Source organism: Maribacter sp. 2-571 (assembly GCF_050589625.1).
Taxonomy (GTDB): domain Bacteria; phylum Bacteroidota; class Bacteroidia; order Flavobacteriales; family Flavobacteriaceae; genus Pelagihabitans.
Genome location: NZ_JBNGOP010000005.1, coordinates 1 through 230,686, shown reverse-complemented (window position 1 = coordinate 230,686; position 230,686 = coordinate 1). Strand labels below are relative to the sequence as shown.

Annotated in this window: 163 protein-coding genes and 2 tRNA genes (1 of these 165 cut by a window edge); 66 read left to right on the top strand and 99 right to left on the bottom strand. The window is 45.5% G+C overall.

The features are described from left to right. The 11 genes from ACRD7P_RS05955 to ACRD7P_RS05905 form a co-directional block, all read right to left on the bottom strand. Positions 1-653, bottom strand: partial view of an amino acid adenylation domain-containing protein gene (locus tag ACRD7P_RS05955; protein WP_430906603.1) — the beginning only. Its footprint begins 11,104 nt before the window's first position; only the first 653 of its 11,757 coding nucleotides appear in the window; it begins with the start codon at positions 651-653; its stop codon lies off the left edge, out of view. Positions 654-692: 39 nt separating this feature from the next. Beyond that, entirely contained in the window at positions 693-10,916 is a 10,224-nt protein-coding gene (locus ACRD7P_RS05950) for an amino acid adenylation domain-containing protein (protein ID WP_430906602.1), read from the bottom strand. 9 nt (positions 10,917-10,925) lie between these two features. After that, positions 10,926-25,262, bottom strand: coding sequence for an amino acid adenylation domain-containing protein (locus tag ACRD7P_RS05945; protein WP_430906601.1), 14,337 nt, complete (start codon positions 25,260-25,262; stop codon positions 10,926-10,928). A gap of 12 nt (positions 25,263-25,274) precedes the next feature. Next, positions 25,275-31,904 carry an amino acid adenylation domain-containing protein gene (locus ACRD7P_RS05940; protein WP_430906600.1) on the bottom strand — a complete coding sequence of 2,210 codons (6,630 nt, stop codon included), beginning with the start codon at positions 31,902-31,904 and terminating at the stop codon, positions 25,275-25,277. Then, a complete protein-coding gene (locus ACRD7P_RS05935) occupies positions 31,901-37,381 on the bottom strand; it encodes a beta-ketoacyl synthase N-terminal-like domain-containing protein (RefSeq protein WP_430906599.1) in 5,481 nt (1,826 codons plus the stop codon). The genes ACRD7P_RS05940 and ACRD7P_RS05935 overlap by 4 nt, the downstream gene beginning before the upstream one ends. Before the next feature lie 9 nt (positions 37,382-37,390). Then, positions 37,391-40,693 (bottom strand): non-ribosomal peptide synthetase, encoded by a 3,303-nt coding sequence (locus ACRD7P_RS05930; protein ID WP_430906598.1) that lies wholly within the window; start codon positions 40,691-40,693, stop codon positions 37,391-37,393. Between the two features lie 12 nt (positions 40,694-40,705). Further along, positions 40,706-49,219, bottom strand: a complete 8,514-nt coding sequence (locus tag ACRD7P_RS05925; RefSeq protein WP_430906597.1) for an SDR family NAD(P)-dependent oxidoreductase — start codon at positions 49,217-49,219, stop codon at positions 40,706-40,708. Between the two features lie 42 nt (positions 49,220-49,261). Next, complete coding sequence (locus tag ACRD7P_RS05920; protein WP_430906595.1) at positions 49,262-50,140, bottom strand: phytanoyl-CoA dioxygenase family protein; 879 nt, start codon at positions 50,138-50,140, stop codon at positions 49,262-49,264. A gap of 64 nt (positions 50,141-50,204) precedes the next feature. Next, positions 50,205-51,818 carry a tryptophan halogenase family protein gene (locus tag ACRD7P_RS05915; RefSeq protein ID WP_430906594.1) on the bottom strand — a complete coding sequence of 538 codons (1,614 nt, stop codon included), beginning with the start codon at positions 51,816-51,818 and terminating at the stop codon, positions 50,205-50,207. 144 nt (positions 51,819-51,962) lie between these two features. Next, complete coding sequence (locus tag ACRD7P_RS05910; protein WP_430906593.1) at positions 51,963-52,364, bottom strand: transposase; 402 nt, start codon at positions 52,362-52,364, stop codon at positions 51,963-51,965. A gap of 26 nt (positions 52,365-52,390) precedes the next feature. Continuing rightward, a complete protein-coding gene (locus tag ACRD7P_RS05905; RefSeq protein WP_430906592.1) occupies positions 52,391-52,642 on the bottom strand; it encodes a hypothetical protein in 252 nt (83 codons plus the stop codon). On the opposite strand from ACRD7P_RS05905, the gene ACRD7P_RS05900 reads away from it, so the two are divergent. From ACRD7P_RS05900 to ACRD7P_RS05875, 6 genes are all read left to right on the top strand, one after another. Beyond that, positions 52,633-53,685: a ThiF family adenylyltransferase gene (locus ACRD7P_RS05900; RefSeq protein ID WP_430906591.1), complete on the top strand. Its 1,053-nt coding sequence runs from the start codon at positions 52,633-52,635 to the stop codon at positions 53,683-53,685. The genes ACRD7P_RS05905 and ACRD7P_RS05900 overlap by 10 nt on opposite strands. Continuing rightward, entirely contained in the window at positions 53,669-54,061 is a 393-nt protein-coding gene (locus ACRD7P_RS05895) for a DUF6527 family protein (protein WP_430906590.1), read from the top strand. Before ACRD7P_RS05900 ends, ACRD7P_RS05895 begins: the two co-directional genes overlap by 17 nt. Before the next feature lie 305 nt (positions 54,062-54,366). Next, positions 54,367-55,206 (top strand): RluA family pseudouridine synthase, encoded by an 840-nt coding sequence (locus tag ACRD7P_RS05890; protein ID WP_430906589.1) that lies wholly within the window; start codon positions 54,367-54,369, stop codon positions 55,204-55,206. Between the two features lie 96 nt (positions 55,207-55,302). Next, on the top strand, positions 55,303-55,845 hold the full coding sequence (locus tag ACRD7P_RS05885) for a DinB family protein (protein WP_430906588.1): 543 nt from the start codon (positions 55,303-55,305) through the stop codon (positions 55,843-55,845). A 3-nt stretch (positions 55,846-55,848) separates the two neighbouring features. Then, on the top strand, positions 55,849-56,688 hold the full coding sequence (locus tag ACRD7P_RS05880) for a helix-turn-helix domain-containing protein (RefSeq protein WP_430906587.1): 840 nt from the start codon (positions 55,849-55,851) through the stop codon (positions 56,686-56,688). A gap of 376 nt (positions 56,689-57,064) precedes the next feature. Then, entirely contained in the window at positions 57,065-57,622 is a 558-nt protein-coding gene (locus ACRD7P_RS05875; protein ID WP_430906586.1) for a YbhB/YbcL family Raf kinase inhibitor-like protein, read from the top strand. Positions 57,623-58,088: 466 nt separating this feature from the next. Here the strand turns inward: ACRD7P_RS05875 and ACRD7P_RS05870 are convergent, their stop codons facing one another. The 6 genes from ACRD7P_RS05870 to ACRD7P_RS05845 form a co-directional block, all read right to left on the bottom strand. Then, a complete protein-coding gene (locus ACRD7P_RS05870; protein WP_430906585.1) occupies positions 58,089-59,780 on the bottom strand; it encodes a serine hydrolase in 1,692 nt (563 codons plus the stop codon). Further along, positions 59,777-60,115 (bottom strand): hypothetical protein, encoded by a 339-nt coding sequence (locus ACRD7P_RS05865; protein WP_430906584.1) that lies wholly within the window; start codon positions 60,113-60,115, stop codon positions 59,777-59,779. The genes ACRD7P_RS05870 and ACRD7P_RS05865 overlap by 4 nt, the downstream gene beginning before the upstream one ends. Position 60,116: 1 nt before the next feature. After that, positions 60,117-60,386, bottom strand: coding sequence for an RNA polymerase sigma factor (locus ACRD7P_RS05860; RefSeq protein WP_430906583.1), 270 nt, complete (start codon positions 60,384-60,386; stop codon positions 60,117-60,119). Next, positions 60,387-60,671, bottom strand: a complete 285-nt coding sequence (locus tag ACRD7P_RS05855; RefSeq protein WP_430906582.1) for an RNA polymerase sigma factor — start codon at positions 60,669-60,671, stop codon at positions 60,387-60,389. Between the two features lie 5 nt (positions 60,672-60,676). Beyond that, the gene (locus ACRD7P_RS05850; RefSeq protein WP_430906581.1) at positions 60,677-61,018 is read right to left on the bottom strand and encodes a DUF6249 domain-containing protein; all 342 of its coding nucleotides are present in this window, start codon (positions 61,016-61,018) and stop codon (positions 60,677-60,679) included. A gap of 305 nt (positions 61,019-61,323) precedes the next feature. Beyond that, complete coding sequence (locus tag ACRD7P_RS05845; protein ID WP_430906580.1) at positions 61,324-62,223, bottom strand: LysR family transcriptional regulator; 900 nt, start codon at positions 62,221-62,223, stop codon at positions 61,324-61,326. 134 nt (positions 62,224-62,357) lie between these two features. Between ACRD7P_RS05845 and ACRD7P_RS05840 the strand changes: the two genes are divergently transcribed. Both ACRD7P_RS05840 and ACRD7P_RS05835 read left to right on the top strand, forming a co-directional pair. Beyond that, a complete protein-coding gene (locus ACRD7P_RS05840) occupies positions 62,358-62,750 on the top strand; it encodes a rhodanese-like domain-containing protein (RefSeq protein WP_430906579.1) in 393 nt (130 codons plus the stop codon). A gap of 146 nt (positions 62,751-62,896) precedes the next feature. Beyond that, complete coding sequence (locus ACRD7P_RS05835; protein ID WP_430906578.1) at positions 62,897-63,349, top strand: GNAT family N-acetyltransferase; 453 nt, start codon at positions 62,897-62,899, stop codon at positions 63,347-63,349. Here the strand turns inward: ACRD7P_RS05835 and ACRD7P_RS05830 are convergent. Continuing rightward, a complete protein-coding gene (locus ACRD7P_RS05830; protein WP_430906577.1) occupies positions 63,346-63,963 on the bottom strand; it encodes a class I SAM-dependent methyltransferase in 618 nt (205 codons plus the stop codon). The genes ACRD7P_RS05835 and ACRD7P_RS05830 overlap by 4 nt on opposite strands. A gap of 519 nt (positions 63,964-64,482) precedes the next feature. Between ACRD7P_RS05830 and ACRD7P_RS05825 the strand changes: the two genes are divergently transcribed. Then, positions 64,483-65,772: a hypothetical protein gene (locus ACRD7P_RS05825; protein WP_430906576.1), complete on the top strand. Its 1,290-nt coding sequence runs from the start codon at positions 64,483-64,485 to the stop codon at positions 65,770-65,772. A 448-nt stretch (positions 65,773-66,220) separates the two neighbouring features. On the opposite strand, the gene ACRD7P_RS05820 is transcribed toward ACRD7P_RS05825, so the two are convergent. Together ACRD7P_RS05820 and ACRD7P_RS05815 are read right to left on the bottom strand one after the other, a co-directional pair. Continuing rightward, positions 66,221-67,705, bottom strand: a complete 1,485-nt coding sequence (locus ACRD7P_RS05820; protein WP_430906575.1) for a DUF1501 domain-containing protein — start codon at positions 67,703-67,705, stop codon at positions 66,221-66,223. Positions 67,706-67,708: 3 nt separating this feature from the next. Continuing rightward, on the bottom strand, positions 67,709-70,993 hold the full coding sequence (locus ACRD7P_RS05815) for a DUF1553 domain-containing protein (RefSeq protein ID WP_430906574.1): 3,285 nt from the start codon (positions 70,991-70,993) through the stop codon (positions 67,709-67,711). Between the two features lie 640 nt (positions 70,994-71,633). Here ACRD7P_RS05815 and ACRD7P_RS05810 point away from each other — a divergent pair. The 4 genes from ACRD7P_RS05810 to ACRD7P_RS05795 all read left to right on the top strand — a co-directional run bounded on the left by ACRD7P_RS05810 (position 71,634) and on the right by ACRD7P_RS05795 (position 77,625). Then, complete coding sequence (locus ACRD7P_RS05810) at positions 71,634-73,076, top strand: S41 family peptidase (RefSeq protein ID WP_430906573.1); 1,443 nt, start codon at positions 71,634-71,636, stop codon at positions 73,074-73,076. A 184-nt stretch (positions 73,077-73,260) separates the two neighbouring features. Beyond that, the gene (locus ACRD7P_RS05805) at positions 73,261-74,871 is read left to right on the top strand and encodes a hypothetical protein (RefSeq protein WP_430906572.1); all 1,611 of its coding nucleotides are present in this window, start codon (positions 73,261-73,263) and stop codon (positions 74,869-74,871) included. A 291-nt stretch (positions 74,872-75,162) separates the two neighbouring features. Continuing rightward, positions 75,163-76,575 (top strand): pyridoxal phosphate-dependent decarboxylase family protein, encoded by a 1,413-nt coding sequence (locus ACRD7P_RS05800; protein ID WP_430906571.1) that lies wholly within the window; start codon positions 75,163-75,165, stop codon positions 76,573-76,575. Between the two features lie 204 nt (positions 76,576-76,779). Then, positions 76,780-77,625 carry a helix-turn-helix domain-containing protein gene (locus ACRD7P_RS05795; RefSeq protein WP_430906570.1) on the top strand — a complete coding sequence of 282 codons (846 nt, stop codon included), beginning with the start codon at positions 76,780-76,782 and terminating at the stop codon, positions 77,623-77,625. Between the two features lie 51 nt (positions 77,626-77,676). On the opposite strand, the gene ACRD7P_RS05790 is transcribed toward ACRD7P_RS05795, so the two are convergent. After that, the gene (locus tag ACRD7P_RS05790; RefSeq protein ID WP_430906569.1) at positions 77,677-78,225 is read right to left on the bottom strand and encodes a carboxymuconolactone decarboxylase family protein; all 549 of its coding nucleotides are present in this window, start codon (positions 78,223-78,225) and stop codon (positions 77,677-77,679) included. Positions 78,226-78,888: 663 nt separating this feature from the next. Then, a complete protein-coding gene (locus ACRD7P_RS05785; protein ID WP_430906567.1) occupies positions 78,889-81,678 on the bottom strand; it encodes an SdrD B-like domain-containing protein in 2,790 nt (929 codons plus the stop codon). Positions 81,679-82,331: 653 nt separating this feature from the next. On the opposite strand from ACRD7P_RS05785, the gene ACRD7P_RS05780 reads away from it, so the two are divergent. Next, positions 82,332-83,711, top strand: a complete 1,380-nt coding sequence (locus tag ACRD7P_RS05780; protein ID WP_430906566.1) for a methylmalonyl-CoA mutase subunit beta — start codon at positions 82,332-82,334, stop codon at positions 83,709-83,711. Positions 83,712-83,756: 45 nt separating this feature from the next. Further along, the gene (gene scpA / locus ACRD7P_RS05775) at positions 83,757-85,889 is read left to right on the top strand and encodes a methylmalonyl-CoA mutase (protein ID WP_430906564.1); all 2,133 of its coding nucleotides are present in this window, start codon (positions 83,757-83,759) and stop codon (positions 85,887-85,889) included. A gap of 229 nt (positions 85,890-86,118) precedes the next feature. Here the strand turns inward: scpA and ACRD7P_RS05770 are convergent, their stop codons facing one another. Beyond that, positions 86,119-86,457: a hypothetical protein gene (locus ACRD7P_RS05770; protein WP_430906563.1), complete on the bottom strand. Its 339-nt coding sequence runs from the start codon at positions 86,455-86,457 to the stop codon at positions 86,119-86,121. A gap of 481 nt (positions 86,458-86,938) precedes the next feature. On the opposite strand from ACRD7P_RS05770, the gene ACRD7P_RS05765 reads away from it, so the two are divergent. Further along, on the top strand, positions 86,939-87,103 hold the full coding sequence (locus ACRD7P_RS05765) for a hypothetical protein (RefSeq protein WP_430906562.1): 165 nt from the start codon (positions 86,939-86,941) through the stop codon (positions 87,101-87,103). A 63-nt stretch (positions 87,104-87,166) separates the two neighbouring features. Here ACRD7P_RS05765 and ACRD7P_RS05760 read toward each other — a convergent pair whose 3' ends face one another. From ACRD7P_RS05760 to ACRD7P_RS05740, 5 genes are all read right to left on the bottom strand, one after another. After that, on the bottom strand, positions 87,167-87,628 hold the full coding sequence (locus ACRD7P_RS05760; RefSeq protein ID WP_430906561.1) for a DMP19 family protein: 462 nt from the start codon (positions 87,626-87,628) through the stop codon (positions 87,167-87,169). Then, positions 87,629-88,852 carry an RHS repeat-associated core domain-containing protein gene (locus ACRD7P_RS05755; RefSeq protein WP_430906560.1) on the bottom strand — a complete coding sequence of 408 codons (1,224 nt, stop codon included), beginning with the start codon at positions 88,850-88,852 and terminating at the stop codon, positions 87,629-87,631. A gap of 63 nt (positions 88,853-88,915) precedes the next feature. Continuing rightward, positions 88,916-89,635: a hypothetical protein gene (locus tag ACRD7P_RS05750; protein WP_430906559.1), complete on the bottom strand. Its 720-nt coding sequence runs from the start codon at positions 89,633-89,635 to the stop codon at positions 88,916-88,918. A gap of 262 nt (positions 89,636-89,897) precedes the next feature. Next, the gene (locus ACRD7P_RS05745) at positions 89,898-90,236 is read right to left on the bottom strand and encodes a hypothetical protein (protein ID WP_430906558.1); all 339 of its coding nucleotides are present in this window, start codon (positions 90,234-90,236) and stop codon (positions 89,898-89,900) included. A 20-nt stretch (positions 90,237-90,256) separates the two neighbouring features. Continuing rightward, positions 90,257-91,216 (bottom strand): hypothetical protein, encoded by a 960-nt coding sequence (locus ACRD7P_RS05740; RefSeq protein ID WP_430906557.1) that lies wholly within the window; start codon positions 91,214-91,216, stop codon positions 90,257-90,259. Between the two features lie 407 nt (positions 91,217-91,623). On the opposite strand from ACRD7P_RS05740, the gene ACRD7P_RS05735 reads away from it, so the two are divergent. Continuing rightward, positions 91,624-91,929 (top strand): hypothetical protein, encoded by a 306-nt coding sequence (locus ACRD7P_RS05735; RefSeq protein ID WP_430906555.1) that lies wholly within the window; start codon positions 91,624-91,626, stop codon positions 91,927-91,929. Between the two features lie 168 nt (positions 91,930-92,097). Then, the gene (locus ACRD7P_RS05730) at positions 92,098-92,265 is read left to right on the top strand and encodes a hypothetical protein (protein ID WP_430906554.1); all 168 of its coding nucleotides are present in this window, start codon (positions 92,098-92,100) and stop codon (positions 92,263-92,265) included. A 207-nt stretch (positions 92,266-92,472) separates the two neighbouring features. On the opposite strand, the gene ACRD7P_RS05725 is transcribed toward ACRD7P_RS05730, so the two are convergent. The 6 genes from ACRD7P_RS05725 to ACRD7P_RS05700 form a co-directional block, all read right to left on the bottom strand. Then, on the bottom strand, positions 92,473-92,796 hold the full coding sequence (locus tag ACRD7P_RS05725) for a DUF5615 family PIN-like protein (protein ID WP_430906553.1): 324 nt from the start codon (positions 92,794-92,796) through the stop codon (positions 92,473-92,475). Then, positions 92,780-93,025, bottom strand: coding sequence for a DUF433 domain-containing protein (locus tag ACRD7P_RS05720; protein ID WP_430906552.1), 246 nt, complete (start codon positions 93,023-93,025; stop codon positions 92,780-92,782). Before ACRD7P_RS05720 ends, ACRD7P_RS05725 begins: the two co-directional genes overlap by 17 nt. A gap of 98 nt (positions 93,026-93,123) precedes the next feature. Then, positions 93,124-93,393, bottom strand: a complete 270-nt coding sequence (locus ACRD7P_RS05715) for a hypothetical protein (RefSeq protein ID WP_430906551.1) — start codon at positions 93,391-93,393, stop codon at positions 93,124-93,126. A gap of 198 nt (positions 93,394-93,591) precedes the next feature. Beyond that, positions 93,592-94,470 (bottom strand): tyrosine-type recombinase/integrase, encoded by an 879-nt coding sequence (locus ACRD7P_RS05710; RefSeq protein ID WP_430906550.1) that lies wholly within the window; start codon positions 94,468-94,470, stop codon positions 93,592-93,594. Continuing rightward, positions 94,457-95,392 (bottom strand): tyrosine-type recombinase/integrase, encoded by a 936-nt coding sequence (locus ACRD7P_RS05705; protein WP_430906549.1) that lies wholly within the window; start codon positions 95,390-95,392, stop codon positions 94,457-94,459. Before ACRD7P_RS05705 ends, ACRD7P_RS05710 begins: the two co-directional genes overlap by 14 nt. Before the next feature lie 101 nt (positions 95,393-95,493). Next, positions 95,494-97,032: a hypothetical protein gene (locus ACRD7P_RS05700; protein ID WP_430906548.1), complete on the bottom strand. Its 1,539-nt coding sequence runs from the start codon at positions 97,030-97,032 to the stop codon at positions 95,494-95,496. A gap of 150 nt (positions 97,033-97,182) precedes the next feature. Here ACRD7P_RS05700 and ACRD7P_RS05695 point away from each other — a divergent pair, with 150 nt between their 5' ends. Then, positions 97,183-97,524 (top strand): helix-turn-helix domain-containing protein, encoded by a 342-nt coding sequence (locus tag ACRD7P_RS05695; protein ID WP_430906547.1) that lies wholly within the window; start codon positions 97,183-97,185, stop codon positions 97,522-97,524. A gap of 97 nt (positions 97,525-97,621) precedes the next feature. On the opposite strand, the gene ACRD7P_RS05690 is transcribed toward ACRD7P_RS05695, so the two are convergent. After that, positions 97,622-98,218, bottom strand: a complete 597-nt coding sequence (locus tag ACRD7P_RS05690) for a hypothetical protein (RefSeq protein ID WP_430906546.1) — start codon at positions 98,216-98,218, stop codon at positions 97,622-97,624. 4 nt (positions 98,219-98,222) lie between these two features. After that, positions 98,223-99,203, bottom strand: a complete 981-nt coding sequence (locus ACRD7P_RS05685; protein WP_430906556.1) for an RHS repeat-associated core domain-containing protein — start codon at positions 99,201-99,203, stop codon at positions 98,223-98,225. Positions 99,204-99,610: 407 nt separating this feature from the next. On the opposite strand from ACRD7P_RS05685, the gene ACRD7P_RS05680 reads away from it, so the two are divergent. Then, complete coding sequence (locus tag ACRD7P_RS05680; RefSeq protein WP_430906555.1) at positions 99,611-99,916, top strand: hypothetical protein; 306 nt, start codon at positions 99,611-99,613, stop codon at positions 99,914-99,916. Between the two features lie 168 nt (positions 99,917-100,084). Further along, on the top strand, positions 100,085-100,252 hold the full coding sequence (locus tag ACRD7P_RS05675; RefSeq protein ID WP_430906554.1) for a hypothetical protein: 168 nt from the start codon (positions 100,085-100,087) through the stop codon (positions 100,250-100,252). 207 nt (positions 100,253-100,459) lie between these two features. Here the strand turns inward: ACRD7P_RS05675 and ACRD7P_RS05670 are convergent, their stop codons facing one another. From ACRD7P_RS05670 to ACRD7P_RS05645, 6 genes are all read right to left on the bottom strand, one after another. Next, positions 100,460-100,783: a DUF5615 family PIN-like protein gene (locus tag ACRD7P_RS05670; RefSeq protein ID WP_430906553.1), complete on the bottom strand. Its 324-nt coding sequence runs from the start codon at positions 100,781-100,783 to the stop codon at positions 100,460-100,462. Further along, a complete protein-coding gene (locus tag ACRD7P_RS05665; protein WP_430906552.1) occupies positions 100,767-101,012 on the bottom strand; it encodes a DUF433 domain-containing protein in 246 nt (81 codons plus the stop codon). The genes ACRD7P_RS05670 and ACRD7P_RS05665 overlap by 17 nt, the downstream gene beginning before the upstream one ends. Before the next feature lie 98 nt (positions 101,013-101,110). Continuing rightward, complete coding sequence (locus ACRD7P_RS05660; protein WP_430906551.1) at positions 101,111-101,380, bottom strand: hypothetical protein; 270 nt, start codon at positions 101,378-101,380, stop codon at positions 101,111-101,113. Between the two features lie 198 nt (positions 101,381-101,578). After that, entirely contained in the window at positions 101,579-102,457 is an 879-nt protein-coding gene (locus ACRD7P_RS05655) for a tyrosine-type recombinase/integrase (protein WP_430906550.1), read from the bottom strand. Next, positions 102,444-103,379 (bottom strand): tyrosine-type recombinase/integrase, encoded by a 936-nt coding sequence (locus ACRD7P_RS05650; protein WP_430906549.1) that lies wholly within the window; start codon positions 103,377-103,379, stop codon positions 102,444-102,446. The genes ACRD7P_RS05655 and ACRD7P_RS05650 overlap by 14 nt, the downstream gene beginning before the upstream one ends. A gap of 101 nt (positions 103,380-103,480) precedes the next feature. Continuing rightward, positions 103,481-105,019 (bottom strand): hypothetical protein, encoded by a 1,539-nt coding sequence (locus ACRD7P_RS05645; protein ID WP_430906548.1) that lies wholly within the window; start codon positions 105,017-105,019, stop codon positions 103,481-103,483. Between the two features lie 150 nt (positions 105,020-105,169). On the opposite strand from ACRD7P_RS05645, the gene ACRD7P_RS05640 reads away from it, so the two are divergent. Next, positions 105,170-105,511: a helix-turn-helix domain-containing protein gene (locus tag ACRD7P_RS05640; protein WP_430906547.1), complete on the top strand. Its 342-nt coding sequence runs from the start codon at positions 105,170-105,172 to the stop codon at positions 105,509-105,511. Positions 105,512-105,608: 97 nt separating this feature from the next. Here ACRD7P_RS05640 and ACRD7P_RS05635 read toward each other — a convergent pair whose 3' ends face one another. The 22 genes from ACRD7P_RS05635 to ACRD7P_RS05530 form a co-directional block, all read right to left on the bottom strand. Next, on the bottom strand, positions 105,609-106,205 hold the full coding sequence (locus tag ACRD7P_RS05635) for a hypothetical protein (RefSeq protein ID WP_430906546.1): 597 nt from the start codon (positions 106,203-106,205) through the stop codon (positions 105,609-105,611). Positions 106,206-106,209: 4 nt separating this feature from the next. Further along, the gene (locus ACRD7P_RS05630) at positions 106,210-109,845 is read right to left on the bottom strand and encodes a DUF6443 domain-containing protein (protein ID WP_430906544.1); all 3,636 of its coding nucleotides are present in this window, start codon (positions 109,843-109,845) and stop codon (positions 106,210-106,212) included. Between the two features lie 7 nt (positions 109,846-109,852). Continuing rightward, positions 109,853-113,500, bottom strand: coding sequence for a hypothetical protein (locus ACRD7P_RS05625; protein ID WP_430906542.1), 3,648 nt, complete (start codon positions 113,498-113,500; stop codon positions 109,853-109,855). A 74-nt stretch (positions 113,501-113,574) separates the two neighbouring features. After that, the gene (locus ACRD7P_RS05620; RefSeq protein WP_430906540.1) at positions 113,575-114,771 is read right to left on the bottom strand and encodes a hypothetical protein; all 1,197 of its coding nucleotides are present in this window, start codon (positions 114,769-114,771) and stop codon (positions 113,575-113,577) included. 3 nt (positions 114,772-114,774) lie between these two features. Then, positions 114,775-115,908: a hypothetical protein gene (locus tag ACRD7P_RS05615; RefSeq protein ID WP_430906538.1), complete on the bottom strand. Its 1,134-nt coding sequence runs from the start codon at positions 115,906-115,908 to the stop codon at positions 114,775-114,777. After that, on the bottom strand, positions 115,908-117,122 hold the full coding sequence (locus ACRD7P_RS05610) for a hypothetical protein (protein WP_430906536.1): 1,215 nt from the start codon (positions 117,120-117,122) through the stop codon (positions 115,908-115,910). Before ACRD7P_RS05610 ends, ACRD7P_RS05615 begins: the two co-directional genes overlap by 1 nt. Then, positions 117,112-118,119: a hypothetical protein gene (locus ACRD7P_RS05605; RefSeq protein WP_430906535.1), complete on the bottom strand. Its 1,008-nt coding sequence runs from the start codon at positions 118,117-118,119 to the stop codon at positions 117,112-117,114. The genes ACRD7P_RS05610 and ACRD7P_RS05605 overlap by 11 nt, the downstream gene beginning before the upstream one ends. Before the next feature lie 824 nt (positions 118,120-118,943). Then, positions 118,944-120,614, bottom strand: a complete 1,671-nt coding sequence (locus tag ACRD7P_RS05600; protein WP_430906534.1) for a N,N-dimethylformamidase beta subunit family domain-containing protein — start codon at positions 120,612-120,614, stop codon at positions 118,944-118,946. A gap of 88 nt (positions 120,615-120,702) precedes the next feature. Next, complete coding sequence (locus ACRD7P_RS05595; RefSeq protein WP_430906532.1) at positions 120,703-121,455, bottom strand: WecB/TagA/CpsF family glycosyltransferase; 753 nt, start codon at positions 121,453-121,455, stop codon at positions 120,703-120,705. Between the two features lie 35 nt (positions 121,456-121,490). Beyond that, positions 121,491-123,932, bottom strand: coding sequence for a GumC family protein (locus tag ACRD7P_RS05590; protein ID WP_430906531.1), 2,442 nt, complete (start codon positions 123,930-123,932; stop codon positions 121,491-121,493). Positions 123,933-124,137: 205 nt separating this feature from the next. After that, on the bottom strand, positions 124,138-125,235 hold the full coding sequence (locus tag ACRD7P_RS05585; RefSeq protein WP_430906530.1) for a glycosyltransferase family 4 protein: 1,098 nt from the start codon (positions 125,233-125,235) through the stop codon (positions 124,138-124,140). Beyond that, positions 125,232-126,512: a glycosyltransferase family 4 protein gene (locus ACRD7P_RS05580; RefSeq protein ID WP_430906529.1), complete on the bottom strand. Its 1,281-nt coding sequence runs from the start codon at positions 126,510-126,512 to the stop codon at positions 125,232-125,234. Before ACRD7P_RS05580 ends, ACRD7P_RS05585 begins: the two co-directional genes overlap by 4 nt. A 91-nt stretch (positions 126,513-126,603) precedes the next feature. Further along, complete coding sequence (locus tag ACRD7P_RS05575) at positions 126,604-127,851, bottom strand: glycosyltransferase family 4 protein (protein WP_430906528.1); 1,248 nt, start codon at positions 127,849-127,851, stop codon at positions 126,604-126,606. Further along, on the bottom strand, positions 127,838-128,851 hold the full coding sequence (locus tag ACRD7P_RS05570) for a hypothetical protein (RefSeq protein WP_430906527.1): 1,014 nt from the start codon (positions 128,849-128,851) through the stop codon (positions 127,838-127,840). Before ACRD7P_RS05570 ends, ACRD7P_RS05575 begins: the two co-directional genes overlap by 14 nt. Continuing rightward, positions 128,838-130,094 (bottom strand): hypothetical protein, encoded by a 1,257-nt coding sequence (locus ACRD7P_RS05565; RefSeq protein WP_430906526.1) that lies wholly within the window; start codon positions 130,092-130,094, stop codon positions 128,838-128,840. The genes ACRD7P_RS05570 and ACRD7P_RS05565 overlap by 14 nt, the downstream gene beginning before the upstream one ends. Before the next feature lie 60 nt (positions 130,095-130,154). Then, positions 130,155-131,039 (bottom strand): glycoside hydrolase family 16 protein, encoded by an 885-nt coding sequence (locus tag ACRD7P_RS05560; RefSeq protein WP_430906525.1) that lies wholly within the window; start codon positions 131,037-131,039, stop codon positions 130,155-130,157. Positions 131,040-131,091: 52 nt separating this feature from the next. Continuing rightward, a complete protein-coding gene (locus ACRD7P_RS05555) occupies positions 131,092-133,533 on the bottom strand; it encodes a T9SS type B sorting domain-containing protein (protein WP_430906524.1) in 2,442 nt (813 codons plus the stop codon). Positions 133,534-133,960: 427 nt separating this feature from the next. Beyond that, a complete protein-coding gene (locus ACRD7P_RS05550; RefSeq protein WP_430906523.1) occupies positions 133,961-134,479 on the bottom strand; it encodes an acyltransferase in 519 nt (172 codons plus the stop codon). A 4-nt stretch (positions 134,480-134,483) separates the two neighbouring features. Next, positions 134,484-135,263 (bottom strand): glycosyltransferase family 2 protein, encoded by a 780-nt coding sequence (locus tag ACRD7P_RS05545; protein ID WP_430906522.1) that lies wholly within the window; start codon positions 135,261-135,263, stop codon positions 134,484-134,486. Beyond that, positions 135,229-136,482 carry a hypothetical protein gene (locus tag ACRD7P_RS05540; protein WP_430906521.1) on the bottom strand — a complete coding sequence of 418 codons (1,254 nt, stop codon included), beginning with the start codon at positions 136,480-136,482 and terminating at the stop codon, positions 135,229-135,231. The genes ACRD7P_RS05545 and ACRD7P_RS05540 overlap by 35 nt, the downstream gene beginning before the upstream one ends. A gap of 9 nt (positions 136,483-136,491) precedes the next feature. Further along, positions 136,492-137,109: an acyltransferase gene (locus ACRD7P_RS05535; protein WP_430906520.1), complete on the bottom strand. Its 618-nt coding sequence runs from the start codon at positions 137,107-137,109 to the stop codon at positions 136,492-136,494. Between the two features lie 49 nt (positions 137,110-137,158). After that, positions 137,159-138,523, bottom strand: coding sequence for a lipopolysaccharide biosynthesis protein (locus ACRD7P_RS05530; protein WP_430906519.1), 1,365 nt, complete (start codon positions 138,521-138,523; stop codon positions 137,159-137,161). 520 nt (positions 138,524-139,043) lie between these two features. On the opposite strand from ACRD7P_RS05530, the gene ACRD7P_RS05525 reads away from it, so the two are divergent. Further along, positions 139,044-139,865 (top strand): FkbM family methyltransferase, encoded by an 822-nt coding sequence (locus ACRD7P_RS05525; protein ID WP_430906518.1) that lies wholly within the window; start codon positions 139,044-139,046, stop codon positions 139,863-139,865. 5 nt (positions 139,866-139,870) lie between these two features. Here the strand turns inward: ACRD7P_RS05525 and ACRD7P_RS05520 are convergent, their stop codons facing one another. Further along, positions 139,871-141,226 (bottom strand): exopolysaccharide biosynthesis polyprenyl glycosylphosphotransferase, encoded by a 1,356-nt coding sequence (locus ACRD7P_RS05520; protein ID WP_430906517.1) that lies wholly within the window; start codon positions 141,224-141,226, stop codon positions 139,871-139,873. A 397-nt stretch (positions 141,227-141,623) separates the two neighbouring features. Between ACRD7P_RS05520 and ACRD7P_RS05515 the strand changes: the two genes are divergently transcribed. Then, positions 141,624-141,697 (top strand) — tRNA-Arg (locus ACRD7P_RS05515). A 362-nt stretch (positions 141,698-142,059) separates the two neighbouring features. Next, positions 142,060-144,201: a histidine kinase dimerization/phosphoacceptor domain -containing protein gene (locus tag ACRD7P_RS05510; protein ID WP_430906516.1), complete on the top strand. Its 2,142-nt coding sequence runs from the start codon at positions 142,060-142,062 to the stop codon at positions 144,199-144,201. Positions 144,202-144,241: 40 nt separating this feature from the next. On the opposite strand, the gene ACRD7P_RS05505 is transcribed toward ACRD7P_RS05510, so the two are convergent. After that, positions 144,242-145,099 carry a fumarylacetoacetate hydrolase family protein gene (locus tag ACRD7P_RS05505; protein ID WP_430906515.1) on the bottom strand — a complete coding sequence of 286 codons (858 nt, stop codon included), beginning with the start codon at positions 145,097-145,099 and terminating at the stop codon, positions 144,242-144,244. A gap of 536 nt (positions 145,100-145,635) precedes the next feature. On the opposite strand from ACRD7P_RS05505, the gene ACRD7P_RS05500 reads away from it, so the two are divergent. After that, positions 145,636-146,316: a head GIN domain-containing protein gene (locus ACRD7P_RS05500; RefSeq protein ID WP_430906514.1), complete on the top strand. Its 681-nt coding sequence runs from the start codon at positions 145,636-145,638 to the stop codon at positions 146,314-146,316. A 152-nt stretch (positions 146,317-146,468) separates the two neighbouring features. On the opposite strand, the gene ACRD7P_RS05495 is transcribed toward ACRD7P_RS05500, so the two are convergent. Next, positions 146,469-147,353 (bottom strand): leucine-rich repeat domain-containing protein, encoded by an 885-nt coding sequence (locus ACRD7P_RS05495; RefSeq protein ID WP_430906513.1) that lies wholly within the window; start codon positions 147,351-147,353, stop codon positions 146,469-146,471. Between the two features lie 169 nt (positions 147,354-147,522). Beyond that, on the bottom strand, positions 147,523-149,439 hold the full coding sequence (locus ACRD7P_RS05490; protein ID WP_430906512.1) for an ABC-F family ATP-binding cassette domain-containing protein: 1,917 nt from the start codon (positions 149,437-149,439) through the stop codon (positions 147,523-147,525). 161 nt (positions 149,440-149,600) lie between these two features. Between ACRD7P_RS05490 and ACRD7P_RS05485 the strand changes: the two genes are divergently transcribed. After that, positions 149,601-150,005, top strand: coding sequence for a DUF983 domain-containing protein (locus ACRD7P_RS05485; RefSeq protein WP_430906511.1), 405 nt, complete (start codon positions 149,601-149,603; stop codon positions 150,003-150,005). Here the strand turns inward: ACRD7P_RS05485 and ACRD7P_RS05480 are convergent. The 9 genes from ACRD7P_RS05480 to ACRD7P_RS05440 all read right to left on the bottom strand — a co-directional run bounded on the left by ACRD7P_RS05480 (position 149,974) and on the right by ACRD7P_RS05440 (position 162,636). Then, complete coding sequence (locus ACRD7P_RS05480) at positions 149,974-151,116, bottom strand: NAD(P)/FAD-dependent oxidoreductase (RefSeq protein WP_430906510.1); 1,143 nt, start codon at positions 151,114-151,116, stop codon at positions 149,974-149,976. The two genes, ACRD7P_RS05485 and ACRD7P_RS05480, sit on opposite strands and share 32 nt — an antisense overlap. Before the next feature lie 683 nt (positions 151,117-151,799). Beyond that, positions 151,800-152,231 carry an IS200/IS605 family transposase gene (gene tnpA, locus ACRD7P_RS05475; RefSeq protein WP_430906509.1) on the bottom strand — a complete coding sequence of 144 codons (432 nt, stop codon included), beginning with the start codon at positions 152,229-152,231 and terminating at the stop codon, positions 151,800-151,802. Positions 152,232-152,511: 280 nt separating this feature from the next. Next, positions 152,512-153,414, bottom strand: coding sequence for a gliding motility protein GldN (gene gldN / locus ACRD7P_RS05470; protein WP_430906508.1), 903 nt, complete (start codon positions 153,412-153,414; stop codon positions 152,512-152,514). Between the two features lie 58 nt (positions 153,415-153,472). Next, positions 153,473-155,032, bottom strand: coding sequence for a gliding motility protein GldM (gene gldM / locus ACRD7P_RS05465; protein ID WP_430906507.1), 1,560 nt, complete (start codon positions 155,030-155,032; stop codon positions 153,473-153,475). A gap of 51 nt (positions 155,033-155,083) precedes the next feature. Then, positions 155,084-155,734, bottom strand: coding sequence for a gliding motility protein GldL (gldL, locus tag ACRD7P_RS05460; protein ID WP_430906506.1), 651 nt, complete (start codon positions 155,732-155,734; stop codon positions 155,084-155,086). Positions 155,735-155,885: 151 nt separating this feature from the next. Next, complete coding sequence (gldK, locus tag ACRD7P_RS05455) at positions 155,886-157,256, bottom strand: gliding motility lipoprotein GldK (RefSeq protein ID WP_430906505.1); 1,371 nt, start codon at positions 157,254-157,256, stop codon at positions 155,886-155,888. Between the two features lie 123 nt (positions 157,257-157,379). Then, positions 157,380-158,537: a formimidoylglutamase gene (locus tag ACRD7P_RS05450; RefSeq protein WP_430906504.1), complete on the bottom strand. Its 1,158-nt coding sequence runs from the start codon at positions 158,535-158,537 to the stop codon at positions 157,380-157,382. A 60-nt stretch (positions 158,538-158,597) separates the two neighbouring features. Further along, positions 158,598-161,102, bottom strand: a complete 2,505-nt coding sequence (topA, locus tag ACRD7P_RS05445; RefSeq protein WP_430906503.1) for a type I DNA topoisomerase — start codon at positions 161,100-161,102, stop codon at positions 158,598-158,600. 250 nt (positions 161,103-161,352) lie between these two features. Continuing rightward, positions 161,353-162,636, bottom strand: coding sequence for an LVIVD repeat-containing protein (locus tag ACRD7P_RS05440; RefSeq protein ID WP_430906502.1), 1,284 nt, complete (start codon positions 162,634-162,636; stop codon positions 161,353-161,355). Positions 162,637-162,783: 147 nt separating this feature from the next. Here ACRD7P_RS05440 and miaB point away from each other — a divergent pair, with 147 nt between their 5' ends. From miaB to groL, 7 genes are all read left to right on the top strand, one after another. Next, a complete protein-coding gene (gene miaB / locus ACRD7P_RS05435; protein WP_430906501.1) occupies positions 162,784-164,232 on the top strand; it encodes a tRNA (N6-isopentenyl adenosine(37)-C2)-methylthiotransferase MiaB in 1,449 nt (482 codons plus the stop codon). A gap of 58 nt (positions 164,233-164,290) precedes the next feature. Beyond that, positions 164,291-165,562: a sigma-54 interaction domain-containing protein gene (locus ACRD7P_RS05430; RefSeq protein WP_430906500.1), complete on the top strand. Its 1,272-nt coding sequence runs from the start codon at positions 164,291-164,293 to the stop codon at positions 165,560-165,562. Positions 165,563-165,690: 128 nt separating this feature from the next. Beyond that, a complete protein-coding gene (lptE, locus tag ACRD7P_RS05425; protein WP_430906499.1) occupies positions 165,691-166,209 on the top strand; it encodes an LPS assembly lipoprotein LptE in 519 nt (172 codons plus the stop codon). A 187-nt stretch (positions 166,210-166,396) separates the two neighbouring features. After that, the gene (locus ACRD7P_RS05420; RefSeq protein WP_430906498.1) at positions 166,397-167,308 is read left to right on the top strand and encodes a hypothetical protein; all 912 of its coding nucleotides are present in this window, start codon (positions 166,397-166,399) and stop codon (positions 167,306-167,308) included. Positions 167,309-167,314: 6 nt separating this feature from the next. Further along, the gene (secG, locus tag ACRD7P_RS05415; RefSeq protein ID WP_430906497.1) at positions 167,315-167,692 is read left to right on the top strand and encodes a preprotein translocase subunit SecG; all 378 of its coding nucleotides are present in this window, start codon (positions 167,315-167,317) and stop codon (positions 167,690-167,692) included. Positions 167,693-167,831: 139 nt separating this feature from the next. Then, positions 167,832-168,110: a co-chaperone GroES gene (locus ACRD7P_RS05410; protein WP_430906496.1), complete on the top strand. Its 279-nt coding sequence runs from the start codon at positions 167,832-167,834 to the stop codon at positions 168,108-168,110. Positions 168,111-168,209: 99 nt separating this feature from the next. Then, the gene (gene groL, locus ACRD7P_RS05405; protein ID WP_430906495.1) at positions 168,210-169,844 is read left to right on the top strand and encodes a chaperonin GroEL; all 1,635 of its coding nucleotides are present in this window, start codon (positions 168,210-168,212) and stop codon (positions 169,842-169,844) included. Positions 169,845-169,965: 121 nt separating this feature from the next. On the opposite strand, the gene ACRD7P_RS05400 is transcribed toward groL, so the two are convergent. The 4 genes from ACRD7P_RS05400 to ACRD7P_RS05385 all read right to left on the bottom strand — a co-directional run bounded on the left by ACRD7P_RS05400 (position 169,966) and on the right by ACRD7P_RS05385 (position 174,004). Further along, positions 169,966-170,319, bottom strand: a complete 354-nt coding sequence (locus ACRD7P_RS05400; protein ID WP_430906494.1) for a heavy-metal-associated domain-containing protein — start codon at positions 170,317-170,319, stop codon at positions 169,966-169,968. A gap of 30 nt (positions 170,320-170,349) precedes the next feature. Continuing rightward, complete coding sequence (locus tag ACRD7P_RS05395; protein ID WP_430906493.1) at positions 170,350-172,770, bottom strand: TonB-dependent receptor; 2,421 nt, start codon at positions 172,768-172,770, stop codon at positions 170,350-170,352. Further along, positions 172,771-173,496 (bottom strand): heavy-metal-associated domain-containing protein, encoded by a 726-nt coding sequence (locus ACRD7P_RS05390; RefSeq protein ID WP_430906492.1) that lies wholly within the window; start codon positions 173,494-173,496, stop codon positions 172,771-172,773. Positions 173,497-173,608: 112 nt separating this feature from the next. Then, on the bottom strand, positions 173,609-174,004 hold the full coding sequence (locus tag ACRD7P_RS05385) for an HYC_CC_PP family protein (protein ID WP_430906491.1): 396 nt from the start codon (positions 174,002-174,004) through the stop codon (positions 173,609-173,611). A 348-nt stretch (positions 174,005-174,352) separates the two neighbouring features. On the opposite strand from ACRD7P_RS05385, the gene ACRD7P_RS05380 reads away from it, so the two are divergent. From ACRD7P_RS05380 to rodA, 8 genes are all read left to right on the top strand, one after another. After that, the gene (locus ACRD7P_RS05380) at positions 174,353-175,444 is read left to right on the top strand and encodes a hypothetical protein (protein ID WP_430906490.1); all 1,092 of its coding nucleotides are present in this window, start codon (positions 174,353-174,355) and stop codon (positions 175,442-175,444) included. 162 nt (positions 175,445-175,606) lie between these two features. Then, complete coding sequence (locus ACRD7P_RS05375; protein WP_430906615.1) at positions 175,607-176,068, top strand: GAF domain-containing protein; 462 nt, start codon at positions 175,607-175,609, stop codon at positions 176,066-176,068. Positions 176,069-176,438: 370 nt separating this feature from the next. Then, entirely contained in the window at positions 176,439-177,968 is a 1,530-nt protein-coding gene (gene purH / locus ACRD7P_RS05370) for a bifunctional phosphoribosylaminoimidazolecarboxamide formyltransferase/IMP cyclohydrolase (RefSeq protein WP_430906489.1), read from the top strand. Between the two features lie 66 nt (positions 177,969-178,034). Next, on the top strand, positions 178,035-179,063 hold the full coding sequence (locus tag ACRD7P_RS05365) for a rod shape-determining protein (RefSeq protein ID WP_430906488.1): 1,029 nt from the start codon (positions 178,035-178,037) through the stop codon (positions 179,061-179,063). 88 nt (positions 179,064-179,151) lie between these two features. Then, complete coding sequence (mreC, locus tag ACRD7P_RS05360; RefSeq protein ID WP_430906487.1) at positions 179,152-179,973, top strand: rod shape-determining protein MreC; 822 nt, start codon at positions 179,152-179,154, stop codon at positions 179,971-179,973. Then, on the top strand, positions 179,963-180,469 hold the full coding sequence (locus ACRD7P_RS05355) for a rod shape-determining protein MreD (RefSeq protein WP_430906486.1): 507 nt from the start codon (positions 179,963-179,965) through the stop codon (positions 180,467-180,469). The genes mreC and ACRD7P_RS05355 overlap by 11 nt, the downstream gene beginning before the upstream one ends. Next, positions 180,466-182,373, top strand: a complete 1,908-nt coding sequence (gene mrdA, locus ACRD7P_RS05350) for a penicillin-binding protein 2 (protein ID WP_430906485.1) — start codon at positions 180,466-180,468, stop codon at positions 182,371-182,373. Before ACRD7P_RS05355 ends, mrdA begins: the two co-directional genes overlap by 4 nt. A gap of 6 nt (positions 182,374-182,379) precedes the next feature. Next, positions 182,380-183,663, top strand: coding sequence for a rod shape-determining protein RodA (gene rodA, locus ACRD7P_RS05345; RefSeq protein WP_430906484.1), 1,284 nt, complete (start codon positions 182,380-182,382; stop codon positions 183,661-183,663). A 12-nt stretch (positions 183,664-183,675) separates the two neighbouring features. Here rodA and ACRD7P_RS05340 read toward each other — a convergent pair whose 3' ends face one another. Next, entirely contained in the window at positions 183,676-184,500 is an 825-nt protein-coding gene (locus ACRD7P_RS05340) for a DNA/RNA non-specific endonuclease (RefSeq protein ID WP_430906483.1), read from the bottom strand. A gap of 115 nt (positions 184,501-184,615) precedes the next feature. Here ACRD7P_RS05340 and msrB point away from each other — a divergent pair, with 115 nt between their 5' ends. Then, on the top strand, positions 184,616-185,089 hold the full coding sequence (gene msrB / locus ACRD7P_RS05335; RefSeq protein ID WP_430906482.1) for a peptide-methionine (R)-S-oxide reductase MsrB: 474 nt from the start codon (positions 184,616-184,618) through the stop codon (positions 185,087-185,089). Beyond that, complete coding sequence (gene msrA / locus ACRD7P_RS05330; RefSeq protein WP_430906480.1) at positions 185,076-185,603, top strand: peptide-methionine (S)-S-oxide reductase MsrA; 528 nt, start codon at positions 185,076-185,078, stop codon at positions 185,601-185,603. The genes msrB and msrA overlap by 14 nt, the downstream gene beginning before the upstream one ends. 135 nt (positions 185,604-185,738) lie before the next feature. Here msrA and ACRD7P_RS05325 read toward each other — a convergent pair whose 3' ends face one another. Next, positions 185,739-187,871, bottom strand: coding sequence for a carboxy terminal-processing peptidase (locus ACRD7P_RS05325; protein ID WP_430906479.1), 2,133 nt, complete (start codon positions 187,869-187,871; stop codon positions 185,739-185,741). Between the two features lie 180 nt (positions 187,872-188,051). On the opposite strand from ACRD7P_RS05325, the gene surE reads away from it, so the two are divergent. The 6 genes from surE (at position 188,052) to ACRD7P_RS05295 (ending at position 194,916) form a co-directional block, all read left to right on the top strand. Then, positions 188,052-188,834 (top strand): 5'/3'-nucleotidase SurE, encoded by a 783-nt coding sequence (gene surE, locus ACRD7P_RS05320; RefSeq protein WP_430906478.1) that lies wholly within the window; start codon positions 188,052-188,054, stop codon positions 188,832-188,834. Further along, a complete protein-coding gene (locus tag ACRD7P_RS05315) occupies positions 188,824-189,108 on the top strand; it encodes a hypothetical protein (protein WP_430906477.1) in 285 nt (94 codons plus the stop codon). The genes surE and ACRD7P_RS05315 overlap by 11 nt, the downstream gene beginning before the upstream one ends. Positions 189,109-189,229: 121 nt before the next feature. Then, positions 189,230-190,342 carry a lipid-A-disaccharide synthase gene (gene lpxB, locus ACRD7P_RS05310; RefSeq protein WP_430906476.1) on the top strand — a complete coding sequence of 371 codons (1,113 nt, stop codon included), beginning with the start codon at positions 189,230-189,232 and terminating at the stop codon, positions 190,340-190,342. Positions 190,343-190,408: 66 nt separating this feature from the next. Further along, positions 190,409-192,247, top strand: coding sequence for a DUF885 domain-containing protein (locus ACRD7P_RS05305; protein ID WP_430906475.1), 1,839 nt, complete (start codon positions 190,409-190,411; stop codon positions 192,245-192,247). 100 nt (positions 192,248-192,347) lie between these two features. Continuing rightward, on the top strand, positions 192,348-192,899 hold the full coding sequence (locus tag ACRD7P_RS05300) for a C40 family peptidase (RefSeq protein ID WP_430906474.1): 552 nt from the start codon (positions 192,348-192,350) through the stop codon (positions 192,897-192,899). Between the two features lies 1 nt (position 192,900). Then, positions 192,901-194,916, top strand: coding sequence for a ComEC/Rec2 family competence protein (locus ACRD7P_RS05295; RefSeq protein ID WP_430906473.1), 2,016 nt, complete (start codon positions 192,901-192,903; stop codon positions 194,914-194,916). A 6-nt stretch (positions 194,917-194,922) separates the two neighbouring features. Here the strand turns inward: ACRD7P_RS05295 and ACRD7P_RS05290 are convergent, their stop codons facing one another. Beyond that, positions 194,923-196,488 carry a peptide MFS transporter gene (locus ACRD7P_RS05290; RefSeq protein WP_430906472.1) on the bottom strand — a complete coding sequence of 522 codons (1,566 nt, stop codon included), beginning with the start codon at positions 196,486-196,488 and terminating at the stop codon, positions 194,923-194,925. An 18-nt stretch (positions 196,489-196,506) separates the two neighbouring features. Further along, on the bottom strand, positions 196,507-198,669 hold the full coding sequence (locus tag ACRD7P_RS05285; RefSeq protein WP_430906471.1) for a S9 family peptidase: 2,163 nt from the start codon (positions 198,667-198,669) through the stop codon (positions 196,507-196,509). A gap of 121 nt (positions 198,670-198,790) precedes the next feature. On the opposite strand from ACRD7P_RS05285, the gene ACRD7P_RS05280 reads away from it, so the two are divergent. Together ACRD7P_RS05280 and ACRD7P_RS05275 are read left to right on the top strand one after the other, a co-directional pair. Further along, the gene (locus tag ACRD7P_RS05280) at positions 198,791-200,140 is read left to right on the top strand and encodes a hydroxymethylglutaryl-CoA reductase, degradative (RefSeq protein WP_430906614.1); all 1,350 of its coding nucleotides are present in this window, start codon (positions 198,791-198,793) and stop codon (positions 200,138-200,140) included. Beyond that, positions 200,140-201,051, top strand: coding sequence for a GYDIA family GHMP kinase (locus ACRD7P_RS05275; protein ID WP_430906470.1), 912 nt, complete (start codon positions 200,140-200,142; stop codon positions 201,049-201,051). The genes ACRD7P_RS05280 and ACRD7P_RS05275 overlap by 1 nt, the downstream gene beginning before the upstream one ends. 69 nt (positions 201,052-201,120) lie before the next feature. On the opposite strand, the gene ACRD7P_RS05270 is transcribed toward ACRD7P_RS05275, so the two are convergent. The 7 genes from ACRD7P_RS05270 to ACRD7P_RS05240 all read right to left on the bottom strand — a co-directional run bounded on the left by ACRD7P_RS05270 (position 201,121) and on the right by ACRD7P_RS05240 (position 208,870). Further along, on the bottom strand, positions 201,121-203,238 hold the full coding sequence (locus ACRD7P_RS05270; protein WP_430906469.1) for a peptidylprolyl isomerase: 2,118 nt from the start codon (positions 203,236-203,238) through the stop codon (positions 201,121-201,123). Between the two features lie 122 nt (positions 203,239-203,360). Further along, positions 203,361-204,587 (bottom strand): hemolysin family protein, encoded by a 1,227-nt coding sequence (locus ACRD7P_RS05265; protein WP_430906613.1) that lies wholly within the window; start codon positions 204,585-204,587, stop codon positions 203,361-203,363. Positions 204,588-204,649: 62 nt separating this feature from the next. Then, on the bottom strand, positions 204,650-204,853 hold the full coding sequence (locus tag ACRD7P_RS05260) for a hypothetical protein (protein WP_430906468.1): 204 nt from the start codon (positions 204,851-204,853) through the stop codon (positions 204,650-204,652). Beyond that, on the bottom strand, positions 204,850-205,449 hold the full coding sequence (lptC, locus tag ACRD7P_RS05255) for an LPS export ABC transporter periplasmic protein LptC (protein ID WP_430906466.1): 600 nt from the start codon (positions 205,447-205,449) through the stop codon (positions 204,850-204,852). The genes ACRD7P_RS05260 and lptC overlap by 4 nt, the downstream gene beginning before the upstream one ends. A 1-nt stretch (position 205,450) precedes the next feature. Next, the gene (locus ACRD7P_RS05250) at positions 205,451-206,821 is read right to left on the bottom strand and encodes a tetratricopeptide repeat protein (RefSeq protein ID WP_430906465.1); all 1,371 of its coding nucleotides are present in this window, start codon (positions 206,819-206,821) and stop codon (positions 205,451-205,453) included. Positions 206,822-206,857: 36 nt separating this feature from the next. After that, positions 206,858-208,141 carry a hypothetical protein gene (locus ACRD7P_RS05245; protein ID WP_430906464.1) on the bottom strand — a complete coding sequence of 428 codons (1,284 nt, stop codon included), beginning with the start codon at positions 208,139-208,141 and terminating at the stop codon, positions 206,858-206,860. Next, on the bottom strand, positions 208,142-208,870 hold the full coding sequence (locus ACRD7P_RS05240) for a type III pantothenate kinase (RefSeq protein ID WP_430906463.1): 729 nt from the start codon (positions 208,868-208,870) through the stop codon (positions 208,142-208,144). A gap of 148 nt (positions 208,871-209,018) precedes the next feature. Between ACRD7P_RS05240 and ACRD7P_RS05235 the strand changes: the two genes are divergently transcribed. The 5 genes from ACRD7P_RS05235 (at position 209,019) to ACRD7P_RS05215 (ending at position 212,412) form a co-directional block, all read left to right on the top strand. Beyond that, positions 209,019-209,091 (top strand) — tRNA-Phe (locus ACRD7P_RS05235). 41 nt (positions 209,092-209,132) lie between these two features. Next, entirely contained in the window at positions 209,133-209,420 is a 288-nt protein-coding gene (locus ACRD7P_RS05230; protein WP_430906462.1) for a GIY-YIG nuclease family protein, read from the top strand. 143 nt (positions 209,421-209,563) lie between these two features. Further along, the gene (locus ACRD7P_RS05225; protein WP_430906461.1) at positions 209,564-210,010 is read left to right on the top strand and encodes a DinB family protein; all 447 of its coding nucleotides are present in this window, start codon (positions 209,564-209,566) and stop codon (positions 210,008-210,010) included. A 123-nt stretch (positions 210,011-210,133) separates the two neighbouring features. Then, positions 210,134-211,105 (top strand): phosphotransferase, encoded by a 972-nt coding sequence (locus ACRD7P_RS05220; RefSeq protein WP_430906460.1) that lies wholly within the window; start codon positions 210,134-210,136, stop codon positions 211,103-211,105. Continuing rightward, on the top strand, positions 211,102-212,412 hold the full coding sequence (locus ACRD7P_RS05215; RefSeq protein WP_430906459.1) for an ADP-ribosylglycohydrolase family protein: 1,311 nt from the start codon (positions 211,102-211,104) through the stop codon (positions 212,410-212,412). The genes ACRD7P_RS05220 and ACRD7P_RS05215 overlap by 4 nt, the downstream gene beginning before the upstream one ends. A gap of 28 nt (positions 212,413-212,440) precedes the next feature. Here the strand turns inward: ACRD7P_RS05215 and ACRD7P_RS05210 are convergent, their stop codons facing one another. From ACRD7P_RS05210 to ACRD7P_RS05195, 4 genes are all read right to left on the bottom strand, one after another. Then, positions 212,441-213,871 (bottom strand): PorP/SprF family type IX secretion system membrane protein, encoded by a 1,431-nt coding sequence (locus ACRD7P_RS05210; protein WP_430906458.1) that lies wholly within the window; start codon positions 213,869-213,871, stop codon positions 212,441-212,443. A 24-nt stretch (positions 213,872-213,895) separates the two neighbouring features. Continuing rightward, positions 213,896-215,536, bottom strand: a complete 1,641-nt coding sequence (locus ACRD7P_RS05205) for a DUF1501 domain-containing protein (protein WP_430906457.1) — start codon at positions 215,534-215,536, stop codon at positions 213,896-213,898. Positions 215,537-215,543: 7 nt separating this feature from the next. Next, positions 215,544-216,986, bottom strand: coding sequence for a DUF1800 domain-containing protein (locus ACRD7P_RS05200; RefSeq protein ID WP_430906456.1), 1,443 nt, complete (start codon positions 216,984-216,986; stop codon positions 215,544-215,546). Positions 216,987-217,442: 456 nt separating this feature from the next. Next, entirely contained in the window at positions 217,443-218,957 is a 1,515-nt protein-coding gene (locus ACRD7P_RS05195; protein ID WP_430906455.1) for a glycoside hydrolase family 32 protein, read from the bottom strand. A 170-nt stretch (positions 218,958-219,127) separates the two neighbouring features. Here ACRD7P_RS05195 and ACRD7P_RS05190 point away from each other — a divergent pair, with 170 nt between their 5' ends. The 6 genes from ACRD7P_RS05190 to ACRD7P_RS05165 all read left to right on the top strand — a co-directional run bounded on the left by ACRD7P_RS05190 (position 219,128) and on the right by ACRD7P_RS05165 (position 224,079). Next, positions 219,128-219,631, top strand: coding sequence for a rhodanese-like domain-containing protein (locus tag ACRD7P_RS05190; RefSeq protein ID WP_430906454.1), 504 nt, complete (start codon positions 219,128-219,130; stop codon positions 219,629-219,631). A gap of 93 nt (positions 219,632-219,724) precedes the next feature. Continuing rightward, positions 219,725-220,348, top strand: coding sequence for a TIGR04282 family arsenosugar biosynthesis glycosyltransferase (locus ACRD7P_RS05185; RefSeq protein WP_430906453.1), 624 nt, complete (start codon positions 219,725-219,727; stop codon positions 220,346-220,348). Next, a complete protein-coding gene (locus ACRD7P_RS05180; RefSeq protein WP_430906452.1) occupies positions 220,341-221,156 on the top strand; it encodes a purine-nucleoside phosphorylase in 816 nt (271 codons plus the stop codon). Before ACRD7P_RS05185 ends, ACRD7P_RS05180 begins: the two co-directional genes overlap by 8 nt. 432 nt (positions 221,157-221,588) lie before the next feature. Continuing rightward, a complete protein-coding gene (gene arsM, locus ACRD7P_RS05175; RefSeq protein WP_430906451.1) occupies positions 221,589-222,554 on the top strand; it encodes an arsenosugar biosynthesis arsenite methyltransferase ArsM in 966 nt (321 codons plus the stop codon). Between the two features lie 108 nt (positions 222,555-222,662). Then, a complete protein-coding gene (locus tag ACRD7P_RS05170) occupies positions 222,663-223,388 on the top strand; it encodes a DUF547 domain-containing protein (protein WP_430906450.1) in 726 nt (241 codons plus the stop codon). Further along, positions 223,375-224,079 carry a TIGR04283 family arsenosugar biosynthesis glycosyltransferase gene (locus tag ACRD7P_RS05165; protein WP_430906449.1) on the top strand — a complete coding sequence of 235 codons (705 nt, stop codon included), beginning with the start codon at positions 223,375-223,377 and terminating at the stop codon, positions 224,077-224,079. Before ACRD7P_RS05170 ends, ACRD7P_RS05165 begins: the two co-directional genes overlap by 14 nt. A 58-nt stretch (positions 224,080-224,137) precedes the next feature. On the opposite strand, the gene ACRD7P_RS05160 is transcribed toward ACRD7P_RS05165, so the two are convergent. From ACRD7P_RS05160 to ACRD7P_RS05150, 3 genes are all read right to left on the bottom strand, one after another. Beyond that, a complete protein-coding gene (locus ACRD7P_RS05160) occupies positions 224,138-224,446 on the bottom strand; it encodes a hypothetical protein (protein WP_430906448.1) in 309 nt (102 codons plus the stop codon). 299 nt (positions 224,447-224,745) lie between these two features. Continuing rightward, complete coding sequence (locus ACRD7P_RS05155; protein WP_430906447.1) at positions 224,746-225,432, bottom strand: helix-turn-helix transcriptional regulator; 687 nt, start codon at positions 225,430-225,432, stop codon at positions 224,746-224,748. 225 nt (positions 225,433-225,657) lie between these two features. Further along, on the bottom strand, positions 225,658-226,725 hold the full coding sequence (locus ACRD7P_RS05150; protein ID WP_430906445.1) for an N-acetylmuramoyl-L-alanine amidase family protein: 1,068 nt from the start codon (positions 226,723-226,725) through the stop codon (positions 225,658-225,660). A 566-nt stretch (positions 226,726-227,291) separates the two neighbouring features. Here ACRD7P_RS05150 and ACRD7P_RS05145 point away from each other — a divergent pair. The 3 genes from ACRD7P_RS05145 to ACRD7P_RS05135 are packed head-to-tail and all read left to right on the top strand — an operon-like array spanning position 227,292 to position 230,565. Beyond that, the gene (locus tag ACRD7P_RS05145; protein WP_430906444.1) at positions 227,292-227,900 is read left to right on the top strand and encodes a hypothetical protein; all 609 of its coding nucleotides are present in this window, start codon (positions 227,292-227,294) and stop codon (positions 227,898-227,900) included. 14 nt (positions 227,901-227,914) lie between these two features. Then, positions 227,915-228,400 (top strand): (2Fe-2S)-binding protein, encoded by a 486-nt coding sequence (locus tag ACRD7P_RS05140; RefSeq protein ID WP_430906443.1) that lies wholly within the window; start codon positions 227,915-227,917, stop codon positions 228,398-228,400. After that, positions 228,400-230,565 (top strand): molybdopterin cofactor-binding domain-containing protein, encoded by a 2,166-nt coding sequence (locus ACRD7P_RS05135; RefSeq protein ID WP_430906442.1) that lies wholly within the window; start codon positions 228,400-228,402, stop codon positions 230,563-230,565. The genes ACRD7P_RS05140 and ACRD7P_RS05135 overlap by 1 nt, the downstream gene beginning before the upstream one ends. The last annotated feature ends 121 nt before the right edge of the window (positions 230,566-230,686 follow it).

Genomic DNA, 230,686 nt, shown 5'->3' with positions numbered 1-230,686 from the left:
GCCCTGGCTTTGCCGGTAGGCGACTCTATGCCCATGCCTGTATTTCTCGATTTTTCAGGCGGAAACAACATCAGGCTCGCACCGCCTACCAATGCCTGGCCGACATCACCAAGCAGCAGGGCATTGCAGGCATGGTGTAGGGCGGTCAGCGCCGAAGAACAGGCAGTGTCTACTACCTCGGCCGTACCACGCAAGTTGAAGAAACGGGCTATCCTGCCAGCCATGGCGGCATTGTTATTGCCCGTGACCAATGCCGGATCGTAAGCTTCTGCATGTTGATAGTAGTCCAGTTTGGCATCGGCCAGGAATACCCCAGTATCGCTACCCTGCACAGCATTGAGTCCCTGCCCTGCCGACTCAAAAGCATGGTAAGCTGCTGCCAGTAACAAACGCTGCCGTGGGTCCATGTGTATCGCTTCGCCTTCTGCCATACCAAAGAAGGGTGCATCAAATTGGTCTATGCCTTCCAAAAAGCCCATGATTTGGTAGTCTTTGCCAAAGGGTATAGCGGTTTGCGATATCCTTTCAGCACTCAGAGGGCGCACCAGGTCTTGCCCTATGCGCAACAATTCCAAAAAACCGGAAAGGCTGTCTGCCTGGGGATACTTGCCCCCAATACCGATAATCGCTATGTCCCGTTTGTTAATTTTCATGTTGGCTAATTTGTTTTTTACTATTGAAGCCCTATTGGCTTAGTAAGTTAATTCAATCAATTCTTCCGAAGGGCCTTCGCCTTCCTTACCATTTGTGCCTTGCCCTCGGGCAAATGCTGCCTGACTGGCGATGGTCGCCCTGCTAAACAGGTCTGTGACTTTAAAGGTGTTGGGGAATTCGCTGTCAAGGGCTTTGAACAGTCTTATTGCCTTGAGCGAATTACCACCAGCTTCAAAGAAATTGTGGTGTATGCCTAGTTCATCGGCCCCGAGTACAGCTTTCCAGCAAGCCATCACACGCGCCTCTTCTTCATTGGTAGCGGCAGTTACTTCTTGCGCCACCTTGGCTTGTGGTGCTGGTAGGGCTGTCCGGTCAGTTTTGCCGTTGGTATTTCTGGGAAACACTTCCAATATCACCACATAGTCGGGGTGCATGTATACGGGCAGTTGTTGTTTGATGCGCTGCTGTGCAGCTTCCACCAACTCCTCGTCTGTGGCTTGTACATAAGCTACCAGCTTGGGGCCTTGATCAGGGCTATCCCACACGGCCACCAAAGCTTCGCCAATACCATCGTGAGCGGCCAGTGCCTTTTCGATCTCCCCCGGCTCGATCCTAAAGCCTCTTACTTTTACCTGATTGTCGATCCTGCCGAGGTATTCCAGCTGCCCGTCAGCCCTCCATTTACAAAGATCCCCCGTCTTGTACAGGCGGTTGCCCGGGCGGAAGAGATCTTCGCCAAAACGTTCCCTGGTCAGTGTCGGGCGGCCATGGTAGCCTCGTGCCACTCCCGCACCTGACAGGCATAGCTCTCCTGCCACCCCAGGAGGTGTAAGCTGCCCGTTTTCATCCATCAGGTAACAGTAAGTATTGGCAATTGGGTAGCCGATGGGAATCACATCGTCTGTTTGCACAAAGCGGTAGCAGGTGCTGTAGGTAGTATCTTCGCTGGGACCATAGAGGTTGCGTACTTCCATTTGCCCAAGGTCAAAATGCTCCTTAAAGTGGAATGGGATTGGTTCTCCTGCCATATTGAGCACGGCGATAGGCGACAGGTCAGCCCCTGCGGCAATGAGCTCACCCACTACCGATGGTACCGTGTTGACCAGCAGTGGTTCGGTTGCAGTTTGCAGCACTTCTATAATCTCAACCCCTGAACCTAGCACCTGTACTGGTTTACCTACGGTGAGCGGAAAGAACAATTCGAAGACGGAAAGGTCGAAACAGTAGGAAGTCACAGCTAGGGCCAATTGATAATCTGATTGGGCAAATTCTTGTCGACACCAATGCATAAAGGCGGTCACCTGACAATGCTCTATCTGTACGCCTTTGGGCTGTCCGGTGGACCCACTGGTATAGATCATATAGGCCAGGCCTTCGGGACTAGCCTTTTCTGGCAGGCTATCCGTAGTTTGGGTAGTAGCCCCCTCCAACAGTGTTTGCAAAGACAATACAGTCAGTTCAGCCGGAATGCCTCCCGATATCGCTGCCTGTTCCGCAACTAACAAAGTAAGGCCTGCATCTTCGGTCATAAAAGTGATTCGAGTCGCAGGGTAGGCAGGATCAATGGCGACATAAGCCGCCCCTGTCTTTAGAACCCCTAACAGCAAGGCTACCATTTTTTCATCCCGGTGACACAGTATACCGACCTTATCACCTGGTTGCACACCCATTTCATCGGTCAGGTAACGCGCTACCTGGTTGGCCAGCCTTTCCAATTCCCCATAGGTAAGCCACTTGCCCCGACATCCTATTGCCGGAGCGTCGGCGGTCAGGACTGCTTGCTCCGAGATTAAGCTATGTAGGGTACCCTGGTCGTAAGCAACCGCTTTGCCTGCCAGTGTATCTATCAAGTATCGTTCCTCTGCCTCGTCCAGCCATGGTACCTGGGCAATAGGGGACTCCGGCTGCTGTGTCATCCCCAGCAAAAGCCGTTCAAACCGTTCGCACATCGCATGGACGGTTTCGGGATCGAAAAGATCTGTATTGTACTCCAGCGTCAAGGCCAGTCCTACGGTAGTTTCGGCAAAGTTGAAGCTCAAGTCGTATTTGCTCAGCCCTATGTCCTGGTTATACGGCTTTACTTCAAGACCGCCCGCCGTAGTGGTACCCGCTGTCATGTCTACCATGTTTTGCAGCACTAATAGCACGTCGAACAACGGCTCCCGGCTCAGGTCTCGCCGAACGTTGAGGTGTTCAACCAACTCTTGAAAGGGTAGGTTTTGATTGTCGAGCGCACCAAGTGCTACTGTTTTGGCCTGGGACAGCAATGCCCCGAACCCTTGTGTACCATCGGGCTGCACCCGTAGTGGCAACGTATTGAGAAACAACCCTATTTGGTCTTTCAACAAAGGATGTTGCCTACCCGCCATGGGCGAGCCAATTACCATATCGCGTTGCCCACCAGTATACCGATAAAAGAAGGCGGACAATGCCGCGAGTAAGCCCATATATAGGCTTCCCCCTTCCTCTTTGACCAAATGCCGCAAGCCTGCGACAGCACTGTCATGGATCACTGCCTTGTAAACCGCCCCTTCGTAAGTCTTGATATTCGGCCTTGGGCGGTCGGTGGGCAGGTTCATCATCGGGAGTGGCCCGGCCATTTGGCTTAGCCAGTAGGCCTTTTCCTTATCACCTGTACCAGACGCCAGCAGATCGCGCTGCCAAACCGCAAAATCCGGGTACTGTATTTCCAGTGCAGGGAGGGCTACCGACTCGCCTTGGGCCAATCGCCCGTAAGCGGTCAGCCATGTTGTCAATAATACTTGCATTGACCACCCGTCGGATATCATATGTGACATGACCAGCAGTAAGAGCGCCTTGCCTGACTGAGGTTGCTTCACGAGAGAGACCCGCAGCAATGGACCGTTTTCCATGTCAAAAGCCCTCTGGGCCCTCTCTAGTACCAACTGATGGGTCGCCTCACTATCCAAGGATTCCCCAGACAATTCTACTTCTTCCCACACTTGTTGCCACCACGCTTCGCCCGGCTCTATGATTGCCTGACGCGGTTCACCGTCTTGCTCAACGAACACAGTACGCAGGCTATGATTCTGCTTGATAACGCTGGCGAGCGCTTGTCGCAACATCCCCTCGTCGGGCAACGCTGACAACTCAAATATCCCCGGCATATTATAAGCGGCCATATCGGTGCCTAGTTGCCACAATACCCACAAACGCTCCTGCCCAGGTGAAAGTGGGTAGTCAGCAGCTCCGGCAAGGCTCTTGATTGGTGGCAGGCTATCCACTCCCTCCTTTTCTAACAAGGACGCCTGTGCACGGATGGTCGGGTGCTCAAACACTTGCCTGACGGTAAGCTGCTGCTGTAGCCTGGCCTGTACCAGGTTGCCCAGCTTGATGGCTTTGATGGAGTGCCCGCCTAAATCAAAGAAGTCGTCAGTTACCCCTATTTGCTCACATGCCAATACATCTTGCCATACTGCTTGTAAAGCCTCTTCGAACCTACCCACTGGTGGTTCATAGCCTTTTCTGGTAACCATCGTCGCCATGGTACTCACCAAAGCACGCTTGTCTACCTTGCCATTGGGCGTAAGTGGAAAGGTTTCGATCTGCTGCATGTTTGCAGGAACCATGTACACTGGCAAAACCGTTGCTAGTTGCTGCTTGGCTTTTGTTTCGTCAAACTTTTCCCCTGTCACTACAAATGCCAACAAGGTTTGTTCTCCTGCTTGCTCACTGGCAACGACCACGGCTTTTTGTATACCCGGCAGCCTCAAGACTTGCGCTTCAACTTCACCCGGCTCTACCCGGAAACCTCGGATTTTCACCTGATCATCTATGCGGCCAAGGTATTCAATTTGTCTGTCAGGAAGCCAACGGCCAAGGTCTCCACTCGCGTACATCTTTTCACCAGGGTAAAACGGATCGTCCACAAACCGCTGTGAAGTCAATGCCATCTTGCCAAGGTAGCCTTTAGCCAAGTACTCGCCAGCAATAAAGATTTGCCCGGGCACACCTTCGGGCATCAGGTGGTACTGCTCGTCAAGTACGTATAGGCGTGCATTAGTGAGTGGGTAGCCTATGGTCGGTCGCTCGGTTATGTTGCCCATAGCCGCGGACAGCTTGGCGGCCGTGACCACATGCGTCTCGCTAGGACCGTAAAAGTTGTGCAAGCACACCGCAGGGTTGGCTTCCAAAAACTGCTTCAGCGGTGTGTTTACCAACAATTGCTCCCCGGTGCTAATCAAATGTTTGAGCTGGTGGCCCGACAAACCACTGTCACCATAAATTGAGAAGAAGGCATCCAATGCCGAAAACGGTACGGAAAATACTTCAATCCCTTCTTGCACTACATAGGTGGACAGTGCTTCAAAATCGGTACGTAGTTCATCAGTTGCTACGTATAAGGTACCGCCATTGCTGAGCACAAACCAGGCATCGTGCAAACTGGAATCAAAACCAAATGCGCTGTATTGTAACTGCCGCAAGCCACCCGCTATGCCTGAGTGATCTATGTCCCAGCGAATCAGATTATGAACAGTACGATGGGTTTGTGCAACGCCCTTGGGGGTGCCTGTAGAGCCAGAGGTGTAGATAATGTAAGAAAGGCTATCTGCCTCAATTTTAATGTCCGGGCTTTGATCAGCGAAGTCTTGCCACTCATGGCCCTCCACCATGCACAACCGGTTTTGCCATTCATGTGGCAGCGCTGCTTCACACGCTGCCTGGGTAAAGATGACCACGGGCTTTGCGTCATTTACAATGTAATCGATACGCTCGGCAGGCAGGGTCGGGTCTATCGGCAAATAGCAAGCCCCTGTTTTGAGTACGGCATTCATCGCGATGACACTCCACGCGGAACGATGCAACATCACGCCTACGCAAACGTCGGGACCAATATCATAGCTGGCCAGCAGATAGTTTGCCACTTGATTGGTCAGTGCCTCAAGCGCCTGATAGGTGTAGCGATCCTCTGCGCATACCAATGCCAGCTTGTCGGGGTTTTGACTAGCACAAGCTTCGAGGAGTACCGGTACATTTTCTCCATCGGGATAGCTGACAGGCTTTGGGTTATGTGCCAGCAAGGCTTTTCGTTGACTGTCGCTTAACAGCCTGAGGGATGCGATGGGGGTATCGGATGTTTCGATGGCTTGCTGTGCCAAACGCTCGAAGCAGCTACTTACTTGTGCCATTTGGGCATCGGTATAGGTAGCTTTGTCATACTCAAACCGCACCTCAATATCCTCTCCGGGCACTACGATTACAGTAAGTCCATAATGTGTTGCTTCTACCAGTCCCATGCCCACCACTTCGGGTAGTTGATCTGCCTGTTGGCTAATTTGCTGAAGCTGATCGGCTACTGGGTAGTTATCAAACACCATAATATGGTCGAACAGGACTTGCTTAGCCCCACGCATGGCTTGAATATCAGCCAGTGGAAAATGATGATATGGGGTAGCCTCGATGGCATCGCCTTGTAGCCGGGCTGCTACTCCCCACACCGTGTCTTCCTGGCCAATCTGCAGCCTTACAGGCAGAGTATTGATAAAAAGCCCTACCATTTGCTCCACACCGGGCAGTTCGGCAGGGCGGCCTGACACTACGCCCCCAAACAATATGTCCGTTTGCCGCACAAGCTTGTGCAATAGTACCCCCCACAATGCCTGGATGGTGGTGTTCAGGGTTACTTCTTGCTTTTGTGCCGAGGCTTTGAGTGCCGTGCTTACTACTTTGCCCAACCGCAAACGCTGGCTACCTTGTCCGTTTGCACCGGTCTCTTTGTGCATGCTCAAGGTGCTGGCTTCCCCAAAACCATTGAGGTAGGCATTCCAATACGCTTCCGCCGCCTTTCGGTCTACGGTATCCAGCCAATCGATGTAGGCTGCATAAGGTGCTACGGGCGACAAATTGCCCAAACTCGGCGTACCCTGCTGCCCATAGAGTGCAAACAAGTCGCCCAGCACAATACCCAGGCACCAGCCGTCCATGATTATATGGTGGTGGCTCCAGACAATCTCGTGCGTATCCTCGGCTATCTTGAGGATACCCAGTCGGGTAAGTGGCTCGCTATACAAATCAAAGCCTTGTTGGCGGTCAGTTTGTTTCCAGGCTTCTATGGCTGCTTGCTGATTCCCTTCGTCACTAAAGTCTTCTTGAATCACTGGCAAGGGCCGTTGCGCTGAGATGATTTGCAGGGTGGTGCCACTTGCTTGTCCCCATATACGTGCTTTGAGTACCGAATGCCGCTCACCTAACATTTGGAAGCATACGGTGAGGCGGGCTATGTCCAGTTTTCCCTGTAGTGTCATGCTCACTTGCTCAAAGTATGCCGCACTGTCGGGTGCCATCAAGGCATGAAACAGGATACCTTCCTGCATAGGGCTTAGTGGCATAACCTCCTCCAATGCTTCAGTTTCTCCAAGCTCGCTGGCTTGTTGCAAGGTGAGTGCTTTGTAGCGAAAATCTGTGGGTGTATAGATACGTCGCTGTTGACTTGCTGCCATATTGGCCAAAGCTTCCAACGAACCTTTGATCTGGTCCAAAAGCTGTTCCATATCCCGCTGCGTATGGTATAGCCTGTTGTAGGCCAACGCTAACCTTAGTCGCCCTTCTACTACCACCGCTGATACTTCCAATGCAAACTGTCGGGGGCCGTCTGGTGCTTGGATAGGCCCTACTGGCACATCGACAAGCTTAAATGCTCCGGTAGTTTGGGTGACCCCGTCAAAACTACCCAAGTAATTGAAAGATACTGGGTAACGCACTGCTTCAGGGGTGGCTGCTTCGCCCAGGTATCGCTCCATACCATAGCCCATGCCTTGAAACGGTACACGCCGCAGGCACTCCTTTACATGGATAAGTTGGTCTTGCAGGCCTGTTTGTCGGGTGAGGTATACTGGATAAATACTGGTAAACCACCCGACGGTACGGCTCAAATCAACCTCGGCAAAACTACCCCAGGTTTCCCTACCGTGCCCTTCGAGCATAATCGGCAGGCTTTGGGCTCCCACCCACACTGCAAGCACATCGCTTACCGCCGCCAATAGGAAGTCTTGCAAATCGGTGTTGAACGGCTTATTGAGCGGGCCACGCAATGCCTCGGTCATGTCTTGGTCAAACAAGACATGACAGTACGCTGCGTCTCGGACAAGGTCTGGTGCTGCCATTGCCTGTCCCGGCAACGCTGGCATGTCTTTTTCCTTTGCTACAGGCCAGTATTCTCGCGCCACTTCCTCAAACGTTGCTTGCCCTGCTTCTTCGTACAGTTTTTCCACCCAATCACGGTACGAAAAAGACTTGTTGGGGAGCACTCCATCCTTTAAGTCCGTTGCTTCGGGCATTTGCCAAAGCGTATGCAGGTCTTCTAATAGGATACGCCACGACACCCCATCGATAATCAGATGGTGGGCGATCAACAAAAGGTAGTCTTGCGTTGTAGACCGCACAGCGATTGCTTTTAACAACGGGCCTGATTGCAAGTTGAACGAAGCCTGTGCCTCGGTCACCAACTGCTCCAGGTCCTTTTGCTCGTCAGCCTCGCTCTGTAGGCTTGCCTCCAAAACTTCTGGTATGGCCTGCCCGTCGTGGATATACCCATAGGGGTAGTTGTCTTCCACATGGTAGGTAAACCGGAGCATATCGTGGTGCTGTGCCAACTGCGCGAATAGCTGCCTTAACCGGTCTATTGTAGGCAAGCTATCCACCGCGAGGGACATCACTTGGTTAAAATGATGCATATGAACACCATTGTGCACCACCAGGTGCCACTGCATGGGTGCTAACCGTGACCGGCCCGTCACCAATGCTTGTGAGGCCATGTTTTGCCGCCGCTCCATGATCTGCGCCAACCGGTCGATATAGGGGTCTTTGAGCAGTTGCTTTACTTGCAACTGGTAACCTGACGCAGCCAACCGACTCACTACTTGTATCGCTACGATCGAATCACCGCCTAAGTGAAAGAAGTTATCCGTAATGCCCACTTGCTCTTTTTGCAATACCGCTTGCCATACCTCTACGAGCAGCTTTTCCTCATCTGACTGAGGGGGTGTATATTGCCCGACCATGCCTCCGCCTTCCTCCAAACATGCCAATGCTTTCCGGTCTGCCTTGCCAGAAGGGGTCAGGGGCATCTCTGCTATATGCACCAATTGGTGCACTACCATATACGCTGGCAAATTTGCCTCCATATGGGCATGGAGATTTTCCTCCTGCCCTTGGCCAGCACCTACAAGGAATGCTACCAGCCTGTCCGGGCTAGCCTTCAATAATACCGCGCATGCATTGACTGCCTGGTGACGTAGCAGTACGCTTTCTATCTCGCCCAACTCTATGCGGAATCCACGCAGCTTGACTTGGTGGTCTGTCCTGCCCATGTAGGCGATTTCTCCATTGGGCAGCCACCGCCCCAAGTCACCAGTGCGGTAGGTTGTTTCCCGTAAGGGTAAAGCCCCAGCCACAAACTTATCTGCTGTAAGCTTGGGCTGGTTGACATAGCCATGCGCCAGCCCGATACCGGCAATATTGATCTCCCCAACAGCCCCGGCAGGCAACAACCGCCCGTTTTCATCGCATATGTGAAGCTTGATATTTTGTATCGGTTTGCCAATGGGCACTACCGATTGCCCCGGCTGGGCTTGGTGCCACGATACGTCTATAGAAGCCTCTGTGGGGCCATACAAGTTGTGCAACGGTACACTGGGAAACTTATCATAATGCTTATCTACCGTATCTGCTTTGAGTGCCTCGCCACTGGTCACGATGCTTCGGAGTGTTTTGGTTTGGCTTAACTGTTCCGTGTCAAGGTTTTCCAAAAAAGCCTGAAACATAGATGGCACAAAATGGAGGTTGGTGACGTGATGCCGCTCGATGGCCTCGCACAGCAACTGAGGGTCGTGGGCGGTGACCGTTTCGCAAGCCACAGCTCTTGCCCCAAAGGCGAGTGGCATGAACAATTCCCACACAGACACGTCAAACGTAGGAGTAGTCTTTTGTAACACTACGTCGTTTTGTCCATACCCCAGGGCTTGCCATTGCCAAGCGATCCTGTTTACCACACCCCGGTGCGCTACTGCCACGCCTTTGGGGGTGCCCGTGGAGCCGGAGGTATATATAATGCATGCTGTAGCATCAGGGCTGACCGGTTCGAGTTGGTTTTCTCCGCCTTGATGCTCCCATTCGTCCGAGTCCATATACAAGGTGGGAATCTCAGTATCAGAAAACACCTCGGAACTAGTGGCAATCATCGCCTTTGGCGTAACATCTTGCAGGATGAATTCGACTCTGGAGTCTGGAAAGCTTGTACCAATGGGTACGTATGCTGCGCCAGTCTTTAATACAGCCAGTAAGGCTACCCACAGCGGTACACCACGATCCAGCATGACTGCTACACGATCGTTGCGCCCAACCCCATAAGCCTCGCGCAAGTGACTGGCCAATTGATTGGCTGCATGGTCCAGGGCTTGATAGGTAAGTGACTGCCTGTCATCGGCTACGGCGGTTCTGCTCCCATTGCTTTTGACTTGCTCTTCAAACAATCCGTGTAACGTGGCTTTATCAGGGTAATCAACCCCAGTACGGTTCCACACATTGAGCTGTTGGAGTTTTTCTTCTTCAGACAACAACGGCCAGTCTACAATGGGTAGGTCGAGCCATTCCTTGAAACAGGCCAGTGCCTTGAGATAATGCCCAGCCCACTGCTGCATGTATACTTCGGGGAACTTGACGGCATCATATACCCACTCGAATACGGCTCCCTCCTCACCCAACAATGATAGCCCTAAAGCCGAAGCGCTCATGTCATGCTGCTGGTGCAACCGCTCGTCGAAGTAGGCTACTTGCCCTATTCCCTCCAAGCTGAAACCACGGCTTGCCAACAATGCCGCTAACTCCTCACGCTCGTACGCTGCATGTTGGTAGGCAGCTTTCCAACCTTCACTGCAAGCTTTGAGTATATGCCGCAATGTAGTGTCGCTATTGACCGAAAGCAGTAAATACACAGGTTGCTGCTCTTCTTTGCCCTTTTGAGGCGGTAAGCAAGTGACCCCGTCTACATCCCGGAAGTAATGATAGCGCAATGCCCTGAATACCGTAAGGTATACCATGGAGGAAGCCAAGTCACGCCCTTTTGCTACATGGCTCACCAGTGCTTTGGTAGTGGCTGGCACTTGGCCGGCAAGCCTGTCACTCCCCTCCTTATCACCTATGCCCAACGAATAGGTTGGTATGGTGATATCCTGGAGCTTAGACATCCAATAATCGTTGGCTGCTTTGTAGGCAATGCGTGTGTTTTGGCTTGTGGTATTCATAGCAGTTTATTAATCAAGGTCAAACTCTACAGACTCATTTTCTATGGCTTGCATGCCAGTAGGCGGCACTGCGGTATCTATGATGACATCGCCTAGCTTTTGGTCAGGGCTATCAGCTACCGCATGTAGCAGTTGGTCCCATTGTTCCAAATACAAAGCGATGGTGGAGGCTTGAAACACCTCGGTACTGAATTGCAGGCCTATGGTAAGCCCTTCGTCAGTTTCTATTACCTTAAAGATGAGATCGAACTTGCTGAAGCCCTCTGCTTGTGGCAATGGCTCAACTTGCAATGTTTCGCCAGACGCACCAACGCCCGCTGATCCCGTAAGCTTTTGGTATTCGACAAACACGTCGAACAGCGGGGTGCGCCCGTTATGGGTTTTGGTAGCACCTAAGTCTTGTGCCAACAAGTCAAATGGATACCCCTGGTGCGTATGAGCCTCCAACACGTTTTGCTTCACCGCTTGCATCAGTTGTCTAAAGGTAGTATGGCTATCAATCTGCTGCCGTAACGGGAGGGTATTTACGAAGAATCCTATAAGTCCTTCCAAGGCAGGGTGCTCCCTACCATCGACTGGTATGCCAAGCACCAGGTCGTTGTTACCTATGAGGCCGAGGTACCATGTGTAGATGCTGCTCAGCATTGTCATAAACATACTGGCACCTGCTGCCTGGGCTTGTTGCTGCAGCTTTTGATAGATTTCATCATCCACCGATAGTTTTAGCAATTGTCCTTGAAAAGACCGCTTATCGGGATGTGGAAAGTCTGTGGGCAAAGATTTGGGTGGCTTCCAGCCTTCGAAGCGGCTCAACCAGTATTGTTTTTCCTGCTCGCCTTGCTTATCCGGCATTTTTTTCGACTGCCAATGGCTGTAATCCGAATATTGTATTGCTAAAGGTGCAGGGAAAGGCTCCGCACCCCCCGCTATAGCATGATAGGCCTGCCACAGTTCCTTGATGAACACATTGAGTGACCAGCCATCGCTGATAATGTGGTGTATGCTGAAGGATAGTGTAAAACCGTCTTCGTTGGATTGCCAAAGGTTTACCTGCCACAACGACCCTGCCTGCAAATCAAATGGCAATGAAGCTAGTTTGTGTAAGTCCCCTTCTTCAAAGTCCGCATGATATACGAAAATGTTCTGTTGATTGCCAGAAGGTAATATTTCCTGTCTAGGCTCACCGTCTATTGCTACAAATCGTGTGCGTAAGGATTCATGCCTCGCCTCCATAGCTTTGACGGCCTTGCCCAAGCACTCGGGCTGCAAAGCCCCTTTGATACGATAGGCTCCAAACAGGTTGTACGCTGCCTGTCCATCGCCTTGGTGCCATTGCAACCAAAGCCTTTTTTGTCCATGCGACACAGGGTAGTGGATGTTCTTTGGGGCTTTGGGAAATGCTTCGTGGGCGTGTGGCCTGGCAGCATCGATCGTAGCAGCCATATCTTGTAGTACCGGGTGTAAAAATACCTCTTGCAATGGGAGGCTTACCCCTGTCTGGTTATGGAGTTTTGCCAATAGTTCGCTGGCTTTCATGGAGTGTCCACCAGCCTCGAAAAAGTGATTAAGCCTCCCCACTTTGGGTATTCCCAATATTGCTTCCCAAAGGGATGCCAGCATCTTCTCGGTGTCGGTTACGGGTGCCTCATATTCCCTGCCCATCGCCGAAGCAGTAGGCTTTGGCAACCGGGCTCGATCGATCTTGCCGTTTTGGTTGCGGGGGAATTGCTCCAATTGGACCAACGCATCGGGAATCATGAAAGCGGGTAGCTTATGTGCCAGGTGTTTTTTGATCACTTCGGGCGTTGGCATACCTGCTCCTTCCAAGTACGCGACTAAAGCTTTGTCTCCAGATGGGTTTTCGGATACCGTGATGAGTGCCTCTTTGATATTTTCGATGGTCATCAGGTTGGTTTCTATCTCGCCCATCTCTATGCGGAACCCCCTGATCTTCACCTGCTGGTCTTTTCTGCCCAGAAATTCCAGGTTGCCATCAGGCATCCAGCGGGCGAGGTCGCCGGTACAGTATACCCTGCCCTGCCCCCCAAAAGGGTCAGGCATGAAGACTGCTTTGTTGAGCACAGTCCTGCCTCGATAGCCTTTGGCCACACCTGCGCCTCCCAACCATAACTCTCCTACAGCACCACGGGGTACTAATTGGCCTCTTTCATCGCATAAGTAGGCTTTAGTGTTTGCGATGGGTTTGCCAATCGGTATGTTTTGATGCTCGCTCGAAAAAAGGTAGCACGTGCTGTAAGTGGTGTCCTCGGAAGGCCCATATAGATTGCGCGTCTGGATTGGGTGCCGCGACAGGGCCTGCTTGATTTGAAGCGGGATCGGCTCGCCTGCCATGTTGATTGCCGCCACTTTGTCGAGCGAGGCTCCGCTATCCAATAAATGACTGATCGCTGACGGTACAGTGTTAATAAGCGATCGCTGTGTTTTCTCTACCCATGTAGGCAATTCCAGCGCATTCTCCAGCAGCCTTACCGGCCTGCCACGGCTTATCGACACAAAGATTTCAAAGATAGAAAGGTCGAAGCAATAAGAAGTAACCGCAAGTACCGTTTCATCCGGGCAATGCTCAAATTCCACCAGTGCCCAATCTGTAAAGGCTGCTACGTTGCGGTGCATGATCTCCACTCCTTTGGGTTGGCCGGTAGAACCGGAGGTATATATGATGTAGGCGGTATCTTCAGGCTCGCATAACACTTGCGGGTTTTGAGTTGGTTCATCCAGCCAGAGCCTATTATCCGCCATCTGGCAAACTTTTGTTTCTTCTCTTACCCATTCAGGCAGGTTACTGCCTTCCAGGTTGGTCAGTACACAGGTTGCGCCTGCGTCCTGAAACATAAACTTTGCACGTTCGTCAGGATAGGCCAAGTCTATGGGCACATAGGCTGCCCCACTCTTCAATACTGCCAACAGTGCGATGGGCATATCAATAGACCGGCTACACAGCACGGCCACATTATGGCCTCTGCCCACCTTATAGTTTGTCATAAGGTAGTGCGCCAATTGGTTAGCCTGCTCATTCAACTCACCATAGGTAATCGATTCCTTCCCAGCCATAAAGGCTGTTTTGGCAAGTGCACTTTCGGCCATTTGCTCGGTATGCCCATACATGGGACGTGCCGCATCATAAGGCATTGCAGGCGGATTGAGGCCGTTGATTAGTTTATTGACTTCCTGCTCGCCTATGAGGTTAAGTTTACCAATGGACTGGGCGGTGTCAAGCGGTATTTTCTGAAGTAAACTGGCCAATACTTCGACCATTCGCATCATGGTGGTTTTGTTAAACAACGCATCGTTGTACTCCAATGCGATCACTAGTCCCTCGCCTTCTTCTGCAAAGGCAAAGGTAAGGTCGTATTTTGCCTGCCCTGTTTCCAGGTTCCATGGTGTGGTATCAACACCGGACAAGCCTGAGTTGTGTCTTTTTTCAAAGTCGTTGTAAAGTACGAGCACATCAAACATTGGCGAGCGGCTCAAATCCCTTTCCAGACTTAGTTCCTCCACCAGGGCATCAAAAGGGTATACCTGATGGGTATAGGCCTCTACCATTAAGTTTCTGACCTTGTCCAAGACTTGCTCAAAGCTGTCGTTGTGATTTATTTGGTAGCGCAGCGCCAGTGTATTGGCATAGAAGCCTATCTGATCTTCCAGCCATGGGTGTTGTCTGCCGGCGATAGGCGTACCCACTACCATATCGTCTTGCCCGGTGTACTTGCTGAGTAGCACATATACGGCAGACAACACTACCATAAACATGCTAGACTCCTTTTCGCTTGCCAATGACCTGAGCAATTTTGTGGCAGAGGCGTCCAGTACATGTTTATGTATGCGTCCCTGGTAGGTTTTTATTGCTGGGCGGGGCTTGTCAACAGGTAGTTGCATCACCGTTTGGTTACCGGCATGCATCGTGTACCAAAATTGGCGATGACCTGCCAGCGCTTCACCCGACAGTTGTGCTTGCTGCCAGGCCGTATAGTCTTTGTATTGTATAGGAAGGCTATCTACCCCGTCCCATTGCTTCCCTTCAATGCATGCCGCGTAAGCCTGTACCAAGTCTTGCCGCAGCACTTGTACCGACCAGCCATCGGCAATTATATGGTGTAATGCTATGCACAATAGCCATCGTTTATCGCCCAACCCGAATAAGGCCGCACGGCATAATGGGGCCCCTTCCAAATTAAAAGGGGTATTAACATAGGCAGTTGCTTGCTGCTCTATAGCACCCGCTTCGAGGCCTTCGTGGTGTGCATTGAAGTACTCCAGCGCTGGAAAATCTTGCTCAGGCAACACCCGTTGCCATGGCGCTCCTTCTTTTTCTTCAAACACGGTACGCAGGCTTTCGTGCTTTTGCCCTAAGCAATACCAAGCGTCTTTGAGTGCGTCGGTATCTAACTCGCCAGTCAGGTATACGCCCCATGGAATGAGGTAAGCCTGCTTGGCCTGCTCCTCAAGCTTGTCCAATAGCCAAAGCCTCTTTTGTGCATGCGACACCGGGTACAACGTCGCTGCCGGGACCTGTGCTATCGGGATAAATGCTCCTTCGGTATCCATTTCGTCCAATTTGGCGGCTAGTTCCCGCAACACGGGGTAAGTAAATAGGTCCCTAATGGGCAAACGCATACCGCTACGCTGGTAGTAGCGCTCCGCTATCCGGGTAGCCGACAGCGAGTTGCCGCCAATGTGGAAGAAATTGTCTTCAGCACCCACACTTTCTTTTCCCAGCACGTCCGACCATAGCCCTGCCAACAACGATTCTGTAGGCGTAACGGGTGCTACATAACTTTCCTCTGGCCTTGCATCCATTGAGGTTGCGGCTAGTGCCTTTCGATCTACCTTGCCGTTGGCGGTTAGTGGCATTGCCTCAAGTACGGTGATTGCAGCAGGAATCATATAGGAGGGCAACTGCTTGGCCAACCCGTCCCTGATGGTCATGGTAGTGATGGGCTGTCTGGACTGCACCCATGCAGCCAGAGAGGCCTGCTTACCGTGTGATTGTAGCAGCACTACTGCATCCTCCACACTAGCAAGGTTGCGGATGGCCGCCTCCACTTCACCCGCTTCGATGCGGTATCCATTGATTTTGACCTGATTGTCAGCCCTGCCCAAAAAGGCGACTTCCCCTTGCGCAGTAGCCTTGGTCAAATCTCCGGTACGGTATACTTTTTCCGGCAAAGCACCTAACCGCACAAAACGTTCCTCGGTCAATGCATCGCGGCCATGATAACCTTCGGCAAGGACTATTCCTCCGATACATAGTTCGCCAGACATCCCCATGGGCAACAACTGCCCCCACTGGTCTACCACATAGGCGTTGGTGTTGGGCATTGGGACTCCGATACTGTCGAGATCCTGTTCACTTCGCACATTTTTCACTATACAGCCTACGGTGGCCTCTGTGGGGCCGTACTCATTATAAACCTCCGCCTGGGGGGCGATCATTTGTAAAGCTTTGTATTGTGCTACGGTAAATACATCGCCGCCGACAATCACTGTTTTTACCAGGCTACCCTTCATACCTGTATCAGCCAATATGGTTATGTGTGCAGGCGTGAGTTTTACCATTCGTACAGGGCTTACTGATGCCATAATGTGTGGCAACTCTTCGCTGGCCTCACCTGTATAGATATGTAAGGTATCTCCTCTCAATATCGTACCCAATAGTGCTGTTATGGTAAGGTCAAACGCCAGGGAGGTAAACAGGGCACCGGGCACATCACTACTTTGCTGATTTACGTAAGTTTCGTTGGCAGATATCCAATAGTTGTGCAAGCTTCGATGCGTAATCCTAACGCCTTTGGGCTTGCCAGTAGAGCCCGAGGTATATATTAAGTAAGCTAACCTTGTGGGTTGGTATGCTAATGCGGTCGTTTCAAGGCCTGATTGACTTGACAACGTTGCTGTTCGGATGATGTCTGCGTCTGTAATTTCCGACAAATCGTTGGAGATGATATACCTGGCACCAGCATCTGAGATCATTAACTGTATGCGTTCTTTTGGTGTGTCTGCATCGATGGGCAAGAAAGCTGCACCGGCCTTCATCACTGCGAAAATACTAACAACAGCCGCGATACTTCTAGGCATGGCCACTGCCACCACGTCACCTTCCTCAACACCCAGCTTGTGTACTAGATAAGCAGCCCACTGCGCTGATGTACTGTCCAACTTCCCGAAGCCGACCACTTCCTGACCATTGACCAGGGCTTGTTTTTCCGGGTACTTTGTGGCGGCTTGTTTCAAAGCCTCCTGCCAATTGTTTTGTGAATCACGCGGTCGGCCTGGTCCTTCCCATACCGATAATGGTACCCCTCCCTCAGTAATCCATGCAATATTTTCAAGTTGCTGGTTCTCTTCAGCCACAAGCTGTTCCAGTATCATTAGGTAGGCTTGTTGCAGCATCTCTAGTTCATGACTGTCGTAGAGCCCTTCGAGTACAACAAATTGTAGTAGGTGTTTGCTGTCCATTTTGTAGGCCACAAAGTCAAACAGCGTATTGTTAAGCGTATAGCTCTCTGGGTCTTGGCCACCACTTTCGAATAGCCCCTTTATCTGCCCAGTCACATGAAAATCCAGGTAAGTAAACAGGGTATCAAACAATGGGTTTTGCCCATGAGTCTCTTCCCCGGCAATACCTGCTATTTGTGCGAGACTCAGTTGGTCGTAACCCTTGAGCTCATTTGATTTCGCATTGATTTCCTGCAAGAAATCGGCTACTGTATCGGCTTTCCCATCGTTCCTGAAGGTCACCGAATTGAGGAAGCAGCCAAGGATTTTGTCGCCATCGGCTATTGGCGGACGGCCATGACTCAATATCCCAACAGCCACTTCGCGTCGGTTGACACTTCGCTGCATAAACAGTACAAATGCTGCAAACAGCAGGTTTTTGACACTGATATCCTTTTGTTGTGCGCACTCGTCTATCTGGCGGGTCAAATCTGCCGGTAGCTCCCACTGTATCGTGTGTTTTTGAAACTGTGTAGGGAGCTTTCGCACCTGCTTCTGCAATGGCAGAGGGGTACGCTCGTAGTTTTCCAACTCAACGGTCCACCACTGGCGTACGCTTTCGTCTTGTTGTATGCGTAACTGGGCTGCCACATAGTCTTTGTAGCTTGCCTTCAAGGGCGGCAAACCGTCTGTATCTCCTTTGGCCAAACGAGCTTGTACCATCGCCAGTTCGGTGACCAGCGACGCATTGCTCCAGCCATCTATTATGGCATGGTGCATGGCTTTCAACAACACATAGGAGTCTTGGCCTGTCTGGAATACACAAAGTCTCCATAGGCCTGCTTCGCGCTCGTCGAACGGTTTTTGGCGGTCCGCCTGGGCAAATGCCTGCATCGTTGCTTGCTGTTGCTCTTCGTTTTGGCCTTGCAAGTCTTGAATAGGTATGCTTATGTCCACCATTGTTGGCGTATGCACTACTTGCATGGGCTGCGCAAAACCATCAAGGTAAAAGCTGGAACGGAGTATTTCATGACGTGACACGAGAATCTGAAAAGCCTTGATTAGCTGTGTGAGTTTAAAGTTTTCGTCCTTGAAGCTGTAGAAAAATTGGTCATGGTACATCGCTGCCTCTGGGTAGAGTCGCATATGAAAAAACATGCCTTGTACAATATCGGCCATAGGGTACACATCTTCCCATCCTTGTGGCAATCGTTTGGCATATTGGCTATTGTCCAATATCGCCACTTTGTTATCGGTTAGTTTTTGTAGCCAGGCTTCATGATGGTTATCATTGGTTTGTGCCTCGCCCAAGTATGCTGCTTGTTGCTCGATGGTGGGGTGCTGGAATATCGCCTTGATTTCCAATTCCTGGCCAAATGCCTCTTTGATGGCACCGGCAAGCCTAATGACCTTGATGGAGTCGCCCCCCAGCACAAAGTAATTGTCGCGAATGCCGATGTCCTGTACCCCTAATTGCCGTTCCCAAACCTTCACCAGGCGTTTCTCTATTTCATTGCGCGGGCCTACATAGTCTTTCGTCCCACGTAGCTCCCCTTCTATCTGGGATAGGGCTTTGGTATCTAGCTTGCCGTTGCTGGTATAGGGCAGTGCTTCTATTCGTACGAATCGGGCTGGGAGCATATACGGTGGAAGCGTGGCCTCCATTCCTGCTTTCAACGTATTGGCATTGAGTGCAGCCTCCCCGGTCACATAGGCAATTAGTGTCTTATCTCCCTGATCGTCTGTCTGCACCAAAGTAGCCGCACTTGTCACGCCATCCAACTGTAGCATGGCATCTGTTATCTCGCCCAATTCGATACGGTATCCCCGCACCTTTACTTGTTGGTCTTTGCGCCCCATGTACACCAACTCGCCAAGTTCGTTCATCATAGCAAGGTCGCCACTTAGGTAAAGCCTTTCGCCCGGCCGGTAGGGGTCTTGTACAAACCGCTCGGCAGTGAGCATTTGACGGTTGAGATAGCCACGCGCCAAACCAGCACCGCCAATAACTATTTCACCCACTGCTCCTTGTGCCACCAACTGCCTGTTGTCTCCCAACAAGCAAATGCGCAGATTGGGCAGTACGCGCCCAATATTGGAAATACCCTCCGATATCTCCCTTGTACCAATCTCTTTATAAGTTACGTGGACTGTGGTTTCGGTAATGCCGTACATGTTGACCAACCTGGTGTCGGGGTATTGAGCGTGAAAACCCGAAAGCATAGAGGGCTGTAGTGCTTCCCCGCCAAATATGACATAGCGAAGGGCTAATGCCGGATGACTATCACTGGCTGTTATAGCGCCCCATAGTTGACCAAATATAGTCGGCACCTGGTTCAGCACTGTGACCCGGTATTGCACCAGGGCATCCATCAGTGCTGTCGGATTTTGGGTAGTTGATTTAGGCAAAACCACTAACTTGCCTCCCCGCAATAGCGGCCCCCAAAGTTCCCATACAGAAAAGTCGAAACTGATCGAGTGAAACAGTGTCCATACATCCTCGGAGCCAAAGTCGAAGTCGAAGCCTTCACAAAATAATAGACGTGACACCTGGCGGTGTTCTACTTCCACGCCTTTTGGCTTGCCTGTAGAGCCTGAGGTATAAATGATATAGGCCAAATTGTCTGGGGCTACCGTCACCTCCAATGCACTATCAGGATAGTGCCCCCATTCAGTTTCCTTAAGGATTAACCATTGCTGACTGCTTATGGACAAATCATTGAGGGTGCTTTTGCAATCGGTAATGACCAATGTTGGCTGTGCATCGTTGAGGATGAAGTCAATCCTTGCGGATGGTAAAGAAGGGTCTATCGGTAGGTATGCACCGCCGCTTTTCAATACTGCCAGTATGGCCACGACCATATCAGCCCCACGTTCAAATAATATCCCCACTGGCTTTTCAGCTCCTACTCCCCTTTCTCGTAACAAATGTGCCAGTCTGTTAGACTGTTGGTCTAGTGCACGATAGGTGATCTCCTCATCACCAAAGGCTAATGCTATCCGGCTATCATGCGCCATCACAGCTGTATGAAAGTGGCTGAGCAGGGTAGCCTCCTGGTCCCAAGCCTTCTCCGTACGGTCATGTAAAGATAATAGTCGCGTGATTTCATCATCGCCCAATAAATTCCTGGATGTAAGCCCCTCATCGGGATTGTGGGCAAGTGTTTCCATAAACCGCAGGAAACAATCCCCTAATTGCTTGATTTCTTCTTCCTTGAATAGGTTTGAGTCATAATTAAAAGACAAAAAGGCTTGTTCTCCTTGCCGTGCCACCGCAATATCCAGGTGGGTATTGGTGATGGCCGTACCGTCAACAATTGAACCAGCTTTGTCACGTTGCCCCTCTTTATGCTCATTCTCCTGCAATACATGAAAATCGAGATAGCTGAATAGGATATCAAAGATTGGGTTGCCAAGGTGCTTACTTTCTTTGACCAGCTTTTGGATTTGCAACAGGGGTAGTTTATCGTAGCTCTTCAGTGTGACAATATGTTCGCCAATGGATTTTACCCATTGGCCCACACTGTCAAAACTGGCTGCGACCCTCACGGGTACCGAATTGAGAAAGCACCCCATCATACGTTCTGCCTCAGGCAGTTCAGGCCGGCCGTGCGACATCATACCGATCACTAGGTCATGGTGCCCGGTGTAGTGGTAAAGTGTGGCAAGGGTAGCAGCCAGGGAGGCTTGCTTGAAGGTAAAACCGAGTTCTTTGCCTAGTTGCGTAACCGTGTCTATGGTTTGCTGTGGCATCGGAAAGCCATATCCTCGCTTTTGCTGCGTCAACTCAGGGTTTGGCCTTTTGTGAAAAGGTAAGGGCATCCGTTCAAAACCTTCAAAATGGGTAGCCCACCACTGCTGTACGAAAGGTGCTTGCTGATAACGCCACTGATCCAGCACGTAATCACGATAGCTTACTGGCAGCGGTAAGGGCTTATAGTCTGGCGTGGATTCAAGTGCTAAATAGTTTTTCCACAGCTCCGCCATCAGGGTGGCATCGCTCCACCCATCCATGATCGCGTGGTGAAACGTCAATAATATTGAGTATTGGTTATTTCCTAAGGCAAAAACTCCTGTGCGCAACAGCCCAGGCTTGTCTATTTCAAAACCTTTCCGATGGTCTTCTTTCATATAACTGGTCAATGCCTCTTTTTGGCTTTGCTCTGTCAGCGTTTCCAGTAACTCAAACGTCAGGTTGACTTCCAAATCTTCCATACTATGCACTACCTGCAATGGTTCTTCAAAAGCCTGCAGGTGAAAACTGGTACGGAATATGGCATGACGGGCCAACAGCATGCGATAGGCTGATTTGAATCGACTGATGTCAAAATTGGCCATCTCCCAATGGTGAAACTGCTGAACATGATAGGTACCTCCGCCGGGGTTATACAGGGTATAAAACAACATCCCTGACTGTATATCACTTATCGGATAGTAGTCTTCAGCACTACTGAGCAAGTCGTAATCACTCCCTTCCCCTTTGTTGAGGTTGCTTTTCCAGCTTTGCAGCCACTGCTCGGCATCCGCTCGGCCCGGCAGGCCTGTATCGACTGGCGGTGCATCCATGAACCCTGCAAATGCTGACAAGGTCTGTTGTGAGAATAAATCTTTCACTTCCAGCTCCCTGTCGGTCGCCCGGTTTAATGCCGCGATTACCCGAATGGCTTTGATCGAATCCCCACCCAATGAAAAGAAGTTGTCTCCTCTCATGACATTTTGGACAGATAGCTCATCTTCCCATATTCCTGCAACTAGTTGTTCTGTTGCACTAGCAGGCGGCTTACTTAGTGCCGTTTTGTGTTCGCCCCCCTTCTCTGGTTTCGGAAGGGCTTTTTTGTCTACCTTGCCATTTGGGTTCAAGGGCATTGCTTCAAGTGACATTAGGCTTACGGGAATCATATATTCAGGCAGTTGCCCTTGCAAATACTTCCTCATTGCCTGTTCACTCACCGCTTTCTCTCCACTATAATATCCCCATAGCTCCCGACTGTTTCCAACTTCACTGACCACGACGACGGCCTGGCTTACGACTGGGTGCAGGGATATCTGGTGGGCAATCTCATCTGGTTCAATGCGGAAGCCCCTAATTTTGACTTGTTGGTCTACCCTGCCTATAAATTCAATATTGCCGTCTTGCAACATCGATACGAGGTCGCCAGTGCAGTACACTTTTCGACCGGGATCGAATGGATCCGGAAGGAATCGCTCCTTGGTTCCTTCGTCATTGGCCCAATAACCCGCAGCCAAACCATCGCCTCCTACCCAGAGTTCGCCGACTAAGCCCTTGGGTTGCAATTGCCCTTGGGAGTCCACCACGTACATGGTGGAATTTGCGATGGGCTTGCCTATGGGCAAATTACCATGCTCAATATTCACCGAATCCACTGGGTACCAAGTAGAGAAGGTGGTGTTTTCGGTAGGACCATACACATGCGTCAATATACCCGGTCCGTAGGCTTTAAAAAATTTGTCTATTTGCGACAAGCTGGCACGCTCCCCGCCAAAAAGTATTTTCCTCAACCCGCCAAGACTTTCCAACTGGGTATCTACCAAGGTATTGAACAAGGCTGTGGTCGTAAAAAACAACGTCACCCCTGCTTCAACAGCCCGTTGCATAAGCTTGGGCAGTTCCAACACCTCTTCTTTGGAGGGCATCACCAGTGCCGCTCCATTGAGCAAGGCACCATAAATATCAAAGGTGGAACCATCGAAGGCATAACTAGAAAGTGCCAACAACCGATCATCGGGGTTGATCTCTACATAGTTGGTATTATTCACCAGCCTTGTTACGCCGCGATGCTTCGCTACCACGCCTTTTGGGTTACCCGTAGAGCCAGAGGTGTACATAATATAGCATGGATCGTCTCCTGTGACACTTACCTCTGGGTTATTGGCGGGGGTCTCTAGTGTGGCTTGTTGTAAGTCAAACTTATATAGTGTGCCGTCGAAGTAATCAAAATCAAACTTGTAGTCTGATACTGTCAGAATCACTATGGGGGCAACTGCCTCCATAATATGCCTGATACGTTTTTCTGGGTGGGCCGGGTCGAGTGGAACATATAGCGCCCCAGCCTTCAACACAGCCAACATGCCGATGATCATTTCAGGTGATCTGTCTAGTAGCAAAGCCACCCGATCGCCTTTTTTGACACCTAGTTTCTCTATCAGGTAAAAAGCCAACTTATTGGCCTCTTGATGGACTTCTGTATACGTCCATTTTCTCTTTTCAATAATCGCAATATGGTCTGGATACTTTGCTGCTTGCGCTTCAAATAGCTCCGCAATAGAAGCATCCGCCGGATAGTCATTGCTTACATTATTGACGAGCAATTGTTTTGCGGTCTCTTCGGGGGATTCCAGGGGAAGCAGCGTGATGGGTGTATCCGGTTGGCCGGTGAGTTCTGTGGCAAAGTATTCAAACCTGTCTACCATTTGTCTGATAGTAGCTTCTTCAAACAGGCTCGTGCTGTACTCTACTAACAAACTCAGCCCCTCGGTCTCTTCTTTGAAAATAAAGGTGATATCGTACTTGGCAACCTTTCCTGATAAAGGATACGGAGTGATCGACAACCCGCTCATTATCAGGGTATTGTCTGCCTGGTAGTTTTGAAGGTTGAGCACTACCTGAAACACCGGGCTATATCCCGTATTTCTTTTTACCTCGAGGGTTTCCAGCATTTTTTGGAAGGGTACATCTTGGTTTTGCAATGCCTCAAGGCTTATGGCTTTTACATTTTGTAAATGCTGTTTGAATGACGGGTCTCCTTCAAAGTCTGTTTTGAGTGGGAGCATATTGACGAAAAACCCCATGATGCCTTCTGTTTCAGCTGGCATGCGATTGGCTGCCGAGCTGCCGACTACCACTTGGGCTTGCCCCGAATACCGGTGCAAAAAGGCAGAAAGCGCCGCTTGTAAGCCCATGTATAAGGTAGTTTGTGTGGCAGTGCTTTGCGCTTTGATAGCGGTCGTCAAATCAGCCCCCCAGGTAATGCTGACACTCCCTCCCTGATAGCTTCGCTTGATGGACCTTTGCTTATCGGCAGGCAATTGTAATACGGCCGGGGCATCGGCCAGGTGGTTTTCCCAAAACTGTAATTTGTGTTTAAATGCTGCTGTTTGTATGTACTTGCGCTGCCACAAGGCATAGTCTGAATACTGATATGGAACAGGAGGCAATTGGGCAGGCTTGCCTGTCACCTCCCCATCGTATAACGTGCTGAACTCGTGTTGCAAGATGGCTATGGTGCCATAGTCCGCTATAATGTGGTGCATCACCATCAAAAACACGTGCTCTTCCTCCGCCAACTTAATACATGCAGCCCGCATCAATGGCAGCTTTTCGAGTACAAATGGCTCAGTTGTGTATGTCTCAATTTCCTGATCCAGGGCTTGTTGTTGCGCAGCACCTTTCAGTTGGCTCAGGTCTTCAAAGGCGATATTGGTGATCGGCTTTTCATGTACTTGCTGCACCCCCTGTCCATCGTCGTTTTGATGAAAGGTGACCCTCAATGCTTCATGGCGTTGTGCTACGGCTGCTAATGCTTTTTGTGCAGCCTGTAGGTCAAAATGCCCTTTAAGACGAATGGCTGTTGGAATGTTGTAGAGAGGGTTTTGCCCTTCCAGCCGCCCTACTACCCACAGCTGTTCCTGATTATCGGATAAAGGCAATAAGCCTGCTTGTTCGTTTTTCTCAAATACAGGCATTTGCCCCTGCCCATCGGATATTTGATGCAGACTATCGATGATCGCCTGCTTGTTTTGCTGGATACTTTTGGCTATTTCTGCAGTCATTACGCCTTTGGGGGCGTCTACCATTAACTTACCGCTTTCCACTGCTACCCTGATCCCTAGCGATTTTAGCTCTAACAAGAAGCTGATTGTCTTTTCCATAGTTAGCATTTTTTAAAACTCAAACCGTTCGACTTCTTCCTCCCCGAGGGTATCTGCGGATACTGCTGCTGAAAGCACCAAAAGCCCGTCTATGTACCGGGCAAGCTTATAAAGTGTAGCGCCTTCATAGAAGCTTTTAAGGGCAAGGTTGACTTGCTTCTGCTCTTTGATATGGGCTACTAGCTGCATTGCGGTAATCGAATTGCCCCCAATCTCAAAAAAGTCATCGTGTAGGCCTATCTGCTCACAGCCCAATAGCTGTTGCCATAAGCCCGCTAATTGTTTTTCAGTATCAGTACCTGGTGCCTCGTAGGGCTTATTGCTTATCAGTGCCCCACTGGCGGCTATTTGCAGTGCTTTGCGGTCAACCTTGCTGTTTTCATTCAGGGGCAATTGTGCTTTGGCCAACATCGCAGCAGGCAGCATGTAGGGCGGTAATAAGGTAGCTAAGTAGGTGCGTAAGCTACTTTCCTCTAGTTGTGCGCCTGCGATGGGTTCATAAAATGCCACCAGTACGGTACTTGCGGTACTATTTTGATGGGTCAAAACAGCAGCATTTGCAACTTCAGGGTGTTGCAACAGGGCATTTTCGACCTCTCCGACTTCAATTCTAAATCCGTTAACCTTAACCTGTTGGTCATTTCTACCCAGAAAAAGTATAGAACCATCGGGCAAAAAGCGCCCACGGTCGCCAGTATGGTACAGTCTTTCGCCAGTCTCTGGGAGCACTGCAAACCGCTCTTTGGTAAGGCGTGGGCGATTGAGGTACCCTCGGGCGAGTCCGGGACCCGCAAGGCAAATCTCTCCCTCTGCCCCAAAGGGTACGGGCTGCGACCACTGGTTGAGTAAGTGTGCCGCCATATTGGACACAGGCTGGCCTATCGGCACCGGATCAGGCAGTTTTTCCGGTGTGTCTGTGCTGTATATCACAGCGCATATGCTGCACTCAGTAGGCCCGTAGGCATTGAAATACTTCCTGCCAGCCAGTTTCTGTACGACCTTCGCATTGGGTGCCTCCCCACCACTAAACACTGCTCTTAGCGAAGGGGTCTTGGCCAGGGCAAATGCCCCTAATACCCCTGCCGGCAATGGTGTTACAGTCACTTCGTTTTCCTGCACTAAACGTTCGATCGCAGCGGTGTCGGTGCGGCTTTCTGTAGAAGGCATCACCAGACAAGCCCCACTACGGAGTGCCATAAACGCGATGGCCACACTGGGGTCAAAAGTAGCTGGCATGTAGTGCAAGACCTTATCCTCATGGTTGATGCCTGCCCGGTGGGCATGGTCATTGATCGTGTTGAGGGCGCTGCGATGCTCGATCATTACGCCTTTGGGCTTACCTGTAGAACCAGAAGTATAAATGACATAAGCCAAGTGGTATGCTTTAGTGCTGGTTACAATGTTATCGGTAGGGCAGGTGTCAAATATACCAGTATCCCATACGATAGGGTTCCATTGTGCCATAGAAGCTCGGTGGTCAGGTTCGTCTGTAATGACGCTTGCTACCACCGCTTCTTCTAGTATAGCCTGGTGCCTGCGTGTTGGGTTGCCAGTGTCTAAAGGCAAATAAGCGGCACCTGCTTTTAGGATCCCAAGCTGCGCGATGAGTTGTTCTGCCGACCGATGCATCAGCAAGGCTACTAGTGTATCTGGCGCTATATCGATTTGCTGACGCAGATAGCTCGCCACTTGATTGGCTTTTTGGTTGAGTACCCGGTACGTATAGTGCTCCCCTTCAAATATCAATGCGGTGCTATCAGGTATCTCGGCAGCTTTGTGCTCAAAGGCAGTGGTCAATAACTCTTGATCGCTCACCATGGGCAACTTTAGCGGCGAAAGCGAGGCTTGGCAGATCAAATCCATTTCTTCTTTGCCAATCACTTCCGACTGCTGCAATGGCTGGTTGGCCTCCATCATGATTTGTCGAATAATTCGTTTCAGGTAGCCTTCAAACTGCACGAGCTCAGCATCGGTATAGAGTCCTTCCAGCGAAGCTATTGAGAGTGCCATGGCCTCTCCTTCTTTGTACAGGCAGAAATCGAATGGTGTATTTGATAGCGTAAAATTCTCTACCATGGCCCTGGGCGAAAGCCCTTTGGCAGAAAGGTCACCGTAAACGTGAAAGTCAAGGTAGATATACAGGATGTCGAATATGGGGTTTTGGACCGCCGCATCCTCGCCCAATTGTGCTACGATATTCGTCAGTGGATATCGGTCATAAGCCCTAAGCTGGTCGGCATTTTCCTTCACTTCGGCCAGTAGTGATGCATGAGACTGCGTAGCATTTACCTGCTGCCGAAACGGAGCAGAATTGAGGAAGCATCCCAATAGCTGGTCGCCATCTGTTTGCTGTGGGCGGCCGTGCGACATTGTGCCCAGGGTAATATCGGCACTATCAGTAGTTACCTGTAGCAACCGTAGTAATATACCTAGCCCAACATGCCGCAAACTCAGCCCATTTTCACTGGCAAAGGCTCTTATACCATTTTTTTCTGCTTCATCAAGCACAATGTGTCGTGCTTTTTTCTTCTGGTGTTTACCAGGGATATACACCCGGTTGAGTGGCAAGGCAGTCCGCTGGTACGCATGCAGATACTTTTTCCAAAAAGCACCTATAGCCTCCGCATGCTTATGCCTCCATTGGTCGATGATGTAGTCCTTGTAGCTACACTGTAGCATAGACAGTGAGGTGGGCAAAGTTGCTGGCTTGGTGTGTAACAGTACTATCAGCTCTGTCATAAACGAAGCATCACTCCAGCCATCTAGCAGCGCATGGTGAAAGGACCGTAAAACAACAAACTTGTGGGCACTGAGCTTAAACAGTACCGCCCTCCATTGGTATTGTTGCCTCAATTGCTCCTCAAAACCATTTTGACGATCTTCTTCCATCCATCGGCTTATCTGCTGCTTTTGCTCGCTTTCATCCGTCCCCGACAAGTCATAGTGCGTTATCGGAAGTGGTTCATTCCCCATCTTATGGACAGCCTGTATCGGTTCACTAGCCGCATCGAGGTGGAAGCTGGTTCGCAGGATCTGATGTTTCCCTACCAAGAGTGCAAAGCACCGATCAAAGTGCTTGCTTGTCAACCCTTCCAACTCCAGCTCATGCAAGATTTGGTCATGATATACTGAAGTGCCTTTGTTTAAAAAGCTATAATAGAGCATCCCCGTTTGGATGGCGCTCATCGGGTAGAAGTCCTCTATTTCAGTGCCCTCTACCCACTGCTTAAAGTCATCATTTTGTAATGCCTCATTTTTCCAGTCGTCTATTTCCGCTATCACCTTTTCGAGCGGCAGCAGTTGAGTATCCGGGTTGCTGGTGGCACTGACAAAGGCTGCCAAGCCAGCAACTGTAGGGTTACCAAAAATATCTTTTACCTCTATGTTTTTTTCAAATAGGGCATTCAGGGCACTAACAAGCCGAATGGCTCTGATAGAATCGCCTCCTAAAGTGAAGAAGTTAGCATGGCGGCTCAGGTTTTCCTTATTCAATTCCTGGCCAAAGCACCGTGCTATTTGCTCTTCAACGGCCCCTTGTGGTACTTCCTGCTCCTTTTCTTCGTGTCCCAATACCTCATCAGGGCTTGGTAGCACTCGTTTGTCTACCTTACCGTTGGGCGTCAACGGCAGCTCCGGCATGCCAATAAGCGCAGTGGGTACCATGTAGCTAGGCAGCCTTTTTTGCAGGTATGTTTGTAGTGATTTGCTATCAAGCCCCTCTTTGGAACCGTAGTAGCCCACAAGTACTTTATAGCCATTTTGCAAGTGTGTAAGCACCAGCCCGTGTTGCACCTCGGGGTGCGTCAGGAGTTGACCAGTGATTTCGCCCGGCTCTATACGAAAGCCTCTAATTTTGACTTGATCGTCTACCCTGCCTATAAACTCCACATCGTCGGTAGGAAGGGCGCGCACCAAGTCACCAGTACGGTATAGCTTTTTGCCTGCCTCCCAGGGGTGATCTATAAATTTGCGCTCGGTTTGGGCGGCATCTTGCCAATAGCCCTGAGCAAGCCCTTCGCCTCCTACCCATAACTCGCCTACTACACCGGGCAACTGCAGCTGCCCTTGTTTGTCTACTACATAAGCACTGGCATTGCCTATTGGTTTACCGATGGGCACATTGTCTCCTTTAGGGTCTATTTCGTTGATGGGGTACCAAGTAGAAAAGGTGGTGTTTTCGGTGGGCCCATATACATGTATGAGTTTTTCAGCACCATGCTTGCTCAAATACCTACCTACTGATTTTATGCTGACCCGTTCTCCTCCAAACAAGATCTTGCGCACTCCTGCAAGGCTATCCAGGTGGTTTTCTACCATAGCGTTGAATAGTGCGGTGGTCACAAACATCACCGACACTTTTTGCTGGTTGATCTTTGCCATGAGCGCTGGTAATTCTAGGGCTTCCTCGCGGGTGGCCAGTACCAATGCAGCACCATTGAGCAATGCTCCAAAAATATCAAAAGTAGCACCATCAAAGGCATAACTCGACAACCCCAACAACCGGTCTTCGTGGGTGATTTGAATATAGTCGGTTTCCTTGACCAATCGAGCAACCCCTTTGTGCGTGGCCACTACGCCTTTGGGGGTGCCCGTAGAACCAGAGGTATACATAATATAGCAAGCCTCTTCGTTTTCTATCGCTATCGCAGGATTGCTTACCTCTTCGGTCAATGTTGCCTGCTGTAAATCAGCTACATAGATTTTGCCACCATAATAACCCAGGTCAAACATGTAATCGGACTGTGTGAGGATGGCAACAGGCTCAACAGCCTCTATGATATGCCGAATACGCCCTTCGGGGTGGGCTGGGTCTAGTGGTACATAAATCCCCCCAGCTTTGAGCACAGCTAATATCCCGATAATCATATGAGAAGACCTGCCTAGTAGTAATGCTACCCGGTCTCCTTTGTTTACCCCTTCACCTGTGATCAAGTGGTGGGCCAGTTTATTTGCTTCCTGGTTGAGCGCCTGGTAGGTAAGGGTTTTGTCCTGACACAACAATGCCAGGGCTTCGGGTTGGTTTTGGACTTGTTCTTCAAAGAGCTGGTGAACCGCGATAGCCGGATAGGCACGATGATTGGAGCCTATTTGGAGTAAGTTCTCTTTTTGGCCATCGGTGAGCAGGCCCATATGCCCAACTGTCTGTTCGGGCTGATTTACCATCACCGTAAGCACCTTGTCAAAACAAGCGAGTAGGGATCGAATTGTTTTTTCTTTGAATAGGGCTTTGTTGTAATCCATCCTTCCTATAAGCCCTTCTGGCGACTCCTCCAGCCATAGGTTGAGGTCAAACTTGGCTGCCTGGCTCTCCACTTCTAACGAGGTGACTTGCATGTCTGGCAGTTCGAAGTCGATCAACAATGAATTCTGAAAAGTGAAAGCCACCTGAAACAAAGGATTGTAACCTTTCCCCTTGTCGATTTCCAAATTTTCGATGATCTGGTCAAATGGCGTATCCTGATGAGCAAGTGCCGGTAAGCTACTATTTTTGAAGTGCTTTAGTGCCGCTCGAATAGTTGGGTTCCCATCCAGTTGCATCCTCAGGGGCAACATGTTTACAAAGTATCCAACGATCGTCTCCCATTCCTGGCGTTCTCGGCCTGCCACAGGCGTGCCTATGACCAGGTCGTCTTGTCCGGTATACCGGTGCAAGAGAACAAAAAGAGCCAAAGAAAGCGTCATAAACATGGTCATGTCTTCTTCTTTGGCCAGCGCCCTTAGCTTATCGGTTATTACTGCATCGATCTTATGATGCACTGTAGCTCCTTCAAACCGCTGTACGGCAGGCCTTGGGTAGTCCGTTGGGAGTCTGGTGAGGCCTGGTGCTGCTTTCAAGTGTTGACGCCAAAAATTAATATCTTCTTCGGACCGTTGCTGTTGGCCTGGCTGGGCTTGCCAATGCAGGTAGTCAGCGTAGTCCCATTGTTTTTCAGGCAGGGCTGCCTGTTTGCCTAGCAGCAATCCTTCATAAATGTGTACCAATTCTTTGGTAAAAACACGTTGCGACCAAGCATCAAACACTATGTGGTGGAAGGCTATAGGCATGATATGCTCATCATCTGCCATCTGTAGCAGTCTGGCCCGTACCAGCGGCCCTTTTTCCAGGTCAAATGCCGTATGTACTTCTTCCTGAACACGCATGACTGCCCTGGCTTCCCGGTCATCGATTGGTACCTCTCGCAAGTCTTCTACTGGTAGCGGCAATGAATACGGTGCCTGTATCACCTGAACCGGGGTGCCGTGGTCATGCCTGAATGTAGCCCTAAGCGCTTCGTGCCGCTCAATGAGGGCATCCATACTTTGCTGAAGCACATCAATGTCCAGAGGGCCTTTCATTCGCAGTGCCCCAATGATGTTATGCACCGCAGATGGGCCGTTAAGCCTTTCTGTTATCCAAATACGCCGCTGGGCAGTGGAAAGTGGCAAAGGGTGATTTCTATCTGCTTTTTCCAGGGTAGATTGGACTTGCTGTCCAGCTTTTGCCAAAAAAGCAATGATCGCCTGTTTATGTTCTTTGAGCATTGCGATACGTTCCGCCCCCATCGCCCCTTCGGGCGCACGGTATTTTAACTTGCCTTCTTGAACCCAAAGCTTGATGCCAGCATCTTTTAAGCTTGTGAGCAGTTTGATCGTGCTTTTCATATTTCTCCTTCTTCGTAGGTGATAGTAATAGTTTCTGCTGTATGCGCGTCATGGCCTGTTGCCCATCGGGTAGTATCGATCACAGTGGCCATGCCGTCGATATTGGGGTTTTCAAACAAGTCGCCCATCGGTATATCTACCTCAAAGGCAGCCTTTACCCGCGACCGGATTTGGCTCATAAGGAGTGAGTGCCCCCCCAATTCAAAAAGGTCGTCGTGTATGCCGACCTTGTCGATGCCTAAAAGCTCAGACCATATACTTGCCAGGGTATTTTGGGTCTCTGTTTCCGGGGCAGTATAGGGCACGGCTAACTCCGGTCGCCCATGCAATGCGTCTGAGGAAGCTGTCCCTATGGCCATATACCCTAATGCCTTTTCCAAACGTTCTTGTTGTAGCCTTATCCGCTGCCCTGGTTTGGCAGTAGCCACCACTATTTGAGGCTGCCGAATCGATAAAAGCGCCCGGATTGCCACCGGTGCCTCTTGCTCACTGATTCCGTCAGCAATCAACATGTCCATCGATATCGCCCCCTGTTGATCGTCCATATTTGCACCCTCAGTAAATTGCGCAGCAGGTACTTTCCGCAACGTGTACTCTTCAACACTCAGCAACATGCGGCCTTTGAGGTCACGGATGTCCACACGTACCCGAACCTCGTTGCTTTCTTTGTCTGGAAGCTTGTATGCAAAACTTTGCAAAGAGGCTGGGAGTTTTTCCTTGATTTGTATGTTGCGAAATATGAAAGGAAGCATCGCATCGCCCTCGAAACTACGGTTGGCCAAGGCAAAAAAGCCCGTGGCACTATCTAGCAGGGCTGGGTGCAGGCTCAATTGGCCGATGTCCTCCAGATAATCAGTTGGCAGGCGCAAACTTGTATAACCTACCTCCTCGGAACACCGGACTTCCTCAAAGTTTTCCCACCGCTTGTCGAAACTGATCAGGCCCTCTTGAAATTTGAGTTGGCTCAACTCGGTTTTTTCCAGGCTTTCCGGGTTGACGTTATCCGCTGCTGACTCAGGCAGTACTTGACTATGCCCTACAGTGCCACTGGCATGGCTTACCTGTTGGTTAGCCGGGCCACTGTACAAGGTAAATCGATATCCGGTGCCTTGTGGAGTAAGCTTCAGTGTAAACTGTTTAAAGCCCACGACCGTCAATGGCACAAGCAAATACAATTCCTGTACCAATACAGGCTGACCGGGTTTTAAGGTAGTGAGTGCCGTGTATAAAAGGTCTATATATGCGGTGCCGGGCAAGGTTGGGACACCGAGTACCTTGTGTCCTGCCAACAGCCACTGTTTTTCAGGGTTGGCATGGCCTATGAAATAGGTTTCGTTGCCCGCTTCGTACCAGTACTGCAACAGTGGGTGCTGCACAGCCTTGGCCTGAGTCGGCACTTCGGTAAGGCCGTTGAGCTGTTGCACAGCCCTGGCGGCCATCCCTGTGTCTTTCCAGGCATCCCAATTGATACTACACACTGGCAAGCCTTGTGTTTGCGCCCAATGTGCATAGGCATCTAAGAACAGGTTGGCAGCGGTGTACCCCACTTGCCCAACACCGGCGGCAAAAGAGCTCAGCGAAGAACAAAGCCAAACAAAGTCGGGGCGGTGTTGCTTGATGTAGGGGTGCAAGTTGAGCAGTCCATTTACCTTGCCGTGCCAGACTGGTTCCTCCCCAGCTGATGTTATGCGGCTCATCGCCCCACCGCCGTCGGTACCTGCGGCGTGTACATAGCCGTCTATCCTCACGTCCTCCCGGGCATACTTTTGCAAGGCTGTCTCTGTAGCCGCAAAGTCTCCCAAATCGGTGCTGATAACTTCCAAGCTTGCCGCTTGCGCTTCCAATTGAACCAACTGGGCAAACCGTGCCCTTTGTATAGGTTCCGGGTGTTCTTTGCTTGCTTTTACCCATGCCTTGTCTGGCGGCAATTTTCCCCGGCTTACCAAAACAAGGTTTACCTTTGCTGCTTCGGCAAATACCCTGGCAATAGCCAATCCCATACCTCCGGTACCTCCGGTGATCAAATAAGTACCGCCCTCTTTTATGGTCAGGGGTTGGTTTTTGTCCTGATGTAAGGGCGCAAAGGATGGTTCCCATTTTGCATATGGTCGCAGCGCTATTACATTTCTTGCTTCACTGTCACGATCCTGGGTATTTTCAGACAAGGCCACCACGAGGTGTTCACATATTTTTTCCCGTTCAAACGCAGAGGCTGGCCAAGCAGCATCGATCAGTCTGGAGCTGATTGCAGGATATTCCTGGCCAATCACTTTGGCAGGAGCCATGAGCATCGCTTTGTAGGGGCTTACCTCAGTGCCATCTGGCAAGGCAGCAACCTGGTTCGCCAGGATTACATATCGGGCAGACGCTTCCCCCAACTTATCGGCGAGTGCATTGGCCAGGTAAATAGCACTGTAGTACCCCCCCGTAAGGGCTGTCTGGTTGGCTTGACCATCACGGTATCGCCAAGGTTGTGGTGGTCCCCACTGCCATGCGTGTACTACCATATCTGGTATAAGGCCATGAGTCTCCAATGTATTCAATGCATCAGCGTAAGCTTGTGGGTCGTCTGGGTCTATTGCGTTTAACAATCCATTTTTATCAACTTTTGCCTGCGTCGGGAGTAGCGTTATCACCTGATGGCCAGCGGTTTTCAGTACCTGTTCCAGGGCACGATGCCCTTCCACGCCCATCGACAGGAAAAGGATGACCTGTTCGCCGTTCATTACAGTGCCAGTGGGTAAGGGGCGTTGTTGCCACGAAGGCACGTTGAGCCACTGTTGTACTGGCAGGCGCGCTGCCTCATCGTCCACTTCCTGTAAGCTTTGGGGTACTTTATTGGCCGGAAGCCAATACCTTTGCTTATCAAAAGCATAGCCGGGCAACCTGCAAAAGCGGCCCTGTCCTCCACCGGGCAGTTGGTCCCATATCGGCGTAAAACCTAAGCCCCATAGCTGGCCAATAACCTCCAATATATGCCCCTCAGACTTTGGGTCTCTTACAGGCAAGGTGTGTAATATACTTGTTTGCCGCCCTTTGTTTTTTTGTGCTTTGGCAAGTTTTTGCAAGGTGTCGCCAGGACCAACTTCCAACAGGGCTCCTATTCCAGACTCCAGCAGGGTACTTACACCTTGGGCAAACCGCACAGTGTGCCGGAGGTGGCGCACGTAATAGGTAGGGTCTGTAGCTTGCCCGGGCTTTATCCATGTGCCTGTCAGGTTGGATATGTATTTTATTTTGGGTGATTCAAGCTTTATTTCTTCAACTGTCTTTTGAAATTTCTCCAATACCGGCTCCATCATGGAACTATGAAATGCATGGGAGGTTTTGAGCGCCCTGCTTTCAACGCCATCTTGCCTCAACTGTGCCTGTACACGGGCGATCGCCTCAGGGGGTCCTGCCAGTACGCATGATTCAGGGGCGTTCACCACGGCCAAGTCCATTTGTTCGCTTAGATAAGGACGGCACTCCCCTTCTCCCAGAGGCACCGCCAGCATATCACCGGCCGGCAGTCCCATCATGAGTTCGCCGCGTATACACACCAATCGAATCGCATCTTCTACGCTCATCACCTCTGCCACAGCCGCAGCGACATACTCACCAATGCTATGGCCAATCATTGCATTGGGTACTATGCCCAGGCCGATCCAGTACTGGGCCAAGGCATACTCCAGAACAAAGAGTGCCGGTTGGGTATAGCGTGTTTGTTGCAACAAATCGTTAGCGGCTCCTTCTTGCCCCGGCGCGGGGAACAGCAGCGAGGCGATATCCTTGTCGAGATGGCTGTTGGCGATAGCGGCAAGGTCGCCTACCAGTTGCCTGAAACCAGGCTGATTTTCGTAAAGCCCAGCCCCCAACCCAGCCCGCTGACTTCCCTGCCCTGAAAACATCATAGACAATCCAGTGGGTTTGACTGGAGCTTTGGAAGACGTTAGTGGCGCAGCCAATTTCTCTATAGCTTCCTGCACCGTGCCCGCCACCAAGCCAGCGCGCACCTCAAAGTGCTTCCTGCCATGTGCCAAGGTATAGCTGACTTCATTGAGCGGGAGGTCGGGGTTATTTTTCAGAAAAGCTATCAACCTCTCCTTGTACTGACTTAGTGAACCCGGGCTCTTTGCAGAAAGAGGCAGTAAATATCCTGTGTGGTTTGCTTGTTTTTGAGGGCTTTTAGATGATATCGATGGTGCTTCCTCCAGGATGAGGTGCGCATTGGTGCCCCCAATGCCAAAAGAGCTCACCCCTGCACATCGTGTATCGTTGTTGGATTCCCAAGGCTTCAGCTCAGTGTTGACATAAAAAGGACCTTCGTCAAAGTGGATTGCAGGGTTTGGTCGCTCAAAATGCAATACAGCAGGAATTTGGCGATGCTTCAGGGCGAGTATGGTTTTCAATAAACCGGCAATCCCAGAAGCTGTATTGAGGTGTCCGATATTGGGCTTTACCGCACCCAGCGCTATACGTTTTCTTTGCGAGGTGCGATAGGCCTTGTTGAGAGCGGCTACCTCTATCGGGTCACCCATAGGCGTACCAGTACCGTGTGCCTCTACATATTGTATTTGCAGTGGTTCTTTTTCGGCGATGGCCAGTGCCTCACTGATGACGGCAGCCTGCCCTTCTATACTAGGGGCCGTATAGCCCGCTTTTTGCGCACCATCGTTGTTCACTGCCGAACCTTTGATCACTGCATGGATCAAGTCTCCATCTTCCTGAGCCTCTTCTAGTGGCTTGAGCAAGACCAGGCCTACGCCATTGCCTACTACCGTACCAGCAGCCTTCTCATCAAAAGCCCTACAGTGCCCATCTGGGGAAAATATCATCCCCTCTTCATAGTAGTATCCGTTGTTCAGGCTGGTATCGATGCTTACACCCCCTGCCAGTGCCATGTCGCACTCCCCACTGAGCAACGACTGACAAGCCATATGAACTGCTACCAAGGAGGTAGAGCAGGCAGTTTGCACAGAGATGGCCGGCCCCTTTGTTTTGAGCTTGTAAGCAGCCCGTGTGGCTAAAAAGTCTTTGTCATTGCCAATCATCATTTGGTAGGCATCGCTGGTGTCGCCACTGCCAGCCCCCAGGCTCGGAAAACGTTGAAACAGGTAGGTAGGCAAGCCCCCGCCAGCGAATATCCCAATAGCACCATCAAACTTTTCTGCTATGTAATTAGCATCATCGAGGGCATGCCAGGCCGATTGCAAAAACACACGATGCTGTGGGCCTAGCTGTTCTGCCTCGCGTGGTGTGTAGCCAAAAAAGCGTGCATCGAATTGTGCCGCGCCTTCCAGCGCGGCTGCGGCTTTCACAAAATTGGGGTGTTTAAGCACCTTCGCATCCACGCCACGCTGGCGTAGTTCCTCATCAGTTAATCGTTGAATACCTTCTTTACCATCAATGATGTTTTGCCAATAGGCATCGAGGTTACCAGCGCCAGGAAAGCTCCCTGCCATGCCAATTATCGCTATTTCCGATCCGTTCGTCATAAGTGATTCTTAGTTGTTGTCACGGCTTGCAATCCGTTTCTGTCGCCTGGCCGAAGCCATGTTTTTCTTGGAGCGGCGTGGTTGTCCCTCCCCAACTTGCTGGTCATCCGTGGGTGCCTCAGTATTTTGTACATGCTTAGACAATGAGGCGATAGTGGTATAAGTGTATAAGTCCAATAATTCAAGTTGCAGTTGGGTGTTTTCCTCTATGCGGCTATGTAAATACACCATCAATACCGAGTGTCCTCCCAAGTCAAAAAAGTTGTCGTTGATGCCGATATTGTCAAGGTTAAGGGTGTCTTGCCATGCTTTTACAAGTTGTTTTTCCAACTCGTTGGTAGGCTGATCATCATTGGCAGGTTGTGCTTTAATAGTAATCGGTGGTAGTGCCTTGCGGTCGATCTTACCATTGTGGGTGGTCGGAATTGCATCCAGGAATGTCATAGCGGCAGGCACCATATATGCTGGCAATTCCTGCCGTAAGGTTTCTAAAAGCTCAACCACCGTTGGCGGCTTGGTGTCGGGTGCTGCTACCAGGTAAGCTACCAGCCGTGCAGGACCCTGCACATTCGCCTCGCCTGTCACCAACGCTTGTTGTACACCTCCCAATCTTCGCAACGCAGTTTCTACTTCGGCAGGCTCTATTCGATACCCCCTTACCTTCAGTTGGTCGTCGGTCCTTCCTAAGCACTCTATCTCACCATTGTCAAGCCAACGGGCTTTGTCACCCGTATTGTAGATCTTTTCGCCTTTCGCGAAGGGGCTTTCTATAAACTTCCCCGCAGTGAGCACTTCACGCTTATGGTAGCCAAACGCCAGGCCTTCGCCTCCAATGTACAAGTCTCCTATCACTCCTGCAGGCACTGGGCTAAGGGCTTCGTTAAGAATATATATCTGCGTGTTGGCGATCGGCCTACCGATAGAAACCCTGTATTGCCCAGCTTTAATCTCTTGCATGGTGGACCAGATGGTCGTCTCAGTCGGGCCATACATGTTCCATAACCGATTGCAGGCTGGAAGCAGTTTTTTTGCCAAATCTTGCGTCAACCGCTCGCCACCAGACAAAGCAATCAATGCATTGTGGCCTTCCCAGCCACTTTCTATGAGCATTTGCCACAGGCTGGGAGTCGCTTGCATCATAGGGCTTGCCACCTTTCTCATTTTGGCAGCCAAGGCATAGGGGTCTTTGATATATTTTTTATCGAGTACTTGCAGCTCAGCGCCGATCACAAGGGGCAGGCATAGTTCTAACAGGCTGATGTCAAAGCTATAGGTAGTTACCGCCAATAGTGTGATGTCGGGACCTGGATCCAATCCCGCTTTCATTCCCTCCATGAAGTTGAGGAATTGCCTATGACCGATCAGTACGCCTTTGGGTAGCCCAGTGGAGCCGGAGGTATAGATCAGGTATGCTTCGTCCTTATTATTTGCTAATTCATGGCTGTCTTTTGTCGCATTTTTAGCCCAATCGTACGTTCCCAAATCACACACCGGGATTGCGGTTTCTTCCAATATCGTATGCCCGGCATTTGCCAGGAGCATTTTGGCCCCGCTATCGTCGAGCATGTAACGTATACGGGCTATGGGAAAGTCTGGGTCAATCGGCACAAATACTCCCCCTGCCTGCCAAATGGCCAACATGATCATTGGCATATAGCCAGAACGCTCCAGGCAAAGTGCAACCTTGTCGCCTTGCCGGATGCCGTGCGTATTTTTCAGCCAGCCTGCCAACCCGTTTACTTGTTGCCACATATCGTCATAAGACACCTGCCACCCTTGGTGGCGAATAGCGATTTTTTTCCTGGCATTTGCCACTTGCTTTGCGATCAATGCCGGCACGGTGGTATCTGGTAAGGGCATCGCAGTATCGTTCCAGGTATGGAGCACCTGACGCCGCTCGTCATCACCAAACAAGCTTAGGGAACTAATAGGCATCGCAGGGTCTACTGCCACAGACTCCAACAAACGAATCCAACGCTCGCACAACTTTATGACCGTTTTTTCCTCGAATATCTCCGAATTGTATTTGATATTACCCACCACTGCTTCGTCACGCTCTACAAGATCGGCCATGAGGTCAAACAACCCTTCTTGTTGAGGCATCGGGTAAGCGTTTACACGCATCCCGCCCCAATTGGAGCTGGCTTCAGCACTCTTTGCATGCCATAGGTTAGTTAGCGGGTGCCGCTCATCTGGCTTTTGCAAATTAAACATCGTTTGGAAAGCAGGGGTACGTCCCGCATGCCGGGCATTGGGAAATTTTTCTACCAACAGGGCAAACGGATAGGCCATATTTTCCAACAACAGGGCCATATCTTGTCCGATGGCTTCGACCAGTTCGCTAAACGAAATACCTGTAGGCACCCCAACCCTGAGCGGCAAGGAGTTCATAAAGTTGCCGACTAGCTTCCGGGTAGGCTCGTGATAGCGACCGAGCACGGGTATTCCCACCATCATGGCTTGTTGGTGGTTGTGCAACCGCAACAAACAAGCCCAGGAGGCGAGCAAAACCGAGTATAAAGTGCTTTTTTGTACCTGTGCCACCGTCCGCAACCGTGATAGCAAGGCTGGGTTGACAGTGACGGGTATGCTCCCTCCCTTAAATGCAGGCTTTTGTGGATGGGGTTTGTCTTGGGGTAGTTGTAACAAGGGCACCTCTCCTTGTAAATAACCTTCCCAAAACGCTGCCAGTCGTTGCCCCTCTCGTTCAGCCAACAGGCTCTCCTCATTGCGCACGAAGCCCTCAAAACTAGCCTGCAATGGCCACATCGCCAAGGACCTTCCCTGGGTTTCGGCTTCATAAAAAGCTCCCAGTTCCTCCATCAGGGTAAGCGCACTCAGCCCATCGCACACGATATGATGGATCGTAAATAATAATATATGGCTACCTATTGCCGTTGGGAACAGCTCAAGGCGAAACAATGGACCGTTTTCCAAATCGAAGGGCAACTTATAAGCTTTCGCTACCACTTCGGCAGTGTTTTCGGCGACAGTACGGGGGTATTGCACTACCTCAACGGGCATATGGCCAGCGATATGCTGCACCGGTTGCCTGTTATGCATCGGAAAAGTTGCGCGCATGAGCTCATGCCTATTCACAAGCCGTTGCAATGCCTTTTGCAACGCTGATACTTCCGGTGTTTGCGCTACCTCGAAAGCCGAAGCTACATGGTAGCTACTCATCGTAGGTGCTGTACGCTGCAAAAACCAAAGTGCCCGCTGGCCATAGCTCAATGGTATATCGCGGGTTTCTTTTGCTGCTTTTTCTTTTAGCAACTTAGCAAGCAAGGCTTTTTTCTCTTCCAGACTCATAGTTATTAGTTTTTAGCTCAAATCTTTGAGTAACTTGTCCATCTCCTCTTCGCACATGTCTTCTAAGTCCATCAGCAAATCAATGGTCTCTGTAGTTGGCGCTGTAGCGTTATCATCAGATGGCTCGTTACCAGGATTGGTTGTTATTGCTTCGGGTATATTGGGGAGTATCTCACTGACTAGCCACTGGAGAGTGGCCCCTTGCAACATACGCCTCAAATCGATCGCCACCCCACATTGAGCCAATACCGTATTTTTGACTTCCAGGGCAACCAGCGAGTCGAGCCCATAGTTTTGCAGGCTTTCCGTTGTGGTCAATGTTCCTTTGGGTAGTCGCATCAAGCCTTCGCATAAACGACTTAAATAATCGAGCAGAAAATCTTGCCTTGTTTCGACAGGGCATTCGTTCCATTGCCGTGAAAAGGAATTGGCCTGATCGCCCGTGGCTGTGAGGGCTACTTCTACTGATATCTCTTCGAATAAGCGACTGTGGGGAATTGGGTACAAGTTTTTGAAAACCGCCCAGTCTATGTCTGCCAACATTAGTTGACCGTTAGCAACTTTCTGCGCGTCACCTAACAAACGGATATCGGCATGTTCCAAAAACCTATAACCGGCGGCTTGTAATTTCTGCTGGCTTATATTGGCCAACATGCCAGTATCCCATGTTCCCCAGTTTATTGTCAACGCTGGCAATCCCTGGGCAATCCGGTATGCTGCCAGTGCGTCTAAGGCTGCATTGGCCGCCGCATATGCTCCCAGGTTTTTAGCACCCCACAGCCCAGTCGTGCTCGAATAGAAGAGCATAAAGTCCAACGGCCAGCCTTTGGTAATCTCATGCAATGCCCAGGCCCCTTCGACTTTGGCGGTGTATGCTTCGCGATAGTGCGTTTCATTTTCCTGGGTCAAAAGTGACGCTGAACCCTGGCCTGCGGTGTGGATTATACCACGAATCGGCAATGCCTGGTGCAAACGCTTGAGCTCACTGCCTAAGCTTCCTTTGTCCGACACATCAGTTTGCACGATCTGTATATTTGCCCCCATCGCACGCAACCGTCCGATTTCTGAGGATGTCTCATCATTCTTTATTCCTGATCGGCTTATGAGTACAAGGTCTGTGGCTCCCATTTCCACCAGCCACTGGGCAGACAACAACCCTAAGCCCCCTGTACCACCCGTGATTAAATAACATGCACCTGGCCTTACATGCCATGACTGCCCCTGGTTGTCGGGCAACCCTTTATGGAGCCGCTTTACAAATAGGCCGTTTTCACGAATAAGGGTTTCATTTTCATTGAAAGGATCAAGTGCCTGATTTACCAAAGCCTGATAATCGGGGTTTTCGCCCTCCAAATCATAACTATAGGTATCACACAACCCCTCAAGTGCGGCAGTAAGGTTGAGTGCCCATAGTGGACGCACCGCTACTGCTGAGGAGCTGTCAGCGCCATCATTCACTGGGTAAGCGCCAAAGGTAACCAAGTGAAGTTTTTTGATAGGGTGCACGGTCAATTGGCTATATAACTCCGATAGTGCCTGAGAAGCAGTATATAGCTGAGTGGATGAGTCCTCACTCCCGGTGATCGTGTGATCATATACAAAGAACACTTCGTTTTCAGGGTTTGCCTGATCAGCCAATTGACTGAGCCAATGTTCACTGTTGCCCGAACCGTTTACAGTAGCGCCTTTTGTATTATTGAGTGTGGGTATCGTTAATTGTAAAATTTCATCACCATAGGGCTGCAATGCCGTGGCTACCTTTGCAGTACTTGCGGCGTTATTACTTATCACTATCCATTTTTTACTACTTACTAAAAGGTCTTTGCCTTTTTGAGCAGTGATGATCGACATTTGACCTACTGGCTTACCTTTTTCAGTGACTGCTTGTGTACACACAAACTCTGATAACCCAGCTTTATCCAAGCTATTTTCCCATTGTTTTGGGTTGAGCAATGGGTAATTTTTCCTTAGGATATTATCCTCAAACCTCCACCATCCATCAGTGAGACCAAATATCATATCCAATACTGGGCTGGCCTGGGTACACTCTAACATGTACAACAGCCCTCCCGGCTTTAGCAATTGGTGAATGTGTGAAAGAGATGACCCAATATCCTTGGTGGCATGCAGTACATTGGCTACGATGATAATATCATAACTCGCTGGTTCAAACTGCAGCTGAATGGGGCTTTCCTCTATATCGAGCTGACGAAATTCTATGAAAGGGCATTCAGCAAATTTTTGAGCGGCTTGTGCCAGGAATGCATTACTGATATCGGTAAAGCAGTAACTAGTTCTTTCGGCAGGAAATACCTGCAATAGTGCCTGTGTCAAACTACCGGTACCAGCACCGATTTCGAGCACCCGGATAGATTGCCCTTCTGGAATAGCCTCTACGGTGGCTTGCATCAACCCTTCGATTTTTTGGTTGAGTACTTTTGCCAACGGAGTTTCTTGATATACGGTGGAAGCGTCTGGCAATGACTTATCGGCGGGGAACAATAGTCCTAATACGTCGTAACCTTCCTCTGTAAGCACCCTTGGCAATGCCGCGCCACAACGATCAACCATCGCCATTTGGATTGGTTCGCCTGCCTGAGTTTCATCTGCGTTGTCAAGGCGCTTTTTTTCTGCACTACTCAACCGGATCTCGTTGACTACAGTGAATTGGGTACCGTCTTCCTGGATCAGTGAGGCTTCTGCCAATATTTGTAAACACCTGTAGAACAGTCTACGCTGCCCATTATATACGTTTAGGGATGTTAACAACCCTTCAAAACTGACCTTTTGCCCTACTTCAAGTGCCAAACCCATCGCAGACATCGCATTCCTTACCCAAAGCAATACCCGATGTTCCATAGCATCTTGCTGTTGCTGGTAGTCCTTCAATAGGCGATGCTCGTCTGTGTTTGTCTTTTGGCCTGTTAATGGATTTAGATCCAATACAGGGGCATAATTCCCCGCTTTCAGTTGCCAGTGTACATGATAATGCTTGTCATGTTGATTGGAAAGGGAAGTATTCACAGTCATTTCACACAATAGTGCCTCTTTGACGGTCGCAATTAGCACCCCTTCATCAGTGTAGAATGCTAAATTCACCAAATATCCGCCAGTAGTTTCCTCCACATATATGGCATGGCACCAACACACCGTTGATAAAGTCGCGCCAGTGGGCACTACCTCGCCTGTTGCTTGCAATACATACGTTTTCCCATTGTCAACTTCAGGAATCACAAGCGGCAAGAGTTGAAGCCCCGCATCAACAATGGCTGGATGAAGCCTGTATACAGGTTGGTGCATGGTGTTTGACACGGCCATTACTCCTAGCGCTTCGCCCTCGCCTTCCCAAATTTGCCGCCAGTTTTTCAACTCTTCTCCGTAGGTAACTCCTTTGTCCGCTAGTTTTTGCCACAGCGTTTCGAGCGCCACTTCGCGCGATATGCGCTTTTGTATCTTGAGGAATACCAGTTCTGATTGGGCGACGTTTATGGCAGTATTAGTATTAGCACCGAATTGGCCACGGGTGTGTAAATGCCATTGTTCGCCATCTTTACTGTAAAACAATGCCTCTTGTACATTCCCTAAATCACGTACGATGACTTGTATTTGCTTTCCTTCTTCCGGTATGAATGGCTTCAGTATCTGCAAATGCCTGAGTGCGGGGTACCGCTCGCTCCCTACAGCCAAAAAACATTCAATAAAGGCTGCTGCCGAATATACGGGTTGCCCTGCCACTTCATGTTCATAAAGGAATTTAGGGTACTCATGGCGCAATTGGTGATGATAGACCGTTTCTGAGGTAGAAGCCGTTTGCAAAGCATGGCCAATCAAAGGGTGCCCTTCTACAGTTGAAAACAGATCATCTGTCTTACGTTGGCGCGTATCTCCCAACCAATACGATCTGGTATCGAATGGTAAGCCCGGCGTTTTTACAAAATTATAGGAACTCTTTGGATATATCTTTTCCCAATCTACCGGGTATCCCAAGACGTACAATCCCGCCAGGGCATGTAGTATTGTTTGCCATCCCGGCTGCGTTTGTTGTTGACTCACTAGCCAGGTTGTATCCTGAGGGCCAAATGTTTTGGCTACCGTTGTAAGTGTAGGTTTTGGCCCTGCTTCGATAAATGTATTGACTCCTAGGCGGAATGCCGTTTGCATTCCTTGGTAAAATGATACTGGTTCTATCAGGTGGCTCACCCAATATTGCGCGGTCATAATGTTTTCTCCGGCTAATTCACCAGTAAGGTTAGAGAGTACGGGGATTTTAGGTTTTTGATATTGTATCGATTGGGCCACCTGCTCAAACCCAGTCACCATCGGGGCTATTACTGGCGAATGAAAGGCATTTGATATTTCCAACTGGGTACATTTCACGCCTTGCGCCTCCGCCACGGCTGCCAAAGCCCTGACAGCTTCCTTGTCACCAGTGATCACTGTTTGCGAAGGCCCATTGTAAGCCGCAATGCCTACCTGGCCTGTGGTTTGCCCGATCCAATGCTGCACCCGAACATCATCGGCTTGTATGGCCATCATTATCCCTTTGGGTGGCACCTGCTGCCCCAACCTGCCTCGCGCACTTACCAGTTTGATGGCTTCATTTAATGTGAACACTTCCGCCAGGCAAGCCGCCGCAAATTCGCCAACGCTATGCCCAATAAGGCAATCGGGCTGCACACCCCATGCCATCCACTGCCGGCCGGTTGCATATTCGATTGCAAACAGGGCTGGTTGCGTATAGGCAGTTTTATGCAAGGCACCATCCATGTCATCACCTCCAAACAAAAGCTGTTTAAGGGGGTAGTCAATTTCTTTTTCCAGCAGTGATGCACACTGATCGATCACTTTTTTGAATTCAGGGGCATAGCGGTACAATTCCTCTCCCATGCCTGCATACTGTGCACCCTGACCACTAAACATCAAGGCTATTTTGCCTTTTTTCTGCCCTGTGTTTTGACGATCGTACACAGGCGTAGCAGGTGCTTTGCTGAGCCAGCCATCCAAACATGCTACCGCCTCTTCAGCGTTTTTAGCACTGAAAGCTAGTCTATGTGGTAATACGCCCCGGTTATTCAACAGGCTGCCTGCCAGGTTTTTCAATTGCTGCTGATCGACCGCTGAGGTTTCATAACGCGCCATCATCTGCCTTGCCAAAACCGCCAATGCTGACTCGGTGTGTGCTGCCAGGCAAAACAGTTCAGCAGGGTGCTGATCTGGTTCATGAGGTGTTTGGGCTGGCGCTTCCCCGATCACTACATGAGCGTTGGTACCGCCAAATCCGAAGCTGCTAACGCCTGCATGCCTACTTTGACCGTTCCATGACACAGGCGTATGGGGTATTTTAAACAATTCCCCATCAAGTTTTATCTCGGGGTTCAATGTTTTTAACTGAGGGTTTCCGGGCACTTTCCCCACTTGTATGGCTAAGGTAGCTTTGATGAGTCCCGCAATGCCTGCGGCGGCTTCCAAATGCCCAATATTGGCCTTGACAGTGCCTAGATAACAAGGTTCATGAGCTTCTCTGCCCTCAGCCAACACTCCTCCAAGCACGTTGGCCTCTATCGGGTCACCTAGTGGGGTACCCGTACCATGGCACTCTACGTACCCCACTTCTTTTGGTGCCAGTCCTGCGGCTTTCAGCGCTTTTCGAACCACAGCTTGCTGTGCTGGCCCATTGGGGGCCGTCAGGCCATTGGTCTTGCCGTCCTGGTTGATGGCCGTCCCTTTGATCACCGCGTATATCTGGTCGTTATCATCTATTGCCTCCTGCAATGGCTTAAGTATGACTACACCCGCCCCTTCGGACCGGGTGTAACCATCGGCACTGGCATCAAATGTTTTACAATGACCATCTTTGGCAAGCATACCTGCCCGCCCAAAGGCTTCCGTCACTGCTTCGTTGAGGATCAGGTTGACTCCACCTGCCAATGCCAGCGTACTTTCACCATGCCGCAGGCTCTGGCATGCCTGGTGTATGGCTACCAGCGAAGAGGAGCAGGCAGTATCGATGCTCATGCTGGGCCCATGCAGGTCAAAAAGATACGAGAGTCTGTTAGCCAGTATACTATTTGAGTTGCCTGTACCGTAATAGTGGTCGTTGGTATGTCCTGACTGGTACAAGTTATTGGCATAATCAAATGTACTGGCACCTACAAAAACACCTGTTTCGGTACCGCGAAGGCTTTCGGGGGCAATCCCTGCATCCTCTAATGCACGCCAAACAGTATGTAACAACTTGCGTTGTTGAGGATCCATTTGCATCGCTTCGCGGGGCATGATGCCAAACAAAGCAGCATCAAACTGATCGATTCCTTCCAGGTAACCTCCTTGCTTAAATGCTACCTCAGGATTGTCATGGGTCAACGCTGTACGCAGCTCGTCTGGCGCTCCAATACCGCTTTTGCCAGCGATGAGCATCTCCCAAAAGGCAGTAGCATCTTCAGCACCTGGAAATTCACAAGCTAAACCAATAATCGCAATCGGAGCTTGCAACGCTTGCTTTAAGGGCTTTTGGCTTGGTGTTTCGCCTACAAGGTGGCTTACCAACTGCCCCATAGTCGGATAGTCGTAAAACAACGTAGGTGGTAAACTTCGCCCGAGCCATTCGGATAGATCACCACTGATAGCAATGGCATGTACAGAATCTAGCCCAATCGATTCCAAACTAGTACCTGATGAAATTTCATCAATCCTTACACCTGAATAATTATTTACACTTTCCGCTAAAAACTTAAAGATTTCCGCTTTGTGTTCTACTTCCATCACTACTGGCTGCTCAGCATCTGGCACTTGTACTTTCTCTTTATCATTGTCCTTTGCTAACTGTGCTATAATCTTCAATTCATCATCCAGATAAGCATCTTTACAACCCCGACGCTGAATTTTACCGCTCGAAGTTTTTGGTAATGAATTGGGTGTGATCAATACAAGATCCGCTACTTGTAAGCCAAATTCCGAATTGACCACACGTCGGACCGCCCCAATAACTTCCTCAAAAGCTAACTTTCTCACCCATACACGCTCCACCTCCTGCACAATAACCAGTCGTTCGCCCTCAGTATTCGCCACACCAAACGCGGCACCACTATTTATTTTCAACGCAGGGTGTGCCGTTTGCACCACACGCTCTATATCCTGGGGGTAGTAATTTTGACCTCTTATAATAATCAATTCTTTTTGCCGCCCTGTAACATATAAGTTGCCGTGATGTATAAAACCCAAGTCGCCTGTCCTAAAAAACGGGCCTTTTCGAGTATCGGAAGTGTAAGCACCATATACTTCCGCTGTTTTTTCGGGATTTTGCCAGTAGCCTTGGGTTACGCTTGGCCCGCCTACCCATATCTCCCCTACCCGGTCTTCTGTCAGTTCTTCTTGTGTATCTTTATGGGCTATCAAGAGGCTATGCCCATTGGTGGTCTTGCCGCAACTTATCAACGCTACTCCATCTTCATGTTCCTCCACTGGTACAACCTTATCGTTGTACAAGTCTTCACTACGCACCTTGATACTCCTGATGCCCGTGTGTTCGTGGATGGAGGAAACGCTCAATGTGTTTTCAGCCAATCCATAGCCAGAGATGACGGTGCTTTCTTGAAAGCCTGCGGGGGCAAACTTGTCCACAAACCGGCGCATAGTCTCCTGCCGAATGGGTTCTGCGCCATTGAGCGCTACTTTCCACGTACTTAGGTCAAGGGTAGCCACTTGCTCATCGGTAATGCGGCTGACCAGCAAATCATAGGCAAAATTGGGCGCACCGGAATAATTGGCCTTGTAGCGGTCAATAGCCTGTAGCCAACGGATCGGCTTTTGCAGAAAGTCGGCCGGTGACATAAAGGTCATTTCGCCTTTGAACGCAATGGTATAAAGCGACTTACCGATGAGCCCCATGTCATGATAGAGCGGTAGCCAACTTACAATGCGCAGTGGCGAGAGCGACAACAGGCCGGTATGCTGTAGCCCTAGATTGTGTACAATGTTGCTTTGGCTGACCATCACCCCTTTGGGCGTACCGGTAGAGCCGGAGGTATACTGCAAAAATGCAATGGTGTCCGGGGCAATGCCTGGATCTGACCACATGTTTGCTTGGCTATTGTCCCAAGTATCGGTGGGTATCCATTCCAAAAGCCCAGCCACCGGCTCGTCCTTCAATTGCTTTTCAATACTTTGATACAAGCCACTTTCGGTGAGGGCTACCTCGGCCCCGGCATCTTCTATAATGGCCTGTATACGCGCCATTTTACGGTTTTTCCGAGGGGGGTAAACTGGCACGGCCACCACCCCGGCATAGAGGCATGCCATGAAGGCTGACAAATACTCCACGCCTGAATTGTAAACGATCAAGACCCTATCGCCCTTTTCACACCGGTGCTTGAGCCTTGCTGCGATGGACCGCACGCGCACGTCAAACCCTTGGTAGGTTATTTCATGGCTCGGATCCTCGCCATTTTTCAAAAACCTGTAAAGTATTTGGTCAGGTGCCTGTACACTATATTTCCTGAGTAACGATATGAGGGTATCTTCTTGCATATTAGGTTATTATTAGCCGGTAGGCTCGCGTACAGAGCGCACTCAACGGCTTATGGGGTATTGTATGTCTGGTTGGCAGACTTCCGGCGACACGACTGGGTATGCCATCTCCATTGCTTCTAATGGGGTAAAATCACGGTTGGCCAAAAAGGCCGGCCGGGGGTTTTTAGGGAAATCGGGCTGATTGTCTACACGGTTGTAGGTAATCAGGTACACATACCTGTCCCAAGGAGACAGATTGTTGGGTGAGGCATGAAACAAGTTGCCATGAAAGAACAATACTGACCCGGCCTTTCCCTTGGCCGACACGATTCCACGCTTTTCTGCCATGCCCAAGATTTCTTGTTGCCCCAGGGTATACTTCAAGTCAGCAGACAAAGCCGAGAGATAGGATTTGGTGTTTACATACTTTTCATTCCATTCCTTGTCATGGTTGCTTGCTGCCTTTTGAGTCTCTTGTAACATTCCCATCTGGTGAGAGCCGGGTATGATCATGAGCGGTCCGTTAAACTCTGTGACATCATCCAGAAAAACCATGGCTGTCAACACGTTGGGGGCTGGCATGCCATCGTCTTTGGCCCAGAAGATAAAATCCTGATGCCACTCCCACACATCTCCGATCAAGGCGTGTTTGATGTTTATCTTGGTTTGGTGAGTGTATACCTCGCCGCCCAGCAGCTCTTTTGCCAGCCGAAGCATATTCTTTTCCCGATTGAGCCTGTAGAATAGGTCACTGTTATTTTCTGGGGAGAAAAAGGAGCGGGCCACCCCTGATTTCTCCAGGATCTTTCGCTCATCATCCTCTTCATGGATCACGCGCCTGGCTTCTTCTTTGATAGACTGAGCCAGGCTATTGGTGTAAAATCCTTCATACAACAAATAACCCTTACTATCGTACTTTTGCTTTTCGTCCGATATCATAAGTGATAGATTTAGGTAGTTTATAAATATTCTTAGTTCAAGCATGTCTGCTCCATACCTGTCATCACTCTACAGGGGAGAGCGCCTCCTGACGGCTGTACAGGTGACTAAGGTATTCATGGTGCGATGGAAGGTTGTTTAGGTGATGTTGGGTTTTCTTTCTGATTTCGTCCACTACTTTTTGCCCTTCTTCCAGGATATCACGTCGTACCTTCAAGAGTGGCATTGATTCTTTGGGCAGATAACCTACTCCTGCCAGGATGCTTTGATAATTGGAGTTGGTCCAAAACCTGTCGAAGCTAGAGTCCAGGGTGTCGTACAGTCCTTCGTTGGAACTGTATGACCTGTTGACAGGCACGGCAGACATTTGCAAGTCTAGTATTTCACGAAGAGGGTCGGGGATCACCAAATCATGTTTGTTGGCTAACCAGAAGGGGGTATCCGTCCTGCCGGAAGTGCAGAAGTGGAGAATGATGAAATCTTTTACGTCATCTACCATGAAATTGACCCGTTCGTTAAACTTGTCCCGCAGTGCAGGGTTTATCTTTTTACCGGGGAAGTAGCATGTGAGTTGGTAAAGTGAGGCGTATACAAAGTAGAGTCCGGTACTTTCGAGTGGTTCGAGAAATGCTCCCGCCAACCCGAGGCTCACCACATTGTTGACCCATGAGCGTCTACGTCGGAAAGACTTAAACTTAAAATGCCTGAAATCCCTTCCTTTTACCTTTTCAGGTCCCAAGTGCCTGGCCATCTCGGTTTGTGCCTCTTCTGGGGTTTTAAACTGGCTTGAATATACATAACCGTTGCCCGATCTTTCCATAAGTGGGATTTTCCAAGCCCAGCCAGCCTCCATGGCAGTGGCAGAGGTAAAAGGCCTGAGGTCTTGGTTGCCTGATTCGTTGGGGATATTGACTGCCACGGCGCTGTCGGTCAACAGACTGTCCTTGAACTCTACTATGGGTTCTTCGAGGGCTTCCTGGATCAAAAAGCCTTTGAAACCAGAACAATCAATGAATAAGTCTGCCTCGTAGCGGTTGCCATCGGTGTCGATCACCGTGGTAACATTGCCCTCTTCGTTGCGCTCGGCACCTACCAGCTCGGCAAATGTTTGGGTAATCCCTAAGTGTTTGACACTCCAGTCAATCAGAAAATCGGCCAGGATCGTAGCATCAAAATGGTAAGCATAATGGATGGCTTTGGTGCCGTCAAGGTATTTGGGTGATTTGTAGTGGTCACAAAGCAACGGGGTAGAGTAGCAGGTATAATCCATCGGTGCGTGGTGACCATCAAGGTAGTTGTGTAACCAAATATGAGAAAGCGGCACCCGGCGTACCGTAGGTAGTTCTCCAAATGCATGCCAGTAGCGGTCTCCACCTTCCGTAGGGCTTCTTTTCCAGTTATCAAACCGTATACCAGTCTTGTAAGTTCCTTTACAAACAGGCATCCATTCTTCCTCTGGAATCCCCAAAAAGTCAAACACTTCTTCTTTGATGGTAGGTATGGTAGCTTCACCTACCCCGATCTTGCTGATGTTTGGAGACTCAATCAATTGTACCTCCACGTTGCTGCCCAACGCTTTGGATAAGTAAGCCGCCGATATAGCACCAGAACTTCCCCCGCCTACTACAATGATTTTTTCTATGCTACCATTAATTGGTGTTTGCTGAAATGCTCCCATCTTATATTATTTGTTAGAACGTTAAATTACTTTATGTGATTATCGTATTGATCGATAATCAGCAATAAATATAGCTTAGCATATGCCTTAATGTCAATGAGGGTAAGCCCCTATATTTATCCCCATATCAGTAAATGAACTCATTTAAACTTTTTCATTTTGAATTTTCTTAGCACCAAGACAATGAACGACAGATAGTTGAAGCCTCCAGCTTGCGATGGTGGTATCGAACCTGTTGAGCAGAGAACGGAAGCTGTCCATCCATGCATTGGTCCTTTCAACGGCATACCTTTGATCATAAAGGTCTTGGTCGAAATATTCGTTCCTATCGTCGGCGCTCCTGTTGCGTTTGTTGAAACAGATGTTGGCATTGATTTCCTTGGCCGAACATGCGGCCCTGAAATCCTTTGGATCGAACCCTGCATCGGCGTTCAGGAACAGGCCGTCCGTCCTGATGTCCGCTTGGTCAAGCGTTTTGGTGACCACTTCGAACTGCACTTCGATCTCGTAAAGGTCGTTACGGTTGCCCGCCACAGGTTCCGACATGGCCAAGGGCAGCCCCTGGCGATCGGTCAGGTAGAGTGCCCCGACGCTTCGGGGGTGGTCTTCATCCTCTTCCGTGCTTGGTATTCCACGGCCTCGCCGCCACGTTTACAAGAGGTATGGCTCCCGTCAAGGTCTACGCTGGAAAGGTCGAGACTGTCCCTGTGTCGTTTTAAGATGGCCGTCCAACAATCAAGGAAGGTTCCTTCAAGGCACCACTTCCGATAATGATGGTAGACCGATTGCCAGCTCAGGACCTTTTGGGAGAACAGTGCCGTCACGGGCAACAGCTCCTGTAGCCTTCCCCAAAAATAATCGTGTTACAAAACCAAACACACATGTAATTTATTTTGCGGGTGAGTTTCCTTGTAATATCGATGGAACAATTATTACTCAGATAAAACATGCTAGTAACACATCAAAACTTGCAGAAGGTATTACGGTCAATCATTCATTTTCAAACAAACCTGTTAATGGTTACCCTGATTATTTTGAGAAAATAACTCAGTATGTTAAAATTATCTCAGCTCCAGCTCAGTATTTTGATAATAGTGTAACTGCTCAGACATACAAAGCTATAGAATTACAAGAAATGGAGTCTGTTCTGAATTATAGTGATACAAATTCTTCAAAAGCTGAAATTGACGTAATCAATCAAAAGCTATCTGGATTAAAGATTGGTATTATCGGTTTAGGTGGTACGGGTTCTTATATTTTAGATTTTGTTGCTAAAACGCTTGTAGGAGAGATTCATTTGTTTGATGGTGATAAATTTTTACAGCATAATGCTTTTAGAGCGCCTAGTGCTCCATCCTTGGAAGAGTTAAATGAATCTACTGCGAAAGTTGAGTATTACAGTCGCATATACTCTAAAATGCATAGACATATAGTATCACATGAATTATACATCAATAAAACGAATTTAGGTCTTCTAAATGACTTAGATTTTGTTTTTGTTTGTATAGATAGAAGCGAAGCTAAGAAAGAGATATTTGAGAAACTAGAAAGTCTAAAAATCTCTTTTATAGATACTGGTATTGGAGTTGAGCGTGTTGATGAATCTTTAATAGGAATGGTGAGAACAACTACAAGTACTCAGGAAAAAAGAAATCATATTTGGGAAGGTCGTGTTTCATTTGAAGATGCGGATGATGCAGATTATTCTACGAATATTCAAATAGCTGAACTAAATGCTTTAAATGCTGTTTTTGCAGTCATGAAGTGGAAGAAGCTATATGGATTTCTCAATGACCTTGAAAATGAACATGACAGTTCTTACTCAATTAATGTGAATCATATAGAAAACAATGATAGTTCAACATAAGTTTGTAGAATTTATACCAGAAATAATCGAAGATGGAGTCTTGTATATATCTTTAGATTATGGAACAGTAATTCATAACTGTGCCTGTAGTTGTGGTATTGAGGTTAATACCCCGCTATCACCAATGGGTTGGAGGATGAGTTACGATGGTGAAGCTGTAACTCTAAATCCATCTATTGGAAATTGGGGTTTTGATTGTAAATCCCATTATTGGATTACATATGGTAAAGTCGAATGGGCTTCTACGTGGAGCGATGAGAGAATTCGTAAAATCCGTAAAATTGAAGATGATGAAAGGGATAAGTTTTATGAAATCGAAAATGACTCCTTTAAAAGTTGTAGATATTCAAGAAGATTCACACATCCAAGAACATAATTCCAAAACAAAATGGTGGTTATTAAGGCTTCTGTTCGGGCATTAATCGCTTATTTAAAGCTATGATTATGTAGTTGATTAATGCTTTCATATCTGAAAGTAATTGGTTAGATATTTGTGTCTTAGCTACTAGCACCCTTTGAGAAATCAGAGGGTTTTTTTGCGTTATGGTCTTTGACTACCTAAAAGTGTGGGAGCAACTACCGCTACTTACTGATTCTTTTAATCTAAGATGCTTACTTTTAAAAAATATCCGTGCTATCAAGGAAACCGAATTCCATATCGTCCCCGACCTCCCCTCCCCCATGCGACTGCAAGAATACGGCGTAGGCATCTTTACCACGGTAGCTACAAAGTCCGCCCTAAAAAAGATATTGAAAAAAGAATGCATTCGAGTAAATGGTACAATCGCCTCCACCGCCACCCTTATCCGCGGTGGGGAGCGTATTTCATTATCTTCTTTTAAAGACTCGGAGCATGTAAAAAAAGTAAACCTACGCTTATCGGTGTTGTTCGAGGACGACCATTTGGCCTTAATCTACAAGCCTGCCGGTCTTCTGGTCAATGGTAACGTGTTGAAAACCGTTGCCAATGGCCTCCCTAAAAATATTGCGCCAAGTTTATTGCCCGATGCTACCCGACCCCAACCCGTTCATCGCTTGGATTTTGCCACTACCGGTATTTTATTGGTCGGGAAAACAGCGAGCAGCATCAGGGCTTTGAACAAGAGGTTTGAACAAAGGGCCATCGAAAAAGAGTACTACGCCGTGACGATTGGGAAAATGCCGTCTAAAGGAACCATTACCACGGAAGTGGACGGAAAACCATCCCAAACGAACTACACCGTTTGTGGTTCGGTGCCTTCGGACAGATTCGGACTGCTCAATCTGGTACTTTTACACCCCAAAACCGGAAGGAGACACCAATTGCGAAAACACCTTTCCCAAATGGGCAATCCCATTTTGGGTGATGATATATATGGCAACGAGGGTTTAATCTTAAAAGGAAAGGGACTCTATTTGCACGCCTATTCCTTGTTGTTCACCCATCCATTTACGGATAAAGAAATCCATTTTCAGGCCAAGCTTCCGAAACGTTTTACAAAAATTTTTCCGGCCGATACATGGGGTATTCATAATACGTAGATCTTGAATTTGTGGAGTGTAAACAATTGGGAACAATCCCATTTTAAGCACTTCCCATTTCCCAACTTTGGCTAAATTTGTTTGGAAACGGACAAAATGAACGAAGTAGCACTATTGGTACGGCAAACAACCGACGCGTACAGCTGGGTCCATAAATTGATCGACCCGGTGCCGGAAGACCTTTGGGGCAAGGTACCCAAGGTGTTGGAATCGAGCATCAATTGGCAAGTTGGGCACATCATTCTTAGTACCTACTACCATTCCATTCTCGTCGTCACCGGTCACCAACGCGACGTACTGGAGCACCTACCCTTGAAAAAATACAACCAATTGTACGCCTTTAAAACCTCACCTGCCAATACCACTGAGGCCTTACCGACTTCCCTTTTGCATGAACATTTGGACTTTATCGAAAAAAAATCGATTGCAGTTATAAGTTCATTGGACCAAAAAGACCTTTCCTCCGCCTTGGTCCCCGGAAAGGTGGAACACCCCATAGCCAAAAACAAGTACAAGGCCGTCGACTGGAACATCAAACACACGATGTGGCATTGCGGACAGCTGGCCACCCTGAGACGCGTTTTGGGTAATACCTACGACTTTGGACTTTCCCAACCTGGGCAAAACACAAACAACTAAAAAATGAAGACGGTTCACTTACCGCAAGAATTGCTCTCGGCCCCTTTACCATTGTTAGCGGTCTTTGAATATGAAAGTGGAACAGAAATGTCCAAACAACAGATTTTGCTGCAAACCAATACATTTAGTTTTTTACAAGAGGGAACCAAAGAAGTTTTTTTTGACAACGCCTCATGCATCATAGACCCGAAAAGATTTCTATTAATGAAATCGGGGAACTGTTTAATGACCGAAAAACTGTCCGACAATTTTGAGCGGTACCGCAGTGTCCTCTTTTTCTTTCAGAATGACGCCATTCTGGATTTTATACGAAAATTTGAACTAGATCCTCTTGAAACTTTGCAACGTCGTGCTACATATTCCTTTGACTACAATTCGTATTTACATGGATTTGTTCATAGCATCCTTCATATTTCCAAACTTTCAAAAACCGTTCAAGAAGCCCTTTTACAAGTTAAGTTCGAGGAAATAATGTTATACTTAATAGCGCAAAACGGTACTTCTTTTATACATTCCCTAGTTGCCGAAAGAGATGATCACACGCAGCGTTTTATACAAACAGTGCAACAAAACCGACTCAACAAACTCCGTGTAGAAGAACTGGCGTTTTTATGTGACATGAGCGTATCTACCTTTAAAAGAGCATTCGAAAAACACTTTAATAGTGCGCCCGGCAAGTGGTTTCATGATAAAAGGCTCGAATATTCCGCCTTCTTATTAAAAAGCGAATCAAAAAGACCCTCCGATATTTATGAGGAGGTGGGTTATGAGACCTTGTCCAATTTTATTCAGGCATTTAAAGTTAAATTTGGAGTAACACCAAAACAGTACCAACAAAACTAAACCGCCTTACATTTAAAATACAGAGGCATGTGGGAATAGAATAATATTCTTTTTCAACCTAGGCTTAATGTAGCTGTATGCTATTTTGCAATCAATAAAAATTGCGAACCAATGGGTGCGACCGTAAAATTGTTAAGGATTTGTAACTCCAAACACTCGAAGGAACGTCTTTCCCTGAAGTGTACCCTTTCCACTAATATCCATGATCAATGAACCTTTAGCAACACTTTTTGAGCACAATCAAATGCTGAACTTTGCCCCATGCACCCTAAATTTGTAGTGAAGTGATTTCAACTTTTTGGATTGAAGCGAAAATTCATGATTTTTTAGCCAATTGAAAAAGTTTAAACCACTTCAATACTAAAAAAACATAAAAATGAAAAAATCAAGTTTTCTTTTATTGGTAATGGCCGTCCTATCGAGCAGCCTTTTTGCACAAAGTACGTTTACCCTATCGAGCAGCGCTATCGGAGGGGAAGCAACGGTTACCGAAGAGTTTAATGGCTTTGGTTGTACCGGAAAAAATCAATCGCCGCAGTTGTCCTGGAAAAATGCCCCGGAGGGCACCAAAAGTTTTGCGGTAACCATGTACGACCCGGATGCCCCAACCGGTAGCGGATGGTGGCACTGGGTGGTATTCGACATTCCGGAAAGTACCACCGAACTACCATCGGGAAGTGGTAACCCAGATCTTAATTTAACACCGGAGGGCGCCATTCAGAGCGTTACCGATTTTGGGGGCAAAGGCTACGGAGGGCCATGTCCGCCAGAAGGTCATGGACTGCACCAATATATCATTACGGTTTACGCCCTTAAAACAGCTTCGTTGGGCCTTAGTGCCGACACCAACCCAGCAGTGGTCGGCTACAACCTTTGGAACAACACCCTGGCCAAAGCAAGTCTGGTCATGTATTATCAAAGAAAAAAAGAATAAGCACCTTACCACCAATGGAGGTGCCGAATTCCAAAAACTGAAACTAGCGTGTATTTAAAATACATAGGTTTATGGAAAAAGAGTGAAATTCTTTTTTTCTACATGGTATCAAAGTTGCGGTAAACGGTTGAGCCTAGAAGGTTTCGTAATCCATATATAGCGGAATGCCAGTAAGACTGCCGACTTAATGCCACTTCTGACGTTACTAAAAATGTGGATACGGAAATTGTTCCACCGTTCAACTAACGAACGTGACCAATGAAAACGGTGGTTTCAAAATTTAAGAAACCACCGTTCTTTGTTCCATTATAATAAAACCACTACAATACTGTATTAATACCATTTCTACCTTAAAATTACCCATTAAAAATTGCCCTTTTCCGTTTATACTTCAAAATAAAAAACAACCGTAGCTACTTGCTATGCTTAGTTTTTCTTTTTCGTCTAAACAAAAAATGACTGCTTTTTATTTGGGTGATTTTAAAGCAAAAATGGTATAACGGCCCGTACCGGTACTTTCTAAAGGGGAAGGAATCCGATTTAGATCTAGATCCTGAAAGTCGAAACTGAAATCGATAAACCTTGAAATTCCTTTCATTTTTATATGCTGTGCGCTACCGTTTTCACTTAATGTAAATACGGCCAGGGCATCTGCGTTCATATCTTGATACTCCCATTTAATGGCAAAGGTGGTATCCTTGTAAAACGCCATCTTACCATTTAATCGGGGAGACTTTTCCGATCGGAACCAAAGGTCGCCCCCTTTCTCAAAAATTTCGACCTTCCCGAACCAATCGTCTTCATATACGCCCACATAGTTCTTGGTTTGAACGGTATTGTTCTTATTCGCCGCAACGGTCCGCCAGACTTCCTCCGCATCGGGGTCTCCCATTTGCTGCTGTCCTTGCATACCAGCGGCCATTTCCATCCAGTTGATTCCGGTTTCCAACTGCAGGTATTCCTCCAATAGGACAAAACCCAGTAAGCCGTTTAAAAGTCCCGCACCGTCCGAATTGTTCAATACTACAATACCGAGATCAAGCTCCGGAATCAACGTTACTTCGGAGGACATTCCCGCAATGGCGCCGGAATGGTGTACTTTAAAAAAGCCATTAAAATCGGACAAAAACCAACCCAATCCATATCCCGAAAAATGTACCTTGAAGGGTGAATTGGGGTCTTGTTGCTGTGCCATAGGTGTATGCATCCGCCACATTTCATCTTGTTGGTGCGGTGCGAACAGGCTTTTGTCCAAATTGGCACCATATGTTCCCTTGTTCAACTGTACTAGCATCCAGTTACACATATCCCTAGCGCTTGACCACATTCCACCTGCGGCACCGTTCAATCCCTCGTGACCCGCAACCGTTCCTTTTGAAATTGGAGCGTTCACCGCTTTTAAAGAACTACCGTTGAACCCATGTGCTACGGCGATGGTCTCCGTATTTGCGGCAGCGCCATAACTGGCATAGGAATGCTGCATTTGCAGGGGGTTCAAAATTTCATCTTCAATAAAGTCGGACCAAGGTTTTCCACTGACCCTTGCGATAAGCTCGCCCGCTACCAAGTACAACAGATTATCGTAGTCAAATTTGCTTCGAAAAGGGGAAACAGGTTTAAAATACTGAAAAGCATTTAGTACATCATTCATCGTAAAATTGGAACCATCGGGAAAGAGCATTAGGTCTCCCGCGCCCAGCCCCAACCCACTACGGTGGGTCAACAGATCTTGCACGGTAAAATTGCTGGTTACATAATCGTCGTACATTGTAAACTCCGGTATGTGCTTTACTACCTTGTCGTCCCAATGCAATGTTCCCCTTTCTACCAGAATGGACAATGCCGTAGCGGTAAACGCCTTGGAATTGGACGCTATCCCAAAAGGGGTATCCGCGGTTACCGGCACACCGGAACCTGCCCTTGTTTTGCCATATCCTTTCGCATGTACAATTTTCCCGTCCTTGACCACACCAATGGCAAACCCCACCGTATGGTCCAGAGAAGTCATGGCATCGCTGACAATACTGTCGATTTGTGTTTTGGTCATTTGGGCAGCTAATGTTCCCGATGACATACAGGATATCAATGCCAAAAATACCAGGGCGATCATGTAATTTCTATTGTAGTTCGTCCGCTTTATTTGTCTATTACCTTTCATAATCCATTTGTTTTTAAGTGATTTAAACCGTTCGTCCGTCCAATTTCGAGTTGAACAAAAAGGACCAAAAGCGTTACGCCTACAGAAGCATAGGTCATAATGGCGTATTCGGCCGTTTGTACACTGTTGGGCAGACTGAAAAGCACCGCTAAAATTACCGTGAGTACCAGTGACGCCCATAATGCTCTCAAGCCATTGGTCCGATAGCGGGCTATTTGCGCCTTTATACGTTCCTCCTCCGCTATCTTTTGTAAAATTGCGCCCTCCAGATCGACCGGAGTGTGCAGTTGATCGATACCGTTCAAAACTTCCTTTAAGTCATCTTTTTCATCCATATCAATAAGGTTTTTTAATGTCTTCGCTTTCCATGTGTTTATAAAAAGTTGTTCGCCCCCTATGTAACAGTACTTTTACCTGGGAATTGGAAAAAGCCGTTATTTCCATAATCTCCGCAATATTTTGGTCATCGATATAGTAGAGCTGCAACACCATCGCTTCTTTGGGTGGTATTTTTTTAAAAACCGTGACCACGAGCCGTTTTAGATCTTCTTGCCGCAATTGTGTAAGAGCGGAATTGACTGCCGTTTTTTCATCATCGGTAATCACCTAATCCGATACGACTTCGCTCCTGCGTTTTTGTCGTTTTAAAAACTGTAATGCCGTATTGACCACGATCCGATAAAACCATGTAGAAAATTTGGCATCCTTTCGAAAATTGCCCAAAGAAGAATAGGCCGCAACGAAGCTATCTTGCACCACATCCTTCGCATCGGCCTCCCGCTTTACCAGGGAAACGGCCAGCGAAAAAGCTTGGTTTTGATAGGTTCTTATGAAATATCCAAAGGCATTGGCATTTCCCTTTAAAACCGCATCTATATAATGGGCCTCCATTCGTCTTAATTATTGCGTTGCAACTTTTTTGACCAGAAAAACGAGGCAATCAAACCGATACCTCCAAAAAGCAGCATAAAAGAAGGATAGAAAACAACTTCGTCAATTTGAAATGTCTTTTCAACAAAATGGGCCGAAAGCAAGCCGATGGCGATCCCGACCATGAACATTCCCAATTTTAATATCAGATACTGTGCGCTGTTCGGCGATGAGGCGGTATCGATCCCTTTTTCAATTTTCGCCATACGCTCTAAATGTGAAGCTTTTATAAACGTATAAATCGTGTAGCCGGCAGCGGCGAACAATACGATCAACACGATTCCCGGGCCAAAAATAAAATCATTCATAATTCTTGTTTTTAAAAGATTACACTTGTAGGATTGATCAAATGAAAAAAAGGTTACACTTTTTTGATTTTTTTTGAAAAGCTTAAAAGCATACCTCGGTCCGTGATAATGCAGTTGTCATGAATTTCCCCAGTACCGTTCGTCGCACCAACAATACCGCCATCCGGTTTAAACCACGGACCGATTGCCGGACCAGGGCGTGTTCAAACCCTTAAACGGTTACTGTTGGCTTTGCAAGGGAAGTCGACGAGACCACGAGCATCCAAATCGTGATCCACATATTGCCCAAATCATTGGAGCGTTTTTTAAAGTGCCTCCTTTACGGCAAAGGTTTCCCCGAAATTGGAGATAAAATCGTTCAAGTATTTCTTATGCTTGTCTTCCGATCTGAATACTACGTAATGGGTTCGTTTCAAACCACTTTTACCGATAGGCACAAATAACAGGTCCGAAGCAATTTTAAACGAGCGCAATGCCCATTTTGGCATACACATTATACCCATATTTGCGGCCACCATTTCTAATGCCACTTCTGTAAGTGGAATGGCCGAAACCTTTTGCGGGGTGCAGGCATGATGTTTTAGGAATTGCTCATATACGGAAACGGTTTCCAACGGATACGAATGGATGATCAAATGTATTTTGGAGAAGTCCCGTGCCTCTAAAAAGGCCTTTCCCGCCAGGTGATTTTCTTTATGGATCAGTGCAAATAGTTCATCCTCATATACCATTACACTGGAGAGTGTTTTGTCCGTCGGTTTTTTGGTAACGATGGCAATATCAATTTCCTTGGATACTACTTTTGCAACGGGCCGGTGTGTTGCCTCTAAGATCAATGCCACATCCATACCGGGATACAACAGTCCCATTTTTTGGACAAATCCCGGTAGTCCCTGATAAAAGCTATAGCACTCCGTGCTTACCTTAACACTTCCTACCGTACCTTTTCGCAACCGTTCGATCGTTGCAAAACCTTTTTCAATACGCTCCAAAAGCACATTTCCCAAAAGATACAGTTCCCGACCCTCCTCTGTTAACTCCCATCGATTGCGCTTGCGATAAAAGACCTTAAAACCCAAACGCTGCTCCAAATCCTTGAGTTGGTGGCTCAAGGCGGACTGGGTCAAAAAAAGTTTGTCGGCAGAATTGGCAATACTGCCCTCTTCCGTAATGGTCTTTATCAATCTAAAATACTTTAATTCCATACTTTATAAAGATACTGTTTTGACAAACCACCAAAACTGAAAAATATTCAGCCTCACCTTAAAAAGGCTCATATTTTCCTTTTGTCACCAAGGCATTGGACGAACTACTTTAGCTTGCCTAAAACATACGTCTTATGAAAAAACAAATTGAATTCTACGAAAACAAATTAGCCTATCAAATGGACCCATCGGACCTGTGGGATGCCTTGGAAAACGAGGAGAGCGTTGTAGCATTGGATACCAGAAAAGCGTTCGGGTTCGAAAAAGAGCATATCCCTACGGCCATTAACCTGCCGCACCGGGAAATGAATACGGAAAACACCGCGCATCTTGATCCCTCAAAAACGTATGTGTGCTATTGTGATGGTATAGGCTGCAATGCGTCCACAAAAGGGGCATTGCAAATGGCAAAACTTGGTTTTAAGGTAAAAGAGTTGGTCGGAGGTCTCGAATGGTGGAAATTTGATGGGTACGCCACGGAAGGAACGGCACCTACCGGAGGCTCCATAATGAGTTGTGCATGCTGAACCCCTTGGGAACTATAACAGACAGGGAAAGGTACGATTGACATTTGGAAACAGTGTTTACTTTTATCGTACTTTGACCTGTATTTTATACCGTTTTAAAGGTTAAGTAATACAATACCCTTAAGAAACCCCAAAAATCCCTTATCATGGATATCCGATATGCCCAAAAAAAAGACTTGACAGAAATTGTGGCCCTCTGTCGGGCGCATGCGCTTTTTGAACGGGCGTCGTACGACCCAACAAACAAATCTACCTTATTGGCCGATGCCCTTTTTGGGAACGAACCCCGCTTAAGATGTTTGGTTTTGGAAGAAGAAAACCGGTTAATGGGCTATGCGACCTTTATCAAACAGTTTTCCACTTGGGATGCTGCGTACTATATGTATCTGGATTGCCTATTTTTAAGGGAATCTTCAAGGGGAAAAGGTTGGGGAAGCCTTTTGATGGACAGGGTACTTACCATTGCAAAAAAAGAAAATTGCTCCAGCATGCAATGGCAAACGCCCGATTTCAATTCCAACGCAATCGCTTTTTATCAAAAATTGGGTGCTACATCAAAGACAAAAGAAAGGTTTGAACTCACAATTCCAAATCTTTAGAACATTTGGTAGTATGTGGTTACGATACGACCTCCGTATTTTTCGGGAACTAAAGACAACAACCGTTTTTCCTTTTTGGGTCGCAAACGGAACGGTTCGGACGTCAGTACCAATCCGCTATTCTTTTTCAATCGCGTACCCTGACCGGAAATAATATCCGTATTGGGTACAAAAGTTCCCTCGGGAATATGTTCCGTTAAAACAACATGCTTATAGCGGACCAGTTTGGCGACTACCTGGGCCACTTCGGCATTTGATAAATGCTGCAACACCTGTCGTAACACAGCGCAATCAGCAGATGGCAAGGGGTCCGTTGCGATATCCGCACACCGAAAGCTTACCTTAACATCTTTGAATTTTTCGGTATTGTAGGCAATCAACGAGGGTACAATATCTACCGCGGTATAGGTCGCCGTATAAGGAACAAATGCCCGTCCGATGTTAAAATCGCCACATCCCAGATCACAAACACGCAACAAGGGTTTAAAAGCACTAAAAAAAGAGACCATACAATGGATATAGGGGTCGATTATTTCTGGAGCATGAGAGCCGTCGCCCGAATAAAAGATATGCTCCTTACCACCCCAAAGATGCTTTTGGTATATCTGTTCCATAGCTTTTTTAGTGGGCCATGGGGTTTTACAGGGGTTTTGCTTCCCTTTCTTTATCATCTAACGTCGCTCCTTAGTGTTCCGAAAAATACGAAAACCGCTATTGCGTATCATTACGGACAACCTTTATAACAATTTACCGTTACGGTTATGGAGGTATTAAACCCGCTTTATGCATTAGAAAATCTATTACAGCTTCCAGCTACTTCAAAATATGGTGCTACGCTACATTTTTAAATGTAACGGTAGCCCCGAAGTTTCGGGGCTATGCTTACATTCATAAAATGTCATATTTTATCGCAGCTAAAAGCTTCATTACGAAGTTCTAATGCATAATCCGGGTTAAACTAGGACATCAATAACGAAATTGCTTTTTTGATATACGGACTCCACAAGGGTTTTGCATCCCCACAGCACGGAAAATGCATGCAAGAAAAGCAAATGGACAATGAACGAGGAGATTGGTTCCTTTTGAACTAATACCATTTTAACTTTGAATTAGATTATAAAATCGAGTAACAGATGAAAATCGTATTCCATATTGCCTTTTTAGCCATCTTATGCAATCTAACAGGTTGTAAGGAAGCACCGGAAAATAAAAAAAACGTACTAGTGGGGACACTTCCGACGGTAGGAACAGCGGTAAAAACCCCGACCGATGGAGATACCCCAACGACAACTACAAAAACACAAGAACCTGTTACGGCATACTTTGTCAGTGCACCTTCCGGCCTTAATTATAGGGCGAGCCCAAACGGGGAAATACTGGGCACCTTTCCGTTGAATACCAAAGTGATTCCTGTATTAAAAACGGATATTGCAATACGCGTAAAGGACAATGGAAAAGTAATAAAAGGGACGTGGCTGGGCGTTCAAAAACAACAGGACACGGTGTATGTTTTTAGCGGCTTTTTGTCCAAAACATATACCTTCGAAAACCTCGACATTTACTATGCTAGCCCTTACTACGCATATGAGAAGGACATACGGCAAGGTTTTGTTAACCTATCCGAAAGGCATTCTTGGAACTATGATGAGGAAGGCCCCACCCTAATTCCCGAACACCTTTTGGGAAAGGACACCATAGTCTTTGACGACAGATTAAAATCGAGATTTCTGAAGCGCATGCGCATATCGGAAAAGGATACGGTTTTCCTCTTCAATCTACAAGCGGATAGCATTACCAAGTTCCCGGTAAAAGAACTCTCCGTAATGGCGGCCGTAAACATCTACGCCTCGGGAAGTAATACCTTGGAAGCCTACGAATATGAAATAGGGTTCAATTTGGAGAAAAAACACCGTAGTAGTGGTCATACCTTTGCTTATATCGGACTGGCAAACCCCTTTCAAACCGGTAATGTTGTGCCCATGATATGGAAAGAAATCCCAAGTACGGACCTGCCCAAAAAGTTCGATTCAAAAATAATTCCCGACCATCGTAAAGCATGGCTTTCAGGAGCGGAGCCCAAACAGCTCTATCGGTTCAGCTCCGATTCCGTCGATTTTCATGTCCAAAATTTGGAAAAAAACGGACAGCTGGGATATCGCTATTTGGTGATGGTCGACAGATCCACCGGGGCGCTATTGGGAGAAAGCGTTCAAATGGAATCGGAAGGTACCTATCTGGTGCCATTGGCGACAAAAGCGACGGATAGAGAGGACTTTGGCTATGGACAATGGACCGGAAAAATCTTTAAAAACAAACCACCCATGTATTATGGTTTTACAAGCCATAGTTTTGGCTGCCAGAGTATTCGTTTTGTCGACCAAAAGGAGCCTTCCATTCGCATACAGTGCGACAACCGACATTGACACCGCTACTAAACCGGATTTTTGTAGAATCGAAAACTAAAATACAAGCACCGCATTGGCTACGAACTTATTTTGTGTTGAGACACACGGGAAAAAGAACAGTTTTAAAAGTATAATTTGACATCAGAGCTGGTATGCCAAACAGTCCTATTCTAAAATGAACGCTGTAAATCAGTGGTTTATCATTTCATTTGGCCTTACGTTCATTTCTTTCGCTTGTCCAAAAGAAACGGAACCAAAGAAAAACTATCCGTCAGCTGACACGTGGGCGTTCTAAATCGAACCCACGCTATTTACCTCAACTTCAGAAACTATAGATCATGACTTCCTCCGATGATCTCTAATTCGGGATTGCTTTCCTTTAGGCTTTTTATCGCTTGAGAAGCGGCAAGGGAAGTTTTGCCCATAAAGGCCCTTCTTGTCGTTTTCATAATAGTTGTTGTTTCCGTTAGGCAAGAATATCTTTTACGACATGCCCGTGCACATCGGTCAAACGATACCGTCTTCCCTGATGTTTGAAGACCAGTTGCTCATGATCGATACCCAATTGATGCAACAAGGTGGCTTGAAAATCGTGGACATGTACCGGATTCTCCACGATGTTATATCCAAAATCATCGGTTTTTCCGTACACCACACCCGGTTTAATGCCACCACCGGCCATCCAAGAGCTAAAACTTCTGGGATGATGGTCGCGCCCGTAGTTGTCCTTGGTCAGTTTCCCTTGGGAAAAACTGGTGCGCCCGAATTCACCGCCCCAAATGACCAAGGTGTCTTCCAATAGTCCACGTTGCTTTAAATCTTTCACCAGGGCGGCGGAAGGCTGATCGGAAGATTTTGCCATTTCCTGTATTTGGGAGGGTAAATTGCCATGTTGGTCCCATCCCATATGATAAAGTTGAATGAAGCTGACGTCCCTTTCGGCAAGTCTCCTTGCCATCAAACAATTGTAGGCATAGGTTCCGGGAATACGGGAATCGGGCCCGTACATATCAAAAATATAGTCCGGCTCATCGGAAAGGTCCGCTATTTCGGGAACGCTGCTCTGCATGCGATAGGCCATCTCATATTGGCTGATCTTGGAATCGATTTCGGGGTCGCCCCATACTTTTTTCTGTTCGGCCTCCAGTTCCGCCAAATAGTCGAGTTCCGACCTACGCCGATCGCGGTCGATCCCCTCGGGATTGCTGAGATACAATACGGGATCGGCACCGGAACGAAATCGCACGCCTTGATGGTGGGACGGCAAAAAACCACTGTTCCATGCCTGCATATTCAAATTTTGGGCACTGCTCTTGCCCCTGGACAGCATAACGATGAACGAAGGCAGGTTTTTATTGGCGCTGCCCAACCCGTAACTCATCCAAGATCCTATGCTTGGCCGGCCTACTTGTTGCGAACCGGTCTGCATAAAAATAACGGCCGGTTCATGGTTGATGGCGTCCGTATGCATCGAGTTGATCATACAGATGTCTTCCGAGATTTCCGAAGTATACTTCATCAGTTCACTAAAATAGCCTCCCGTCGTAGGGTGCTTTTTAAAGTCGACGAACGATCCGACCAAGGGAAAACTGGCCTGTGCGGCCAACATTCCTGAAAGCCGTTGTTCCCCTCGTACCGAATCCGGGATTTCTTGTCCCCAATATTTGTTCAATGCCGGTTTATAGTCGTAAAGTTCAAACTGGCTAGGTCCGCCGCTTTGAAAAAGATAGATGACCCTTTTGGCCTTGGGTACATGATGCAGCCCCGAAAGTGCCCCTCCATTGTCCGACAAAGAGGTGATCAACTTGGGTTTGGGAGGTGCGGCGATTATATCCGGAAACAGCAGGCTGCCCAGGGCCAGACTTCCCAATCCCTTGCTTGTGGTCCGTAAAAAATCCCTTCTGGTGCGCAGGTATTCCGCTTGTTTGATATCCTTTTCGTACTTCTTCATATCCTAATTTTTGTAATACCCTTCGGTAGAGTTCAAAATCGTATTGGCCACCCGCGCCAATGCCGCTGTCTGCGTTAAGGGAATTTCACCGTTCGGTTTTTTGGTTCCGATACTTAAAAAGCCGCGCATTTCTTCCGGGGCCGTATCGAAATAGGTTTTTTCTTCCCGGTATTGCCGTAGCAGGATTTCCTTTTCCGCCGGTTTGGGAGAACGGCCTATAAGCGAAAGAAAAAGTCGGTCTACCGCCTTAACGGGCTCCAAGGAGGTCTCCACCAACATTTTTTCGGAAAGCACCCGACAGGCCTCAATGATTTGTGGGCTGTTCAACAATACCAATGCTTGTAAAGGCGTATTGCTTCGTAACCGTTTTACCTGACACTCGCTGCGGTTGGCCGCATCAAAGACCAGCATACTCGGTGCCGGGGCATTTCGCTTCCAAAAGGTATACAGGCTGCGGCGGTAAAGCCCCTCATCATAATCGATTTCGTATCCGGGGAAGAAGGAGTGTGAGATGGTTTCCCTCCATAGACCGTCAGGCTGGTAGGGAAAAACGGACTTCCCTCCTATTTCCTCTTTTAAAAGTCCGCTGGCGGCAAGAACATTGTCCCGTACCATTTCGGCGGACCGTCGATAGCGTGGACTTCTTGCCAGTAATTTGTTATCGGGGTCGATTTCTTGTAAATCGTTACGGACTTTGGAGGATTGTTTATAGGTTGCCGAGGTAACCATCTGTTTGATCAGTCGTTTAACGTTCCATCCGTTTTCGATAAAATCCACCGCAAGCCAGTCCAACAATTCCGGATGGGTGGGCAATGCCCCCTGGTTTCCAAAATCTTCATTGGTTTCCACAAGTCCACGGCCGAACATCAGATACCACATTTGGTTGACCGCTACCCTGGCGGTAAGTGGATTTTCATCATGGGTCAACCATTTCCCCAATCCATACCTGTTTTTAGGAAGGTCTTCCGGCCATGGTAAAATGGATTCCGGAACATCACGGGATACCTGTTCGGTAGGCGAGTCGTAGGCGCCACGATCCAAAATATAGGTTGGTCGTTCCTGTTCATAATCGCCCATTACCATGATTTCTTGTATGGTGTCTATCGTTTGCACATCGCGCAGGCGGATCTGTCGCAGCGACTCCCGTTCCGTTTGCAGCTCGTCGCTCATGTGAAGGGCATAAAACTCGTCCAGGGCCTTCGATTTTTGGGATACGGCCGTTTCAAAAGCTTTTTTTCCCTTTGCCTCATCGAACAAATATTGCGCAAAAAGCGCTCCGCCTTCTTTGTTCAGTATCCGAAGTTCATCTATAAATCCTTTACTAAATCCCTTATCATAGTGGCTGGCACCCAAAACGAGACCGTTATAGTGTTCATACAATAAAGCATCGGAGTCGGCATATGGTTTCGCGGATCTATAGATATGGTTTCTAAGAACATCCACATCGGTAGGTTGCCCGTCACGGTACACTTTCATCCGTTTCGCATTGCTGGAACCATCGTAGGTCCAGGTGAAATGTTGCCATTCGTTGAGTGGAAGTGCCTCTTTCATTCGCACCGTTAGCGATTGAAAAGGATAAGCATGGTTCAAACGGAACGATACCCGGGTACTGTCGAGTACGACCTCCCATCCTCGATAACCCTGGTTACGGCTATTGCCATTAAAAAGCACACGGGCCTCATCAAATTCTTCCGGTACCTTTATCCAAAAGCTTACCGTAAAGGGGTCGACCCTTTCAAAACTGACCCTGCTGCCGTCGGCGACCAACTGGCCCTCCTTATACTCCAGCGCGGACCCTTTTTTACCAGGAACAATTTCATGCCCCTTGTAGGTCGCATTTTTCGAACCTTTTGCAAAATCTTTACAAACACCATTGGCCGTCTGTTCGAAGGTCAGGTTGACTACGGTAGCTTGGTCGACTGCCTTTTCCAAAACCGTAGGGGAAGGATCGGAGCCTGCCCAACTGGCCGCTTGTTCGCTTACCGTTTTTATTCGTTTTTCGATTTCGGAGGACTTGGCCTCCGCCTCCCTGGCGATAAAATCCCTTATTTTGGCAACATCTTCATCGGGCACGGGCATTACCGGGCCTGCGTTCATGGACCGTTCGGGTGCGATACCCTGCCCATTTTCGATACTGTTCTGAGCAAACATGCCGTTCCCCATTTCTACGGTGCTATTAAAGAATCCGAAGAGCTCAAAATAATTCTTTTGGGATATGGGATCGTACTTATGGTCGTGACAGCGCGCACAGGCCACGGTCAATCCCATAAAAGCGGCACCGACGGTATTTGTACGGTCGGATACATAGTCTACCCGAAACTCTTCGGCAATGGCGCCTCCCTCGGAATTTTGTTTGTGTAAACGATTAAACGCCGTGGCCAAACGTTGCTCCGGCCGGGCATTTGGTATTTGGTCCCCACCAACCTGCCAAAGCACAAAATCATCATAGGGCAAGTTCTTGTTGTAGGCATCGATCACCCAGTCCCTGTAAGGCCACATCTCATGGTGAAAATCGTCCAAATATCCCTCGCTATCGGCAAAACGCGCCACATCCAACCAGTGGGAAGCCATTCGTTCGCCATAGGCGGAGGATGCCAAAAGTTTGTCCACCAATTTGGTATAATACTCGGGGTCGTCATCGTTAATGATCCGTTCTATCTCCTCAATAGCGGGAGGAAGACCGGTCAGATCAAAAAACAACCGACGGACCAGTACTTCCCGTTCCGACATTTCGGAAGGGGCAATGTCCTTTTCTTCCAATTTAGCCGCTACAAAACGATCTATAGTATTGTTGGCCCAACCTTCCCCAGCCTCTGGTACTTCACCTTTTTCAGGTTTTGTAAATGCCCAGTGCGGTTTGTATTCCGCCCCTTGTTCGATCCATTTTGTGATGTAGGCGATCTCTTCGGCGCTCAAGACCAAATTGGACTCCGGGGGCGGCATCAATCGATCGGGATCTTCGGTGACCATACGATGATAGACCTCACTTTTACCTAGATTTCCCGGCGCTATGGCAACACCCGAACCGGAGCTTAAGGCCGCATAGGCCCCTTCCGCATTGTCCAATCTTAAATCGGCCTTTTGATTGTTCTTGTCGGGCCCATGACAGACATAACAGCGATCGGACAAAATAGGCTTTATATGGTAATTGAAATCGATGACTTCGGGCAGGTCGCTTTCGGCCAACACTACCTCCTTTGGCTTATCGACCCCGCAGCTTGCCATCATAAAAATAACGGGCAAAAAAACGTAGGTACGTTTCAAAAGGTCTAGGAGACTGCTATACATGGTTTAAATATTAGACTAGTACTTTGTGAATATAGTTAATTACCGCACTCATAAGGTGTTACTGCATATAAAATACGAAAAAATGAAAATATCCTAAGCTTTTCTGTCTGATAACGTTAGTCCTTATAAACCATAAACCGATTTTAGGTCATACGCATACGTCCTATTCAATGCACTCATGAATACCGATAAAAGCCTATAATCCGTTCTTTTGAAAACGTAGGCCCGAAATATAAGGAGGCGGGGGCGGATACTCCTTTCGAACACCATATCCTAAAAAGACAATTCCAGAAACCCATTTTGCATGTAAACTATAGTTCAATGATTTGTTTATTGCTGTCATAGATGGTATGATCTTCCAACGGAAAAATCCCGCCCTCAGCATTGGGCAGGTGTTTCTCAAAAAGTCCGACAGGTTGAACATTGCGTTGGTCCATAATTAGGACTGCAATGCTTTTTACAAGATTTTGATATAGCAAAGGCAAAATGTGTTTTTAAGATTTTGGACCTAGTACAGGCCAACGTTAAAGAACTTGCCCTTGCGGAAACGCTGGAGAACGAAACTGGGCATATAGATCCTGTATTTACCGGTCTACTGTAACAGTTTGCCACCAGGATACTCTTTATCTAAAACCAGAAAATGAAACCCTTCTTGATCGCCCTATCGTTGCTGACGCTAATACTCTCTTGTAATCCGACCACCCCTAAATCCCCATCACTGAACGGCACCTGGGAATCCATAGGCTCCGGTTGGACACTTGAAATCCGCGACAGCACCTCTTACTCGCTTTATGACGTCACCCCTATCGCTACCGTTTTAAACAAGGAAGCCCCCTTGTCCGAACTTATGGACGCTATTACACTGATGGGCGATACCCTTTTATTAAAAAAAGGAGTGATGACCTATACCTTCATACGCGCTGAGGATACCATTGGGTATGACCAAGAGGATATTTCCAAAGAACGGCAACAAGACCCCTTATACAATTTTGATGTGTTTGCCGAAACCGTAAAAGAGCACTATGCCTTCATGGACCTCAACCAACTAAACTGGAAGAAAATAGTGACGGAACAACGCCAAAAACTGGTCAAAAACCCGACCGATCTTTATCTTTATCAGGTTATTGAGGAAACCTTAGCGATACTGCACGACAACCATGGTTTTATTGAAGCGGATGCATCGGTAGCCCGTCAGCTGGACTCCATTGCGGCAATCGAAGAGATTGAGCAGGAAACCGTAAACGAACTTGGCGATTTTCAAGTCGCCGATAAGGTGGCAGCGCATCATCTTGTTACCGACATGACCAAAGATTCCTGGTTGCTCAAATGGGGCGATATGGGCAACGATATCGGGTACATACAGGTAAAGGCCATGTGGCTTTATGCCAAATTGGACATTCCGAAAACCCGTATCGATTCTCTTGGATTTGTTGATGCCTATGTGGAAACCTTTCATCAGATGGACGCCGGCCGCTATATCGATCTTGAGGTTACCGCCGTGCGCAGCATTATGGATCGGGTGATGGCCGACCTAAAAAGTACCAAAACGATCGTTGTCGACCTTAGGTTCAATGGCGGCGGACAAGATGCCGTAAACTTCGAAATACTGAAACGGTTCAATGATACCGAGCGGCAGGTGGTATCCACCAAGCTCAAACACCGGGAAGGATACACCAATCCTGCACCCTTATATTTGGAAGCCTCCGAAAACCCCTATAAAAAACCGGTTTATGTCCTTACTTCCAAACAGACCGGAAGTGCGGCCGAAGCCTTCGCAATCGGTTCCATCGCCCTGCCCAATATCAAAAGAATCGGTACGCCTACACAGGGCGCTTTGTCCACTGCCCTTGAGAAAAAACTTCCGAACGGATGGTATTTTGCCATTTCGAACGAAGTGTATATGGATGTAAATGGAAACTCCTATGAAAACATTGGTGTGCCGGTATCCTACTCTGTCCCGTATGCTTGGGACCGACAAACCTTTTTCCACGAGGTGGCCGATAATCTTGAGGCCGATAAAATGGCTATTTTGATGGCGATAGCGGCATTGGAAAAAAATAAACTTCGTACTTTAAAGCTTTAAAGGGATACCATAAATATTTTCACTGTTTTGAATATCCCTGCGCTTCGTAATAAGGGGAACGGCAAAATAAGTATTGAAAAGATACCTATTTGAAATACTGATTTTACAACATATCGGGATGGTCGGTTTTATCCCGAATACCCCTTTGTTCAAAAATTAGCTGTGCTCCTAAAGGCAATGTTATATGATCAAAACCAATTTAAATATTCTCCTTTTTCTGTTGTCGTTTTCGGTTGCCGGGCAAATGGTTACCGAGCAAATGGTAGAAACGGAACGAGCGCGGTGTCCCGCCCCCTACCTTGTCGCCCAGATTGATACGATGCACCGCCAATTGGATTCACTATCGGTATCCGAAATTCATGAGCTTTTTAGCGAAAATGTCACCTATTTTAAAGGAAATAAACAAGAATTACTTTCGCGATTTCAGGAAAACATCGATAATGAGGAAAAACGTTTTGCATCCCTCATAAAAAAATATACCGCAACAGAAGAACAAGTCCTGATAAAAGAGAACATCCTTCCCAATTTGGTAAATACGAACCATTTAAATTACCGTGATACCGTACAGGCAGGCGTCTTTTTTCGGCAAACCTTTGAAGATGGAAAAAGCCTGTTAGCGCCAGTGGTACGTAACAATGGGGCCACCGTCTTTATGTTGCGTACGGAAACACAAGTAAATCCTTTTTACCGTTTAAACTCCGACTCCGAACAAGATCTTACCATTGAGAAGATATATTATCATCATGAAAAGGAGCAAAATGTTCCCATTCCAATTGAAGGGTATAGTTTTCCATTAAATCCTATGGCGGTCCCAAAAATGAAACATGTGGATAGTATTCAAATGCGCTTCGATATTCGCTACCTCACCAAGGTGGACACCGTTCATTTTACCAAAAAGGAGATAGGTGTACAAAAAGGTGATGTTAAGCTGTTACAAATGGATGCGAATTTTATCGCTTACGAATTGCCCTATAACTATTATATGTTCTACAAGGGAAAAGTACTTGAAGAGGCGTATTACAATAAAAAGGGAGAGCGTTTGGAGGAGAAATTCGGTTTGTCAAATAACAGCAACAATACTGCGATAGCGGAATATGATGAACGGCTCGCCAGCCTGGAAAAGATAGCCGACCGTACCAAGGGAATCCAAGATAGGCAAGTGCTTTACCGTACCCTTGAATATTTAGAGCTGAAACGTACCAATGCCTATTTACGTTCAAAGGTAGTAAACAAACAAGCGGTCGAGGGCAATGTGGATTCCTTTACCCTTTATTTGGAAAACCGTCGCGATTCCATCTCATTTTCCGCGATGTTGCGCAATCGCCTTCCGGATAAAAAGTTATATGACCTTGTATTAGAGGACAAAACAGAATTTAGGAACAAGGCCGGTGCCCTTCAACTTAGCATCCCTTTTAAAGTCAAATTTGTAAACGCCTCAATGAACGTCAATCGCCACCAGGTATACTTTTATAAAGATGGTGAACGGCATTACGAAAAAACATACTATTCCTTGGATTCCGAAAACAAAACATACCAAAAACTACCCTATACGGAAATACAATTTCTATGCCCGGCAATCGTTTGGGCCAAACATCCCGAAAAAAATGGCTTACAACTATTGAGCAGTGGCGAACATAAATTACTATCCGAAAAAGTGTTTATCAATTATAGTTATGGCGATGTCATTGAAGTATATACGGAAGAGGGCACCTTTTATCTTTTGAATCAAAACGGACAGCCCATTTCCATCGATACCAAAACGAAAGTCACGGCGATCCGTTTGGAAAAAAAATAAAGGACACTTGGGTATGGCGGAGACCTACCCGAACGGGAACATATCCAAAGAGGAAGTATTGTCCCGTATAGGCAAAATTGAAGGCCGAAACAAGGATGAACGTGATTGCGATATCGGATAAAAAACAAATACCTTCGTTCTTGATTTAGCAAATAACCTCGGGGCAAGCCCACGAGACATTAGAACGAAAATTACCATTGATTTCGACGCAAGCGTCGGAGCATTTTAAATCTCGATTATCGAGTAAAACCACCGCTTTTTCGATAGCACCCGTTTAAACGTTAGAACACTATGGAACTACAGGAAAGAATGTTTGGGGAATTGACCGACAAAACACTTTTTGAACAGGCCAAGGCATATGCATTTGCGTATATGGACCAAGTACCGGAGATGCGCGTTTTTCCCTCTAAGACCAGTCTAGAGGCCATGAACATTTTTGACGAGGCACTACCTGTGGAACCGGTAGCGGCCAAAACCGTTTTACAACAACTTCATGAGTATGGTGGCCCCGGAACCATTGCACAAACTGCCGGGCGGTATTTTGGCTTCGTCAACGGAGGGGCCGTACCGGTCTCGTTAGGGGCAAAATGGTTGGCCGATGTTTGGGACCAATGCGGGGGGCTCTATCTTACCTCTCCCGTAAATGCGAAATTGGAAAGTGTTTGCGAACGTTGGCTAAAGGATATTTTTGATCTTCCGAAACAGACCGTTGCCGGTTTTGTTAGCGGTACGTCAATGGCCAATTTATGTGGTATCGCCGCGGCACGGTTCCATTTGCTTCAAAATTTGGGTTGGGACGTCAACGAAATGGGGTTGAACGGGGCGCCACCCTTACGTATTTTGGCGCACGACCAGGTGCACGCCAGCGTAAAAAAAACCTTGACGATGCTGGGGTACGGAAACAAAAACATCGAATGGCTCCCTTCGGATGCGGAGGGGCGACTGGTTTTAGAAAAAATGCCCCCTTTGGACAGCAGTTGTTTAGTGCTGTTACAGGCGGGAAATGCAAACACCGGTTCTTTTGATCATTTCGATGCCATTTGCCAAAAAGCCGAAGAGGTGGGTGCCTGGGTCCATATTGACGGCGCTTTTGGCCTTTGGGCCGCGGCGTCAAAGTCGTTATCCTATCTGACCAAGGGCATGCAAAAGGCATCATCATGGGCGGTGGACGGACACAAAACCTTGAACACCCCTTACGATTCGGGTATTATCCTATGCCGTTATCCCGATGCCCTGATCAGTGCCCTACAGGCCACGGGAGAATACATCCTCTATAGCAATCAACGCGACCCATTGCTGTATACGACCGAACTATCCAAACGTTCGAGGGCCATTGAGTTATGGGCGACCATGAAATATCTCGGTACATCCGGTATCGATACCATGGTAACAAACTTTCACCATAGGGCGCTACAGCTAGCGGAAGGGTTGGCCGAAAACGGTTTTAAAATCATCAACGAGGTCGTTTTCAATCAAGTTTTGGTCGGAACGGAAAGTGACGACACCACCAAAAGCATCATTGGTCGTATTCAAGAATCCGGTGAATGCTGGGTAGGCGGATCCGTTTGGCAACAAAAAACGGTCATACGGGTGAGCGTTTGTTCTTGGGCCACTACGGAAAAGGATATCGAACGAACGATAGCGGCATTCGTTAAAGCAAAGAAAGAGGTCGCCCTGGAAACGAAAAACGGAAAGACCTTCTAGTGGGACTTCGACCGTATTCCAATCAATTCATGGGAAACAAGGTATTATTGGAACAGTTTCAGATTCGATGGAAAAACGCTTACCACTGTTAAAAACATCACAAGGGCATGTACTTCGGGTACACCAATTCCCTTTTTTAGTACTTTGCCAAAATTTAAACGCCGGCAACCCTGGTTGCCGCACACTATAAACGGTAGCCACGCGATGAAACTCGATTACATTAGCCCTAAAGAAGAAAGTGTATTCACCCTGACCAATTTCAACTGCGAACCTTCCATGCAATTGCTTGAAAAGAAAGGTTTTTATAAAATTTTATGGGCCAAAGAGAGGGATACCACCATTATTGTGGACGGATACCGGATGGAACTCCTAAAAAATCAGGTCGTTTTTTGTACGCCTTTGAATATTATGGAGCTTACAAAAGGTTCCGGGCTGCTCGCCATTGTTTTTAATCGGGAGTTTTACTGCATCCGGGATCACGATCAGGAAGTATCGTGTTACGGTTTTCTCTTTTTCGGGTCGTCACTGCCCCCGGTGGTAAGTCTTTCGGAAAAGGAAATAAAATCCTTTGAGGCCCTCTTTTTTATGTTTCGGGAAGAGTTTGAGACCAAGGACTCCATTCAAGGTGAAATGTTGCGGGTATTGCTCAAACGAATGTTGATCAAAGCTACCCGTATGATAAAAAAAGACCAGCATGCAACACCTTTGCAAACGCCACAATACGACCTGGTTCGCCAATACCATGTTTTAGTGGAACAGCATTTTAAGGAAAAACATACTGTCAGCGATTATGCCGAACTCCTTTTTAAATCGCCCAAGACCCTTTCCAACCTCTTCAAAAAAACGGGCGACTCGGCCCCTTTAAAAATCATTAACGAACGTATTATGCTGGAAGCGAAAAGGCTTCTTTTTTATTCCGATAAAACAGCGGAGGAAATCGGTTATGAACTCGGTTTTAACGAAGCGGCCCATTTTTCAAAATTTTTTAAGAACCAGACCGGAGTACCTCCGGCCACCTTCAAAAAAAAACACAAACAACGCTTATCATAAAAGCCCCGAACAACGGTCCGGGGCTTCTGGCAAGTGCAAGCATCGGGGGAACTACACTAATGTATCTTCCAAAATTGGCGCTGCCGGAAAGTCGATTGGCACCAACGTGGTTTTGTGCAGGTAGTTCGAAATCGTTTTGTCCCCTACCAACGAAATGGTATCCACCAAATTCTCCTTTGTCCAACCCGCTTCAAAAAAGCCTTGTAATACCACCTCGTCCGTGCTTCCACGATTCTCTACAATATTTTTCGAAAGTTTCGCCAAGGCATCCAACTTAGTGTCAAAAGTGGCCTTACCGGAACGTAGTTCCAATATTTCGGCATCGGTAAAACCGTTCATTTTTGCAATCGCTGTATGGGCCGCCAAGCAATACTCGCAGTTGTTGACCTGGCTCACCGCCAAATTCACTACTTCTTTCTCTTTGGCTTTCAATGACGTTTTGGCATTGGAGAAGTCCAAATAATTTTTAAGGGCGCTTTCCGAATAGGCGTAAGTCGCAAAAAGGTTCGGTACAAAACCGACCGCTTTTTCCAAATGATCAAAAATAGCTTGGTTATCGGTGGTTACTTCTGCTCTTGTTGGTACTTTGAAATTGCTCATAATCTTTAGTTTATTTTATTGTTAATATGAATAGTGTTGAACTTGTTTTTATTGTTTTGAAAGTTGCTATCGCTCAGCGAAACGGAACCATCGCCTTAGCGGTTTCGCAGTAATAATCGTGATGGAAATGTGTCTCGCAATCGGTTTCATCAATCTTCCTTTGCGTCGTTCTTTTTACTTGCCGACTTAAAAGGGTGATCAGGTTGAAAATGGAAATGGGTTTTGCTCTCATAAACATGTTGTTTTTAATTACATGGCAAAGATGCAGTGAAATCCAAGGGAAGAACATATCGGTTTTTCCCCTTACCTTGTAGATAGTTCCCATAGGGCAGAAAAAGAGAAAAAAAACCAGTGGTTTTGAGCGCGTATTAAGCAAAAAGTAGTACTCGTACAGTAAACCAATATTGTTATGGACAAGCGGTATACCAATTCTAATGTTAAAATACGCAAGTAAAAACCAGGGATTTTGTGGGTAGGCGAAAAAGAAAATCCAAGCATAGCAGTAGCTATGGTTAGATTTTATTTTGAAGCATACACGGAAAAGAACAATTTTTAAGGGGTAATTTAATATCAGAAATGGTATTACGCTCTGGCTTCAAAACAAAAAAACCGCCCCGACCCTTTATGGGTCTAGGCGGTCTTTTTCATTATGGCATTTTAGTATTATTCGACGATCAACTGTTTGGTATCGATCCAACCGTTGCCTTCTGCCTTAAGAATATATACTCCCGTGGCAAGCTGATTGAGTGCGTAAGGAACCATATCCTGTCCTTTGCTAATGGTTACCGTTCGCGGCCGGTGTACCAAACGTCCTGAATTCAATTCGTATAGACTCAAACGCACTTCTTCTCCCTTCGCGGGCAATGCCGCCTTTAAAGCGGTACCCGAAGTTGTTTCGGATGCGAACGATCCGGTATCGGTGTTGATGATCACCTGTACCGTACTACCGCTTTTTGCCGGCATAGGGAATACCGTAGCCACCTTATTGGTAGCGTTCGAACGAATGCCATCGGCGTTACAACCGGCATCCGGGAAATTGAGCACGAACTCATCGGAACCGGTACATCCGTCGGGACTTACCCAACTGATGCGATAGGTTCCAAAATCATTTTCCTGCAAACCATATCGAGCAACATAGTTATTGAGCGGTTCTTCCGCTTTTCCACGTACGGACACTCCACCGTTTACAAGTTCATAGGTAAATACCCAATCGGTGAAAAGAGAGGCATCTTCGTAGGTTACGCCATCTCCGGGCATCACCAAACGAATGATCAACGCATCACCCAAACAGGCGGCGGTTTCGTTGCCCGGAGTATAAATACCATCGGTATCACGCGGACGGATTTTATACTGTACTTCCAATTGTGGACAAGTTGTGGTCAAGCCGGCATCGATGCTTACATCATCCCCATCGGTCACCGTAAAACAGTCCGTAGTACCTTGGGCATTGACATTGGAGTCCAATAAGGAATCTCCCCCGGCACTTTGCTCGGTAAACGAATAGTTTTCCGGAACATCGTCAAAAACGATGTAATACGAACCTGGGCACACCTCAAAACTGTAGTAGCCATCATTACCGTTGCTATCGGTAACGGTAACCGTTCGATCTATGGCTTCACCTTCGCAGCTAAATAGGCTTACCGTAACGGCATTGCGTCCGTTTTCGTTCGCATCCTGTATGCCATCGCGGTCGGTATCTACCCATACATAGTCGCCTATAAGTAGGGTTCCCGTTACGTTGATCTCGGCACCGGCTACATCAAGGACGGCGCAAATATCGCCCCCTCCCTGTCGCAACAGGGCGTTCACTTCAAAACCTGTAGTCTGGCCAAACACGATCACCGTCGCCGGATCAAAGGTATTGGGATATACGAAAGTATGAATGGTATACTTCCCTATTTCGCTGACCTTAAACTCGGGTACGTCCGATAAGGCCTGAACCGTTAACGCGTCCCCTTTGGTCAATACATACCCTTGTATATAATCGGCAGGCACCTTTGCGGTACCATCGGCTTGCGCGCTTATCATAATCATTTCTTCATCCAAACACACTCTGTCATCCGTGGCCGTCAACATACCGGTCTGTGGATCTGACAGGCTCACCGTAACGGTATCCATTGCTTCACAATCCGCACAGTCCAAGGCGACCACCTTATAGGTTCCGCTTTGGTCTACCGTAATGGTCGGGGTATTGGCTTCCCCTACGATATTCCCATCTTCGGTCATCCATACCCATTCCATGGTCTCTTCAAAATCGATCGGGGTACAGTCGCCCAATTTTACGTTTATATCACCATTTTCATAATAACCGTCGCCACCGCTCAGCATAAGCCATCCCGAAGCGCCAAAACCGTTACGGGTTACATCGGCTCCATTGCCCAACTGAAAGGCAGGTCCTTTACGGGTCACCTGAAATGTGCCGTGCAATTCCGATACCACGGTACCGGTAGTAGTGCTATAATACACCCAGTCGGAAGTGTCGTGCGGAGTACACCAGTTTTCTTTGGGACTATCCATTGGAGGACTTACGGTATATCCTGAAAATGTAAGTTCTACCGTTACCGTATCCGTTCCATTGGAACCTACGGCGGAATAGGCTGCCGTACCATCGGTTTTGGTTACAAAGGAAGAACTGCTGGTAACAAAACGATTGTCGATCGGGTTTTCCAACCAAACCTCTTCAATATTTTCTCCATTTGTTCCACACTTGGCGCTTTCTTCAATGGTATAATCACAGGCACTGGCACAACGGGAAGCATCCTTCACCGCAGCGGTCAAGGTTACAGATTCGCCGCTGCATAGGGATACATCCGCTCCCGCATCGACCGTTATCGTACATAGCCGTTCACATTTGCCCAATTGAATGTTTACATCACCAGTGGTATAGTAGCCATCGCCACCTTCCATGTAAAACCATCCGGAAGCACCAAAACCAGCTCGGGTCACATCGGCACCATCACCCAATTGAAAGGCCGGGCCTTTGCGACTAATGGTGTATGTGCCATGCTCCTCGGAGGTTACCGTGCCTTCGGACGTGGTCCAATACACCCAATCCTCGGTATTGTGCGGTGTACATTCATTTTCTTTTGGACTATCCTGTGGCGCAACAGTAGTATACTCGGAAAAAACCAGGTCTACCGTTACGGTATCGGAACCGTTGGAAACAACAGCGTAATATGTGGCCGTTCCGTTATCATAAGTTATAAAGGAAGCGGTCTCCACTGTCGAAAAGTAGTTTTCGGCATTGTTTTTCAACCATACCTGGGCTACGTTTTGATTGGAACATCTTGGCGATTCCAAAATTGGATATTCACATCCACCGACCGCAGTATCGGTGTAAGGTACAGGTTCGGCGGGACTTGTCACGCCTGCCGCCATCATGGGCAGATAGGCCGACAGCGCCATAAGGCCAAAAAGCCTTTTTACGGTAACATTAAGGTAGTTTTTCTTCATTCGTATGTTGGTTTACGGTTAATTTTTTTTGAATTCGGACACCTGCCAAGTATGACCATAGGGACCCTCGGCAAAACGGTAAAAGTGCTGGTAACGATATAAAACGTTAGAAGAAGTGGGTAACGGTCATAACATGCATAGGTCATTCGATTTAGGGGTGAAACATCAAAGTAACGTACTTTTCAATAGTGGGCCGTAACAAAAGTTAAGAAATCGTTAAACCGCAAGTATTTGTCTTCGAACGGCTTTTCCGAGCTCCATTTTGTAAATGGAATCTTTTCTGCAAATCCACCTTGTTTCCGTCAATAGCACGTTTTTTTCGGTGAACGACCAAAGCACTTCTTTCAATGGTAAGGGAGTCGCTTCCCGACCGCATTTCCGGGTCAGCGCACGAAAAATTGAAACCGAAAAGGGTAATAATACCAATTAGCCATTGGTATAACGTGGCTTCCAAAAAAACCTAATACAAACCTACATGCAGCAAGCCATATCCCTGTAAAACAAATGGCTATCCCAGGATACTCCGATAATTCAAACACGAGACCCGGAAGGCTTACGACTTCCTTACCAAACGGAAACCACCTTGAAATAATCCCAGATCGGGCCGACTAAATTTATGCTATAAAGCGTATCTTCATCACAAACTTTTTACCATGGAACCTTCTCCCCTATTTGACGATTTCGATGCGGTTTCGGCCAAGGCCTGGAAGCAAAAAATCCAGTATGGGCTCAAAGGTGCGGACTATAACGATACCCTGGTATGGGAATCTCCCGAAGGCATAAAAGTGAAACCTTTTTACAGTAACGAAGATCATAAGGACCGGCAAAGGCTTCTCAAGGCCGCTCCCCGGCCCTGGTCCATCGGGGAAACCATTTCCGTCACCGAGGCGCTTACAGGAAACCAAAAGGCCCTGGAACTGATCCCAAAAGGAATCGATAGCATACGCTTTGCCGTTGCCGATACGACCCTTACGGCGAAAGCACTCCTTAAAAACATTACCGCGCTAAAATCCGTTTATTTTAGTTTTGATACCTTATCACAGGAACCCATTCAACAAATAGCCGAAATCGCACAAAAGCAATTTCCACAAGTGCATTTGCAGTTGGACCCTATTGGGAATTTGGCCCGAGAGGGGAATTGGTTTTTCGGCAAGGACAAGGATTTTGCATTTTGCGATGGTATTGCCACATCGGCACCCAAGGAGTTCAACGGTAGCCTGTTTTCCGTGGACGCTGCACTTTACCAAAATTCGGGGGCGGATAGAGTGCAGGAACTTGCCTATGCCCTTTCCCACGCCAACGAGTACTTGTTGCGCAGTGCACGGCACCCCGAGCGGCGAATTACCTTCCGTATGGCCATTGGGGGCAATTACTTTTTTGAGATCGCAAAATTTAGGGCGCTCCGCCTCCTATGGCGAACATTGGCCAAGGACTATGGCATAGCGGCAGATTGCCATATTACCGCCGAACCCAGTAAAAGAAATAAAACGGTATACGCCTACAATACCAATATGTTGCGTACGACCACCGAGTGCATGTCGGCCATATTGGGCGGGGCCGATACCGTGTTCAATAGCCCTTATGATACCCTTTATCACAAACGAAACGCGTTTGGGGATCGTATTGCCCGTAACCAATTGTTACTGCTCAAGCACGAAAGCTTTTTTGATGGCTCCTACGATCCCGTTGCGGGCAACCATTACCTGGAGACCCTCGTACGCCAAATGGCGGAAAAAGCCTTGTTGCTTTTCAAACAAATTGAAGCTTCCGGAGGCTTTTTAAAGCAACTGAACGACCATACCATTCAAAGAAAAATTGCTGAAAGCGCCCAAAAATCCCAAAAGCGTTTTCATACGGAAGAAGAACTATTGGTGGGCACCAACCGCTACGCAGCCCAACAAGAACGAATGAAAGGGGAATTGGAGGTGTACCCTTTCGTACAAAAAAGACCGCGCAAAACGTTGCTACCGCCCCTAGTGCCCAAACGCTTGTCGGAAGCCTTGGAACAGGAACGATTACAACAAGAGCAATAATGCCCATTTCCCTTTAAAACAGGATAAAACCACCATGGTCCGCTTATGAAACGTAAAGACGTACAACATCTGGAACTATCTTTTGATGGCGAAAACGGCCAGGAACCCCGACCGTTCGAACATGAGGCCTTTGCAGCGGGGTTCCCGCCCTTTTTAAGGGGGCCCTATCCGACCATGTACGTGCAACGCCCTTGGACGGTGCGGCAGTACGCGGGGTTTTCCACGGCCGAGGAAAGCAATGCTTTTTACAGACGTAACCTGGCGGCGGGCCAAAAGGGTCTTTCGGTCGCATTTGACCTGCCCACCCATCGCGGGTACGATAGCGACCACGAGCGGGTGATGGGAGATGTTGGCAAAGCCGGTGTTGCCATAGATTCCATTGCCGATATGAACATCCTGTTTGATAGTATTCCATTGGATAAAATGTCGGTTTCCATGACCATGAACGGGGCGGTTTTGCCCATAATGGCCTTTTATATTGTAGCGGCGGAGGAACAGGGTGTCGCTCCCGAACAGCTTTCCGGCACCATACAAAACGATATTTTAAAGGAATTTATGGTGCGCAACACCTACATTTACCCCCCCTCGCCCTCCATGCAGATCGTAGCGGACATTTTTGAATACACCAGCCAGTTTATGCCGCGATTCAATAGCATCAGCATCTCGGGCTATCATATGCACGAAGCGGGGGCCACCGCCGAAATTGAACTGGCCTATACCCTCGCCGACGGATTGGAATATGTACGTACCGGATTGGCCGCAGGGCTCGATATCGACAGCTTTGCCCCGCGACTGTCCTTTTTCTGGGGCATTGGTATGGACCATTTTACCGAAATTGCCAAGCTGCGCGCCGGCCGTCTGTTATGGGCCAAACTGATGCGACAGTTCGCTCCCAAAAACGAAAAGTCCCTCTCGTTACGTACCCATTGCCAAACCAGTGGTTGGAGCCTGACCGAACAAGACCCGTTCAACAACGTGGCCCGTACTACCATTGAAGCCGCGGCAGCGGTATTCGGGGGCACCCAAAGCCTTCATACCAATGCACTGGACGAGGCCATAGGCCTTCCTACCGATTTTTCGGCACGGATCGCACGGGAAACGCAGCTCTTTTTACGGGAGGAGACCAAAATCACCAAAACCGTGGACCCCTGGGCCGGTAGTTATCATGTAGAGGAACTGACCGATACCCTGGTGCAAAACGCCTGGCGATTGATTCAGGAAGTAGAGGAACTCGGCGGAATGACAAAAGCCATTGAGGCCGGTATCCCAAAAATGCGGATCGAGGAGGCCGCGGCACGCAAACAGGCGCGGATCGATACGGGGGAGGCGCCCATTATCGGGGTGAACAAATTTGCGCTGGAGGAAGAGGACGACCTTGTCATTTTAGAAGTGGACAACAATGCCGTACGACGAAAACAACTGGAACGGTTGGACCGGATCAAAACCGAAAGAAACCCGGCACAGGTTGCCCAAACGCTACAAAAGCTGGAAGCCGCGGCAAAGGCCAAAATGAAGAAAAGTGAAGACCAAAAAGCCGTAGCGCCAGATGGGACCGAAGGAAACGGAACAAACGCTCCGCAAAACGATGGAAATTTGTTAGCTTTAGCAATAGCGGCGGCAAGGGCCAGGGCCACATTGGGGGAAATCAGCCTTGCCCTGGAAAAAGCCTTTGGAAGGCACACCGCCGATATTAAAACGATTTCAGGAGTGTATTCCAAAGAAAGTAAAAACAATGCCGCTTTTCAAAAGGCACAGGCCCTAGCCGATGCCTTTGCGGCCGAAGAAGGACGACGCCCGCGTATCCTGATCGCCAAAATGGGACAGGACGGCCATGATCGTGGTGCCCGGGTGGTGGCCACGGGCTATGCCGACCTGGGTTTTGATGTGGATATCGGCCCACTTTTTCAAACCCCGGAAGAAGTGGCCAACCAAGCCATAGAAAACGATGTACACGTATTGGGGATTTCCTCCCTCGCGGGAGGACACAAGACCCTAGTACCCAAAGTCATTGAAATTTTAAAGGACAACGGTCGTGAGGATATTATGGTCATCGTAGGGGGCGTTATTCCCCGACAGGACTATGATTTTCTATTTAAAAACGGTGCCGTAGCCGTTTTTGGACCAGGAACCAAAATTCCGGAAGCCGCAATACAGTTGTTGGAGATTTTGATGGGGTGATGTTAACGCTCCGCCAAGATTTTAAAATAGTCTTGTCGCATAAGCCTATTTATCCCATAAACCGTTGCAAAACAGACAAAATATGGCCCCACCCTATTATGGGATATCTAGTTTCTACCGATACCACCTTAAAAATACAAAAGCTACGATTTAGTATCGTAGCTTTCAGTTTAGTGTATTTGCTTACTCGGTATGCCGCTAGTCACGGACTAGCGGTGGCGGGGGGAATCTAATCTTCTTCCGACTCTAAAAAAATATCTTGTAAATCAACATTAACTTTTTTTCCTTCGTATTCTAGAATAAAATCCCTCTCTTGTCCTTCTAGGAATGTAACTCCATCTAAAACTGCAAAAATATTAGACACAGTATCTACCTCAACCTGACGAAGTATCTGATAGAAAACACTCTTCTGCGAATCGCTTAGTAAACGAAAAAATGAAAGAGCGTTTTTCCAATATAAATCAGTGACATCATCAACATTAGTTGTTTCAAACAAATCTTTATAAATATTTAGATTTTCATTTATTACTAACTCCTTAATACTGTTGACAAATTCTTCTGGTTTCATTTATTTATTTTTTCAATCACGGTAAAGTTACTTTTATTTCATAAATGCCTTTGGGTACATTTCTTTGTTCATCTTTATTAACTGTTGCAAGGCATTATTAGGAATATTAGGATAAACCCTTCTAAGCTCGAGAATATCTCTAGCTATAACTTTGCGTGGGGTTGGATTTCTTATGTTTCTAGTGCTTCTCGATACTATCCCCCTAGCCCCCCACTACCGCCAGTTTGCAAATGGTGGCGGCAGAGTGGGCTTAAAACAATGATCAAATCCTTCCATCCCCTTTTTCTTTTCTGAAATGATCTTAACGCACGCTCCGACAAAATTTCAAAATAGGCTTGTCAGTGAACACCTCGATACTTTAAACCGCTTCAAAACTGACAAAATACGCAACTGCTTTATAATAGAATATATGGTTTCTGCTCATACCACCTTAAAAACATAAAAGCTACGATTTATTATCGTAGCTTTTAGCTTATTGTTTTTGCTTACTCGGTACGCCACTAGTCAAAGACTAGCGGTAGCGAGGGACAAACAGGCGCAGGAACTGGACGAGGAAGAAAGCTCCATGATCTTCAAGATGATCGATTCGTTCCTTACAAAAAAGAAGTTCAAGGACTTTTTCAACAAAAACGTAGCTTCGCTTTAAGGCATAAAAAAGCCACGACATTGCTACCGTGGTTTTCTATTCTATTTTCAAATTGATATTATATCACTTTTTTAAAAAGTCGATCAGTAGCGGTTCGATTTCTTCTGAGGAATCGTAAAATTTTTCATCAAGAACCCCTAATGGCTCATATAAATCATCGCCATCGAACAAATTGTTGATTCTCTGATTAATCAAATCAGCTATGAATAACTCGTCACTTATTTTGGAACTGTTAACCGTATCATATGCTTGTCGCAATAGTTTGGCTTTGTTTAAAGCATTTATTTCCTCCAAACAAGAGATAGTTTTTAACGCAAATTGACCATAGCCTGCATTACAAAAGTATTGATGGAACCCACCATTGATAACTTGATCGTGCAGAACAACGACCATATAAGTTACCTTTGATTTAATTGGGAGTCCCATAATATATTCATACCATCTTGGATTAAGGGAATCTAACCATTCTTCCTTAATTCCCTCGACTGCTTCACGGTATGCTTTTTCTACTATATTTGATTCCATTCAATTCACTTTTTTAAATGCATTCGGATATGTTGATTTGTTCAACTTAATAAGTTCTTGCAATGATTTATTTGGCACATTCGGATACACCCTTCTCAGCTCAAAGATATCTCTTGCCAATACTTCTCTTGCGTTTTTAAACCCTGATGTTTTTGTTGATAATCTCAAATTATCAACTTTTCTAATATGACGGGCATATGGCACTAAGATAGATGGTGCAGTCCTATAATTATAATTTGGGATGAACTTTTTCATAGCAGCTGCTTGTCCAACATGATGAATTGTCAATGGCGCGTTACCTTTTAAAGTATTCGCAGCCCCCACTTTCCATAAATTCCCAGCACCACCGGCAGCGCCACCTACTTTTACAGGGCCTACGGCTAAAGCGGATGCGTAAGCCTGCCCTTGGCCCATTGTGTTTCCAAATCTATCCTCCCCAGTAAATGCATATGAAATTACATCCCATGCATTTGCAATCGGGTTATACCTGTTAACCTGATCCATTCCATACATAAGGTTATCATGGAAACTACCACTGCCATCACCACCATAATACCTATCATACCATTTTGTACTATAAACTTGGTCTCTTATTGCCAATGCAGCACCAACATGCGCAACGCCGACCCAAGGACTATTGGGGTCTCTGGTCACAGTAACACCTGGGAGAGCCGTAGAAGAGCCTGGAGAACTGTTAAAAGAAGTATCACTGCTCGAATAACCAACATACCCGCCATCATTGGTATAAAAACCTGAATGGTTATCATTGTACCAAGTAGTCCCCGAACTACTTCTATTGTAAATGTCCATCAACACACTCCGCTCGATTAATCCATACGGGTCGTTGAAAGATATAGGATTGTTATAACCAAACCTATAAGGTGTATAGTCGGGCCGTACTTCTGCAAGTGGGTCGACAACATTGAACCTACCTATGGATGGTTCATATTGCCTAAAAGTCATTTCGGTAACATTCAACCCTAGAGCCTGTTCGTTTTCTTGGCCGTTAAACTTCCACTTTTGTACAGTAGAATTACCCGAGGGAGATACTGTACCATTATACCCTTTATGTAAAAATCCGAAGGGGTAATAATTGTTTTCTTCAATAATCTCCGAGCTATCAACAGTGCCATCGTTGTTTTCATCCTTATATAGCAAGCGAGCATTGGCCAAATGATCAGAATATTGAAAAATATAATCATATCCTCCTGAGGCATCAGGCACTACATAACCTTCTTCATGACCAAAGAATTGTAATTGGTCATTCTCATAGACATACCCAAACGCCTAGTCTGTTTCGGCACCGTTACTAATAGTCTTTTTTAGTTTTGTACCAGTGACATCGTAAACATAATCTATTGTACCATCGTTAGCATTACCGTTCACGGTAATCTTGGTGGGCAGGTTCAAATGATTATAGATTATGGAGGTTATTCCCTTGTTGGCGTTCGTCAAAAGGTTTCCGTTGGCGTCATATGTATATTCCGTCGCAAGTTCGGCACCATCCACAAAGCCAGTAACAGCACTTGCGGTTATAGCATCATCGATAGCTTTCAATTGGTTTCCCGTATAGGAATAGGTAAGGTTGTCCATTACCCCGAAGGTAGTAACGTTTACATCTGTATACCCGTTCCTTTCAAGATTCTGGATATTTCCATTTTCGTCATAGGATATTCCCGTTAGGCTATATCTATTATCCTGTGTGTTATCGATTCCAGAGGTAATTCGGTTCAGGGCATCGTAATCGTAGGTATAATATTTTAAAGAACTATCGTCTGCATTGGCCGTTCGCCATCGTGTTTCGGAGATGTTCCCGTTGTATAAAGGAACCACTCCGTTTTGGGGCTCATTATAGCTTATCCCGAAGGGATAATAGTTGTTCTCCTCCTGTATCTCCAAATCTGGGTTAGAGGCAGTACCCGCGTTCTTATAGGAGAGCCGTACGTTCCCTAAATGGTCCTTGTATTGATAAATATGGTCGTAGCCGCCATTGGTCTTGGGCTCCACATAGCCTTCAGGACGCTACGAAGTTGCAAACTTCGCAGAGCGGGAATCCTCACCATACAGAAGCTGCCCGACAGTGATAGGGAGCATATACTGTTCGCCCTTGACGCTTTGATCAGGGATGCCAAGGCAAGATTGGCCTACTCATAAAAAAACCACGACATCAATACCGTGGTTATTATCCGGTTTTTAGTCTTACTCTTATTACTCATAACGCTACGAAGTTGCAAACTTCGCACAGCGGGATAGATGCATAAGATATCTTCTAAGGAACCGCCTGTTTGTTTTGGTAAAATTTAATTTGCTCATCAATTCTTATCGGCTCATTGTTCAATTTTCGATGTAAAGAGGTGTATAAAATATTGCCTATATATTCTATATTTTTAATATTATTTGAGTAAAAATATTCCTTCAAAAGAGGATCATCAATATCACCAGTAAAGTGATACGAGTTCAAAATTTTTACTTCATTTTGTTCTCTAAAAATCTTCAACTCTTCTTCTGAAAAATCTTTTTGTAGTTTATCAATTGCATCTATCAAAGGATCGTGCTGATTACCACAACTCAACACGAAAAACATCAACAACAAATATGTTATTCTCATATACTAGTTAGTTTACTAAATTAATCCACACGATTTACCCTAACTCCATTACCCTTATTTCTTCTTAATCTTCCATCAATTACCCCCCGATTATGGTCGTACTTTCTTATTTCTTTATTTGGCCCTACCATATAAACTGGAATGTTCTTCTTCCTTGAAATTCCCTTATCTCCTCCTCCTAACATATTCTCCGGAGAAAATTTATTAGAACCTTTTCCATGAGTATGTGCTGTACCACTAAGTGTTCCGGGCATTTCGGTTACTATAGTTTCCCCTCCCAACGAAACTTTAGGCCCAACCATTTCATCCATATCCAACTCTCTCACTGTAACGCCTAGTTTATCAACCTTTTTTGTTCCAACTAATTTAGGTGTTAATATTGAAACCGTTCCGCCCCCCTCTAACTCTACGTCATAAATCTTGGCACCAATTTCAACATCTGCGGCATAGGACTCAGCAAAGTTTTCTTTTAGGAAACTTGTCGCAGCTTCATCAGTATTTTTAAACCCCTCAAAACTACTACTATTTAAGGTGCTACTCGCAGCTGCCCTCTCCTCCGATGAAAGTTCTGTATTATTTGCTGTATTCACAAGTCTTTGGGCTGAATCAGCACCATCGGTATTGTGCATCACTCTAATATCTTGATTATCCCCAACTTGACCAATAAACTTACCATCTGCTGCATAAATCCTTTCCAGGCCTTCAAGCTCTCTAGAATCGATAACCCTGTTCTCGGAGAAGTTATAGGGAGATTGGTAACTGTAATCCTCCGCCAACGGATCCACCTGCCAGAACCTTCCGATTGCAGGATCACTTATTCTATATTTCCACTCATGTATATTGAGCCCCAGATCCTCCGTCCATTCCTGACCTTGGAATTGCTTGTAGTCGTTCTCCACTCCGTTGATATTTCCATTGTACCCCTTGTGCTCGAGGCCGAAAGGATAGACGTTTATGCGTTTTTTTGCGTGCCGGCCCACCTTTCACGGGTTGCCCAATAAATTTCCGGTTTTATTTTAAAGAACGTAGCTTAAAGATAGGCTTTTTTCCCGTTAGGCCCCCGCAGGGCAAACCCAGTTTTTTATTGCATAAAAAGCCCCTATGTTTTCCCTGCTCCCTTTGCCTCGGTATGTTACATAAAACAGGTTATAATACTTGCTCGCACCGCCAATGCCGTAGTTATAACCGGTTTTATGTAAAATACTCCCTGCACCCACGCTGCCGACGCTTTTTTGAACAAGTTTGTGAAGAAGGTATCATTTTAAAAGCTGTCGGAACTCATCCGCATCGGCCAACCCCTTCCGCCAACTTTTAAAACGTCATAAAAAAATTAAGGTTTTTTCCCATGAATAGATTACGCCGTAATATTGCCGTTAAAACAAGAACTATGAGAATAGCAGATTTGAACAACTATGTGAAGTTCGTATTCAACCAACAGGATGCCGACTTAAATTTTGTGACAACGGATATCGAAGTACTGAAAGAAGTGGTGCCTGTTAACGAGTTAAAGATTGGCAATAAAATCAACGCCTTCGATGACGAGGAATATGAGGTTGTTGACATTTATGTAAAGAACATAGATGACCACACCCGTGATGAAAATTATGGTTTCAACTTAGAGCATGGTCAACCTAAAGGAACCATAAAAGAGACTTTATTGACTATTGTTGTAACGTTAAAGAAAGTCGGGTAGAACATTTTAAAGAAGAACGATTTAGAGGCTGGTGGTGCGCAGGGAATCGGTCTTTTTTAAAATGATGGCCAAGCGGCCACGGAGCGTCCCGCAACGCTAGGGAAGCCTTCTACCGAGGGATTCGGCATGTACTGTATTGTAATATCGTCCCTTAAAAAGTGCTGTTAGATGCCTTTTCCAAGCCCTGCGGCGTTTGAGCGCTATAAAGGCGCAGCCATAGCGAAGCGCCGAGGCCGACGCAGCTGTAACGGCAAGCCACGCATTGCCACAGATGCGCCACAAGGGTCTTTGGTTCCGATTCCCCTTAAACTACTTTTTCCCAAAGACCCGCAGTAGGTCGAGGCATTAGCGGCTGAGCCCAATGAAGTGGCGATGGATTTTTCGTGGCGGGGTTTTTGCATAAAAACCGTGACACGGACAAAGACAGTAAAGCCACGGGTGAGCGTAGCCAAGCGGTGGCGGCGCAAGCTTTTTTTAAGGACGCAGGACGTAAAAAAGTTGTGCACAGAGGGGCGCAGCGAACACCTTATTACCGCCCGTTGACTATTCGATGATGATGAGTCCGGGAGCGGTTTCACCTTCCAAGACCTTTTCTACTTTGGCGACGAAGGGCAACAGGGTATCATAGCGGGTATCGACGGCATCGATCACCAAAAGGCTTACACCGTACTTTTCAAGGTTCTGTTGGTGGCTCATGTTCTTGTCCACGCTCAACAGCAGGGTCATTCCCTTTTGCTCCATCTTTTGCAAGAGGTCGCCGTTCTTGATGCCGCTCCATCCCATTTCGGGTACGGTCAACACTTCATGTGCCTCGCTGAATCGGTATTTGAGTTTCCTCGGGATGTTCTCGTCAAGCAGCAGTACCATTGTCCATTTCGATTTCGGTAAGGTAAACGGATAGCAGTTCCAACACTTTTTGGGCAAAGTTCTTCTTTACCGTAGGGTAGTTCTCCAAGAACTCCTGTATGTTGTCGCCGCCCTGTAGATAATCGAACAAGATCTTTATCGGAACCCTCGTACCCTTGAACACAGGGGTGCCACCCAAAATATCGGGGGATACGCTCACATATTTGTCCAAGGCATTCTTAAGGTTCATTTTTTTGTTGCTTTTGTTTATGCTTTTATAAAGATACAACTTCCGTTCCATTGTTTTTACTGTTTTAAGGGGACGGCCAGCGACCGCCCCCGATGTGTTCAATGTTTGAGCCATTCGGCCAGTCCGTCCAGTTCTTCCTGTGGATAGCCTGCCAATAATATCCGACACAGCCAGTACATGCTATGTTCGGCCTCTTTCCTTTGGTCGTCGTCCAATTGTGTGAGCATAGCGATTCCATTTAACAACGCCTGTTGCATATAGCCTAGTTCGCTAAGGTCTGCAATGGCAAGTTTGATATAATTTTCCTTGGTGTCCGGGTCTTGGTACAGCGTATGTACGTACCTTTCGGTAAATTCTTGTAGATTCATGTTGTTATACTTTAAGGGTTAAAAATACCCACCGTAGCTTTCCTTCTGCGTATAACGGCAGTACAGGAGTTTCCTTTACCTGTAAGCGTAGTGGGATTTTGTAAAAATACACTTTGTTGTTATCTGTGTTATACTTTTAAGGAATAAATGTGTATTGTTCTTTTATGGACTTCTGATGTATATCATTGCATATCTTTTTTAGTTAATGGGATGGAAGTTGTTCACGATTTCGTGTAGGTTTTCCAGATCGTCCTGCAAATACCTTTCGGTGGAACTGATGTAACGGTGTCCCGCCAAGTATTGTGTTTTTCTAAGATTGTATTGCCCCAACCACAAGGTGATCACAGATGCCCGTATCTGCTTGGCACTTATGACCTTTTGGTTGTACTTTTTCAGTTTTTTTATGATGGTATGTACAAAGATGAACCTATCGCCATAGGGGAACAGATGATCGCTGTCTTGGGTGCGCTCCATCAGTTTGTCCCTGATGTCGCTTAGGTATTCGGCGAGTTCCATGATCTGCCACGGTCTTAGTTCCAGTTCACGTCCGTTGCTCCTACGGCTGCCCGACACGTACAGTTTGCCCTTATTGAGCTTTAGGTTTTCCAACCGTAGGTGTTTCAGGTCTTTGGCATGCAAGCCTTGATAGACCATAAAACCTACAATGATCTTGTCCCGTTTGGCGGTATAGGTGTGGTAGATTTCCTGTTTGCCCGTGGTTTCAAAAGAGTAGTACAGGTCTTCCAGTTCCTCGGATTCCAACAGGTCGTAATGGATGCTCCGTTTTTCGCCCTTGACCCGTATATCGGCAAGCGGGTTGTTACTACGGTTCCCTTCTTCGATCAGATAGTCCAGATAGGTCTTGATACGCCTTAATTTGTGGTTGACGGTCTTTTTTTTGTTGCCCTTTCGGGTAAGGTGCCTTACGTATTTCAAGCAGGTTTTGTAATCGATGGTTTCGGCTGTGGTTCCGTTTCGCTTGCACCACTTTTCAAAGTGCTTTAGCAACCGTAGGTTTCCCTTGATGCTAATGGGGCTATAGTTATGTTGTTGCAGATATTCCTTATACGTTTTCATGTTCCAATGTCTTTAACAGATGGGTATATAGCTGTGTGCTTTCCAACGAGGCATGCCCCAAAAAGGTCTTGATGCTCTCCAAGGGTACGCCCCGTTGAAGCAGATGGGTGGCGATACTGTGACGCAGGGTATGCGGGGTAATCCCTTTGGCTATGATGGTACGGTTTTCCGAAGCGGCAACGATGGCCTTTAACCGTAGGGCAATGCTTGTCCCGTCCAACCTTCTGCCCAATCTGCTGACCAAAAGGGCTTCGCCCATGTGGCTGTCGGTGAACTCAGGACGGCCTTCAAAAATGTAATCTTCCAGTATCCGAAGGTTGTAACCGTTCAGCGGTACAAAACGTTCCTTATAGTTCTTGCCCTTGCGCACGTAGAGCCGTTCCCTGTCAAAAAGCACATCGCTTACATCAAGGTGTACCGCTTCGTTCCTTCGTAGGCCGCAACTGTACAGTACCGTTAGTATGGCCTTGTCCCGCAACCTGTAATGTTCGTCGTCATGGCTATAACCTGTCGCCATAAAAAGTTCCTTGATCTCGGCTTGGGTCGGGATGTTGGTCTTTTCCTCGGTGGGGTTCCGTTCCGCTTTCAAGTGGATGGTAAAACGGTTGTTCCCGTGTTGTCGCAGATAGTCCCTGAACTTTTTCAACGCCTGTTGGTGCTTGTTCAGGTACGCCTTGCTCAATGCCCCGCTGCGCCGTTCGTTACTTCGCCGTTGCAGGGTTTCGTAATATTCACTTATCGTTCTTGTGGTGATTCCGTCCAAGTGTCGGATGCCCCGTTGCTCTGCGTAATAAAAAAACTCCTGTAAGTGGTTGGGCAGATAGTACACCGTACTTTCGGCATAGCCCAACACGTCCAGCCACTCCCTAAAAGAGGTTACCAGTTTCCTAAAGCCTTCGTTATGTAATTTCAGTTTCTTCATTTTCTTTTCTTACGGGCATACCTTTTTCGGGTTTGGGTGAACTACTTGGTCAAAGGTTTGGTTTACAGTAGCGTTAATGGTTCATTTTGTGCATCGGACCGTTATGGACTACTTTGAACCACTACGTCCCGTTTGCCTTGTAATCGGGTTACGATATCGTCGAGCAACCGACGTATCTTGGTTTGGGTGTTTTGGTATTCGTCATAACTGACCACCTCGTACAGATAGCCGTTGCGCTTGTTGCCCTTGGCCTTGCGTACCAGTCCCGCCTGTCCGAGTTGCAGCATGTACCGCTTTTGGTTACTTGGATGGATGCGCAACGCCCTACGGATCTCGGCATTTGTAAAAGTGCTTTCCCCGTTGGCCTTTAGGTAGGCTTTGAGCAGTTCGAAGAACTGGCGGCAAGCCCCGTTCAGGATGTCGCTTTTGCGCAACAGCACTTCGGTGATCAGTTCATTGGCCTCTTGTATGTCCTCGATTTCCGTTTCTATATATTCCTCGCCCGTGGCCTTGTCGTATCGCTTTTCACGTTGCATCTGTTTATAAAAGGTGATGGCCTCGATAAACTGTAGGTAATGGGCGTTCGTCCTTCTCGGTTTGAACACGCTTTTGGGCAGGGCCAAGTGCATGGCATACGGGTTTATCACTTTGATGGGCCTTAGCAACATCTGAACATTGCGGAGAAGCTCCGCAGCTTTTAATTGCTCTTGTTCATTTGCCTGTCCGGCCGACACGGCCCGTTGGTATTGCATGATACGTTCGTCCTGCGCCTCGCTCTCGTCTATGTACAGCAAAAAACTACGGTTGCTGTTGTCCTCGTAAATACTTTCCTGTGTGGTACATCCCGCTACCGATACGGGGCCTTCCACGGTGAGTTTTATGGTCTTGGTATTGCCGTTCCTGTCCTTGTGGCTCACCCGTTTGGTAATGCTGCGCTTGCTCTGTAGTTCCCGAAGCGGATACAAAGCCGCTTCCGCACCGTCCAAGTCCTCTATCAAAATCAGTTTGTTGCGCAGTTCGGTACGGTTGAAGTAGTAAAAGGCGTTTTCCGAGAGTACCGTCATGTCCACGATGTCGGTTTCCGGTATCAGTTCGCCCACCTTTGATTGCAGGTGTGTCTTGCCAACGCCGCTACTTCCCAAGCTGATACAATGCAAAGGGTTGTTACTCTTTCTACTGGTAAAGATGATATACATTAAAAGACGGTTGGTATGTTCCCCGATTACGCCACTTTGCCCTATCAGTTCGTTGGTTCGGGCAAGCAGGTCTTTCTTTTTTAAAAATGCCTCTGCGGCCCGCAGCTCTGTGGGGGTGAGTTCCCTTGCCATCGGTTCGCTGTCCAAGGCTTCCAATTCCTTTAGCCTATGGGTTTCCAATCGGTCGGTAAGTTCCTGTAACGCCCTTCGGGTGATACTGGTTCCCGTTTCCAAGCGTTCGGCTACCTTGCGCACCAGTTTTTCTACTTGGTTGTTGTTGTACAGGTCGATGTTGTGCCGCAGCTTTTCGCTGCTGTCCGTCTTGTTGATGGAGAGCGTTACCCGAAGGCTGTCCAGTTTGTTGAGCCTTACCCCGCCCAGAACGGTGATTTCAAGGTGTCGGGCGGTAAAATGGTAATGGTTCGGGTTGGATGTGTCGAGCATCGTAAAAATATTTAGCTGCGATTATTTGGTACAAATCTATAAAATCTTATGGTTCTTGCAACTAATTATTTATTTCAAAGTGTAATTTATTCGCAATATATTTGCCCATAAGGCGCAAATAGGCGTTTTTGATACCATATTTTAGAGGTTATGCAGAGTTTCGGCAAAAAATTAAGGGAGCGCAGGGAAGCAAGGAAGATTTCGCAGAACGAACTGGCGAAGCTTATCGAGGCGCACCATTCGGCCATCGGTAAGTACGAGCGGGATGAAGTGAGGCCGTCCATCGATGTGGTCGTTAAAATGGCCGATGTCCTAGACACCACCGTGGGCTACCTCTTGGGCGAGACGGGCGATGCCGATGCGCTGCAAGACCCCGCCATGCTCAAACGCCTCAATGACATCAACGGACTGCCGCAGAAGGAACGGGAAGCCCTGTTGCTCACCATAGATGCGTTCCTTCGGGACTTCAAGGCTAAAAAGGCATACGCATAAAAAAACCATCCCGTAGGATGGTTTCTTCTATTTTTATTTTTTACCCTAAAAAATCACTTCATTTAAAAACTTTAGATAATAGGTGGTTTTAAACCTGCTATCGAATATTAAAAAACTTATAAAGCACTTCCTCCTTTGATAAATTGGATATATTGTTTTCTAAAAAATCAATCATGTCATTTGAAGCTTTACCCTTACGTTTTTCTCTAAGCTTAGATAATTCTTGAAGCCCAACATCCTTGTTTACAAAGTAATTATATAATGCAATAAGATATATGTTTTTATTAATCTCATCGGAACTATAGTCTGCATCTTGCTTAAGGCTATCAAATGTTTTTTTTAATTCAATATCGGCGTTTTCTTTCTTTGCTCTTAAAAGTAGTACGCCATTCAACAAATTGAGCGTATAATCATCTTTAGCATCAATTTGTTCTGTTGCTAATAAGGCTTCTGTCCATTGACCTTGATCTATTAAAAAGTTAACTTTCGCAGAATGATAAAATTTATTTTTAGGGTCGCAATTAATGGCGTTATTAATGCTTAACAAAGCAGAGTCCTTTACGCCCTTTAAAGCATACTCAATATATTTTGCGTTAAAAACATTACAGTCAACCGTTTCCTTTGTTTGGCTTTTACAAAACTGCAAACTAAAGGTCAAGACAATTAATAAAAATAAAACAATGTGTTTTTTCATATGGCTAGTTGCTAATGTTTAAAATTCCTTTAATTCCGCTACCTGGTGTACCCTTATTCGTATAACCTGAATAAGCATCTATGTCAAAATTTAAACTTGGCACTCCTGTCACATTGTTCCGAGACTTTCTATGAAGTTCCCCTACACTCATGTTTATAGTAGCTTTTGATGATGCTATAGTCCTTCCCTGTGATCCAAGCATTGGTCCGGATTCAACAAAAGGGCTACTAATATTAGTTCTTTGGTTTCCGCTCGGCGTACTTCGACTTAGACTAAAATCTCCAACAATATTAACCATTTCAACACCGGGAAGGCTTATCTCTGAACTTAAGGTCATTTCAATATTAACTCCTGTAACCTCACTTACCCCATCTTGTAACTGACCGAACTCCCCTTTTCCTTCTATATTTAAAGAATAGCTTACATCAGCAGTGTTTGTGACTACTCCTGTTCCAAATCCAGCAGTGACCAAGGCAACTGCCCCAGAACCTACGGATTGGGAAGGATCCCCTCCAAACATTAAACCTGAACCAGTCGTATATTGTATATTCTGATCACTCGGTATACCTAAAGTTTCTTTCACCTCGCTCTCATTGCTGCCAACATTCGTCCATTCGCCGCTATCATTTGTAAAAGATTCTGAATCGTTATCAAACCAAACAATATTTCCATTTTCACCTTTAAACCAGTCATATGGAGCCATCCCGTCGGGATCGATATACTTTATCGGGTTGTCCATCATGGCGTTGTAGGGCGACCATTCATAAAATTCCTCGGCCAACGGGTCAGAACTTATCCATCTGCCAATAGCGGCATCATACTGTCTTGCCCCGAAGTCGTGCCAGTTGAGATCGAGCGATTTGTCGTGTTCCTTGCCCTGATAGGTGAAGTAGTTGTTCTCAACGCCGTTGACCATATTATTGTACCCCTTGTGCTCGAGGCCGAAAGGATAGACGTTTATGCGTTTTTTTGCGTGCCGGCCCACCTTTCACGGGTTGCCCAATAAATTTCCGGTTTTATTTTAAAGAACGTAGCTTAAAGATAGGCTTTTTTCCCGTTAGGCCCCCGCAGGGCAAACCCAGTTTTTTATTGCATAAAAAGCCCCTATGTTTTCCCTGCTCCCTTTGCCTCGGTATGTTACATAAAACAGGTTATAATACTTGCTCGCACCGCCAATGCCGTAGTTATAACCGGTTTTATGTAAAATACTCCCTGCACCCACGCTGCCGACGCTTTTTTGAACAAGTTTGTGAAGAAGGTATCATTTTAAAAGCTGTCGGAACTCATCCGCATCGGCCAACCCCTTCCGCCAACTTTTAAAACGTCATAAAAAAATTAAGGTTTTTTCCCATGAATAGATTACGCCGTAATATTGCCGTTAAAACAAGAACTATGAGAATAGCAGATTTGAACAACTATGTGAAGTTCGTATTCAACCAACAGGATGCCGACTTAAATTTTGTGACAACGGATATCGAAGTACTGAAAGAAGTGGTGCCTGTTAACGAGTTAAAGATTGGCAATAAAATCAACGCCTTCGATGACGAGGAATATGAGGTTGTTGACATTTATGTAAAGAACATAGATGACCACACCCGTGATGAAAATTATGGTTTCAACTTAGAGCATGGTCAACCTAAAGGAACCATAAAAGAGACTTTATTGACTATTGTTGTAACGTTAAAGAAAGTCGGGTAGAACATTTTAAAGAAGAACGATTTAGAGGCTGGTGGTGCGCAGGGAATCGGTCTTTTTTAAAATGATGGCCAAGCGGCCACGGAGCGTCCCGCAACGCTAGGGAAGCCTTCTACCGAGGGATTCGGCATGTACTGTATTGTAATATCGTCCCTTAAAAAGTGCTGTTAGATGCCTTTTCCAAGCCCTGCGGCGTTTGAGCGCTATAAAGGCGCAGCCATAGCGAAGCGCCGAGGCCGACGCAGCTGTAACGGCAAGCCACGCATTGCCACAGATGCGCCACAAGGGTCTTTGGTTCCGATTCCCCTTAAACTACTTTTTCCCAAAGACCCGCAGTAGGTCGAGGCATTAGCGGCTGAGCCCAATGAAGTGGCGATGGATTTTTCGTGGCGGGGTTTTTGCATAAAAACCGTGACACGGACAAAGACAGTAAAGCCACGGGTGAGCGTAGCCAAGCGGTGGCGGCGCAAGCTTTTTTTAAGGACGCAGGACGTAAAAAAGTTGTGCACAGAGGGGCGCAGCGAACACCTTATTACCGCCCGTTGACTATTCGATGATGATGAGTCCGGGAGCGGTTTCACCTTCCAAGACCTTTTCTACTTTGGCGACGAAGGGCAACAGGGTATCATAGCGGGTATCGACGGCATCGATCACCAAAAGGCTTACACCGTACTTTTCAAGGTTCTGTTGGTGGCTCATGTTCTTGTCCACGCTCAACAGCAGGGTCATTCCCTTTTGCTCCATCTTTTGCAAGAGGTCGCCGTTCTTGATGCCGCTCCATCCCATTTCGGGTACGGTCAACACTTCATGTGCCTCGCTGAATCGGTATTTGAGTTTCCTCGGGATGTTCTCGTCAAGCAGCAGTACCATTGTCCATTTCGATTTCGGTAAGGTAAACGGATAGCAGTTCCAACACTTTTTGGGCAAAGTTCTTCTTTACCGTAGGGTAGTTCTCCAAGAACTCCTGTATGTTGTCGCCGCCCTGTAGATAATCGAACAAGATCTTTATCGGAACCCTCGTACCCTTGAACACAGGGGTGCCACCCAAAATATCGGGGGATACGCTCACATATTTGTCCAAGGCATTCTTAAGGTTCATTTTTTTGTTGCTTTTGTTTATGCTTTTATAAAGATACAACTTCCGTTCCATTGTTTTTACTGTTTTAAGGGGACGGCCAGCGACCGCCCCCGATGTGTTCAATGTTTGAGCCATTCGGCCAGTCCGTCCAGTTCTTCCTGTGGATAGCCTGCCAATAATATCCGACACAGCCAGTACATGCTATGTTCGGCCTCTTTCCTTTGGTCGTCGTCCAATTGTGTGAGCATAGCGATTCCATTTAACAACGCCTGTTGCATATAGCCTAGTTCGCTAAGGTCTGCAATGGCAAGTTTGATATAATTTTCCTTGGTGTCCGGGTCTTGGTACAGCGTATGTACGTACCTTTCGGTAAATTCTTGTAGATTCATGTTGTTATACTTTAAGGGTTAAAAATACCCACCGTAGCTTTCCTTCTGCGTATAACGGCAGTACAGGAGTTTCCTTTACCTGTAAGCGTAGTGGGATTTTGTAAAAATACACTTTGTTGTTATCTGTGTTATACTTTTAAGGAATAAATGTGTATTGTTCTTTTATGGACTTCTGATGTATATCATTGCATATCTTTTTTAGTTAATGGGATGGAAGTTGTTCACGATTTCGTGTAGGTTTTCCAGATCGTCCTGCAAATACCTTTCGGTGGAACTGATGTAACGGTGTCCCGCCAAGTATTGTGTTTTTCTAAGATTGTATTGCCCCAACCACAAGGTGATCACAGATGCCCGTATCTGCTTGGCACTTATGACCTTTTGGTTGTACTTTTTCAGTTTTTTTATGATGGTATGTACAAAGATGAACCTATCGCCATAGGGGAACAGATGATCGCTGTCTTGGGTGCGCTCCATCAGTTTGTCCCTGATGTCGCTTAGGTATTCGGCGAGTTCCATGATCTGCCACGGTCTTAGTTCCAGTTCACGTCCGTTGCTCCTACGGCTGCCCGACACGTACAGTTTGCCCTTATTGAGCTTTAGGTTTTCCAACCGTAGGTGTTTCAGGTCTTTGGCATGCAAGCCTTGATAGACCATAAAACCTACAATGATCTTGTCCCGTTTGGCGGTATAGGTGTGGTAGATTTCCTGTTTGCCCGTGGTTTCAAAAGAGTAGTACAGGTCTTCCAGTTCCTCGGATTCCAACAGGTCGTAATGGATGCTCCGTTTTTCGCCCTTGACCCGTATATCGGCAAGCGGGTTGTTACTACGGTTCCCTTCTTCGATCAGATAGTCCAGATAGGTCTTGATACGCCTTAATTTGTGGTTGACGGTCTTTTTTTTGTTGCCCTTTCGGGTAAGGTGCCTTACGTATTTCAAGCAGGTTTTGTAATCGATGGTTTCGGCTGTGGTTCCGTTTCGCTTGCACCACTTTTCAAAGTGCTTTAGCAACCGTAGGTTTCCCTTGATGCTAATGGGGCTATAGTTATGTTGTTGCAGATATTCCTTATACGTTTTCATGTTCCAATGTCTTTAACAGATGGGTATATAGCTGTGTGCTTTCCAACGAGGCATGCCCCAAAAAGGTCTTGATGCTCTCCAAGGGTACGCCCCGTTGAAGCAGATGGGTGGCGATACTGTGACGCAGGGTATGCGGGGTAATCCCTTTGGCTATGATGGTACGGTTTTCCGAAGCGGCAACGATGGCCTTTAACCGTAGGGCAATGCTTGTCCCGTCCAACCTTCTGCCCAATCTGCTGACCAAAAGGGCTTCGCCCATGTGGCTGTCGGTGAACTCAGGACGGCCTTCAAAAATGTAATCTTCCAGTATCCGAAGGTTGTAACCGTTCAGCGGTACAAAACGTTCCTTATAGTTCTTGCCCTTGCGCACGTAGAGCCGTTCCCTGTCAAAAAGCACATCGCTTACATCAAGGTGTACCGCTTCGTTCCTTCGTAGGCCGCAACTGTACAGTACCGTTAGTATGGCCTTGTCCCGCAACCTGTAATGTTCGTCGTCATGGCTATAACCTGTCGCCATAAAAAGTTCCTTGATCTCGGCTTGGGTCGGGATGTTGGTCTTTTCCTCGGTGGGGTTCCGTTCCGCTTTCAAGTGGATGGTAAAACGGTTGTTCCCGTGTTGTCGCAGATAGTCCCTGAACTTTTTCAACGCCTGTTGGTGCTTGTTCAGGTACGCCTTGCTCAATGCCCCGCTGCGCCGTTCGTTACTTCGCCGTTGCAGGGTTTCGTAATATTCACTTATCGTTCTTGTGGTGATTCCGTCCAAGTGTCGGATGCCCCGTTGCTCTGCGTAATAAAAAAACTCCTGTAAGTGGTTGGGCAGATAGTACACCGTACTTTCGGCATAGCCCAACACGTCCAGCCACTCCCTAAAAGAGGTTACCAGTTTCCTAAAGCCTTCGTTATGTAATTTCAGTTTCTTCATTTTCTTTTCTTACGGGCATACCTTTTTCGGGTTTGGGTGAACTACTTGGTCAAAGGTTTGGTTTACAGTAGCGTTAATGGTTCATTTTGTGCATCGGACCGTTATGGACTACTTTGAACCACTACGTCCCGTTTGCCTTGTAATCGGGTTACGATATCGTCGAGCAACCGACGTATCTTGGTTTGGGTGTTTTGGTATTCGTCATAACTGACCACCTCGTACAGATAGCCGTTGCGCTTGTTGCCCTTGGCCTTGCGTACCAGTCCCGCCTGTCCGAGTTGCAGCATGTACCGCTTTTGGTTACTTGGATGGATGCGCAACGCCCTACGGATCTCGGCATTTGTAAAAGTGCTTTCCCCGTTGGCCTTTAGGTAGGCTTTGAGCAGTTCGAAGAACTGGCGGCAAGCCCCGTTCAGGATGTCGCTTTTGCGCAACAGCACTTCGGTGATCAGTTCATTGGCCTCTTGTATGTCCTCGATTTCCGTTTCTATATATTCCTCGCCCGTGGCCTTGTCGTATCGCTTTTCACGTTGCATCTGTTTATAAAAGGTGATGGCCTCGATAAACTGTAGGTAATGGGCGTTCGTCCTTCTCGGTTTGAACACGCTTTTGGGCAGGGCCAAGTGCATGGCATACGGGTTTATCACTTTGATGGGCCTTAGCAACATCTGAACATTGCGGAGAAGCTCCGCAGCTTTTAATTGCTCTTGTTCATTTGCCTGTCCGGCCGACACGGCCCGTTGGTATTGCATGATACGTTCGTCCTGCGCCTCGCTCTCGTCTATGTACAGCAAAAAACTACGGTTGCTGTTGTCCTCGTAAATACTTTCCTGTGTGGTACATCCCGCTACCGATACGGGGCCTTCCACGGTGAGTTTTATGGTCTTGGTATTGCCGTTCCTGTCCTTGTGGCTCACCCGTTTGGTAATGCTGCGCTTGCTCTGTAGTTCCCGAAGCGGATACAAAGCCGCTTCCGCACCGTCCAAGTCCTCTATCAAAATCAGTTTGTTGCGCAGTTCGGTACGGTTGAAGTAGTAAAAGGCGTTTTCCGAGAGTACCGTCATGTCCACGATGTCGGTTTCCGGTATCAGTTCGCCCACCTTTGATTGCAGGTGTGTCTTGCCAACGCCGCTACTTCCCAAGCTGATACAATGCAAAGGGTTGTTACTCTTTCTACTGGTAAAGATGATATACATTAAAAGACGGTTGGTATGTTCCCCGATTACGCCACTTTGCCCTATCAGTTCGTTGGTTCGGGCAAGCAGGTCTTTCTTTTTTAAAAATGCCTCTGCGGCCCGCAGCTCTGTGGGGGTGAGTTCCCTTGCCATCGGTTCGCTGTCCAAGGCTTCCAATTCCTTTAGCCTATGGGTTTCCAATCGGTCGGTAAGTTCCTGTAACGCCCTTCGGGTGATACTGGTTCCCGTTTCCAAGCGTTCGGCTACCTTGCGCACCAGTTTTTCTACTTGGTTGTTGTTGTACAGGTCGATGTTGTGCCGCAGCTTTTCGCTGCTGTCCGTCTTGTTGATGGAGAGCGTTACCCGAAGGCTGTCCAGTTTGTTGAGCCTTACCCCGCCCAGAACGGTGATTTCAAGGTGTCGGGCGGTAAAATGGTAATGGTTCGGGTTGGATGTGTCGAGCATCGTAAAAATATTTAGCTGCGATTATTTGGTACAAATCTATAAAATCTTATGGTTCTTGCAACTAATTATTTATTTCAAAGTGTAATTTATTCGCAATATATTTGCCCATAAGGCGCAAATAGGCGTTTTTGATACCATATTTTAGAGGTTATGCAGAGTTTCGGCAAAAAATTAAGGGAGCGCAGGGAAGCAAGGAAGATTTCGCAGAACGAACTGGCGAAGCTTATCGAGGCGCACCATTCGGCCATCGGTAAGTACGAGCGGGATGAAGTGAGGCCGTCCATCGATGTGGTCGTTAAAATGGCCGATGTCCTAGACACCACCGTGGGCTACCTCTTGGGCGAGACGGGCGATGCCGATGCGCTGCAAGACCCCGCCATGCTCAAACGCCTCAATGACATCAACGGACTGCCGCAGAAGGAACGGGAAGCCCTGTTGCTCACCATAGATGCGTTCCTTCGGGACTTCAAGGCTAAAAAGGCATACGCATAAAAAAACCATCCCGTAGGATGGTTTCTTCTATTTTTATTTTTTACCCTAAAAAATCACTTCATTTAAAAACTTTAGATAATAGGTGGTTTTAAACCTGCTATCGAATATTAAAAAACTTATAAAGCACTTCCTCCTTTGATAAATTGGATATATTGTTTTCTAAAAAATCAATCATGTCATTTGAAGCTTTACCCTTACGTTTTTCTCTAAGCTTAGATAATTCTTGAAGCCCAACATCCTTGTTTACAAAGTAATTATATAATGCAATAAGATATATGTTTTTATTAATCTCATCGGAACTATAGTCTGCATCTTGCTTAAGGCTATCAAATGTTTTTTTTAATTCAATATCGGCGTTTTCTTTCTTTGCTCTTAAAAGTAGTACGCCATTCAACAAATTGAGCGTATAATCATCTTTAGCATCAATTTGTTCTGTTGCTAATAAGGCTTCTGTCCATTGACCTTGATCTATTAAAAAGTTAACTTTCGCAGAATGATAAAATTTATTTTTAGGGTCGCAATTAATGGCGTTATTAATGCTTAACAAAGCAGAGTCCTTTACGCCCTTTAAAGCATACTCAATATATTTTGCGTTAAAAACATTACAGTCAACCGTTTCCTTTGTTTGGCTTTTACAAAACTGCAAACTAAAGGTCAAGACAATTAATAAAAATAAAACAATGTGTTTTTTCATATGGCTAGTTGCTAATGTTTAAAATTCCTTTAATTCCGCTACCTGGTGTACCCTTATTCGTATAACCTGAATAAGCATCTATGTCAAAATTTAAACTTGGCACTCCTGTCACATTGTTCCGAGACTTTCTATGAAGTTCCCCTACACTCATGTTTATAGTAGCTTTTGATGATGCTATAGTCCTTCCCTGTGATCCAAGCATTGGTCCGGATTCAACAAAAGGGCTACTAATATTAGTTCTTTGGTTTCCGCTCGGCGTACTTCGACTTAGACTAAAATCTCCAACAATATTAACCATTTCAACACCGGGAAGGCTTATCTCTGAACTTAAGGTCATTTCAATATTAACTCCTGTAACCTCACTTACCCCATCTTGTAACTGACCGAACTCCCCTTTTCCTTCTATATTTAAAGAATAGCTTACATCAGCAGTGTTTGTGACTACTCCTGTTCCAAATCCAGCAGTGACCAAGGCAACTGCCCCAGAACCTACGGATTGGGAAGGATCCCCTCCAAACATTAAACCTGAACCAGTCGTATATTGTATATTCTGATCACTCGGTATACCTAAAGTTTCTTTCACCTCGCTCTCATTGCTGCCAACATTCGTCCATTCGCCGCTATCATTTGTAAAAGATTCTGAATCGTTATCAAACCAAACAATATTTCCATTTTCACCTTTAAACCAGTCATATGGAGCCATCCCGTCGGGATCGATATACTTTATCGGGTTGTCCATCATGGCGTTGTAGGGCGACCATTCATAAAATTCCTCGGCCAACGGGTCAGAACTTATCCATCTGCCAATAGCGGCATCATACTGTCTTGCCCCGAAGTCGTGCCAGTTGAGATCGAGCGATTTGTCGTGTTCCTTGCCCTGATAGGTGAAGTAGTTGTTCTCAACGCCGTTGACCATATTATTGTACCCCTTGTGCTCGAGGCCGAAAGGATAGTAGTTCGATTCCTTTACAATTTCCGTTGCAGGGTCTATATCGCCGTTATCATCGGCATCGGTATAGGATAGCCGCACGTTGCCTAAATGGTCCTTGTATTGATAAATATGGTCGTAGCCGCCATTGGTCTTGGGCTCCACATAGCCTTCAGGTGTGCTGAAGAACTGTAAGGTAGCACTGCCACTGTTAGGGCCTTCATAAATATAGTTCCCAGCATAGTCCGTGGTCGTCCCCGTGCTCACGGCTTTCTTGAGTTTTACCCCCGTGGCATCGTATACATAGTCAATGGTGCCGCCATTGATCGCTACCTTGGTCGGCAGGTTCAGGTGGTTGTACTCGATATCGGTTATCCCCTTATTGGCATCGGATGTCATGTTGCCGTTATAGTCGTAACCATAATCGGCACCCGCAGTGTTCCCGTCCATAAAGCCGGTACCCGCGCCGCTGTCCGTCACCGATTGCAACTGGTTGCCGCTATAGGTGTAGGTCAGCTCGTCCATCGTACCGTAATCATTGTCATTGGTGGTATTATCGGCCAAGATAGGTGTATTGGTTACATGCCCGAGTCGCAACAACTTTTGAATGTTGCCATTCTTATCGTAGGTAATCGGTTTTGCATCGCTGCCCAGATCAAAGTAGCCGGTATTGTCGGCCCCCTGGGCAATGCGGTTCAAGGCATCGTATTGGTAATCGTATGTTTTTAAACTGTTGTCCACATTATCTGTGCGCCATTGGGTACGGGCAATGTTACCATTGTAAAGTGCGTTCGGCCCTTCGTTGTACGCGAGGCTAAAATTAAACAATTTATCGGGAGTGGTATTGGTCACATCGTTCATGGTCTTGAGCCATCCCCTTACGTTGTAGCCATATACAACTTCCTGCAAGGGCGTGGCCGTACTGTTCCCCACCTCCTTCTTAACCAATTGCCCGATGCCGTCGTACGCGTTCAGGGCGATCAGTTCGGTGTTGCCCGCCAGTTCCTGGCGTTGGCGCTTTAAGCGGCCCTGGTGGTCGTAGTCGAACAGGTCCACCGTTGCGATGGGGGCATTCGTGCCCCTGGTGTGGCTGGTACGGGTGCGCAGCACCTTACCGGCAAAGTCGAGCTCGCTCTCCACGATATCTTCCGTGTCCAAAAAATTGTTCTGGCTAAGGTTATAGATGGCGCGGCCCTTGGCGTCGTAGGCGGTGAGTGTGGTGGTCCATTGGGGTTTCCCCAATACCCGTACCTTGCTGACCGTGGGCAGGCCCTGTACGTTGTTGGCCACTCCTTGCCCGTAGATGGGACCGGCCGGTTTGGCAATCCCGTCCCTAGCGGTATTGTAATTGTCATAGTAGTTGATGGTATGCAGTTCGCTGTAGCCACTGTTGGGGTAGCCGCTGTTGCTGTATCCGATGACGGTACCATCGATGGTAGTGCTCCCGTCACTGACCCAGAGGTTCCCGGTATGGTTATCGGCCGCGGTCTGGTGCGAAAGCCGGGTGCCGCCGCTGACCATGCCCGTATAGGCCACCCGGCCATGACGGTCATATTTGGTGAAGAGCCAGTCGTTCTGACTGTCCTTGGTCATCACGGGCTGGTCGAGCTTGTTGTATACGATGTACTCCCAGCCCTTGCCGGGCAATTTCTTTTCCACCAAACGGTTGCGGTGGTCGTAGCGGTACTGGTAGCCGAGCTCGTCCATGGCGGTGATGGCACCGTTCATCTTGGGGCTCAGCACATAGGTGAGGTTCCCGAAATCGTCGTAGATGTAGTAGGTATCATGGGCCGAGCCGTTGTAGGTGCGTTTCAGCACCACCCGCCCGTTCTTATCGGTAAACTCTTCGGTGGTATGATCGGTACCGCTGGTCCAGTTCTCATCTTTGATGACGTTTTTGTAGAGCTCCCCCGTGGCATAGTTGCCGTCGGTGGCCAGGACCGGTACGTAGACGCCATCGGTCAAGGTGGTGGTAACATCGTAGCGTTTCACCTCCGTGGCCGTATTGGTGGCGTACCCGAAGTCGATCTCGTGCCCCCCGCCGATACGCCAATCGTGGCCCGGGGCCCCTTGCTGCTCCACCCGGTTCAGGGGGGAGGGCTCGAACTTCTTTTCAGAAAAGGGGTTTTCATAGGCCCCGTTCATATCATCGGGATAGTTGGTATTGTAATAGGCCGTGGTATTGCCTTCGGCATCGGTCCGAAAGGTGCCCAGATCGGCATCGTCTTCCCGGTAGGGCAGGTATTCCTTTTCCATACGGCCGTAGGCATCGTATTCCATATGGGTCACCAGGTCCTTGACGGTGCCCGCGCCCTTGATGGCGATCTGCTGCATGGGGCGGCCAAGGCCGTCGAAATAGGTGACCGACTCGAACACGTCGTCTTCCTTGGCGGTGCCCGCATTGAATGAGGTCATATGATCCTGGTAACTGCGGGTCAGGATATAGTTTTCATCGCTCAGGGAAATGGGCCCGTAATCGGGCTGATCGAACTCGATCTCCTTCTCGCCGATCCTGGCGGTAAAGGTAGCCCCTTCCTTGATCCATAAGGTGGGTCGCAACAATATGGAATCCGTCGCCAATAGGTCGTCGGACTGCCCGTTTTCAAGGATATAGCTACCGCCCGCGGTCTCGGGCCTGGTCTCCACGGCGTCCTGTGACCATAGGGTCGTTCCCAAAAAGCAAAGAATAATAGGTATAAAGAACTTTTTCATGGTCGGTCTATTGGTTTTTGTAGTTGTATTCGTAGTCGGTCACCAGATTGCCCTCGGCATTCTTTACGGCCTTTAGGCGGTTCAGGTCGTCGTATTCGTAGTAGATGGTATAGCCCCGGGGGTCGGTCATGCTAGTGACCCCGATGAGCCGATTATAGGTATAGGTAGTTACCAATGTTTGATCTTGTATATTGTTTCTTAAGTTGGTATTGAAAACTTCCCATCGGTCTTTTTGGGCTTGATTTGTGGCTATATCGGTTAAACTGGCCAATAGGCCTTCAAGCGATGAATACCCCGTTGGTAAGATTGAGCTACTTTGGAGTAAACTTTCAATGGACTCCTCAGAATTGGAGACTTCAATGACCGGAAAAGCATCATTATATCCCCAAAAGTATCTGGTTGGGCTTGCGGCAGTTTTCCGTACCTCGGTGATATTGCCGATATCATCATGTACAAGTGACAAACGAGGTTCGTAAAAACTAGAAAAACCGACTCCGTCGGGCGAGAATTCAAACTGGGTATCTCGGTCGATTCCCTTTAACTTTATACTATAAAGGGTCTCTGGGACAATAATATCTTCTTGGCCCTTCAGTTCGAACTTTGTAGCCGTACTTCCTGTAAGTACGCCATCGATAGAGCTGACTTTTTCTATGGGCATATGTATGAGGTTCTTATCGATCATACGCTCGACAATACCGTCTCTCGTAGCCGCAGCATAATCCAATGGATACTGAAACTCTTGTTTTATGGTCCTGTTCTTACTATCGAGGAATTCTTCCGATGTTATCTGTAAATGGTTGGGATTGGTATATGCATAGGTTTTTGCAGTGGTCACCTCTCCAGCATTCTCATTAACCGTAGTGGTTGTACCGGTCACGCGCGAAATACCGCTCGAGGTATTGAAATAGGCCCCTTTGAAAGAATGGTTAGATGTACGGCTGCCGTTGTTGTAATCGATTCGTGCGATATAGGGTGATATTTTGATTCCTTGAAAATTCTTGAAATGTAGCGATCCTATTTCGTCGAGATGTTCATATACGTTACGCATGGTCCGGGCGAAGGTTGCATCTCCTCTAATTATGGCGTCTTTTTCTTTCAAACCACGCTGCCAGTCACGACTATCGACAGGCGGATAGGGAAATTCCGGTTCGGTCAAAGAACCATTTGAACGCCTATCGGGATGCGAATCGGGATTGGTATAGTTATGTACCGTTTTTCCATTACCTGCTTCAAGTTCTTCGACCTGTGAGTATCCGACCCATGATCCGTTCGTGGTATTAAGTGGTGCGAACGAAGTACCTGAGAAAGCCAGTAGCCGGTTGGTGTATTGATTGAATGTTTCATCTCCCCTAGGGGTGGTGGTCACAGCATTGATAAACTCTAATTTGGTTTGTAAATTGAAGGGGAGCGAGGTTAAATATCCCGAAGGCCCCCCATTGGCATCCGTATATCGAAACTCTCGTTGCCTGGCAACATTATTTTCATCGGTACGGTCAAGAACCTTATGAACCCTTAACCCCCCTACATCATCGGTTTCGTATTTCATGTACTCGTCCCAAGCCACGTCAATTCTATAAGGAATGAGATCATTGAAGATGAATTCTGGATTATTGCTCACGTTATAAGGGAGTAACGGATGGTTTATTGTCGGCCCTCCCATAAACCCATACTCATACCACTTGTTGACCTCGCTTCTATAATCAAGATTAAAACTTGGATGTATATAATGTGTCAATCGATAGCGACCATTTGTTAAAAAAGGCCTATTGATTTTTTTTATCGACCGATCCCCGCCGAATCCTTCCCAAAGCCTGTAATTTCCTTTATCCACGATAAATACATCATCTTCGATAACGTTACCGGAAGCATCGATCTTATCTATAAAAATCATGAACGGTAAATCAAAGATCAACTCCCCGGGGATGGCCTCCCCGTCCGCGGGAAAATTATACCCGGAAATATCCAGATAACTACCTCCCTTAAGTACATCCATTATTTCAAATTCGATGGATTTTTCATTTCCAACACTTTCGAGATGTGGAAAGATCTCGAGTGAGTTTTGAGCATTTGTGCTCCTTCTGTAGTAATCTGGCTTATTTGCGGCCTGATTCAATTCGTATTGAAATTCGGTGCTTCCACCGGTAGGATAGATAATCTTGTTCAGGGTGCCGAGCTTTGTATAATTCAAGGATGGGGAACGGTCCCCGCCACCCAAGATTGCAGGTTCCGAATTGTCTTCCGCAAGCGGCGAGACCGGAAAATAGGTGTATGGCATAAGGCTGGAATTCATGGCGCCATTATAGTGTCCCCAATAATCCTTTGAAAGGGAAAACCGATGTGGTAAAGATTCTGAAAAATCATATTGGAAAAAATAGGGTGGTTTGGAGACGCTTCCCTTCCCGCCGGTTATTTGTTTCAGGAAAAGCCTTTGATTACCGGGACTTTCGTGACTGCTATTCGGCAAACAGCTTCTATCATCCGCATCATAGTTTACAAAGTGATCATAGAAGTATTCGAATTCGTGTCTTTCAATCTCTTTTTCATCATTGTCAAGGACCATTATTGATTTAAGATATTTATCACCGTTTATATCACAGCGATAGTTAGCGCCCTGAACAAAAACCACTGATCCTTTATCGAACTTTATTTTTTCCAATCGCCTAGGATTCGTCAAGGTGACGTTTGTCGTTGCTTTACTATCATAACCGTCGGTCACCCAAGGGGCAATCGTAGGGTCCCATCCCGCTCTGGAAATCAGTAAATGCTCGGTACTGCCCGAAAAAATCTCATAGCGCAAAGGCCCGAAATTGTCCGAATACTCGAAGGTAATGTTGCCAGCGGAAGTACTGGAGGAGATGCTTTTAAGATACCAGGAGTTTCTAACATTGAGACTGCCCGATTGACCGGAAGGCCTTGATCCCGCTCCAATATTAGAACTGAAATCCGTTCTGGTATAAGAACTCATCTCTTCCCACTCATCAAAGAAAAAGACATGCCCATTAGGGGTTGTTATGGTGATTTCCGCGATCTTTCCTCCTCCATCAAGCCCACTTATATTTATCTTGGTATCCGAGTATGGTATGGTTCTGCCAACCAACGCTCCTCCCTGGCTTTCAAGTACAAACTTCCCAGAGGCCCCCGGTACCGAATAGTGAAACATGTCCGGTTCCCCATCTTTGATACCGTAGGCAAATTCGGTGTACTCGACACTATTGTTATCACCGCCCTCCACTCCGCCATATATTCTTTGCGGATCTGGTAGTTGATCGGGCAAGGTAACGGACAAATAGCCTCCCGGGCCTAAATCGTCAAGCCCACGAATGGAACGGGTAATGGTTCCCCCTGCCTGTAAAGACCATCCTGCACCTACCCAGCTTGATTGTTCCTCGACTTTTAGGCCCCCGGCATGATAATTAAGGGAAATCGGCACTATAAGATCCTTATCCTCTATCGTATACAACGGAATAGAAATATTTGGGATTCCTGTATAGGTTCCGACCGGTATTTCACCAAACTTTCCCAAGATCGCTGAGTTCGGCGAGGGTGGTAGTACCTTTGGGGGCTCTATGTCTTGTGAATAGGCACCGTGGATCATTAGGGCAAAAACTGAAATTAGCCAATAAAAATGCTTCCCAGATCTTTTTGTTTTATTCATTTTACTCAATTTTTCGATTAATCGGCATGAAGATTGAAAGGTTATTTGTGTTTCTCGGAATATCGGAAGACCCTTTATTTCGTATTAGATTCTTTTCCAAGGGAGTTACAATCATCTCGGCTACTTAATTTTTTCACGGCTGTCTTAAGCTTTTGAAGCTCCCTTTGTTGTTGTAGTGTATACAACGTCAATTCCTCAATCTTCTCCAATAACAACCGATTCATCTCCCCCAATTCGATACCGTCGGCCTCGACTTCTTTGGCCGAGGGGATGTTGATCAAGTGCCCTTTTTTGGCAATCTGTTCCTCTACTTCGGCAAGCGTGGGCAAGGGATAGTCCTTTTCAAAAACATAGTCGGCCCAACCGGTCTCTACCTTTATTTCTTTGGCGCGGATCTTCCCGTTTACGGCCAGTTTCCAATCGGCCCCAGGATCGGCGGTACCGATGCCGACATTGCCGGAGTTGTAGTGGATACCGTTGGTGTTTGCGGACCATAGCCCTCCGCCACCACCTGCGGCAGCTGCGATCGCTGGGGCCAGCATTTCAGAAACGGATGGCATTTGGGGGTCCGTAGTTTCATAGATGGATGGGTTCCAGAAGTATTGTTTGCCAACATCATAATATTCCCCATACAAATAAAACTTGCTGGAAATACGGTTGGTGTTTTGACTAAAAACGAACTCTTGCTGCATGGGCATCACCATATCTCCCGTGGTGGCATCATAAATACCCCCTTCTATTGGGGAATTAAACGGTTTGTCCTTACCATGAATAAACCCTACCATTAAATACCATTTGTCCAGCTCCGGTAAGAATCCATAAAAAAAATGGGAGTTGGCGGGTTGGCTACCATCTATATTTTTTCCCGCGAAGCCTCCATAATCATTGTAATGTGCTCCCAAACCAAAGGAAGTTTTACCGGAACCGTTAATATCCAGGTTGCCCGTTTTTTTAACCCATACCGTGTACCGATATGCCTTTGTATTGTCCGGTATCGTAGTTTTCTCGCTGTCCCATCCTCCAGATTTACTGGCGCTAGATACCGGGCCAACAGCTTTCCATACCAAACTTTCGTTTCCGTAAGGGTCGGTATCGTTTTCCCTTAAGGTATTGTCATTGGTTCCATACTGATTAAAAATCCCTACCGAACCTGTTCCCGGTGTCCATACCGAGGAATCCAAGAGGTTTTGGGCAAAAAGGTGAGGTGAACATCCACAAAACCCGATTACCAAAAGAAATTTTAAAAGGCTATTATTAGGCATTGCTTTCATGGGCTACTTGTTATTAAGGTGCTTTTTTTCTATATTTTCAAGTCGTTTTAACCGTTCTTCTTGATTTAAAATGTAAAGGGTCAACTCTTCGATCTTCTCCAGCAACAGTTTGTTCATTTCACCCAACTCCACTCCATTGGTTTCTACCTCGGCAGCGGAAGGGATATTGATCAAATGCCCTTTTTTAGCGATATGTTCCCCTACTTCGTCAAGCGTGGGCAGGGGATAGTCTTTTTCGAACACATAATCGGCCCAACCGGTCTCTACCTTTATTTCTTTGGCGCGGATCTTTCCGTTTACGGCAAGCTTCCAATCGGCCCCCGGATCGGCGGTACCGATACCGACGTTGCCGGAGTCAAAATGAACGCCGTTGGTATTGGAGGACCATGGGCCCGTATTCCCTCCTACCACCGCTGGACCCACACTACCGGTATCAGGGTTGAGCAACTCTGCTATTGAAGGCTCCTGGTCGTTTAGTTCAAAAATCGTAGGGCCGTAGTGAAACTGGCTCTCGCCAATGGACCCACTATACAAATGGATTCTATGGCGCAGAGAGAGTGCCTCCGTGGTAAACTTGAAATCTTCCAATTCGACCAGCTTATCACCTTGTACGTTATATACCCCTCCGGTTTTTTGGGTTCCCGTATATCCACTACCATGAACATAGCCGACCAATAAATACCAGGTGTCCAAAGTGGGTAGATCGGACCTCAAAAAAAAGGGATTGTTTTTTACGGTACCATCTAGTTTAAGGCTCTGTTGGGTATTCCCATTACCAAAAACATTAAAGGAGAAATGCGCATTTCCCGATTGAGAGCCCGTTTTTTTGACCCAAACAGTCAATCGATAACTTTTGGTATGGTCAATGGCAATGTTAGCGGTATACCAACCGCCGTGACGGCCTCCAGCGGACTCCGGAGTTCCCCGCCATACCATAGCGGTATTCCCAAAAGGATCCAAACCAGGCTCCCGAACATTTTCGGACTCTGCTCCTTCCCGCTTAAAAACATCATCAAACGTATTCCCTGTGCCTGCGACCCAAGAAGTAAGGTCCAACATGTTCTGTTGTCCAAAAGCAAAACCGGTTACAATAAAACACCCTAAAACAATTCCTTTTCTTAGAAATTCATTCCTCATTAGTTGTCCTTTTTATTGCTTATTAATTGTTTTGCCAACAACCGTAATTCGATATTCATCCGTTCCTGTTCTTCTTTTAAGCTTTTATTTGCTTTTTGAAGGGCCAACGTTTTCTTTTCCGAAGCTATTAGATAAAGGGTCAACTCTTCGATCTTCTCCAGCAACAATTTGTTCATTTCACCCAACTCCACTCCATTGGTTTCTACCTCTGCAGCAGATGGGATGTTGATCAAATGCCCTTTTTTAGCGATATGTGCTTCTACTTCGGTAAGCGAGGGCAAGGGATAGTCCTTTTCGAACACATAATCGGCCCAACCGGTCTCTACCTTTATTTCTTTGGCACGGATTTTTCCGTTTACGGCCAGTTTCCAATCCGCACCAGGATCGGTGGTGCCGATACCAACGTTGCCAGCGTCAAAATGAACGCCGTTGGTATTAGAGGACCAAACGCTAGGACCTCCTCCTTGTGAAGTAGTATTCCCATCAACCAAGTTGGAAATAGAAGGTTCAGAACCGTCTACTTCTTCGAACCTTGGATCAAAAAAAAGCATATTCTCACTGGTACCGCCTCTATTGTTCAATTGACAAACAACATGAAAATTGGGACTAGCCGTATTAAAAAAAAAAGGAGAGGTACCCAGGTCACTTATCTTATCTCCTTGTAAATCATAAAAACCTTGTTCCGAGTACGCTTTAGTAGAGCCTATTCCTTTGACAAATCCCACCATTAAAATCCAATTTCCATTTCCGGGTATATTCCCTCCGGAACGGAAATAGTAATCCCGACCAATTTTCGTACCCGTACTATTTATGAAATCAGAATTATCAGTTGTGGTGCCCTTGAGATAACTTATCAAACGAGCGTTGTCGTCGTTTAACACCTTTACCCATACACTAAAACGATAATCCCTTAGATTACTAATTTCGGTTGATAATTGCCTACTGCCCATACCCCGCAAAATGTTGGTTGATGAAGGTACCACCCTCCATAGCAAAGCCTCCAAGCCAAACGGATTGGTCCCTATTTCAATCATATTTTCTCCAGCATTACCAATTCCATTATAATTCGGTAAATCCTCCGTAGTGCCTTCTTCCCAGTTGCTGGAGGGAATCATATTCTGAGCGGTGCCACGACACACCATTAAAACCGAAACTATTGCTAAAAAAACGCTCCTCTTGATATTGTTTTTGTTCATGCCCCAATCAATGTTCAACTTTGCAAGTATTTTTTTTCAAAGCTTTAAGCTGTAATTCAAGTTGTTCAACTTTAGAATCCTTTGTTTCAATCTTTTTATTAAGCTCTAACAAGTAAAGGGTCAACTCTTCGATCTTCTCCAGCAACAATTTGTTCATTTCACCCAATTCCACTCCATTGGCTTCTACCTCGGCAGCGGAAGGGATGTTGATCAAATGCCCTTTTTGGGCGATATGCGCTTCTACTTCGGCAAGCGTGGGCAAGGGATAGTCTTTTTCGAACACATAGTCGGCCCAATCTGTTTCCACTTTTATTTCTTTGGCGCGGATCTTCCCGTTTACGGCAAGCTTCCAATCCGCACCCGGATCGGCGGTGCCGATACCGACATTTCCTTGCTGATAGGTTATATTAGTGCTTGAACCCGCGAACGCCCAAACGGAACTCCCTGTGGTAATTTCCCGGTCCTTACACGATATCAAAACCTGTACGCGTCCGCTACCATCCGTTAGGCTTGCCGAAACATGCAACCTTAAATCGTAATCGGATGCCCCGGCATCGTCAATATCAAAGCTATACAACCTCCAATCCGAATGGGTAATTCCCGATTGTAGATCGATGTAGCCGCCATTTGCCTGTCCCGCAACCGACCCTTGGACACCGATCCGGGCCCCACTTCCGGCCAGCACCCTTAAGTACACATCCACATGTACTTTTTGGTTCTTATTGTTTCCCAATCTGAACATAGCGGTAGGGCTAGCGGTCGTACCATTGCCTTGGATTTCCAATACGTAGTCGGTAATTCCGTTGGTATTGTCGGCAACGGCTTGCCATGTAGCGCCTCCATACGGTGCAAATCCTGTTTGTGATGGAATTTCGTTTACATTATACGGTGGCAGGCTTGCCGCGCCCCCGGTGACATGTAATTCGGCATTTGGATTGTTTTGATTTGGATAGGTTTGGGCGGCAACCCAAAATAATTGACTGATAAAGATGATCCCAGTTAAAAAAAATTTCATTTGAAACGATTTAGTTGTTCTACGATTAATGAGCGCTTTTGTTGGCTTTTTTATTTACCATAAAAATCCAGGGGTCTTGCCCCCACCTATATTATTTTATAATTCGGAACTGTTCCGCATTCATTCTCTTCAAATAGCCCTATGCATATCACGTGTACCTACAATATAACACCTACTGGACCGTGATGTAATTATCCAGTACATAAAGGTTAGACCGCTATAAAACCCTAACTACGGTACATCCTTCGCCAATAATTTTTCAGGACAAACCCTATCTCAAAAAGGTTATAAACTTACAGGAACGAGTTGAAAAATAGCTGGTCAACTAGATAAAATACAGATTTTACCGTTGACTAACACTTTAGCCAGAACTTGCACACACCCTAACAACGCTTACATCTTTCTAGTTCAGCGTACCGTTTCGGTATTGATCAAAGTAATTGTTTTGTATAAAAATTTCTTCTAAAACCTTTACAAATGTTCTACTAACCAACACTTCTTGGCAAGTGGACGTTACTGGAATCCGTTAATCGACAAATAACAATAAAGCCTGCGCTATTTTTAACTTCAAACATAAGTGGTTTCACTGCATAAAAGCTGCAGTGACGGAGTAAATTTTAAATGTATCCGTAATTATCAACTACCGAAGTGTCTTTCTATAGGGCGTAACTACTTGATATGTAGTTAGTTGAAAAAGGAGCGCCGCAACGTTTTTGGCGGTAGTAAAAGCTATAAATCCCAAGCATCTTTTGGATTGTAGTGCTTTATCACTTAAAAGACACTATCGCTATCGAAAAAATTCAAACGTTATCCGAATATTGCTTTTAACGTCTTGGTTTTCCAACTTCATTTCCAATAAACCGTTTTATAATGTTTGCGGTAATCTGCTCGGCATTCGTATTTTTTCGGGAAGAACGGAGCAAAGGAACGTTAAAATCGTCTAAGCCCCAAGACCATTGAATGCCTCCGGACGAGAACACCATAGCACCATTTACATCCTCATATAATGTCATATCCGACGTCGTCTCATCTTTTGCATCACCACCGCGCCCCCGCCACTCGAGGAGAAGAATTCCCAAAGCAAACGAGATCCCTAAAACCATCAGCAATACCATTAAAATCATTTTAGACAGCCATAAATAATAGCATAAGCAACATATGGATGCTAGTATCCCCAACCCCAAAAATATGGTTGCCCGGCGTCCCCAAGTTACGGAGAAACCAGACTTTACAAAAAATTGAATTCCTTTACGTGTCCAGTATTGACCTTTTCTTTGTAAAAAAACACCAAAATTGTCCGGAATTAGACTTTTCACGGGAGAAGAACACAACACAACAGTGTTTGGGGGGGACGCTTCCGAAATTGCGTCTACCTCATAGCCAAGAAGCCCCACTAATTTATCCCCATACTCGAGGGAAGTCCCATCAAATACCCAATGCGATTCATTTGTCACCACATAATCTGTGTCAACGGGATCCAAAACATGCTGCACGCCCATTAACTTTGCTTCCGGATTATTTAGAGGGTGCTCCCTAAACTTTACCGTACACCTGCCTGTCTTGATCGGATCTAAAGAACGGTCCTTATAACAGACCATAGTTCTCAGGGGGCTTCCGGAAAGTTCACTATCCTCCAACCTTACTTGCCAGTACATGGTGTTGCCCGAAAAAAAGGCGACGTTACCACCTTGCCCTATTCTTTTCCTAACATTTTCGCGCATTTGAAAGCTCCAGTACTCATCATGCCCATGTGAAATAAAAATCGATGTTTCAACGACGGCCCTGTTGTTTTGATGCGTGTCGATATTAGTGATATAACCGACGTCATACCCTTGTTTTTCCAACCAACGGACCATATTATAATCCCATCCCGCACTACTAATAGGGTACGTGCTTTTGGAATTAGGTTGCACATTACAAAAAAACTCACCCGCACCCATACCATAGGCGGCCGCTCTGTTATTGCTTCTTGCATAGGGGCGATCGAACGATACTTTAAACGCTCTTTTTCCCGGAAAACCTCCCCATTGTTCAGCATCGCCACTTCCCCAGTCGTAAAGCGACTTTCCTCCCCAATAATTATAGGCCTGATAGGTCGTCACCGGTAACTGGAACACTACATCGGACACCTTTGCATCGTTCCTGACCACGAACAAAATATAGCTCTGCTTTTGGGTTACGCTCTCCGTCAACTTTGCGACATAGATACCGGTACACCATGTAACATGCGTTAACAAGGTGTATGACTTTCTCCAATCACATTCCAACAAACCGTTTTCGACCTGCGATTTTGGCATAGGCTGTAAAAGCCCTTTTAACTTTTTCTCGGCAGTTACAAGCCTCGCGCCCATTCCTTGATACCATCCCATTCGGTAAATATCCAAATTATAAAATGGAGCATTGGTACTTACGTAAAAATCAATTTGCTCACCGACATTAATACTGGTTTTAGAAGCATAACCTTCTATTTCCCTATTAACTGCCGGTCTGTTCAAAAACCAGCTTTTAGACCCCTCGTGAAGATTTTCCTTAACTATTTTATTTTCCAAACGAAAAAATACCTATAATGGTTCAAATCATGGTTTACTTGCCTACCGACATACCCAAACCCTTTTTAATCCCTTCCTTGAACATGTAGTAAACAAAAACAAAGCCGTAATTTACATACCTCTTCCACATTCGTTTCGGCTCTTTTATCAAACGACCAAGCCATTCCAACCCCATATTGATCCAAATTTGGCTTGGACGCTCTACGGTACCGGCATAAAAGTCGAATACCGCACCGATCGAACATATTAATGAGGCATCGAGCCTTGTCTTATGCTCCATGCTCCATTTTTCCTGTTTTGGTGCTGTCATCCCCACAAAAAGGACATCCGGTTTAAAGTCGTTTACCGCCCTAAGTATCTCTTGGTTTTCTTCGGCCGAAAACTCTTTCTTGAAAGGGGGCGAGTAACTCCCCACTCGAATATTCGGAAACTCCTCTGCTATTCGTGCTTCGATTTTCTTCAGCGTATCCTCCGAAGACCCCATATAAAAACACGCACCATTTTTTTCATTGGTATCCCGCAAGAGAAATTCATGAAGGTCGGCACCTGCAATTTTTTTTATTTTTTTCCCGTATAACAGTTTATACGCCCATACGATTCCTATCCCATCTGGGAGGAGCACGTCACTACTCTTCAAGGAATCCCTAAAAATCGCATCTGATTGGGCCATACAATAGGAATACTGATTTATAGTGCTTACCAGTATTTTATCCCTATCCAGGATGTTTTCCAGTGAAGCGTTGAAAACATGGTAACCCAGAAAATCTATCGAACTATTTTTTGGCATTTTTGAGTTATTGAAATCGATTTCCGTATCCTTTATTAAAAAAATCTTGCTTTTATACGTTTCTTAAAAATCTTGAATTCCTGTAAGCTCGCAGCAATAAAACCTTGTGATTTCACCTGTGCCCCATAGTTCTTTAGCCAATGTTTATCCGTTCTGTTTGCTTGATATCCATAGCCATAGCCGTAATTATACCCTTCCCGTCTTCCTTCACCAACGTTATTGATGACATACGCCATGTTAAGGAATTTTTTCGTTTCGTTCAAATTTCGGGAATACTCCAGTAGTTTTTTTTCTGTAAAACCGGCCCGGAGAACAAACAAGGTCAGGTCTGCATGTTTAGAAATCAAAATGGTATCGGTAACCAAAATACTTGGAGCCGTATCTATAATGATATAATCAAATAGTTTTTTAGCCTGGGCAATAAACTCACCAAAACGGTTGCCCGACAACAGTTGTGGCGGATTAGAAGGTATTTGTCCACTAAAGCATACTTTATGAAAAGTTCCTTTTCCGAGGCCCTTGTGAACACATTCGTCAAAATCCAACAATGTAGAATTCAAATAGTCCGAAATTCCAACAGTGCTTTTATCGATATTAAAAAATTTATGCAATTGAGGGTTCCTTAGATCACAACCGACCAATAACACTTTTTTCTTTAAACTGGCATAGGCCAGGGACAAGTTGAGTGCAGTCATCGTTTTGCCTTCTCCGTTAATGGCCGAAGTAACATATACCACTTTTCCTTCTTCCTCGTCTGACACCGACAACTTATGGGTGATGTTGGTCGCCAAAATCCTAAAGGATTCGGCTAAAATGGAACGGTCGCCAGAATTGATAAAAGTATCGCCCTCTTCCAAAAAAGGAATTTCCCCCAATATGGGCATTTCAGGGTTTTGTTTGACCACATCGGCGCGCTCGTGGATTTTGGTGTCGAACCAAAATCGAAAGAACAACACTCCAAAAGGAATCAATAGGCCCAACAATAATGCAGAAGGGTACACCAATATTTTTTTGGGGGACACTGGTTTTAGTCCCGTTAGTCCGTAATCGATCACTTTTATAGAGGGAGCCGTTACGGCATAATTTATGGCTGCTTCTTCCCGTTTTCGCAGTAACAATTTATAAAGTCCTTCTTTAATGTCTTGTTGTCTTTCAATGGCACGTAACATTTTTTCCTTTTCCGGTAATCTTGAAAAGTCGTCCCCGGCATTACTACTTGCCTGACTGTATTGCCCCAAAGAAGTTCTGATTTGCCTTCGGTACACATCCAATGTCTGTAAAATATTTTTTCGCCCATTTTCCAATTGTGTATTGAGTTCCAACAAGGACGGATGACTGCTAGCTACACTTCTACTCAGTTTGGTTCGCTCCAAAGACAACTTATTGTATTCTGTGACCAAGGTATTGATACTACCGTTCTCCAATCCGATATCCGAGGGGAGAAGATTATAGGATGCCTCCTTTAGTATGGTTTGCTTCAGAAGTAATGAAAGGGATAGTTGGGTACGAAGTTTGATTACCTCTTCATCCGCTAAGGACTTTTTCCTTAATGTAAAGGTTACATCCTCATCCAAATAAGAGAGGTCATTCTCTTGTTTAAAATCCTTTTTATTCACTTCAATAGAGTCCAATTGGCCCGATAAATAAATAAACCGTTCATCAATAAAACCCAAAGTTCTTTTAGAAACCAATTGACGATCCAAAATCCCGTCTTTATTAAACCTGTCTATAACCACATTAAGGATATCTTCCGACTTTTCCGGATTTTCACTGACCATCGACAATGATAATATTTCCCCTTTTTTATTTGTGGGCGCAACCGAAAGGGAATTTCGCAAGCCGGCCACAGCTTGTTTTTTGGGCCAAAAAACTATCTCGAAATCCGTATCAAGATATCTGCTTTTGTCAACATCTTTGCGCAGCGATAAGGTGAATGGTAAGCCTTCCATCTGCCCCCCCAATTCGCTGTAGGCAAACTCATATTCGTCGCCCACATTGTCCTCGATCAGTACTTGGGCCGACTCAAAGCTAATTTTGAACTTCAAAGGTTTTTCAATATCATCCCTCATATTGGATTTGGCCACCACAAAAGGAGCCGACCAGATTTCCCTAGTTTTAATAGTACCCACATAATAATAAGAAACATCAAGATCTAGCTCATCTACCACTTGCGCTAACAAACGGTACGACTTTATGACCTCCATTTCGTTTTCCAAACTAATTTTTGAGTACATCGCAAACGGGGACAAGGCGTTGGAAGCAAGGTCCAACTCCTTATTTTCATCAATTATCCTGATTTTTGCAACAGAGGAATATTTTGGGGGAGCATATCTTAAATAAATAAAAGCACAAAATAATGCAAACAACCCGGTAAACGCGAACCAATGCCAGTAATGCAAATATTTGAGTAATGTCGATTTGGAAATCAATGGTTCATTACTGTCATCCGAATCGGAATTAAATGGTGTGACTTTCATGTTAGATGCAATTTTTCGCCAAAAATCGAATTATAGGGAACAAGAAAAATTTGTTGATGGATTAAGTGAAATTTGTATCGGCAATTTAACCAATAATAGCCAATTGAGGCATTTCAAAGGTTTTTTTACGATAACCTGCAATACCAATATGTCACCCGACATATTTATAGCTCTTAGTTCTGAAAAACGGCAATAAGAAACCCTCTTACAAAGAGGAGATAATCTCTAAAAATCGTTTTTCAAAGGTTTCTTTCGTAAACCGTTCTAAATATCGCCTTCTTCCTTCTCTACCCATCTTGGTTCGCTGATCGGAGTCTTTTATCAATTGTGCCAACTTTTCGGATAATTCCTGCGCCGATTGTTTTTCAATCAAAAAACCAGAAACCCCATCCTCCACTATTTCTGGAATACCCCCTTCATCAGTTGATATGACGGGCAGGCCATACTGCATCGCTTCCAAAAGCACTAAAGGAAAGCATTCATTTTTATACATTGTAGGTAAGACAAAAATGTCCGCATTTCTATAGGCCTCTTCTTTTTCAATTCCATACTTGCGCCCATCATAACGCACGTAGTCCTTAACATCATAGTAATCGATAGTATCTCGAAATCGTGGTACTGAAATATCTCCCTCACCGCCAACAAAAACACATTCAAAGTCCAAATTTTTATCTTTTAAAAACTTACAAGCATGTACAAGTACATTGACCCCTTTTGATTTTATCAAATTGGATAGGAACAGAATACTTACAGGCTTTACATTTTCTGTTTTTTGATGGTCGACAGGTGTTGAACTAACCTCTGGAATACCATTTGCACAATAGTGCACTTTTTCCTTCGGAATGTATCTTGCTACATCATCATACAGATATGGCGATAGCAAAATTGCATTGGCGTCTCTAAAGACTTTTTTATAGAACAGGGAATAATACCATTCATTCTGCTTGTTTTTTATGCCTTTATTATGAAAATGAAAAAGAACGGGTACTTTAAATAATTTGACCAAGAACACTACCATCGCATCTTTAAAGAAACCTATTCCCGTAGTGGTCAACGTAAGATAAACCAAATCCGGTTTAAATTTCCTTAATTGTACATAGGATGAAACCAAAATAGAAAAGTACCTTTTTAACTTAAGAAAACCAGTTTTTCCAATTTCATCTACATTAATAGAAGTTCCCAAATTAATATAACGACATTGAAAACTGTTGTTAATCAAAGTACTTTCTTTAATATACTCGCCAACCTTTGCCGCCCCGTGCACCGGTGGCGGGTAATGTAAAATAAAAAGAATTTTTTTCACCCTATATCGCTATTTTGTTGTAACAACCGATTATAAATTTCAATAGTACGGTTGGAATTTGCTAACCTATCATGTCTCTTGGCAGCCACTTTCTTCGATTCTTTTGAAATAGATAAAGCCAAACTATTATCGTTAAACAATTTTTTTAGATTTTCCGCCAGAGCCTTAATATCCTCAAAATTATAGAGCAAACCCGTCTTTTCATGTATCACCATACTAGGTATCCCCCCTACAGCCGTAGCAACACAAGGTACGCCAAGAATCTGAGCCTCCCCCAATGAATTTGGACTGTTCTCTATTATTGATGGACAAACGAACACATGACATTTTAAATACTCTGAAATCATCTGTTTTTCATCTAGTTCTCCTAAAAAAAAAATAGTATCCTGCAAACTGAAACGCCGTATCAGTGATTTAATAATTTTCCCATACCCTGAACGTTTTACCTTGTCATAGAGCGTAGAGGAATCCCTTAAAATATTACGGCCGCCGACTTTAATTCGAATGTTTGGAAATTCCTTCTTTAATAAATCAACGGCACCTAACACCATATGCAGCCCTTTAATTGGGTTTACCGCCTGGCTAATAAATATTGAATGTGTATTAACATCCTCAAGATTCCATTTATTGCTATCATAAAATCCATCACGGAGAGACTCGTTACAGAAATGATAATTTATTTTCTTTTGCCGAGATTGAATATATTCAAAGTCAAATTGTGTACGCCCAATAACATCAGTAGCCAAAGAGAAATATCTATCTTCAATTGTTTTTGCCCATTTCATATAAGCGCGCTTTCCTTTTGAAATACCATCCCTTTGAATTAAATCTCTTATGGTAAGATTCCGCTTTATAGTTCCAGCGTCAATACCGCCCGCATAATTCTCAGCTATAACATTCAAAACGCCCTGAATCGATATGATGTATCTCAATTGTGGAAAATAATGCATCAAACAAAGCCCATAAGCATATTCTGTTCCATGAATATGAACAATATCAGGTTTTACGGCTTTTATGACAGCTTCCCATTTCAGTTTTAACTGTTTATCCAACTCCGTAATCTTACGTTTACTATGAATTAAATAATATGACAACTTACCAGAATCATAATGAAAGTCTGGCATATTCGTCCTGGCCGCAACGACCGTTAGAGAAATCCCACTATCGGATAAGTCTTTTGCCAGAACGTACATCCAGGCACCAACTACAGGTGAAGGACAACCTAACTTAGTTGCTACTTCTGGAAATACAATATTAGTTACCCAAAGTACTTTCATAAAAACTTTATACAGTTATTTTAAAGACAGTTTTATTGATTCGAAATCTTCAAGCTGCTATCTTTAGCTAAGCTATAAATCCTATACAACGCTATTTACCTAGAGAACTAAAATCCGTTAAAGAACTATAAATCTTATTTAACCTCTCGATTTTTATATCCCATTGAAAATCCCTCGCACGGATTATCGCTTCTTTAGCCATTAACTGCCTTAGGGACTCGTTATTATAAAGCTTGGATAAGCCAGCGTTAATGTCCTCTGCGGCTTGCTTAGGCCTGTCAACAGAAATTTTGATACCGCATTTGTCATTAACTACGTAGGCAAAGCCACAGTGATCAAGACAAATAATAGGAAGCCCATATGAAAGTGCCTCTAGAGTTACCGTTGCCGTAAGGTCGCTTATACTGGTGATAACAAAAACATGCCCTTTACTAAAGATGTCGATAGCCTTTTTGTAATCAAGCCAGCCGTACCAAATACAATTAGACGACAAACCTAATTTTTCGGCAATTCTTTTCCATTTTTTGGTCATCTCTCCGGTACCAAGAATATGTAGTTCAAATTTATAGTCTCCGAGAGAAAGAGCCTTCAATAATAAAGGTAAATTTTTCCTAGGAGTATGCAAACCACTCCAAATAATTTTTAAAGGTTCATCATTCGTTCTATTTTGAGGCACTATCAAATCGGTAGAATACTGTCCAACTTCGCACAGAATCTCAGCTTTTCTCCTCCATAATTTATTAATAATCTTTGCACCGTTGGGGCTTGCGGCGAGCAATATACTTTTTTCATGTGCCGCCGCCATTTTCGGTCGAATGCTAAAACGCTTTTGCCAACTATTTATAATATTTCTTGCCGAATAGAACACCATTCCTTTGAATCCCAAACCAGGAAGAAAACGCCAAGGAGAATTCTCTAATCCGCCTATTGGCCCCCAAACAAAAGGTTTGTCAATTCTCCAAAGATACCCTGGCTCCCTATATCCAACCATTGTAAGTTGGTGAATTAAATCAAAGTTCTCCCTGTCATCCAACTCAAGAGCTAACCGATAGGCTTTCTTCTGCCATGCACGATAGAACCAATAATACGATGGAGGCCAAATTTTGCGAAGGAATTTACCCCTCCTTTTTTCTATGAAATAGAATTTAATATTTTCACATTTTTTCGGATTCGCTTTTATAAAATTGGCTATAGCGGTCTCCCACTTCCTCTTTTCCACAATTACGGAAACCTCATGATTCTTACCGAGACCATTAACAAAGTTCCATCCCACCCCCGGCTCAGATCCTTGGTCAGGACTACAGGCATAGGCAGAGACAAGTATCTTAAGTTTTTTCAATCTTCATAGACTTTAAAAGAGACAACTCAAAATCATAAATTTTATTCGCCTCTAATTTATTTCCAATCTCCTTTAATAAGAACACTATAAATAAAATATCGAATTCCGCTAGCCCTACTGCTTTGGACACCGATTTTATTAAAGAAGCCCCAGTCTTTCCCTTTAATAACATTTCAACTTGCACATGATATTTAATTTCGTCCATGTGCTGAAGCCCCACCTCTTCAAAGTACTCAAAATCAAAAGGTTTAACTCCATCTTTTGTCTGTATGAGATTCCAAGGGGCAAAATCCCCGTGCTCGTGAACTACATAATAGTACTTTTTTGAAGAAACAATTGCATCATTTAATAGTACAACAAATTCATTTTGGTCATAATCAAGTAATCGTTTTTTGATATCCAAAACTCGCGGGTGATCAATTAACGGAAAAGACCTTTCCGTTTTAAAATATGTCAAAACTTCTTTATAATCATCCTTTGAAACAGTCCCTATTTTACCTTCAAGGTTTCTGAGAATTATAAACGGGACTCCCTTATAGTTATCATCCAGAAGTATCTTTTGAACAACATTTTTCTTAGATAAAATATTCAACCCTGAACGCTCGTTTAAGAGTCTTTTTGTTCCGATTGAAGTAATTGGGTATTTGAGATATCCGACAATACCGTTATGGTCTTGTAATTGTACTACAAACTTGTCTTTTTCCGTCGCAATGTATACCGAACTTATCAAGCTCGTATTCAGCGCTTTCTCAATAAAACGAATGAAGCTAGATTTTTTCGTTTTGATTGTAGGAAGAAAATATTTTGCTAACGTATTACAATAAACACATAAAAACTGTAACGTAGCTTTCAAAAACTTGGCCTTTGGTGAAAAAGGATTGTACAAATTGAAAGCAACCTTAGCTATTTTTGAATCATCAATTGATAAAAAAACTCTTGGTCGAGATTTGGTCGGCAAGCATATCAAATTCTCCGATGCCAAGAAGTCAGTAACGTTCATGCATTTTGTTCATTAAGATTTGTTTTACCTCTAAGATGATATCACTTGGTGGCCTATTCACATCGATATGCAAATACCTTTTTTCATCTACCAAGGAATCGTATTCTATAATCTGCCGTTTTAATTCATTCAAGGTCACTTCTTTTTTTCTTTCGTGAATTCGTTCGGCATTTCCTGTCAAAACAAAAAACACATTCGGTTTTGGGATAAGATAACGAACAAATCTTGCAAAAAATCCGGTAACACCCAATCGATATCGTTTTGGATCAACCAATAAATCATCATAATACCTATCAAAGACAACTAAAGACGACTGGATTTTTAGTCTTAAAACATTTTTCAACCATCCCATATTGTATTGAATAAGGAATGCAGAAATTTTAACCAAAGAAATTAACATGGAATAAGGAACTTTTCCCTGGGGGTCAGATACTATTTTGGTGCTTTCTTTTTGAGGAAAAGGTTTCAAATGAAAATAATCACTTCTTCGGAAGGGTATTGTTTCCCGGGAAAGGCCATCTATAATCGTTGATTTACCAGAACCATCTGGTCCCAAAAAAGAAACTACGAAACCCGTAGGCCTAAAGATTCTTTTTAAAATTCGAAATCCATTTTCAAACGTAAATATTCGAGTATTCCTGGTATTATTAACAAAATCTAATTTTAAGCTTGCAACATTTTTATGAGGAAAAGAAAAATCTCCTTCTATAAAAGCCATTTTTAAACGCTTACTTTCCTTTTCAAAAAACCTCACTAAATATTCGGAACACTGGTCTGGTTCTCTATCAAATAATTCTTTCAGATATAAAAACACCTCCTCTGACAATTTACCTTTGTCTACTTTTTTTACTAAATATTGAATAAATTCTTGTGATGGTTCTAAAATGCTAATCCCCTCTAGTTTTCTATGAGTAGCAAATACAGAAGTCTCTTTTAATATTAGAATATTTTGCCTGGATACCTCTCCATAAAAATCAAGGTTTAAGATATCATCATTTTTAAAATCATAAATAAATATATTTTTGGCAAGTACTTTTTGATGATAGATCTGTACGATTTTATAATCCGTTTTATTGCAAAAACCCTCAACAATTTCTTCTACATGTTCAAAGTCTTTTTTTTTAAGAAGAATATCATAGTCTGAATCACCGTCGTCAAGATTATCAATAATACTTTGATACCCATTGGTAATCCTATACGGCACATTATTGTCTAAAAGGTAATCTAGAAAAACTCTAATCATATTTTATACAAAACACTAGACCATTTAAATAAGGTTTTAAAAAGACGAGTTTTAATTTTGTTATTTAGCGTGATACACCCTTACATAATCCACCTCCATAAAAGTAGGGAATATTGTGTCATCTACTCCTTCTGCTCCTCCAAACTCTCCTCCAACCGCTATATCCATACCGTAATAAAAAGGCTCTGAAAATGGCCAATTATCCCTATCGGGGTTTTCCGGCCTATTAAATGTAAAAGTAACATTATCTATGGAGTCCAAGTAAAACTTCAAGTATTCATGAGTCCATAGAACTCCGTAGACATGGAAATTTTCTTCAGCGCTCTCCAAAGTAACGGGGGGTGACGTACTGGCACTTCCTTGTCCTCTATAATTTTCGGCAGTATTCGCAGTAGAAGAATATTCCTCTGGTACATGACTTAAGTATTTCATGAACGTAATTTCACCACAATCGGGGTATCCTATGGTATTTATGTTATTCCCAAGCATCCAAAGCTTTACCCAAAGTCCATTGCCGTTTTGGGATGGCATTTTAGCTCGAATTTCAAGCCTACCGTATTTGAAGGCAAACTTACTATTCAGGCGTGCCGAGGTGTAGTCTCCTGCCTTTTGGCCTTCACCAATTTTCTTCACATTAATTTTCATTGTACCTCCGCCCACTTCAACATTATCAGAGGTATAACTTTGTAATTCAGTGTTGAAAACACCATCAAAAAACTCTTCTGTCAACCAGTTTTCTTTAGATAATTCACTTCCGTCAAACTCATCTCTCCAAACAATTTCGGTGTTATCCCAGTAGTCTATTGCATTGACGTCGGCAGATTCGACAGAATTATCTACTATCTGTATTTTTTCCTTTTCATTTTCGGAATCATCAGATTTGTTACACGACGCAAAAACCAACATCAGTGGAACAATAAAAATTATGAAGTTCTTTTTTTTCATTTTTAATTTTTTTTTTAAGTTCTTCTAAGACGTAATAAAGCCACTAATCAAGTTATCGTTTTAAACTAAAATGTCCAGTAACACTCTGCCCATTAAATGAGACAGCCCTATACCAATAATCCGAGGGTGGTAATTCTTTGCCATTAAATACCCCATTCCATCCTATTGACAAAGGGTCTATCTTTACTATCAACTGTCCGTATCGATTAAAAACATAAATTACTTCAAAATCAACCTCTCCACTCACTGGGGGAATAAATTGCCAATAATCATTAATACCGTCCCCGTTGGGAGTAAAAAAATCCATGAACCCCCCTTTAGCATCCTCTTCAATTTCAATAGTTTGTTCGGTAATACCACAACCCTGTTTATCTCTTACAAAAATAGTTATAAACCCCGCCGATAGACCTTCGAAAACATTTGAATCGCGAAAACCGGAATCATCAATGGCGTATTCGTAATCCCCTTCTCCTGTCACTTGTATTTGAACAGTTTTTTCATTACCGATACCAGTAACTATAACATCACTAATTGACGCGGTGCCTGACAATCGCACAACAAAATCAGTAAGACCGTAACAAGTTGAAACGACACCATTTATAGTGGTACTTAGGCCCACCTCAAGAGTGTAATTTCCCGGCTCCGTGATTTCAGCGTTTATGGTTTGAGAAACAATCTCCTCTTCACCGTCTTCAAATTTTTCCCATTGATAAAAATCGTAGCCCAAAGGACCTTCTAAACTTAACGGGATATCATTCTGACATAAAACTTGATCTTCCAAATCTATAAGAGGAGGGCTGTTGACAATTATAGTTAACTCGCCGTTATTCTGGCATCCAGCGTCATTGGTAACCCTATAAAAGATAGTTTGTTCAAAGGGATTTGTTATAGTGTACTCTGATGGGGTTTCAATTTCAATTTCGTTATTCAAGTCCTCCTGATTATTATAATATGTAAAAGTGAAATCTTCATTCTCTTGACTGGTCAAGTCAAGTAATGTAATTCCGTCGGAAGGATCATCATCGGTATCACAAAAAACCCAAGTATTCAAATTAATCTCTGGAGCATTCTGAATTTCAACCACTATTTCTCCTGTAATGGGGCAGGCTTCAGCACCCGGCTTGGTAATTGTGACGGTATAAAGTCCAGCATCTACAACCTGTGCCGAGGAAACTTGAAAAAAATTACCAGTAGGGTTGTTTAATACGATTCCATCTTTTCTCCAAACATAAGTCGCTCCGGGTATAGGTTGTGCTTCTAATAGCAAAGTACTTTCGACACATACTTGTAGTCTATCCTCGACAATAACATCTTCTTCCTCCGTTAACTCTATCGATGTGAAAAAAGACTGAACAAAAGGGGGAAGGCCCTGAACCCCAACATTACCATTCAAAGATACTGCGTTATGTTCGTAATCACAGGCCAAACCAGCTACATCTGGATTATTAATAACTCCTAAAAAAGGTCTTCCAGTTTCAAAATTATCTGAAAGTGTCCTATATATTTTCCCATTGGGGCCTAATTGCAGCGCACCGCGAAATATGTCCCTATCCTCTATTATTATTTGTGAGGCGGAAACGTCGGCAGCGCCAGTATCGTATTGAAGTAATGAAGATGTTTGCAAATCGAACGCGTCCCGATTATTGGCAGAATGTACGTATAAATATCTACTACTCGGAGAAAACTCAACGCCATATGAATCAGTGTTGGGGCCAGCATTTATTATTAGTTCTACTTGATTGGAAACAATGCCTGAAGTACTATCAAAGTCATACAAAAAAAGACCATCATCAGCATTAGCAGCGGCCAATTTCGTTCCATCGGGCGATAGCTTCATATAACCTCTATCATCCAAAATTGTTATCGAATTAAATGTACTGGTGACCGGAACGTTTGATATTCCAGAAGCGTTTATTTCAAAAGCGTGATACGTATTATAGGGTCTTGAATTTCCGTCTTCTGAAGAAAAAGCAATTACCCAAATAGATTCCCCTGCACAATCACTCGTGACAGCGGTAAGTTTTTCTGAACAATCTCCCAGTAAATTGATGTTTTTTTCAATAACCGCACCATTACCGTTGTTAAAAGACATATCAACAATCGAATAGTTTAGTCCGCTATCTGTATTAATCCCGGTAAATGCATCAGCAGTCACAATATAATACAGATTGTCACTTCCTGGTCTCGGCACTATGATTGCGGATTGAGTACTACCAACATTTCCGAAAAGACCCGTGCCATTTTGCATAATGTCATGAGTGCGATCATAGACCGTAGTACCCTCCGTGTAAAACAACAAATCCCCTTCACTACTAGAAATCGAGGCACAACCCTCTAGAGAGTTGAGAGCACCATCGTTTAAAGCCTCAACACTACCATCTGGATTAAATCTTATTCCCGCACCTTCTCCAAAATACCAATTATTGGATTCTCCTTGCGCAAAAAACAATAAAGGGATGGAAAAGAAGACCCATAATAGCAATCTTATTTTCATAGCGTGTTCTAACTTTGCTAAGATATTTTAAAAAACCTTTTTTATTGTCGAAGTTCACGTCCAAAGAACAAAATACTCGTTAAAATCCGTGTACTTGAATAATTATACGGAAACATAACAACTGACAACTTAAAAACACTACTATCCGAACTATTCTATTTCCAAAATATAGAATACAAGAATTAAATGTGATCTTACTAAAAAAAATCTCTGTCCAAACAAAAATTTCCTCAAAAGACGTACAATTTAAATCATAGGATTAGAGTAACCCAAGGGAAGACTTGTATGTTAATACATAACATACCGAATCAATAATTTCGGAGAATTCAAAGCACGTTCACAACAAAAGCTATCACTAATAATAATTTAAAAACAACTCCTTTCATATTCCGAGGAGCCTTTTACTAATGTTATCATTGTAATAATGTTACACCCTATTTTTAATAAATCTTGCTGGCACCCCGCCGATTACAGAGTTCGGCCCAAACGATTTAGTCACCACCGCGCCTGATCCTATTATAGACCCTTCCCCTATTTCAACACCAGGTAAAATTACTACTCGTGTACCTATCCACACATTATCATTAATGACTACGGCTTTTTCCAATGACGGGTGACTTGGGTCTATCATTGGTTTTGAGTTGTCCGAAATATCGTGTGTAACTGCCATGATAACAACATCGGGGCCCATCATCACATACTTCCCCAGTGTAACAGGACCACTGATTCTAGCATTTTGACCCAGTTGTGAAAAATCCCCAACCCTTAACTTACTTCCATTGCCAAAGTAGCATCGATTTTTTACGATAACATTATCTCCACACTTCAAAAGTAGTTTCTTACATAAAAGGTACCTAATTTTATAGAAAATCTTGTAACCTGGAATGGGTTGCATCGGCAAATATTGAGCAAACAAATAATAAATTAATAAATAAACCTTTTTCATTTACCTATCTTATCTTAAGTTTACCAATAACAACTCTTAACGTTCGCAAAGCAACCGAAAACAAATTGCGAAATACGTTGAACCCAGCATTTTTCCTAGCCAGATACCCTTCAAGAATAGCATTTTTAAAATTCATTGTACCACTAATTCCATCCAGTCTATAATTCACAAAACACTTCTCTATATAACAAAAAACTTCAGGATGCTTGAGAAAATTATGAAGGACGAATTCATAATCGGACAAGGCCCTTAAGCTTACATTGTATTTAATAGTCTTATAAATATCGGCGTGCACAAACATGGAGGGGTGATTGTAAGTCATTCCATAGTAAAGAAATTTAAACTTTGAAGTTTCAAAAACTTTAGCTCTTTTAGATCCATTTGGCAGGACGTCGAATCGATCTCCATGAAAAATTTTCTTTTCAGGATTCCTGCGATATTCTTCCACAACCAACTGAACTGCATTTGTTTCATACCAATCATCACTGTTAATCATTCCAACAATCTCGCCTTTTGCCATCGAAATGCCTTTATTCATAGCATCGTAAAGTCCCTTATCCGGTTCGCTAATCCACCTTGAAATAAAATCCTCATTTTGTTTGATTATAGAAAGGGTACGATCAGTTGACCCACCATCTACAATTATATATTCCAAATTTGGATATGTCTGTTCTTTCACACTGTCAATAGTTTGTAAAAGGTACTTTTCGCCATTAAAAACTACAGTGATAATACTAACAAGAGGCGTTTTATTCATTTGGTAAAGCTCTTCTTTGTTTGCCATTAATTAAATCCCATATATCCTGATTATTTGCCTCTCTAATTCTTTGCGAGAGACATACACCAACAAAAAACCATATGGCAAAGTTATAGGTATTATAAATAATAATATTTTCTATAAACATTAGTATTGAATGAATCAACAAGATAAAACCAGAACCAATCACAAATAGGTTGTTAGATTTAAAAAAAGCCAAGAAAATAGCAGTTATCAACATCGACATATGTAATAAAACACCAACAAATCCACTTTTAAGCAAAATACTCAAAACACCGACCTCCACATTTATACGCATACTCGAATCTCCTTCAAAAGAAGCAAAATAAGGGCTGTAGTACTTACCTGTTGCTCCCTTTCCAATTAAAAATCGCTCGTTCACCATAAGGTCCTCAAAAAGTTCAACGTAAAGAAATGTTCTGGTATCCGTACTTAGGTTATCGTCTGTTGTACCTGAGAGGTATTTTTCGAAAGGGCTAACGCCAGTTTTGACTCCTTCTTGTAATAAATACAACGGAACCAATAAGAAAAGAAAAAAAACAATAAGTGGAAGTTTTAATTGAAACCTAGAAAAAAGAAAAACTCCAAAAAACAAACAACCAATTAATAAAACCTCTCGTATAATCATAGTGCGTACTCCGGAAATCAAAGCTATATACATAAGTAATGCCCCCGAAATCAAAATCAAAATAATTCGCTTTGGTTTTTGAAAAGGTATCAGCGTTGTCAAAAAAGCAACCGGTAACAGTAATAAAAGTAAAACCCGTAGATTATTCTCTTCCAATAATACCCCACCAATAATAAAAAACACTAGGGATATTGGTATTCCTAATTTTAACAACTTATTAAAATACCCTATGATCAACTTTATGTTGGCTGCCCTAGTCCCGAAAACTATGGCAAAAGGCACTAATAGAGCAAGAGAGGTATAGGTATTTCCAAGTATAGTAGTAATGGTTTCATCCTTTCCAATGACACTTCTAGCTATGGCAGTTAAGTTCCATCCAATCAATACTAAAAAATTCAAAAAAACCAATAGTGGAAAATCCCTTCTTAACTTCCTTAAGCTTTTGGAAAATACCAAAATACCAGCTAACAGAGAAATCCATACTAGGCAGGAAATAATCAATTTTGTAATTGATACTCCTTGAGGGGAAAAAATAATAAAGGCCAACTCGTATACAAGTAGTGAAATCAAAGAGATATTAAAGAGTCTTTTATCCAAAAAAAAAAATTAAAGATTTCTTATTTTTTTAGCTGGATTTCCAGCCCATATTTCGTTTTTTGGTATATCTCTAGTAACAATTGAACCGGCCCCTACGATACTGTTATCCCCTATACGTACCCCTTTCAATATGGTTGTATGGCCACCGATAAAAACATTATCGCCGATATGAACGGATTTTGTTTTAGTATTCTTCCTGTCGGTAGGACCGTCAAGCCTATGGGCCGGGTTTAAGCTATGAAAATTGGTGTCATAGATAATTACATTACCGCCTATGTTCACATTATCGCCAATGATGATACTTTCATGACAAACGATTCCGATACTACTAACTCCTACCTTTTGGCCAATTTCCAGTCTTCCCCTTTTACCGACTATAAAACTACATCTATTAAACCTTCCTATAGGATTTGATGACTCCCTATTATGCATTCTGAAGTTCTTTCCAATCTTAAACACCCCACCGATACCAACATTAATTTTTGGAACACCATATGTTTTGAACCCCTTAAACTCTACGCCGTTCATGTAAAAAAGCAAGTACGAAATACACCAATCATAAGGTTGTAAAACCTTACTAGAAGCAAATTTCAGTCCCTTCAAAAAATAAATCAAAAATAACTGCATATTCTTCTTTATTAATAACCATTTAATAGAACTATAATGAACGACAAAATTACCGATTCCAAATTCCGGTAGCTTTTTGATTAACTAGTTTTTTATATTGTATCGGAAACAATACAAGATTTGGCAATGTTCCTAAAAAAGTTGCGAAAATCACACCTTCAGTACCCATATCAAAATGTTTCACTAGTATTATGGATAAGGGAATATTAATTAAGGCCGCAAAAGCAGTGGCATACATTTGAATTTTAATTTTTCCAATTCCATTTAAAAAAAAAGTGTACGGTACAAACAACACCATTAAACCAAAGTAGCTCGCCATAAAAAGCGTTAGCTTAATCGGTACTTCGACCTTGTAATCAGAAAGCAATCCATAAGCAATTGAAGAAAAGAATATTAGTATTACTATTAATCCAACTACCAACAATGAAAATTTTTGCAACATTCCCATCGATTTTTTAATCCACCCAAGTTCTCCTTTGGCATATGCATCCGTGATACTTGACCAAAAAGGGGTAAAGGTCATTGTACATAGCATTAGTGAAATTCCGATATACTTGTATGCTAAATTGTAGGGAACAACATCTTTGGGACCAAACAATTGTGTAATAATAAAATTATCAGTGGTATTTAAGACTACTACAGATAATTGAATTATAAAAAAAGTAAGCCCTAAACCAAAAATATCTTTAAAAAACACTTTTTTCCAATACTTCGTTCTTGGGGTGAATTCTCGATAACGTCCTGAAAAAGCATAAACATTAAAAATCAAAAACACCAAAACTGGCAGCAATGAAAATACAATTCCAAAAAGCAACAATGAACTTTTAGAGGTCATGGTCAAAAACCATATCACTACCAACGAACTAAATGCCGTAATAAAATTAATTTTCCCCGAAATAGAGTGATTTTGATCTGCCAAATAAATAGAAGCAACGAGTTTGACAATCAACTGTAGGCTAAAGCATCCAAAGACTATCGGCATCAATAAACGAAGTTCTTCTTCAAGGGCAAATTCAGTATTAAACACCTCAGTCCAATTTATGAAATAACCGAACAGTAAGGATAAAAAGAAAAAGACAAAACATATTGATCCTATCGTGTAATAAGCGGTACTCACATAACCCTTTGCCGATTCAATGTCGTCCTTCGCCCTGGCTTCGGCATATTTATTCCTAAGGCCATTACCTAATCCGACATCAAAAAAAGAAAACCAAGAAATAAAGGAACTTATAGTCAACCATATACCATAGTTTTCGGTATCTAAATATGAGATGGTAAGGGGAATTAGTAGAAAGGTGGCAATTACATGCCCCCCTTTGTAGATAAAAGAAAGCAAAACATGCTTAGTAACATTTTTAGTCCTACTACTCTTTACTCCGAGAATCGCTAATATTTTAGCTACTAGTTTATTCAAGAATAACTTTTAAAATGTCATGAGCAATAAGCATTTTAGGAATGGTACTTTATTTCCTATTGATGGAGTCGGTCTATCCTATATGGTTCAAAAGTAAAATTAATATGGTACGATCCAAATACAATAAAAGATACCTCAACAAACCAAAAACGTAAATTTTCAATTCCAAAGATATAACCAAATAAAATGGAAAAGCACCGTATTCACAAAAGCGATTCGCTTTTTTTCATTTGGTATTCTTTCCTTCAAAAAACCATTTTTAACGGAACCTTAAAATATTTTTGGCTGGCAAAGTAAATAAAAAAAAGTACATTGACTCCTTACAACGTACAGTTTCGGTCTTTTAATCGATAAAAGGTTTTGTACGGTATCCTATTCTCTGCTTTGATTACGCTTTTCAAATTACCAAAAGCAAATTTTAAAGCCAAAATGAAAAGAGTTGTAGGTCTTCGCATATATTCAAATTGGCATATACGTTGGAAATAATTCTTTCAAATAAATTGTTAAAACTAAAAAAGTCATGTTGAAAAAATTTATTTTCATTCCAGTTCTCAGGGTCCTTCGAACCATGGTCCTACCTTGGAATCAAATTCTAGTGAAACTCTTTTTTGACCGTGATAAACTTGATAACTTCCTAAAAAAAACATATCCCATAAAAACCCAACTAGACTTAATAAGAGTAGGGTCAGATAACGACGCGGGTTATTTGATTCCGAATGATTTAGAAGAAATAGGTTTATGCTTTTCTCCCGGTGTAGACTTTAGTGCCTCGTTCGAAAAGGAGCTTTTTGATAAATATTATATAAAATCTTATTTATGTGATTATTCCGTTGACGGTCCTCCTATAAAATCGAAAGGTCTGGATTTTGTAAAAAAATACCTTGGTTCATACGAAGACCAAGTTTATACGACATTGGAAAATTGGGTTAATGCTAATAAGACCGATAATCGTGATGCTATTCTACAAATGGATATTGAAGGTGGCGAATATGATGTTATCATACACACTGATAAGGATTTTTTTAAACAATTTAGAATTATAGTCATTGAGTTTCATAATCTTGACCAACTATTAACTTCAGTGGGCTTTCGAACAATCTCATCAGTTTTCAATAAGCTTCTTAAGAATTTTGCTGTTGTTCATATTCATCCCAATAATGATAGAAGGCCAATAAAGGTAAAAGGATATACTATACCTTATGTAATGGAGTATACTTTTCTTCGAAAAGATAGAATAGATGAATTTGATTATGAAAGAAGATTCCCTAATCCACTAGACATGGATAATTACCTAAATAGAAAACCACTACCGCTACCGAGAATATTTTACAAAACCAGTTAAATTATCTAATATGCCTTATCCTCTCCTTTAAAAACATTATAGATAGTACTAAACAGGATTTGAACATCTAACCCCAAAGACCATTTTTCTACATAAAAAATATCCATTCGTGTTCTATGCAGAATATCCTCCTTTTGGATAATCTCACCACGATAACCCTTTATTTGCGCTAGACCGGTAATACCCGGTTTCACAAAATGGCGTACCAGATATTTATCCACGGAAATCTCATAATCCCATGTATGCAACTCCATATGGGGCCTTGGTCCCACAACGCTCATGTCCCCTAAAAACACGTTAAAGAACTGAGGCAATTCATCAATACTAGTTTTCCGCATAAAAGCGCCTACTTTGGTTACTCTTGCATCTCCCTTGGTCGCCATCTTTTTATTGGAATCTTTGTTTGCGGTCATCGAACGAAATTTATAACACCAAAACACCTTCCGCTTTAATCCGTGGCGTTTTTGCTTGAAATACAGTTTCCCCGGTGATTCCAACTTGACCAGAATGAACAGTATTGGCGTTAACCAAGACAGCACCAAAATAATCACCAAAGAGGAAAAAACGATGTCAAAAGTGCGTTTTATAATTCTTGCATATTCCGTATCCAAGGGCACCTTTCTCAAATCCAAGACCGGGATATTTTCATAGGACTCGATGGACATCGCCCTGGAGAAAATTTCCTTGTTGTCCAATATTATCTTAAAACGAATGAGATTGTTATCGGCAAAATTGACCAAATTCTTGAGCTCGGAAGAATTGAATTTGGAAGCCACACAATAAATTTCGTCGATATCTTTTTCGAGTATATACCGAAAACAATCCACCACCGGACCTAAATAGGTGGGGCTTGTTGAAGGTTTGTCGTCAAAGTACCCCTTATACCGATACCCCAAGTCGGGCTCGTCGAACACCTTTCTAATTTTCTTTAAGCTTGGATCCCTACCAATGACGACAAGATTTACAAAATTGCCACCACGCTTACGGTACCTTCCACGCAACCAAAAGAACAGCACCCGATACCAAAAGAGGCATAAAAACACTAGGGACAACACAAAAAACTGATACTCCAAGGACTCGTACAACCTGCCGGAAACCCCAAAAACCGAAAAATAGCCAAGGGTATAAACAAGAAACACCTGAAAAACAACATGCACCTTGGTCCTAAACTTCTCTTTTCGTGTAGTAGTGTAGTATCCCGCGAAATAGGTAATCAGTATCCAAGAAAGGTTGTAGAAGGCTATTCTAGAAGGATTGACATAGGTTTCCGGGCTGAGCAAATACAGCACCCCGTTAATTATCGCCAAGTTTAAAAAAACGGATAACGGAATGATCAAGTCAGAATTTCTAAACCTTTTCATGCTTTAGCACACAATTTTTGTTTAAAATATAAAGACACTATAGCAGGAATCTTAACATAGCTAAGATTCTAGACTCACTCTTCATTAACCAATAGCACCGAAGGGCCTGTAATAAAAACAGTTATTTTTCTAGGGATTTCGGGGGTTTCGGACAGTTCAAAAATGACTATGTCAACAATCAAATTTATGACATCACGGATCAACCCACAAAATTAATGTCACTTATTTAAGTTTGGAACACATATTCTCGACAAGATGCACGTTTGCCAAAAGAGAACAGAAGCAAAATTTAAACTTTACAGAAAAAGAAATTTTTAATGACCCACTTATTTTATAGCCCTATCCTTTACTTTAAAATCCATTATTTTTAGTAACTTCGCCGCTCATTTAAAAAAATGGTCGCGTAGCTCAGCTGGATAGAGCATCTGCCTTCTAAGCAGACGGTCACAGGTTCGAATCCTGTCGCGATCACTTAAAGCGGAAAGTCCATCACGGTAGTGATGGATTTTTTGTTTTATGGAACGTCGGAAAGCCTTTCGCTTTTCGCCACTTGGAGTAGAACCAACAGGCCCGTTCCGGACACGACCTGATTCAAACCCAATAGCATCGTCGAAAACAATAGTTTACCACCAACAACATCCCAATACATCCTTAGACGTTGTACCTTTCCCCCAAAGGAATCACACAAATTGACCATCTTGATCACTTTTGGACAATTTGATAACTTTGACTTACAGTATCTTATTCCGCGAAAGTGGCTTAACTTTCCATGGAAAGTAGCAGTACACCTGCCGAATATGAAGGCAAGCGGCCAAAAACGAGTTTCACCGTTTATGAGAAAGCAATACCTTATTATCAAACTGATCGCTATCGTATTGTTTTGCCTACCCAAAACCGGTATTTCGCAAACGAACGAAATGACCGCAGCATTGATACGGGAACAGTTGGACAAGGTTTCCACCAAAAAGATAGATTCCTTTTCGGCCTTTATGATCATAGCCAAGGCCTACAATAACATACAGAACGATTCTGCCATCATTTACCTCAACAAGTCCTACGACCTGTTGGCGGATTCCCTGAACACCGAAAAGGCACATAGAGTACTATCCGAACACGCGCGATACCTTGGCGTTCGCCGGGAGTTTGAAAAGTCCGCCAAATTCGGTCGCAGTATGCTCGGCATCGCGCGGTCCTTAAAAGACCCCGACATTCTTTTTCAATCCTATCAATTTATGGGAACCACCATGCTTTCTCTTAAAAAAAGCGATTCGGCCGAGTTTTACTTTAAAAAAGCTACCAAATTACTACCGAAGGTCGATCAAAACAATTTTGATGCCTTGGGCAAATACTATCGCACCTATGGGTGGCTACAACGATGGAACAATCAATTGGATGCCGCATTGGAATACTACATACAGGCGCTGCAATACTTTGAAAAATCAAACAACATCTATGCGCTTTGCAATACCTATAATAGTATCGGGGCCATCTTTTTAAAAATGAACCGTATTAACAAGGCTATTGAAAGTTTGGACAAAGCACTGGTCTACGCCAACCGGACAAAAGCTCCGCTTCAAAATTATTTGTGCACGCAAAACCTTAGTGGTTGTTACTTTTATTTAGAAGATGAACCAAAATCCTTGAAGTATGCACTGGCGTCGTTGGATTTTGCCAAGCAAATGAAGATCGATTTTTACATTGTACAATCCTTCGAAACCCTAGCGGCCATATACGCCGAAACCGGAGATTTTGATAAGGCCATCATGTACAATTACAATGCTTTGGCATTTCATGAAAAAAAAGAGAACCATGGAAAGTATGTATTTACGCTTCAAAACTTATCCATTGCCTATATCAGGCTTAACGATTTTGAAAAGGCCCGTATCAATGCCCTTAAGGCGTTGGAACTGTCCAAAAAACACAAGGTAATACTGGAACAACCCTATATTTACGAGCTTCTTTCAGAGCTCGATTCCATTCAGGGCAAACCTTTAGAAGCCTTAATGCACTACAAACTGTCGATTAAAATAGCCGATTCCATAAAAGAGGAAAACGTGAACCAAAACATTGATCGGTTACAGGTAAAGTACCGAACCTTGGAAAAGGAAAAAGAAATTGAAAAACTAAATAGTGCCAACAATGCGCAAAAACTAAAAATAAAAGGACAACGCTATGAAAACCTAATCTCATGGAGTGTATCGGGTATTTCCCTTTTGATCATCACGGCGGTGTTTTTTCTTTTTCGGACCAAACAACGAAACAATCGGTTGCTGGAGAAAAAAAACGCCGAAATACAGCATAAGAACGAGGACCTATCGGAAAAAAGCATCGCCCTAAAAAAAGCTTTGGACGAGAAGGACGTACTGTTGAAAGAAATACACCATCGGGTCAAAAACAACCTCCAATTGGTAAGCAGTTTATTGAACCTACAGGCCAATACCCACGAAAGCGAGCAATTGGACGATTTTGTGGCACGAAGCCATAATAGAATCGCCTCCATGGCCTTGGTGCACGAAGTGTTGTACAAGAGCAACCGGATCAAAAACGTACCCTTTAACGAGTATTTGAAAGAATTGGTTTCCGCGGTATACCAATCGTTCGACTTTTCCAATAAGGACATTCGTTATGAAATTTACGCTACGGATACCGTTTTTAATCTCGATACCACGGTACCGGTAGGCATCGTGGTCAACGAATTGGTACATAACGCATTTAAACACGCCTTTAACGACCAAAAGAAGGGGATGCTCACCGTTCGTTTTAAAGCGGAGAACGGAGCACATAAAATAAGCGTCCGAGATAACGGAAAGGGGATGAACCTTACCGATACCTGTTTCGACAAGTCCTACGGGCTCCGTTTGGTAAAAATACTGATTCGGCAACTACGCGGCTCCATTACCTATACTACCGATAAGGGTACTTGGTTCATCGTCCGCTTTGCACCAAAAAAAGAGTCTTCCTTTGCGCGTTTATAGCCGATTGTACTCCAAAATCACGACCCACCGCATCGCATCCCTATTCCGAATATGCCCTTGCTTTTTGTTTGGAACTGCCCAAACCGTCCACTCCAAGCTCTACCACATCACCGGCACGTAAGAAACGAGGGGGATCGAAGCCGAGTCCCACCCCAAAGGGCGTTCCTGTCGAAATAACATCACCCGGCAACAAGGTCATGAACGAACTGATATAACTGATGGCGGTAGGAATATCGAAAACAAAATCGGAAGTGTTGCTATGCTGTAATGTTTCGCCGTTCACCTTTAGCCATAAATTTAGGTCGTGCGGGTCTTCTATTTCATCCGGCGTAGCGATAAACGGTCCCAAAGGTGCAAAAGTGTCGCAACTTTTTCCCTTTACCCATTGTCCACTGCGTTCTATTTGGTATTCCCGTTCGCTATAGTCGTTATGCAGTACATATCCCGCCACATGGTCCATTGCGTTTTCCTTGCTTACATACGACGCTTTTTTACCGATCACGATGGCCAGCTCTACCTCCCAATCCGTTTTGGTACTGCCCTTTGGAATAACAACATCGTCATTTGGCCCTACTATGGCCGAAGTGGCCTTAAAAAATAACAGCGGTTCCTTTGGGATTTCCATTCCCGCTTCTTTGGCGTGCTTTGCATAATTGAGACCGATGCATACAATTTTTGAAGGCCTGCACAAAGGGGCGCCCAATCGCGTCGTTCCAGGTACGACAGGACAACCAGCCGCGCTGGAACTCAACCATGCCTTTAAGCGGGCCGGACCATCGCCACCGAAAAAGGCTTCCGTAAAATCTTCGCCAAAAGCGGTTACATCAATTCGGGTACCGTTTTCCAGTTGTACCCCGGGCCTTTCTTCCCCAATCACTCCAAATCGTATTAATTTCATAGTGTGTCCTATCGTTTTTTGTTACTCAAGCCTCTTATCAGTCGCGAAATAGCGGAAACGGAAAAGTGCAGGTTCGCCTTTTTTTCATCAAAAAAATGATAACGAGGCGTAAATGCATCCTTGCGGACCTGCCCCGCTTTTTCGTTACCGCTGACTACGTGCGGAAATTAATGAAAGCGTAAAGATAAACGGAAGTGTTTAAGATCAAAAACAAATCGGATTTTATCAGGCGAAGACTGTTACCGTTACCACTTTGTACTATCCTCCTCATACGCGCCCAAAAGCGGGATTCATCAAAACCGGAATATCGTAAAAAATAGTACATTTGAGGTAGTACCGGGAACGGCAACGCCACAATGGAAAAACTTCTTGTTCGATATTGAAATTTAGGCTTCCCGTTCCAACGTTTTGGACCGCCCCTACTTCGGTAATGGAACGCATGGTCACGCGTTAAAAAAACGGAAGCTAGGCCGGCAACGTTCCAAGGCACTTTAACAATAGGGCGTTTTGACCCTTCCACCTTAAAAAATGAAATTATGAAGTTGATCGGCACGCTTACCCTATTCCTATTTTGTACCCTGTCCGTTTTCGCACAACGGTCCAAGACAAAAACGCTTGAAGCGTTTACGGAGCTGAAAGCTTATGATAGGATCATCGTGAAATTGGTAAAAAGCGACGAAAACAAACTTGTCATCACCGGCGACGATCAGGACGAGATCAATATATCCAACAAAGGCGGTGTACTGAAGATAAAAATGGAGTTCGACAACTTTTTGGACGGCAACGAAGCGCTGGCAACTTTATATTATAGCGAACCGCTCGTTTTGGTAGATGCCAATGAAAACGCCAAGATACTATCGGACGAGACCTTTAAGGGCAAACGGGTAGAGATCAAGGCCCAGGAAGGCGGGCAAATTGAACTGGAACTTGCCGTGGACGACCTCTATACCAAATCCATTTCAGGAGGTGGCATCGAATTGACCGGTATGGCTACGCAACAGGAGGTAATGGTGAATACCGGGGGCAAGGTCAGAAATAAAAACTTGAACACAAAAACCACACGGGTAACGGTGAACGCAGGTGGCCGGGCAGACGTAAAGGCTTCGGACAAGGTTACCGCAAAAGTACGTGCGGGCGGGTATATCTATATTTATGGCGACCCTAAGGATGTGGAGCGCGATAAGGTATTCGGCGGAAAGATAACAATAGTGGAATGATGGCGCGTTACGTTATACTATAACGGTATCATATGTATAGCATTCCCCCTGTCTTTCGATATCCTACGTTACGTTTAAACTCGAAAAATAAAAAAAGGGATGCCGATCATAACATCCCTTTTTAACCAAACTAACTAACTATAAATAAAGAATTACTTATTATCATCATCAACCTCATCCTCGAATTTTGTTTCCGCCATTCGGGTTTTACTGAAATCAACATCTTTAAAATCCAAAGTTTCGTTTCCTTTATCAAAATCGAGAACCAACATTCCTTCCGTATTTAGATATTCTAAATTTTTAAAGGAATCGAATTTGTTGTTTTGTATTTGCAATACCCGCAAACTGGCCAACTGGCCAAACTCTTTGGGGATATCGCCTCCCAGTTTGTTATTGGCCAAAACCAGTTCCTTTAAATTCGCAAGGCCACCGATCTCACCGGGAATCGCCCCTTCCAATCCGTTTTCAAAAAGTCCAAGACTTTCCAAATTATCCAAACTGCCCAATGAGTTTGGGATGTCGCCCCCAAGGTTGTTGCTGGAGAGATTCAATACTTTTAAACTGGCAATGTCCCCCACACTTTCGGGAATGGAACCCGATATAAAATTGTTGAACGCGGTAAACTCTTCCAAACTGGCCAGGCCGCCCAAGTCACTGGGAATAGCTCCCTTAATACGGTTCATTTCCAATTTTAGCACCTTCAGGTCCTGCAAACTAGTGAGCGCATCGGGAATGGCACCGGTAATATTGTTAAAGGCAAGGTTTAACACCTTAAGATGTTTGAGTTCGTCCAGACTGTCGGGGAGGGCTCCTTGTAAGTTATTCCGGAACAGATTGAGTTCGACCACATGATCGTCGACCACTTTTACACCGTACCATTTGGATACGGGTGCCTTAAGATCCCATTTATTCACCCAGTGGTTACCGTTGGTGGCATTATAAAAGGCAAGTAACGCTTTTTTCTCTTTTTTGGAAACCTGCGCGATTACGCTCTGTCCAATCAATACCAGAAGTAATAAGCATATGTTTCGTTTCATAGGTAATGGTGTTTGTTTTGATTTGGGCGTGCTATTCATTATAGAAAGAATTGCCTTACAAATAACGTTAAAATCCGGTCGTACCGCAAAATTTATCGATGAACGGTCCGTTTTTGTTGTGAAAGTTCTTTTTTCTGTGGTGAGCCGTTTTTAGGGGGCTCACATCGTGTCATTCATCGATGGTTTCCATCTCGGAAGATAGCTTTTCCCAGCGCTCCATTAAGCGCTCCAACTCCTTTTTCTTTTCCTGATAGGTTTCAAAAAAATTCGGTTCGGAAATGGTCTTATCATAATTCATCAACAACTCATGATCGATCGTAGCGATCGTTTTTTCCAATGCCGAAATCTTGGCCTCTACGGAACTGAGTTGGTTTTTTAGGGATTTTATACGCTTTTGGTCCTTGAAACTGCTTTTGGTCTTTTTCTCGGAAACCTCCTTTTGTTTTACGCTGGTGTTCTTTTCTATGGCCCTAAAGTTTTCTGCGCTCCGCTGTTCCAAATAGAAATCGATATCTCCTAGGTACTCCCTTATTTTACGCTCCTTAAATTCGTACACTTTATTGGTAAGCCCTTGTAAAAAATCACGGTCGTGCGAAACGAGTATCAACGTACCTTCAAAGTTTTGAAGTGCTTGCTTCAATACATTTTTCGATTGGATATCGAGGTGGTTGGTCGGTTCGTCCATCACCAAAACGTTAAAAGGCTGTAACAACATTTTGGCCAAGGCCAGTCTGTTGCGTTCGCCCCCCGAAAGCACTTTCACATACTTCTCCACCTCATCGCCCCGAAACAGGAAAGAACCGAGTATATCCCGCACCTTGCTCCTATTTTTTTCGTTCGCGGCATCGATCATGGTATCCAAAATGGTTTTGTTCCCATCGAGATACTCGGCCTGGTTCTGCGCGAAATATCCAATTTGCACGTTATGGCCCAATTTTACCTTTCCTTCGTGTGCCAGCTCCCCCACCATAATTTTTGCCAAGGTAGATTTGCCTTGCCCATTTTGCCCTACAAAAGCGGTTTTGCTATCCCTTTCCAGCAATAGCTCAATGTCGCTCAGCACCAAATTATCGCCATATCGTTTTGTAAGCCCCTCCATTTCGGCGATGATTTTTCCGGGGGTAACTGAAATGGGAAAACGCAGGTTCATTACGGCATTGTCGTCCCCGTCCACTTCTATACGTTCCATTCGGTCCAGCTTTTTCATAAGGGACTGTGCCATGGAGGCCTTTGTGCTTTTTGCCTTGAACCGTTCTATCAGCCTCTCGGCCTGTTGGATTTCCTTTTCCTGGTTCTTTTGGGCGTTCAATTGCTGTTCCTTTATCTCGGCCCGCAGTTCCAAAAACTTGGAATAGGGCTTTTTGTAATCGTATATACGGCCCAGGGATATCTCTATGGTCCTATTGGTCACCTGATCCAAGAACATTTTATCGTGCGATACGATCATGACCGCTCCCGCGTAGTTGTTAAGAAACTGCTCCAGCCAAATGATCGATTCAATATCCAAGTGGTTGGTGGGCTCATCGAGCAGCAATACGTCGTTACGTTGCAATAGCAGCTTTGCCAATTCGATACGCATGCGCCATCCACCGGAAAAGGTATCCGTTTTCTTATCGAAATCAGTGCGCTTGAATCCCAGGCCCAAGAGAATTTTTTCCGTGTCGCCCTGATAGTTGTACCCCCCTAAAATCTCATAATGGTGCGATACGTCGTTCAGGTCTACCATCAATTGGTTGTAGCCTTCACTTTCATAATCGGTACGCTCGGCAAGTTGTTGATTGATGTATTCGAGCTGTACCTCCAACTTTTTAATTTCGGTGAATGCCTGATAGGCCTCTTCCAATACCGAACGGCCCTGCTCAAAATCGATGTCTTGTCGCAGAAAACCGATCCTAATGCCCTTTTCAATGGCAATAGTACCTGAATCCAAGGGCATGTCTTTTGACAACAACTTTAGCATCGTTGATTTTCCGGCACCGTTTTTTCCGATCAATCCAACGCGGTCACCGGCATTCAAACGAAATGAAATGGATTCGAAAAGATATTCCCCGCCAAAGGACACGGAAAGATTATGAATATTGAGCATAGCGCCTTGGTTATTTTATCGGGACTTGCGCGGTAGCATTATACCACACATTTTTTTACTTGTTGAAGCGGTCTGAACCACCTTGTTAAATCGTTGGTAATATAACCTTGATAACCGATTAAAATCACAAGGTTCAGTACCTTTGTACAAAGATGCTGCAAATGTTAAAAAAAGGATACAAAATCTATAGTATTTTAACAGGAACTTGTCCAAGATGCCATAAAGAAAGCATGTATGAATCCAAAAATCCGTACCGGCCCAACCATCTTTTTAAAATGTACGAACGCTGCAGCAGTTGTGGCTTAAAGTATAAAATGGAACCCTCTTTTTTCTATGGATCCATGTATGTCAGTTATGGTGTGGGCATTGCTTTTGCCGTGGCTGCCTTTGTTATCAGTAACCTTTTTATGGGAGCATCCCTTATAAAATCTTTTTTGGCAATCGTTGCTACCCTAGTCGTTTTTATGCCGGTAATCATACGATTGTCCCGAAACATATGGATCAATGTTTTTGTGCGCTACGACGCCGGGGCCGCTAAAGGAGATCTGGATAGTATTTCTTCGTAAAGCGTTGGATATCCATTTCCTGCGGTATGGTTTCATCGGCCTCAATATGCCGTAACAATATCTTGGCAGCGGTAGGCCCCACCAACACCCCACGGGACCCAAAACCGTTTAGCACATGAAGTTGTCCATAAACGGGATGTTTGCCCACCAATGGCCTTCTATCGACTACTGTAGGGCGTATGCCCGCCGTATGATCCACGACCTCATAATCACATTTTAAAAAATGTTCCAGTTTCTCCTGTAGTTCCGACCGTACGGCCGCCGTAGGCGTGTTGGTCTTGTCCTTCCATTTATAGGTGGCCCCAACCAAATAATGATCGGCCGTCGGCAGCGGCATGCAAAAGATGCTCGCCTTTATGGCATGCCCTATTTTTAAAAGTGGGACTTTTATAGTAAGGTATTCCCCTTTGGTGCCCGTTAACGGTAAATAGTTAAAATACGGGTTTTTATGCAGTCCATAGCCCTCGCAAAACACCACATTCCTTGCATGCACCTCTTTATAGGAAACATGGCCGTTGTGGATGGTAAAGGCATCAAAATCGAAAGGCTGGAACAAGAAGGCATTTTTTTCGATCAAATGCCGACGATAGGCTTCCAATAATACCGGGCAATCGATACGGCCGGTCTTTAGCACTTCCCCATACCCAAATGGCGCGTCTATCGCAGTATTGGTATTGGTTTTCAAATCCAGGGATAAAAAGGCCTGTAACCCTTCTTGATCTGCCGCCCTGAACCACATGTTCTGTTCTTCTATGGAAGCGAACCTTCTGTAAACGGGCATTTTATAATTCAGGTGCACGCCCAGTTTGGTTTCCAATCCTTTGTAAAAGGGCAGTGCATATCGCAGTTGTTCCACTGCGTCCCATGCCATTGTAAACCGTTTTAGGATTACCGGATTGTAAGTGCCCGCTGCGACCTGAGAGGCCGTCTGCGAAGCATCGCTCACCACCATGAACGTTTTGCCCTGCTGCGCCAAAGTTTCGCAGAAAGAAACGCCTGCCAAACCAAAACCGACTACCAAATAATCCACCATGGGCCAAAGGTAACGAATCGATATTCCGGGGACAACCGGGAGGGCTTTGGTAAGTTCAAGTTCAAGTGTCAAGTTCAAATTCAAACGCAAATTCAAACGCAAATTCAAATTCAAACGCAAATTCAAAATTCGAGGAGTACGCAGTAACCACTTTTTACCCACCACTAATTACTGCCACTGCGTATTGATAATTGCTTATTGTTCATTGAAAAAAAGACCGCTACGCCAGAAGAAAGTTCAAATTCAAGCCTCTCAGTACTAACTACTTTGTTCTAAATACAATTTACTTAAAAAAAAGACCGCTACGCTGAAAGAAAAAAGAACAAGGACAAAGGAACCTTTCTGCCAATTGAAAAAATGGATGTCATGTCGCGCCTGTAGAGACACCTTTTCAAATTCAAATTCAAACGCAAATGTCAAATTCAAAATTAGAGGAGTACCCAGTAACCACTTTTTACCCACTACTAATTACTGCCACTGCGTATTGATAATTGCTAATTGTTCATTGAAAAAAAGACCGCTGCGCCAGAAGAAAGTTCAAATTCAAGCCTCTCGGTACTAACTACTTAATACTAAATACTATTTACTTAAAAAAAAGACCGCTACGCTGAAAGAAAAAAGAACAAGGACAAAGGAACCTTTCTGCCAATTGAAAAAATGGATGTCATGTCGCGTCTGTAGAGACACCTGTTCAAACTAAACCACTATGGACTAAAGTACCATAGGTTTTTAAATCCAACTAAAGTTAGCTGTTCGGAAGACTACTCCAGTATGAAAGCATCGGTATCGTTACCGGACTTACGATGATGCTCCAAATACTCGTCCACCATTTTATCCGTTATATTGCCCGTGCTCCAACAGCCGAATCCTATCGCCCAGAAATGCCGGCCCCAATATTTCTTCTTCAGTATCGGGAATTCCATTTGAAGTTTCCTGGAACTTCGACCCTTTAGCTTCTTGACAAGCGTACTGATATCCTGGGACGGGCGATACTCCAAATGCATGTGGACATGGTCCTTACTTACGACACCTTTCAAAATGTTGACCCCTTCCGCGTCACAGATCTCTATCAGGACCGCACGGCAACGCTTTTCCACATCTCCCACAAGGACAGAATATCGGTATTTCGTACTCCAGACTATATGCACCGAAAGACGAGAGACCGTATGTCCATTTACCCTTTGTTCCGACATAATAGCAAAAGTAGGTTTTTTTAGAAGCTAAAGCGAAATGCACTAAAGTGCATAGGTTGAACTATTGCTGTGACCACTCAAATTCAAACACAAATGTCAAACCCAAACGCTAATGTCAACTCCGATTCAAGACCCGTACTTGAGCTTGAACTTGATGCTTGAACTTGAACTTGGCACTTGAACTGCCTTGCCATTTTCGGCTACGCCGTATAGCATAAAAAAAACGTTCCGACCAAAGGTCAAAACGTTTTATACTATTGAATTGGAATGTACGCTACTCTTAATAGGCCCACATGTCCTGTTCCCTATCGCGGATGACCTCCTTAATTCGTTTGGCCTCCAATAATTGAAACAGTGCATTGTCGGCGATATAGTCGTTGACCTTTCTATCACCGTGAACATTGTCCTCTCTGTAGATTACGCCGTTGAACCTTCTTGCGTTCAACAACATATCAAAAGAGATCGGTTGTGCCGAATTCCGTTGGTTGAACACCTTGGCGTCGTGCAAAATTTGCCGTGCACCAGGGTACCATACCCAAAAGAGTTCTACTTTGGCATCCGCCAAGTCCATGGACTCATCGTCGATAAAGTTCACGTCGGGAGCTACTGGGGCAATCCCCAACAAGCGATATTTCAACTCCCCTTGTCGTTTGTCAAAATACCACATTCCCTTAATACGATACTCCTCAATATCTGCAGCGCCCAACTCTCTTTCCTGAACGAATTCAGCAGAAAGTTCTTCACCGGCATTGATCTGCTCGTAACCGTAATCGGTAGTATCTACCTTTCGGAGCGTAGCGGAAAGATCGCCAAACTTCCTTTTTTCGGTAAAATAGGAATCTACATAAACGTCTTGCAACTTTCCGTTTTTGATGTTCTTGATCAGTACATCATATAAAGACCTTCTGTCGGCACCGATATCAATGGTGTCGGTAGGGTAATACAATGGAAAATTGACACGTTCGTCCAAATCGATGGTTTCCCATACGGTCTTGGACCAAAGTACGTCCCTATCGTCTACATAGCCGTAATCTAAAGGGGCGTCGTTATCCAAAGCTTTTTGGGCTTCGGTTTTCATTCCGATTTCCTCGGGCTTTTTGGCGTTCAAGATGTTGGCTTGTGCCGCCATGGAGATGGGTAACATACTTACCGCTCCGATTACTAAAACATTCTTCCAATTCATGTTTACGTTAGTTTAAAAATACCGAGCGGCCTGGTAGCCGCCCGGATTGTAATTAGTATTAGTTTGTAAGCTCCACCACTACTGGGGAAACCTTCTTTAACTTATAGCTTTTGTTGTTCGTGATGTAAGCGTTGATATCGAATATCTGAACGGCATCACCTCTTTTAGCTCTTTTCAAGGCAGACTTGGCCCTGGAATCCAAACGTGAACCGCTAACGGCTACGGTAGGCTGTCCCGGTACTTTGATCTTGAATCCACTTACTTTCAAATTCAAATCAAAGTCGAAATCTTCCAATGCTGCACCGATAGTGGCGATTTCCAAGTTTTTACGTGGCACCTTAACGCTACCTGTTTGCTTGCTCACCGAACCGGATGGTCTAGGAATATCCTTGATACGGAATTCTGCAGGGGTAGAGATACGTTGTCCATCGGGCAATACACCTGAGGCAACAATTTTAACCGTTCTACCTTTTCCTGGGTTCATGATGTACTTACTACCGTTCACCTTTCTAAGTCCCGGAGCAGAAGCGCTCACTTTGTTGTTCGGGATACCTGGTATGGAGATCGACATTGGGTTCGCAACTCCTCGATAAACAACGTTCATCTTGTCGGCGGCGATCAAGGCAGAGTTTGGCTTGCTGATTACGGCAAAGCTATTTTCTACAGGCACTTCGATCTCTTCACCATCTTGCTGAAAATACAACATTCCTTTTACCAAGTGGTCTCCAGGAGATCCGGTTCCGATCAACATTTTTACACCACCTTCTTCCAAACGGTAATCCGTTCCTTCAGAAAGTTTTCTACCGTCCAAGGTCAAATCGGCCTTAACGGGCTTCGAAGACTTATCGGTTTTGCTGATCACGATTTTTCCATCGTACTTTTCACCGGCATAGTAAGCGGACTTGCTACCCAATAAGGATGTTGCAAAGTTCTTCAACGATACCTGGTTGCTCAATTCCCCTTCCAACATGGCTTTCAAGGCAGACTCTTCAGTTGCTTGGATATCGGCCTGTAGGGCGGTCAATTTTGCCAAAGAAGCTACTTGTGGGAAACCTTCGTAGTGATAGTTGATCCAATCCTGCTTGGTTCCGTCACGCTTCTCTACTTTACCGTTCGCATCGCCGGTCTCGAATCGTGCCTCTACGGAAGCTTTGATCCCTTGAGGTACGATAGCGGCCACTTGGGTACGGTAATCGTTGATACGCTTCATAAACTCCTTACCTCCTTCGGCAAGGTTGTCCCCTTGAAAGAACTTTTGATCCAAAAAGTCGGACTTGTCCATGACGGCATAGTCACGTGCATCCTCGGTTTTGCTCATCAACTCTTCTTTAAGGGTGGACAAATAGTCGTAATAGTCTTTGGATAACGCCTTTATTTTCTGCGCATCCTTATAGAGCTTATCATATTTGGCGGCATCTTCGGACGCTTTCGTCTCTAAATTCGCCAAGTATGCTTCGTTATTCTCTATGGTCTTCGTATTGGAAGCCTCTAGCTTTTCGTTCATAATCCCGAAAGCGGCGAGTACTTCTTTACTCATGTTCAGTGCCAACATCGCGATGAAGATCAAGTACATTAGGTTGACCATCTTCTGACGTGGTGATTGTTTTCCTCCTGCCATGTTTTCTAATTAGTTTTGATTAATATTTGATTTGGGGTTCTATAAAACTAATTAGTTTCTTGTCATTGCAGAAAGCATTCCACCGTATACACCGTTCAATGAAGAAAGGTTTGTGGCCAATGATTCCATTTGATCTTTAAGGGCAGATGCATTTTGAACTACTTCCTCGTTTACGGAAGCTTGTTTGCTAGCACTTTCCAATTGAACTTTGTACAAGCTGTTCAATGATTCCATTTGCGCTGCGGCCTGAACCATTTCTTCAGAATACTTGCGAGTAGACTCCATAGCGTCTACAGTAGGGGCGATACCCTTTGCAGCACCTTCGAAGTTCTTGATGCTAGATCCAAGGCTTTCCATAAGGTTGGCATCTACACCGGCTTCTTTTAACATTTCGTCCAATTTAGCGGATAAGGAAGCTTCAGCTTCTTTGATCTCGGCCACTTCATTGCTACGACCTGAGGAAGCTCCACCGGCCAATTCTGGATATACCAAAGACCAATCGTACTCATCGTCTACTGGTTCAAATGCACTAATGGCGAAAATAAGCGCTTCTGTAATAAGACCTATTGCAAGAAGTATTCCTCCATTCAGCGGTCCAAGTTCCCAGTGAAGGATCTTGAATAATGCACCAATAATAACGACCGATGCTCCAAGGCCATAGGCCATGTTAAATAATTTCTTTGTTGATTTTGACTGTGCCATAATTTAAAATTTAATTTTAGGTTTAATGTTAATAATAAGTATTTGGTTTAACGTTTGTATTTAGGTATTTAGAAATGTGTATTCGTATTTTAAGAAAAGGTGCCGGTCGGTTAATTGCCATATGTGCCTCCCTAACACTTTTATTTATATATTATAATCCGTTATTCCCTTTAGTTGAATCTTCCTCGCCCATATAGTCCTGTACGGTACGGAAACCTACATAACTACGCGCCGAGTCGGAGTATTCGTAATCCCTGGTACTTACCTGTAAGAAGTAAGCAACATCTTTCCAAGATCCCCCACGGATTACTTTACGGGCATTGCTGCCATCACCACCGTTGGGGTTCATTGTAGATACATAATCGTAAGAACTAGGATCATAGCTTGAATTTGTCCATTCCGATACGTTACCGGCCATGTTGTACAAGTTAAAATCGTTGGGCTCATAGGACTTGGCTTCTACCGTGTAGAGTGCGGCATCTGCGGCATAATCTCCACGCTGTGGTTTGAAGTTTGCCATAAAGCATCCGGTATCACTGATCACGTAAGGTCCGCCCCATGGGTAGGTACCTCCTTCGATACCACCTCTAGCGGCATATTCCCATTCGGCCTCTGTCGGTAATCGGAACTTGTTTACGAACTGCTTGCCACGATCTTTCTGGTCATCGTTCTTAAACTTCGTTCTCCAGTTACAGAAGGCTTTTGCCTGCTTCCAGTTTACCCCTACCACAGGATAATCGCTGTATGCATCATGCCAGAAATAATCGTTGTGCATGGGCTCGTTGTACGAGTATTCGAAATCGCGGATCCAAACCGTTGTATCGGGATAAATTTCAAGTTCTTCCTGTCGGATGAAGTCTTTTCTTCGGCCTGTTTTGGAACGTGCGGCAGCCTCGATATCCATCCATGTATACTTGTATTTCAATTTGGTAACGTCGATGGTACGTTGTCCGTTATACGATTCCTCTTCAGGGATATATAACGAATCCATTACCTCAACATAATACTCGTCGGGATACTCGCTGGTCTCCCATACCAAATCTTCGTCAGTATTCAATGCCCGTCCTTCGAAACCAGTTTCACCCATTCCCGCATAATTGTCGAGCATGTACTTTTGGTATGCGGACGATTTGGTCGTATCGGCGTCTTTGAACGCATACTCCCCAATACCACCATCATCGGGCCCTAGTCCCAACTCATCTGCCAACATGGCCAGACGCGTTCGTGTAATGGAATCTTTCACCCACTCCACAAATTGACGGTATTCGCTATTGGTAATTTCAGTGTCGTCCATATAGAACGAGCGTACCGTAACGGTTTTCGTAGGGGCGTTCAATACTTTAGCCTGGTCCTCCTCGGACTTACCCATGATGAAAGACCCTCTAGGGATCAGTTCCATTCCATAAGGTTTTTCGGGATACCACTTTTTTCCTTGGGCTCCAACTAGCTCTCCTTTTGTTCCGGACCCACAACTAGTGAGCAAAAAAACAAACGCTATAGATGATAACAATAGCTTTTTCATACTTTAGGTTAAATTTCGATTCTGGTTATTAACTGCGAAAACAATGGTTTTATTCTACACTCTAAAACTACGTTTTGAGCAAATTATTGTATGCAGTTACATTATCCTTTAAAAAAAAATCAATTAGTTAAAACCTTTCTTATAGGCTTTGAACCACCTTTCGGGAATGATCTGATCGCAAGCGTCCAAATAGTCCTTTTCAGTGCATGGTAATAACGCCGTTGAATTTGTTTTAGTATGCGAAGACAAAATTGAGGGGACTTCTACCCACCATCTTTCGGTAAGATGACTTTTATAGAAGACCAACTGCTCGGTATCGGTAGGAACCGTATACTTTGTGAAGTCGGAAGTGTTGGTATTCGGGGCCTCTTTCATGCGAAAATTCAGGCCCTCTATAAAATACCATAGTATTTGTGCCACCAATTGGGCGGACTGCTGTTGGTTCTCCATTTCATAGATACCAAAAGCGGTAACGTTCTCGCTCAGCCCTGCATATCTGGCGATCGCGCAGATCTCACGGCCGGTAAAACCGTTGGGGGAGAAATTATCGGAATGCCCTACCTCGCCCGACCTAACGGCCCGGGCATCCACACTTACCATATGGGCATTTCGCAACACGGGTTCCGCCAGGGTGATATCGTTGGCCACTTCCCCCAAGCGGTAAGCATCAAAAAACAAACGCTCCATAAGATCGATCTCTTCCTGTGCGTTGAAATAACTTTGATACCCGATGTTTGAAAAATTAAAGAGGTTGTTGGGTTTATCGGTAATAATTTTACTCATATAGGAATGCGAACTGATCAGCTCGTCGTCCATTCCAAAATCGAACCGGCTATCTACCGATACGATATTGATCATATCGTGAATGCCGTCGAACGCCCGGTAAACGGGATAAGTAATATCCTGTGTAGCGCCGATGACGATGGGCGTTATATTTTTTTTCAAAAGTTCCGCCACGGTTTCCCGCACCAGAAAATAGGTATCCGCCACGGTTTCACCCTCCTCAATGTTCCCCATGTCGGCCAAAAGCGTATTCCAGTTGCCCAACATCAACTTGTACAACTGCAATCGAATGCCGGAAACATCCAGTTTTTCCGTTTTCTTTTCAAAGGCATTGCGCGATTCCCGAACGCCGATCAATGCCACGTCGACATTGTCCAGATTGGGGATGCCGTTTTTTGGAGTGTGCAGCTGAATATTGTTTCCCAAAGCTTGCGGCGCCAGCAACGCATTGTGCGCGAGTACCTTTTCCGATACGGGAACCAAAAAATCAAATGCCATTGAAACGTGTTTTGGGGTTGTTTAGTGATATGGTTTAGGGTTCCGCGAAAGCGGCCTACCCTACTTTTTCTTTGCTTTGGGCTTGGTCGTTTTCTTTTTTGCAGCTTTCTTTTTTGGGGCCTTTTTCTCGATAAGCGCTTGCGCTTCTTCCAACGAAATTTTAGTGGCGTCGACGGTTTTGGCCAGTTCCACCTTTATTTTCCCCTTAATGATGTTATGTCTGCCCCAACGGGCCTTCTCGATTCGGATGCCCTCTTCGGGCCACTCTTGAATGAGCTTATCGATCTCTTTCTGTTTCTTATCCTCGATCAGTTGTATGATATCCTCTTTGGAAAGGTTATCAAAATCATACTTCTTGTTTACATTGATAAACATTCCGTCCCATTTGATAAAAGGTCCGAAACGGCCCTTCCCTTTGGTAACGTCCTTCTCCTCATAGGACATGATCGGTGCATCGGCCTTTTCCTTTTCCTTGATCAGCTCCAAGGCACGGTCCATATCCACATCAAAAGCACTTTCTCCTTTGGCCAGGGAAACAAACTTTTTTCCGTAGCGAACATAAGGCCCAAAACGGCCTACGTTGGCCTCGACCTCCTCGCCTTTGTATACCCCCAATTTTCGTGGTAGGGTAAACAGCTCCATTGCCTCCTCATAGGTAATGGTGTTCAATGATTGCTCGGGCAAAAGGCTAGCGAACTGTGGTTTCTCCTCTTCTTCTACGGTACCGATCTGTACCATTGGTCCAAAACGGCCCAACCGTACCGATACTTGTCTGCCCGTTTTGGGATCTTTTCCCAACACCCGCTCGCCACTGGCACGTTCGGCATTTTCGGAAACGTCGAGCACATTGGGATGAAAATCCTGATAAAAGGTTTTCATCATTTTCTTCCAATCTTCCGAACCCTCGGCGATTTCATCGAAATCCTCCTCTACCTTGGCCGTAAAATTATAGTCCAATATGTTGGCAAAATTACTGACCAGAAAATCGTTTACGATCATTCCGATATCCGTAGGCACCAACTTCCCTTTGTCCGACCCCACCATTTCGGTCAACTTTTTTTCCTGTACCGCATCGCTTTCCAAAAGCAGCTGTACATAATTTCGTTCGGTTCCCTCTACCGTTCCCTTTTCGGCATAGCCCCTATTTTGGATGGTAGATATGGTAGGTGCGTATGTGGACGGGCGCCCGATACCGAGCTCCTCCAACTTTTTAACCAAGGACGCTTCCGTAAACCGATACGGCGGTCGGGAAAAACGTTCCGTTGCGGTAATGTGCTTGTTGGAAAGGGCGTCGCCGATCTGCATTGCGGGCAACATGCCCTCCTGCTCCTCGGGCGCATCCTCCTCATCGGAACTTTCCATATATACTTTTAAGAAACCGTCGAACTTGATGACCTCCCCATTGGCCGAAAACAATTCGTTATGGGTATTGGCCTTGATCTTCACATTGGTACGCTCCAATTGCGCATCGGCCATTTGCGAGGCGATCGCGCGTTTCCATATCAACTCGTACAACTTTGATTGATCCCGCTCCAAAGAAGGCGATTGGTTCAATATATTCGTAGGGCGTATGGCCTCGTGGGCCTCTTGGGCCCCTTTTGATTTTCCCTTAAAGTTACGTACTTGACTGTATTCCTCCCCGTAGTTGTCAACAATGGCTTCTTTCGCCATAGCGATGGCCTCCCCCGAAAGGTTCACACTATCGGTTCGCATATAGGTGATAAGTCCCGCTTCGTAAAGACGCTGGGCCACCTGCATGGTTCTCCCTACGGAGAAATAGAGTTTTCGGGATGCCTCTTGTTGTAGAGTGGAGGTGGTAAACGGTGCCGAGGGCGATTTTTTCGCTGGCTTTTTATCCAACTCCCCCACAGAGAAATCGGCCCCTATATTTTGTTCCAAAAAAGTTTGGGCTTCCGTTTTGGAAGCGAACGTCTTATTCAACTTAGCAGAAAAAGTACTGCCTGAGGCGGTTTTAAATTCCGCAGAAATTTTAAAGGAAGCCTTTGGCGTAAACGCATCTATTTCCCTTTCCCTTTCGACAATCAGCCGAACCGCTACCGATTGTACGCGCCCGGCGGAAAGTCCCGGTTTTATTTTTTTCCATAACACGGGCGACAACTCGTATCCTACCAAGCGATCCAGTACCCTACGGGCCTGTTGTGCGTTCACCAAATTATAGTTGATTTCCCTTGGGTTTTCAATAGCCTTTTGAATGGCGCCCTTGGTAATGGAGTTGAATACGATCCGTTTGGTTTTGGACTTGTCCAGATCCAACGTTTCCGCCAAATGCCAAGAGATGGCCTCCCCTTCCCGATCTTCATCACTCGCGAGCCAGATCGTTTCCGCTTTTTTGGCAAGGTCGCGCAACTTTTTCACCAAGGCCTTTTTATCCTCGTCCACAATGTACTTGGGCACAAAGTCATTATCCACGTCGACGCCCAATTCCTTAGAGGGCAAATCCGCTATATGACCAAAACTTGATTCTACCTTAAAGTCCTTTCCTAAAAACTTTTCGATCGTTTTGGCTTTTGCCGGTGACTCTACAATTACTAAATTCTTGGCCATATGGTGATTTTAGATGAACAAAAGTAGTCGAATTTTTTAATTTTAATCGATACCTTATATATATGTATTAAAAAACACCTTCCCAACGGAAGGTGTTTTTACTATTCTTGTTATCGGTGCGACACCCGTACCGCAATGCCTTGAAACGCACGTTTTACAGTAGCTTAAGACCAAAGGAGGACAACGACATCGGCGTCCCTCGTGCCCCTCGTTTATTGTCGCAATACCTAATATTCCAACAGTTGCCCCACTACAACGCTACCGTACTCAAATGGGTAAGTCCGTCTTCCGAATAACGGTATTGTCGCAATTCCTTGTTCCCGATCATCAGCAACGACTCCTGTAACGGAATAACGTCGTAGGCATCGACTTCCTTAAAATGGTCAAGCGTTTGCAGATCGGAAACCGTTGATTTATCAAAAACCAACAAACCATTGCTACCATCGCAAACAAAGAGCTTGTCCTCTTTAAAGCCGAGACCGTAGGGGGATACCAATGGATAAAAAGCTTCTTGGTTAGATGAATTCAAATCGGAAACGTCGATTACGTATAGTCCACTTTCCGCTGCCCCACAGGCATTCCCTCCCCTTAAGGTCACAAAGGCATGGTCACCATCGACCACCACGGGATCACAAGCGGTGGCATGTACGAATTCGGAAACATAATCAGGTTTGGCGGGATCGGTAATATCGTAAATAAAAAGCCCGTTACTCCCCCCTAAAAATAGAATATCGCCTTGGTTGTATATGGTCTCGATCACTCCAGTGGTATACACATCTTCCAAAATAATTGGGTTGTCGATATCGGAGATGTCGAAAACATTTATGGTAAACGGCTCCACGGCATATAAATAATCCGCTACGATCTTAAAACGGGCAAAAGACCCGCCCTGTCCGGTTGTAGGTGCCGTGGGCGCGGCGGCTTCGTTAAAAAGAACGATATCCTCATATTGACCATAGCCGTAGGTATCGTTGAATTCGGTCACCCGCATGCGCTTCGTTTCCATTTCCCAACCCACAATGGCCTGGGAATTGTAATCAAACCCGTCGTAATCATAGTAGTCCGCTTCCGGCCATTCGCCAGTACTATCGAACGTACACCAAAACTGCTGATAAATAGCGTTCTCGATCCGCTGGGCATCCCCAATGGCATTGATATCACTAATATCAAAAATGACGAGGTCGCCATAGCTGTCCGCGAACAGGCGGTTATTTTTTATGGCGATATCAAAATTCCCCTCTAATTTGATGAACGCAATAGGTACTGGTGTTACCGGATCGGTATTGTCGAGAATGTGGAACCCCCTACCCACATCATTGACAAAAATGTAATCGCCATAGGCATAAATCTTACCGGATTCCTGCATCGGGACCGGTACGGAAACCCCAACGGCCTCCGCTTTAAACTGCACTAGATCGGCCGTTATCGGTGTGGCGATCACGTAATCCGCAAACCCTTCTTGTGGCCCGTCGTCCGAACAGGACGCCAGGAAAAGGACGGCCATCAAGCATAGGCCTTTCATTTTCTTTTTCATTTTGTATGATTTTATTGGTTATGTCCTTAAGATGGGAAGTGGACCGCCACGTTGCGTTTTTATCATAATTTTATACCTGTCAATTTGTCACTAAAATGGATTTAGTACTATCTTTGACCCTTCCCGAAATAGACGGGAAGCAGTGTTATGGAAAAAACGATAGACGAATCGGTACAGGGAAATTCCTTGTCCTTGGAACATAAAAAAGACAACGACCGAAAACTCTACATAGAGAGTTATGGCTGTCAAATGAACTTTTCCGACAGTGAGATCGTGGCATCGATTTTGGCCAATGAGGGCTTTAACACCACCAATACTTTGGAAGAGGCCGATCTGGTATTGGTAAACACTTGTTCCATTCGGGAAAAGGCCGAAGCAACGGTACGCAAGCGTTTGGAAAAATTTAATGCGATAAAGGAGACGCGGCCCCATATGAAAGTGGGCGTGTTGGGATGTATGGCGGAACGGCTCAAGAGCAAACTTCTTGAAGAAGAGAAAATAGTGGATATGGTGGTCGGCCCCGATGCCTATAAAGACCTGCCCAACCTGATACAGGAAATCGACGAAGGAAGAAACGCCGTGAACGTTATCCTTTCCAAGGAAGAAACCTATGGCGATATTGCCCCTGTACGGCTCAACACCAACGGGGTAACCGCATTTGTTTCCATCACCCGAGGCTGCGACAACATGTGTACTTTTTGCGTAGTGCCCTTTACCCGTGGAAGGGAACGTAGCCGGGAACCCCAATCGATTTTACAAGAGGTATCGGAACTTTGGGAAAAGGGATATCGGGAGGTTACCCTTTTGGGCCAGAACGTCGACAGTTACTTATGGTATGGCGGCGGAATGAAGAAGGATTTTGAAAAGGCATCGGAAATGCAACGGGCCACTGCCGTAAATTTTGCCAAACTTTTGGAGATGACCGCCCAAGCACAACCGAAGATGCGCATTCGGTTTTCCACTTCCAACCCACAGGACATGACCTTGGATGTCATTCATGTGATGGCACGGCACCGGAACATCTGTAACTACATTCACCTGCCCGTACAAAGTGGAAGCAACCGTATTTTAAAGGCCATGAACCGCCTGCATACCCGTGAAGAGTACTTCGCGCTGATCGACAACATTCGCAAACTGATACCCGATTGTGGCATTTCCCAGGACATGATCACCGGTTTCCCGACCGAAACCGAGGCGGACCACCAAGATACCTTGTCCCTAATGGAATACGTAAAATATGATTACGGTTTTATGTTCGCCTATTCGGAACGCCCCGGGACCATGGCCGCCAGAAAGTTGGAGGACGATGTGCCGTTGGAAACCAAAAAAAGACGTTTGTCCGAAGTGATCGCCCTACAACGGAAACACTGCCAATTGCGCACCGAACAATACGTGGGACAGGTTCAGGAAATATTGATCGAGGGCACCTCTAAAAAATCCGAAGAACATTGGATGGGCCGAAACTCTCAGAATACCGTTGCCGTTTTTCCTAAAGAAGGATATCAAGTAGGTGAATTTGTAATGGTAAAAATGAACAGTTGTACTTCGGCCACCCTTATCGGGGAGGCGGTAGGATATTCGGAGAACCAGGTGTGAGGAAGTAAATTTTAATAGGAGAGAAAGATTTCCACTTTCGTGGAAATGAATAAAGACAATGGAAAGCATACAATCAATAAAACAACGGTTCGAAATTATCGGTAACGATATGAAACTCAATCGGGCCATAGAAAAAGCCATCCAGGTCGCCCCCACCGATATTTCGGTATTGGTGACCGGGGAAAGCGGTGTGGGCAAGGAATCGATCCCAAAAATAATACATGCCCTCTCCCACCGTAAACATGCCAAGTATATTGCAGTGAATTGCGGTGCGATTCCCGAGGGGACAATTGATAGTGAACTTTTCGGTCATGAAAAAGGCGCCTTTACCGGAGCCACCCAAACGCGAAGGGGATATTTTGAAGTTGCCGACGGTGGAACCATTTTTTTGGACGAGGTAGGGGAACTTCCGCTTACCACCCAAGTTCGGCTCCTAAGGGTTTTGGAAAATGGCGAATTTTTAAAAGTAGGGTCCTCTCAGACCCAAAAAACCGATGTGCGCATCGTTGCCGCAACGAACGTGAACATGTTCGAGGCCATCGAAAAAGAAAAGTTTCGTGAAGATCTGTATTACAGGCTCAGTACGGTAGAGATCAACATTCCCCCTTTACGGAACCGAAAGGACGATATACACCTATTGTTTCGAAAATTTGCCTCGGACTTTGGCCAAAAATATAAAATGCCCACCATACGGTTGGACAACGATGCTATAGAATTGCTTGGCCGTTACCGATGGCCGGGCAACATCCGTCAGCTGCGGAATATTGCGGAACAGGTTTCGGTTCTCGAAAAAAGCAGAAGTATCTCTGCCGCCACCCTAAACGGTTATTTACCGACCATGGCCGGCTCCAACTTACCCGCAGTCGTCGGAAACACTAAAAAGGAGACCGATTTTAGTACGGAAAGGGAAATTTTGTACAAGGTGCTCTTTGACATGAAAGGAGATCTGAACGACCTTAAAAAATTGACTTTGGAGCTGCTTAAAAATAATGACACCGAAAAAGTCCAGGAAGAGAACGAAAGCCTGATCCAAAAAATATACGGTAACGAACCTTCACCCAACCCGGACCCGGAGGAGGATACCCTAGAAGTATTGCAATTACCGGAAAAACCGAATACCGAAACAGCGTCCTACGTAACGGCAACGGAAGATAAATATCATTTTGCGGAGGAAATAGAAGAGGAAGAAACACTATCCCTACAACAAAAGGAAGTGGAACTTATTAAAAAGTCCTTGGAGCGAAATAGAGGAAAACGCAAGGCGGCAGCTTCCGAGCTCGGCATTTCGGAACGAACCCTCTATCGCAAAATAAAACAGTATGATCTTTAAGACCGGGGAAGTTCGAAAATAGGGAAGAGAAAAAAGAGAAGAGACCTTAGAGGAGAGAAAAAGACGGTAGAAAATAGAGAAGAGAGAAATAGGGGTTTCCCTTTCATCATAAGATAAAATTAGAAGAAGTGATCAAATTAAAATACGTTTTCCTAACGATTGCCGCAACGCTTTTATTGAACGGTTGCGGGGTGTACAATTTTACGGGCGGAAATCCCGGTACGGCCAAAACCTTTCAGGTATCCTACTTTCAAAACTACGCTACCCAAAGTCCGGGGTCCACTTTTGAACCGGGCGTCGATCGCGATTTTACCCAAGCGTTGCAAAACAGGATACAGGACCAATCGAACTTGCAATTGGTCAACAATACGGGCGACCTGCTCTATGAGGGAGAAATAGTGGAATACCGCATATCGCCAATGAGTGCTACGGCACAATCGACCGCAGCGCAAAATCGGTTGACCATGTCCGTAAAAGTGCGTTTTTACAACAATACCAAGGAAGATTCGGATTTTGATCAACGCTTCTCCTTCTTTTTCGACTATCCCGCAAACCAACAGTTGTCCGCCGTAAAAAGTGAGGCCCATGAAATCATTTTTGAGCGGATTACCCAAGATATTTTCAACGCCTCTTTGGCCGACTGGTAAACCCTAGGGCAACTGGAATTTAAACTGAATATTTTTTAAGAGGCAAAACAAGTACGGGTTTATAAAAGTATGGACAGCGCTTATACCGTTTTAACTTTGAAATGGCATTATTCAAAAAGTACGACCATCTATACAAAAAGGGCATCAACATATTTGACAAAAACGGTATCTTGCATCCTATCGACCTATGAACGTTCAAGACTTCACTTATTTGTTACAACATCCGGATAAAGTAGTATCCCCGGTACATACCAACCAATTGGAGGAGGTACTGCAGGAATATCCCTTTTTCCAGACCGCGCGCGCCCTTCATTTAAAAGGACTCAAAAACCTCAACAGCTTCAAATACAACAAAGCCTTAAAAATAACCGCTGCCCATACGGCCGACAGGGAAGTGTTGTTCGACTATATTACCTCCCAGGATTTTCTGCAGAACAATTTGGCAAATACCCTTTCAAAAAAAAATAGCTTAACCGTAGCCGAGGAAAACCCTTCGGAACAAACGGCCTTGAACGCCAACAGCGATGTCACGAACACATCCGTGGAACAGCCTTCGGAAGACACTCCCTTACCGCAAAACCTGAAAGAGGCGAATATCATTTTGGACCCTGAGCTCTTTACCGCTAAAAACAAGCAGGACGAACAGCAAATAGACCAGGAAGAAACCCCCGACTATGGAGCACCCTTGCCGTTCACGAAAAGGGAAAAGCACTCCTTTGCGGAATGGCTACAACTGGCCTCTTTTAAAACGGTCAAACGAAAGAACAAAGAAATCGATGCAGAACGGGAACCCATTGATTTCCCATTGGAGGAGTCCGTTCTAAAGAACAAAAACTTCGAACTCATCGATAAGTTTATCGCGACCAACCCCAAGATCACCCCTACCGAAAACCCGACTAAAGTAAACATATCGGACTCCGTTAAAATAGATAAAAAGGAGCTTATGACGGAGACTTTGGCAAGGGTTTATATGGAGCAAAAAAAGTATAAAAAAGCCATTCAGGCCTACAAAATTTTAAGTTTGAAATATCCGGAAAAAAGTGGTTTCTTTGCAGATCGAATTAAAGCAGTAGAAAAAATTCGAAAAGAACAAAAATAAGTCCTGATGAGTACATTTACCATATTCCTAGTTTTAATCATTGTTGTTTGCTTTTTGTTGGTCTTGGTCATTATGGTCCAAAACCCAAAAGGTGGCGGATTGTCCTCCTCGTTCGGGGGCGGTGGCAGCCAAGTTGTCGGCGGCGTCAAAAAAACGGGAGACTTTTTGGATAAAAGTACTTGGACACTTGCAGGGCTTTTGGTCATACTTATATTGGCATCGAACATTGCACTTCCGGGAAAATTCGGTGGTGAATCCGACTCTAAGATCCTTAATGGGGACGAAATAGAGACCACGGTCCCAGAGACCATACCCGAAGCCGCTCCGGATGCCTTACCGACACCGGCAGGTGAAGATGCCGTTCCGGGCGACAGCGCACAATAAGAAATTTCAATTTGAAAAATGCCAGCTAAAATGACAAGCTGGCATTTTTGTTTTACAAAGTGTCAGTTTTTATGACATGGCACAGTTTCTGCCACACACATTTCAGCATAAATAAAATCCAATTATAAAAACAAAAAATATGGCTAAAGTGACTATTAAACCATTGGCGGACCGTGTATTGATCGAGCCGATGGCAGCTGAAACCAAAACAGCTTCGGGCATCTACATTCCCGATACGGCAAAAGAAAAACCGCAACAAGGTAAAGTGGTCGCCGTTGGTCCCGGTACCAAAGATGAAAAGGTAACGGTAAAAGTCGGCGACAAGGTATTGTACGGAAAGTATGCGGGCACCGAACTCAAACTGGAAGGTGTCGATTATTTGATGATGCGAGAGAGTGACGTTTTGGCGATCATCTAAGAAAGTACCAGGTCGTGTTTTTCAACGATCGAAAATCAAAACATTTAGAACAACGTGACGTTCTTCGGCACACGGAGAATAAAAGTAAAATTTGAAAAAATGGCAAAAGAAATAAAATTTGATATCGATGCGCGCGACGGACTCAAAAGAGGTGTCGATGCATTGGCAAATGCAGTAAAAGTAACATTAGGCCCAAAAGGGAGAAACGTAATCATCAGCAAATCTTTTGGAGCGCCACAGGTAACCAAAGATGGTGTTACCGTAGCCAAGGAAATCGAATTGGCGGACGCCTTGGAAAACATGGGAGCGCAAATGGTAAAGGAAGTTGCTTCCAAAACCAACGATCTTGCCGGTGATGGTACCACTACCGCTACCGTTTTGGCACAGTCCATCGTAAAAGAAGGATTGAAAAACGTTGCGGCCGGTGCCAATCCAATGGATTTGAAAAGAGGTATCGACAAAGCGGTAGAAGCTATCGTGGAAAACTTGGGCAAACAGTCCAAAAAAGTTGGCGATTCTTCGGAAAAAATAGAGCAAGTAGCTTCAATATCCGCAAACAACGACCGAACCATTGGCGACCTGATCGCCCAAGCGTTTGGAAAAGTCGGAAAAGAAGGGGTTATCACCGTTGAAGAGGCCAAAGGAACCGATACTTATGTAGACGTTGTGGAGGGTATGCAATTCGATAGAGGATATCTTTCTCCATATTTCGTTACCGATTCGGAAAAAATGATCGCCGACCTTGAGAATCCTTATATTCTTTTGTTCGATAAGAAAATCTCTGCCATGAAAGACTTGCTTCCCGTTTTGGAACCGGTAGCACAGTCAGGAAAGCCCTTATTGATCATCGCAGAGGATGTTGACGGAGAGGCTTTGGCCACTTTAGTCGTAAACAAACTTCGTGGATCATTAAAAATAGCTGCTGTTAAGGCACCGGGCTTCGGAGACCGAAGAAAAGCGATGTTGGAAGATATCGCCATCCTTACAAAAGGTACCGTAATCGCTGAAGAAAGAGGTTTCTCTTTGGAAAACGCCACAGTAGATATGTTGGGTACCTGTGAACGAATTACGATCGACAAGGACAATACCACTATCGTAAACGGTGGTGGCGTGGCCAAAACGATCAAAACACGGGTCAACCAGATCAAATCGCAGATCGAGACCACTACATCGGACTATGATAAGGAAAAACTACAGGAGCGCTTGGCCAAATTGGCCGGTGGTGTCGCCGTATTGTATGTAGGCGCAGCTTCCGAAGTAGAAATGAAGGAGAAAAAAGACCGTGTTGACGATGCATTGCACGCGACCAGAGCCGCTGTTGAAGAAGGTATCGTCGCTGGAGGTGGTGTCGCCTTGGTACGCGCCAAATCGGTTTTATCCAAAATAGCTGCTGAAAATGCGGATGAAGAAACCGGGATTCAAATTGTTGCCCGTGCCATTGAAGCGCCTTTACGTACGATTGTAGAAAACGCCGGTGGGGAAGGATCTGTCGTCATCGCCAAAATCCTTGAAGGAAAAGGAGATTACGGTTACGACGCCAAATCGGAAAAATACGTTGAGATGTTAAAGGCTGGGATCATCGATCCTAAGAAAGTAACACGGGTAGCATTGGAGAATGCGGCCTCTGTTGCCGGAATGATCTTGACTACCGAATGTGCATTGACGGATATTAAGGAAGACGCACCTGTCGCAGGCCCTCCAATGGGCGGCGGTGGAATGCCCGGAATGATGTAAGCACAAGAGTATAGCATAAAAAACCGCCCCGGCATTATTGTCGGGGCGGTTTTGTTTTTATAAACCCGCTTCATGTATTAGCACTTTGTCATGAGGGCCGAAAATGCAGTAATTGCTATTATTAGTGGGAACCCGAATCATCGGTAGCATCGTCCCGATATTTGCAACAGGGATGTACGGAATCGTAGGCTTCTTCACTTGCCTTTAGTTCCTTGGTATCGTGGCCCACTGCGACCAAAGCGGTTTTTACTTTCATCGGATCGGTCTTTCGCTCATCGAGGATCAACGATAGCTGATGGGAAGCAATGTCCCAAGAGGCAAACTTCACCCCTTTGACCCCTAAGGCGGCCTTTTCGATACGCATTTTACACATCTCACATTTGCCATCGACATCAAAGGCCATTTTTTTGTTTTTTTCCTGTGCAAAAGCCACCGTCGAGAACAGTAACACTAGTGCGATCATCATTTTTTTCATCGGTATTGTTTTAAATTGGTTCATCACTAACTATAATTTATATCGAAAGCCACCATAAAACATGCGTCCCATGATAGGGGCATATACGATAGTGGTATCAAAATTTGCGCCAAAAGGGTCCGCTGCCCCTAATACCGGATTCGGTTGTTTAAAATCGGACAGGTTTTCCCCTCCGATATAAAATTCAAAATGTTTCGAAAACACCTTGGTCACCTGGGCGTTCATAAGGGAATAGCCATCGACTTCGTCGCCCAAACGCGCTTCGGGCGGGTTTACCCCGGTACTTGGAAGGCGTTGCCCGCCCAAAATGTTCAACGTATAATCAAAACGCCACTGGGCACCGGTATCCTTAGCTGTTGTTTCATATCCCACGTTTACAAAAAACCGATGTGGCGGCTGTAAAGGTTTCTGCAAACGTCCGGAACGGTAATCGGTCCGCACGTTATAGTATTTGTAGGCCGTTCGCAGCTCCAATTGCTTGAGCACCTCATAATTGAGCTCGATTTGAAAACTGTCCGCGATACTCTTGCCATCAAGATTATAGAAAAAAATGGCCCTCGGATTTTCCCAATCGACCACCACTTGGTTTTCAAAATCGGTTCGATAAAAGTCCAGCGAAACAGTTCCTTTTCTATCGAATAAGGTAAAGCCCTGTAAAAATCCAAAGCCATAGTTCCAAGCAATTTCCGGGTCCAGCCCATAGACCGCTCCGCCGGCATCCAATAGCTGAACACTCCTTGCGGAAGCGAACAACTGCTGGTTCTCGGCAAAAATGTTCGCGGCCCGCTTCCCCCTACCCACGGAAAAACGCCAACTTGCTTTTTCCCAAGGGGTATATCGCAAATGAAACCTTGGCGTTGCGAAAACCCCGAGCCGATTGTGCGTATCGATACGAAACCCTGCCGTAAAGCTCAACTTTTCCAAATCTTCATAACTGTACTCAAAAAATGCTCCAATGGCGCGGTCGTCCCGTTGAAAATTCCGGTTATCCACCCTTTCCCGATACCCGTCATAGGCTAGGTTGAGCCCTGTTTTAAACTGGTTTTGGGTACTCCCTAATATGGAATTGAATATCAGGTTGCCGTACAAGCTTTCGTGGTCGATATCGTACTGTCGAAACCCATAGTATGCGTTTTGCTTATGAAGGCTATAAGAAGCCTGAAAACCGAAACTTTGGAAGGGGAGCTCGGGAAAAACATATCCCAACTTCACCGATGAATCAAACCTACGGGTATCGATTTCACTTCCCCATGCTTCGACTCCGCTCAGCACAGGTCCTTCGACTCCGCTCAGCACAGGTCCTTCGACTCCGCTCGGCACGTGCCCTGAGCGTAGCCGAAGGGCAGGCGGTCCAGTTTCGTTCAGCACGTGCCCTGAGTGTAGCCGAAGGGCAGGTGTGTTCGGCACTCCCGTGCCCGATGGAATTCCTAGAATACCGCGCCATCGGTCCGCATCAAAACCGGTCTGCCCTACCTGTTTTTCATCGTTCAAAAAACGGACATCGATAAAACTTACCCAACCCGTAACCGGGTTTTGGTACTGCCAACGGTTCATCACATTGATCTGGTCCGCCAATGGGGCATCCAAAAAGCCATCCCCGTTACCGTCCTCTTCCGTGGTCCTTTGGTTTCCATGAATGTAAAAACCGGTACTCCATTGCTCGCTTAACCGTCGATTGATATGGGCATTGAGTTCCAAACGTCCATTTTGATTGGCATAACCGTTTACAAACAGTAATTTATCCGTTAAAGGCTTCATCAATTCGGTGTTGATCTGCCCGGAAATACTTTCGTAACCGTTGACCACGCTACCGGCACCTTTTGTTATCTGAATGCTCTCTACCCATGTGCCCGGCGTAAAGGTAAGACCATAGGCTTGCGATGCGCCCCGCACCATGGGGATGTTCTCCTGGGTAATCAATAAATAGGGACTGGTAAGTCCCAGCATTTGAATTTGCTTTGTTCCGGTCAACGCATCCGAAAAATTGACATCAATGGCGGGATTGGTCTCGAAACTTTCCGAAAGGTTACAACAGGCCGCCTTTAAAAGCTCGGCGCTATTGACCGTAATCACGTTACGCGCACTCAGGAATGCCTTTTGAACCGCATCCTTCTTTTGCTCCACGACCACCTCATCCAATACATTGGATGGCTGTAAAAGATGCGTGATGGTCTTAGGGGCATTTACCGTAAGGGTATCCGTGGTGAAACCGATAAAACTGATCACCAATTGGTTAAACTCCTTCCGATACGGAATACTAAAGTCCCCTTCCGTATCGGTCACCGTTCCAATTTGGGAGTTCAACCAATACACATTGGCACCCGACAGGCCGGAGGGACTATTTTCACCGTCGGCCCCAAGTATCCTACCCTCCACCTTATCCTGTGCAAACCCGTATTGGCAGCATACCGCTAGTATCGCCGTTAGTATGTTTTTTAGTATCGCTTTCATCTAAAAAGTGTATTGATACAGCATATAACAGGCCATAAAAAGCATCACCGCATTTTCGATCAAGGTAGCTTCGGTCATCGGCAGTTTTAGGGCCGTTCCCAAGCAGGCGCAACGGATGTCCTTTTTATTTAAAAGGCTCTTTACAACACCATAGGTAGTGGGCACCAATAGCAATAGTGTTGCCACCAAGGCCCAAAATACCTGTGCACGCATCAAAAACAATATGCCCAATGTCAGTTCCAAAAAAGGATATATGCGCCCATACCAAGGCAAGCGGCCGGCCAACGGATCGTACATGGCAAAACTCTCGGGAAACCCTTTAAGGTCCAGCAACTTGAAAAAACTGAACACCAAATAGAACAGTCCCATAAAATCCATCATCGCGGCAGAGAGATCGCCCGTTTTATAGTGCATCAAGAATACTGCGGTAAACAAGTATGCAAAAATGAGCAACAAGGGTTTTAACTGCACTAGTTTCGATGGCTTTTCGGCAGATACGGAAGTCTTGTCGTCGGCAGCGTTCGCCGTATGGTTAATAGTGTATTTTTCGGGAAGTGCTTTTTGAAGCTGCGCAAGGGGAATCCCCTTCTTTGAACGAAGCTGCGCAATTTCCCTTTGCAAGTCTACCTGAACGTCAAGCACACCGTCTACCGCGCTTAACTTTTTGGTAACACCGGCGGCACAACCGTTACAGGTCATTCCTTTGATCGTATACGTATGTATCATGTTGAAGTCTGTTAATTTTCCTTAATTAGGTTATTGCCGCATACGGCAATATCACCGAATTTTCCCGTCAGTATGGGAAATACCGGAGGGTACGGGTACTGGAAAAAACAGATCAAATTAGGAATACCTGATCGAGCAATACAATGTCCTCGATCAAAATGGGTGGTGGATAGTGTTCCTCTGGAAGGATACGACTATGGTAAGGATAAGCAGTAAACAAAAACTCCGAAACAGCGGTCGGCTGTAATGGCAAATCAAAAGAAAATCCTTGGGAAATCGAGGACAGGTCGTCCTGTCCATCGATAACTATGGTTTCATCGTCACAACAGGATGGCAATTCGCCTTCAAGTCCGTTGACGCCCATCCCACAGGAATCGGCCCCTATGAAAAGAGCGGTATCCATTAAACGGCCCATACAATAGTGTTTGTCGACCTTCCACGAAACCGTAGAGGCCAAAACGAGCAGCGCCAGAAGCAAGTGCGATATGGAATGAAGCAATCGTTTCACAATAGCAAAAATACAAAACATCCAATCATAGACATTTTATTTAACGTCAGTTCAACATAAAAAACAGCCTTTTTTTACAAAATCACCACTGCTGGTCAGCTCTTTATCTTTCATACCATTTCTATCTTGAAATTATCCATTAAAAATTGCCAGTATCTAAAAAATGGATGTTTCAATTTGAACTCACGTCACTTAACAAACGTTGCAACATGATGCTATCGTATAGCGTGCCCCATGTTTTTAAAAAGGCGGTTTTACCTGCTTTTTTCAAAAAAACAAACAAATTATACGAAATGCGCGATAAATCCGTTTAACGTGCATCACTAACACATTAAATTCTATTTTAACATGAAAAAAGTATTTAGAAAGTCATTAGGGAAGGCGCTTATTGCCTGCTCATTAACGCTTTTTATCGCAAGCTGTTCATCGGACGACGGTAACGAGTTCGATACCCCGGACACACCCGGTCAAGATGACCCGGACGCTCCACAGGTAGCCACCTTGGTTTTCAACGAAGACGACCCGGCAAACAATACCCCCACCGCTTCGGCAAGTGGCGAAGTAGGTACCAGCGTTCCTGGAAGGGTAATCTTTACCACTTCGGCGACAACACAACGGAGAATGTACATTACACAAAACATTTCCGGTCAGGGTGACATGCCTTTCAACAACTTCAACTTGGATAGCGATGACCTTCAAAAAGCATTGAAAGCGGATGGCTCCATCGATTTGGACGGTGCCACCAAAAATGAAATCGATTTTACCTTTGAGCTTCCTGTTCCAAATATTGACAATGGCTCCATTGTGTATAGCTTTTGGACCACCACCGGAAAAGGGGACTTTAGGGATGCCAGCAAACGGCTTGCCCTTGGCGTAGGAACCATTACCGTAACCGTTGGTAACGGAACCAACCCTGCCGCTGCGGTACGGGAATTTAACGGAATACAACTTTTTGCCCCAGCCGCGGACGGCACTACGGAGTCGTTCTTTTCCTTATTGGACGAAAAAGTGTACCGGATCAACGAGGGACCTGAATTTAGGGCCTTTTGGGATTTCGGATATTATTTCGGCGCTTCTGGCGTATCGGATGGTGAAGATGCCTCCTTTGCTTCCACTGCAACGTACGATGCCTCTTTCGGATTTCCGGTAGAAGGATTGGAGCCAGGGGAAGATGAAGAAGATGCCGCCACCGAAACCTTGAACGAAACATTTTTCGCAATGTCAAGTTTGGATGCCGATGGTTTTGACGCCGTAGTACTTTCGGGCGACCTTCCAACGATCATGAATTCCGGGATCCAAAAAATCACGAATCTTGCCGTTGGCGATGTCATCGCGTTTGTCGATAACTATGGCAAAACAGGATTGATCAAAATAACAGCGATAGAGGCCGGTTTTGCGAACAACGATTTTATCGAGTTCGATGTAAAGATCCAGCCGTAACACAAAATATTTATAGAAAATTGAAAAAGGGACGATCCGTAGGGAGCGTCCCTTTTTTTATTGAACTCATTACCAAATCATAAAACACTACAGCGCTACCCATTCAAAAAACACGTTTCGTACTGCGCGATAAAACCATTATTTTTGCAGAAAAAAGCAACTATGTTCAGCACTTTGCGCCCTAAAATCGATACGTTGTTGGCGAACCCTGCAGGCACTACCGACGACAAGCTGCAAACCATCTGCGACCTTTTAAAGGATACCGTCCCCTATTACGATTGGGTGGGGTTTTATTTTAAAAACGGCGACAAGGACGAACTCAAATTGGGGCCTTATGCCGGGGCACCTACCGACCATGTTATCATTCCCTTTGGAAAGGGTATTTGCGGCCAAGTGGCGGTGAGCGACCAAAATTTTGTGGTACCCGACGTTCAGGCCCAGGACAACTACATTGCCTGTAGCATATCGGTAAAGGCCGAAATCGTAGTTCCCCTTTTTGTGAACGGCATCAATATCGGACAGATCGACATCGACAGCGATACGCCGGACCCCTTTACAGAAGCGGACGAGCGCTTTTTAGAGTTCGTGAACGAGCGCGTGGCCAAACTGCTGACCAAGGGGTAAACACCTTCTTTTTCCCAGTAATACCATTTTAACTTTGAAATCGCGTGTATAGAAATTGAATTATTTTTTAGTTGTTCGAGGCAAAAGCCTGTCCCCGGCTTGACCGGGGATCTAAGCATAGCCTTAGCTACGGTTATATTTTTTAACGAAGGACAGCGGAAAAAGAAACGATTTATTAGTGCTATTTCAAAGTTAAAATGGTATAACTTTTTAGTTGTAGGCCATTACGACGGGAAGCCTAATGATCCCTAGGTTATACCATTTCCAAAAAACGTTTAAAACTTTAGGGTTTTTGTTGATAACCCAACCTTTTACAAACCCTTAAAAAAGGTACTTTTGCCCGTAAATAACCACAACGTATCTTTCAAAAATGAGCACTAAAAAAGCCACTTCAGCCTTAATTTCAGTATTTCATAAAGATGGCCTGGAACCTATCGTAAAAAAATTCCAAGAGCTGGGAATTACCATCTACAGTACCGGGGGAACCGAAAAATTCATACGAGATCTCGGCATCGAAGTGATACCGGTGGAAGAAGTGACCAGCTATCCGTCCATACTCGGCGGAAGGGTCAAAACCCTGCACCCAAAAGTTTTTGGGGGAATTCTTAACCGTCAGGACAACGAGAGCGACGTGGCACAATTGGAAGAATTCGAAATTCCACAGCTCGATATCGTTATTGTGGACCTTTACCCCTTTGAGAAAACCGTGGCCAGTGGCGCTTCGGAACAAGATATTATCGAAAAAATAGATATTGGTGGAATTTCCTTGATCCGGGCAGCGGCAAAAAATTATAAAGACGTACTCTGTGTGTCCTCCATGGAGGATTACTCCGAATTCCTGACCGTCATCTCCAGGGACAACGGAAGCACCACTTTGGAAGACCGCAAACAATTTGCCGCAAAATCGTTCAATGTATCCTCACATTACGATACCGCAATTTTTAACTATTTCAATAAAGACCACGCCATTGCTTCACTTAAAATAAGTGAACTGAACGGCAAGGTATTGCGTTATGGGGAAAACCCGCACCAAAGAGGGTTTTTCTTTGGGGACTTTGAGGCCATGTTCTCCAAACTTCACGGCAAAGAACTATCGTACAACAACTTGTTGGACGTGGATGCCGCGGTATTGCTCATGAACGAATTCCGTAAGGACGCCCCAACCTTTGCCATACTGAAGCACAACAATGCCTGTGGGCTGGCCACAAGGGATTCCATACACCAAGCGTATGTAGATGCTTTGGCAGGGGACCCGGTATCCGCCTTTGGGGGAATTTTGATCAGCAACGTCGAAATTGATGCGGCCACGGCCAACGAAATCCATAAATTGTTCTGCGAAGTGGTGATCGCCCCGAGTTATGCCGATGATGCCCTTGAAATTTTAAAGGGCAAGAAAAACCGGATCATCTTGATCCAGAACGAGACGGACCTTCCCGAAACCATCGTACGCACCTGTTTGAACGGCTTATTGGTACAGGACAAGGACCACAAGACCGATACGGTCCCCGATTTGAAATATGTAACCGAAAAGGAACCCTCAAAAGCGGAACTAGAGGACCTGATCTTTGCTTCCAAACTTTGTAAGCACACAAAATCGAACACCATTGTGCTTGCCAAAAACAAGCAATTGTGCGCCAGCGGAACGGGGCAGACTTCCCGCGTAGATGCCCTCAATCAGGCGATTCACAAGGCAAAGTCGTTCAATTTTGACCTCGAGGGAGCGGTAATGGCCAGCGATGCGTTCTTCCCGTTTCCGGATTGTGTGGAAATTTCGCATAAAAATGGTATTTCGAGCGTTATACAGCCGGGCGGATCTATCAAAGATCAACTGAGTATCGATTATTGCAATGAAAATGGTGTTGCCATGGTAATGACCGGCACACGTCATTTTAAGCATTAATTTCACTACTTTTGTTCGTATTGTACACACCCCACTCGAACTAGTAACATAACCAAACAAAGTAAAATGGGATTTTTTGATTTCTTGACCGAGGAAATCGCTATCGATCTAGGTACCGCGAACACCCTCATCATCCACATGGACAAAGTTGTTGTGGACAGTCCCTCCATAGTAGCAAGGGACCGCATCAGCGGTAAAATAATAGCCGTTGGCAAGGAGGCCAACATGATGCAGGGCAAGACCCATGAAAACATCAAAACGATACGCCCCCTGAAAGACGGGGTTATCGCCGATTTTGATGCTTCGGAGAAGATGATCAACATGTTCATCAAAAACATTCCCGCGTTAAAGAAAAAATGGTTTCCACCGGCATTGCGCATGGTCATTTGTATTCCCTCCGGTATTACCGAAGTGGAAATGCGTGCGGTAAAGGAATCGGCAGAGCGTGTGAACGGTAAAGAGGTATACCTGATCCATGAACCCATGGCCGCAGCTATCGGTATAGGGTTGGACATCATGCAACCCAAGGGAAACATGATCGTCGATATCGGAGGGGGAACCACGGAAATTGCGGTAATCGCCCTAGGCGGTATCGTTTGCGACAAATCGGTAAAGATCGCGGGCGATGTATTCACCAATGATATTATATATTACATGCGTACGCAGCACAACCTTTACGTTGGGGAAAGTACCGCAGAAAATATTAAAATAGAGATCGGTTCGGCTACCGAAGATCTACAAAACCCACCGGAAGATAAATCGGTGCAAGGTCGTGATCTATTGACCGGAAAGCCCAAACAGGTGCAAATTTCGTATCGCGAAATCGCAAAGGCACTAGACAAATCCATTTTACGGGTCGAGGACGCGGTAATGGAGACCCTGTCCCAAACGCCTCCCGAACTTGCGGCGGACATTTATAATACCGGTATCTATTTGGCCGGTGGTGGATCCATGTTAAGAGGCCTGGACCGAAGACTTTCCCAAAAAACGGATCTTCCCGTATATATTGCGGAGGACCCTCTTAGAGCAGTCGTACGTGGTACCGGAATCGCATTGAAAAACTTGGAACGTTACAAGAGCATCTTGATCAAATAAGACAATACAAACGACTTTTTACGGGCATCGGAAGCGCTATTCCCTAGATTTTTCCCTTCATGCCAACGTAGCTAAAACCAAAGTGTGAATGCAGCAGATCATCAACTTCGTCATACGGCACAAGAACTTTTTGCTCTACTTGTTTCTTATGATGGTTTCGTTGGGTTTTACGGTACAGTCGCATTCGTATCACCAATCCAGTTTTTTCAATTCCTCCAATTGGATCAGTGGATCCATATACCAAGCATTTGACGGCATTACCTCCTATTTTGGACTTTCCCAAGAGAACCAAAAGTTGGTGGACGAAAATAAAAGGCTCCGCAAGTTATTGTTCAATCAAGAGACGGACAGCAAGGACACTGTAAGCCTGCCAGGACGCTCCATTTATACCATCCTTTCGGGAAAGGTCATAAAAAATAGTTATTCGGACCCGCGCAATTACATTACGATCGATTTGGGAAGCACCGATAGCCTAAAAGCGGATATGGGCGTCATCACACCAAAAGGAATCCTCGGTATCGTAGAAAATGTTTCCCGCAACTATGCCACCGTCCAGAGTATTCTCAACGAGAAGTCCAACATCAACGCAAAACTGAAAAACACCAACCACTTCGGATCCTTGGTCTGGAACACCAAACGGTTCAACATCGTACAGCTGGTAGACATTCCACGATTGGTACCCCTTATGGTCGGCGACACCATTGTTACCGGTGGGATGAGCAGCATTTTCCCCGAGAACGTACCTATAGGCACCATCCAGAAATTTGATTTGGATACCGCCAATAGTTTTTACCGCATCGATGTGCAGCTTTTTAACGACATGACCAATCTGAAAAACGTATATATCGTCCAAAACGTAGACCGTCGGGAAATTATGGAACTCCAAGAGCAGACCATCAATGAACAATAGTTATTTCATAAATATCGTCCGCTTTGTCCTACTGGTATTGGTACAGGTATTGGTGTTCAATCGGCTGAACTTTTTTGGCTTTATCAACCCTATGGTCTATATTTTGTATCTGTATTGGTATCCCATAAAGGAGAACCGCGCCGCCCTTATCGGACTGAGCTTTTTGCTGGGACTGCTGGTAGACCTGTTTTCTGACACCATGGCCCTACATGGCGCGGCTACGGTTACCATCGCCTATTTTAGACCGACCATGATGCGCTTTGTTTTTGGGGTGAACATCGAATTTCAAAGTTTTCGGCTTTCCAACACCACTCGGGCACAACAAATCACGTTTTTGGCGTTATTAATTATAGTGCATCACGCCGTATTCTTTGCCTTAGAAATCTTTAGCTTTGCCAATATAGTATTGATGCTCAAAAAAATCGTGGCCATCGGGGCGGCCTCATTGGTACTCTGCCTGTTGTTCAGCTCACTCTTCAGCGTTAAAAAGGAATGAAAAAAGTATTGCTGTCATCCATTATCGTCATTATCGGGATCACCTTTCTCGGAAGGTTAAGTTATTTGCAGATCTTTAGTTTTTCTCCAGATCAGTTGTTGGAAGACCCGGCAATAAAGGCGATTTATGACTATCCGGAACGTGGCTACATCTACGATCGTAACGGCAAACTTTTGGTAGGGAACGATCCGGCCTATGATGTTATGGTCATTCCCCGGGAAGTAAAACCATTGGACACCCTTGAATTCTGCAAATTATTGGGTGTAGACCGGAAAAAATTCATCAAATCATTACGAAAGGCGAGAATCTACTCGCCAAGATTGCCTTCGGTATTCGTTCCACAACTGTCAAAACAGGACTATGCACGCCTACAGGAAAAAATGCGGCATTATAAGGGCTTTTACATTCAAAAAAGATCGTTACGTTATTATGATACCAACAGTGCCGCAAATGTACTGGGGTACATCAGTGAAGTGAACGAAAGGGACTTGTCCAAGAATCCGGAATACACGCAAGGGGAACTCACGGGCCGTACCGGAGTAGAAAAGGTATATGAAGATACCCTTCGCGGTAGAAAAGGGGTGCAGTATATCCAAAAAGACCGTTTCAATAGGGATATCGGACGTTATAAGGATGGTTCGCTGGACCTAGAACCCGTACAGGGAAAGGAAATACACATCACCATTGATAAGGTGCTACAGGAATACGGGGAAAAATTGATGCACGGCAAATGGGGCGGCATTGTGGCAATAGAACCGGCTTCCGGAGAGATCCTTTCGATGATTTCGGGCCCTACTTACGACCCTTCCCTTTTAGTGGGAAGAAAACGATCGGCAAACTACAGCAAATTGCATTACGATTCGATTTCAAGACCCACTTTTGATCGGGCCATATTGGCGGAAAGCTCACCGGGATCGCCCTTTAAGACCTTAAATGCGTTGATCGCCTTGCAGGAAGGGGCCATTACGCCGAATACCAATATCCAGTGCTATAACGGATTTTATGTAGGCCGTACCAAAAGAGGATGCCATTGCGGTGGTGGGTTACGGAATATGAACGTGGGGATTTACAAATCGTGCAATGCCTACTTTGCCGGTACCTTCCGGAAAATTTACGAACGCTTCGAAACCACCGACGACGCCCATGATGTTTGGGAAAAACACATGAAAAGTTTTGGTTTGGGCAACTATTTAGGTTCCGATCTGCATACGGGAAGAAAAGGTAGGATACCGACCAAAGAATATTATGATAAATGGTACGGCGACAATCGATGGTCGTCTTCCTACATCATCTCGAATTCCATTGGCCAGGGGGAAATAGCGGTAACCCCTATACAATTGGCCAATATGACGGCCGCCATTGCCAACAGGGGCCATTACTTTACGCCCCACCTGCTTAAAAAAGTAGAGGGCAAGGACATTACCTTTCCCGATTTTGTAAAACCGAAGCATACCACCATAGACAAGCACCATTTTGAACCTGTTGTGCAGGGAATGGCCGAAGTGTATCGGAGGGGAACGGCAAGGGGGGTCCAAATCCCCGACATCGAAATCGCCGGAAAAACGGGAACCGTAGAAAATTTTACCATCATCGACAGCGTAAAGACCCAACTTACGGACCATTCCGTATTCGTGGCCTTCGCTCCCGTGGACAAACCCAAGATCGCCATTGCAGTATACATCGAAAATGGCTACTATGGGGCCCGGTACGCCGGACATATCGCGTCCTTGATGATCGAAAAATACCTTAAGGGAACGATTACCAGAAAAGACTTGGAAAAAAGAATGTTGGAGCGCACATTGCTGCATGAGTATGCGAAACCTTATAGCGGTGAGGAATTCAGGATAAACGAATACAACTGGAGTCCAAGGCCAACACCCAAACCGGAAATACTTCCAAGATAAACGCATATGTCGGGCAGAAGCGTCTTAAAACGTATTGATTGGCTTAGCGTACTTTTTTATGTACTCCTGGTCACCATCGGGTGGCTGAACATTTACTCCAGTACGTTCACCGATGCGAATCCCTCCATTTTCAATTTTTCCACCTTACACGGTAAACAGCTCTTCTTTTTTGGGGCCAGTATCGTTACTATCATTGTTATCATGGCCCTAGAGGCCAGCTTTTTTGAACGTTTTTCGAGCTTGCTCTATATTGTTTCCGTCGTGTTGCTTTTAGGGCTGTTCTTTTTTGGAAAGACGATAGCCGGAGCGACCTCTTGGTACAGCCTTGGTTTTTTCAACTTACAGCCTTCCGAACTTGCAAAGGTCGGTACGGCACTGGCCTTGGCAAAGTACCTTAGCGACATCCAAACCGATATTAAACGCAGAAAGGATCAATTATACGCGTTTTTAATCATTCTTATCCCGCCTTTTTTGATTGTGCCCCAGCCCGATCCCGGGAGTGCCCTGATCTTTTTTGCGCTGATCTTTGTCATTTTTAGGGAAGGCCTTCCCCTATATTACCTGGCCATCGGCTTTCTGGCCGTATTGGTATTTGTGACCACTTTAATGTTCGGCACGCTATGGGTTGGCTTTACCATTGTCCTGTTATTGGTATTGTTTTTTCTGCTCAAAAAGAAACGTTTTAAACTGCCCATTGTACCCTTGATCACCTTTGCGGTGGTCACCATCCTATTTTCCCTATCGGTAAATTTCGTTTTTAACAGCGTATTCGAACAGCGCCATAGGGACCGTTTTAGTCTTTGGTTGCGACTGGAGAAAGACCCGGCCAAACTGGAGCAGATCCGTAAAACGATCGGTTACAATACCTACCAATCGGAAAAAGCGATCGAATCGGGCGGGTTTTTCGGAAAAGGCTTTTTGGAGGGTACCCGTACCAAAGGCGATTTTGTACCCGAACAACATACCGATTATATTTTTAGTACTGTTGGTGAGGAATGGGGGTTTATCGGCACCGCTACGGTAGTTATTCTATTTACGCTAATGCTATTGCGATTGGTACATTTGGCGGAACGCCAAAAAAACAATTTCAGTAGAATGTACGGTTATGGGGTAATCTCCATACTGCTGTTCCACTACTTCATCAATATCGGGATGGTTATCGGTGTGCTCCCCACCATCGGCATTCCCCTACCCTTTTTTAGTTATGGGGGCTCCGGACTACTGTTTTTCAGCATTCTCCTTTTTGTCTTTTTAAAACTGGACACCAACCGGTTGAAGGAGGGAATTTAAGAAGAAGCAATTTTACATCGGCCAGTTCCCGATATCCGTGCCGCTTTCCAAACTGGCCTGCATCTGATCTGATAGCTGATAAAAAAAATCGATTCCAGTTCGTTTTTCCAGTTCATCGATAGGCACTACAAAGGTATGCAATGGCTTTGAGCGCTCCTTTCCTTCCATCAGAAAGGCGATTGCGGTCATTTTTGAAGCATTCCCGCTGGCAACGATCTTATAATAATACTCAGGTACCGAAACAGCCTCCGCTCCAATTTCATCTAAATCCTTTTCCAGTATGCCCCCGGTAATAACATACAAGGTACCCTTCTTTTTTGCCCAACGGCGGACCTGCTGCTCCAAGCGGTTCCATATGCCAGCGTTGAAATCCCTGTCCTGCGGACTAATGTTGCTGGTGTAAAACGTTTCGTTATACGCCTGTTCGCTAAAACGCCGATCTCCGGCCGGACATAAATGCCCGCGATCGTAGCCCGACCCCCTATAGTTTTTCCAGTCAGCAGATTTTGTGGACACTTTGGGATCTTCAATAAAATAAGGCCGTTTACGATCGTCGTAGGTGAGGTGTTCTTTTTTTAATACATAAGCCACCCACTCGGCCTGTTCGTGGGTTTCGCTATAGGATAGACAATAATGTCGGTGGTCGATCATCGAACCCGTGGTAGAACGGGGAAGGGCAAAAGCCGGTACGGATGTTATCCCGTGGGTGTCGGACGGTGCTTCAGAATAGGATGCGGGCGTATAAAAATTCTGGAACAACCAAAACCCGACGATACAAACGAGCATAAGCACCGAATAGATGATGCTATTGCGATTTTTGAACGATATGCTACCCATGTTTAAAACTACAAATTTCACGGTTACCTCCATCACGTGACCACCGTATGTTTTCCAAGAATATTTCGACCAAAAAAGCGAAATTCTTATTACCTTATACCAAAAATGTAGCGCTATGATTACTTGGAAAGATGTTATTCATTTTAGTACCAAAGGAAATCCGAAGCCCGACAAAAGGGTGGAGAAAACCGAGGCGGAATGGCAACAGGTATTGACACCCGACGTTTTTCGCATTACCCGAAAAAAAGGTACCGAAGCACCACATACCGGTGACCTTTGTGGCATATACGAAGCCGGAAAATACAATTGTGTCTGTTGCGACACACCACTTTTTGATTCTACCATTAAATTTGAATCAGGTACGGGCTGGCCCAGTTTTACCCAACCGATAAAGGAGAATGCCATCAGTTACATTAAAGATGTTTCCTTTGGTATGATACGGGTAGAAGTACTTTGCAATACCTGTGACGCACACTTGGGGCATGTATTCCCCGATGGTCCGGAACCTAGCGGCCTTCGGTACTGTATCAATTCGGCTTCTATGACCTTACAACCAAAGCATACCGAGGACACGCTTGAAAACAGTTGAAAAAGCCACCTTTGGCGGAGGTTGTTTTTGGTGTATCGAAGCACTTTTTACCATCGTAAAAGGTGTTGAACAGGTTGTATCGGGGTATAGTGGAGGGTCCGTACCCGGATATCCCACCTATAGGGAAGTATGTTCCGGCCGCACTGGACATGCCGAAGTGGTACAAGTGACGTTTTGCCCGGAGCTCATTTCGTACGAACGATTGCTGACCCTCTTTATGACCGTACACGACCCAACGACAACACATACCAAAGGTGTTTCCATAGGCAACCAGTACCGTTCGGTAATCTACACCCACAACAACCAACAACAGCAATCGGCGGTTGCACTGATCGAAACCTTAAGACCGCGCTTCGAAAAGCCCATCACGACGGAAATAGCTGCTTTGAAAAATTTCTATTTGGCCGAAGCATATCACCAGAAGTATTTTGAGAAAAATCCGGAGCAGGCCTACTGCCAGGGGATCATCCGGCCTAAACTGAAAGCATTCCAACGCGAGCATCCAGAGGGTTAAAATCATACCATTTATGGCATTAATACCATTTCTACCTTGAAATCAACCATTAAAAAATGGTATAAGGGATCCCAAAAAACTAAAAATCCCCGAGATATGCCGTCCCGGGGATTTTTAATTCAGTTATAGAAAAAATCAGCCTTTTACACTGGCCAGTTTTCCGTTTTTGATGTTATTGATCTTCAGATCCTGTAATACGTTCACCGCTTCCTCAACATATACATCCTTGGCCAAGTTCTGGTGCCAACGGTTTCTTTTTTCCCGAAGTACGGAATCTTTTGTAAACAAGGCTTCTTCATATTTAAGGGAACTGAACGATAGTTTATTATCGTATTCGGACAGTGTCTTAAAATAATCGAGCTTTTCTTTATCCTTTTGTTCCTCCACCTTATAATCGGAATAGTTCAGGGAAATTTTGGTTTCTTCCTGCTCGGCTTTCAGCCATTTTGCATTCTCCTCTATAAGCGCGATCTGGGCATTTCCCGCCATCCTTTTATTGCTGCTGGCCAGTGTCTGCTCATAGTCGATATAGCCGTCCCACGGCTTGTAATCGGCAGGGGTGATCTTATCCCACTTTAACGGGTTGGACTGGTCGCGTTCTCCCAAATCGATATAGGAATAACGGTCCGGGACCACCACATCACTTTTTACTCCTTCGAGTTGTGTGGATCCTCCGTTAATTCGATAAAACTTCTGTGTGGTCAGCTTTATGGCACCTAATTTCCCATGGTCGTTGCTCCTTACAATGTTGTCCAATGGAATAACGTTCTGTACGGTTCCCTTACCAAAGGTCTGCTCGCTACCGATAACCACGGCCCTTTTATAGTCTTGCATGGCGGCGGCAAGTATCTCGGAAGCCGAAGCCGAAAGTTCGTTGACCAATATCACCAACGGACCGTCCCACTGAATGCGTTCGTCCTTGTCCTCATAAACTTCTTTCTTTTTACCGGACGACTGTACTTGTACCACCGGACCATCTTTAATAAAAAGTCCTGCCATTTCAACGACCGTTTTTAATGATCCTCCTCCGTTATCGCGCAGATCCAAAACGAGACCTTCAACACCCTCCGTTTTAAGTCGCTCTACTTCCTTGGCCACATCGGTAGCTGCATTTCGCTCGCTGTAATCATCAAAGTCCACATAAAATTTGGGAAGATGGATAAGTCCGTAACGAATATCGTCTTTTTGTATTTTGGTCGATTTGGCAAACGACTCTTCCAATTCTACCACATCCCTAGTGATGGAGATGACATCCAATGATCCGTCCACTTTTCTAACGGTAAGGTCCACAATGGTTCCTTGGGGCCCTTTTATAAGTTTTATAGCATCGTCCAACCGCATTCCGACGATATTGATAGGCTCTTCGCCATCCTGCCCTACTTTAATAATTTCGTCCCCTACCTCCAACTGCTGGTTGCGCCATACGGGACCACCGGAAATGATTTCCACGATTTTAGCGCCTTCGGGTTTTTTTTGCAATCGCGCCCCGATACCCTCGAATTTTCCGGACATGCTCATATCGAACTTTTCCTTATCATCAGGGGCAAAATAGTAGGTGTGCGGATCAAACTCGTCCACAATGGTATTGATGTATTGTACGAACCAGTCTTTACGTTCGGTATCGTCCACAAAGTCGAAAAACTCATCCAAGGTTTTACGGGTCGATTCGCGGGAATCGATTTCCGCCCGTTCTTTGGTCATCGGCTCCTCATCGGTCTCTTCAGGGGTTTCAATGCGCTTTATCTTCGAATCATATGTACCTAATGTAGCGTACTTCAATTGTTTTCTCCAACGTTCTTTCAAGTCTTTTCTGGAATCGGCAAAGGGCATTTTTTCATAATCGATGTCGATTTTCTCCTTGCGCCCGTAGTCAAAGGGAACTTCCAAAACCTCTTTGTATATCTCCTTCGCCTGTTGCATACGCTCCATCAACCTTTCGTGGACTACATTAAAAAAAGCGATTTCGGTATTCTTTATCTGGTCGTCTATTTGAAATTTGTATTGCTCAAATTCCTTGATGTCCTCCTCCAGAAAATAACGCTTGGTCGGGTCCAATATCTCTATGAAATCCTCAAAAACGCTTACCGAAAAGTCATCGTCGATATCTTTGGGCTCATAATGTCCTTTCTCCAATACATAGGTGATCAGATCGAGGAGCAATTTGTCCTTATCGTCGTTTTCGAAATTTTCAGCGGTTTGATTTGTAAAGCTGCACGAGGCTACCGCGATGAGCGTTATAAATAAAGCGTAGGCTAGGTTCCTTTTCATTTATCAGTTTTTGGGCAGACAATTTAAAAGAGGCAATTGCTGCGGTGGTAAAATCCTTGTAATTCCCTAAGATACTGAAAAAACCATGCCATGGATTGCAACAAGGATTAATTTTTTGTTAAACGGCTCATAGGTCTTATCCTTTTTAAAAACGTATTTTTGTCCAGTAAATTATGTGAAATGGCAAAACCTTTAATATTGGTGACCAATGACGATGGAATTACGGCTCCCGGGCTACGATCTCTTATCCGTTTTATGAGCGAATTGGGAGAGGTTGTCGTAGTTGCACCGGACAGTCCGCAATCCGGCATGGGGCATGCCATTACCCTCGACAGCACCTTATATTCCACTTCTTTGAACATCGCCCCGGAAGATGGCGCCAAGCAAGAATATAGCTGTAGCGGAACACCTGCGGATTGCGTAAAATTAGGGCTTCAAGAGCTTTTAAAACGCAAACCGGATATCTGTGTCAGCGGCATCAATCACGGCTCCAATGCTTCCATAAACGTTATTTACTCCGGTACCATGAGCGCGGCGATAGAGGCAGGGATAGAAGGCGTACCGGCCATAGGGTTTTCGCTTTGCGATTACTCTTGGAAAGCCGACTTTGAACATGCAAAACCCTATATCCAGCAAATCGTCAAACAGGCCCTGCATCATCAAATACCAATGGGCACGGTACTGAACGTAAATATTCCCAAAAATACCGATGTGGGGATAAAGGGCATAAAAGTATGCCGACAGGCAAAGGCCAATTGGAAGGAGAAGTTCGATAAGCGAACCAATCCTATGGGAAAGGATTATTATTGGCTGACCGGGGAATTTGAACTATTGGACAAAGGTGAGGACACCGACGAGTGGGCCTTGGCCAACGGTTATGTTTCCGTGGTACCGACGCAATTCGATCTGACCGCACACCATTGCATACAACAAATAAATACTTGGAATTTAAATGAATCATAAAAAAGAAATCGTAATCGGTATTCTTGTCGGGCTTATCGCCAATACCATCGGCACCCTATTGTATATCGCCCTTTTTTCGGAACTCGGAATTGCCGAAACCTTCGCTGCGGCGATCGAACAGGACCATTTGGGCAGTTTGCTGGCACTGGGCGCCATTTTAAACCTGGTCGCCTTTTTCGCTTTTTTACGTATCAAAAGGGACCAACGGGCAAAAGGGGTCTTGATCGCCACGCTGCTCACCGCCTTGGTCATCCTTGGCTATAAACTGCTATAAGGGTTCGAACAAGATTCTTTTATGACCGAACGGACGGATTCCTTTACGCTACGGTGCAACAAAGGATTTGCGAATTCAAGAAAATTTGCCCGAACCTAACAGCGGGCAGCTTAGTTTTTAAATGAAGTATTATATTATTGCCGGTGAGGCTTCCGGGGACCTTCATGGATCGAACCTCATTCGCGCCTTAAAACGCAAAGACCCCGATGCCCATATTCGCTGCTGGGGTGGTGATCTCATGCGCGAGGCCGGTGGAACATTGGTCAAGCACTATAAAGAAATGGCCTTTATGGGGTTTATCGAGGTAGTGCTGAACCTGTGGAAAATATTCAAGAACATTGCTTTTTGCAAAGCGGATATCGCCCAATTTCGACCCGATACCATCATTTTTGTCGATTATTCCGGCTTTAATCTTCGCATCGCCAAATGGGCGCGAAAAGCAGGTTTTGGCACACAATACTACATTTCCCCACAGCTATGGGCATCGCGCGAAAAACGTATTGAAAAAATAAAGCGCGATATCGACCGGATGTATGTCATTTTGCCTTTTGAAAAAGCGTTCTATGAAGATAAGCACGGATATCCCGTCCATTTTGTGGGCCACCCCTTGATCGATGCCCTAGCGCAGAAACCTGAGGTATCGGAGCCCCTATTTCGAAAAGAACATCGGTTAAGTGCGGACAAACCCATTATAGCCCTGCTACCGGGCAGTCGCAAACAGGAGGTGGAAAAAATGCTTCGAACGATGCTTTCCGTGGCCGGTCATTTTCCCGAATACGAGTTCGTTATCGCCGGAGCGCCAAGTCTTGACGGGGATTTTTACGCTCCTTACCTGAATACCCCAAACGTGAAGTTCGTACTGAACAAAACCTATGACCTTTTGGGCATGGCCCATGCGGCATTGGTCACCAGTGGTACCGCCACCTTGGAAACGGCCCTTTTCAACGTTCCGCAAGTGGTATGCTACAAGGCAAATTGGGTGTCGTACCAAATTGCGAAACGCATTATCACCTTGAAGTACATTTCGTTGGTCAATCTTATTATGGACAAAGAAGTGGTCAAGGAACTCATCCAAGAAGAACTGCATACGACCGCACTGGTATCCGAATTGAAAAAAATAACGGAGGGCCCCGCTCGCGACGCCATGTTAAGGGCATATGACGAATTATCCGAAAAGCTTGGCGGAAAGGGCGCCAGTGATAAGGTTGCGGAATTGATAGTAACGAATACTTAATTCAGGTCTTATTCATACCTTAGATGGGCCAATAAATTGATTGCCACACCGAAACACAGCTATGCTATGAAAAAATTACTGCAAACTACGTTTACAATAAGTCTTTTGATATTTCTTGCAAACTGCAAGCAAGCAACTGAAAAAACCGAAGAAAAAATAGCGCCGGAAGCGATTGCCAACGGCTCAAAAGCCCTAAACGATTGGTTCCAAAAGGAATGGGATAACGAAGTCGCGCTATCGCCCATGACCCAAACCTATTTGGGCGACAAAACGGATTACGACAAATGGGACGACATGTCCAAAGAAACTGAAGAAAAGGCATTCAAGAGGTCAAAATCCCGATTGGCCTTTCTAAAAGACTCCGTAGACGTGCAGGCATTGGATGAAGCTACTTTACTGAGCTATACCCTTGCGGTGCAACAGCAGGAAAATGAAATTGCCGATTACCAATATCGTTTGTATGACTATCCCGTGAATCAAATGTTCGGCATACACTCCCAAGTGCCCTCTTTTTTAATCAATATGCACCAAATAACGGACAAAAAAGACGCAGAGGCCTATGTTTCAAGACTAGAGGGCGTTCCCCTTTTGTTCGAACAAATTATCGAGGGGCTTAAAGAACGTGAAGCAGCAGGTATCGTTCCTCCGAAGTTCGTTTTCCCAAGAGTTATCGAATCCTGTAAAAACATCCTGAAGGGAGTCCCTTTTGAAAACGACACGGAATACAGTACCCTACTGGAAGATTTTCAAACCAAACTCAAAAAGATCGATACCAACGAGGGGGATACCAAATCACTATTGGCCGCGGCAAAAGCAGCGTTGACCACTTCGGTAAAACCTGCATACGAAAAGTTGATCCGTTTTTTGGAAGCGCAATCGACAAGGGCCACTACGGACCATGGCGCTTGGAAGTTTCCAAATGGGGCTGCCTACTATAACAATGCCCTTGCCCGCACCACCACTACCGATATGACTTCCGATGACATTCACGCCTTGGGACTTTCGGAGGTAAAACGAATTCATGAAGAAATGAACGCGATCAAAGATGGTGTCGGTTTTGAAGGCTCGCTTCAAGAGTTTTTCGTTTTCATGAAAGAGGACGAACAATTCTATTATCCGGACACCAAGGAAGGTCGCGCCGAATACATGCAAACCGCCACGGCATTGATCGATACGATGAAAGCCCGACTGGACGAACTTTTTTTAAGGAAACCAAAGGCGGACCTGATCGTAAAAGCGGTAGAAGGTTTCCGGGAAAAATCAGCGGGCAAGGCGTTTTACCAAGCCCCGGCACTGGATGGTTCCAGACCCGGCACCTATTACGCCAATATGTACGATATAAAGGCCATGCCCAAATACCAAATGGAAGCCCTAGCTTATCATGAGGGCATCCCGGGCCATCACATGGAAAGGGCAATGTCCCAAGAATTGGAGAATATTCCGATGTTCAGAAAAATAGGCGGATATACGGCCTATGTTGAAGGTTGGGGACTGTACACTGAATTTATTCCAAAAGAAATGGGACTGTACAGTGACCCCTACTCCGATTTTGGCAGACTGGCCATGGAACTTTGGCGTGCGTGCCGCTTGGTGGTCGACACGGGCATACATTCCAAAAAATGGACCAGGGAAGAGGGCATTGCCTATTACACCGACAACACCCCGAACGCAAAAAGCGACGCCGTTAAGATGGTCGAGCGCCATATTGTTATGCCGTCCCAAGCGACGGCTTATAAAGTGGGTATGAACAAAATTTTAGCGCTTCGAAAAATGGCAAAGGACAAGCTTGGAGCTAAATTCGATATCCGTGAATTTCATGAGGTTATTCTCAAAAACGGGGCACTCCCATTGGACGTGTTAGAGGATATGGTGAACGCTTATATTTCGGCCACCCAAAGCAGTTAAATCCACTGATCGGCATATGAGCACCACACTAAGGGTTTTATTCGTTTCAAATTAATTCTCTAATTTTGGGTAGGAGCGAAAATTCAATTCCCAGTGTAGTATGCGTCATATCTGTATTCTTGTGCTTTCGATTCTTATAACCGGTTGCGGTGCGGTAAAAAAGAAAACGACCTACAGCAAAACCCGTAAAGTTTCGGTTCCCGCTTCCAAAGAGAAGACCGTAGTAACCGAAAAATCCGATGATGATCGGGCCAGGGGTACGGCATCCCGATCCAAGGCCGACGAAATTATCGATACCGCGCTCAAGTTCTCGGGCACGCGATATAAGTTTGGCGGTACTACCAAAAAAGGGATGGACTGCTCCGGATTGCTCTATGTATCCTTTGGTGAACACGACGTTTCCTTGCCCAGAACCTCTTATCACATGGCGGAAGAGGGAAAGCGGATAAAACTGAGGAATGTTGAAAAAGGAGATCTGCTTTTTTTTCGAACCCGCAAAAGCGCTAAGCGGATCAACCATGTGGGCATGGTGGTGGCCGTTGGATCCGAAATCAAGTTTATTCATGCCTCTTCCTCCAGAGGGGTCATTGTATCTTCGTTACGGGAAGGTTTTTGGAACAACGCTTTTGTAAGGGCCAACCGCATCCTGTAGCATGGGATTGTTCCGCTTTGTTCCCATTCGCTTAACGCTCTTTTTGGTCTGTGGTATACTGACCGCCAGTTTTTTCGATCTCGGACTCCTTTTCTCCATAGGTGCAACGGTACTATCGATAGCGTTGCTGCTGTTCTTTTTTGTATTGAAAAAGGCAAATCCCATATGGTTTTATATGGGTACGGCGCTTACCACTTTTTGCCTGGGAATATTGGCGTACAGTATGGGCCAGCCGAAAAATTGGGCGGACCATTATGCCAATCATGAACGGGAAAGCGCGACCGTATGGGAGCTTCGTATTACGGAAGCACAAAAACCATCGGCATTTTCCGAACAATACATCGCCGAGGTAATCAAGGTGGACGGAACCGCCCGCACCGGACCGATACTATTGAAGTTTCCCCCAAATTCCTTTACAAAACCCTTAATGGTCGACGATAGGGTTCTTGTAGCGGCAAAGACCGACCCGATACCCCCGGCTTTAAATCCCCACACCTTTGACTACCGTAATTATATGGCCCGAAAAGGGATACTGCATCAATTACGCCCTAAAGCGGGAGCGTTTGTATGGCATCCGCCGCAGCACCGTACCCTTTTGGGAAGGGCAAACGCAGTGCGGGACAAACTGGCCGAAAGTTTGGAACGTGCCGCTTTCGGTCCCGACGAGCTCAGCATCGCAAAAGCCCTTTTACTGGGCCAACGAAACACGATTTCCGAAAACACTTATGACAGTTATAAAAAGGCGGGTGCCGTACACATTTTAGCGGTATCGGGCCTACACGTGGGTATTCTTTTACTGCTGATCCAATCGCTATTACGTCCCCTGCGTCGCTTACCGCATGGCGACAAGCTACAGCTTGTTCTCGCTATTGTATTGTTATGGGGATTTGCGTTTTTAGCGGGCCTGTCCGCGTCGGTGGTACGGGCGGTAACCATGTTCAGCTTTATGGCGTATGCCCTCTTTTTGAACAGACCGAGCAATGCTTTCAATATTTTGGCCCTGAGCATGCTCTTTATTCTTTTGGTAATAGATGCAAACCTTCTTTTTCAAGCCGGCTTTCAAATGAGCTATGCCGCCGTGGGAGCCATCGTTTGGCTGTACCCAAAACTGATGCGGTGGTGGGCTCCCAAGAACCCGATACTGATGAAAATTTGGCAACTCTTATCGGTAAGCATCGTGGCACAACTGGGCGTGCTTCCGATCAGCCTTTTCTACTTTCATCAATTTCCCGGATTGTTTTTTATATCGAACCTGTTGATCGTTCCCTTTTTGGGTATTGTTCTCGGTATGGGCCTAGTGGTGATGTTCCTTTCGTTACTTGATTTTTTACCGTCATTTTTGGCATCTATTTACAATCAAATGATTGCCATGATGAACGGCACGGTCACCTGGGTAGCAGCGCAAGAAAGCTTTCTTTTTACGAACATTTCTTTCAATAGTGTGCAGTTGGTACTCTCTTATGTGCTGTTGCATTTGGTATTTGGCTATTTCCCAGTGCGTTTTTTCAAACGCATGGCGTTGATTTTAACGACGCTGCTCTTATTGCAACTGGCTACGGTATATCCCGTTTTGAAGCATCGAAAAAAGGAACAGTTGCTTTTGGGACATGTGCCCAGAAAAACGGTTCTCCTGCATCGTGAAGGGCAACGGCTCTATCAACTGTCCCCCGAGGGAAACAATACGGAACGTATTACGGAAGCATATGCCCTGGGCGAAAACATCCCGACAATTCAAAACAGGCCTTTGAAAGAAACCCTCATGTGGCAGGGAAAAAGCATTCTTGTTATCGACAGTTTGGGGGTATATCTCCCTTTTCAAAAAGAAATCGATTATGTAATCCTTACCCAATCGCCCAAATTGAATTTGGAGCGACTCATCGACAGCTTGTCGCCCAAGGTGATTATTGCGGACGGCAGCAACTACACCAACGCTATTGCCCTATGGAAAGGGACCTGCCAAGCAAAGAAAGTGCCTTTCCACAGTACTAGGGAAAAGGGCGCTTACTCTTTTCCATAAAATCCATTAACGATCCGCCGATTCAAAACCTATATTTTCGTCCGCTTTGATAACGGTCTCCTTATCTTCGGCACCATGAGTAAGCCGTTTTAACGGTTTGATCAATAGAATGACAAGTATTCCAAAAAGTACGGCAAATACAAAAAGTCCGCCAAAAACCTTTAGCTCTCCAGCTTTAACCGATTCTTCCCCTATAACTCCGGCAACTTTGTTCCCTAAACCTGTGGCCGCCCAATATACTCCCATCATCAATGCCATATACCGAGCTGGCGCCAATTTTGTGAAGAACGAAAGGGAAACCGGGGACAAACACAGCTCCCCCAAGGTATGAAAGAGGTATGCGAAAAGAAGCCAATACATGGCCGAACTCCCATTTGCTTCATACTGCAAGGAGGCAAAAACCATAAACATGAAACCAAACCCCATAACAATTACACCAACTGCCATTTTAAAAAGGGAAGACGCCGCTTTTCCTTTTAACTTTCTTCGGGCCCAAAAGTTGGCCACCAACACGGCAAAAAGGATGATAAATCCGGGATTGGCCGATTGAAACCATGCAGAAGGTACTTCCCAGCCCATCAACATTCTATCGGTTTTGTCTTCGGCATACAGGTTCATTAGTCCCCCCATCTGCTCGAAACATCCCCAAAACACCAATACCATCAATAGCGATAATAGCAATACCACATAACGGTCTTTTTCGACTTGCCCGTTAAGATTCTTATAAATCATCATCATAAGTCCCGTAATAAGGGATATTACGATAAAAAGAAGACCATAGCCCAAGTGATCCGGTCCTTTAAAGGTTATTCCGGCATAAACGGAAAGCGCCAACAATATTAAAACGATTGTCAGTTGCAAGGGTGATTTTAGCAATTGGGAAAACAAGCTCGCCAAACTGATATCGTTGGATTTTTCCTCGACCGTGGGAGCGTTTCCGACATGCACCAAAAAGCGTTGCCCATATAGGTAAACGAGCAAGCCCAAGGCCATACCGATTCCCGCCAATCCAAATCCGTAGTGCCAGCCGTAGTATTTGGCCACAAGACCTACGGACAAGGAAGCCAAAAACGAACCAAGATTGATACCTACATAAAATATACTGAACCCCTTGTCCCTGCGGATATCGTTTTGCCGGTACAATCCCCCTACCATTGTAGATATATTCGGTTTTAACATTCCAACGCCCAAAATAACAAGACCTAAACCGGAGTAATAGGCCCAAATAGCATCGATCGCCAGAACCCCGTGCCCAGCGGTAAGCAATAGGGCACCGATCGTTACGGCTTTCTTTTGCCCCAATACCCTATCGGCCAAAAACCCTCCCGGTATGCTCATTAAATACACCAACATCGTGTACCATCCATAGAGTGCCAACGCCTCCGTGGTAGTCCAACCCAATCCACTCTGGGGATCGTTCTCCAGTGTTTTTGCGGTCATGTACAAGGTTAACAGCGCCCTCATCCCATAATAGGAGAACCGTTCCCACATTTCGGTAAAGAATAGGACGTAAAGTCCCACTGGATGCCCAAAAAGTTCTTTTTGATGCTGTGATTTTTCTATAATCGCCATTTGATAGGTGTTTTGGGGTTAAAGGTTTTCTTTTATAAAATCGGTCATCTTGTTGTAGAGGTGTATTCGGGTATTTCCACCGTATATGCCATGGTTCCTATCGGGGTAGATGGCCCAATCGAACTGTTTATCGGCCTGGATCAGCGCCTCCACCATTCGCATACTGTTCTGTACATGCACATTGTCGTCGCCCGAACCATGAACCAGTAGGTAGTCGCCCTTTAGTTTTTCGGGATAGTTCAAAGGAGAGTTGGTATCATAACCGGAGGCGTTTTCTTGTGGCGTTTGCATATAACGTTCCGTGTAAATGGTATCGTAAAACCGCCAGCTGGTGACCGGGGCCACCGCTATGGCCATTTCAAAGGTATCGTTGCCCTTTAAAATACAATTGGTCGACATAAAACCCCCATAACTCCAGCCCCAAATACCGGTACGTTCGGCGTCGATATAGGGCTTCTCACTCAACTTTTGCGCCACGGCGATCTGGTCCTCCACTTCATACTTGCCCAGTTCCTTTTGGGTCACCTTTTTAAAATCGCGTCCTTTAAAACCCGTTCCCCTGCCATCTACGCACGCTACAATGTACCCTTCCGAAACGAGACTTTGATGCCAGTAATCGTTGGCTCCTCCCCATTTGTTCGAAACATTTTGAGAGCCTGGTCCGCTGTATTGATATAGCAGCAACGGATATTTTTTGTTGGCATCAAAATTTTTCGGTTTGATCATATACATGTTCAAATCGTTTCCATTGATCGCGATGGTGCCAAATTCCTTTGGGCGCATCTCATAACCTTCCAATTTCTTGGACAGCGCCTCATTATTACGGATCTCTGTCAGCATTTTACCCGTTAGGGCTTGGTGCAGCGTAAACCGATATGGACTGGTAGCGCTGGAATGGGTATTGATAAAATAAGTGAAATCGGCACTAAAGTCGGCACCGTTCGTTCCCGGCGATACCGCCAATTCCTTTTTTTCCTTTCCACCACTGGATACGCTATACACCCCCCGGTTGATGGAACCGTTCTCGGTCGATTGATAGTATACCCGATCCTCGTTCTGGTCATAGCCGTAATAGGCGGTCACCTCCCAAGGGCCTTTGGTAACCTGAGTAATCAGTTTTCCATCTTCGCCGTAGTGGTATATGTGTTTGTTCCCGTCCTTTTCGCTCGTCCAAATAAAACTATCGTCCTCCAAAAAGGTAAGGTCGTCGGTAATATCGATATAGGCCGCATCTTTTTCTTCCAAAAGTACGGATACCGTATTTTTCTTTGCATTTACATCATATAACTGCAAATGGTTCTGATGCCTGTTCAGTGCCTGTACGCTCAAATGGTCGGGATGGTTTCTCCATTTGATCCGCGGAATATAGTGGGGATTCCCCAACGGGACCTCCATTGTTTTTTTTGATGCCAAATCGAACAAATGCAGGCTTACTTTGGCATTTTCCTCACCTGCCTTGGGATACTTGAACACATAAGGTTTTTGGTAAAGCTCGGCGCCGTAAACATCCATTGAAAACTCGGGAACCTTGCTCTCGTCTAAACGAAGAAAAGCGATTTTAGACCCATCGGAATTCCATTCAAAGGCACGTACAAAGGCAAACTCCTCCTCATACACCCAATCGGTAACCCCGTTGATAACACTGTTTAGCACCCCATCGGTCGTTATTTGTTCGGTGTTCCCCGTGGCAATGTCAAAAACGTACAGATCATTCTCGGCAACATAGGCCACCTTTTTACTGGAAGGGGATAGCAGGGGCTCCCTGATCGGAAAGTCCGCCACTTTCACCGTGGTTTTGGTTTTCACATCATATACGTAGTATACGCCCAGCGTTGACCGTCTGAAAACCGGTGTTACATTTGTCGCCAAAACTATTTTAGATTCGTCGGCACTGAAGGCATATGCCGAAAAAGTTTCAATTCCCTCCAAATCGTCGGAGGAAACTACTGTGGCGGTTTTGGTCTGGGTGGTATAGTCATATAGGTCAATGGTGCTTTTCCCCCTAACAAGATCGGCCGTCAAAATAGTATACTGTTTTCCATTTTTCGAGGATCGAAGGGCTTCCATGCCCTGTGTAAGAAATGCACCTTGATAAATTTCTTCTACCGTTATTTTCTTTTGGGCCTGTACGGAACCAAAAATGCTGCACAACAGTAGCAATAAACCTGTTATTTTTTTCATTCGGAATCGCGGTTTGTTAAATCTGTCAAGTTTAGTGATAATTTTAGGAATAAATAAACTTTTAGCATAAAAACAAGCGCTTTTGTTAGCGGTTTCAAAATCGGGCGAAACCGACACGAATATGTATCTTTGGCAACAAAACCAAGACCCTATGACCCAACCGATACAGGGGTTTTCCAAACTGGACAAAGCGGCAAAAATCGATTGGCTGGCCACGCATTTTACGGGTGACCCCGAGGAGGCCAAAAAAGTGTTGGCACAGTACTGGAACACCGATCGGCAATTACAACAGTTGCACGACGAGTTTATTGAAAATACCATCTCCAATTTTTACCTTCCCTTGGGAATTGCCCCCAACTTCAAGATCAACGATCGGTTGTACGCATTACCGATGGCCATTGAGGAAAGCTCCGTAGTGGCGGCCGCCAGTAAAGCGGCTAAATTTTGGCTTGATCGCGGCGGTTTCAAAGCCCGGGTATTGGGCACTCAAAAGATAGGACAGGTACATTTTATGTTCGATGGCGCCCCGGAAAAACTAGATGCTTTTATCGAATCGATCCAAGAGGTTTTTATCACGGACACCGCTGCGATCACCAAAAACATGGAAAAGCGCGGTGGCGGCATTACGGGAATCGTGCTTCGCGACAAGACCGCCGAACTGCAACATTACTACCAACTACACTGCACCTTTGAAACCTTGGATGCCATGGGCGCCAATTTCATCAACTCCTGCTTGGAGCAATTTGCAGAAACCCTTCAGCGAGAGGCAAAAACATATCGGCCTTTTACCGCTGACGAAAGTACTATTGAGGTGGTCATGAGCATTCTGTCCAACTACGTTCCGGAATGCCTGGTACGTGCCGAAGTGGAATGCCCCGTTTCCGAATTGCAGCTACGGCCCGATATTTCCCCAGCGGTTTTTGCGGAAAAAATGGTCCGAGCCGTTACCATTGCCGAAATAGAGCCCCATAGGGCGGTCACCCACAATAAGGGCATTATGAACGGAATAGATGCCGTGGTCTTGGCGACCGGTAATGATTTTAGGGCGGTAGAAGCAGGCGTTCATGCCTATGCCGCCAAAGACGGCCGTTATCAAAGTTTGACCCATGCTTCGGTTACCGACGGTATCTTTTCCTTTTGGATCGAAATTCCTTTGGCCTTGGGAACGGTCGGTGGGCTTACCTCCCTTCACCCCTTGGTAAAACTGGCCTTGGAAATTTTGGGCAACCCATCGGCAAAAGAGCTGATGCAACTTGTGGCAGTCGCAGGCCTTGCTCAAAATTTTGCCGCGGTAAGCTCGTTGGTCACTACCGGTATACAGGAAGGACACATGAAAATGCATCTGATGAACATCTTAAATCAGCTCCATGCAAATGCCGAGGAAAAGAAAGTGTTGACCGCGTATTTTAAAAAACATACCGTAACCCACAGTGCCGTAGTTTCGGCCTTTGAAAAATTGAGGCAACCATAATGGAGCAAAAATTTTATGGTAACGGCAAACTACTGCTATCCGGGGAATATGTCATCTTGGACGGTGCAAAGGGACTTGCGCTGCCTACCAGATACGGACAAGCATTATCGGTAAACGAAAACCGCTCCGGACTGCTCCGTTGGAAGAGTCTCGATCCTAACGGACTCCCTTGGTTCGAAGGCGAATACGATTTAAACGGCCTTTTGGAACGCTCCAATACCAACACCAAAACGGCCGAGATGTTGACCCGAATACTGCGGCAAGCGCAGGCCTTGAATCCAGATTTTTTGACCCGTGCCAACGGATATGAGGTGAAAACGCTACTAAGTTTTCCTAAAAACTGGGGGTTGGGCACCTCTTCTACCTTAATCTATACCCTTGCCCGCTGGGCCGACATCGACCCATATCAGCTTTTAAATGCCACCTTTGGCGGTAGTGGTTATGATATTGCCTGTGCCGGAACGGACACCCCGATCCTATACCAAATTGAAAATAATGTTCCGAAAGTCGAGTCCATCGCTTGGGACGTACCCTTTAAGGACCGCCTCTTTTTTGTATACCTCAACCAAAAAAGAAACAGCAGGGAAGCCATTGCAATGTATCGAAAACGTGATATGGATCATGGGCTTATAGCCGACATCAGCAGTATAACGGAACAACTTACAGTGGTAGAACGGCTATCGGAATTCGAACGGTTGCTGAGCGCCCATGAAAACCTCATTTCCAAAGCCTTGGATATCGCCACGGTTCAACACCTATTGTTCGACGATTACCCGCATGCCGTTAAGAGCTTAGGTGCTTGGGGGGGCGATTTTGTGCTTGCTACCGGAGATGCGGCGACAAGCCCAACCTATTTCAAAGAAAAAGGATATGACACGGTCATACCCTTTTCAAAAATGATCTTATCTTAAACGCCACCGTATCCTAACAAAGGAAGTATAGCTTGCCATATACCATTTCTGGTGTTAGGCTTTCGTTCCTTAGTAAAAGGTACTACGCTTGTCGGTGATTTCCGCTTTTTCCTTTAAGGCCTCCACGACTGCGGTATTTACCTTTCCCGAACTTGAATTTCGCAAGGTATTGGCATAGGTACTATAGTTGTCCAGTTTTATCGGCGCTTCCCGTTTTGCAACGGTCACCATAAACACTCCCGAGCTCCCTTCCAACAAGGAAGAGGTCTCCCCTTCTTTCATCGCGAATGCGGTACCGACCACACTTGGTTCTTGTCCGGCTCCCGGAATAGTAGGCGATTTTACCGTAACCGCGGTTGCATTGGATACCGTGAGGTTATTGTCCTTTGCGATGTCCTCCATGGACTTTCCTTTGTTAGCGCTGATAATCTGGGCCGCTTTTCTTTCTTTCCTTAATTTGGGAAGCACGGTAGCCGAAGCATCTTCAACGGTCATCAACCCTTCATCGAACTTGTTGGTCAATTGCACTACGGCATATCCGCTATTGATGTTAAAACGCTTGATGTCGCCCAAGCCCGTTTCAGGATTGAACGCCCATTGTACGATATTGCGCTGTGCATCGAGTCCCGGTAGGTTTTCGTCCATTGCCTTTACCTTGTTCACTGGCCGTACCGTGTATTCTTTCTCTTTTGCAAAGTCGGAGAAAGGCGTATCGCTTGCAATTGCCTCCAACTCAAAGTTGGTAGCATCGGTAAACAATTTGTTGATGGTTTCTTCGGAAGGTTCCACTTCCCTTGCCAAAGTAGCTATCTGTACCAGATCACGCTTGTCGTCGACCTTTACAATATGAAAACCAAAATCGGTTTCCACCAATCCGATGGTACCTACGGCATTATCAAAGGCAAAATCGTTGAACTTAGGGGTCATTACCCCTTCTTTAAAATAACCAAGGTCCCCTCCGTTCGGTGCAGAAGGTCCGTCAGAATTGTCCCTTGCCAATTCCACAAACTTTACGTCCGTTTTTTTAGCTTCGATCAAAAGTTCCTTTGCCTTTTCCTCAGCTTCTTCCTTTGTTCTTTTGATTTCGGGCTTCGCTCTTTCGGCGCCTTCGTAAGTGATAAGGATATGGCTTGCCTTAACGCTACCGTTGGGCTTTCTACCGGTCATTTTCGTTACCTTAAAAAAATCTCCATCCCGATAGGGACCATAAGTTTCCCCTACGGCCAAGGTCATTAGCGTATCGGCGAACAATTGTGGCAAGGCCTTCTTTTCTTTATAAATGCTATCGAACTTTATATCGGACTTCCGATCCAAAAAGTCGGCTATGTTGGTCGTGTTTCGAAAACCGGCCACGGTATCGGTCAAACCGGTAAGCTCACTATATTCGATACTGTCGTCCATTAATTTGAGTACCTCGTCCTTAACTGCATTTACATCGGCATCCGAAGGTTTTTCCTCAAAATAAACGAACTGTATGTCCCTTGCCTCTTCCTGTTTGAAATCGTCCTTATGCTCCTCTATGTAGGCCTGTATCTCACTTTTATTGATGGTAATGCTACTGTCCGGAATGGAGGTGTAGGGAACCCGAACATATTTGAGGTCCATTTTTTCATTGGCCAACCGATACTCGAATTCGCCTTCCTTTAATGTAGCGCCAACTCCCGACTTGATCAGGTTAAAATAGGTTTGCTCTTTGGCTTGTTGAATGATCTGTTTTTCGGTCTGCAACCAAAGATCATATCGGCCCGGCTCGTTGTCCCTCCAATTGGCGACCGCGTTACGGAATACATTTTCATCAAAAACACTCTCGGCATTTTGGAATTCGGGGCTTTGTGCATAACCCGATGTTTTTAAGAAATTTAAAATTTGGTCCTGCTCTATGGAAACGCCCAAATCCTGAAACTGTTCCTCCAAAATACTGTTACGTACCTGTTGGTCCCATACCCGGTTCACGATCTGCATGGAAGAGGTGCCCGGGGGCGAGCTCCGCTGCACCGTTTCTACCTGCTGGCGAAATTCGTCAATGGAGACTTCTTCCCCATTTATTTCGGCCACGGTTGACCCTACCTTTTCACCACCAAAACCACTGCTGGTAAAAACTCCTGAAATTACAAATGCAAAAAGCGCCAACCCAATGATCAAAATCAATATGGTGGTACGCTTTCGAATATTCTCTAAAATCGCCATGACGGGGTATGTTTAAAATCAGTTGGCGAAAATACTATTTTCTTTTCAATTATTAAAGCCTAAAGTTTTAAGTTTTACGGGGTTTACAATTGAAAAACAGCATCAAAAAAAGGTGGGAACCCTTACTCTTTTTCAATAATTTCCATCGCCACCAAATCTATTTTGGTGTTGGACACTTCAAGAACGGTAAAGGCAAAGGGAGGTATTTTGATTTCGGAGTCCTTTTCAGGTATTTCGCCGGTTTCGTTTACGATCAATCCCCCAAGGGTTTCGTATTCGTCACTTTCGGGAAGTTCCCACTTATAGGTTTCGTTCAAATAATCGACCTCCAAACGGGCGGACAGCTTAAACGTGTTCTCGCTTAACCGCTCCTCTATCAAATCGGTAGTATCGTGCTCGTCCTCTATTTCACCGAAAAGCTCTTCAATGATGTCCTCGACGGTCATTATTCCGGAGGTGCCCCCATACTCGTCGAGCACAACGGCCATGCTCTTTCGTTTTTTTACCAAGATGTTCAAAATATCGTGGATCAACATGGTTTCGGGAACGAACTCTACCGGCAGCAGAATGCTTTTTATGGTTTTTGGCTTTTTGAAAAGTTCGTAAGAATGCACGTAGCCAATAATATCGTCTATGGTATCCTTATATATCAATATTTTGGAATAGCCGGTTTCCGAAAAGAGCTTTGCCAAATTCTTGGGGGATTCGTGCAGCTCTACCGCGGTTATCTCCGTTCTGGGAACCATAACTTCCCGTGCCTTGACCTCGGCAAATTCCAGGGCATTCTGAAAAATCTGTATTTCGCTATCTATCTCATCTTCTTCCTCAACGGTTTCCATTTGTTCGGTAATATAGTCCCCAAGTTCCATTTTGCTAAATGCCAATTGCACCTCGTCGCCCTCAGTTTTAAAGAATACCTTTAAAATAACATCGGAAACCTTGATAACAAAATCGGAAAGAAAGGAGAACAGCACATAAAAGAGATAGGCCGGTACCGCCAAAATACGCAATAAGGTGTTCGAATAGATTTGGAACAATACCTTGGGAAGAAATTCGGCCGTTAAAAGAATCACTAGGGTAGAAATGACCGTTTGTGTCAACAAACTGAAGTCGGTCAGCAGCCAATGTAACATAGCATTGTCGGAACGCATCCCTTGAAACATATCCACCAACATATCGCCCATGTACAAGCCATATATGACCAAGGCAATGTTGTTACCGATCAACATGGTGGCGATAAACTTAGACGGTTTTCGGGTGAGGCGCGTAAGTACCTTTGCCAAAAAGCCCTCTTGCTTTTTCTCTATTTCAATATGGATTTTGTTGGCGGAGATAAAGGCAATCTCCATTCCCGAAAAAAATGCGGAAAACAACAGGGACAATACAATAATGACCAATGCGGTTTCCAAAACTATTGTTGGTTTTCGCGATTACGTCGCTCAAATTTTTGTCGGAAGCTTCTTCGAAAGAAAAACATACCGATGGAGACCACCGCAAAAAACAAAAAGAGATACGCATTATTGCGGTCAATGTTCCAATCGGTAAATACCCGATAGGCAGCAAAAACCGCCACCACCAAATAAACGTATTCCGTATACCGTAAAATTTTAATCATTCTTTCTCTTCTTTAATCGTCATAAGCCCGTAGGTCCTATGCGCGTTGAAAAAACTTAAGTCCTTATTAAAATCCATTCCCTCCCCATCCATAATGGTTCCATCCTCGGGATTGGTAAAGGTAAATTTTTCCTGGGTAAAAATCCATTCGTTGTCCTGATCGTAATACAATTGTGGCGCCTCCAGTTTTTTACCGTCGTGGGTAATGACCACAACGTTTCCCTGTAAATCGATAATATTCGTGGCGGCATAGATAATGCCGTAGTCCGATACTATGGTGTTCCTATTTCCCTGGCTATCGAAAAGAACCACTTTTAATCCGTCCGGAAAGGTACGGTAAGGGAACTCCAAATTGTCAAAATTTTTACTTAGGGGACTGGTCAATACCGCGATTACCTTTGAGGAATCGGTATCCTCAATTTTAAGGCTTTCCAGGGTTTCGGTGTAGGTAAGCTCAAAATTTTCGGCGATCCCTTGCGGAAACACTTGTGGAATGGCCTCTTCGCCTACGCGCTCGTATTTGTCCTTACAGGAAAAAAAAAGCACCGCCATAATTCCTATGACGATGCTTTTAACATATGTTTTTGTTTTCGACATTTTATAAACTGGGCACTTTTACGCTGCCGCCTACCCAACAACTGAAGGTTACGGTCTTCCCTGCCATGCCTTCGGTAAAAATCATTTCCTTGGTAGGGGCCTTAGCGGCGTAGCTTGTAGCCGATGTGCTGGCGCGACCGCTCAACGAGGGATCTACCCTACCGGCCTTTCTGGCCATTTCGGCCGCTTTCCAATAAATGGCGCGCTTTTCAAAGGATGTTTTCCCACAGGCATTGGCGCTGGTAGCATATAAATTGGCGATCAACAAATACGCCTTTCCGTTCGCCGCATTGGCATTTATCGCCTTTTGCGCATAAGAACGTGCCGTAGATTTACTGCCTCTTCGGTAAATGGTCGCTACCTTGTAAGCTATGTTCGATTTTTTATAGGAATCGGTTTCTAATTCCAACGCCTTGTTAAAGTCGGCCACCGCACCTTTAGTGTCTCCTGATTTTAATTTAAGTTGTCCTAAATACAAATAAATATCAGCAGATGGATCTAGGTTCTTTTGCTCTTCAACTAATTTTACAAATAATGGGTCGTCGATACATTCTTTTTGGAACATTCGGCTCACCGCTCGCTTTACCCACTTTACGTCGCCCTTCTTTTCTTCAAAGCTCTTCTGATACAACGGAATAAGGTTGTCGCACTCGGCCAATTGGCCTAATTTGGTATCGATACTACCGCTGATCTTACCGTAGTTTTCCGAGTAGCTGTTATAGGACTTTAACCGCTTTTTCTCTTTGGAGGTCAACGTGCCCTCTTCTTCCTTCGGCAACAATTTTGCAATCCGATCGGTGAATTTTTTATTTTCTTCTTCGATCTTTTCGGTAACGTCATCGTATACATCGAACACTTCCTGTAATTCTTTCTCACCGGTGGCGTTCAAATCTACAAGACTGGAGAAATAAAGATAAAGTGCCTTTGGGTTGGTGAAGTTTTCCCGATCTTCCTTAAAAGCATGATCCAAGGCAGCATAGATTTCACTGGTCGAAATCATTTTGTTGTCGTACTTCATGAGTACTTTATCGATTTCCCCTTCGGCCATTTTGGCTTTTTTAGGGAAGTACTTCATACTATTGTCGGTCAATTCCAGAAAATCGGTTATGAAACCTTCTTTTTCGGCACCACTGGATTTTTTGATCTTGTCCTTAAGAATACGTTCTCCGTAAACGAAGGTCGCCCAGTTTAATTCGGGACATTCATCGTATACCATTTTCCATGGCTTATACGCCGCATCATAGTTTTTGACTTTGGCATGTTCTACGAATATGGAAAGGTTTGTAGTACACTCCGCGTTGGCTGCCTGAGCGTTACCGATGCCCATAATCCCCAAAACTAACATCGCCGTGAAGTAAATTTTCGTTTTCATCTGTTCGGTTTTAAATGGTTAATGTAATAATTTTATTTAATTTATCTTTCTTTTCTGAAACCAAAGGTCGTTGAAAGAGAAGCCGATATTGATTTTTAAATAACTCTCTTCAACCAGGTCATTGGCGGTAGTACCCCTTCTTCCCAGTTCGAAACCAAGGTTCAAATTGGAGTACTGCCCTCGCCCTAGCGGTAGACCAACTCCAAAAGTTATGCCAAAGTTATTGATGTCCCTATCGCTTACGACCAAACCTGTTTTATCATAACGAACTCCCGCACGGTAGGTCACCCGCTTCAAATAACCGTTAAAGGCGTCGTAATCGGGAACGATAAAGCCCCCGAACGAAATGGAACTGGCATCGCTATAGCCCACGTTTTCAACATCTAAAAATTCGTTGGAAAAATCACCAAATTGCTGAAAACTGTACTCCGCACCCAAAAACCATTTTTTATCTTCCCCGTAACCGACACCCATAGTAGTGGTAGCGGGAATTTTCAAATCGGTCCGTAGCAGCCCTTCCGCTGCCAAATCCACATCAAAAGCCTCAATCTCTTGGTCTATCGAACTTAAAAAGGACCCTAATCGCCTAGTATTTTCAGAAGTTAGGTTCGCCTGAGTGTTCACTCTGGCGGAAACGAACAACCGATGTTTGTCGTTCACCTTAGGCGTGTAGTAGGCCGCAAAATTAAAGTCCAATCCGTTTACCCTGGAGGTCCGTTCGTCCCTAGTTCCAAATTGAACGTCCTGTATGCTCTGTACCCGCTGACTTTCCAGCTTTCCAAAATTAAAATTCGAAGTGGCACCGATGCTGAAATTCTCAAAAAGCTCATATCCCACGGATAGATAGACCCGATTTAACCCGCCTTCTCCCGTAAACAAGTTGAGTACGCTACCATCGTTACTTTCGGTCAAGAGATTATAGCCCACCGATGAGTAGGGCGCGATACCAAAACCGACACCCAGACCATTGCCCAAGCCAAAACCTAGCGACAGATAATCCAAATTAGTGGTAGCGCTGCGTGCGCTTTCGGTAAAACTTTCTATTTCTACTTGCCGGTTGGATATTCCCGCGGCATATACCGCGAGCCCTAAGCCATCGTTCAGTGAGACCTTTAACTTGCTATAGGCCGCAGGGTTCTGTAAGTTGATATGGATACTGTCACCGTACACCCCTAAAGAACCCATCATTTGATTTTCAACGGTACCAAAAGATCTTGGGTCGCCAATACCAAAAAAGGAATAAGGGGAAACCGTGCCGTTTTGCGCACAAAGTCCTGTAGCTGCGAGACATACTACAGCAATCACAATTTTTTTTACCATTTAATGCTTGTTGTATTCCAGTAAATGATTCAACCCGGATAGGAGAAAATTGGAATCCGCAAATATGGTATTTTTTAATCGTTTTGACAAAAATTGAGCATTGCCGCCTGTTAAAATTACTGTTAAATCTGAAAAACGACTTTTATACTGTAAAACGAAACCATCTATTTCATGGCAAAGTCCGTTCAAAACTCCGCTATGGATGCTATTCTCGGTGGCGTTACCGATAAAATCGGGAATCTCCATTGGCTCCAACAAGGGCAAGCGCGCCGTTTGGGTATGCAAGGCACGATACCGCATTTGCAATCCGGGTGAAATGGCCCCGCCCAAATATTCACCGTAGTCGTTCACCATATCATAGGTAACACAGGTCCCCGCATCCACGACCAATGTGTTCCCATTGGGGTTGTAGTAAAAAGCAGCGGTCGCCAAGGCCACTCGGTCGGCCCCCAAGGTACCGGGAGTGGCATAGGAATTCTTAAAAGGGGTTTTGGTAGCGGGACTCAACTGATGTAACCGGCAGTATACGGACAACAAGGTTACCGTTTTAGGTGCTAGGACATTTACACTGGCCAAGATCGCCCATTCTATCCTTGGGTGTTCCTCACAGATTTTTTTCACCGTTTCCACGATTGTCCCTAGGGGCGTTTCTTGGCGATGTACGAGCTCGTTCCGTTTAAAAACGGCGTACTTTACCAGGGTGTTTCCCACATCGATGATCAAATTCATACTGCAAAGATTATAAATTGAAAAATACCACCCTCCGCTTTTTTTACTTTTTTGTTTGGATATCGCAAATTTGAAATTATATTTGCACCCCTTTCAAGGAGGTATCGCGAAAAGCAATAGAAAGTGGAAGGAAAATATAGTATGGTAAGGTACCTTAGCTCAGTTGGTAGAGCAACGGACTGAAAATCCGTGTGTCCCTGGTTCGATTCCTGGAGGTACCACAAGAAATCCCCGCTTTTCGCGGGGATTTTTGGTTTTTGAGATGCATTACCTTTATATCCTTTACAGCAAAAAGGCCGACAGATATTACGTCGGCGAAACACCGGAGCTTGATAATAGGCTGCGCCTGCACAACCAACACCATTTTAAAAAGGGGTTTACGAAAGCGGCGGACGACTGGAAAATTGTGTTGTCCAAAGAATGCGGTTCCAAACGGCCCGCGGTCTTCCTTGAAAGGTTCATCAAAAGAATGAAGAGCAGAAAATTTATCGAAAAGGTGTGCAACGATCCAACGATCTTGGACGATATTTTATCAAAAAAACAAAAATAGCCCTGGTTCCCCCGAAGCGTCGGGGCTGGAGGTACCACAAGAAATCCCCGCAAAAGCGGGGTTTTTTGGTTTTAAGAATGCTACCTTTAACCAACTATTTATTCTTTTTAGTTAGATTTTAAGAAAACCGGGGTCAAATAGCCATGTTAAAAACCACCTTAAAAATACTGTTCAATAGAGACTTGGATAGGCTTTACCAAGAAATCGCCGCCTATACAAATGAAAAAAAACTTTGGGAAATAACTGCACAGATCTCCAACTCGGGGGGTACGCTTTGCAAGCATCTTCTTGGCAATATGAACGCCTTCATCGGGGCCGAACTTGGGGATACGGGCTATGTGCGGCGGCGGGAGCTTGAATTTGATGGAAAACCGGTTTCAACGACCGACCTTTTAGCGCAAATAAAGACGTTAAAGCATACCGTAGATGAAACCTTAGAGCGATTGGACGAAACTGCACTCGATCGGGAATACCCGTTGGTCGTATTTGAAAAACCGATGACGACCGGCTATTTTTTGATGCACCTGACCACGCATTTGACCTATCATTTGGGACAGATCAATTACCACAGAAGGCTCTTGGACCTCTAAAAATAATGTATATTTAGCTATGAGCTACAATGAGGATGGCTTTGCATTAAAGGGTGGTTTTTCAACGACCCCTTGGTAAAGTGACCGCGGTAGCCATTTCAATAACCCTGCAACCATTCCTTTTTGAACCTATTCGACCTCAACAGCCCTCCCTACAGCATAACGGCCTACCTGTGGGATAACCGATGGATCGGTCCTGCGGAAAAAGTAGTCCGTATCACGAAGCCGGGAGAAGGAAACATGAACGTGGTATTGCGCGTCCACACCAACGAAAGGACCTTTATTTTAAAACAATCCCGACCTTTTGTACAGAAGTATCAAGACATCCAAGCCCCTTTGGAACGTATCGCGGTAGAACAATTGTTTTACCGGAACATGCAACAGGGCACCACGGCCCGCTACTTTCCAACAGTACTCCAGTACGCCCCGGAAGATTACCTGATCATGCTCCAAGACCTTGGCGATTGTGAAGACATGACCGCTTCCTACGACCAACACAATGGAGACCTGCAACTCTTTCGAGAATTGGCACGGCTGTTATCAAAAATCCATCAAACAGAAGTTGCCGACGATTTTCCCGCCAACACCATACTTCGGGAACTCAACCATCAGCATATTTTTGTATTGCCATTTTTGGAAGAGAACGGCTTTGCGCTGGACAGCGTTCAACCCGGGTTACAGCTTCTTTCCGAACCGTTTAAAAGGGACACCGAACTCGCCAAAACGATTAAAGAAATCGGAGCAAAATACCTCGCAAAAGGTACGGTACTATTGCATGGCGACTATTATCCCGGAAGTTGGATGCGCAAGGGAGAGCGTCCCTATGTTATCGACCCGGAATTTAGTTTTGTTGGATTTCCCGAATTCGATGTAGGGGTAATGGTCGCCCATAGCATCCTGATCTTCGGAAAACAAGCACTTATGGAACTTGTTCTAAACGAGTATGCAAAGCAGCTCGATGTTGCACTGGTGCGCAGAGTGGCCGGTATCGAGATCATGAGACGTATTATCGGACTTGCACAACTGCCCATGAAACGTACCTTAACGGAAAAAGAACGCCTTCTTGAACTGGCCCATAAAATGATACTCCAATGAAAAAGGTATCTTTTCTTTTGATAGTGACCCTGCTGTTCGCCTGCGGACATTCGGAAAAAGAAGCAAAAATCGACCTTGGCAGTCCCCAAAAAATAGGGTTTTCAGAAGATTCGCTAGTGCTTCCCGACAGTACCTATTACAACGCCGTGCTGGGGGCATTGGTGGGCTCCGCCATCGGGGATGCCATGGGCGCCCCTACCGAAATGTGGCATCGAAACGATATCAGGTTAAAATATGGATATGTTCAAGGGCTCGACCCGGTGATACGCACCCAATCCCCGGAAGGCCCATGGGGCCATAACCTTATCGGTGGCGGTACTACGGACGATACACGATGGAAGCATCTAATGGCCCACTATCTTGACCGGCCCCAAGCGCAACAGAACCCAAAACAGTTCGCCCGTTTTATCGGGGACCGTTACAAAACGATCGTAAAAACCTTGACGGCCTCCGAAACAATGGACCGCACCGATGTTCTTGACGAACGTATAAAACGAATGGAATGGATAAAGGAGTGGGCTCGGGTAGCAATGGCCTACGAAGCGGGACCGGAAGCCTATCAACAAGCCCTCAATCGGTTTTATGGGGGCGAAATGTCCTGTGCAGGGCAATTGTATACGCCCATGTTCGGATTGGTAGCGGCCACTCCAAAAACGGCATATGAAAGAGGATATGAACACGCCCTTTTTGACCTGGGGTACGCGAAAGACATTTCCGGATTGGTGGCATCGATGACGCATATGGCCTTACGTACAACAGCTATGGATTCGATCATTGCCACCGTATCGTTTGTAGACCCTTACGGATATAACGACAGCCGCTTGGTGGGCCGTATCTCGCAAGGTATCGCCAATGGGGCCATGAATACCGTTTTGGCCATAGAAAATATGCCGTTGATCGATTCCCTTATCATAAAAGATAGTTTAAACTACAACATGCCCGATGGTTTTCCCGGAACCTATCGCCAATGGGTGAAACAGGAAATGGTCTATCGTTTTTTGGAGAAGGAGCAACGCTCCATTGCCTTTCATGCCGGTGAAATATGGCAAATACTGATTACCGCCCTCCAGTTTGGGCAGGGCGATTTTAATGCGACCATGCAGTTTATTATCAACTACGGGAGGGACAACGATACGGTGGCCGCACTGGCGGGAATGATCCTCGGCGCAAAAATCGGCTATGATGAACTGCCTACCGATTTAAAGGAAACGGTGATAGCGGTAAACAAATCCGTAATCGGAATCGATTTAAAGGCATTGGCCAAAACCATCGTCGCCAACGGCGCGCAGGGTCGGAAAAAAGAATGACCTCCAATACGAAACACAGCGGCAGCGGTTACTCTACGGTGAGCAGCCAAGGCTTGCTAAAGTTTCGATCCAGCTGGTGCGCACGCAATCGCTTGCCCGCCTCCACTTTATCGGTATCGGTATCCACAATCAGGTAATAACGGCTATCGATACCTTTCTTTCCAATAATGGTGTAGTATTCTTTTTCCTTAAATCGGGCCTGGGCCTTTTCCGCTTCCGCCATACTCGCAAAGCTACCGATGACCACATAATAACCTGGCTTTAACAGCTTGCTATTTTCATCTACCGTACGGTCTATGGTACGGGTTCGTTTCTTCTTCGGTTCGGGAACGACCGCCACTTCCGTTTCGGGCTTTGTTTCGGTAACTTTTGGAGTTCCCTTGGCTACCACTGGTGCCACAGGGTCCTTTTTCGGTTCCTCTACCGCAAATGCGGGCGTCTCTTTTTTATCCGGTACGATTGTTTCTTCCTTCTTTTTCTTGGGTTTTGGCGCTTTCTTTTTTTCCGGGGCTATTTCCGCGATTTTATTTGAGGTTTCCCTAGCGTTTTTCTCCCATTCTGGACCGTCTTCACCCGCACGTTTCTTGAAACGATACGACAGGCTCAAGGCATGTACATCTTCAAAAACATTTTCTTCCAAAGCGGACTCGTAGGAATACCCGACGTACAGGGCATCAAAAAGATATACCTGGAGTGCCGGATTGATACTGTACTCATTTTTGTAGGAAATACTGGCCCGTATCTTGTTCTTATAATCAAAACGAAGTGCCCCTTCGTAAATGGCATCGTCCAAATAACTGAGATACCTAAAAATTGGGGTGATACGGGATGTGGTGGAAATCCAAACACCGTACTGCGCGTAGGCCGTGAACCCCTCTTCTATACGATACGCCAAAAAAGGATCTGACCCCGACACCAAAGGAAGTCTTTGGATCGGCAGGCGATTATAAAAACCGCCCATCATGAAATTTCTGATTTTGTAGTGAAGCCCACCGCGAAAGGTAAATTCCCTGTTCGACCCATTGATATTGGGAACAAAATCGACATCGTCGGGCACTTGGCCCGGGGGGATACGCTCCTGTTGTTTGGATTCGACACCTCCGGACAGCCCTAATTTAAGGTGATGGTCCTCCGCACCAAGGTCAAACCGTATGGCAGTGCTCAACATTGCCGTGGAATACGAAAAATAATCAAAACGATCTTGAAAAAAGTCTACCCCAAAAGCAATGTTATCATACACCGGTAACTGTGCAAATATGTATTGCGTGGTTTGTTTCCGTTCCGAATCGGACACCTGCAAGGCGCCGGTAAGCGAAACACGGTCATCGTCCCCAATCCTGGAAGGGTCGTTAAGGAAAGGGGTAAGATGGTCCTGACCTGGAAAAACGATGCGCTGCGCGTAAAGTCCCGATGCGGTGATCAGTAGCACTAATGGAATAAAAAGTCGTTTGATTGTCATAACTGGAAGGCGTTGAAGCACTTTTTACTTTACTAATATGATTTTACTGGAAGCACCGGCGGCCGTAGTCACCCGATAGATGTATTCTCCCGCGGTAAGCGTTTCGTCCAAAAGGGATTCGTCTATATCGAAGGTATAGGAGCCTTCCGTCATAAAGCTGTTTTTGATCGTCCCTATGCGCTGTCCCAAGATATTGTAAAGTTGAATATCGACATGTTGGGCTTTATCGACGTTCAGCGCAATGGAAGGTTTTCCTTCCGCACTATAAAGGGCCATATGCGTAAAACCGTCCTGTGTTTCCCCCGGAACTTCTTCCATCGGCGTGGGCACAACGGCCTCCGCTCCGCAGGAAAAGCCAAGGTCCAACGTATCAAAACTACCCGAAAGGGCACTGTCGACGCTTGGCTGGTCGATACAGAGCCATTGCGATAGCACCGAGGCATACAGACTTCTAAAATCGGTCGTACTCTGTAAATTTTTATTTCTATCCAAATTGTCAATATCGGGATGTTCCCCAACAAATCCATTGCCGTTCAAAGCAGGACCGAAGAACATGGTGGGCGAAGCGGCCCCATGATCAGTTCCGTTCGAACCGTTTTCGAAAAACCGTCGCCCAAACTCGGAAAACGTCATGCCCAATACTTTTTCATGATGCCCCGTTTCTTCCAGATCGGTATAAAAATCCTTTACGGCCTTGGAAAGATCTCCCATGAGTTCCGAATGTCGTTCGGGCTGATTCGCATGCGTATCAAAACCGGTCAAGGTTACCATATACACTTTGGTTCCCAAATTTCCTTTGATCAATCTGGCGATGATCGCCAACTGGTCCGCTATTTTATTTTTTGTGTACTCCACCTTATTGGAAGCAGCTGTATAGGCATTGCTGATCACCTCGGAATAAATGTAGGTGGAATTGGAGGTCGCCCTCAAAAACTCCTGTTGTTGCCCGGACTTGCAACTAAGGTCCAAATCGTTTACGTTGAACTGAGTCCCGTTTTTGGCAATACTCTCCAATTGGTCCGGGTTCGATACCAAAAAAGCGAACTGCGCATCCTCATCGCTAAAGATGAGATTTCCTATGCTACCAATTTGAATCGCCAATGGATTTTCAGGAGGAGCAAATAAAAAATCCTGATAATTTTCGTTGAAATACCTTCCCAACCAACCTTGGTTCAAAGCAGCGCCATAATCGGTGTTGGCGGTCGCCCAAATGTCCGAGGACTTGAAATGGGAAAGGTTTTGCCCTTCGTACCCCACCCCGTGCACGACCTTCATCATTCCGTCGCCCCACATCGATTCCAATGGTTGCATATAATTGGGCATCGCAAAATCGTTGTCCAAAGCGATAAGATCGCGTTGCTTGTGATAAATGGATGGTCTGGCTCCGGCATAGGTATCAAAACCGTATACCGGCACTATGGTGTTCAATCCGTCGTTACCACCCGCCAAACGGATGAGTACTAAAACATTGTCGTTATCGGATTTGTTCAATGCCATTGCCAAGGGGGATACCGATGAGGCGCTCAACTGGCTACCGGCCAACATCAAACTCCCGGTAGACCCTATTCCCAGTGCTTGTAGAAAAGACCTTCGGCTCCATACCCTGTGCTCATGATCGTGAGCATGTGCGTCCTTATGTTTTTTTGCAATTGTTCTTTGATACATAGCGGGCTTATTTAAGTTGAAACTCGGGTTGTTTTACAATATGGCTCAACAACAGGCAAACCTGTTTCGGCACCGCTTCGTCGTCCAGATTCCAAGAACCGTCCTCATAATAATTTTCCGGTACGGAATCCGATTTAAAGACGTCCAAAGCGATTTCATAATCTTGCTCGGTCAGTAGTTTTTCGGGCAAAAATTTGTTGACGATTGTATTGCTTACATACACCACATCGTTGCTGGGACCCGTAATCGATAACGCCAGGGAACGAAACTGTTCCTCGTTCGCTTTGAATTGATCACGTATAATGCGGTCGACATAGGTCCACCGGGCAATAAGCGTAGGTGAGCTGATCCAGTCCTTATCGCGTTGCCAACCCGCTACATTGGGCGGTATCAGAACCTCCTGGTTAGCGTTTCGCGACCATCGGAAGATGTTGGCCATATAGTCGTCGTCGGGAACGGTGAAGGCCGTATCCCCATAAAAACTTAGGAAGAGGTCTACCGGACTCTTAATGATCACATCCATGGCATCACCGTTAAAAAAGTGCTCGCTCTTGAACAGCTGTCGCAGAACCGGGGTTATTTCAAAACCGCTGCTTTCAAAGGTAGCAGCCAACGCATTGATAACCGCTGGGTTTTCCGGAAGTTCGGGATGCACAAAAAAGCGGTATAGTTTTTCTACGATAAAACGGGCTATCTGGTTCCCACGTTCCTCGAACAAAATAGTGATGACATCATCATAGCCCCAGTTTCCGGTTCTTCCGAAAATCGTTTTTTCACCGTCGTCAAAATTGTTCTCTACAAAATAGAGGGGCGAGCAGCGGGTGTCGCGTTTGTTATACCCTGTAAGCGCTCTGGCAGTCTCTTCAATATCGGTCTGTGTATAGCCGTTTCCCTCACCTAACGCAAAAAGCTCATATAATTCACGGGCATAATTTTCGTTGGGCCGGTTCTTGGTATTTTGATTCCCGTTCAAGTACAGCAACATTGCCGATTCGAGACCTATTTCGTGAATAAAGGTCTTAAAGTTGCCCAAAGCATGGGTTTGTAGTGCCTTGGTATAACGGTACATATACGAAGCGCAACCATAACCGGGTATGCCCGTTACAAAATGGTTGCTCCAGAAAAAGCTCAAGCGATCACGAAAGCCATTTTTTAACATTGTATTTAAAAAAGTGACCTTCCATTCCAATCGCGGTCCGTTCGCCAAAGGTTCCTCTGGATCAAAATCGTCGGCCCAAGAAGGCTTGCGCATTAAAGGCTTTGCCAGGGCTTCATCGATCAAACGATCGACCAAGGTTGCCGGACTTTCCAAAAGCGCCTGCTCTGTATCGGATGCCGAAACACCATAGGCGATTCTTTTGAATAGATGGTTGACCTTTTTAGCGTCCCATGCATTCTGAGCAGAAGGCACGTAGACGTTCAGTGAGGCACTGTTACAATTTGAACTCATAAGTAGATGACTGTTTAAGAAGGACTTGGGGGGGCGTCCATTATCCCATAACAATAGGTTTAACTGAAATTCAAAAAAATTAGTATAACTAATCGATGAACTACAGACTAATCCTGTGCTATTTCGTTTTTTATCTTTTTTTTAGTTGTTTTTTCTTACTTTTTTTGCGTTCTACCCACTGCTACTTAAAATGAGCCAAGCTAACGTGTTCATTGTCCATTTACATTTCTTGTAAGCGTTTGGCTTGGCTAATGCTATGCAAAACCTTTACCACGCCAGTAAATGAAAAGGAACTTCGCTATCTCATACCAAAAATGGTATAAGGCGCATTTTAAACAACAATTGGTATTACTTTATGTATCGGAATGTAAAAATCCGATAATCGGGTGATTTGTTCAGTTGGTAAGTGGTCGGTCGGTACTGGGTAAGCGTTGTAATCCGATGGTAGAGAACGGTCTACCAGATGGTTTTCATTTGGGCAAGCACAATGTTATCGAACCGGATGCTCGTTTCCGAGACGTTTTCGAATTCCAATGCGTCATATGGTTCCGTTGGAAACAACTGAGCGGTCATTGTATACTGTCCTTTATTGATAAACACCTCAATGGAAGACCTATCGTTGAGCATACGAACTTCGTAAGGCCCCTCCGGAAGCTCGGCTACCGGCATTTGTTGTATTTGGTTGGCAAATTTTTCGTTAAAATCGGTTTTTCCGGATACGACACGATCTAGTAAAAATAATTTTTGTTCGCTGTTCATGGTAAGCACCACCTCTTCATTTTTAGTGTTCTTTAACTTTACTACAAAATCTTTCGATTCGGTAGTGAAACGAACTTCGGATTGCTCAAGACCGTCAAATTTGATTTCTTTTTTATCTCCTATTGCCAGTTCCAGTTCCGTTTCTTGGACCTCGGTTTTTAATTGCTCCAATTGAGGGACGGGATAGTTATAAAGCATGTAACGGCCAGCTACCTTTTGCAATGACAGCTTCCGGGGAACGGTCATTGCTCCACGCCAGGGAGTGGTCGGGGTTTCCTGGCCATAATCCCAGTTGTTCATCCAACCGATAAAAATGCGGTCTTGCCCGGGATCGTTTTCATAGGTATCACCGTAATAATCCTTAGGCAGTGTAAAGTAAGTGACTCCTGCATAATTATCCGTTCCCCAGTCCACCCATTGGGTTTCTTGTTGCTCGCTGGTAAACTGTTGCCCGTCAAAATCACCTACAAAATATTGGGTAGCACTGCCCCCATTGGGTCCACCCGGGTTGATGCTGATCAATAGCACCCATTTTTCCTCATCCGTATCGCCCACCTTCATCTTAAAAAGATCGGGACACTCCCAAACCCCTCCGTGGGCGCCACGTCGTTTTCCAAAATTGCTCAACTTCTTCCACGACTTTAGGTCCGAAGAATTCCATAGTTGCAAATGGTCCCCGGCTACGATGCTCATTACCCATGCATTATTGGAAGCGTCCCAAAAAACCTTTGGATCGCGAAAATCCTCCATTCCATCGTTCGGCAATACCGGGTTGTTCACATACATTTCCCAGGTTTCCCCATCATCCAAACTGTACGCCAGCCCTTGTGTTTCATAATTCTTTGCACCATCTTCCTTGGCCTCCGCATCATGATAGGTGAAAATAGCCACCATTGGCGGGTTTTCTGCGCTGCCCAAACCGGAGGTGTTGCCAAAATCCAAAACAACGCTCCCCGAAAAAATATATCCGTGCTCATCGGGAAACAGTGCGGTAGGTTTGTGCTGCCAGTGTACCAAATCCGTACTTACGGCATGCCCCCAGTGCATTGGCCCCCATTTGATATCCTCCGGGTAATATTGATAGAACAAGTGATACTTGCCCTTATGATAGATCAAACCGTTAGGATCGTTCATCCAAAATTGTGGGGGCGAAAAATGAAGCTGCGGCCTGTAAGTTTCCGTATAAGTGGCCGACTTGAAATCTGGTGTCATGGGTTTCTTGTTTTTTTCCTTTTCCTTACAAGAGCCTAAAAATACAAGAAGCAATATTGGTAGGGCCATGTTTTTTAACCAAATCATAGTTCAAATTTAAATGTGGGGGCTATGCCCTCAAAAAACGCGCTTCGAAAATACTATCTTTGAACTGTTTTTTACAAAAAGTAATGGATTTTCTTCGAATCATTTTCATTTTTAGCTTCGGCACCAGCGTTCTATTGGGGCAATCGACCATACAAGAGACCCTGGAGACTTACAATACCGAAAGCGTTCCTTATCGCTATAGCGATATGGTGGCAAACGCTTCACAGCTGATTCTTTTGGATACCCGGGCCAAAACGGAATTTGAGGTAAGCCATTTAAAGGGTGCTATTTGGGTAGGTTATTTAAATTTTGATGCCGAAAGGGTGCAGCAACAATTGCCCGACAAGACCGCTCCCATTGTCGTGTATTGTAGCATCGGGGTGCGTTCCGAAGAAATCGGGGAAAAATTGATGCAATTGGGATACACGCAGATAACCAATCTTTATGGGGGTATTTTTGAATGGAAAAACAAGGGCAATCCCGTATATGATATGGATGGTAACGAAACCGATAAGGTACATGCCTTTGACCGAGAATGGGGAAAACTGTTGAAAAAGGGAAAGAGGATACATCCGAAAAACCCTTGACACCTGACTACTTAACCAAGCCATCCGAATCAAAAAACACGAACACCCCTCTTAATATCTGAATAGTTGAGCTCAAAAGAAAACAAAACGCCTTTGACAGCCACCCGAAATGCATTGATCATCTTTACCCGAAACCCCGAACTGGGCAAGGGCAAAAGAAGGTTGGCGGCCACGGTTGGAGATCACGTGGCCTTGGAAATTTATACTTTTTTGCTTCGGCACACGGTGGACATCACCAAAAATCTTGATGTTGAAAAACAGGTATACTATTCAGAAAAAATCGGTGCGAACGACCTTTGGGACAATGTAACCTTTTCAAAAAAAGTACAGTCCGGGGCCACCCTTGGCGACCGAATGTCGAAAGCCTTCGCCGACGGCTTTGCCGCGGGCTACGATAAAATTTGTATTATCGGTAGCGATATGTTCGATATGGGACAACACGATCTGGAAAAGGCGTTCCGCGGCTTGGAAACGCACGATTTTGTAATTGGGCCGGCAACCGATGGCGGATACTATCTTTTGGGAATGAAAAAACATACGCCCACACTCTTCCAAAACAAATCATGGGGGGAACAAACGGTTTTAAAGGATACCCTTTCCGATTTAAAAAATGAAAAAGTACATTTACTGCCGGAAAAAAACGATGTGGACACCTATGAAGATATCAAGGACCATCCTGCCTTTGATACCTTTTTAAAAAATGTAAAGAATGACTAAAAAACAACTGGAAGAATCGGTAGCATATTTAAAGAACAAGGGTTTCGACCGTCCCGAAATAGGGATTGTATTGGGTACCGGTCTGGGACAATTGGTAAATGAAATAGAGCACCCGATCGAGGCCCACTATAACCATATTCCGTTTTTTCCCTTGGCCACGGTGGAGTTCCATACCGGCAAATTGATCTATGGTACCATAGCAGGTAAAAAAGTGGTGGTCATGCAGGGCAGGTTCCATTTGTACGAGGGTTACGATTTTTTAGATGTTACCTATCCCATTCGGGTCATGCACTTGTTGGGCATCCAAAAATTACTGATTTCGAATGCTGCCGGAGCCATTAACCTCTCCTTTAAAAAAGGGGATATCATGCTGATCGAAGACCACATCAACCTCCAGGGTGGCTCGCCACTGGCATTTAAGAACGTTGCCGAGTTTGGCGATCGTTTTGCCGACATGAGCGCCCCCTACGACAAGGATATGAACGATAGGCTTAAGGCCATTGCCGAAAAAGAGGGTGTATCCATAAAAAAAGGCGTTTACGTTTCGGTAGTAGGACCACAGCTGGAAACAAGGGCCGAATATCGTATGCTCAAAATACTGGGGGCAGATGCCGTGGGCATGAGTACCGTGCCGGAAGTAATTGTTGCCAATCATTTACGACTACCCATTGCGGCCGTATCGGTTTTGACCGATGAATGCGATCCGGACGATCTAAAACCGGTGGACATCGAGGAAATTATTAAAATTGCAAGTGCGACCGAACCGAAAATGATACAGCTCTTTAAGGCGCTGATCGAGGAGCTTTAGGAGTATTAAGTATGGAGTATGGAGTATGGGGTATAGGGTATGGGGTATGGAGTATGGAGTTTGGAGTATTGAGTATGGAGTATGGAGTATTGAGTATTGAGTATTGAGTATTGAGTATTGAGTATTGAGTATTGAGTATTGAGTATTGAGTATTGAGTATTGAAAAAAAGGAAATTGCCGGGAGAATACAAAGCTTTTTCCTTGCTGATTGTTAAAATTTGGGAGTGAAAATGAAGCCTGAAGATCGTTCGTGTTTTCTTCGAAAACTGTTCACATCGTTCTTTAGGGGCATCATTTTTTAAACGATTGTTAATTATAACCTGTTAATGGCCAATTGTAGCCTTTTGACAGAAAAGATAAAAAAGAAGACATCCATTTAAAAACCGTTCGCGTTTGGCCAATAGGACAAAACGAACTTGAATTGTATACACTATGAGTTATTTAGAAGCCACTAACGATTTATATAAAGAAGCCGCATTGACACCGGACGTAGGCCTATGCTGTACAACCAACCCGATTTGGCAGTTTCCCGGCCTTTCCATTCCCAAGATCATGCAGGAAATGAACTATGGTTGCGGAAGCACCGTATCGGCCCAAGACTTGGTGAATGACCCTAAAGTACTATATGTGGGTGTTGGCGGGGGAATGGAACTGCTACAGTTCGCCTATTTTTCACGTCAAAAAGGCGGCGTTACCGGTGTAGATGTCGTAGATGAAATGTTGACCGCCTCTCGGGAGAACTTTAAGATCGCCGAAGCGGAAAACGATTGGTTCAAAAGCGAATTTGTCAACTTGGTGAAAGGTGATGCCCTGGCCTTACCCGTGGCCGACGAAAGTATCGATATCGCAGCGCAAAATTGTCTATTCAATATTTTCAAATTGGACGACCTCAAAAAAGCCGTTGCGGAAATGTACCGGGTACTCAAACCCCACGGACGCTTGGTAATGAGCGACCCTACCTGCGAACAACCCATGAACGAGACCCTACGTAACGACGATCGCTTACGGGCACTCTGTTTGAGCGGAAGCATTCCGATCAAGGACTACATCAAAGTATTGACCGATGCCGGTTTTGGGACCATTGAAATTCGCGCGAGAAAATCGTATCGGGTACTCTCCCCGAACCATTATCCGACGGAAGAGCTTATTTTTATCGAATCTATCGAAATTGCTGCCATCAAAGACCCCATGCCGGAAGACGGACCTTGTGTTTTCACGGGCAAGACCGCCATTTACTATGGTGATGAAGATTACTTTGACGATAAAAAAGGGCATGTATTGATGCAAAACCAACCTTTGGCCGTATGTGACAAGACCGCGGCGGCCTTAGCGCTCGAAAACGATGAAATTCATATTAGCGAAAGCACCTGGCATTATAACGGTGGCGGTTGTTGTTAACACGGCACCACATTTAAATCACACATGGCACCGTCGTTTGAACGGTGCCATTTTGTAAGGTTTCCGCTTTACTTGCTACTATATATACAGTTCTCCCAAACAAAAGCGATGCAATACATAGCGCTATTACTTTTTTTATTCACCTGCTCGGCGTCCGGCCCTGCACAAAATGTACCTACCTATTCCAGTGTCGATCACGCCTTATGGAACGAATTGTTGCAAAAATATGTAGACGATGACGGCAATGTAGACTACGGCCGTTTCAAGGAAGATGAGACAAAGCTAAAAGAATACCTGACCTTCCTGGGTGACCACCCGATTGCCGAAACCGCTGACAAACAGGAGAAGTTGGCCTATTACATCAACCTCTACAATGCTGCCACGGTCCAATTAATATTGAACCACTACCCTACCAACAGTATCAAGGACATTTCCCGACCTTGGAGCAAGGATTTTGTAAAAATAGGGAGCGATTATTTTTCCTTGGGACATATTGAACATAAGGTTTTGCGAAAAATGAAGGAGCCCCGTATCCATTTTGCTATCAACTGTGCTTCTTATTCCTGCCCAAAACTAAAGAACGTTGCCTTCACGGCCGATCAAATGGAACAACAACTGGAACGAACGGCCCGGGAATTTATTAACGATCCAAAACGCAATACGATCGCAAAAGATAGGGCATCGCTATCCCAAATTTTCAAGTGGTTCAAAAAAGATTTTACCAAGAAAAGTTCCTTGCGGCAATACATCAACCAATACGCAAACACGCCCATCGATGGTAATGCCGCCATAAACTATAAAAAGTACGACTGGAGCCTTAATGAAGCCGAATAGCCCGAACATAAGCATTATCATTCCCGTTCTGAACGAAGCGGAACATATCGGGAGTACCTTAACGTACTTAAAACGGTACGGCGATTCCAATATTATTTTGGAAACCCTGGTCATCGACGGGGGCAGTACCGATAGTACTGCTGAAATTGCCGAAGAAATGGGCGCCACGGTGATTTTTTCGGAAAGAGGACGCTCCAAACAATTGAATTTAGGGGCTTCCATGGCGCGTGGGACCATTTTTTATTTTCTTCATGTGGACACCTTACCTCCCATAGGATTCGATTCCCGTATCATAGAAGCCTACCGGAAAAACAAACGCGTTGGGTGCTTTCAAATGAAGTTTGATAGCAATAGCCGATTTCTTCAGTTTTTTGCCTGGTTCACCCGTATCAACGTAAAACTCTGCAGGGGCGGAGATCAATCCCTGTTCATTGACCGGGACCTGTTCGAAGCCTCTGGCGGATTCAATGAACGGTACGTGGTATATGAAGACAACGAATACATCTCCCGGCTTTACGGGTTGGCCCCTTTCACCATTCTTCCCTATCACGTAAAAACATCGGCAAGGCGCTATAAAGAAAAGGGAGAAGTTGTTTTGCAGTACCACTTTGGCGTCATACACCTAAAAAACTTCCTAGGGGCGGGCCCTGAACAACTGCTAGATTACTACAGGCGTAAAATAGTGCCCTAACAAAGGGCGTACCACCATTATCACTTTAAAATGGAATACCCTTCATCTTATCGTATTTTTAAGGTGCATCGGAGAAAACGGTGTAGTGCTCCATTTTTACGGAGTTAAAGTCGATGACCTCCATCAGTTTCATCAATTCCCCGTTTTGGGGCAAACTTGCCGCCGCTCTTTTTGCCTTTTCCATATCTTCCCAACGGACCACATCTAAAAAATCGCCTTTTTCATTTACCGAAATCGTTCTGGATAGGAAACCATCAAATTGCTTTAGGTAGGGCGTTGTACGCAAGAGGGCCGTTCGTACTTCGTCGATAGTCAATGTTGGTTTTCCTTTAAAGGTCACCACTTCGATACAACTGTTCTGCTTCATCGTTTTTAGGGTTTGTGCGCCAACTATGGTTGTTAAACCCGTTTTATGCATTAGAAAATCTATTACGACCCGAAACTACTTCAAAACCGGGCGTTTCACTATGTTTTCGAGCTTGACCGTAGCGGGGCTATGCCCAAACCCGGAAAACATCCGGTTTTATTATATTTTCGATTCTCATGACGAAGTTCTAATACATAAACCGGGTTAAAATAGCATGGCACCGGTTATCATTTGTTTCATCTTGTTCAATTTGAGACAAAACTAACACCCGGTTATGACAACCCTATGTCGCGCTATTTTCAGAAACCGTTATTTTTTTCGAAATAATCGGAAAGTCGAAATTGGTTGGGCGGAAAGGTATCCTCGGTCACGGCAACGAATAGCATTCGATCCGTTCGAAATTCCCGCATCGCCTTTCTTAGACGACAATGGCCGACCATTACCCAATGGTCCTGGGTGAAATAAATGGCCATTGGCGCTACCGAACGCTCGGTGACCTCCCCTTTGGAACCCGAACGATACTGGAGCAGCAGTACCTGCCGTTGGGTTATGGCACCTTGTATCAGCGTAACGGAATCACTGGTTTTTTCCGTATTTTTATTAGTGGAAGGTCGCAACCTGCTTTCCAGCATTTCCAAATCGTTGCGCTGTGGTTTTCGCAAAATGGCCAATACTTTCTGCATGGCCGAACCATAAGCGGCAATAATGGAGCTGTCATTGTTTTGCGCTATAATCTTCTGCGCCGTGAGTAAAGCCCGGGCCTCTTGTTCCGTAAACATGACCGGGGGCAATTGGTACCCGTCGACAAGAAAATAGCCGTACTCGTTCTCAAGCCCAATGGGCACACCCGCAGCCGAAAGCGCGGCTATATCCCTATAAATAGTTCGGGTACTGACTTGAAAATGGGCCGCCATCTCTTTGGCCTTTAATGATGATTTTGCCTGTAACCCCGTCAAAATAGCGGTCAGGCGGTGAAGGCGTTTCATGTCGCTGTTTTTTTGAGTTCTTCTGTCGTTGCCCTTTTTAGATTTCATATAAGCGCTTAGCGCACTCCGTGTTTCGATACGGAAAAGGCAGGAAAACAAGATTGTTATATTATACCATTTCTGATGTTAAACTACGCAAATAAAAACCAGTGATTTTTTGGGTAGGCGAAAAAAGGTGTGTTTACCGGTACTGAAAGATACGGGGACACTAGCAAAAGAAAAATATTAGCGGATGTGCCCTATTTCACCGCCTTCATAATCCAACAAAACCCCTTCCGCGATCCACTTTGCCAGGGCCTGTCGGTTATCGACATTTAAAATACGGCGTTGGTCCTTTTTGTTCTTGATGTTTCCCAACTCGATAAAGGTCATGGCCGGGTGTGTTTTTTTAACGAGGTATAAAGAGGTCCTGTCCTTAAAAGTGCCGGTATATTTTCGATTGGGTTGATACTTCTTGTACTTTTTTTGAAAGGTAGTATGAATGCTCTCGGCCAATTTTTTGCCATTCTTGCTCTTTTCGTGGTGATAAAAGAACACGTCGATGTTTTGGCCTTTACTACGGCTATCGATATGGGTAACGATCAAGCGTTGAAATTTACCGCGATTTTTACGGTGCAGTTCGTTAACGATGTCCACCCGTTGTTTCAAACGTGCCGTTTGGTTCAGTGGAATGGTCTTGCCTCCATAAGCGACCTCATCATGATCTATCTTTAAGATACTATCGTCCCGGATACCATCATTCTCGTCCCTTATAATGACATAAACCGTTGCGCTATGCGCCAGCAGTTCCTTGGCCAAACGCAGCGTAATATCATAAGCGTATTCGTCTTCGGCGATCTGGGTACCTCCATAATTGGCCATAGCGCCAGGATCCGGACCTCCGTGGCCCGACACCAGATAATACACCGCATCCTTTAGTTTTTCACTTTTAACAAGTACCGAAGCGTGTTCCGATCCAAAAATGGCAAACTCTTTTCCGGTTATTTTTTTTATTGCTTTGGACGTTTTGGCGATACTATCGACTACCGCCACCGTATCTACCCTAAACGGGGGTATCTTATAGTCGCGCCCGGCATATAATTGGACACTATCGCGTAAATTGTCCACGTTCATCGCAATAAAGTCATCGTATATTTCATAGGGATCGGCCCCTTGCTTTCGCAACAACGACAAAATACCGTCACCTTTTTCCGCAGTTACGGTAATCAACGAATCTTGACCGAACGCACTGGGCCAAACACAAATCGTAATTACCGCTAAAAGGACCCTGTATACCCTTAATTTAACAACCATAATACCAACATTTCTTTTCCAAAAACAAAAACAATGCCTAAATCGGAAGTACAAAATTAAAGAACAGATTGAAAAACCTAGAGTACCGACCGAAAATTAGTTAACGAAGTACTTAACAATGAAGGCGTCTTTCACCGTTCTTTTATTCACCTCCTAGGCGTAGAGGTCTCATTTTGCTAGATAATCGGTATCGTTCAGGTTTCCGAACACCCTTAGCATTGCTGGCCCTGAAGCCGAAAAACGATTTCAACACGCCACAAAAACCTTCTTTTTGACCCTAAACCATAAAATAAGGGCGGGTTCAACGTGACTATGGCGAACACCCTTGTATCCTTCCCTAAACTTTCCTAATTTTAAGAAATGTGCATAACCTTTTAACAGCCAATAGAAAATGCTGCCAAAGTGGACATTGCACCCTTTTTAACGGACCGCTTTGGTAGTGCTCCATTTTGGGACAAAAGAAGCATACGATCAGTGGTACTGCCCTTGTCATTTCCTAAAACGGGGTCGCTGCCCAACTTGGAGTGAAAAAATCAGTAGTCAACAAACGCTTGAACCCATCCTTAATGAAAAAATTCTTTCCTCCCCTTTTCCTTTTGTGCGCGCTCGCCCTGGGAATAGTGGTCGTGTTTTCCAATACCGTTTCATCCACCTACGTACCGAAACCGGATGCCAATCTTACGGTAACCGACAATGAACCGTTCGATAAAATGATGCAGGTGTTGACACACGAACGTTGCGTAAACTGCCACCCTAACGATGGCATACCCAAACAGGGAGCTGACGGCCATCCCCATCATTTTGGTATTGCGGGAGGACCGAACAATACTGGTTTTGAAGCCACCAACTGCGCAACTTGTCATCAATCGGAGAACAATCCCTATTCGGGGGTACCCGGCGCTCCGGAATGGTCCTTAGCTCCGGCATCGATGCAATGGGAGGGCTTGAGCCGCACGGAAATCGCTACCTCGATGATGGACCCCGAACGGAATGGCGGCCGAAGTCCGGAAGAAACAATGCACCACTTAACGGAGCATGAACTTGTACTGTGGGCCTGGAAACCGGGAGTAGATGCCGATGGAAACCCCAGAACACCGCCCCCTGTTCCAAAAGAAGAGTATATCGCCGCAGTAAAAGCTTGGTTCCACCAAGGCCATATTATCCCATCCGAATAACAATATAAAAGACTATGACAATTTCACTTCATGTAAACGGTATATTAAAAACGGTCGATGTTCCCGATGAAAACACCCCTTTGCTTTGGGTGGTTCGGGACCTTTTGGAACTAAAGGGTACAAAATTCGGATGTGGCAAGGCAGCCTGCGGGGCCTGTACCTTGCATGTGGACGGGGAAGCGGTCCGGTCCTGCTCCTATCCCGTAAAATTTGCAAGGGACAAACAGATAACGACCATAGAAGGATTGGGCAGCCCTGAAAACCCGCATCCCGTACAACAGGCGTGGATCGAAGAGGTTGTGCCGCAATGCGGTTACTGCCAACCTGGATTTATGATGGCTACCGCGGCGTTGTTAAAAAAAATACCGCGACCCACCGATACGGATATCGATAACAACATAGTAAATGTTTGCCGTTGCGCTACCTATTATCGTATGCGAAAAGCCATTCATAGAGCGGCCGAAATTCAACAGGAATCCACCGAAAAACCCATAACATAATGGCTACTGAAAAGAAAAAAGTATCGCGTCGTAAATTTCTTGTCCGCGGTGGGCTGGGAACATTGGGAGTACTAGCCGTAGGCACCTATCTGTTTCGAAGTCCCATACGCCGTAAAATAGCGGGACTGGTGAACACTGCGGATACGCCGTATATGGGCAATACCAAAACCCCGATCATTTGGTTCGAGATTACCAAAAACAATACCATTGTCCTGCATAGCCCTAAAGTGGAAATGGGGCAGGGAACGTTCACGGGCCTTGCCCAAATGGTAGCGGAAGAACTAGAGGTTGCAATGGAACGTATACAGGTGGTCCATGCCCAATCGGCTTCCGGAAACATGGATGGTTTTGCCACTGGGGGCAGCACTTCCATTTCCGCCCTATGGGTCCCCTTGAGGGAACTTGCGGCCACCATGCGTAAAATGCTCGAAAACGAGGCCATTAAAAAAATGGATGCGGGAGATGTACAACCCGTCGTATCCAATGGCAGCATTACCATCGGGGAACAATCGATGACCTATTCGGAAATTGCGGAGGGAGTACAAGAATGGGATGTCCCGGACACCCCGCCGCTAAAGACGGGCAAGGCCTTTCGGTATATTGGAAAACCCATACCACGAGTAGATTTAAAGGACAAGGTTTTTGGAGCCCCATTGTTCGGCATGGACGCCGTTTTGCCCGATATGCTATACGGTTCCGTTGTTCGGGCCAGCACTATCGGCGCGACCTTTTCCGGGGCCGATACTTCAAAAGCGGAACAGATGCCGGGTGTGGTAAAAATAGTTACCGAACCCGACTTTGTAGGGGTAGTCGCCACCTCTCAACAGGAAGCTGAAAATGCCAAAAATGCCATAACGGTCAATTGGAAAGTGGATACTACGGTACAGACCGCCGATATCGAAGCCATGATCGCCGTGGGAAAGGGAACACCTTTCGTGATACAAAAGGAAGGAGCTGTGGAAGACCTTATTTCGGATGCCGAAACCACCATTGTTTCAGAGTATAAAAGTCCGATCGGGGCACATGCACAGTTAGAACCCAATGGGGCATTGGCCCACGTTGAGGCCGACAAGGCCTCCATTATCATGTCGACCCAAGTGGTGAAAATTACCCGTGATGAAATTGCCGAGCGACTTGACCTTGATGCAGAGAACGTAAACATCGTACCGACCTTTTTAGGCGGTGGGTTCGGGAGAAGACTGCACACGCCCAATGGTATTCAAGCGGCCGTACTTTCCAAAGCGGTAGGAAAGCCCGTAAAGTGTTTCTTTAGCCGTAAGGAGGAGTTTCAAAACGATACCTTTCGTCCGCCAACACACCATGTTTTAAAAGCAAAATTGAACAGCAATGGTTCCATTGAGGCATTCGAACACAATGTAAGCAGTGGTGATGTCGCTTTTGGTTCCCCTATGGTTCCCGGTATTGCGGAACCCATATTGGGAGCTGATCTTGGTGCATGGCGGGGCGGAATGATACAATATGGCAACATACCCAACCATCAAGCGATTTCGTGGAGGGTAAAACTTCCTTTTGCGACCAGCTGGTGGCGTAGTTTGGGCTTATTGGCGAATACGTTCGCTATTGAAAGTTTTATGGACGAGCTATCGGTAAAGGCCAACAAAGACCCCGTCCAATTTCGTCTGGACCATATTCAAACGGACGAACGAGGAGAAAGGCTTAAAAAGGTAATTACCGCTGCAGCGGAAAAGGCGCAATGGACAAACGAAACGCAAAATGGTCGGGCAATGGGATTTGCGGCTTCCACGGACGCCAACACCCCCTGCGCGCAAGTAGTGGAGGTTTCCATAGTAGATGGCGAAATTAAGGTGCATAAGGTTACCTGTGCCATGGACCCTGGCCTCGTGGTCAACCCTGATCAAGTTCGGGCGCAGTGTGAAGGAGCCATAATTATGGGAATGAGCGCCAGCCTTTTTGAACGGATGTACGTTGAGGACGGCGAGCTACAACCTACCATTTACGGACCCTACCAGATGGCCTTGATGAAACACGCCCCAAAAGAAATAGATATCATACTTCTTGAAGGAGCCGACACCCCGGGAGCCGTAGGAGAACCACCATTAGGCCCCATAGGAGCCGCAATAGCAAATGCCGTTTATCGCCTTACCGGAAAACGGTTACGGGAAATGCCGTTGCAGCTGGGTTAATGAGTAGTTAGTGGTTAGTGGTTAGTGGTTAGTGGTTAGTGGTTAGTGGTTAGTGGTTAGTAGTTAGTAGTTAGTAGTTAGTAGTTAGTAGTTAGTAGTTAGTAGTTAGTAGTTAGTAGTT

Excerpts from the sequence above, each read along its gene's own strand:
- ACRD7P_RS05655 (WP_430906550.1), bottom strand. The coding sequence starts at position 102,457 with ATGAAAACGTATAAGGAATATCTGCAACAACATAACTATAGCCCCATT.
- ACRD7P_RS05510 (WP_430906516.1), top strand. The coding sequence starts at position 142,060 with ATGAGAAAGCAATACCTTATTATCAAACTGATCGCTATCGTATTGTTT.
- ACRD7P_RS05625 (WP_430906542.1), bottom strand. The coding sequence starts at position 113,500 with ATGAATAAAACAAAAAGATCTGGGAAGCATTTTTATTGGCTAATTTCA.
- ACRD7P_RS05805 (WP_430906572.1), top strand. The coding sequence starts at position 73,261 with ATGATCAAAACCAATTTAAATATTCTCCTTTTTCTGTTGTCGTTTTCG.
- ACRD7P_RS05770 (WP_430906563.1), bottom strand. The coding sequence starts at position 86,457 with ATGAAACCAGAAGAATTTGTCAACAGTATTAAGGAGTTAGTAATAAAT.
- ACRD7P_RS05400 (WP_430906494.1), bottom strand. The coding sequence starts at position 170,319 with ATGAAAAAAATGATGATCGCACTAGTGTTACTGTTCTCGACGGTGGCT.
- mrdA (WP_430906485.1), top strand. The coding sequence starts at position 180,466 with ATGAAAAAAGTATTGCTGTCATCCATTATCGTCATTATCGGGATCACC.
- ACRD7P_RS05670 (WP_430906553.1), bottom strand. The coding sequence starts at position 100,783 with ATGGTACTGCTGCTTGACGAGAACATCCCGAGGAAACTCAAATACCGA.
- ACRD7P_RS05865 (WP_430906584.1), bottom strand. The coding sequence starts at position 60,115 with ATGGATGAAAAAGATGACTTAAAGGAAGTTTTGAACGGTATCGATCAA.
- gldK (WP_430906505.1), bottom strand. The coding sequence starts at position 157,256 with ATGAAAAAGCTATTGTTATCATCTATAGCGTTTGTTTTTTTGCTCACT.
- ACRD7P_RS05265 (WP_430906613.1), bottom strand. The coding sequence starts at position 204,587 with ATGGAGATTGCCTTTATCTCCGCCAACAAAATCCATATTGAAATAGAG.
- ACRD7P_RS05920 (WP_430906595.1), bottom strand. The coding sequence starts at position 50,140 with ATGATATCGGACGAAAAGCAAAAGTACGATAGTAAGGGTTATTTGTTG.
- ACRD7P_RS05260 (WP_430906468.1), bottom strand. The coding sequence starts at position 204,853 with ATGATTAAAATTTTACGGTATACGGAATACGTTTATTTGGTGGTGGCG.
- lptC (WP_430906466.1), bottom strand. The coding sequence starts at position 205,449 with ATGTCGAAAACAAAAACATATGTTAAAAGCATCGTCATAGGAATTATG.
- ACRD7P_RS05630 (WP_430906544.1), bottom strand. The coding sequence starts at position 109,845 with ATGAAAAAGTTCTTTATACCTATTATTCTTTGCTTTTTGGGAACGACC.
- ACRD7P_RS05380 (WP_430906490.1), top strand. The coding sequence starts at position 174,353 with ATGAAAAAAGTATTTAGAAAGTCATTAGGGAAGGCGCTTATTGCCTGC.
- ACRD7P_RS05150 (WP_430906445.1), bottom strand. The coding sequence starts at position 226,725 with ATGGTTGTTAAATTAAGGGTATACAGGGTCCTTTTAGCGGTAATTACG.
- ACRD7P_RS05580 (WP_430906529.1), bottom strand. The coding sequence starts at position 126,512 with ATGAAAGTACTTTGGGTAACTAATATTGTATTTCCAGAAGTAGCAACT.
- ACRD7P_RS05745 (WP_430906558.1), bottom strand. The coding sequence starts at position 90,236 with ATGAGAATAACATATTTGTTGTTGATGTTTTTCGTGTTGAGTTGTGGT.
- ACRD7P_RS05665 (WP_430906552.1), bottom strand. The coding sequence starts at position 101,012 with ATGAACCTTAAGAATGCCTTGGACAAATATGTGAGCGTATCCCCCGAT.
- msrB (WP_430906482.1), top strand. The coding sequence starts at position 184,616 with ATGATTACTTGGAAAGATGTTATTCATTTTAGTACCAAAGGAAATCCG.
- ACRD7P_RS05395 (WP_430906493.1), bottom strand. The coding sequence starts at position 172,770 with ATGAAAGCGATACTAAAAAACATACTAACGGCGATACTAGCGGTATGC.
- ACRD7P_RS05195 (WP_430906455.1), bottom strand. The coding sequence starts at position 218,957 with ATGACACCAGATTTCAAGTCGGCCACTTATACGGAAACTTACAGGCCG.
- ACRD7P_RS05140 (WP_430906443.1), top strand. The coding sequence starts at position 227,915 with ATGACAATTTCACTTCATGTAAACGGTATATTAAAAACGGTCGATGTT.
- ACRD7P_RS05790 (WP_430906569.1), bottom strand. The coding sequence starts at position 78,225 with ATGAGCAATTTCAAAGTACCAACAAGAGCAGAAGTAACCACCGATAAC.
- ACRD7P_RS05240 (WP_430906463.1), bottom strand. The coding sequence starts at position 208,870 with ATGAATTTGATCATCGATGTGGGAAACACCCTGGTAAAGTACGCCGTT.
- ACRD7P_RS05680 (WP_430906555.1), top strand. The coding sequence starts at position 99,611 with ATGAGAATAGCAGATTTGAACAACTATGTGAAGTTCGTATTCAACCAA.
- ACRD7P_RS05340 (WP_430906483.1), bottom strand. The coding sequence starts at position 184,500 with ATGGGTAGCATATCGTTCAAAAATCGCAATAGCATCATCTATTCGGTG.
- ACRD7P_RS05375 (WP_430906615.1), top strand. The coding sequence starts at position 175,607 with ATGTTCAGCACTTTGCGCCCTAAAATCGATACGTTGTTGGCGAACCCT.
- ACRD7P_RS05410 (WP_430906496.1), top strand. The coding sequence starts at position 167,832 with ATGGCTAAAGTGACTATTAAACCATTGGCGGACCGTGTATTGATCGAG.
- ACRD7P_RS05430 (WP_430906500.1), top strand. The coding sequence starts at position 164,291 with ATGGAAAGCATACAATCAATAAAACAACGGTTCGAAATTATCGGTAAC.
- ACRD7P_RS05675 (WP_430906554.1), top strand. The coding sequence starts at position 100,085 with ATGCCTTTTCCAAGCCCTGCGGCGTTTGAGCGCTATAAAGGCGCAGCC.
- ACRD7P_RS05780 (WP_430906566.1), top strand. The coding sequence starts at position 82,332 with ATGGAACCTTCTCCCCTATTTGACGATTTCGATGCGGTTTCGGCCAAG.
- ACRD7P_RS05560 (WP_430906525.1), bottom strand. The coding sequence starts at position 131,039 with ATGAAAAAAAAGAACTTCATAATTTTTATTGTTCCACTGATGTTGGTT.
- ACRD7P_RS05760 (WP_430906561.1), bottom strand. The coding sequence starts at position 87,628 with ATGGAATCAAATATAGTAGAAAAAGCATACCGTGAAGCAGTCGAGGGA.
- ACRD7P_RS05810 (WP_430906573.1), top strand. The coding sequence starts at position 71,634 with ATGAAACCCTTCTTGATCGCCCTATCGTTGCTGACGCTAATACTCTCT.
- ACRD7P_RS05590 (WP_430906531.1), bottom strand. The coding sequence starts at position 123,932 with ATGAAAGTCACACCATTTAATTCCGATTCGGATGACAGTAATGAACCA.
- tnpA (WP_430906509.1), bottom strand. The coding sequence starts at position 152,231 with ATGTCGGAACAAAGGGTAAATGGACATACGGTCTCTCGTCTTTCGGTG.
- ACRD7P_RS05535 (WP_430906520.1), bottom strand. The coding sequence starts at position 137,109 with ATGCAGTTATTTTTGATTTATTTTTTGAAGGGACTGAAATTTGCTTCT.
- scpA (WP_430906564.1), top strand. The coding sequence starts at position 83,757 with ATGAAACGTAAAGACGTACAACATCTGGAACTATCTTTTGATGGCGAA.
- groL (WP_430906495.1), top strand. The coding sequence starts at position 168,210 with ATGGCAAAAGAAATAAAATTTGATATCGATGCGCGCGACGGACTCAAA.
- ACRD7P_RS05730 (WP_430906554.1), top strand. The coding sequence starts at position 92,098 with ATGCCTTTTCCAAGCCCTGCGGCGTTTGAGCGCTATAAAGGCGCAGCC.
- ACRD7P_RS05880 (WP_430906587.1), top strand. The coding sequence starts at position 55,849 with ATGAAGACGGTTCACTTACCGCAAGAATTGCTCTCGGCCCCTTTACCA.
- ACRD7P_RS05925 (WP_430906597.1), bottom strand. The coding sequence starts at position 49,219 with ATGCAAGAAGATACCCTCATATCGTTACTCAGGAAATATAGTGTACAG.
- ACRD7P_RS05565 (WP_430906526.1), bottom strand. The coding sequence starts at position 130,094 with ATGATTAGAGTTTTTCTAGATTACCTTTTAGACAATAATGTGCCGTAT.
- ACRD7P_RS05555 (WP_430906524.1), bottom strand. The coding sequence starts at position 133,533 with ATGAAAATAAGATTGCTATTATGGGTCTTCTTTTCCATCCCTTTATTG.
- ACRD7P_RS05700 (WP_430906548.1), bottom strand. The coding sequence starts at position 97,032 with ATGCTCGACACATCCAACCCGAACCATTACCATTTTACCGCCCGACAC.
- ACRD7P_RS05615 (WP_430906538.1), bottom strand. The coding sequence starts at position 115,908 with ATGAGGAATGAATTTCTAAGAAAAGGAATTGTTTTAGGGTGTTTTATT.
- ACRD7P_RS05840 (WP_430906579.1), top strand. The coding sequence starts at position 62,358 with ATGAAAAAACAAATTGAATTCTACGAAAACAAATTAGCCTATCAAATG.
- ACRD7P_RS05285 (WP_430906471.1), bottom strand. The coding sequence starts at position 198,669 with ATGAAAAAAATAACAGGTTTATTGCTACTGTTGTGCAGCATTTTTGGT.
- ACRD7P_RS05450 (WP_430906504.1), bottom strand. The coding sequence starts at position 158,537 with ATGGCATTTGATTTTTTGGTTCCCGTATCGGAAAAGGTACTCGCGCAC.
- ACRD7P_RS05705 (WP_430906549.1), bottom strand. The coding sequence starts at position 95,392 with ATGAAGAAACTGAAATTACATAACGAAGGCTTTAGGAAACTGGTAACC.
- ACRD7P_RS05885 (WP_430906588.1), top strand. The coding sequence starts at position 55,303 with ATGAACGAAGTAGCACTATTGGTACGGCAAACAACCGACGCGTACAGC.
- ACRD7P_RS05300 (WP_430906474.1), top strand. The coding sequence starts at position 192,348 with ATGCGTCATATCTGTATTCTTGTGCTTTCGATTCTTATAACCGGTTGC.
- ACRD7P_RS05910 (WP_430906593.1), bottom strand. The coding sequence starts at position 52,364 with ATGTCGGAACCTGTGGCGGGCAACCGTAACGACCTTTACGAGATCGAA.
- ACRD7P_RS05440 (WP_430906502.1), bottom strand. The coding sequence starts at position 162,636 with ATGAAAAAGAAAATGAAAGGCCTATGCTTGATGGCCGTCCTTTTCCTG.
- lpxB (WP_430906476.1), top strand. The coding sequence starts at position 189,230 with ATGAAGTATTATATTATTGCCGGTGAGGCTTCCGGGGACCTTCATGGA.
- ACRD7P_RS05520 (WP_430906517.1), bottom strand. The coding sequence starts at position 141,226 with ATGAAAAGGTTTAGAAATTCTGACTTGATCATTCCGTTATCCGTTTTT.
- ACRD7P_RS05215 (WP_430906459.1), top strand. The coding sequence starts at position 211,102 with ATGAAAAAGGTATCTTTTCTTTTGATAGTGACCCTGCTGTTCGCCTGC.
- ACRD7P_RS05170 (WP_430906450.1), top strand. The coding sequence starts at position 222,663 with ATGCAATACATAGCGCTATTACTTTTTTTATTCACCTGCTCGGCGTCC.
- ACRD7P_RS05505 (WP_430906515.1), bottom strand. The coding sequence starts at position 145,099 with ATGAAATTAATACGATTTGGAGTGATTGGGGAAGAAAGGCCCGGGGTA.
- ACRD7P_RS05795 (WP_430906570.1), top strand. The coding sequence starts at position 76,780 with ATGAAACTCGATTACATTAGCCCTAAAGAAGAAAGTGTATTCACCCTG.
- ACRD7P_RS05855 (WP_430906582.1), bottom strand. The coding sequence starts at position 60,671 with ATGGAGGCCCATTATATAGATGCGGTTTTAAAGGGAAATGCCAATGCC.
- ACRD7P_RS05635 (WP_430906546.1), bottom strand. The coding sequence starts at position 106,205 with ATGAAAAAACACATTGTTTTATTTTTATTAATTGTCTTGACCTTTAGT.
- ACRD7P_RS05785 (WP_430906567.1), bottom strand. The coding sequence starts at position 81,678 with ATGAAGAAAAACTACCTTAATGTTACCGTAAAAAGGCTTTTTGGCCTT.
- ACRD7P_RS05495 (WP_430906513.1), bottom strand. The coding sequence starts at position 147,353 with ATGAAACGAAACATATGCTTATTACTTCTGGTATTGATTGGACAGAGC.
- ACRD7P_RS05640 (WP_430906547.1), top strand. The coding sequence starts at position 105,170 with ATGCAGAGTTTCGGCAAAAAATTAAGGGAGCGCAGGGAAGCAAGGAAG.
- ACRD7P_RS05295 (WP_430906473.1), top strand. The coding sequence starts at position 192,901 with ATGGGATTGTTCCGCTTTGTTCCCATTCGCTTAACGCTCTTTTTGGTC.
- ACRD7P_RS05695 (WP_430906547.1), top strand. The coding sequence starts at position 97,183 with ATGCAGAGTTTCGGCAAAAAATTAAGGGAGCGCAGGGAAGCAAGGAAG.
- ACRD7P_RS05160 (WP_430906448.1), bottom strand. The coding sequence starts at position 224,446 with ATGAAGCAGAACAGTTGTATCGAAGTGGTGACCTTTAAAGGAAAACCA.
- ACRD7P_RS05305 (WP_430906475.1), top strand. The coding sequence starts at position 190,409 with ATGAAAAAATTACTGCAAACTACGTTTACAATAAGTCTTTTGATATTT.
- ACRD7P_RS05735 (WP_430906555.1), top strand. The coding sequence starts at position 91,624 with ATGAGAATAGCAGATTTGAACAACTATGTGAAGTTCGTATTCAACCAA.
- ACRD7P_RS05325 (WP_430906479.1), bottom strand. The coding sequence starts at position 187,871 with ATGAAAAGGAACCTAGCCTACGCTTTATTTATAACGCTCATCGCGGTA.
- ACRD7P_RS05145 (WP_430906444.1), top strand. The coding sequence starts at position 227,292 with ATGAAAAAATTCTTTCCTCCCCTTTTCCTTTTGTGCGCGCTCGCCCTG.
- ACRD7P_RS05200 (WP_430906456.1), bottom strand. The coding sequence starts at position 216,986 with ATGAGTTCAAATTGTAACAGTGCCTCACTGAACGTCTACGTGCCTTCT.
- ACRD7P_RS05825 (WP_430906576.1), top strand. The coding sequence starts at position 64,483 with ATGAAAATCGTATTCCATATTGCCTTTTTAGCCATCTTATGCAATCTA.
- rodA (WP_430906484.1), top strand. The coding sequence starts at position 182,380 with ATGTCGGGCAGAAGCGTCTTAAAACGTATTGATTGGCTTAGCGTACTT.
- ACRD7P_RS05715 (WP_430906551.1), bottom strand. The coding sequence starts at position 93,393 with ATGAATCTACAAGAATTTACCGAAAGGTACGTACATACGCTGTACCAA.
- topA (WP_430906503.1), bottom strand. The coding sequence starts at position 161,102 with ATGGCCAAGAATTTAGTAATTGTAGAGTCACCGGCAAAAGCCAAAACG.
- ACRD7P_RS05490 (WP_430906512.1), bottom strand. The coding sequence starts at position 149,439 with ATGCTCAATATTCATAATCTTTCCGTGTCCTTTGGCGGGGAATATCTT.
- ACRD7P_RS05275 (WP_430906470.1), top strand. The coding sequence starts at position 200,140 with ATGGAGCAAAAATTTTATGGTAACGGCAAACTACTGCTATCCGGGGAA.
- ACRD7P_RS05875 (WP_430906586.1), top strand. The coding sequence starts at position 57,065 with ATGAAAAAATCAAGTTTTCTTTTATTGGTAATGGCCGTCCTATCGAGC.
- ACRD7P_RS05250 (WP_430906465.1), bottom strand. The coding sequence starts at position 206,821 with ATGAAAACGAAAATTTACTTCACGGCGATGTTAGTTTTGGGGATTATG.
- ACRD7P_RS05210 (WP_430906458.1), bottom strand. The coding sequence starts at position 213,871 with ATGACAATCAAACGACTTTTTATTCCATTAGTGCTACTGATCACCGCA.
- ACRD7P_RS05525 (WP_430906518.1), top strand. The coding sequence starts at position 139,044 with ATGTTGAAAAAATTTATTTTCATTCCAGTTCTCAGGGTCCTTCGAACC.
- ACRD7P_RS05570 (WP_430906527.1), bottom strand. The coding sequence starts at position 128,851 with ATGAACGTTACTGACTTCTTGGCATCGGAGAATTTGATATGCTTGCCG.
- ACRD7P_RS05155 (WP_430906447.1), bottom strand. The coding sequence starts at position 225,432 with ATGAAACGCCTTCACCGCCTGACCGCTATTTTGACGGGGTTACAGGCA.
- ACRD7P_RS05355 (WP_430906486.1), top strand. The coding sequence starts at position 179,963 with ATGAACAATAGTTATTTCATAAATATCGTCCGCTTTGTCCTACTGGTA.
- ACRD7P_RS05815 (WP_430906574.1), bottom strand. The coding sequence starts at position 70,993 with ATGTATAGCAGTCTCCTAGACCTTTTGAAACGTACCTACGTTTTTTTG.
- ACRD7P_RS05365 (WP_430906488.1), top strand. The coding sequence starts at position 178,035 with ATGGGATTTTTTGATTTCTTGACCGAGGAAATCGCTATCGATCTAGGT.
- ACRD7P_RS05845 (WP_430906580.1), bottom strand. The coding sequence starts at position 62,223 with ATGGAATTAAAGTATTTTAGATTGATAAAGACCATTACGGAAGAGGGC.
- surE (WP_430906478.1), top strand. The coding sequence starts at position 188,052 with ATGGCAAAACCTTTAATATTGGTGACCAATGACGATGGAATTACGGCT.
- ACRD7P_RS05485 (WP_430906511.1), top strand. The coding sequence starts at position 149,601 with ATGTTAAAAAAAGGATACAAAATCTATAGTATTTTAACAGGAACTTGT.
- arsM (WP_430906451.1), top strand. The coding sequence starts at position 221,589 with ATGAGTTATTTAGAAGCCACTAACGATTTATATAAAGAAGCCGCATTG.
- ACRD7P_RS05205 (WP_430906457.1), bottom strand. The coding sequence starts at position 215,536 with ATGTATCAAAGAACAATTGCAAAAAAACATAAGGACGCACATGCTCAC.
- ACRD7P_RS05645 (WP_430906548.1), bottom strand. The coding sequence starts at position 105,019 with ATGCTCGACACATCCAACCCGAACCATTACCATTTTACCGCCCGACAC.
- ACRD7P_RS05135 (WP_430906442.1), top strand. The coding sequence starts at position 228,400 with ATGGCTACTGAAAAGAAAAAAGTATCGCGTCGTAAATTTCTTGTCCGC.
- ACRD7P_RS05830 (WP_430906577.1), bottom strand. The coding sequence starts at position 63,963 with ATGGAACAGATATACCAAAAGCATCTTTGGGGTGGTAAGGAGCATATC.
- ACRD7P_RS05915 (WP_430906594.1), bottom strand. The coding sequence starts at position 51,818 with ATGGGAGCATTTCAGCAAACACCAATTAATGGTAGCATAGAAAAAATC.
- ACRD7P_RS05935 (WP_430906599.1), bottom strand. The coding sequence starts at position 37,381 with ATGACGAACGGATCGGAAATAGCGATAATTGGCATGGCAGGGAGCTTT.
- ACRD7P_RS05545 (WP_430906522.1), bottom strand. The coding sequence starts at position 135,263 with ATGGCAAACAAAGAAGAGCTTTACCAAATGAATAAAACGCCTCTTGTT.
- ACRD7P_RS05870 (WP_430906585.1), bottom strand. The coding sequence starts at position 59,780 with ATGAAAGGTAATAGACAAATAAAGCGGACGAACTACAATAGAAATTAC.
- mreC (WP_430906487.1), top strand. The coding sequence starts at position 179,152 with ATGCAGCAGATCATCAACTTCGTCATACGGCACAAGAACTTTTTGCTC.
- ACRD7P_RS05390 (WP_430906492.1), bottom strand. The coding sequence starts at position 173,496 with ATGATACATACGTATACGATCAAAGGAATGACCTGTAACGGTTGTGCC.
- ACRD7P_RS05800 (WP_430906571.1), top strand. The coding sequence starts at position 75,163 with ATGGAACTACAGGAAAGAATGTTTGGGGAATTGACCGACAAAACACTT.
- ACRD7P_RS05620 (WP_430906540.1), bottom strand. The coding sequence starts at position 114,771 with ATGAAAGCAATGCCTAATAATAGCCTTTTAAAATTTCTTTTGGTAATC.
- ACRD7P_RS05290 (WP_430906472.1), bottom strand. The coding sequence starts at position 196,488 with ATGGCGATTATAGAAAAATCACAGCATCAAAAAGAACTTTTTGGGCAT.
- ACRD7P_RS05890 (WP_430906589.1), top strand. The coding sequence starts at position 54,367 with ATGCGACTGCAAGAATACGGCGTAGGCATCTTTACCACGGTAGCTACA.
- secG (WP_430906497.1), top strand. The coding sequence starts at position 167,315 with ATGAGTACATTTACCATATTCCTAGTTTTAATCATTGTTGTTTGCTTT.
- ACRD7P_RS05835 (WP_430906578.1), top strand. The coding sequence starts at position 62,897 with ATGGATATCCGATATGCCCAAAAAAAAGACTTGACAGAAATTGTGGCC.
- miaB (WP_430906501.1), top strand. The coding sequence starts at position 162,784 with ATGGAAAAAACGATAGACGAATCGGTACAGGGAAATTCCTTGTCCTTG.
- ACRD7P_RS05500 (WP_430906514.1), top strand. The coding sequence starts at position 145,636 with ATGAAGTTGATCGGCACGCTTACCCTATTCCTATTTTGTACCCTGTCC.
- ACRD7P_RS05190 (WP_430906454.1), top strand. The coding sequence starts at position 219,128 with ATGGATTTTCTTCGAATCATTTTCATTTTTAGCTTCGGCACCAGCGTT.
- ACRD7P_RS05945 (WP_430906601.1), bottom strand. The coding sequence starts at position 25,262 with ATGGAAAAGACAATCAGCTTCTTGTTAGAGCTAAAATCGCTAGGGATC.
- ACRD7P_RS05710 (WP_430906550.1), bottom strand. The coding sequence starts at position 94,470 with ATGAAAACGTATAAGGAATATCTGCAACAACATAACTATAGCCCCATT.
- ACRD7P_RS05660 (WP_430906551.1), bottom strand. The coding sequence starts at position 101,380 with ATGAATCTACAAGAATTTACCGAAAGGTACGTACATACGCTGTACCAA.
- ACRD7P_RS05940 (WP_430906600.1), bottom strand. The coding sequence starts at position 31,904 with ATGAAAAGCACGATCAAACTGCTCACAAGCTTAAAAGATGCTGGCATC.
- ACRD7P_RS05725 (WP_430906553.1), bottom strand. The coding sequence starts at position 92,796 with ATGGTACTGCTGCTTGACGAGAACATCCCGAGGAAACTCAAATACCGA.
- ACRD7P_RS05820 (WP_430906575.1), bottom strand. The coding sequence starts at position 67,705 with ATGAAGAAGTACGAAAAGGATATCAAACAAGCGGAATACCTGCGCACC.
- ACRD7P_RS05895 (WP_430906590.1), top strand. The coding sequence starts at position 53,669 with ATGATAGTTCAACATAAGTTTGTAGAATTTATACCAGAAATAATCGAA.
- ACRD7P_RS05550 (WP_430906523.1), bottom strand. The coding sequence starts at position 134,479 with ATGAAAAAGGTTTATTTATTAATTTATTATTTGTTTGCTCAATATTTG.
- gldL (WP_430906506.1), bottom strand. The coding sequence starts at position 155,734 with ATGGCACAGTCAAAATCAACAAAGAAATTATTTAACATGGCCTATGGC.
- ACRD7P_RS05950 (WP_430906602.1), bottom strand. The coding sequence starts at position 10,916 with ATGAATACCACAAGCCAAAACACACGCATTGCCTACAAAGCAGCCAAC.
- ACRD7P_RS05930 (WP_430906598.1), bottom strand. The coding sequence starts at position 40,693 with ATGAGTCTGGAAGAGAAAAAAGCCTTGCTTGCTAAGTTGCTAAAAGAA.
- ACRD7P_RS05650 (WP_430906549.1), bottom strand. The coding sequence starts at position 103,379 with ATGAAGAAACTGAAATTACATAACGAAGGCTTTAGGAAACTGGTAACC.
- ACRD7P_RS05315 (WP_430906477.1), top strand. The coding sequence starts at position 188,824 with ATGAATCATAAAAAAGAAATCGTAATCGGTATTCTTGTCGGGCTTATC.
- ACRD7P_RS05280 (WP_430906614.1), top strand. The coding sequence starts at position 198,791 with ATGTATCTTTGGCAACAAAACCAAGACCCTATGACCCAACCGATACAG.
- ACRD7P_RS05165 (WP_430906449.1), top strand. The coding sequence starts at position 223,375 with ATGAAGCCGAATAGCCCGAACATAAGCATTATCATTCCCGTTCTGAAC.
- ACRD7P_RS05230 (WP_430906462.1), top strand. The coding sequence starts at position 209,133 with ATGCATTACCTTTATATCCTTTACAGCAAAAAGGCCGACAGATATTAC.
- ACRD7P_RS05690 (WP_430906546.1), bottom strand. The coding sequence starts at position 98,218 with ATGAAAAAACACATTGTTTTATTTTTATTAATTGTCTTGACCTTTAGT.
- gldM (WP_430906507.1), bottom strand. The coding sequence starts at position 155,032 with ATGGCAGGAGGAAAACAATCACCACGTCAGAAGATGGTCAACCTAATG.
- ACRD7P_RS05605 (WP_430906535.1), bottom strand. The coding sequence starts at position 118,119 with ATGAAATTTTTTTTAACTGGGATCATCTTTATCAGTCAATTATTTTGG.
- ACRD7P_RS05245 (WP_430906464.1), bottom strand. The coding sequence starts at position 208,141 with ATGGTAAAAAAAATTGTGATTGCTGTAGTATGTCTCGCAGCTACAGGA.
- ACRD7P_RS05420 (WP_430906498.1), top strand. The coding sequence starts at position 166,397 with ATGAACGTTCAAGACTTCACTTATTTGTTACAACATCCGGATAAAGTA.
- purH (WP_430906489.1), top strand. The coding sequence starts at position 176,439 with ATGAGCACTAAAAAAGCCACTTCAGCCTTAATTTCAGTATTTCATAAA.
- ACRD7P_RS05180 (WP_430906452.1), top strand. The coding sequence starts at position 220,341 with ATGACTAAAAAACAACTGGAAGAATCGGTAGCATATTTAAAGAACAAG.
- ACRD7P_RS05270 (WP_430906469.1), bottom strand. The coding sequence starts at position 203,238 with ATGGCGATTTTAGAGAATATTCGAAAGCGTACCACCATATTGATTTTG.
- ACRD7P_RS05225 (WP_430906461.1), top strand. The coding sequence starts at position 209,564 with ATGTTAAAAACCACCTTAAAAATACTGTTCAATAGAGACTTGGATAGG.
- ACRD7P_RS05595 (WP_430906532.1), bottom strand. The coding sequence starts at position 121,455 with ATGCCAAAAAATAGTTCGATAGATTTTCTGGGTTACCATGTTTTCAAC.
- ACRD7P_RS05720 (WP_430906552.1), bottom strand. The coding sequence starts at position 93,025 with ATGAACCTTAAGAATGCCTTGGACAAATATGTGAGCGTATCCCCCGAT.
- ACRD7P_RS05850 (WP_430906581.1), bottom strand. The coding sequence starts at position 61,018 with ATGAATGATTTTATTTTTGGCCCGGGAATCGTGTTGATCGTATTGTTC.
- gldN (WP_430906508.1), bottom strand. The coding sequence starts at position 153,414 with ATGAATTGGAAGAATGTTTTAGTAATCGGAGCGGTAAGTATGTTACCC.